190 protein-coding genes, 2 tRNA genes and 6 pseudogenes (1 of these 198 only partly in view) are annotated in these 230,686 nt (G+C 67.0%); 102 read left to right on the top strand and 96 right to left on the bottom strand.

What is annotated here, in order from left to right; translation table 11 throughout:
* Positions 1–61 precede the first annotated feature (61 nt).
* From IPM60_01300 to xth, 4 genes are read left to right on the top strand one after another with little or no spacing between them, the layout of a single operon-like run.
* Positions 62–670, top strand: a complete 609-nt coding sequence (locus tag IPM60_01300; GenBank protein MBK8906577.1) for a TRAP transporter small permease subunit — start codon at positions 62–64, stop codon at positions 668–670.
* Positions 671–676: 6 nt separating this feature from the next.
* Complete coding sequence (locus IPM60_01295; protein ID MBK8906576.1) at positions 677–2,032, top strand: TRAP transporter large permease subunit; 1,356 nt, start codon at positions 677–679, stop codon at positions 2,030–2,032.
* A gap of 39 nt (positions 2,033–2,071) precedes the next feature.
* Complete coding sequence (locus IPM60_01290; GenBank protein MBK8906575.1) at positions 2,072–3,400, top strand: amidase; 1,329 nt, start codon at positions 2,072–2,074, stop codon at positions 3,398–3,400.
* A gap of 16 nt (positions 3,401–3,416) precedes the next feature.
* A complete protein-coding gene (gene xth, locus IPM60_01285) occupies positions 3,417–4,196 on the top strand; it encodes an exodeoxyribonuclease III (protein ID MBK8906574.1) in 780 nt (259 codons plus the stop codon).
* Between the two features lie 20 nt (positions 4,197–4,216).
* Here the strand turns inward: xth and IPM60_01280 are convergent, their stop codons facing one another.
* Complete coding sequence (locus IPM60_01280; protein ID MBK8906573.1) at positions 4,217–4,663, bottom strand: pentapeptide repeat-containing protein; 447 nt, start codon at positions 4,661–4,663, stop codon at positions 4,217–4,219.
* Between the two features lie 452 nt (positions 4,664–5,115).
* Between IPM60_01280 and dctP the strand changes: the two genes are divergently transcribed.
* From dctP to IPM60_01260, 4 genes are read left to right on the top strand one after another with little or no spacing between them, the layout of a single operon-like run.
* On the top strand, positions 5,116–6,072 hold the full coding sequence (gene dctP, locus IPM60_01275; protein ID MBK8906572.1) for a TRAP transporter substrate-binding protein DctP: 957 nt from the start codon (positions 5,116–5,118) through the stop codon (positions 6,070–6,072).
* Entirely contained in the window at positions 5,969–6,667 is a 699-nt protein-coding gene (locus IPM60_01270; protein MBK8906571.1) for a TRAP transporter small permease, read from the top strand. The genes dctP and IPM60_01270 overlap by 104 nt, the downstream gene beginning before the upstream one ends.
* A complete protein-coding gene (locus tag IPM60_01265; GenBank protein MBK8906570.1) occupies positions 6,664–7,980 on the top strand; it encodes a TRAP transporter large permease in 1,317 nt (438 codons plus the stop codon). Before IPM60_01270 ends, IPM60_01265 begins: the two co-directional genes overlap by 4 nt.
* Positions 7,977–9,176 carry a CoA transferase gene (locus IPM60_01260; protein ID MBK8906569.1) on the top strand — a complete coding sequence of 400 codons (1,200 nt, stop codon included), beginning with the start codon at positions 7,977–7,979 and terminating at the stop codon, positions 9,174–9,176. The genes IPM60_01265 and IPM60_01260 overlap by 4 nt, the downstream gene beginning before the upstream one ends.
* Positions 9,177–9,239: 63 nt before the next feature.
* Here the strand turns inward: IPM60_01260 and gluQRS are convergent, their stop codons facing one another.
* Entirely contained in the window at positions 9,240–10,934 is a 1,695-nt protein-coding gene (gene gluQRS, locus IPM60_01255) for a tRNA glutamyl-Q(34) synthetase GluQRS (GenBank protein MBK8906568.1), read from the bottom strand.
* A 154-nt stretch (positions 10,935–11,088) separates the two neighbouring features.
* Between gluQRS and IPM60_01250 the strand changes: the two genes are divergently transcribed.
* Complete coding sequence (locus tag IPM60_01250) at positions 11,089–12,348, top strand: glycerate kinase (protein ID MBK8906567.1); 1,260 nt, start codon at positions 11,089–11,091, stop codon at positions 12,346–12,348.
* A gap of 169 nt (positions 12,349–12,517) precedes the next feature.
* A complete protein-coding gene (locus IPM60_01245; protein ID MBK8906566.1) occupies positions 12,518–13,381 on the top strand; it encodes a pirin family protein in 864 nt (287 codons plus the stop codon).
* A gap of 82 nt (positions 13,382–13,463) precedes the next feature.
* Here IPM60_01245 and IPM60_01240 read toward each other — a convergent pair whose 3' ends face one another.
* The gene (locus IPM60_01240) at positions 13,464–14,804 is read right to left on the bottom strand and encodes a tetratricopeptide repeat protein (GenBank protein ID MBK8906565.1); all 1,341 of its coding nucleotides are present in this window, start codon (positions 14,802–14,804) and stop codon (positions 13,464–13,466) included.
* A gap of 259 nt (positions 14,805–15,063) precedes the next feature.
* Between IPM60_01240 and IPM60_01235 the strand changes: the two genes are divergently transcribed.
* Positions 15,064–15,699: a TetR/AcrR family transcriptional regulator gene (locus IPM60_01235; protein MBK8906564.1), complete on the top strand. Its 636-nt coding sequence runs from the start codon at positions 15,064–15,066 to the stop codon at positions 15,697–15,699.
* 61 nt (positions 15,700–15,760) lie between these two features.
* Here the strand turns inward: IPM60_01235 and IPM60_01230 are convergent, their stop codons facing one another.
* Both IPM60_01230 and IPM60_01225 read right to left on the bottom strand, forming a co-directional pair.
* A complete protein-coding gene (locus tag IPM60_01230; protein MBK8906563.1) occupies positions 15,761–16,450 on the bottom strand; it encodes an ABC transporter permease in 690 nt (229 codons plus the stop codon).
* A 13-nt stretch (positions 16,451–16,463) separates the two neighbouring features.
* Positions 16,464–17,159 (bottom strand): ABC transporter permease, encoded by a 696-nt coding sequence (locus IPM60_01225; protein MBK8906562.1) that lies wholly within the window; start codon positions 17,157–17,159, stop codon positions 16,464–16,466.
* Positions 17,160–17,328: 169 nt separating this feature from the next.
* Here IPM60_01225 and IPM60_01220 point away from each other — a divergent pair, with 169 nt between their 5' ends.
* The 3 genes from IPM60_01220 (at position 17,329) to IPM60_01210 (ending at position 20,709) form a co-directional block, all read left to right on the top strand.
* A complete protein-coding gene (locus tag IPM60_01220) occupies positions 17,329–18,924 on the top strand; it encodes an AAA family ATPase (protein ID MBK8906561.1) in 1,596 nt (531 codons plus the stop codon).
* 153 nt (positions 18,925–19,077) lie between these two features.
* Complete coding sequence (locus IPM60_01215) at positions 19,078–19,938, top strand: universal stress protein (GenBank protein ID MBK8906560.1); 861 nt, start codon at positions 19,078–19,080, stop codon at positions 19,936–19,938.
* A 27-nt stretch (positions 19,939–19,965) separates the two neighbouring features.
* Complete coding sequence (locus IPM60_01210; GenBank protein MBK8906559.1) at positions 19,966–20,709, top strand: SDR family oxidoreductase; 744 nt, start codon at positions 19,966–19,968, stop codon at positions 20,707–20,709.
* A gap of 42 nt (positions 20,710–20,751) precedes the next feature.
* On the opposite strand, the gene asnB (IPM60_01205) is transcribed toward IPM60_01210, so the two are convergent.
* The 5 genes from asnB (IPM60_01205) to IPM60_01185 form a co-directional block, all read right to left on the bottom strand.
* Positions 20,752–22,575: an asparagine synthase (glutamine-hydrolyzing) gene (gene asnB / locus IPM60_01205; protein ID MBK8906558.1), complete on the bottom strand. Its 1,824-nt coding sequence runs from the start codon at positions 22,573–22,575 to the stop codon at positions 20,752–20,754.
* Between the two features lie 106 nt (positions 22,576–22,681).
* A complete protein-coding gene (locus IPM60_01200) occupies positions 22,682–23,290 on the bottom strand; it encodes a glutathione S-transferase N-terminal domain-containing protein (GenBank protein MBK8906557.1) in 609 nt (202 codons plus the stop codon).
* Between the two features lie 72 nt (positions 23,291–23,362).
* Positions 23,363–23,995 carry a cation transporter gene (locus tag IPM60_01195; protein ID MBK8906556.1) on the bottom strand — a complete coding sequence of 211 codons (633 nt, stop codon included), beginning with the start codon at positions 23,993–23,995 and terminating at the stop codon, positions 23,363–23,365.
* 81 nt (positions 23,996–24,076) lie between these two features.
* Positions 24,077–24,931: an EAL domain-containing protein gene (locus IPM60_01190; protein ID MBK8906555.1), complete on the bottom strand. Its 855-nt coding sequence runs from the start codon at positions 24,929–24,931 to the stop codon at positions 24,077–24,079.
* Complete coding sequence (locus IPM60_01185) at positions 24,928–26,898, bottom strand: diguanylate cyclase (GenBank protein ID MBK8906554.1); 1,971 nt, start codon at positions 26,896–26,898, stop codon at positions 24,928–24,930. The genes IPM60_01190 and IPM60_01185 overlap by 4 nt, the downstream gene beginning before the upstream one ends.
* A gap of 200 nt (positions 26,899–27,098) precedes the next feature.
* Here IPM60_01185 and uvrB point away from each other — a divergent pair, with 200 nt between their 5' ends.
* Positions 27,099–29,240, top strand: coding sequence for an excinuclease ABC subunit UvrB (uvrB, locus tag IPM60_01180; protein ID MBK8906553.1), 2,142 nt, complete (start codon positions 27,099–27,101; stop codon positions 29,238–29,240).
* Positions 29,241–29,249: 9 nt separating this feature from the next.
* Here uvrB and IPM60_01175 read toward each other — a convergent pair whose 3' ends face one another.
* From IPM60_01175 to IPM60_01165, 3 genes are all read right to left on the bottom strand, one after another.
* Positions 29,250–30,746, bottom strand: a complete 1,497-nt coding sequence (locus tag IPM60_01175) for a CoA-acylating methylmalonate-semialdehyde dehydrogenase (protein ID MBK8906552.1) — start codon at positions 30,744–30,746, stop codon at positions 29,250–29,252.
* A 64-nt stretch (positions 30,747–30,810) separates the two neighbouring features.
* Complete coding sequence (locus tag IPM60_01170; protein MBK8906551.1) at positions 30,811–31,230, bottom strand: type II toxin-antitoxin system VapC family toxin; 420 nt, start codon at positions 31,228–31,230, stop codon at positions 30,811–30,813.
* An 11-nt stretch (positions 31,231–31,241) separates the two neighbouring features.
* Positions 31,242–31,550: a hypothetical protein gene (locus tag IPM60_01165; protein ID MBK8906550.1), complete on the bottom strand. Its 309-nt coding sequence runs from the start codon at positions 31,548–31,550 to the stop codon at positions 31,242–31,244.
* 77 nt (positions 31,551–31,627) lie between these two features.
* Here IPM60_01165 and IPM60_01160 point away from each other — a divergent pair, with 77 nt between their 5' ends.
* Positions 31,628–32,389: a glycerophosphoryl diester phosphodiesterase gene (locus IPM60_01160; protein MBK8906549.1), complete on the top strand. Its 762-nt coding sequence runs from the start codon at positions 31,628–31,630 to the stop codon at positions 32,387–32,389.
* Here the strand turns inward: IPM60_01160 and IPM60_01155 are convergent.
* The 6 genes from IPM60_01155 to IPM60_01130 form a co-directional block, all read right to left on the bottom strand.
* Complete coding sequence (locus IPM60_01155; GenBank protein MBK8906548.1) at positions 32,359–32,679, bottom strand: hypothetical protein; 321 nt, start codon at positions 32,677–32,679, stop codon at positions 32,359–32,361. The two genes, IPM60_01160 and IPM60_01155, sit on opposite strands and share 31 nt — an antisense overlap.
* A gap of 264 nt (positions 32,680–32,943) precedes the next feature.
* A complete protein-coding gene (locus IPM60_01150) occupies positions 32,944–33,345 on the bottom strand; it encodes a response regulator (GenBank protein MBK8906547.1) in 402 nt (133 codons plus the stop codon).
* 143 nt (positions 33,346–33,488) lie between these two features.
* Positions 33,489–34,109: a response regulator transcription factor gene (locus IPM60_01145; GenBank protein ID MBK8906546.1), complete on the bottom strand. Its 621-nt coding sequence runs from the start codon at positions 34,107–34,109 to the stop codon at positions 33,489–33,491.
* Positions 34,110–34,115: 6 nt separating this feature from the next.
* The gene (locus IPM60_01140) at positions 34,116–35,291 is read right to left on the bottom strand and encodes a PAS domain S-box protein (protein MBK8906545.1); all 1,176 of its coding nucleotides are present in this window, start codon (positions 35,289–35,291) and stop codon (positions 34,116–34,118) included.
* Positions 35,292–35,416: 125 nt separating this feature from the next.
* Positions 35,417–36,400 (bottom strand): flippase-like domain-containing protein, encoded by a 984-nt coding sequence (locus IPM60_01135; GenBank protein ID MBK8906544.1) that lies wholly within the window; start codon positions 36,398–36,400, stop codon positions 35,417–35,419.
* A 31-nt stretch (positions 36,401–36,431) separates the two neighbouring features.
* Positions 36,432–36,644, bottom strand: a complete 213-nt coding sequence (locus IPM60_01130; GenBank protein ID MBK8906543.1) for a hypothetical protein — start codon at positions 36,642–36,644, stop codon at positions 36,432–36,434.
* 266 nt (positions 36,645–36,910) lie between these two features.
* On the opposite strand from IPM60_01130, the gene IPM60_01125 reads away from it, so the two are divergent.
* Positions 36,911–37,654, top strand: a complete 744-nt coding sequence (locus IPM60_01125) for a proteasome-type protease (GenBank protein MBK8906542.1) — start codon at positions 36,911–36,913, stop codon at positions 37,652–37,654.
* 139 nt (positions 37,655–37,793) lie between these two features.
* The gene (locus IPM60_01120; protein ID MBK8906541.1) at positions 37,794–38,612 is read left to right on the top strand and encodes a universal stress protein; all 819 of its coding nucleotides are present in this window, start codon (positions 37,794–37,796) and stop codon (positions 38,610–38,612) included.
* A gap of 258 nt (positions 38,613–38,870) precedes the next feature.
* On the opposite strand, the gene IPM60_01115 is transcribed toward IPM60_01120, so the two are convergent.
* The 3 genes from IPM60_01115 to IPM60_01105 all read right to left on the bottom strand — a co-directional run bounded on the left by IPM60_01115 (position 38,871) and on the right by IPM60_01105 (position 42,193).
* Positions 38,871–40,328 carry a sodium:proton antiporter gene (locus IPM60_01115; protein MBK8906540.1) on the bottom strand — a complete coding sequence of 486 codons (1,458 nt, stop codon included), beginning with the start codon at positions 40,326–40,328 and terminating at the stop codon, positions 38,871–38,873.
* Between the two features lie 251 nt (positions 40,329–40,579).
* Positions 40,580–41,656 carry an alpha/beta hydrolase gene (locus tag IPM60_01110; GenBank protein ID MBK8906539.1) on the bottom strand — a complete coding sequence of 359 codons (1,077 nt, stop codon included), beginning with the start codon at positions 41,654–41,656 and terminating at the stop codon, positions 40,580–40,582.
* Positions 41,657–42,117: 461 nt separating this feature from the next.
* Positions 42,118–42,193, bottom strand: a tRNA-Glu gene (locus IPM60_01105).
* 1,211 nt (positions 42,194–43,404) lie between these two features.
* Here IPM60_01105 and IPM60_01100 point away from each other — a divergent pair.
* The 14 genes from IPM60_01100 to IPM60_01035 all read left to right on the top strand — a co-directional run bounded on the left by IPM60_01100 (position 43,405) and on the right by IPM60_01035 (position 56,610).
* The gene (locus IPM60_01100; GenBank protein ID MBK8906538.1) at positions 43,405–45,051 is read left to right on the top strand and encodes a 2,3-bisphosphoglycerate-independent phosphoglycerate mutase; all 1,647 of its coding nucleotides are present in this window, start codon (positions 43,405–43,407) and stop codon (positions 45,049–45,051) included.
* A 10-nt stretch (positions 45,052–45,061) separates the two neighbouring features.
* Positions 45,062–46,306 (top strand): peptidoglycan DD-metalloendopeptidase family protein, encoded by a 1,245-nt coding sequence (locus tag IPM60_01095; protein ID MBK8906537.1) that lies wholly within the window; start codon positions 45,062–45,064, stop codon positions 46,304–46,306.
* Positions 46,303–47,658, top strand: a complete 1,356-nt coding sequence (locus IPM60_01090; GenBank protein ID MBK8906536.1) for a S41 family peptidase — start codon at positions 46,303–46,305, stop codon at positions 47,656–47,658. The genes IPM60_01095 and IPM60_01090 overlap by 4 nt, the downstream gene beginning before the upstream one ends.
* 91 nt (positions 47,659–47,749) lie before the next feature.
* Positions 47,750–48,760: a divergent polysaccharide deacetylase family protein gene (locus IPM60_01085; protein ID MBK8906535.1), complete on the top strand. Its 1,011-nt coding sequence runs from the start codon at positions 47,750–47,752 to the stop codon at positions 48,758–48,760.
* Positions 48,757–49,311 carry an RNA pyrophosphohydrolase gene (locus tag IPM60_01080; protein MBK8906534.1) on the top strand — a complete coding sequence of 185 codons (555 nt, stop codon included), beginning with the start codon at positions 48,757–48,759 and terminating at the stop codon, positions 49,309–49,311. Before IPM60_01085 ends, IPM60_01080 begins: the two co-directional genes overlap by 4 nt.
* Before the next feature lie 5 nt (positions 49,312–49,316).
* Positions 49,317–50,288 carry a calcium/sodium antiporter gene (locus IPM60_01075; GenBank protein MBK8906533.1) on the top strand — a complete coding sequence of 324 codons (972 nt, stop codon included), beginning with the start codon at positions 49,317–49,319 and terminating at the stop codon, positions 50,286–50,288.
* 71 nt (positions 50,289–50,359) lie between these two features.
* On the top strand, positions 50,360–51,133 hold the full coding sequence (locus IPM60_01070) for an SDR family oxidoreductase (protein ID MBK8906532.1): 774 nt from the start codon (positions 50,360–50,362) through the stop codon (positions 51,131–51,133).
* A 67-nt stretch (positions 51,134–51,200) separates the two neighbouring features.
* Positions 51,201–51,617 carry a dihydroneopterin aldolase gene (locus IPM60_01065; GenBank protein MBK8906531.1) on the top strand — a complete coding sequence of 139 codons (417 nt, stop codon included), beginning with the start codon at positions 51,201–51,203 and terminating at the stop codon, positions 51,615–51,617.
* A gap of 108 nt (positions 51,618–51,725) precedes the next feature.
* Positions 51,726–53,642, top strand: coding sequence for an excinuclease ABC subunit UvrC (gene uvrC, locus IPM60_01060; GenBank protein ID MBK8906530.1), 1,917 nt, complete (start codon positions 51,726–51,728; stop codon positions 53,640–53,642).
* Positions 53,643–53,687: 45 nt separating this feature from the next.
* Positions 53,688–54,308: a CDP-diacylglycerol--glycerol-3-phosphate 3-phosphatidyltransferase gene (gene pgsA, locus IPM60_01055; protein ID MBK8906529.1), complete on the top strand. Its 621-nt coding sequence runs from the start codon at positions 53,688–53,690 to the stop codon at positions 54,306–54,308.
* Positions 54,309–54,341: 33 nt separating this feature from the next.
* Positions 54,342–54,593, top strand: coding sequence for a molybdopterin converting factor subunit 1 (gene moaD, locus IPM60_01050; protein MBK8906528.1), 252 nt, complete (start codon positions 54,342–54,344; stop codon positions 54,591–54,593).
* 31 nt (positions 54,594–54,624) lie between these two features.
* Entirely contained in the window at positions 54,625–55,083 is a 459-nt protein-coding gene (locus IPM60_01045) for a molybdenum cofactor biosynthesis protein MoaE (GenBank protein MBK8906527.1), read from the top strand.
* Positions 55,084–55,091: 8 nt separating this feature from the next.
* Positions 55,092–55,751: an HAD family hydrolase gene (locus IPM60_01040; protein ID MBK8906526.1), complete on the top strand. Its 660-nt coding sequence runs from the start codon at positions 55,092–55,094 to the stop codon at positions 55,749–55,751.
* 46 nt (positions 55,752–55,797) lie between these two features.
* On the top strand, positions 55,798–56,610 hold the full coding sequence (locus tag IPM60_01035) for an LOG family protein (GenBank protein MBK8906525.1): 813 nt from the start codon (positions 55,798–55,800) through the stop codon (positions 56,608–56,610).
* Positions 56,611–56,742: 132 nt separating this feature from the next.
* On the opposite strand, the gene IPM60_01030 is transcribed toward IPM60_01035, so the two are convergent.
* On the bottom strand, positions 56,743–60,513 hold the full coding sequence (locus tag IPM60_01030; protein ID MBK8906524.1) for a hypothetical protein: 3,771 nt from the start codon (positions 60,511–60,513) through the stop codon (positions 56,743–56,745).
* 418 nt (positions 60,514–60,931) lie between these two features.
* Here IPM60_01030 and IPM60_01025 point away from each other — a divergent pair, with 418 nt between their 5' ends.
* Positions 60,932–62,773, top strand: coding sequence for a GMC family oxidoreductase (locus IPM60_01025; protein MBK8906523.1), 1,842 nt, complete (start codon positions 60,932–60,934; stop codon positions 62,771–62,773).
* 61 nt (positions 62,774–62,834) lie between these two features.
* Here IPM60_01025 and IPM60_01020 read toward each other — a convergent pair whose 3' ends face one another.
* Both IPM60_01020 and IPM60_01015 read right to left on the bottom strand, forming a co-directional pair.
* A complete protein-coding gene (locus tag IPM60_01020; protein ID MBK8906522.1) occupies positions 62,835–63,923 on the bottom strand; it encodes an HD domain-containing protein in 1,089 nt (362 codons plus the stop codon).
* A gap of 35 nt (positions 63,924–63,958) precedes the next feature.
* Positions 63,959–65,047 carry an HD domain-containing protein gene (locus tag IPM60_01015; GenBank protein ID MBK8906521.1) on the bottom strand — a complete coding sequence of 363 codons (1,089 nt, stop codon included), beginning with the start codon at positions 65,045–65,047 and terminating at the stop codon, positions 63,959–63,961.
* A 232-nt stretch (positions 65,048–65,279) separates the two neighbouring features.
* Between IPM60_01015 and IPM60_01010 the strand changes: the two genes are divergently transcribed.
* On the top strand, positions 65,280–65,810 hold the full coding sequence (locus IPM60_01010) for a transglycosylase SLT domain-containing protein (protein MBK8906520.1): 531 nt from the start codon (positions 65,280–65,282) through the stop codon (positions 65,808–65,810).
* Here IPM60_01010 and IPM60_01005 read toward each other — a convergent pair.
* The gene (locus IPM60_01005) at positions 65,771–66,592 is read right to left on the bottom strand and encodes a trypsin-like serine protease (GenBank protein MBK8906519.1); all 822 of its coding nucleotides are present in this window, start codon (positions 66,590–66,592) and stop codon (positions 65,771–65,773) included. The two genes, IPM60_01010 and IPM60_01005, sit on opposite strands and share 40 nt — an antisense overlap.
* Complete coding sequence (locus IPM60_01000) at positions 66,589–68,439, bottom strand: hypothetical protein (GenBank protein ID MBK8906518.1); 1,851 nt, start codon at positions 68,437–68,439, stop codon at positions 66,589–66,591. Before IPM60_01000 ends, IPM60_01005 begins: the two co-directional genes overlap by 4 nt.
* 217 nt (positions 68,440–68,656) lie before the next feature.
* On the opposite strand from IPM60_01000, the gene IPM60_00995 reads away from it, so the two are divergent.
* The 3 genes from IPM60_00995 to IPM60_00985 all read left to right on the top strand — a co-directional run bounded on the left by IPM60_00995 (position 68,657) and on the right by IPM60_00985 (position 71,704).
* On the top strand, positions 68,657–69,478 hold the full coding sequence (locus IPM60_00995; protein MBK8906517.1) for a DUF599 domain-containing protein: 822 nt from the start codon (positions 68,657–68,659) through the stop codon (positions 69,476–69,478).
* Between the two features lie 272 nt (positions 69,479–69,750).
* A complete protein-coding gene (locus tag IPM60_00990; GenBank protein MBK8906516.1) occupies positions 69,751–71,007 on the top strand; it encodes an MFS transporter in 1,257 nt (418 codons plus the stop codon).
* Between the two features lie 67 nt (positions 71,008–71,074).
* The gene (locus IPM60_00985) at positions 71,075–71,704 is read left to right on the top strand and encodes a glutathione S-transferase (GenBank protein ID MBK8906515.1); all 630 of its coding nucleotides are present in this window, start codon (positions 71,075–71,077) and stop codon (positions 71,702–71,704) included.
* Positions 71,705–71,723: 19 nt separating this feature from the next.
* Here IPM60_00985 and IPM60_00980 read toward each other — a convergent pair whose 3' ends face one another.
* Positions 71,724–72,485: a flagellar basal body L-ring protein FlgH gene (locus tag IPM60_00980; GenBank protein ID MBK8906514.1), complete on the bottom strand. Its 762-nt coding sequence runs from the start codon at positions 72,483–72,485 to the stop codon at positions 71,724–71,726.
* A gap of 143 nt (positions 72,486–72,628) precedes the next feature.
* Positions 72,629–73,738, bottom strand: coding sequence for an NAD(P)/FAD-dependent oxidoreductase (locus IPM60_00975; protein ID MBK8906513.1), 1,110 nt, complete (start codon positions 73,736–73,738; stop codon positions 72,629–72,631).
* Between the two features lie 172 nt (positions 73,739–73,910).
* Between IPM60_00975 and IPM60_00970 the strand changes: the two genes are divergently transcribed.
* From IPM60_00970 to IPM60_00945, 6 genes are all read left to right on the top strand, one after another.
* A complete protein-coding gene (locus IPM60_00970; GenBank protein ID MBK8906512.1) occupies positions 73,911–76,034 on the top strand; it encodes a molybdopterin oxidoreductase family protein in 2,124 nt (707 codons plus the stop codon).
* 30 nt (positions 76,035–76,064) lie between these two features.
* Entirely contained in the window at positions 76,065–76,784 is a 720-nt protein-coding gene (locus IPM60_00965) for a VWA domain-containing protein (protein MBK8906511.1), read from the top strand.
* A 5-nt stretch (positions 76,785–76,789) separates the two neighbouring features.
* On the top strand, positions 76,790–77,524 hold the full coding sequence (locus IPM60_00960) for a DnaJ domain-containing protein (GenBank protein MBK8906510.1): 735 nt from the start codon (positions 76,790–76,792) through the stop codon (positions 77,522–77,524).
* Positions 77,525–77,727: 203 nt separating this feature from the next.
* Positions 77,728–78,702, top strand: coding sequence for a UTP--glucose-1-phosphate uridylyltransferase GalU (gene galU / locus IPM60_00955; protein ID MBK8906509.1), 975 nt, complete (start codon positions 77,728–77,730; stop codon positions 78,700–78,702).
* A gap of 3 nt (positions 78,703–78,705) precedes the next feature.
* The gene (locus IPM60_00950; GenBank protein ID MBK8906508.1) at positions 78,706–80,103 is read left to right on the top strand and encodes a UDP-glucose/GDP-mannose dehydrogenase family protein; all 1,398 of its coding nucleotides are present in this window, start codon (positions 78,706–78,708) and stop codon (positions 80,101–80,103) included.
* A 2-nt stretch (positions 80,104–80,105) separates the two neighbouring features.
* On the top strand, positions 80,106–81,506 hold the full coding sequence (locus tag IPM60_00945) for a phosphomannomutase/phosphoglucomutase (GenBank protein ID MBK8906507.1): 1,401 nt from the start codon (positions 80,106–80,108) through the stop codon (positions 81,504–81,506).
* A 471-nt stretch (positions 81,507–81,977) separates the two neighbouring features.
* Here the strand turns inward: IPM60_00945 and IPM60_00940 are convergent, their stop codons facing one another.
* Together IPM60_00940 and IPM60_00935 are read right to left on the bottom strand one after the other, a co-directional pair.
* A complete protein-coding gene (locus IPM60_00940; GenBank protein MBK8906506.1) occupies positions 81,978–83,447 on the bottom strand; it encodes a glycogen synthase in 1,470 nt (489 codons plus the stop codon).
* A 37-nt stretch (positions 83,448–83,484) separates the two neighbouring features.
* Positions 83,485–85,992 (bottom strand): glycogen/starch/alpha-glucan phosphorylase, encoded by a 2,508-nt coding sequence (locus tag IPM60_00935; GenBank protein MBK8906505.1) that lies wholly within the window; start codon positions 85,990–85,992, stop codon positions 83,485–83,487.
* Positions 85,993–86,424: 432 nt separating this feature from the next.
* On the opposite strand from IPM60_00935, the gene hypA reads away from it, so the two are divergent.
* From hypA to IPM60_00900, 7 genes are all read left to right on the top strand, one after another.
* On the top strand, positions 86,425–86,766 hold the full coding sequence (gene hypA / locus IPM60_00930; GenBank protein MBK8906504.1) for a hydrogenase maturation nickel metallochaperone HypA: 342 nt from the start codon (positions 86,425–86,427) through the stop codon (positions 86,764–86,766).
* A 5-nt stretch (positions 86,767–86,771) separates the two neighbouring features.
* A complete protein-coding gene (hypB, locus tag IPM60_00925) occupies positions 86,772–87,734 on the top strand; it encodes a hydrogenase nickel incorporation protein HypB (protein MBK8906503.1) in 963 nt (320 codons plus the stop codon).
* 35 nt (positions 87,735–87,769) lie between these two features.
* On the top strand, positions 87,770–89,032 hold the full coding sequence (locus IPM60_00920; GenBank protein MBK8906502.1) for a carbamoyltransferase HypF: 1,263 nt from the start codon (positions 87,770–87,772) through the stop codon (positions 89,030–89,032).
* Positions 89,033–89,037: 5 nt separating this feature from the next.
* Positions 89,038–89,298, top strand: a complete 261-nt coding sequence (locus IPM60_00915; GenBank protein MBK8906501.1) for a HypC/HybG/HupF family hydrogenase formation chaperone — start codon at positions 89,038–89,040, stop codon at positions 89,296–89,298.
* Entirely contained in the window at positions 89,295–90,440 is a 1,146-nt protein-coding gene (gene hypD, locus IPM60_00910) for a hydrogenase formation protein HypD (protein ID MBK8906500.1), read from the top strand. The genes IPM60_00915 and hypD overlap by 4 nt, the downstream gene beginning before the upstream one ends.
* Positions 90,441–90,531: 91 nt before the next feature.
* Positions 90,532–91,527, top strand: coding sequence for a hydrogenase expression/formation protein HypE (hypE, locus tag IPM60_00905; GenBank protein ID MBK8906499.1), 996 nt, complete (start codon positions 90,532–90,534; stop codon positions 91,525–91,527).
* Between the two features lie 164 nt (positions 91,528–91,691).
* Positions 91,692–92,006, top strand: coding sequence for a cupin domain-containing protein (locus IPM60_00900; GenBank protein ID MBK8906498.1), 315 nt, complete (start codon positions 91,692–91,694; stop codon positions 92,004–92,006).
* On the opposite strand, the gene IPM60_00895 is transcribed toward IPM60_00900, so the two are convergent.
* On the bottom strand, positions 91,972–93,060 hold the full coding sequence (locus IPM60_00895; protein MBK8906497.1) for a M23 family metallopeptidase: 1,089 nt from the start codon (positions 93,058–93,060) through the stop codon (positions 91,972–91,974). The genes IPM60_00900 and IPM60_00895 overlap by 35 nt on opposite strands.
* A gap of 499 nt (positions 93,061–93,559) precedes the next feature.
* On the opposite strand from IPM60_00895, the gene IPM60_00890 reads away from it, so the two are divergent.
* A complete protein-coding gene (locus tag IPM60_00890) occupies positions 93,560–94,459 on the top strand; it encodes a hypothetical protein (GenBank protein MBK8906496.1) in 900 nt (299 codons plus the stop codon).
* A gap of 159 nt (positions 94,460–94,618) precedes the next feature.
* On the opposite strand, the gene IPM60_00885 is transcribed toward IPM60_00890, so the two are convergent.
* The 13 genes from IPM60_00885 to IPM60_00825 form a co-directional block, all read right to left on the bottom strand.
* Positions 94,619–95,467 (bottom strand): hypothetical protein, encoded by an 849-nt coding sequence (locus tag IPM60_00885; protein MBK8906495.1) that lies wholly within the window; start codon positions 95,465–95,467, stop codon positions 94,619–94,621.
* Entirely contained in the window at positions 95,464–97,401 is a 1,938-nt protein-coding gene (gene asnB, locus IPM60_00880; protein ID MBK8906494.1) for an asparagine synthase (glutamine-hydrolyzing), read from the bottom strand. Before asnB (IPM60_00880) ends, IPM60_00885 begins: the two co-directional genes overlap by 4 nt.
* Positions 97,402–97,419: 18 nt before the next feature.
* Entirely contained in the window at positions 97,420–98,520 is a 1,101-nt protein-coding gene (locus IPM60_00875; GenBank protein ID MBK8906493.1) for a glycosyltransferase, read from the bottom strand.
* A complete protein-coding gene (locus IPM60_00870; GenBank protein ID MBK8906492.1) occupies positions 98,517–99,632 on the bottom strand; it encodes a glycosyltransferase in 1,116 nt (371 codons plus the stop codon). Before IPM60_00870 ends, IPM60_00875 begins: the two co-directional genes overlap by 4 nt.
* Positions 99,625–100,746, bottom strand: a complete 1,122-nt coding sequence (locus IPM60_00865) for a DegT/DnrJ/EryC1/StrS family aminotransferase (GenBank protein MBK8906491.1) — start codon at positions 100,744–100,746, stop codon at positions 99,625–99,627. The genes IPM60_00870 and IPM60_00865 overlap by 8 nt, the downstream gene beginning before the upstream one ends.
* A gap of 72 nt (positions 100,747–100,818) precedes the next feature.
* On the bottom strand, positions 100,819–102,576 hold the full coding sequence (locus IPM60_00860) for a hypothetical protein (GenBank protein MBK8906490.1): 1,758 nt from the start codon (positions 102,574–102,576) through the stop codon (positions 100,819–100,821).
* On the bottom strand, positions 102,569–103,285 hold the full coding sequence (locus tag IPM60_00855) for a WbqC family protein (protein MBK8906489.1): 717 nt from the start codon (positions 103,283–103,285) through the stop codon (positions 102,569–102,571). The genes IPM60_00860 and IPM60_00855 overlap by 8 nt, the downstream gene beginning before the upstream one ends.
* Complete coding sequence (locus tag IPM60_00850; GenBank protein ID MBK8906488.1) at positions 103,282–104,532, bottom strand: glycosyltransferase family 4 protein; 1,251 nt, start codon at positions 104,530–104,532, stop codon at positions 103,282–103,284. Before IPM60_00850 ends, IPM60_00855 begins: the two co-directional genes overlap by 4 nt.
* The gene (locus IPM60_00845; GenBank protein MBK8906487.1) at positions 104,529–105,449 is read right to left on the bottom strand and encodes an NAD(P)-dependent oxidoreductase; all 921 of its coding nucleotides are present in this window, start codon (positions 105,447–105,449) and stop codon (positions 104,529–104,531) included. Before IPM60_00845 ends, IPM60_00850 begins: the two co-directional genes overlap by 4 nt.
* Positions 105,446–106,573, bottom strand: a complete 1,128-nt coding sequence (locus tag IPM60_00840; protein MBK8906486.1) for a DegT/DnrJ/EryC1/StrS family aminotransferase — start codon at positions 106,571–106,573, stop codon at positions 105,446–105,448. The genes IPM60_00845 and IPM60_00840 overlap by 4 nt, the downstream gene beginning before the upstream one ends.
* 10 nt (positions 106,574–106,583) lie before the next feature.
* Positions 106,584–108,464: a hypothetical protein gene (locus IPM60_00835; GenBank protein MBK8906485.1), complete on the bottom strand. Its 1,881-nt coding sequence runs from the start codon at positions 108,462–108,464 to the stop codon at positions 106,584–106,586.
* A gap of 10 nt (positions 108,465–108,474) precedes the next feature.
* A complete protein-coding gene (locus tag IPM60_00830; protein MBK8906484.1) occupies positions 108,475–110,169 on the bottom strand; it encodes a hypothetical protein in 1,695 nt (564 codons plus the stop codon).
* Between the two features lie 8 nt (positions 110,170–110,177).
* Positions 110,178–110,939 carry an HAD hydrolase family protein gene (locus tag IPM60_00825; GenBank protein ID MBK8906483.1) on the bottom strand — a complete coding sequence of 254 codons (762 nt, stop codon included), beginning with the start codon at positions 110,937–110,939 and terminating at the stop codon, positions 110,178–110,180.
* A gap of 273 nt (positions 110,940–111,212) precedes the next feature.
* On the opposite strand from IPM60_00825, the gene IPM60_00820 reads away from it, so the two are divergent.
* Together IPM60_00820 and gor are read left to right on the top strand one after the other, a co-directional pair.
* Complete coding sequence (locus IPM60_00820) at positions 111,213–112,520, top strand: tetratricopeptide repeat protein (protein ID MBK8906482.1); 1,308 nt, start codon at positions 111,213–111,215, stop codon at positions 112,518–112,520.
* Between the two features lie 69 nt (positions 112,521–112,589).
* Positions 112,590–113,968: pseudogene (gene gor / locus IPM60_00815) on the top strand (glutathione-disulfide reductase).
* A gap of 51 nt (positions 113,969–114,019) precedes the next feature.
* Here the strand turns inward: gor and IPM60_00810 are convergent.
* Positions 114,020–114,430: a septal ring lytic transglycosylase RlpA family protein gene (locus IPM60_00810; GenBank protein MBK8906481.1), complete on the bottom strand. Its 411-nt coding sequence runs from the start codon at positions 114,428–114,430 to the stop codon at positions 114,020–114,022.
* Positions 114,431–114,685: 255 nt separating this feature from the next.
* On the opposite strand from IPM60_00810, the pseudogene IPM60_00805 reads away from it, so the two are divergent.
* From IPM60_00805 to IPM60_00790, 4 genes and pseudogenes are all read left to right on the top strand, one after another.
* Positions 114,686–115,922: pseudogene (locus IPM60_00805) on the top strand (3-deoxy-7-phosphoheptulonate synthase class II).
* Between the two features lie 93 nt (positions 115,923–116,015).
* Positions 116,016–117,124, top strand: a pseudogene (locus tag IPM60_00800) (nicotinate phosphoribosyltransferase).
* 62 nt (positions 117,125–117,186) lie between these two features.
* A pseudogene (locus IPM60_00795) lies at positions 117,187–118,844 on the top strand (NAD+ synthase).
* Positions 118,845–118,887: 43 nt separating this feature from the next.
* Positions 118,888–120,288, top strand: coding sequence for a cysteine--tRNA ligase (locus tag IPM60_00790; GenBank protein ID MBK8906480.1), 1,401 nt, complete (start codon positions 118,888–118,890; stop codon positions 120,286–120,288).
* A 28-nt stretch (positions 120,289–120,316) separates the two neighbouring features.
* On the opposite strand, the gene IPM60_00785 is transcribed toward IPM60_00790, so the two are convergent.
* The 5 genes from IPM60_00785 to IPM60_00765 form a co-directional block, all read right to left on the bottom strand.
* Positions 120,317–120,718 (bottom strand): DoxX family protein, encoded by a 402-nt coding sequence (locus IPM60_00785; GenBank protein ID MBK8906479.1) that lies wholly within the window; start codon positions 120,716–120,718, stop codon positions 120,317–120,319.
* 457 nt (positions 120,719–121,175) lie between these two features.
* Positions 121,176–122,702 (bottom strand): hypothetical protein, encoded by a 1,527-nt coding sequence (locus IPM60_00780; protein ID MBK8906478.1) that lies wholly within the window; start codon positions 122,700–122,702, stop codon positions 121,176–121,178.
* A gap of 183 nt (positions 122,703–122,885) precedes the next feature.
* A complete protein-coding gene (locus tag IPM60_00775) occupies positions 122,886–125,279 on the bottom strand; it encodes a glycoside hydrolase family 65 protein (GenBank protein ID MBK8906477.1) in 2,394 nt (797 codons plus the stop codon).
* A 76-nt stretch (positions 125,280–125,355) separates the two neighbouring features.
* Positions 125,356–126,168 carry a trehalose-phosphatase gene (otsB, locus tag IPM60_00770; GenBank protein MBK8906476.1) on the bottom strand — a complete coding sequence of 271 codons (813 nt, stop codon included), beginning with the start codon at positions 126,166–126,168 and terminating at the stop codon, positions 125,356–125,358.
* 150 nt (positions 126,169–126,318) lie between these two features.
* Positions 126,319–127,080 (bottom strand): beta-phosphoglucomutase family hydrolase, encoded by a 762-nt coding sequence (locus tag IPM60_00765; protein ID MBK8906475.1) that lies wholly within the window; start codon positions 127,078–127,080, stop codon positions 126,319–126,321.
* Between the two features lie 220 nt (positions 127,081–127,300).
* On the opposite strand from IPM60_00765, the gene IPM60_00760 reads away from it, so the two are divergent.
* Positions 127,301–128,191, top strand: a complete 891-nt coding sequence (locus tag IPM60_00760) for a radical SAM protein (protein MBK8906474.1) — start codon at positions 127,301–127,303, stop codon at positions 128,189–128,191.
* A gap of 17 nt (positions 128,192–128,208) precedes the next feature.
* Here IPM60_00760 and arsC read toward each other — a convergent pair whose 3' ends face one another.
* Positions 128,209–128,550, bottom strand: coding sequence for an arsenate reductase (glutaredoxin) (gene arsC, locus IPM60_00755; GenBank protein ID MBK8906473.1), 342 nt, complete (start codon positions 128,548–128,550; stop codon positions 128,209–128,211).
* A gap of 35 nt (positions 128,551–128,585) precedes the next feature.
* Positions 128,586–129,143 carry a RecX family transcriptional regulator gene (locus tag IPM60_00750; protein ID MBK8906472.1) on the bottom strand — a complete coding sequence of 186 codons (558 nt, stop codon included), beginning with the start codon at positions 129,141–129,143 and terminating at the stop codon, positions 128,586–128,588.
* Positions 129,144–129,202: 59 nt separating this feature from the next.
* On the opposite strand from IPM60_00750, the gene IPM60_00745 reads away from it, so the two are divergent.
* The gene (locus tag IPM60_00745; GenBank protein ID MBK8906471.1) at positions 129,203–129,997 is read left to right on the top strand and encodes an ABC transporter permease; all 795 of its coding nucleotides are present in this window, start codon (positions 129,203–129,205) and stop codon (positions 129,995–129,997) included.
* Complete coding sequence (locus IPM60_00740; GenBank protein MBK8906470.1) at positions 129,994–130,608, top strand: uracil-DNA glycosylase family protein; 615 nt, start codon at positions 129,994–129,996, stop codon at positions 130,606–130,608. The genes IPM60_00745 and IPM60_00740 overlap by 4 nt, the downstream gene beginning before the upstream one ends.
* Positions 130,609–130,667: 59 nt before the next feature.
* Here the strand turns inward: IPM60_00740 and IPM60_00735 are convergent, their stop codons facing one another.
* Positions 130,668–131,420 carry a TVP38/TMEM64 family protein gene (locus IPM60_00735; GenBank protein ID MBK8906469.1) on the bottom strand — a complete coding sequence of 251 codons (753 nt, stop codon included), beginning with the start codon at positions 131,418–131,420 and terminating at the stop codon, positions 130,668–130,670.
* 229 nt (positions 131,421–131,649) lie between these two features.
* On the opposite strand from IPM60_00735, the gene rpmH reads away from it, so the two are divergent.
* From rpmH to argB, 6 genes are read left to right on the top strand one after another with little or no spacing between them, the layout of a single operon-like run.
* Positions 131,650–131,784, top strand: coding sequence for a 50S ribosomal protein L34 (gene rpmH, locus IPM60_00730; protein MBK8906468.1), 135 nt, complete (start codon positions 131,650–131,652; stop codon positions 131,782–131,784).
* Between the two features lie 8 nt (positions 131,785–131,792).
* A complete protein-coding gene (gene rnpA / locus IPM60_00725) occupies positions 131,793–132,203 on the top strand; it encodes a ribonuclease P protein component (protein ID MBK8906467.1) in 411 nt (136 codons plus the stop codon).
* Positions 132,200–132,469 carry a membrane protein insertion efficiency factor YidD gene (gene yidD, locus IPM60_00720; protein ID MBK8906466.1) on the top strand — a complete coding sequence of 90 codons (270 nt, stop codon included), beginning with the start codon at positions 132,200–132,202 and terminating at the stop codon, positions 132,467–132,469. Before rnpA ends, yidD begins: the two co-directional genes overlap by 4 nt.
* 25 nt (positions 132,470–132,494) lie before the next feature.
* Positions 132,495–134,300, top strand: coding sequence for a membrane protein insertase YidC (gene yidC / locus IPM60_00715; GenBank protein ID MBK8906465.1), 1,806 nt, complete (start codon positions 132,495–132,497; stop codon positions 134,298–134,300).
* Positions 134,301–134,337: 37 nt separating this feature from the next.
* The gene (locus tag IPM60_00710) at positions 134,338–135,048 is read left to right on the top strand and encodes a YihA family ribosome biogenesis GTP-binding protein (GenBank protein ID MBK8906464.1); all 711 of its coding nucleotides are present in this window, start codon (positions 134,338–134,340) and stop codon (positions 135,046–135,048) included.
* Between the two features lie 8 nt (positions 135,049–135,056).
* On the top strand, positions 135,057–135,974 hold the full coding sequence (argB, locus tag IPM60_00705) for an acetylglutamate kinase (protein MBK8906463.1): 918 nt from the start codon (positions 135,057–135,059) through the stop codon (positions 135,972–135,974).
* A gap of 414 nt (positions 135,975–136,388) precedes the next feature.
* Here argB and IPM60_00700 read toward each other — a convergent pair whose 3' ends face one another.
* The 7 genes from IPM60_00700 to IPM60_00670 all read right to left on the bottom strand — a co-directional run bounded on the left by IPM60_00700 (position 136,389) and on the right by IPM60_00670 (position 144,706).
* Positions 136,389–136,979 carry a sarcosine oxidase subunit gamma gene (locus tag IPM60_00700; protein MBK8906462.1) on the bottom strand — a complete coding sequence of 197 codons (591 nt, stop codon included), beginning with the start codon at positions 136,977–136,979 and terminating at the stop codon, positions 136,389–136,391.
* Complete coding sequence (locus IPM60_00695; protein ID MBK8906461.1) at positions 136,972–139,992, bottom strand: sarcosine oxidase subunit alpha family protein; 3,021 nt, start codon at positions 139,990–139,992, stop codon at positions 136,972–136,974. The genes IPM60_00700 and IPM60_00695 overlap by 8 nt, the downstream gene beginning before the upstream one ends.
* A gap of 4 nt (positions 139,993–139,996) precedes the next feature.
* Positions 139,997–140,287 carry a sarcosine oxidase subunit delta gene (locus IPM60_00690; protein ID MBK8906460.1) on the bottom strand — a complete coding sequence of 97 codons (291 nt, stop codon included), beginning with the start codon at positions 140,285–140,287 and terminating at the stop codon, positions 139,997–139,999.
* A gap of 21 nt (positions 140,288–140,308) precedes the next feature.
* Positions 140,309–141,559: a sarcosine oxidase subunit beta family protein gene (locus IPM60_00685; GenBank protein MBK8906459.1), complete on the bottom strand. Its 1,251-nt coding sequence runs from the start codon at positions 141,557–141,559 to the stop codon at positions 140,309–140,311.
* 22 nt (positions 141,560–141,581) lie between these two features.
* Positions 141,582–142,202: a FecR domain-containing protein gene (locus IPM60_00680; protein MBK8906458.1), complete on the bottom strand. Its 621-nt coding sequence runs from the start codon at positions 142,200–142,202 to the stop codon at positions 141,582–141,584.
* Between the two features lie 57 nt (positions 142,203–142,259).
* Positions 142,260–143,645: an oxygen-independent coproporphyrinogen III oxidase gene (gene hemN / locus IPM60_00675; GenBank protein MBK8906457.1), complete on the bottom strand. Its 1,386-nt coding sequence runs from the start codon at positions 143,643–143,645 to the stop codon at positions 142,260–142,262.
* A 212-nt stretch (positions 143,646–143,857) separates the two neighbouring features.
* A complete protein-coding gene (locus IPM60_00670) occupies positions 143,858–144,706 on the bottom strand; it encodes a fumarylacetoacetate hydrolase family protein (GenBank protein ID MBK8906456.1) in 849 nt (282 codons plus the stop codon).
* A 220-nt stretch (positions 144,707–144,926) separates the two neighbouring features.
* On the opposite strand from IPM60_00670, the gene IPM60_00665 reads away from it, so the two are divergent.
* Positions 144,927–145,673, top strand: a complete 747-nt coding sequence (locus tag IPM60_00665; GenBank protein ID MBK8906455.1) for a TerC family protein — start codon at positions 144,927–144,929, stop codon at positions 145,671–145,673.
* 34 nt (positions 145,674–145,707) lie between these two features.
* On the opposite strand, the gene IPM60_00660 is transcribed toward IPM60_00665, so the two are convergent.
* A complete protein-coding gene (locus IPM60_00660; protein MBK8906454.1) occupies positions 145,708–146,043 on the bottom strand; it encodes a hypothetical protein in 336 nt (111 codons plus the stop codon).
* Positions 146,044–146,257: 214 nt separating this feature from the next.
* On the opposite strand from IPM60_00660, the gene glgA reads away from it, so the two are divergent.
* The 6 genes from glgA (at position 146,258) to glgB (ending at position 156,810) form a co-directional block, all read left to right on the top strand.
* Positions 146,258–147,463: a glycogen synthase gene (glgA, locus tag IPM60_00655; protein MBK8906453.1), complete on the top strand. Its 1,206-nt coding sequence runs from the start codon at positions 146,258–146,260 to the stop codon at positions 147,461–147,463.
* Positions 147,464–147,569: 106 nt separating this feature from the next.
* Entirely contained in the window at positions 147,570–148,409 is an 840-nt protein-coding gene (locus tag IPM60_00650) for a hypothetical protein (GenBank protein ID MBK8906452.1), read from the top strand.
* Positions 148,372–148,887: a hypothetical protein gene (locus IPM60_00645; GenBank protein MBK8906451.1), complete on the top strand. Its 516-nt coding sequence runs from the start codon at positions 148,372–148,374 to the stop codon at positions 148,885–148,887. The genes IPM60_00650 and IPM60_00645 overlap by 38 nt, the downstream gene beginning before the upstream one ends.
* 190 nt (positions 148,888–149,077) lie before the next feature.
* Entirely contained in the window at positions 149,078–151,114 is a 2,037-nt protein-coding gene (locus tag IPM60_00640) for an alpha-1,4-glucan--maltose-1-phosphate maltosyltransferase (GenBank protein ID MBK8906450.1), read from the top strand.
* A 108-nt stretch (positions 151,115–151,222) separates the two neighbouring features.
* Positions 151,223–154,528, top strand: a complete 3,306-nt coding sequence (gene treS, locus IPM60_00635) for a maltose alpha-D-glucosyltransferase (protein MBK8906449.1) — start codon at positions 151,223–151,225, stop codon at positions 154,526–154,528.
* A 68-nt stretch (positions 154,529–154,596) separates the two neighbouring features.
* Positions 154,597–156,810 (top strand): 1,4-alpha-glucan branching protein GlgB, encoded by a 2,214-nt coding sequence (glgB, locus tag IPM60_00630; protein ID MBK8906448.1) that lies wholly within the window; start codon positions 154,597–154,599, stop codon positions 156,808–156,810.
* Positions 156,811–156,831: 21 nt separating this feature from the next.
* Here glgB and IPM60_00625 read toward each other — a convergent pair whose 3' ends face one another.
* Genes IPM60_00625 through IPM60_00610 form a run of 4 tightly spaced genes read right to left on the bottom strand, consistent with a single transcriptional unit; the run spans position 156,832 to position 163,792 of the window.
* Entirely contained in the window at positions 156,832–158,928 is a 2,097-nt protein-coding gene (locus IPM60_00625) for a hypothetical protein (protein MBK8906447.1), read from the bottom strand.
* On the bottom strand, positions 158,925–161,702 hold the full coding sequence (locus IPM60_00620; GenBank protein MBK8906446.1) for a DUF4159 domain-containing protein: 2,778 nt from the start codon (positions 161,700–161,702) through the stop codon (positions 158,925–158,927). Before IPM60_00620 ends, IPM60_00625 begins: the two co-directional genes overlap by 4 nt.
* A 15-nt stretch (positions 161,703–161,717) precedes the next feature.
* Positions 161,718–162,644: a DUF58 domain-containing protein gene (locus IPM60_00615; protein MBK8906445.1), complete on the bottom strand. Its 927-nt coding sequence runs from the start codon at positions 162,642–162,644 to the stop codon at positions 161,718–161,720.
* Between the two features lie 26 nt (positions 162,645–162,670).
* Complete coding sequence (locus tag IPM60_00610; protein ID MBK8906444.1) at positions 162,671–163,792, bottom strand: MoxR family ATPase; 1,122 nt, start codon at positions 163,790–163,792, stop codon at positions 162,671–162,673.
* Positions 163,793–163,808: 16 nt separating this feature from the next.
* Here IPM60_00610 and IPM60_00605 point away from each other — a divergent pair, with 16 nt between their 5' ends.
* The 8 genes from IPM60_00605 (at position 163,809) to IPM60_00570 (ending at position 172,568) form a co-directional block, all read left to right on the top strand.
* Entirely contained in the window at positions 163,809–164,429 is a 621-nt protein-coding gene (locus IPM60_00605) for a DUF1285 domain-containing protein (protein MBK8906443.1), read from the top strand.
* A 26-nt stretch (positions 164,430–164,455) separates the two neighbouring features.
* Entirely contained in the window at positions 164,456–165,154 is a 699-nt protein-coding gene (locus tag IPM60_00600) for a CoA pyrophosphatase (protein ID MBK8906442.1), read from the top strand.
* A 6-nt stretch (positions 165,155–165,160) separates the two neighbouring features.
* Positions 165,161–165,430 (top strand): hypothetical protein, encoded by a 270-nt coding sequence (locus IPM60_00595; GenBank protein MBK8906441.1) that lies wholly within the window; start codon positions 165,161–165,163, stop codon positions 165,428–165,430.
* A gap of 91 nt (positions 165,431–165,521) precedes the next feature.
* The gene (locus IPM60_00590) at positions 165,522–166,823 is read left to right on the top strand and encodes a CCA tRNA nucleotidyltransferase (protein MBK8906440.1); all 1,302 of its coding nucleotides are present in this window, start codon (positions 165,522–165,524) and stop codon (positions 166,821–166,823) included.
* A 110-nt stretch (positions 166,824–166,933) separates the two neighbouring features.
* Positions 166,934–168,052, top strand: coding sequence for an alanine dehydrogenase (ald, locus tag IPM60_00585; protein ID MBK8906439.1), 1,119 nt, complete (start codon positions 166,934–166,936; stop codon positions 168,050–168,052).
* A gap of 70 nt (positions 168,053–168,122) precedes the next feature.
* Entirely contained in the window at positions 168,123–170,303 is a 2,181-nt protein-coding gene (locus tag IPM60_00580; GenBank protein ID MBK8906438.1) for a DUF2868 domain-containing protein, read from the top strand.
* On the top strand, positions 170,300–171,748 hold the full coding sequence (locus IPM60_00575) for a GTPase/DUF3482 domain-containing protein (GenBank protein ID MBK8906437.1): 1,449 nt from the start codon (positions 170,300–170,302) through the stop codon (positions 171,746–171,748). The genes IPM60_00580 and IPM60_00575 overlap by 4 nt, the downstream gene beginning before the upstream one ends.
* Positions 171,741–172,568 (top strand): hypothetical protein, encoded by an 828-nt coding sequence (locus IPM60_00570; protein MBK8906436.1) that lies wholly within the window; start codon positions 171,741–171,743, stop codon positions 172,566–172,568. The genes IPM60_00575 and IPM60_00570 overlap by 8 nt, the downstream gene beginning before the upstream one ends.
* On the opposite strand, the gene mtgA is transcribed toward IPM60_00570, so the two are convergent.
* Both mtgA and IPM60_00560 read right to left on the bottom strand, forming a co-directional pair.
* A complete protein-coding gene (gene mtgA / locus IPM60_00565; protein MBK8906435.1) occupies positions 172,470–173,171 on the bottom strand; it encodes a monofunctional biosynthetic peptidoglycan transglycosylase in 702 nt (233 codons plus the stop codon). The genes IPM60_00570 and mtgA overlap by 99 nt on opposite strands.
* Before the next feature lie 20 nt (positions 173,172–173,191).
* A complete protein-coding gene (locus tag IPM60_00560) occupies positions 173,192–174,118 on the bottom strand; it encodes a 1-phosphofructokinase family hexose kinase (protein MBK8906434.1) in 927 nt (308 codons plus the stop codon).
* A 176-nt stretch (positions 174,119–174,294) separates the two neighbouring features.
* Between IPM60_00560 and IPM60_00555 the strand changes: the two genes are divergently transcribed.
* Positions 174,295–174,543: a hypothetical protein gene (locus IPM60_00555; GenBank protein MBK8906433.1), complete on the top strand. Its 249-nt coding sequence runs from the start codon at positions 174,295–174,297 to the stop codon at positions 174,541–174,543.
* A gap of 136 nt (positions 174,544–174,679) precedes the next feature.
* Here the strand turns inward: IPM60_00555 and IPM60_00550 are convergent, their stop codons facing one another.
* Positions 174,680–177,499 (bottom strand): methyl-accepting chemotaxis protein, encoded by a 2,820-nt coding sequence (locus IPM60_00550; GenBank protein ID MBK8906432.1) that lies wholly within the window; start codon positions 177,497–177,499, stop codon positions 174,680–174,682.
* A 305-nt stretch (positions 177,500–177,804) separates the two neighbouring features.
* Between IPM60_00550 and IPM60_00545 the strand changes: the two are divergent.
* Both IPM60_00545 and IPM60_00540 read left to right on the top strand, forming a co-directional pair.
* Positions 177,805–178,002: pseudogene (locus tag IPM60_00545) on the top strand (transposase).
* Between the two features lie 388 nt (positions 178,003–178,390).
* Positions 178,391–179,323, top strand: a complete 933-nt coding sequence (locus tag IPM60_00540; protein MBK8906431.1) for a formylglycine-generating enzyme family protein — start codon at positions 178,391–178,393, stop codon at positions 179,321–179,323.
* 211 nt (positions 179,324–179,534) lie between these two features.
* Here IPM60_00540 and IPM60_00535 read toward each other — a convergent pair whose 3' ends face one another.
* The 13 genes and pseudogenes from IPM60_00535 to IPM60_00475 all read right to left on the bottom strand — a co-directional run bounded on the left by IPM60_00535 (position 179,535) and on the right by IPM60_00475 (position 192,967).
* Positions 179,535–180,005 (bottom strand): hypothetical protein, encoded by a 471-nt coding sequence (locus tag IPM60_00535; GenBank protein MBK8906430.1) that lies wholly within the window; start codon positions 180,003–180,005, stop codon positions 179,535–179,537.
* A gap of 178 nt (positions 180,006–180,183) precedes the next feature.
* Positions 180,184–180,259 (bottom strand) — tRNA-Lys (locus IPM60_00530).
* 84 nt (positions 180,260–180,343) lie between these two features.
* Entirely contained in the window at positions 180,344–181,492 is a 1,149-nt protein-coding gene (rodA, locus tag IPM60_00525; GenBank protein ID MBK8906429.1) for a rod shape-determining protein RodA, read from the bottom strand.
* A 75-nt stretch (positions 181,493–181,567) separates the two neighbouring features.
* A complete protein-coding gene (mrdA, locus tag IPM60_00520) occupies positions 181,568–183,490 on the bottom strand; it encodes a penicillin-binding protein 2 (protein ID MBK8906428.1) in 1,923 nt (640 codons plus the stop codon).
* 30 nt (positions 183,491–183,520) lie between these two features.
* A complete protein-coding gene (gene mreD, locus IPM60_00515) occupies positions 183,521–184,042 on the bottom strand; it encodes a rod shape-determining protein MreD (GenBank protein ID MBK8906427.1) in 522 nt (173 codons plus the stop codon).
* Between the two features lie 10 nt (positions 184,043–184,052).
* Positions 184,053–185,054 carry a rod shape-determining protein MreC gene (mreC, locus tag IPM60_00510; protein MBK8906426.1) on the bottom strand — a complete coding sequence of 334 codons (1,002 nt, stop codon included), beginning with the start codon at positions 185,052–185,054 and terminating at the stop codon, positions 184,053–184,055.
* A gap of 88 nt (positions 185,055–185,142) precedes the next feature.
* A pseudogene (locus tag IPM60_00505) lies at positions 185,143–186,184 on the bottom strand (rod shape-determining protein).
* A gap of 176 nt (positions 186,185–186,360) precedes the next feature.
* Positions 186,361–187,911 (bottom strand): 2-isopropylmalate synthase, encoded by a 1,551-nt coding sequence (locus tag IPM60_00500; GenBank protein MBK8906425.1) that lies wholly within the window; start codon positions 187,909–187,911, stop codon positions 186,361–186,363.
* A 445-nt stretch (positions 187,912–188,356) separates the two neighbouring features.
* Positions 188,357–188,878, bottom strand: a complete 522-nt coding sequence (ilvN, locus tag IPM60_00495; protein ID MBK8906424.1) for an acetolactate synthase small subunit — start codon at positions 188,876–188,878, stop codon at positions 188,357–188,359.
* Positions 188,879–188,998: 120 nt separating this feature from the next.
* Positions 188,999–190,762, bottom strand: a complete 1,764-nt coding sequence (locus tag IPM60_00490) for an acetolactate synthase 3 large subunit (GenBank protein ID MBK8906423.1) — start codon at positions 190,760–190,762, stop codon at positions 188,999–189,001.
* A 102-nt stretch (positions 190,763–190,864) separates the two neighbouring features.
* Positions 190,865–191,839 carry a tRNA (adenosine(37)-N6)-dimethylallyltransferase MiaA gene (gene miaA, locus IPM60_00485; protein MBK8906422.1) on the bottom strand — a complete coding sequence of 325 codons (975 nt, stop codon included), beginning with the start codon at positions 191,837–191,839 and terminating at the stop codon, positions 190,865–190,867.
* A 57-nt stretch (positions 191,840–191,896) separates the two neighbouring features.
* A complete protein-coding gene (locus IPM60_00480; GenBank protein ID MBK8906421.1) occupies positions 191,897–192,373 on the bottom strand; it encodes a DUF421 domain-containing protein in 477 nt (158 codons plus the stop codon).
* A gap of 171 nt (positions 192,374–192,544) precedes the next feature.
* Positions 192,545–192,967: a hemerythrin domain-containing protein gene (locus IPM60_00475; GenBank protein MBK8906420.1), complete on the bottom strand. Its 423-nt coding sequence runs from the start codon at positions 192,965–192,967 to the stop codon at positions 192,545–192,547.
* A gap of 201 nt (positions 192,968–193,168) precedes the next feature.
* Here IPM60_00475 and IPM60_00470 point away from each other — a divergent pair, with 201 nt between their 5' ends.
* Positions 193,169–194,518: a DUF2254 domain-containing protein gene (locus tag IPM60_00470; GenBank protein ID MBK8906419.1), complete on the top strand. Its 1,350-nt coding sequence runs from the start codon at positions 193,169–193,171 to the stop codon at positions 194,516–194,518.
* Positions 194,519–194,653: 135 nt separating this feature from the next.
* Entirely contained in the window at positions 194,654–195,337 is a 684-nt protein-coding gene (locus tag IPM60_00465; protein MBK8906418.1) for a PRC-barrel domain-containing protein, read from the top strand.
* 112 nt (positions 195,338–195,449) lie between these two features.
* Here the strand turns inward: IPM60_00465 and IPM60_00460 are convergent, their stop codons facing one another.
* The 10 genes from IPM60_00460 to gatC form a co-directional block, all read right to left on the bottom strand.
* Entirely contained in the window at positions 195,450–198,044 is a 2,595-nt protein-coding gene (locus tag IPM60_00460; protein MBK8906417.1) for a PQQ-dependent sugar dehydrogenase, read from the bottom strand.
* A 281-nt stretch (positions 198,045–198,325) separates the two neighbouring features.
* Complete coding sequence (locus IPM60_00455) at positions 198,326–198,520, bottom strand: PLDc N-terminal domain-containing protein (protein MBK8906416.1); 195 nt, start codon at positions 198,518–198,520, stop codon at positions 198,326–198,328.
* Positions 198,521–198,714: 194 nt separating this feature from the next.
* The gene (locus IPM60_00450; protein MBK8906415.1) at positions 198,715–200,103 is read right to left on the bottom strand and encodes an FAD-binding protein; all 1,389 of its coding nucleotides are present in this window, start codon (positions 200,101–200,103) and stop codon (positions 198,715–198,717) included.
* A 40-nt stretch (positions 200,104–200,143) separates the two neighbouring features.
* Entirely contained in the window at positions 200,144–200,632 is a 489-nt protein-coding gene (locus IPM60_00445) for a hypothetical protein (GenBank protein MBK8906414.1), read from the bottom strand.
* A 141-nt stretch (positions 200,633–200,773) separates the two neighbouring features.
* Positions 200,774–202,063, bottom strand: coding sequence for a glycolate oxidase subunit GlcF (gene glcF, locus IPM60_00440; GenBank protein MBK8906413.1), 1,290 nt, complete (start codon positions 202,061–202,063; stop codon positions 200,774–200,776).
* 2 nt (positions 202,064–202,065) lie between these two features.
* Positions 202,066–203,304: a glycolate oxidase subunit GlcE gene (gene glcE / locus IPM60_00435; protein MBK8906412.1), complete on the bottom strand. Its 1,239-nt coding sequence runs from the start codon at positions 203,302–203,304 to the stop codon at positions 202,066–202,068.
* 25 nt (positions 203,305–203,329) lie between these two features.
* A complete protein-coding gene (locus IPM60_00430) occupies positions 203,330–204,817 on the bottom strand; it encodes an FAD-binding protein (GenBank protein MBK8906411.1) in 1,488 nt (495 codons plus the stop codon).
* Positions 204,818–204,947: 130 nt separating this feature from the next.
* Complete coding sequence (gene rpmJ / locus IPM60_00425; GenBank protein ID MBK8906410.1) at positions 204,948–205,073, bottom strand: 50S ribosomal protein L36; 126 nt, start codon at positions 205,071–205,073, stop codon at positions 204,948–204,950.
* 52 nt (positions 205,074–205,125) lie between these two features.
* Positions 205,126–206,610 (bottom strand): Asp-tRNA(Asn)/Glu-tRNA(Gln) amidotransferase subunit GatA, encoded by a 1,485-nt coding sequence (gatA, locus tag IPM60_00420; GenBank protein MBK8906409.1) that lies wholly within the window; start codon positions 206,608–206,610, stop codon positions 205,126–205,128.
* A complete protein-coding gene (gatC, locus tag IPM60_00415) occupies positions 206,607–206,894 on the bottom strand; it encodes an Asp-tRNA(Asn)/Glu-tRNA(Gln) amidotransferase subunit GatC (protein ID MBK8906408.1) in 288 nt (95 codons plus the stop codon). Before gatC ends, gatA begins: the two co-directional genes overlap by 4 nt.
* Positions 206,895–207,001: 107 nt before the next feature.
* On the opposite strand from gatC, the gene ruvX reads away from it, so the two are divergent.
* The 5 genes from ruvX to plsY are packed head-to-tail and all read left to right on the top strand — an operon-like array spanning position 207,002 to position 211,376.
* Complete coding sequence (ruvX, locus tag IPM60_00410; GenBank protein ID MBK8906407.1) at positions 207,002–207,502, top strand: Holliday junction resolvase RuvX; 501 nt, start codon at positions 207,002–207,004, stop codon at positions 207,500–207,502.
* Positions 207,499–208,416 (top strand): AEC family transporter, encoded by a 918-nt coding sequence (locus IPM60_00405; protein ID MBK8906406.1) that lies wholly within the window; start codon positions 207,499–207,501, stop codon positions 208,414–208,416. The genes ruvX and IPM60_00405 overlap by 4 nt, the downstream gene beginning before the upstream one ends.
* Positions 208,417–208,460: 44 nt before the next feature.
* On the top strand, positions 208,461–209,429 hold the full coding sequence (locus IPM60_00400; GenBank protein ID MBK8906405.1) for an aspartate carbamoyltransferase catalytic subunit: 969 nt from the start codon (positions 208,461–208,463) through the stop codon (positions 209,427–209,429).
* A 5-nt stretch (positions 209,430–209,434) separates the two neighbouring features.
* Positions 209,435–210,751, top strand: coding sequence for a dihydroorotase (pyrC, locus tag IPM60_00395; GenBank protein MBK8906404.1), 1,317 nt, complete (start codon positions 209,435–209,437; stop codon positions 210,749–210,751).
* 43 nt (positions 210,752–210,794) lie between these two features.
* Positions 210,795–211,376 carry a glycerol-3-phosphate 1-O-acyltransferase PlsY gene (plsY, locus tag IPM60_00390; GenBank protein MBK8906403.1) on the top strand — a complete coding sequence of 194 codons (582 nt, stop codon included), beginning with the start codon at positions 210,795–210,797 and terminating at the stop codon, positions 211,374–211,376.
* 30 nt (positions 211,377–211,406) lie between these two features.
* Here the strand turns inward: plsY and IPM60_00385 are convergent, their stop codons facing one another.
* Both IPM60_00385 and IPM60_00380 read right to left on the bottom strand, forming a co-directional pair.
* On the bottom strand, positions 211,407–211,595 hold the full coding sequence (locus IPM60_00385; protein ID MBK8906402.1) for a hypothetical protein: 189 nt from the start codon (positions 211,593–211,595) through the stop codon (positions 211,407–211,409).
* A gap of 201 nt (positions 211,596–211,796) precedes the next feature.
* Entirely contained in the window at positions 211,797–212,480 is a 684-nt protein-coding gene (locus IPM60_00380; GenBank protein MBK8906401.1) for a lipid-binding SYLF domain-containing protein, read from the bottom strand.
* Between the two features lie 220 nt (positions 212,481–212,700).
* Between IPM60_00380 and dprA the strand changes: the two genes are divergently transcribed.
* From dprA to rpmG, 7 genes are all read left to right on the top strand, one after another.
* Entirely contained in the window at positions 212,701–213,825 is a 1,125-nt protein-coding gene (gene dprA / locus IPM60_00375) for a DNA-protecting protein DprA (protein ID MBK8906400.1), read from the top strand.
* 114 nt (positions 213,826–213,939) lie between these two features.
* Entirely contained in the window at positions 213,940–216,777 is a 2,838-nt protein-coding gene (gene topA / locus IPM60_00370) for a type I DNA topoisomerase (protein ID MBK8906399.1), read from the top strand.
* 51 nt (positions 216,778–216,828) lie between these two features.
* Positions 216,829–219,105 (top strand): ribonuclease R, encoded by a 2,277-nt coding sequence (gene rnr, locus IPM60_00365; GenBank protein ID MBK8906398.1) that lies wholly within the window; start codon positions 216,829–216,831, stop codon positions 219,103–219,105.
* Between the two features lie 128 nt (positions 219,106–219,233).
* Positions 219,234–219,770, top strand: coding sequence for a DUF1190 domain-containing protein (locus IPM60_00360; GenBank protein ID MBK8906397.1), 537 nt, complete (start codon positions 219,234–219,236; stop codon positions 219,768–219,770).
* A 24-nt stretch (positions 219,771–219,794) separates the two neighbouring features.
* Complete coding sequence (locus IPM60_00355; GenBank protein ID MBK8906396.1) at positions 219,795–220,967, top strand: glutathionylspermidine synthase family protein; 1,173 nt, start codon at positions 219,795–219,797, stop codon at positions 220,965–220,967.
* Positions 220,968–221,040: 73 nt separating this feature from the next.
* Positions 221,041–221,808, top strand: coding sequence for a sulfotransferase domain-containing protein (locus IPM60_00350; protein ID MBK8906395.1), 768 nt, complete (start codon positions 221,041–221,043; stop codon positions 221,806–221,808).
* A 76-nt stretch (positions 221,809–221,884) separates the two neighbouring features.
* The gene (gene rpmG / locus IPM60_00345) at positions 221,885–222,058 is read left to right on the top strand and encodes a 50S ribosomal protein L33 (GenBank protein MBK8906394.1); all 174 of its coding nucleotides are present in this window, start codon (positions 221,885–221,887) and stop codon (positions 222,056–222,058) included.
* A 91-nt stretch (positions 222,059–222,149) separates the two neighbouring features.
* On the opposite strand, the gene IPM60_00340 is transcribed toward rpmG, so the two are convergent.
* Together IPM60_00340 and IPM60_00335 are read right to left on the bottom strand one after the other, a co-directional pair.
* Positions 222,150–222,914 (bottom strand): Crp/Fnr family transcriptional regulator, encoded by a 765-nt coding sequence (locus tag IPM60_00340; GenBank protein MBK8906393.1) that lies wholly within the window; start codon positions 222,912–222,914, stop codon positions 222,150–222,152.
* Positions 222,915–223,038: 124 nt separating this feature from the next.
* Positions 223,039–224,610, bottom strand: a complete 1,572-nt coding sequence (locus IPM60_00335) for a gamma-glutamyltransferase (protein ID MBK8906392.1) — start codon at positions 224,608–224,610, stop codon at positions 223,039–223,041.
* Between the two features lie 223 nt (positions 224,611–224,833).
* Between IPM60_00335 and IPM60_00330 the strand changes: the two genes are divergently transcribed.
* From IPM60_00330 to IPM60_00315, 4 genes are all read left to right on the top strand, one after another.
* On the top strand, positions 224,834–226,006 hold the full coding sequence (locus IPM60_00330; protein MBK8906391.1) for an ATP phosphoribosyltransferase regulatory subunit: 1,173 nt from the start codon (positions 224,834–224,836) through the stop codon (positions 226,004–226,006).
* Between the two features lie 21 nt (positions 226,007–226,027).
* Positions 226,028–227,320 (top strand): adenylosuccinate synthase, encoded by a 1,293-nt coding sequence (locus tag IPM60_00325; protein ID MBK8906390.1) that lies wholly within the window; start codon positions 226,028–226,030, stop codon positions 227,318–227,320.
* A 187-nt stretch (positions 227,321–227,507) separates the two neighbouring features.
* Entirely contained in the window at positions 227,508–228,689 is a 1,182-nt protein-coding gene (locus IPM60_00320; protein ID MBK8906389.1) for an efflux RND transporter periplasmic adaptor subunit, read from the top strand.
* A 3-nt stretch (positions 228,690–228,692) separates the two neighbouring features.
* A protein-coding gene (locus tag IPM60_00315; protein ID MBK8906388.1) for a multidrug efflux RND transporter permease subunit crosses the window boundary here: on the top strand, positions 228,693–230,686 show its 5' portion. Its footprint extends 1,177 nt past the window's final position; the window shows 1,994 of its 3,171 coding nt (coding positions 1–1,994); its start codon is at positions 228,693–228,695; its stop codon lies beyond the right edge, outside the window.

The following is a 230,686-nucleotide window of genomic DNA, read 5'->3' as shown; positions in this document are numbered from 1 at the left end:
CGGATCCCGTATGCTGAATTTTTACTCGTAATGTGGCAGTCGAACGTAGATCGGCGCTATGATGGATAACATCGTCCGCTTCATCGATAGCATCAGCGCCTGGGCGGGCAAGGCATTCGCCTGGTGTATCATGGTCATGACCTTCGGGGTGAGCTACGAGGTCATGGTCCGTTACCTGTTCCGCGATCCGACATCCTGGGCGTTCGATATCAGCTACATCATGTACGGAACGCTGTTCATGATGGGCGGCGCCTATACGTTGTCGCGGGACGGGCACGTCCGGGGCGACGTGATCTACCGCCTGTGGCCGGCGCGGGTGCAGGCCTCCATTGAACTGGTCCTCTATTTTCTGTTCTTTTTCCCCGGGATCACGGCACTGATCGTCGCCGGGATGAAGTATGCCAACCGTTCCTGGCAGTACCTCGAAGTCAGCGTCATGAGCCCAGCCAATGTGCCGATCTATCCGTTCAAGACGATCATCCCGATCGCCGGCGCGTTGCTGTTCTTGCAGGGGATCGCACAGGTCATACGCTGCATCCAATGCCTGCGACGGGGCGCATGGCCCAAGCCCGAACATGATGTCGAGGAGATGGAATCGGTTCTGCTGCATCAGCAAGAAGGCTCGACAGAAGTGTTGGGCTCTTACGCCAACAAGCCACCCGCGAGCTGACCCGCCATGACCGACCCTCAAGTCGCCCTGTTCATGCTCGGCATCTTCGTGCTGACCATCCTGCTCGGCTTCCCGATCGCCTTTACCCTGGTCGCCATGGGCGTCGGCTTCGGTTTCTACGCGTATTGGGATCCGGAGCGGATGCAGACCATCTTCGACAATCGGATCTTCGACTTGTTGGTCAACCAGACCTATTCGGTCATGGCCAACGACGTGCTTACCGCCGTTCCCCTGTTCCTGTTCATGGGATACATCGTCGAGCGAGCCAACATCGTCGACCGGCTGTTCCACAGCCTCCAGGTCGCCACTCGCCACATTCCTGGCTCGATGGCGGTGGCGGCGCTTGCCACGTGCGCGCTGTTCGCCACTGCCACCGGCATCGTCGGCGCGGTGGTGACGCTGATGGGCTTGCTCGCCTTCCCTGCCATGCTGAAGGCGCGCTACAACACCAGCTTCTCGGCCGGCGTTATCTGTGCCGGCGGCTGCCTCGGAATTCTCATTCCCCCCAGCATCATGCTGATCGTCTACGCGGCGACCGCCGGTATTTCAGTCGTGCAACTCTACGCCGGAGCCATCATCCCCGGGTTCCTGCTCGCCGGCCTCTATATGATCTACGTGGTCGGACGCTCCATCTTCGATCCGAAGGTTGCGCCGAAGATGCGAGAGGAAGATGTCGGCCACATGCCGGTCACCCAGGTCGTCTGGATGATGCTGACGTCGTTCTTCCCGCTGGCGGTGCTGATCCTGTCCGTGCTCGGCGCCATTCTTTTCGGTCTTGCCACGCCTTCGGAAGCGGCGGCGGTGGGAGCGCTGGGCGCACTGCTGCTCGCCGCCGCCTACCGGGCGCTGACCTGGGACCGGCTCAAGGAGTCGGTCTATCTGACGGTCCGCACGTCGGCGATGGTGTGCTGGCTGTTCGTCGGTTCCTGGACGTTTTCGTCCGTGTTCTCCTATCTCGGCGGCGAACGTCTGATCTCCGACTTCGTACTCGGCCTCGATCTGTCACCGGTGGCGTTCCTGATCCTGGCGCAGATCATCATTTTTTTGCTCGGCTGGCCGCTGGAGTGGAGCGAGATCATCATCATTTTCGTGCCGATCTTCTTGCCGATGCTGCCGCACTTCGGAATCGATCCCCTGTTCTTCGGTATTCTGGTAGCGCTCAACCTGCAAACATCGTTCCTCACGCCGCCGATGGCGATGGCGGCGTACTACCTCAAGGGCGTCGCGCCGCCGCACGTTCAACTCGTGGAGATATTCAAGGGAATCATGCCGTTCCTGATGATGGTGCTCATCGCCATGGTGCTGCTCTACATCTTTCCCGGCATCGCCCACTGGCTCCCAAGCTACCTCTATGGGCGGTAGGCGAACGCGGCAGCGCAAGTCCAAGGGCTCGGCAACACAATGAACCCGGCTGACCTGACCGCCAGTGACGCAGCAGCAGCCATCCGCGACGGCGCGCTGACGGCGACCGAGCTGGTGGAAGCCTGCCTCGCGCGCATTGGCGAGCGGGAGGACGCCGTTCAGGCCTGGATCCATTTCGACCCTGAGCACGCCCGGGCGCAGGCGCAAGCTGCCGACGCCGCATCCCGGGCCGGACGCCCGCGGGGACCGTTGCACGGCGTTCCGGTCGGGATCAAGGACATCATCGACACCCGCGACATGCCGACCGAGTACGGAACGGCGTTGCATGCCGGCCGCCGGCCGCGGGCCGACGCCACCGTCGTGTCGCTGCTGCGCGCCGCCGGCGCGGTCATCATGGGCAAGACCGTGTCCACCGAATTCGCCGTCTATTCGCCCGGCAAGACCCGCAACCCGCACAACCCGGAACATACCCCGGGCGGCTCGTCGAGCGGCTCGGCCGCCGCCGTGGGCGCCGGCATGGTGCCGCTGGCGGTGGGCTCGCAAACCAACGGCTCGGTCATTCGCCCTGCCTCGTTCTGCGGGGTGTACGGGTTCAAGCCGACCCACGGCACGATCTCGCGGCGTGGCGTGCTGCCGCTGTCGCGGGCGCTCGACCATATCGGTGTGTTCGCGCGCTCGGTCGAGGATCTGGCGCTGATCACCGAGACCCTCATGGCCTATGACGACCGCGATCCGGACATGCGGCCGGCTGCGCGGCCGGCGATGGTTGCGACAGCCTCTTCGCCGCCGCCGGTGACTCCCCGCATCGGCTTCGTCAAGACCGCGCTGTGGGACCATGCGGAGGCCGGCACGCAGCAGGCCTTCGCGGAACTGGTCGACGTGCTCGGTGACGACGTCGAGGAGATAGCCCTGGGGGCGCCGTTCGACCGGATCGTCGACTGGCACCGCGTCATCATGGAGGCGGACCTCGCCAAGAACCTCGCCGGGGACTACGCCCGTGGCGGCGACCGCATCAGCCCCCGGCTGCGCACGATGATCGAAGCCGGCCAGACGTATCTGGCGCTCGACTACAACCGGGCGCTGGACTGGATCCCGGTCGCCAATGTCGCGTTTGAAAAGGCGTTCGAGTGGTGCGACGCGTTGATCACGCCGTCGACCACGGGTCCGGCGCCGCATGGCCTCGGCGCCACCGGAGACCCCATCTTTTGCACCATCTGGAGTTATCTCGGCGTGCCCGCGGTCAGCATCCCGCTGTTCGAGGCGGAGAACGGCCTGCCGTTCGGCGCCCAACTCGTCGGTCTCCGCAACGACGACGCCCGCCTGCTCCGCACCGCCCGCTGGCTGGTCGAGCGGCTCGAGCGGGAGTGACGGGGGCGGCGGGGTCGTGACGGTTATCGCCACCTGGAACGTCAACTCCATCAAGGCGCGGCTGCCGCACCTGGTGCGCTGGCTGCACCAGGCACAGCCCGACATCGTCCTGCTGCAGGAGCTGAAGGTAGTAGAGGCCAATTTTCCCGGGTTGGAAATCGGCGATCTCGGATATAACTGGGCGATGGTCGGGCAGCCGGCCTACAACGGTGTCGCCATCCTCTCGAAGACGCCGATCGACATCATCGCCACCACCCTCCCTGGGGAGGCGTCTGACGCGCACGCCCGCTACATCGAGGGCTTCACCGGCGGGGTGCGGGTGGCGTCGATCTATTTGCCCAACGGCAATCCCATCGGCACGCCCAAGTTCACCTACAAGCTGGCGTGGCTGGACCGCCTCTACCGGCACGTCCAGGACCTCCTCGAAACCGAGGATGCCTTCGTCCTCGGCGGCGACTACAACATCGCGCCCGACGATCGCGACGTCCACGATCCGTCGGCGTGGGCCGGCGACGCCCTCTGCCAGCCGGAGTCCCGCGCCGCCCTCCGCAAGATCCTGTACCTCGGCCTGACCGACGCGATCCGCGCGCTCAGCGGCGACGCGGCCCGGTATACATGGTGGGATTATCAGCGGCGCGCCTTTGCCGGCGATCTCGGCATGCGCATCGACCACCTGCTTCTGTCGCCGGAGGCCGCCGATCGCCTCGAGGCCGCCGACATCGACCGCACGCCGCGCGGCTGGGACCGACCGTCTGACCACACGCCCGTGTGGTGCCGACTTGCCAACGGACGCTGAGGCCGCCGACACGTCGCCGATCAGGCGGAGGCGCGGACACTTTCGAGGTTGCGCAGTTCCTTCGGCAGACGGGTCTTGGCGTCGACGCTGGTGGCCTTCAGTTGTTCCGCTGTCAGCCCCTTGGCGCCGGAGAGGTTGGCGCCGCGCAGGTCGGCCGCGCGCAGATCCGCCTCGTAGAGGTTGGCGCCGCGCAGGTCGGCACGATGCAGGTCGGCATCCTTGAGGTCGGCCCCGTGCAGATCGGCTGCGTAGAGATCCGCTTCGTGCAGATCGGCCCACCGCAACTCGGCGCCGTGCAACTTGGCGCGGGTGAGGTCGGCGCGATGCAGGTCGGCGCCCTCCAGGTCCGCGTCGCGGAGGTCGGCGCGATGCAGGTCGGCGCCGTGCAGGTCGGCCTCCTGCAGGAGCGCCCCATGGAGGTCGATATGGCCGAGGGAAACCCTGTGCAGATCAGCGCGCTTGCCCATCTCCCAACCGGAGCCGATCCACATCTGGTGCCCCTCCAGGACACGGTCCAGATCGATCTCGGTCAGTTTGCGGCGCCTCGGATGCTGCAAGCGGTAGAGCCGCCGTCTGGCGCGAAAACGTCGAAGTCTCGTCTCAAGAACCTTGTTCATTGTTGGCATTTCCTGCTCGAACACCCCCGCCCATCGGTTCAGCATGATAACGCAAGCCGGTGCGGTTCGGCGAGAGGCGATTTCGCGCGCTCGCGCTCGGCGTAAGCCGTCCATCCCGTCGCCGCTTCACAGTATGACCTTGACATGGCGGCAGGGTTTCCTGCTTAGCTGTGTGCGGAAGGCCGGAATATACAATCGGCCCCTCGCGCCAATGCGCAACCCGGAAACAGGTGGGCGTAGGCCGAGAGAGAAGGGAGGAAAGCGTGATCAGTATTCGCACGATCCTGTGCTTGGGCGTCGCCATGACGGTGGTCGCCGCGACGGCCGAAGCCGACACGACCCTCAAGGCGTCTCACCAATGGCCCGGTGGCAAGGGCGACGTCCGGGACGAAATGGTGCAGATCCTGGCGAAGGAGGTCGAGAAGGCTGACGTCGGCCTCGACATCCGCGTATACCCCGGCGCGTCGCTGCACAAGCCGAAGGAACAATGGGGCGCGCTGACCAAGGGCGTGCTCGACATTGCCGCCTTCCCGCTCGATTACGCGTCCGGCCGCCATCCCGAGTTCTCGGCAACGCTGATGCCGGGTCTGGTGCGCAATCACGAACGGGCGCAGCGGCTTAATAGCTCCGAGTTCATGCAGGACATCAAAAAGAGCATCAATGACGCCGGCGTCGTCGTGCTCGCCGACGCCTGGCTGGCTGGCGCATTCGCCTCCAAGAAGGACTGCATCACCAATCCTCAGTCCATTGCCGGACAGGTCACCCGCGCCGCCGGGCCTGCGTTCGAGGAGATGCTGGCCGGCGCCGGGGCGTCGCTATCCTCGATGCCGAGTTCGGAAGTCTACACCGGCATGCAGACCGGCGTGCTCGACGCCGCCAACACCAGTTCCGGCAGCTTCGTCTCCTACCGGCTTTACGAGCAGGTCAAGTGCCTCACCGCGCCGGGCGAGAACGCGCTCTGGTTCATGTATGAGCCGATCCTGATGTCGAAACGGAGCTGGGATCAGCTCTCGAAGGAGCAGCAGGATGCCTTGAAGGCCGCGGGCAAAAAGGCAGAAGAGTACTTCGTGGGGGAAGCCAAGAAACTCGATCAGGAAATGATCGACACCTTCAAAAAGGCCGGCGTCGAGGTTGTCGAAATGTCTCAGGAAGACTATGACGCCTGGCTGCAGATCGCCAAGGACACCTCCTACAAGACCTTCGCAGAGACCGTCCCCGACGGCCAGGAACTCATCGACAAGGCGCTCGCGGTCAAGTGACGCACTCGGCGCCGGCCTCCGCTCTCTCCGTCGCCTGGAGGCGGCGCAGCCGACGCGGCGATCCACACGTCTCGCGACGGCGGAGATAGGAAAACCGGAATTGCGCGGGTTCGAGCACTTCGTGCGGTTCGTGGATGCCCTGTCGAAGCTTTTCGGTCTGGTCGCGGTGCTGCTGCTGGTGGCGTCGGTGCTGGTGGTCAGCCAGATGGTGTTCGTCCGCTACGTGCTGGCCGGTTCGACGATCTGGCAGACGGAGTTCGTGACGTTCGCGCTGGTCGCCTCCACCCTGCTCGGCAGCCCGTATGTGCTCTTGCTCAAGGGCCACGTGCGCGTCGACCTCATCGAGAACGCCGTCGGCGACGACGGCAAGATCGCGTTGCGGTTGCTCTCCGACGTGCTGAGCCTCGTGTTCTGCGGAGTGCTGGCGTGGGCCGGATGGGTCTACTTCCATGAGGCCTGGGTCAACAACTGGACGACCGATACGGTGTGGGCGCTACCGTTGTGGATTCCGCTGCTGCCGATGCCGTTGAGCTTCGGGCTGTTGTGCCTGCAGTTCGTTGCCGACTTCCTCCGGTTGGAGGAGGAACTGCAGTGACGCCGCTGATCACCGGCATCCTCGTCCTCGCTGCACTGATTGCGTTATTCGCAATCGGGATGCCGATCGCGTTCGCGCTCGGACTGGTGTCCGTCGCCGCGCTGATCCTCAGCGACGGTTGGTTCAGCATCAATATCATCGGCGAGACTTTCTTCGGCGGGCTGGCCAGCTTCGCGCTCGTGTCGATCCCCATGTTCATCCTGATGGGCGGTGCGGTCGCCGCCTCGCCGGCCGGACGCGACCTCTACGAGGGCCTAGATCGCTGGCTCAATCGGGTGCCGGGGGGCCTCGTTCTCTCCAACCTCGGCGCGTGCTCCATCTTCGCGGCGCTGTCGGGGTCGTCGCCGGCCACCTGCGCCGCCATCGGCAAGATGGGCATCCCCGAGATGACCAGCCGCGGCTATCCGCAGGAGATCGCCGCCGGATCGATTGCCGCCGGCGGCACCCTCGGGATCCTGATCCCGCCCAGCATCACAATGATCGTCTACGGCATCGCCACCGAGACCTCCATCGGCCGCCTGTTCCTCGCCGGGCTGCTGCCGGGTGTGCTGTTGACGGTGCTGTTCATGGCGTGGACGCTGTTGTACTGCAAGATGAAGGGCCTCGGCCTCAGCGCGATGGCGAGCCGGTACAGCTTGAAACAGAAGCTGGAGCTGCTGCCGCGCGTCCTGCCGTTTCTCGCCATCGTGGCTGGCATTCTCTACGTCCTCTACGGCGGCGTCGCGACGCCGTCGGAGGCGGCCGGGGTCGGAGCGCTGTTCGTCATCGTGCTGGTGGCGGTGATCTATCGCCTGTGGCGGTTCTCGGCCTTCGCGGCGGTATTTCGCGACACCATCAAGGAAAGCGTCATGATCATGATGATCATCGGCGCCGCGGAGTTGTTCTCCTTCACGCTGTCCTCGTTGTTCATCACCCAGTCGATCGCCGAGTGGATTGCTGCGCTGGACGTCAACCGCTGGGTGTTGATGGGCATTATCAACGTGTTCCTGCTCGTCGCCGGCTTCTTTCTGCCGCCGGTCGCCGTCATCCTGATGACCGCGCCGATCCTGCTGCCGATCATTACCCAGGTCGGCTTCGATCCCTACTGGTTCGCGGTGATCTTAACCATCAACATGGAAATCGGTCTGATCACCCCGCCGGTGGGGCTCAATCTGTTCGTGATCAACGCGATCCTGCCGGACCTGCCGCTCGGCGCGATCCTCCGCGGCGCGATGCCGTACGTGGGTTGCATGGTCCTCGGCATCGTCATACTCAGCATCTTTCCGGAGATCGCACTGTGGCTGCCGGACGTACTGATGGGGCGGGAACAATGAGCGAGACAGCGACCCGGACATGGACGAAGCCGACCTTGACAAAGGCGGGGCCCCTCGAGGGCGTCGTCGTCGTCGACCTAAGCCGGGTCCTCGCCGGACCGTACTGCACGATGGTCCTGGCGGACCTCGGCGCTCGCGTAATCAAGGTCGAGACGCCGGAGCGCGGCGATGATTCCCGATACTTCGGTCCGTTCGTGGGCGACAAGTCCGCCTATTACATGTCGCTCAACTGCGGCAAGGAAAGCATCGCCCTCGACCTCAAGGACAGCCGCGACCGGGAAACCTTCGAGGCCCTTCTCCAACAAGCCGATGTCCTGGTCGAGAATTTCCGCCCGGGCGCCATGGATCGTCTGGGCTATGCGTGGGAGGACCTGCACCAGCGCTACCCCCGCCTGATTTACGCCGGCGTCTCCGGCTTCGGCCGGACCGGCCCCTACGCGAAGCGCCCGGCCTACGACATGGTGGTGCAGGCGATGGGCGGCATCATGAGCCTGACCGGCTATCCGGACGGCCCGCCGACCCGGGTCGGGACCTCCGTGGGCGATATCACCGCCGGCCTGTTCGCCGCGGTCGGAATCAATGCGGCCCTCTATGACCGCGAACGAAGCGGCGCCGGCGTGCTGGTGGACGTGGCGATGCTCGACTGCCAGGTCGCCATCCTGGAGAACGCCATCGCCCGTTTCGCGGCCACCGGCGAGGTCCCCCATGCATTGGGCGCCCGGCATCCGTCGATCACCCCGTTCGACGCCTTCGCAGCCGAAGACGGTTTCATGATCGTCGCCGCCGGTAACGACGCCCTGTTCAACAAACTCTGCGAGGTGGTCGGGCGGCCTGATCTCGGCGCCAACCCGCTGTTCGCCTCCAATACACAACGGACGGAACACCATGCGGCTTTGAAGGTCGAGCTGGAGATCCAATTCGCACGCCGTCCGATCGCCGAGTGGCTTCGGGTGCTGGAGGACGCGGGAATCCCGTGCGGCCCGATCAACACCGTCGACAAGGTGCTGGCCGACCCCCAGGTGCTGGCTCGCAACATGGTGGTCACTGTCGACGATCCGACCGCCGGCACGCTGCAGATGGCCGGCAGCCCCATCAAGATGCCGGCCTTTCCGGCCCCATCCACGCGCAGGCCTGCGCCCGATCTCGACCAGGACCGGAAGCGGATCCTCGACGATCTGGCCCGGCGCCGACGATGAGACGGTGAGGGTCCATGGAATGGCTGCGGTTGGCATACGTCACCGCCGCAGCGGCGCGGGAGGCTACCTCGCCCCCTTGGCAGCCATCGCCAGAACCTGCTCGGGCGTGTAGCCGCGATCACGGAGTGCGGCAATGGCTTCGTCGCCGCTGCGCTTGGCGAGGCGGCGGCCGGTAGTGTCGCGCACCAGGGCGTGATGGTGCCAGACCGGGACCGGCAGATCGAGAAGCCCATAAAGCAGGCGGTGGATGTGGGTGGCGTCGAGCAGGTCTGCGCCGCGGGTGACTTCGGTCACGCCCTGATCGGCGTCGTCGACCACCACCGCCAGATGATAACTCGTGGCGACGTCCTTGCGAGCGACGACGACATCTCCCAACCGCTCGGGTTCCGCGCGCACCGTTCCGCGCAGGCGGTCGGTCCAGGTGATGTCCCCGGTCAGGTGACGCGCCCGCGCGAGGTTCAGGCGGACGGCATAGGATCGGCCGGACGCCTGCAGATCATCGCGCCGCGCCGGATCGAGCGCCCGGCAGGTGCCGGGGTAGACCGGCGCACCGTCCGGCCCCGTGGGGTGCGGCGCGACCGCGGCCGCCGCCACTTCGGCACGGATCTCGGCCCGGGTGCAGAAGCAAGGGTACGTGACGCCGAGCGCCTGCAGGCGATCGAGCGCGGCGCGGTAGAGGGGAATCCGCTCCGACTGACGCACAACCGGGCCGCTCCCGGCAATGCCGAGCCAGCGGAGATCGTCGATGTTGCGGCCGATGAACTCCGGTCGGCAGCGGCCGGTGTCGATGTCCTCTATGCGCACCAGGAAGCGGCCGCCGGAGCGCTTCGCCACGTCTCTTGCGTAGCACGCCGCGTAGGCATGGCCGAGATGGAGGTCCCCGGTCGGGCTCGGCGCGAAGCGGGTAACGACGCTCACGCCGCCAGATCGTGGCGGTCCGCCTCCGGCCGCTGCGGCAGCGCGTCCGCCAGCCATGCCAGGATCCGCGCGGCGACGCGCTCCCAGTTGTGATCGAGCATCATCGCGTGCGCCACGTTTGGGATGGTCTCCGCCTCCGTGCGATAGGTCCAGGCCGTTTCGCGCAGCGCTCCCGGGGAGATGAAGGCGTCGACCTCGGCGCCAAGCACTAGCACCGGAAGGTCCAACACGCGGCGCGACGGCACGGTGCCGAAGCCCCACAGGTCGACCACCGCCATCGCCGATTCCCCTCCGAATCGCGGCATAGATCTGTAGAACCACGTCATCGGTCGTGTCGGTTGAGAACAGCGCCCGCTGGATGCGCCGAAAGCTGGAGGCATCGAGGCGGGACGGGCCGGTGGTCAGCACCATGGTCATGTCGAACAACAGCCCCGGATTCTGCGTCAACATGTGGACGAAGCAGCCGGCGATGCCATGGGGCGGCGCCGACGCCATCAGCACCGCGCCCGGTGCTTGAACGCGCCGGTTGTGCAGAACCTTCTGCACCACCATTCCGCCCAGGGAATGACCGACGATCACCGGCGGCGCGTTCAATGAGGCCGCCACCTGTTCGACGTCGGCGGCAAAATCGGACAGACGCGCGAGCGGCAGGCCCTCCCCCCCTTCGCTGCCGCCATGGCCGCGCAGGCTGACGGCGTGCGCCGCGTAACCATGGTCGGCAAAATACGCCAGAAAGTGCGGCTGCCACACCCAGGCGCCGGCGCAGGCGCCGTGCACGAACAGCAGCGGCGTAGCTTTGGCCTTCCCCCGCGGGTGTTCGGAAATCACTTCGAGTTTCATGGCAGGCGACCCTTCCCGAGCGCGTTCTTTGCTGCAGATGCGAAAGACGATATCCTGGATGCGCGCCGAACCCAAGCCCTGTGCACGCAACGCTGCCATCCAGACTTGGCGTTGCCGTCGCACCGCCACCACATGACCACGGAGCAGACCTGCCATGTCCGAATCCGCTTCCGAGTTGCTCCGCCGGATGTTCGATGCGGCGATCGCCGCGGCCTGCCCCGATCGAGTCGTCAAACACCTGCCGCGCCCGCCGAAGGGTCGCACTATCGTCGTCGGCGCCGGCAAGGGGGCCGCCGCCATGGCGGAGGCGGTGGAAGCGGCATGGCCAGGCGAGTTGTGCGGCCTGGTGGTGACACGCTATGGCCACAAGCGACCGACGCGGCACATCGAGGTCGTCGAAGCCGGGCACCCGATGCCCGACGCAGACGGGCTTCGGGCGGCGGAACGGATCCTGGCGCTGGCTCGCGACGCCGGCGAGCACGATCTGGTGCTGGCGCTGATCACCGGCGGAGGCTCGGCCTTGCTGACCTTGCCTGCGCCCGGCATCAGCCTCGATGACACCCGCGCCATCAATGGCGAACTGTTGCGCTGCGGCGCCTCGATTGCGGAGATCAACACTGTCCGCAAGCATCTCTCCGCCATCAAGGGCGGCCGACTAGGGCTCGCCGCCGCGCCGGCCGAGACCGTGACGCTGCTGATATCCGACGTGCCGGGCGACGATCCGGCGGTGATCGCCTCGGGCCCCACAGTCCCCGATCGAACCACGCTCGCCGAAGCGCGCGAGGTGCTGGCACGTTATCGCGTCGCCCTGCCGCCGGCGGTCGCCGCCCATCTCGACGACCCTGCCAACGAAACGCCGAAGCCGGGGCATCCTGGCTTCGGGCGCTCTCGTTGGATCCTCGTCGCCACGCCGAGGGCCAGCCTCGAAGCTGCCGCCAAAGTCGCGCGGGCGGCGGGCGTGACGCCGGTGATGCTTGGAGACGCCATCCAGGGACACGCGGAAGACGTAGCCGCCATCCAGGCCAGCTTGGCGCGGGATATCGCCGGCGAGCGCATGGCGGGCACCGAGCCGCGGGTGCTGTTGTCCGGCGGCGAGACTTCGGTGGCGGTCACCGGGCACGGCCGCGGCGGCCGCAACACCCACTATCTGTTGGCGCTCGCCATCGCCCTCGGCGGCCACCCCGACATTCACGCCATCGCCTGCGATACCGACGGCATCGACGGCACCGAGGACAACGCCGGCGCGCTCATCGGCCCAAGCACTTTGGAGCGCGCCGTCGATCTTGGCATGGACCCGCGCGCCTACCTCGACAACAACGATGCCTACACCTTGTTCGAGCGCCTCGGCGACCTCGTGGTCACCGGCCCGACGCTCACCAACGTCAACGATTTCCGCGCCATCCTGATCGATTGAGCCGCGACATAGCGGCATCTTGCGCGCTTTGGCACACCCGATCTCTTTAGGAACGGGGCTGTACTTGTTTCGCGCCAATCCGAACCAATACTCTCGTGAGGTGGTCGGAGATGAAACCTGACAGGGCGCGCCGCGCCCCGCAGAAGTCCAGCCCAAGCGGAGACCGGGTATGAAAAAAATTGCCGAAATCCTGCGGCCGCAGGGCGCTCATTGGGTGGGCGACGGGTTTCCCGTCCGCTCGCTCTTTTCCTACCACCGCGACGCGGCGGCGGTCAGTCCGTTCCTGCTGTTCGATTACGCGGGGCCGCGGATGTTCGAGCCGTCGGCAAAGCCGCGTGGCGTCGGCCAGCACCCCCATCGCGGTTTCGAGACCGTCACCATCGTCTATGACGGAGAGGTTGCGCACCGCGACTCCACTGGCACGGGCGGCACCATCGGATCGGGGGACGTGCAGTGGATGACGGCTGCGGGCGGCATCATCCACGAGGAGTTCCACTCGCCGGCGTTCAGCAGGACCGGCGGTCCGTTCCGGATGGCGCAGCTGTGGGTCAATCTGCCGGCGAGGGACAAGATGAAGCCGCCCGGGTATCAGGCTATCTCCAGCGCCGACATTCCCACGGTGGAACTGGACGGGGGACGGGCGCGGGTCATCGCCGGCGAGTTCCGGGACGCACGTGGTCCCGCACGCACCTTCACCCCGGTCAATCTGTGGGATGTGCGGCTTGATCGGGGTGCAGAACTCGGCCTCGATCTGCCCGAGGGCCACACGGCGATGATCGCGGTACTGGCGGGCCATGTCACGGTGAACGGCGTCGAGGGTGCGGGCGAGGCGGAGGTCGTCCGTTTCGAACGCAGCGGAAGCGAAGTGACGGCCGGCGCCGACGGTGACGCGATCCTGCTCGTCCTGACCGGCGAGCCCATCGACGAGCCGGTCGTTGGCCACGGTCCGTTCGTGATGAACACGGAAGCCGAGATCCGCAGGGCCGTCGATGACTTCAACAGCGGCCGTTTCGGCCGGGTCGCGGCCGCCTGATCCAACGCCTGGGTTGCGAGTGGCCAGCGCCCGTCGCAAGGGGCGCTGGCCACAACGGCGCATCAACGAGCCAGGCTTGATCCTACGCCGCCAGGTTCGTCTTCGATCCGATGGCGCCGGCCCGCGAGAGGAAGCTCCCGTTGATCACGCCGTGCGGTTTCAGCGCCAGGCGCTCGTGGGCCAGGGCCGTGGCGGTGTCCATCATGCCGCCGCGGATCGCCGCTTCGATCAGCGTCCAGTCGATGATGTCCCGCTGGGCGTGGCTGCCGCCGAACGTGTTGGCGATGAAACGCGCCGGGTGGAGCCGTTCGACGGCTGCCGTGTAGTCACCTCGCCAGAAGGCCGCGAAGCCCTCGATCAGCGGCAGTCCGGTCGCCCGCGCCCAGCGCTCCACTTCGTTGACGGGCGCCGCGTCCCGGCGGAAGTGGGCGATCAGGCGGTCGACATCGTGTTGCCGGTCGGCCCCAAGCCATGCCATGGCCGCGTGCCAGTCGTTGAACGGGTAGAGCTTGCCGTCTGCATGTTGGTCCCAGGCGGCCGCCACCTCGTCCCAACGGCGCCCGACGTCGATGCCGTCCAGGTGGGCGCGCCACAGCAACGCCGACGCATCCACCAGATCGATGGCGATGATGCTGTTGCCGGCGCGGATGCGCTGATCGTAGAGGGCCAACACCCGGTCGCGCTCTCCGAGATCGAAGTGGAAGAGCGCCTTGTGCCACCAGTTGTGCACCTGAAAGAAGTTCTCGTCGCCTGACCAGTGCGGCTCGCGCTCCTCCATCCAACGTATCCCGTCTGCGGCGCGGCCCTGCATTTCCATGACGTGCGCCACCGCGTGATGCGCCCACGCGTCGAGCGGCTGGCGGTCTACAGCGTCGCGTCCCATCGCTTCGGCGCGGGCATAGTCGCCGGTCTCTTCCAGGCCGAAGGCGTACAGTCCGAGCACGATCGAGTAGCCCGGCCGATCCTCAGACCATTGCGGCAGGACCCTGGCGATCCGGTCGCGAAGATCGCGGGCGTTGGCGCGGAAGAAGTCCACCAGGCTCCCGGCCTGCAGGGCGACAAGGTCGTGCGGGTGGCGCATGTTGTGATGGTCGAGCGCCACCGCGGCATCGGTCCAGTTGTTGGCCAGCACGTGGTCGAGAGCGACGACGTGCGACCGCTCGCGGTCGTTCATCGGCAGCGACTTCACGTGCGCGACGATGGTCCTGGCCGCTGCGGCCGCTTCCGGTTCGGTGGCGACCGCGAACAGCCACGCCTTGAAGATGTGCGCCATTGCGAACGTCGGGGCTGCGGCGATGGCGCCGTCGACCAGCGCCACCGGGTCGCCGCGATAGATGTTGAAGGCCGCGACGGCTTCGTCGAACCGCGCGACGGCATCGCCAGTGCCGCCGGTCATGGCGTTTCCTTGTCGATCCGCAAACATGTCTGCCTCCCTCGTGTTCAGGTTCAGCTCGTGGGTTCCGTTTCCGCGAGCTTCACAAGCCCGCGAGCGTTGTTGGAAAAACGATACTGAGTTCTCCGGATCGCCGATAGTGAACCCGCGGTCTTGCCGCCGATGCAAATTATTATCATTGTCCCTGAACATGTTACGGCCGATGCTCGGAGAAGGGACCCGGCGGCTCGGCATATGGAGGCTTGGAACTGTACTTGTGGTACAGTGGTGCGATGTTGGGAGGCAGGGGATGGATGGGACGACAACGCTCCGCAAGGGTCCGCCGACACGTCAGCAGCTACTCGATGCAGCAGAGGAGGCGGTGCTTGCCAAGGGGTTCAGCGGCACCTCGATCGACGAGTTGATTGCCACGGTCGGCATTTCGAAGAGCGGGTTCTTTTACCATTTCCGCGACAAGACCGAGCTCGCCAAGTCCCTCCTGAAGCGCTACGTGGAAGAGGACGACCGGATCTTCGACGGCGTCTTCGCGCGGGCGGACGAGCTGAGCGAGGATCCGCTCCACAGCTTCCTGATTGCGCTGAAGATGCTGACCGAGATCTTCGCGGATCTCCCCAATGGCCATCCGGGCTGCATGGTCGCCTCCATCTGCTACCACGAACAACTGTTCGATCGCGAGGTGCGCGACATCAACACGGGCGCGGTCCTTCAGTGGCGCCGGCGTTTTCGCGAGCGGCTCGATCGCATTGCCGCCCGCTACCCGCCGCGCATCCCGGTGGACCTCGACGACTTGGCGGACATGCTGTCGGTGGTTGCCGACGGCGGCATCATCCTCTCGAAGGTCACCAAGGACCCGGCAGCCCTGCCCCGCCAGATCCTGCTCTACCGCGACTTCCTCCGCCTCGTCTTCACCCCGGCCGCGCCCTGACGCCCTCTCCCCGCGTCATGCCCGTCGGCTCTCGGTGGGCCGCTATGCCCCGCGATTCCGCTCACCGCTGCACGGCCATGTGGCGGGTGAGACGGTGTTCCAGGAGGCGGTATGCTTGCGTGAAGGCGAAGGTGAGCAGCAGATAGAGGACGCCGGCGGCGAGGAAGATTTCTACCGGCATGTAGGTGCGGGCGATGATGGTGCGCGCCATGCCGGTGAGGTCGAGAAGAGTGATGGTGCTGGCAAGCGCGCTCCCCTTGATCATCAGAATGATCTCGTTGCCATAGGCCGGGAGCGCGATACGGAACGCCTGCGGCAGGATGATGCGTCGGTAGGCTAGCGCCCTCCCCATTCCGATCACGCGAGCGGCCTCCACTTGCCCGGCCGGCACCGCTTCGATGGCGCCGCGGAAGATCTCCGCGGTATATGCGCCGGTGTTGAGCGAAAAGGCGATGAGGGCGCACCAATACGGCTCCCGCAGGATCGGCCACAAGGCACTGTCTCGCACCGTCTCGAACTGGCTGAGGCCGTAGTACACCAGAAATATCTGCACCAGCAGCGGTGTGCCGCGAAAGAAAAAGATGTAGGCGTAGGCCGGGCCGCGCAGCGCCCAGTTCGGGGAGACCCGCGCCAGCGCCGTCGGCACCGCTAGCATGAACCCGGCGAGCACCGACAGCGCCACCAGTTCTACCGTCAGCCCAAGGCCCTCCAGGAGCTTCGGCAGGTTGTCGACGATCACCTCGACGTTCATGGCGCGTCGCCGCTCACGCCGCCGCCCGCGGCAGGCCCTTGGAGGCCGACCGTTCGGCGAACCCGATCACCGCCATCGCCACCACGGTCATCATCAGATAAAGGATCGCCGCGGCGAGATAGAAGGTGAACGGCGCGCGGGTGAAGCCGACGGCGATCGACGACTGGCGCATCAGTTCATCGAGCCCGATAACCGAGACCAGCGACGTGTCCTTCAACAGCACCAGGAACAGGTTTCCGAGGCCCGGCAGCGCGATGCGCCACACTTGCGGGAGGACGATGCGGCGAAAGGTGAGCGCCCGGCCCATGCCGTATGCCCGCGCCGCCTCGGTCTGACCCTTGGGGATGGCGAGGATGGCGCCGCGAAATACCTCCGTCGCGTAAGCGCCGAAGGTGAGGCCGAGGGCGACGACGCCGGCCGCGAACGGCCCGACCTCGACAAACCCCTCGTATCCCAGCCAGCCAGCGGCGGTGGTCAGCAATCCTGACGACCCAAAATAAATGATCAGCACCACCAGAAGCTCCGGCAAGCCGCGCACCACGGTGGTGTAGGTTCCGCCGATGGCTCTGAGGACCGCGACGCGGGACAGCTTGGCCGCCGCCCCCGCCAGCCCGAGCGCCACGCCCAACGCCAAAGCGCCGAACGCCAGCGCGACGGTCATCGCGGCACCGAGCAGCAACCGATCTCCGAACCCCTGGAAGTCGATCATCGAACCAAAAGCCTTCATCCTCAGCCGGGAAAGGACCCGGAGCCTCATCGTAAGCCTTTCGCACCCTGAGCCAAGCGCGGCATGTTCATGGCCTTCTACGGGCCAACGACGCCGCCCCGGTATGATCGCGCAGCATCGATCACATTCCTTTATTGATCACATTCCTGTTATGCGAACCGCCGGAAAGGCTTACGCTGGACGCCTGCGTTGCGGGGGAGCGTTCGTCGTGATCGTCGAGGACCAGACCGAGGTCATTGCCTTCTTGTCGCGTGGCGACGCCTATGGGCTCGCCGGGTCCCCTGTAGAGCGGGTCGAGACCCATGCGTCCGTCGTCTTTCTGGTCGGCGACCGCGCCTACAAGCTGAAGCGGGCGGTCCGCTTCCCCTACCTCGACTATTCCACCACGGACGTCCGGCGGCGATTTTGTCACGCAGAGGTACGCATCAACCGCCGCACCGCGCCCGACACTTATCTGAACGTAGTGGCGGTGACCCGCGACATGCACGGCAAACTCCGCCTCGGCGGCGATGGCATCGCCGTCGAATGGCTGGTGGAGATGGCGCGGTTCGACGAGGAAACCCTGTTCGACCGGCTCGCCCGGAAGGGCGTGCTCGATCGCTTCGCCATGGAGGATCTCGCCGACCGGGTGGCTCGTTTTCATCATGACGCGGAACCGCGGCCCGGCCGCGGCGGCCGCGCCATGGCGGCGAAGATCATCGACTCGAACGCTCGATCCTTCCGGGAATGCCCGTCAACTTCCCTCGATCCCGACGCTGTCGCCGACGTGACGCAACGGACGTGGCGGGCGTTGAGTGAGGTCGAAACGCTGTTGGAGGACCGCCGTGACCGCGGCTTCGTCCGTCACTGTCATGGCGACCTGCACCTTCGCAACATTTTTCTTCACCACGGCCAGGCGACGCTGTTCGACGCCATCGAGTTCGATCCGGACCTCGCCGACATCGACGTGCTGTACGACCTCGCCTTCCTCGTCATGGACCTCGGCCATCGGGCGCTGCCGGAGCTCGCCAGCATCGTCCTCAACCGCTACCTGGACAACACCGGCGATGTCGACGGGCTGGCGACGCTGCCGCTTTTCCTGTCGTTGCGGGCGGCGATTCGCAGCCACGTTCAGGCGGTCGCCGCTACGGAGCAGTCCGATCCGGGCGATGCCGCAGCGCTCGATGCCGATGCCGCCAATTATCTGAATCTGGCGCGCCGCTTCCTGATGCCGGCGCCGCCGCGGCTCATCGCGATCGGCGGTCTGTCGGGCAGCGGCAAGTCGCGGCTGGCGCGCGAGTTGGCGCCATTGATCGGCACCCCGCCGGGAGCCCGCGTCGTCCGCACCGACAGCACCCGCAAGCGGCTCGTCGGCATCGCCCTCGGCGACCGTCTCGGCGCCGACGGCTACACGCAAGCCATGAACTCGAAGACCTATGCCGCGATGTTCGAGGAATGCCGCCGCGCCCTCAGTGCCGGCCGATCCGTGATCGCCGACGCGGTGTTCGCCGACCTTCGCGAGCGCGATGCGATCGAGCAGGTCGCGATCGAGACACGCCTTCCGTTCCAGGGGCTGTGGCTGGAAGCGTCGCCGGAGGTGATGGAGGAACGGGTGACGTGGCGACGCCGCAACGTCTCCGACGCCACCGCCTGGGTGGTGCGCCTCCAGTTGCAGTACGACCTCGGTCCCATGCATTGGCGCCGCCTCGACACCTCCGGCCCGCGGGAGGAGTCGCTGACCCGCGCTCGCCAAGCGCTCGAGCTGTGAGGAGAGGTGAACGCGCTGCAACGCGAAGAATTCGGTGGGCCTTAGCCGACAGCCCACCGACGGGCGGCGGTCGTGCAAGGGCTTTTCTTTTCTAAACCGCGCAGCCATCATGACCGTATCATGGCAGGCGCAAAGATTGCGGAGATGAATTCAATGGCGATCCGGAAAATTCTGGTTGCGGTTGACGGTTCGCCCGGCGGGCGCATCGCCGTCGACGCCGCGCTGATCACCGCAAGGGCGTTCGGGGCCCACGTCGAGGGGCTCCACGTGCGCCCGGACCCGCGCGATGCAGTGCCGTTGCTCGGCGAAGGGGTGTCCGGCGCGATGGTCGACGAACTCATCGTCCTCACCGAGCAGGAGACGCAAGCTCGCGCCAAGATCGCCCGGGCGATGTTCGACGAGCTTTGCCACACCCACGGCCTGCGCATTGCCGATCGACCGGCGGCCGGGCCGTCGGGGGCGTGGGTCGAGGCGACGGGACGAACCGACGACATGGTCGTCGCGCGCGCCCGTCTGGCCGATCTGGTGGTGGTCGAGCGACCCTTGGCGGAAATGGAGGCGGTCGCCGGAATGACCCTCAACGCCGCACTGTACGAAGGCGGCCGCCCGGTGCTGGTGCCGGCCGGGACGCCGTCGCCGCAGATCGGTCGAAACGTGGCCGTCGCCTGGAACGGGAGTGCCGAATCGGCGCGGGCCGTGTCGGGGGCCCTGTCGTTCCTGAAGGCAGCCGAGACGGTGACGGTGTTGACGGCAGGCTCCGCCGCCACGTCGCCGGATCGGGCGGAAGATCTCGTCGATTACCTGGCGTGGCATGAGATCGATGCCCGACGCGGCGCCGTCACCTCCGAAGACGGTCCGGTCGGAGCGCGGATCCTGGAGGCCTGCAGAAGCGCCGGCGCCGATCTGCTGGTCATCGGCGCCTACACCCACAGTCGCCTCAGGGAATTGATCATGGGCGGTGTGACCCGGCACGTGCTGGCCAACGCCCGCATCCCGCTGTTGATGGCGCACTGATCGGGCGGCAAGGGCGGCCGACGCCTCGTGGACGTTGACAACCGCAACACCGTCATAATCACCGGCGCCAGCCGCGGCATCGGCCACACAACCGCCAAGCTCTTCCTCGCGCGGGGCTGGCGCATCCTCACCTGTTCGCGGGATGACGTGCCGCCGGAGTGCAAGCGCGATCCCAACTGGAGCCTGCACATCCCGACCGACCTCGGCGATGCCGCCAGCCTTGGTCGTTTCATCGCCGAAGCCAACCGGGTGCTGGGCGACGGGCCGCTGCACGCCCTTGTCAATAACGCCGGCATGTCGCCGAAGACGCCCTACAAGGAGCGCCTCGGCTGCCTCAACGGCGATTTGGACGCCTGGCGCGAGGTGTTCGAGGTCAACTTCTACTCGGCGCTGCGTCTCGCCCGTGGCTTCGCGACGGCCCTGCATCGCGGCCACGGCGCGATCGTCAACGTCACTTCCATCGCCGGCCATGCGGTGCATCCGTTCGCCGGCTCGGCCTACTCGGTTTCCAAGGCGGCGCTGTCGGCGCTGACCCGCGAACTGGCCCACGAGTTCGCCGACCTCGACATCCGCGTGAACGCCGTCGCCCCAGGGGAGATCGAGACAGACATGATCCAGCCGGAGTATGAAGCCCTGATCCCGCGCATCCCGATGGAGCGCATGGGTGCGCCGGAAGACGTGGCCCGAGCCATCTACTACCTCGCCTCGGAAGACGCCGGATACATCACCGGCACCGAACTCTGGGTCACCGGCGGCCAGCACCTGTACTGATGCGCAACCGGCGTTGCAGGACTTCTCCCGCTGCGCACAGCCTCAATAGTCCACCACCCCCGGCGGCCGCGCCTCCGCCTGGCGAAGCCATAGCTCGGTTTCGACGATCAGGCGGGTGATGCCGCCGCCTGAGCGTGCGCCGGAGCGTGCGTCATCGGCGATGCGCGCCAGCGCCGGCCTGGCGGCGTAGGCGGCGAGGCGGCTGTCGCCGTCGGTGAGAGCGGTGAGGTAGCGCCCGGCCAGTCGGTCGTCGGCGAACCACCGCCCGTACGGCAACGCCAAGCCGACCTTGCGGCGGTGTACCAGATCATGGGGCAGGTAGCGGTCGGCGAGACGCTTGAGGATCGGCTTGGTGTCGTTGCCGGGCACCCGCTCTCTTCGGCGCAGGCGGTTGACGACGGCGAGCAGCGGCCGGTGCACGAACGGCACCCGCGCCTCCACCGAGGACGCCATGCTCATCTTGTCCTGGCGCACCAACAGCGATTCCAGGTAGCAGGTCTGGTCGACGGCAAACAGTCGGTCACGGAAGTCGGTGAAGCGCCGGCTCGCCGCCTCGCGGGCGCCCGGCGCCGGCACCAATTCGGGAAACGCCTCGTGCACGCGTTGGAAATCGTGGTGAACGCCGGCGTAGGCGGCCGCGTCGACGCCGGCAAGGCGCCTGATGCCGGCGAACGGCCACCGCGCCGGCAATGCCGCGGCGGGGAGCACCTTGCCGAGGCGCTCGTGCCACATCAGTCGCCGCCACCAGGCGTAGCGGATGTAGCCGCCGAACATCTCGTCGCCGCCCTCCCCGGTCAGCACCACCTTGTGGCGCCGGCGGATGGTTTCGCACAGCAGCATCAGCATGACGCAGCCGCCATGCGGCGTCGGTCCCTCCATGGTGGCGACGGCGCGCGGCAGGGCATCGGCATAGGCGTCGCCGGTGATCGGAACCGACGTCAGGTCGAGGCCGTAGCGCGACGTAACTTCCCGCTGATAGCGGCTTTCGTCCTGCGGTTCGCCCTCGAGGGTGAGGGCGTAGGCATGCAGGCGCTCACCCGCAGCGCGCGCCGCGAGGGCCGCGACGAGGCTGGAATCGATGCCGCCGGAGAGTTGCAGGGCGTAGCCCACATCACTGACCAGATGGGCGCGCACCGACTCCTGGACGGTCCGGTGCGCGTCGGCTTCGCTGGCGCCGGCGTCCCCGGTGATGGTCGCCAGAGTGTCGCAGAACCGCCGCTCGCGGATGGCGCCGTCGGCGAGGGAGACGGTGACCAGCGTGCCGCCGGGAATCCGCTCGATGTCCCGATAGTTCGAAAGCCGCCCCGCCGCCCAGCCGAAGGTCAGCAACTCGGCCAGAGCCGCCGCGTCGACCGCCGCCGGCTGAAGGCGGTGCAGCGGCCGCATCTCGCTGGCGAATGCCGTGAGCGAGCCGCGCCGCAAACGATAGAGCGGTTTGATGCCGAGCGGATCGCGCGCCGCCAACGCCACGCCCCGCCGCCGGTCGACCAACGTGAAGGCATACATGCCGTCGAGGCGATCCAGCACCGCTTCGCCCCAGCGCAGGTACCCGGCGAGGACGGCCTCGGTGTCGCCATCGGTGGTGAGGACGGTGCCGGCCTGAACCAGCGCGGCGCGCACGGCCCGGTAATTGTAGATCTCGCCGTTGAACACGATGGTGCAGCGGCCGGACGCATCGTTCATGGGCTGGTCGGAGCGGGATGTCGGGTCGAGGATCGCCAGGCGGCGGAACACCAGCGCGACGCCGGGCTCCGCGACGACGCCGCCGGAGTCGGGCCCGCGGTGCTGGAGATCCCGCTCCATCGCCGCCAACAGCGGCGGCGGGAAACGCCGCCCCGGCTCGATCAGGCTGGCAAAGCCGCACATGGGGACGCGGTCACTCGGGCTCCGGCAGGATTCCGGTGGGCTTCGTCGCGGTGCGCCTCCCGGCGCACAATGAGGATGCGACGCGCCTCCCGGCGCACAATGAGGATCAAGTCGCCTCGCGCGGCACCGTGTCGCGGATGGAACGGCGATCGGTCATGGAGTCGTACCACGCCGCCAGACCGGGGCGGCCGGCGCGCCAGTCGTCGCCCGGGAAGCGAAAATCTAGGTAGCCGAGGGCGCAGGCGATGGCGAGGTGGCCGATGGTTATGGCGCCGCCGAGCGCGCCAGCCTCGTCTTCGAGGGCGTCGACGCCGCGGGAGACGACGGCTCTCTGGCGATCCACCCACGGCTGCGATTGAAGCTCGGGTGGGCGGCGACCCTCCAGCAGCCGGAACACCGCGGCGTCGATGATGCCGTCGCCCAACGCCTGCCGCCGGAGCGCCGTCCAGCGGTCGCCGCCGGAACGCGGGAACAGCTTGCGGCCGTCGTGGAGGCTGTCGAGGTACTCGCAGATCACCGGCGAATCATAGAGCACCTCGCCGCCGTCGGTGAGCAGCGCCGGGACCTTGCCGAGCGGGTTGTCGCGGGCGAGGTCGGTGGCCGGATCCCAGGCGTTGGTGGTGATCCGCTCGACGCGATCTTCCAGGCCCGTTTCGATCAACGTCGCGGTGGCCTTGCGCACGTAAGGTGAGGTCGGTGACCAGCGCAGCTTCATTGACGTTTCCCTTATCCCGATGGAAGCCACGTCTTCTGCGCTCATCGCCGCGCTGTCAAGCACCCGTCCTTGTTATTCCGCGGCAACGTTTGATGGTTGAGTGCGCAGTTCCGCCGAAGCCTGACGGATGATCTGTGCGGCCGACCACAGGAACAGGCTCGCCATCACGCCGGCGACGATCAGGTCGGGCCACGCCCCCGCCGTCGCCCACACGCCACCGGCGGCGGCGACCACGGCGATGTTGCCGATGGCGTCATTGCGGCTGCAGAGCCACACCGACCGTACGTTGGCGTCGCCGTCCCGGTACTTGAGCAGCAGCAGGACACTGGTCAGGTTGGCGGCGAGAGCGAGCATGCCGACCGCACCCATGACTTCCGCCTGCGGTACGCCAAGAACCAGGGCGCGGTAGACCGTGGACGCCAACACCCAGAGCCCCATCGCCCCCAGGCTCAGGCCCTTGACGAGGGCGGCCCGCGCCCGCCATGCCAATGGCCGTCCGATCACCAGGAGAGTGAGCGTGTAGGTCGCGGTGTCGCCGAGGAAGTCGAGCGCGTCGGCCTTGAGCGCCTGCGAGCCGGCGATCGCGCCCGCCGCCATCTCGATTACGAACATGCCGGCATTGATGGCGATCACCGCGAACAGCGCCCGCCGGAATCCTGCCGACACACCATCAAATCTCTCGTCACCGCCGCAGCAGCCGGGCATCGCCACCTCGCTCCGATGCATCCGGGACCCGATCTTCCCAGAAATCCCAGCCCGATGGGCAAAGCCGCAACCGTTTCGCCCCTAAGTCCGTTTGACCAGCTTGAGGGATGAGGCGCCGGGCGTGCGGGGCGGAGGGCGGGCGCCGGCGTCGTCATCCGTCGGCGGCGATAATCCGGCCGAGCTTCGCAGGATCGCATCGATCTCCTCGGCGCTGACCGGTTGACCGGTGAGGAAGCCCTGGCCCTCGTCGCATCCGAAATCGCGCAGGATCTCGGCCTGGCGGATTGTTTCGATACCCTCGGCGATGACCGTCATGCCCATCTCGTGGGCCATCTCCATGGTCGACTTGATCTGCAGCGCGCACTCTTGGTCGTGCTCGATCGCGGCAGTGAAGGACCGATCGATCTTGATCCGCCGGATCGAGTACCTTTCGAGATGCTCGAGCGACGAATAACCGGTTGCGAAATCGTCCAGCACCAGTCCGACGCGGAGGGCGCGCAGTGCAGCGATCCGCTGGCTGTTCGCCTGGCCAAACTGCATCAGCGCGCTTTCGTTGAATTCGAGATCGACCGAGCGCGCATCGACGCCGGTGTCGCGGATGATCTCCGCGATCTTGAGCGACAAGTCCTGGCTCTCCATCTGACGCGCCGAAAGGTTGATGGCGAGGCGCAGCGGTTCTTTCGTCAAACCCCGCCATGCCGTCCACTGCATGCAGGCGGAGTGGATGACCCACAGTCCGATCGACGAGATCAAGCCGGTCGTCTCTGCGAACGGAAGGAACTGGCTCGGCGCGAGAAGGCCAAGCTCCGGGTGGCGCCAGCGCACCAGGGCCTCGACGCCGATCATGCGGCCGGTGTGCAAATTCACCACCGGCTGGTAGCGGAGCCGGAACTGCTGGCGCTCCAGTGCTTGGCGGAGGTCGGTCTCGATCGTCATCTCCCGCCCGGCGACGGAGCCATCTCCGGCGTGAACAGCCGGAGCTGGTTGCGGCCGCCGGACTTCGCCCGGTACAGCGCGACGTCGGCGTGCTTGCGAAGCTGGTCCGGTGTCTCCCCGTCGGCCGGGAAGGCGCTGATGCCGAGGCTGACAGTAACGTGAAGGTCGTGGCCGAGGATCTGAAACGGGTGGCGCATCGCCTCCACAATGCCTTGGCCGATGGTCACGGCGTTGCGGCTGTTGCCCACGTCTCGCAGCAGCAGGATGAATTCGTCGCCGCCGAGACGGGCGACAGTGTCCGACTTCCGCAACTGGCCGAGAAGGCGGCGCGCCACGGCGATGATGACTGCGTCGCCGATCGGGTGACCCAGCATGTCGTTGATGACCTTGAAGCGATCGACGTCGAGGAACACCAGCGCCAGCGTCTCGCCGGAACGTTTGGCATGGCTGAGGGCATTGGTGAGGCGATCGTCGAACAACGTGCGGTTGGGCAGCCCCGTCAACGCATCGTGGGTGGCGTGGAACAGGATCTCCCGCTCCGCGGCCTTGCGATCGGTAATGTCGCGGACGGTGCAGATGAGGGTCGACCTGCCCTGAAGCTCGATCCTGGCGACGGAAATTTCGATCGGGAACGCCTCGCCGCCCTTGCGGACGCCGCCGATCTCGCGCAGCGCCTGCATTGGCGACGAGGCCAGATCGGCCGACGTCAACCCCTTCGCGGGCACATTGCCGGCCCGGGAATGGGCCACCAGAAACTGTTCAATAGGCCGCCCGAGCATATCCAGGGCGGAACGGCGAAACATGCGCTGGGCGGCGTGGTTGACGCTGTCAATCAGGCCGTCGCCGTCAATGGTGATGATGCCGTCGAACACCGACGCCATGATCTCCCGCAAACGGCGCTCGCTCGCGTAAAGCGCGCGCTGGCGAATCTTGTCGTCGGTGATGTCCGTGCAGATGGCGACCCTGCCGCCCTCGCGCGTTCGCGACTCCGACACCTTGATCCAGCGGTTCGAACGGAAACACACATCGACGACGAATTGGGCGGCGGCGGGTCCCGCACGCCGCCTCGCCAGCCAGTCCCGGACGGTCATCGCGTCGCCCTCGACGCCGACGATCGACCGGTGCAGCCTGGCGATCAGATCGTCGAAGCCAGCGCCGACTGCGATGTGATCGTCGATCTCCTTGAACATCATGCGGAACCGCGTATTGCACAGCACCAGGCGATCGTTGACGTCCCACAACACGAAGCCCTGGGACATCGCTTCGGTCGGCTCCACCAACATATCGCGGGCCCGCGTCAGTGCTGCCATGCTCTCGTGCAATCGCCGCAGCATCCCGTCGAATGCTCGCGCCAGCCGCGACACCTCATCCGTGCCGCTGATGACGAAAGGCACCGTCATGTCACCGGCGTTGATGCCGTCGGCGGCGTCGGCGAGGATCTTCAACCGGCGGGTCAGAACATATCCGACGCCGAACCCAAGCACGGCGGTGAACAGAAGTCCGGCGAGCCCGATCATCAGGCCGAGGTTCCGCGTCTGCCGGTAGGCCAACATCAGGGCCTCGTCGGAAAACTGGATGGCGACGCCGCCGAGGCGGTCGTCATGGTCGCGGATCTCGATGGAGCGCCAGTAGCGATCATCCCCGTCCTCGAACGCCGGCGCAGCTTTGCCGACAAGTTCCCGCGAGGTCGCCGCCACCACCCGATTTTCGGAATCAGCGATGACCACGGCAGTGATCCGCGGATGGCGCAGGGTAGACTCGATGAACGCCTGGAGACCCGCCGCATCCCCCGTCGCCAGAGCCGCAACGCTCACGTCGCCGACCGCTTGCAGCCACACTCGTTCGGTGTCAGCCGCGTGGTCGCGGACGTCCCGCAGCGATTGATTGAGGATCACCCCCAGGAGAGCGGCAATCAGCACCGCCTCCAAGGCGACGATCAGGACAGCGATCCGGTACCTCAGAGACATGTTCACCGACCCTGCCGCTCTCTCGATCCGCGCCCACCCGTTGGCTGTGTGCGGTTTGATTCGTGCCGGGTGATGTACCCGGAATGGGGCTAGCGTAGCGCCGTACCCCCATCGACCTCAAGGCCGGAGAAACGCGCAGGCGTTCACAATCGTGATGCGGCGCCATGGCGGGCGGCCGCGGCGTCCACTATAACTGTGGCATGGACACCATCGTCAGTCCGATCCTGTTCATCCCGGAGAAGCGGCCGCCGGTGGCCGGCACGAATCGCTTCCGGCTCGTCTCCGAGTTCCAGCCGGCTGGCGATCAGCCGCAGGCCATTGCCGCGCTGACCGAGGGCCTGGAGCGCGGCGAGCGCGATCAGGTGCTGCTCGGCGTCACCGGGTCCGGCAAGACGTTCACCGTCGCCCAGGCCATCCGGAACGTGCAGCGCCCGGCCCTGGTGCTGGCCCCCAACAAGACCCTGGCCGCCCAGCTCTATTTCGAGATGAAGTCGTTCTTTCCAGATAACGCTGTCGAGTACTTCGTCTCGTACTACGACTATTACCAGCCCGAGGCCTATGTGCCGCGCACCGACACCTATATCGAGAAGGACGCCTCCATCAACGAGCAGATCGACCGAATGCGTCACAGCGCCACCCGCGCGTTGCTGGAGCGCAACGACGTCATCATCGTCGCCTCTGTCTCCTGCATCTACGGCATCGGCGCCGTCGAAACCTACGCGCAGATGGTTGTGCGCGTCGCCGCCGGTCAAAGCTTCGACCAGCGCGACCTGATGAAGCGGCTCGTCGATCTGCAATACCGGCGCAATGATCTCGGCTTCCAGCGCGGCGCGTTCCGGGTACGGGGCGACGTCCTCGAGATTTATCCGTCGCACTACGAGGACGCTGCCTGGCGCATCTCCATGTTCGGCGACGACGTGGAAGAGATTTCCGAGTTCGACCCCCTGACCGGGGAGAAAACACACGAGCTCAAGGAGATCACCATCTACCCCAACAGCCACTACGTGACCCCGCGCCCGACCCTGCAGCAGGCGATCCCGCGCATCAAGGCGGAACTCAAGGTCCGGCTGGACGAACTGCGCGCCGACGGCAAGCTCCTGGAGGCGCAACGCCTGGAGGAACGTACCGGCTTCGATCTGGAGATGCTGGAGACCACCGGCCACTGCAACGGCATCGAGAACTACTCCCGCTATCTCACCGGCCGCAATCCCGGCGACCCGCCGCCGACCCTGTTCGAGTACATCCCCGAGAACGCGGTGCTGATCGTCGACGAGAGCCACGTGACCGTGCCGCAGATCGGCGGCATGTTCCGCGGCGACCGCAACCGCAAATCGACGCTGGCGGAATTCGGCTTCCGCCTTCCGTCCTGTGTCGACAACCGGCCGCTGAAGTTCGAGGAATGGGAGGCGATGCGCCCGCAGACCGTCTTCGTCTCGGCGACGCCAGGACCGTGGGAGTTGGAGCGCACCGGCGGCGTCATCGTCGAGCAGGTGGTGCGTCCGACCGGCCTCATCGATCCGCTCTGCATCGTCCGCCCGGTCGAGCACCAGGTCGACGATCTGCTCGGCGAGGTGAAGGCCTTGGCGGCGCGCGGACAGCGCAGCTTGGTCACGACGCTCACCAAACGCATGGCCGAGGACTTGACCGAATACCTCTACGAACAGGGGGTGCGAGTCCGTTACATGCACTCCGACATCGATACGCTCGAGCGCATCGAGATCATCCGCGACCTGCGTCTGGGCGCGTTCGACGTGCTGGTCGGCATCAACCTGTTGCGGGAAGGGCTCGACATCCCGGAATGCGCTCTCGTTGCCATCCTCGACGCCGACAAGGAGGGCTACCTCCGCTCACGGACCAGCCTGATCCAGACCATCGGCCGCGCCGCCCGAAACGTCGACGGCCGGGTGATCCTCTATGCCGACCGCATGACCGACTCGCTGCAGTACGCCCTCGACGAAACCAACCGCCGGCGCGAAAAGCAGCAGGCCTACAACGCCGCCCACGGCATCAACCCGGAGAGTATCCGGAAGTCGATCTCCGACGTTCTGGAGAGCGTGTACGAACGCGACTATGTGACGATCGACACCGGCGCCTCGGGCGACCGCCACCTGGTCGGCCACAACCTGAAGAGCCACATGGCGGAGCTGGAAAAGCGCATGCGCGCCGCCGCCGCGGAGCTGGAGTTCGAAGAAGCGGCGCGCATCCGCGACGAGATCCGCCGCCTCGAAGCCATGGACTTGGGTCTCGACAAGGCCGGCGTCGCCCCCGCCGCCGCCGCCCGCGGCGGCTGGACCGCCAAGGCCAAGGCCCGCTCCAAGTCCCGGCGCCGCAAGGGGCGTTAGATCGCGCGCTCACCCCAAGGTCGGCATGACGAACTGGGCGCCGGCAGCGATGCCGGAGGGCCAGCGCGAGGTCACCGTCTTGAGCCGGGTATAGAAGCGCACTCCGTCCGGACCGTGGACGCAGAGGTCGCCGAAGCGGGACGCCTTCCAGCCGCCGAAGCTGTGGAACGCCATCGGCACCGGAATGGCGACGTTGACGCCGACCATCCCGGCCTGGACGCGGCTGGCGAAGGCGCGGGCGGCGTCGCCGTCGCGGGTGAAGATGGCGGCGCCGTTGCCGAACGGGTGGCCGTTGGTGATGCCGACCGCCTGCTCGAAGTCGTCGGCGCGGACCATGCAGAGGACCGGGCCGAAGATCTCCTCCCGGTAGATGCGCATGGCGGTTTCGACGCGGTCGAACAGGCAGCCGCCGAAGAAAAACCCGTCCTCATAGCCCTGGAGGCGAAGGCCGCGACCGTCCACCACCAGTTCCGCCCCTTCGTCGACGCCCAGGTCGACATAGCCGGCGACCTTGTCCCGGTGCTCCCTGCTGATCAGGGGCCCCATCTCGGCCTCCGGGTCGGTGCCCGGCGCCACTTTCAGCGCCCGCACCCGCGGCGCCAGGGCATCGCGGAGCGCGTCTCCGGCGGTGCCGACGGTGACCGCCACCGATACCGCCATGCAGCGCTCGCCGGCCGAACCGTACGCCGCTCCCATCAGGGCGTCGACCGCCTGATCCATGTCGGCGTCCGGCATCACCACCATGTGGTTCTTGGCCCCGGACAGGGCCTGAACGCGCTTGCCGTGGGCCGAGCCGACCGCGTAGACGTGGCGCGCCACCGGCTCCGAGCCGACGAAGCTGATGGCCTGGATGCGTGGGTCGGTCAGCAGCGCATCCACCGCCTCGCGGTCGCCGCCGATGACGTTCAATACGCCTGCCGGCAGTCCCGCCTCGTGGAACAGTTCCGCCAGGCGCAGGGAGCAGGACGGCACCTTCTCGGACGGCTTGAGAACGAAGGTGTTGCCGCAGGCGATGGCCAGCGGGAACATCCACATGGGCACCATGGCGGGGAAGTTGAAGGGAGTGATCCCGGCGCAGACGCCGAGCGGCTGGCGGAGCGACCACGAGTCGATGCCGGAGCTGACGTCTTCCGAAAACTCGCCCTTCAGCAAGTGCGGGATGCCGCAGGCGAACTCCACCACCTCGAGCCCGCGGGTCAGCGAGCCGAGGGCGTCGCCCCGGACCTTGCCGTGCTCGGCGACAATCAGCGCCACCAGTTCGTCCGCGTGGCTCTCGATCAGCGCCTTGAAGCGGAAGAGGACGCGGGCGCGGGCGAGCGGCGGCGTCGCCGCCCACGCCGGAAACGCCGCCTCTGCGACCGCTACGGCGGCGGTCACGTCGTCCGCGGACGCCAGCGGAAGGCGAGCCTGCACCTCACCGGTCGCCGGGTTGAACACGTCGCCGAAGCGGCCGCTGCTTCCGGCGACGTGGCGGCCGCCGACAAAGTGGTGGAAAGTCTCGGGCATGGTGTCCGCTCTCGATCCTGTGCAACGCGCAGCCTCCGGAACTTGGCCGCCGCCGTCAAGGGGGCTACCTCTGAGCGCTGAAGGGATCGATCGCCGGCACGCCGGTGCGTGCCACGTCGGCGACATCGCGCGTGGCGAGCGTCAGCCCATGCACCTTCGCGGTCGCCGCCAGCAGTCCGTCGATTACGGGAAGCGGATCCGGCACGCTCATTCGGCCCCATTCCTCTGCGATGCGCTCATCGACGCCATGGATGCGGTCCGCGAAGGCGGTTTGCACCTGCTCCAGCCAGGTTTCAAAGACCGTCGCCTGTCGACTGTCCTTGCGTCGGACCCGCTCGATCCCGCGGCGGATCTCGCCGATGACGAGCACGCTGGTGTGGAAGATACCGGGGGCCGCGGTCGAAGCCCATCGTGCGACATGGGGCTGGCAGCGTGCCCCCTTTCGCAGTTCCGAAAGCACGCTGGTGTCCAACAGGTACGCCACTGGCGGGTCCGTCACAGGCGGATGTCCCGGCCGAGATCGCGCGGCCGTTCGAGCGCCTCGTCGACCACGTCGTCGGGCACGTCGTCGGGCAACTCGCAAGACAACATCTCGAGCAGATTGATCTGTTGCGGCGGTTGCAGCGCGTTCCGCACTTGCGCCCGGACCCGACCAGCGATGACCGGGTCGTCCCGCAGCGCCGCCGCGAGCGAGCGGATCAGCGGCACGTCACTCTCCGGCGCCTGGACTTCCACTCGAACCACGCCGAGGGCTTTCCGTCGACTGCGATGGGCACGGACCGCCTTATGTCGAGATGACTCCATCGGATGACCGCCCCCGGATGAGCGTTGCTAACGAACAAGACCGGGAATATAACCGGCAACACAGGCGAGGACAAGCCATGGCAACTCTGCCATTCGTCATCGGCCATCGCGGCGCCGCGGCGTGGGCGCCGGAGAACACGCTGGCGTCGATCCGCGCCGCCGCCGCTCTCGGCGCCCGTTGGGTGGAGTTCGACGTGCGCCTCAGCCGCGACGGATTTCCCGTCCTGTTCCACGACGACGACCTGAACAGGACCACCAATGGCTCGGGCCCGGTGGCCGACCAGGACCTGGAGGATCTGCTGACTCTCGATGCCGGCGGCTGGTTCGGGCCGGCGTTTCGCGGCGAACCTGTTCCGACCCTCGAAGCAGCGATGGGGACCCTCGGCCGCTTGCGCCTCGGCGCGAACATCGAGATCAAGCCGGACGTGGCGCGTGTCGTCGAAACGGTAGTGACGACCATGGAAGTGATAAACAGGGATTGGCCGCCGGAGCTGCCGCCCCCGCTGATTTCCAGCTTCCAGGCGGATGCACTGACGGCCGCGCGCACTGCCGACCCCGAGGCCGAACTGGCACTGCTGGTGAACGACGTGCCTGAGGATTGGCGGCAGCGCTTGCACGACCTGGGCTGCGGCGCGCTGCATTGCGGCGCCCGGCGCCTTCGCCGCAGTCAAGCTGCGGCTGTCGTCGCCGCAGGCGTGCCGCTTCGCTGCTACACCGTCAACCGGCGGGGTTCAGCGGAGAAACTAGCTGGATGGGGCGTCCAGTCCGTCTTTACTGACGATCCGAAGGAGTTGTTGCCGCGCGCGACTCAGGCTTTCGGATCGTCGGTTTCCAAGTAGCACAACAGGGACTGGACGTGGCGCATCTCCAGGCTGTCCTCGTCGACCCGCGCCGCCCGCAGCATGCCCTCCACCGCCTTCAGCTTGGCCATTGCCCCGGCAGCCGTGCGCGGAACGGCGTCGGCGAAGCGTTCGTCAGCCGCCTCCCATTCCTCTTCCGCCGCAATGAAATCCGTCTGCATCCAGCCCTTGGCGACATTTGCCGGGATGGCGAGAAACGCAGCCTCCGCCATAGCGGCGCGCTCGGCGGCGGCGAGCGCCGGGTCATGAACAACTGTGGTCCGCTTCATCGCGTTGCCTTCCCAATAAGTTCAGCACGACTTGCCCTGTCGCGCCGACGTCCCTCAAAGCGCTTGTTATTGCGCAGCCGATATCGGCCGCGGATCGTGTTCCGGTTGGTCTGCTGAAGCCCTCGCGACCCGCGCGGCACCATGCCCTACAAGGATAGCAAAGCCCGGAGATGCGTGAATGCGGAGTTGTACGTATAAAGTGCGGTTCGCCGTCCACATCAAAGTGCCGGCGCAAAGAGCAATTGGCCCCATTTCGATTGCGATCTATGTGGCAGGCGATGACCGCTCGTCGGCCTCTAGCGCCCGTTCTATGACCGGCAGCAACGCCCGGTCATCAATGGGCTTCTCTAATACGGCGACGACATCGACGGGGGTTGAGCGCGCCCGCTCCGCCAGACGAGCATGAGCGGTGATAAGAACCACCGGCAGCGCACGACCGCGGGCGCTCAGGTCCTTCAGCACCTCGAAGCCGTCCCGCTTCGGCAGGTGGATGTCGAGAAGAACGCAGCCGTCGCTAAGGAGATCGACCGCATCCAGGAAGTCTTCGCCCGAGGCAAACAGGCTCGGATCGAAACCGGCGACCTCGAGCAACGCCTTCAACGAATCCCGCACCGCTTCGTCGTTGTCGACCACGTAAACGCGTTTTTTCCGCAAACTCATGTCCATGGTGCACACAAAATCATTCGCCCCGGGGCTGCCGGGGCGCTGTCGATCGGAACCATAGCCTGAAGCGAACTGCCCTAGAATACGGTGATGTACGTAACGACGTCGTCGACGTCGGGCGAAAGCGTCGATCAGCCGTCGTGTCCTCAGGGCCCCGCCGCCAGCGTCAAGCGAATGAGCTGCGGCAGATTGTGGACCTCCATCTTCTCCATAACCCGCGCGCGATGGATCTCGACCGTCCGCGGGCTTATTCCGAGATCGTAGGCGATCTCCTTGTTTTGGCGGCCGCGGGTCAGGCCGTCGAGCACCTGTCGTTCCCGTGGCGTCAGACGTTCCCGGCGGACTCTGACGTCGGCGATCCGTGCGGCATGCTCCGCCGTCATGCGGTCCCGGTCGAGAGCGGCCTGAACGGCAGCGAGCAGAGCCTCTTCGCGGAACGGCTTCTCGATGAAGTCGACGGCGCCGTCCTTCATCGCCTGCACGGCCGTCGGAACATCCCCGAACGCAGTCATCACGATCACCGGCATGGACATGCCGGCCTCCCGCATCCTCCGCTGCAGCAAGAGCCCTCCCATCTCCGGCATTTGCACGTCCACCAACAGGCACCCGCGCTGCGACGCAACGCGGTCGTCCAGGAATGCCGTCGCCGAGGCGTACGATCGTGACTGAAACCCATGGGACTCTATGAGCGCCGCAAGGGAGCATCGATCGGCTTCGTCGTCATCCACGATGAAAATGGTCGCCGCCAAGTCCACCACCCGCGTCATCGGGCGCTACCCGCCTTCCGGCGCAGGCTCCGGCTCCGGCCGTGGCGTCGCCAGCGGCAGCGTGAACCGGAGCGTGGCGCCCCCGAGGGCATTGCGCTCGACCCTCAGCCGGCCGCCGTGGGCGTCGATAATCGTCTGGGACAGCGGCAGCCCAATGCCGATACCGTCGGGCTTGGTCGTGACGAACGGCTCGAACAAGCGCTCGGTCACCGAGTTTGCGAAGCCGGGCCCGCTGTCGTGCACCGCCACTTCGACCATGTCGCCGACGCAAACGCTCTCGATGACGAGGTCCCGGCGCCGAACCTCCGCCATCGCTTCCACGGCGTTCCTGATCAGGTTCAAGATCACCTGCTGAACCTGCACCTTGTCCATGACGACCAGCAAGGGCCCAGCCTCCAGCCGCAACGTGCTGCGAACACCGAGAGCAGAGGCGCCGATCAGGGCCAGACGGCTCGCTTCTTCGACAACCGCGTCGATCTCCTCCGGGTGGCGCCGTGTATTGCTCTTCGCCGCGAAGTTCCGCAGCCCGCGGATGATCGCGCTGGCCCGCTCCACCTGCCCGACCGCCTTGTCCATCAAGGCGAGAACGTGCTCGCGGGTCTCATCCGGGCGCGTCTGCAGCAGTCGCCTGCCGGCCTGAACGTAGTTCATGACCGCCGCCAGCGGCTGGTTGACCTCGTGGGCGAGCGCGGAGACCATCTGGCCGAGCTCGCTCAATCGCGTGACCCGAAGAAGCTGATCGCGTAGGTCCTGGACCTTCTGCTCGGCGGCTGTGCGCTGAGACATGTCGATGCCGGTGCCGATTACGTAGTCCACGGCCCCGCCGGACCCGATGATCGCGGTGTTGGTCCAGGTGATCAGACGCGTTTCGCCGGATCTCGTGCACCAACGGTTGGTGTGGCTGTTGGGATAGTCGCCTGCGACCAGCGCCGCGAACACCGCTCGTACCTGCTCGACCTCCTCCGGCGGCAGGAAGAGATCGAAGAACGGCTGGTCCCTGACCTCTTCGAAGCTGTAGCCGGTCAGAGTCTCGCAAGCCCTGTTGAACAGCACGATGCGGCCCTCGGTGTCGAGGGCGACGACCAGGGCTCCGATGACGTCCAGGATCGGCGCCATCATGAAGCCGCTGCTGGTCCACCCGGACTGCCCCGCAGCCGGCGCCACACCGATATTCGTGTTCATTGCACCAGGACGTCGCCTCGAAAAAGGGCGTTGTTCACCCAGACGATTGTTATTTTCAGCATCGTATCAGCCCCTGGGTTCGGTGTCTGCAGGCGACCGCACGCCGTGGGCCGTCGTAGGCATTTTCAGCCGACCGGGCCGGCGCGTCGCAGGCGCAGCAGTTCGTGGATCTGCCACGCGGCCAGACCAGGCACGCCCAGGATCACATCCCGTGCCCGCTTGACCAGGGACAGCGCCAGCGCCGTTTCGGGCGGCACGCCGACGAGGGCACCCAAGGCCAGATAACCGGCCTCCTGCACGCCGAGAGCGCCGGGGACAATGAACCCGACGGTGCGCACCACCTGCGCCAGGCCTTCGATGGCGATGGCGTCGCCGAGAGCCACCGGGTGGTCCAGGAACCACAACACCAGCCATGTCTCCATGGCGAACAGGCCCCAAGCGGTCAGCCGCCACAGGCAACAGGTCAGAAACCCGGCCGGCCGTCCATAGATGTCGCGAAGCGCGGCATCGAGGGCCGCTGCGCCGCCCGTGAGGCGGGTGAGATCGCGAGGACCCGCGAAGCGCTCCACGTGATGGGCGAAACGCTCAAACCCGCCGCCGCGTTGCGCCCAGTAGAACAGCGCGAGCAGCGCAGCCAATGCGCCGAGGCTGGCGGCGACCGGCAGCCCCCCGGTCCCGTCGCCGTTCAAAAGCAACAGGGCGACGCCGAAGCCCGCGAACACCCCTTGCGTCGCCAGTCCCGCGGTCATGTCGGCGATGACGCCGGCGCCGGCGATGGCGCCCGGCACGCCGCTCCGCGTGAGCAGGCGCGCGCGGAGCATTTCGCCGCCGACCTGCGCGACCGGCAGCATCTGGTTGACCGAAGCGGCAAGCCACCTCATCCAAAGCACAATGACTGGCGACGGCCGCATCGCCCGTGGTATCAGCACCGCCCAGCCGACCGCGTTGACGGCGACGATCCCAACCTGCCAGGCGGCGACGGCCGCAATGCCCCACCCGACTGCGACAAACGCAGCAAGGACTTCGCCGGCGCCTTCGCGCGCGATCAACCCGCAAAACACCGCTGCGCCGCCACCCAGCGCCGCCCAAACCCACCCTTTCCGCGTCATCGCAGCGCCGCCGCGCAGGGCTCCCGACGGTTCATCCGATCCCGTTATCTGTCCGCAAATCCGGGGTGCCTTTGTCGGCAATCTCCCGCCGCAACCGCTCGGTTTCGCCGGCCTTGGCCGGCACGTCGATTCGCTTCGTACCCGAGTCGTTCAGCAGACGAACGCCCAGCTTGTCGCCCGGATGGGTCGCGCGGTCGACCGTCACATCGGTCGCCCCGACCACCAAGTGAACGCCAGGAACCATCTCCTTCTCCCCGCTGCTATGTGGTCGCTGTTGGCGATGCCCGCCGATTGCGCAGGAGCTTACAGCACTTTTTCCCACAGCGGCGTATGATCCGGAGAGAACAACGCCGGAGTACAGCGTAGACACGGTTGACACGCTGATGTGGAACCGGGTTTGTGATCTGGTGGCCCGATCGAACCGACGGATGAAACTCATCCATCGGCATCGAACCATCGGGAACCGGTGGAGGAGGGGAACGCGATGACGACGAGCGGGAGTTCTAGGCGGTGAGTTATTGTCTCGGCATCAAGGTTGCGGAGGGTCTGGTGTTCGCCGCGGATACGCGGACGAATGCGGGCGTCGACAGCGTTGCGACGTTCCGCAAGCTGTTCGTGTTCGACGAACCGGGGGAGCGGGTCATCGTGGTGCTGACCGCCGGCAACCTTGCCGTCACCCAGGAAGTCATCGACATGGTGGACCGCGGCCTCGCGTTCGACGACGGGCAGCGCAACATCATGATGGTCGAGTCGATGTTCGACGTAGCCCGCATCGTCGGCAACTGCCTCCGCACCGTGTTCGACCGCGATGCCAACTACTTCAAGGCTCACGGCAGCGACTTCGTCGCAACATTGATCGTCGGTGGGCAGATCCGTGGCGAGCGCCACCGCCTGTTCATGCTATACGCGGTCGGCAACTTCATCGAGGTCAGCGAGGAGACTCCGTACTTCCAGCTTGGCGAGACCAAGTACGGCAAGCCGATCCTGGAGCGGGTGCTCAATCCCGCAATGACCGTGATGGAAACCGCCAAATGTGCGCTGGTCTCATTCGATTCGACGATCCGGGCGAACATCTCGGTCGGGCCGCCCATCGATCTGGTGGTGGTTCGCGCCGACGGCTATTGCATCGAGACCCGCCAGCGCATTCAGAACGACGACGCCTACTTTGTCGGCCTGCGCCGGCATTGGGGCGAGGGGCTCCGGCGGGTGTTTGCAGAGGCGCCCGATCCGCAATGGAACATGGAGACCGGCTGATCGGCGTCGGGCGCCGAGTGGGGAAGCGGTATCGAAGCGCGATATTGATTCTCCGCGGGCGCAACGGTAGCTTCGCTTGCAGCCGGCAGCGTCAACACACTCGCTCACGGCGGTCTCATCAGCGGGGGAGCAGGTCATCATGGCGATCAAGTGCATTGTCGTCGGTCAAAGTAGCGACGCTCTCCGCCATACGCGTCTGCAGATGGGCATCGATCTCGCGAAACGCTTCGATGCACACCTCAATGTGGTCTGCGTCGGGGAGCGGCCGGATTATCCGGCGGGCATGATCGGCCGCGCCATGTCGCTGGCCTACCTCGACGAGATCGCGGGGGCGGCTAAGCAGCGCATCGAGGCCATGAAGCTGGAAACGCAAGAGGCGTGCGCCGGCCTGCCGTCCTGGGAATGGCATGTGGAACAGGGCGCCGTCGATGAAATTATTGCGCATTATGCCAACCTGGCGGACTTGTTGATCTTCGGTCAGGCGCCGCTCACCCACGGCGACGCGACGATCAGCCTGGAAGTATCGGACTACCTGGTCATGGCGGCCAGCTGCGTAACCCTCCTCGTCCCGGACGGCTGGCAAGCGGTGCCGGTCGGGCAGCGCATCCTGATCGCCTGGAAGAACTCCAAGGAGGCGATCAGTGCGGTACGCAATTCTCTTCCATTCCTGTGCGACGCGCACTCGACCTTCATCCTCGCGGATGCCCACGACGAGCGGGTCGATCCGCCCGGCAGCGAACTCGTCGCTTATCTGAAGCGGCACGACGTCCAGGCGGAGATCTATGGCACGACCGGAGGCGCCGGCGGCGAGGCCATTCTGAATGCTGCCAGAGACTGCGACTGCGACCTCATCGTCATGGGTGCGACCGGGCGCACCAGCTTGCGCGCGATGATCCTTGGCGGTGCCACCGACCACGTGCTGCGTGAAACCTCGATTCCGCTGCTCCTCCGCCACTGAGGCGAGGGACTCAGTCCCCGTTCCCGCCCTAACGCAGCGCGTCTCTTTCGACGTGTTTGCGAGCATGATCGCAAACCACGCATGGCGATCCGGTAGGCGAAGTCGCCGTTTCAGGATGGCCGCGTCGGCTCTAACTCCTGGTGCACAGACCCATTCGAATGATTCAGTCGATGGGCCCTGGTGTGCACGAAAGTCAAGAGGTTGCGTGCAGTGGTGTATTCATTGAATGCACCACTGCACTCGCATTGACGGCGCACCTCACATGAAGAATATGAAGGTCACCACCGCGAACAGCGGCAGCAGGATCACGGTCGACCAACCGAGATAGCCGATGAAGCTCGGCATGCGAATCCCGGATGATTCGGCGATCGCCTTGACCATGAAGTTGGGGGCGTTGCCGATGTAGCTGTTGGCGCCCATGAACACGGCGCCGGCGGAGATCGCCAGCAATGTTTGCGCCATCGGCCCCATCAGCACCTCGGCGTCGCCGCCGGCGGCGTTGAAGAACACAAGGTATGTCGGCGCGTTGTCGAGGAAGCTGGAAAGGATCCCCGTCACCCAGAAGTACATTGCATTCACCGGCTCTCCGGTTTCCGTGGTGACCAGCGACAGGACAGGTTGCAGAGCGCCCAGCTGGCCCGCCTTGAGAATGGCGATAACCGGCATGATGGTGACGAAAATGCCTGCGAACAACTTGGCGACTTCCAGGATCGGATGCCAGTTGAAGGCATTGGCCCTGCGGTGAGCGCGGTCGGTATAGCGCCATGAGACCCAGGTGATGAGCAGCAGCAGCACGTCGCGCACCACATTCTGCAGCTCTACCAACACATGATAGATGTTGAACGTCACCCCCGGCTTCCAAGTGCCGCTCAGCAGCACGGCGGCGACGACCCCGCCGAGCAGCGCTACGTTGGCCCAGCCGCTGATGCCGACCTTGGCCGGCTCGCCGGGCCTCGCCATCTGCGCGGCCGGCGTCTCGCGCCGGTACAGCACCGTGTCCATGATGAAAAAAATGGCCAGCAGCGGGATGGCCACCACCAGCATCGGCAGGAAAACGTGCACCGTCGGCCAGAAGAAGTCGACGCCCTTGAGGAAGCCAAGGAACAGCGGCGGATCGCCGAGAGGAGTCAACGCGCCACCGATGTTTGAGACCAGGAAAATAAAGAAAACGATGACATGCACTTTGTAACGACGCTCGGCGTTGGCGCGCATCACCGGCCGGATCAGCAGCATGGAAGCGCCGGTGGTCCCGGTCCAGCTGGCGATTGCGGTGCCTGCCGCCAGGAACGCAGTGTTGGAGGCCGGGGAGCCGCGGAAGCTGCCGCGGAAATGGATGCCGCCGGCGACGGTGTATAGTGCCAACAGCAGAATTATGAACGGCAAGTATTCGAGAAGGGTCAGGTGTAAAACTTCGTAAAGAGCCAGTTGCCAGCCGAAAGCCAGAAAAAACGGAACCAGCGTCGCCACTATCCATAGCGCCGAGACTTTGCCGAAATGCTCTTCCCAGAAGTGCGGCGCGGCGAGCGGAAAAATGGCGATCGAGAGCAGGATGCCGGCGAATGGCACCCCCCACCATAGGCCGAGTTCTGCACCGTCCAGATGCGGTGCGCCGCCGCCATGAGCGTCGACGGCTCCACCGCCGACGGCCGCCATTGCCATCAGCGGCACCAGCCACGTGATCGCCGCCGCCACCCCCGCAATACCGTAGGTCCTCATGCCGTATCCCCCGAGCGTGCGCCGGCTTTCGGTGCGTCGCCGGACCGCGGTTTCGTGCCCCGACCGACGTCGCTAGCGCCCGGCGCGTTTTGCGACGCACAAATTAATACCTGCAACGCGGCTTGGGTGCAAATGGAGGGGCGGTGGCTCGGCAAGAAAACGCGCGGATCACAGGGTTGCCGACGGCGGACGCTATGGCGACGACATTGTATCAAGGCATGGACGCGTCGCCGGCGCTGGTCTACGTCTGACTAGCGTACCCCGCCGAGAGCCGAGTGACGGTCAGCGGAGCGGAAGGCCCTGTCGATCGCATGGAGCACCGCCTCCGGGTGAACATGATGCACCATATGGCCTGTATCCGGCACCATCAGCAGGTCCGAGTCGGGAATATCGGCGTGCAAGCGCGCCGAATGGCCTTCGGCATCGACGATCGGATCATCCGCGCCCGCGACAATGATGACGGGGACGCGAATGAAGCCGTAGTGAGGGCTGATCCGCTTGGCCCAGTCTCGTAATGTGGCGCCGTCCTCGGAAGAGGCGCGGATCTGCGAGGGGCGTAGGACGAGGCTTGCCGGAAAGTCCTCCATTACACGATCGGGGACCTCATTCGGAGCGAAGAGGGCGCGGAACCCCGGCTTGCCCATCAGCGCACCCTGCACGGGCGTCAAGGTGTTGCGCATGACCGTGCCGATCACGGGCAGGTAGTTCAACCAGGCGAGTGGGCTGTCGGCGCGCCAGTTCGGGTAGTAGTAGCCGGAAGCTGCGACAACGGCGCGCACCTCTTCGGGATAGAGCAGCGCAAAGGTGACGACCAGCGGCCCGCCCCAGGAATGTCCGAGGATCACCGGGCGCTCGATCCCGAGGGTACGGAAGGCATCCCGAAATAAAGCGGCCTGCGCCTCAGGATCCCAGACCACCTGTCGCGGTCGCTCACTGTACCCGAACCCGGGCCGGTCGAACGCGATGACGCGATGGCGCTCGGCAAGCCGGTCGAAGATGCTGATGCGCATGTCGTCCAACGAAACGCCGTTGCCATGGAACAGCACGACAGGTGGGCCGTCGCCGGCTTCGATGTAGTGGAGCCGCACGCCGTTCACGGTGACAAAGCGGCCGATCGGCGGATGACGCCGCTCCGCCCTGCGCGACTGCAGGTTTACGGCGACGGCGGTTGCCGCCAGTGCGGCGGCAATGCCCAGGGCCACGCCCGCTGCGCGCCTGAACCCTTTGCCCTTGGTGGCGGATGCCAAATCGGCTCTTTTCCTGCGTCCTTGAGCGGAAATTTCTCGTTCGCAGGCATTCTCGTCGGAAGCATAAGCTGGCGGCGTCATAAAGAACTCCAGGTGGCGGCAGGAATGCATCAACTCGGCACGTGCGCGCCGGATATGCTTTCAGTCAACGCCGAGATGACGCGGCAGTTCCCGTTCTTGTTTGGGAGATTTCCATCCTGCGCTCGTCGGTGGAAACGCGGCACGACGCCGAGCTTCCCATACGGCTCCGGTATCCCCCGGCTGGAGCCCCGCCAAGGCTTTGTTGACTTTACGTTAGGGGTGGAGTTCGCACAGAGGATGCACTTGGCCTGTTGTTGACCCGCGACGCCACATCCTCGCAATGAACGGCAACGCTCGGCGCCGAACTGGCCCCTTGCCGCATCCGGCCGCCCTCGCCGAGTGGATCGCCAAGCCCGTGCCGCATGTGTCCATGGGACACTGCCGAACGACTTCGCGCAACATGACCCGTCGCGCGGTCATGCTGGGCATTGAGATCGTGCGCAGTATCACTTGCGCACCGTTGGCGTCCCCTAGGGGATTCGAACCCCTGTTGCCGCCGTGAGAGGGCGGTGTCCTAGGCCTCTAGACGAAGGGGACATCGTTTCTCCCTTTTGCGCCATTGCCGCTCTGCGATCAAGAGGGTTTTCGAGCCATGGAAGCCCGGGGCCGCGGGAGGGTGTCGACAGATTTTCCAGTCGCACCAATCTCACCGGACTGCGGCGGCTCGTCGTGCACGGGGATGAAAACTGCGGCCGCGACGGGCGCGGTCAGCACGCGCTACCGCCCGCCTGGGTTGTCCTCATCCACGCAGGCGGCGGCGCCGCATGTCGGGTGTCAGGTGCGCTTGACAGCCGCCCTGACTCCGACCGATGGGTAGCAACATTCTGTAACTGCTGGATATCTTAAGGACCGGCGGGCGGTCGGGAGCGATTTTTCAGCGGTGGCCCTGTCAAAAAAATTTACACAAATATCCACACGACATGCGTGTTTCGCCCCGATGGCAGGCAGCGTCTCAGTAGGCCATTGCATTTTCGCGGGTTTTTGGGGTGGCACGCGGGTTGCATCTTCGTGTCTGTCGCAAGCTTGTCGTTGAAGGAGAGATAAACGAGGGACCAAGACAACGTCTATACCGGACTGAACTTAGGGCCCTGAACCCCGGGGAGGCGCAATAAAAAATCGCCAGGCGCCATAATAACAAGAAACGCGCCAACTGGCCGCGGCTTGTCATTCAAGCCGCGGTGTTTCTTTGTCCCCCCCCCCCCCGCCGCACCCACTGTGCTCGCCCGCGCAACGTTGATGGCCCCGCGGCGCACCAGGCAATGGCGGCCGGCCACGCCGCCGGGGTGCCGCCGCCGGCGATCTTTTGCCCTAGGCTCGTACCGACGGAGGCGTTACTATGCGGGTGCGCTTCACGGCTGCTTCATTCGCAGTCGCCGCGCCGACCGGCACCTTGACGCGAGAGATCTGCAATCGGACGAAAGGCGAACCGGTTCGAGGAACGCCAAAGCCACGACTGCCAAAGCCGCGACAGCATGTGGGTGCGCCTCCGTATGATTGGGTCCGTCGACGCTGAACTTTGGGCGGTAGAGCGGACGATCGGTGGAGCGGTCAAACCTGAAGGCGCCAGCGGTTGCAGCACGGGCAGCGACTCGCCCCACGGCGGCAGGCCGGTCGCTCTGTGGGCAAAGCGGGATCGGCAACACCAACAATCGGCATGTAGCCATCGGCATTAAGCAGCGTCAATGACAGGCGGCAGGACCAAGGTTCGAACGCCCCTGTCGACCTCACAGATAACCGGGAGTAGCGCAATGTTGAACAAGCACCCGACGTTTGCCGGCATCAGGGGCCCGGTGCTGACGGTGGTGATGGACGGCATGGGGATCAGCGAGCGGAAGGTGGGAAACGCCATTGCCGAAGCCCGAACGCCGACCCTCGACCGCCTGTACAAGACCTGCCAGCACATCACGCTGAAGGCGCACGGCACCGCCGTCGGCATGCCGAGTGACGAGGACATGGGCAACTCCGAGGTGGGCCACAACGCGCTCGGCGCCGGCCGCGTGTACGAGCAGGGCGCATCGCTGGTCAACGAGGCCATCGCCAGCGGCGTGCTGTTCGAGAAGCAAGCATGGAAGGACATCGTCGGAAACGCTAAGGCGAACATGTCCACGGTGCACTTCATCGGGTTGTTTTCCGACGGCAACGTGCACTCCCACATGAGCCACCTGAAGGCGCTCATCGCCCGCTGCAAGAAGGAGGGTCAGAAGCGGGTGCGCGTGCACATCCTGCTCGACGGGCGCGACGTTCCGGAAACCTCCGCCCTCGATTACGTCGAGCCGTTCGAAGCTTTCCTTGCGGATCTCCGTTCCGACGGCTTCGATGCCGCCATCGCCAGCGGCGGCGGGCGCATGAACATCACCATGGATCGCTACGAGGCCAACTGGGCGATGGTCGAAAAGGGCTGGCACACCCACGTCCTCGGCGACGGTCCGACCTTCGCGTCGGCGTCCGCGGCAATCAAGGACCTGCGGGAACAGCATCCGGGCGTAATCGACCAGGACCTGCCGCCGTTCGTGATCGTCCGCGACGGGGAGCCGATCGGCGCCATCCACGACAACGACAGCGTCGTGTTCTTCAATTTCCGGGGCGACCGGGCGATCGAAATCTCTCGCGCCTTCGAGGACGACGGCTTCGACAAGTTCGACCGGGTGCGCCGGCCGAAGGTGGTCTTCGCCGGCATGCTGGAGTACGACGGCGACCTGCACATCCCGTCTCGCTACTTGGTGCCGCCGCCGGCCATCTCCGACACCCTCGGGGAGTACCTGTGCGCGGAGGGGGTGCGCCAGTTCGCCATCGCCGAGACCCAGAAGTTCGGGCATGTCACCTATTTCTGGAACGGCAACCGCAGCGGCAAATTCAGCGAGGAACTGGAGGACTATGTTGAGGTGCCGTCCGACATCGTCCCGTTCGAGCAGCGGCCTTGGATGAAATCGGCAGAGGTCACCGACGAACTGCTCCGCGCCCTGCGCTCCGGCCAGTACCGTTTCCTGCGCGTCAACTACGCCAACGGCGACATGGTCGGCCACACCGGCAACTACCAGGCCGCGATCATCGCGGTGGAGGCGGTGGACCTGGCTCTGTCCAGGCTGCTGCCGGTCGTCGACAAGATGGGCGGCGTCGCCTTGATCACGGCCGATCACGGCAATGCCGACGAAATGCTCGAGATCGACAAGAAGACCGGGGAGCCGAAGAAGAATCCGGACGGGTCGTTTGCGGCGAAAACCGCGCATACTCTCAATCCCGTACCGCTGATCTATTACGACAACCAGACCAACGGTGCGGTCGAACTGGTGCACGGCAATAACTACGGACTCAGCAACATCGCTGCCAGCATCGTCAACCTGCTCGGCTTCGAGGCGCCGGAGATGTGGGACGCCAGCACCCTCACGTTCAGGTGACGGATCGCCGATGATCGACCGATGGCGTGGCCCCGTCCTGGCGATTGTGCTCGCGGTCGTGGCGGGCGCGGCGCCCGGTGCCGCGGCGACCGCCGAGGAGCCGGCGCCGTCGGTTGGGTCCGAGTCGGAGGCTGTCGAGCAGCGGCCGGAGAACGGTCAAGCTGACGCGACGACGAATGCGGCCGCGGATGAAGAGCCGTTCCGCCGCGATGTGATGGAGGCGCGGTTGCAGGATCTCCGCGTCGAGTTGCTGACCGTGGCCGATTTCATCCGAGCCAAGGAGCAGGAGATCGCCGGTCAGCAGTCGCGGATCGATACGCTGGCGGCGCGGCAGGCCGTTCTGCTCCGTGGCGCGGCGGAGCGTCGCCAGACGGCGGCAAAGGTGTTGTTCGGCCTGCAAGGCGTGGCGCGGGTGCCGCCGTTGGCGATCCTTGCCCGCTCCAATGGCCCCATCGACGTGGTGCGGAGCGGCGTCGTTCTGAGCACGGTGGTCGACGAGTTGGCGCGCCGCGCCGAGACGGCGCGCGCCGAGAGCGAGCGAATCGCGGAAGCGCAGGAAGCGGCGGCGGCGGCACGCCGCAGCTTGTCGGTCGCCCTGGAAGAGCTGCACGCGGCGCGCGGTCGGCTGGCCGTTTTGATCGACGACACGGCCGAGGCCGGCCAAAGGCTTCAAAACACAGTGAAAGGGGACGACGGTCCTGTTCCCGGCCTGATCGCGGAAACCCAAGACCTCGCCGTGGCGCTGACCAGTCTCACCGCCGCCGCGCCGGCGAGCCAGCACACCGCATCACGGGCCCCGGCGAGGGACGATATGGGGGACGACATGGCGGCGTTGACCCCTTGGCATCGGGCGCCGGGGGCGCCGGTTTCGGGACGCATCGTCGTCGGCTTCGGCGACGTCGCGGATGGGGATGCGCCGGGCATGGGAACGGTCAGCAAGGGCGTGCGCATCGAGACGCCGCCACGAGCGGCTGTCGTCGCGCCGTCGTCCGGCCGCGTCGCATTTGTCGGGCCGTTTCGGGGTTATGGCCTGCTCTTGATCATCGACCATGGCGGCGGATATCATAGCCTGATGGCGGGGTTCGACCGTATCGACCTGGTCCCGGATCAAGAAATTGCGGCCGCAGATCCCATCGGTGTCATGGGCGATGTTGGCGAGCAGCGCCCGAGCCTCTACATTGAGCTTCGACGCGACGGACAACCCGTCAATCCCCTGCCATGGTTTGTGCAGGTCACTGGAAAGGCCAACGGATGAGAGCTGGAAGACTGGTCCTCTGGATCACGACGGCGTTTCTGCTCGTCGCGCCCGCGCTGGCGGGCGGCGTGTTTGCCTCGCCTGCACGGGCGGCCGATGCCGATGACGACGGAGCGGAAACCTATCAGCTCTTGAAGCTGTTCGGAGATGTCTTTGAACGGGTCCGAGCCGACTATGTTGAACCGGCGACCGACAAGGAACTGATCGAGGCAGCGATCAGCGGCATGCTGACGTCTCTCGATCCCCACTCAGGTTACCTCAACGCCGACAGCTACCGCGAGATGCAGGTGCAGACGCGCGGCGAGTTCGGCGGTCTCGGGATCGAGGTGACGATGGAGAACGGGCTGGTGAAGGTCGTCTCGCCGATCGACGATACGCCGGCGTTTCGCGCCGGCCTCGAACCCAACGACCTCATCACCCATCTTGATGGGGAAGCGGTCATGGGGCTGACCCTGGCGGATGCGGTCGAAAAGATGCGCGGGCGGGTCGGCACCGCAGTTGATCTTACGGTGCGCCGCGAGGGCCGCGAGCCGTTTGACGTCACGATAACGCGCGCAATCATCAAGATCCGGTCGGTCCGGTCGCGCCTGGAGGGCAACGTCGGCTATATCCGCATCAGTTCGTTCAGCGAGCAAGCCGACGAATCGCTGCGCGCCGCGCTTGACGACCTGAGGAAGCAATCGCCGGAGCCGCTGCAGGGCATTGTCCTGGACTTGCGCAACAACCCGGGCGGTCTGTTGTCCCAAGCCGTGGCGGTGACCGATGCATTTCTCGACAAGGGCGAAGTGGTCTCCACGGGCGCGCGCAAGACCGAAGACGCGCAACGCTACTACGCCCGCGACGGAGACATTGCCGACGGCTTGCCGATAGTTGTGCTGATCAACGGCGGCTCCGCGTCGGCGTCGGAGATCGTCGCCGGCGCTCTGCAAGACCATCGCCGCGCCGTGGTTCTTGGGACCAAATCCTTCGGCAAAGGCTCGGTGCAGACCATCATTCCGTTGTCGGGATATGGCGCCATTCGGTTGACCACCGCCCGTTACTACACACCCTCCGGACGGTCCATTCAGGCGGTCGGCATCGAGCCCGATATTATGGTCGAACAGGCTCGGATCGAGGTGGTGGAGCAGCCGAATGGACGCCGGGAGGCGGATCTGCGGGGTGCTCTGACGAATGGCGAGAAAACTGACGAGACTCCCGCCGCAGACGAAAGCGAGGTCCTGAAGCTCGACAAGGACACGACTGCCCCCCCCAAGCCCAGCCAGGACTATCAGCTGATCCGCGCCCTCGACCTCATTCGCGGCATCTCGCTGTTCTCCGACAAGGTCGCAACGACGGCAGCGACGGCTCAGTGACCTCCGGGTCGAGGTTCGGTTCGGCAGCAGGCGGCTCCTGCGGCCGGACTCGCCTGTAGTGGCGCTGGTCCAGGGTAGAGGACGCGCGGAAATGATCGGGCGAAGTGTGCCGGGGCCGGCGGGCGCAGCCTTCGTGCTGCTGCTGTTGGGAGCCGGGGCGTGGTGGTTTTTCTCCGCGGAGCTGGCGGATCGCCCGGCGGGTTCGGTGGTGATCGATGTTCCCGTCAGGATGGAGGGCGGCAACCGAACTCGGACGGGTTCGGATTCGACGCCGGTCGCGTCCGTGGTGCTCACGCCATGGCTCGATGCACCGGATCCGGAACTGACGGAGGACGGACCTCACGGCCCGCTGCCGAAGATCTCCGACAACGGCCGCAAGCCGTGGATCGCCTACGCGCGTCCCTTCGACGTACGCAACGACCGGCCACGAGTGGCGGTTCTGGTCACCGGGCTCGGCTTGTCGGAAGCCAACACCGCCAAGGCGATAGAGCGGTTGCCGAGCGCCATCACCCTCGCCTTCAGCCCCTACGCCCAGAAAGCCGCCGCGCTGACACGCCGCGCCCGCGCGGACGGCCACGAGATCATGCTGGTTCTGCCGATGGCATCCGGGCAGTTCCCGTTCCGCGACGCCGGACCGGCGGCCTTGCAAGCATCGTTGTCGACCGAAGACAACGGCGATCGGCTGGGAAACGTGTTAAGCCGGACATTCGGGTATGTGGGCGTGGTGGGCAGCGGCGACTCGCCGATCCTCTCCGAGGAGGACAGCCTGCGACCGGTGTTGTCGGCGATCGGCGAGCGCGGCCTGATGTTCGTCGGTGCAGGTCCGCCCGGCGAAAGCCTCGTCAAGTACATCGCGCCGGAGGTGGGCACGCCGTGGGCGGTCGCCAACGTCATTCTGGATGACCAATTGTCAGCGGACGCCATCGATGCAGCGCTGGCCGAACTGGAGGCCGTTGCACGCGATCGGGCGGTTGCACTCGGCATCGGCCGGGCGTATCCGGTGATCGTCGACCGTCTGGCTGCATGGGCGTCGGGATTGTCCGAACGCGGCATCGCTCTCGCGCCGGTGTCGGCCCTGGCTGATCGCCAGCTGTTTCCATGACTGGCGTCCGAACTTCGGATAAGAGCGCCACGGACCGGCCGCTCCGCTACCGGCGCGGGGTCGGCGCCGTCGTCTTTCGCGGCGACGGACAGGTGCTGGTTGCACGGCGGATCGATACACCCGGCGAGGCATGGCAGCTTCCCCAGGGCGGCATGCGCAAGGGCGAGACGCCGCGCCACGCCCTCTATCGCGAAGTTCAGGAGGAAATCGGGACCGACAAAGTGCAGTATCTCGCCGAGTCGTCGGCTTGGCTGCGTTACGAGTTGCCGCCCGATCTCGCCGGACGCGTTCGGGGCGGCCGGTATCATGGCCAGGAGCAACGATGGTTTGCCCTTCGTTTCACTGGCATCGACAGCGACATCGACGTGAACGCCACCCGAAAGCCGGAGTTCGACGCGTGGCGCTGGGCGGACTACGAGGATCTTCCGGACTTGGCCGTCTGGTTCAAGAGGTCCCTCTACGCCGCCGTGGTCGATGAGTTCCGCGACACGGCGGCCATGCTGCGCCAGATGCACGAGAAAATGCCGGAATCCTCCGGGGCCGACGCATGAACTTCATGATGGTCGCTGCGCTCATTGGCGGCTTCGTCCTGCTGCTGGTGGGAGCGGAGGGGCTGGTGCGCGGATCCGTGGGCGTGGCCCGACACCACGGCGTCTCGACGCTGATGATCGGCATGACGGTCGTCGCCTTCGGCACGTCCATGCCGGAGCTGGTCGTCAGTCTGGATGCGTCCCTGTCGGGCGCCCCCGGCATCGCCGCCGGCAACATCGTCGGCAGCAATATCGCCAACGTGCTGCTCATCATGGGCTTCACTGCGCTGTGCCGTCCGGTCGCCTTGCCCGCAGGCGTCGACAAGATGGACGTGCTGGCGCTCGTCCTGGGCACACTCATGTTCGTGGCGTTCGCCGCCAGCGGCGCCATAGGGCGCTGGCAGGGCGGCGTCATGTTGCTGACGTTCACGGCGTTCATGATCGTCTCGATCCGACGGCAACGGCGAGGCGCTGCCGGTGTGGCGGCCGCCGCCTACCAGCAAGAGGTGCAGGACATGGCGGACGCGGAGGAAGGTGGCGCAGCCACGCCGTGGCGGCATTGGGGGTTGGCCATCGCCGGTTTGGCTGGCGTCCTGATCGGTGCGGATCTCCTGGTGGAGGGCGCGGTGGGCCTCGCGCGGGCCTTCGGCGTTTCGGAAGCGGTCATCGGACTGACCTTGGTCGCCGTCGGCACTTCGGTTCCCGAACTGGCCGCCTCCGTGGTCGCCGGGATCCGCGGTCACACCGACATCGCCGTGGGCAACATTCTGGGCAGCAACTTTTTCAATGTGCTGCTCGTGGGCGGCACGGTTGCAGCGGTGGTTCCCATCGCTGTGGACGACCAGATCGTGCGGTTCGACGCCTGGATCATGCTGATGGCGACCGCGGCGTTTCTGCCGATACTGTTGGGCCTCCGCTTCGGCCGCTTCGGCGGCCTGGTCTTCATCGCGGGATATGCATGCTACGTCGGCGTCACGTACACGATGTCGGCGCCATGAGGATCCCCGCCCGATGCGCCTTCAAGCGCTGACGCCTTGATTTGGGCGCGCCGCTTCGCCATGGTGCCGACATGCCTGGAACAAGCCTTGGAACCGCCCTCGTCACCGGCGCCGCAAAACGCATCGGCCGCGTCATTGCGCTGGATCTTGCGCAACGGGGCTGGGCGGTCGCCGTTCATTGCCACCGCTCCCTGAGCGAGGCGGAGAGCTTGGTCTCCGACCTGCAAGCGGACGGCCGGCGGGCAGCGGTCGTGCAGGCGGACCTCGCTGACGAGGATGAAACGGCGGACCTGGTTGACCGTACGGCGCGCGCGCTCGGCCCCGTGACCTGCCTGGTCAACAACGCATCAGTGTTCGAAAACGACCACTGGGATAGCGTCACCCGCTTGTCGTGGGATCGCCACATGCAGGTCAACACGCGGGCGCCCTTCGTTCTAAGCGCGGCCGTAGCAGCGCAGGTGCCGGAAGGCGCGCATGCCGCGATCGTCAACATTCTGGACCAGAGGGTGTGGAATCTGACGCCGCACTTCATGTCGTACACGGTCAGCAAGGTGGCCCTGTGGGCCTTGACCCGGCAGATGGCTCTGGCTCTGGCGCCGCGGATCCGCGTCAACGCCGTGGGGCCGGGGCCGACGATGCCGAGCCCGCGCCAGAGCGACGCCCAGTTCGCCCGGCAGTGGTCGATGATGCCCCTGGCGCAGCGAGTCGAGCCGCAGGAAATCGCCGACGCGGTGCGCTTCATCCTTGACGCACCATCAATGACGGGCCAGATGATCTGCGTCGACGGCGGCCAGCACCTGGGCTGGTGCCAGCCGCAGCCGGCTGTCCAGGCTATTGAAGAATGATGGGCGAACGAGTGATGGACGGCATGCGCTCGCCGTGGGTCCGCCCGTGACGGCCGAGGCCGCACGGATCGTTCACCCGCTGCACATTGCCGATGCGCGGAACGCCATCCGCCATGTCTTCATCCGCGATTTCGTGCTGCATTGCTCGATCGGGGTGCATCGCCACGAGCATGTCCGGCCGCAGCGGGTGCGCATCAACCTCGACCTGGCCGTGGTTGACGAAGGCGACATCGGCGACGAGCTCGGCAACGTGGTGTGTTACGAACGGATTGCCGATGGAGTACGCGCCATCGTCGGCGGTCGCCACGTCAAGCTTGTGGAAACGCTGGCCGAGGACATTGCCCGCCTGGTGCTGCGCGACGGCCGGGTACGCTCCGCCCGGGTGCGCGTGGAGAAGCTCGACGTGTTCGCGGACGCCGCCAGCGTCGGCGTCGAGATCGAACGCTTTGCGGCCGGTCCCCTGGCGGCCACCACGACTCAGTAAACTCTCGTCCTTGCGGTCGCCGCGACGCAGTACCTCTCTTTCTTGCGGCCGCCGCAACGCCGCCGCCCCTCGTCATTGCGCCTGCCGCGACGCGCTTCAGAGACCGCCATGCCGTCCGATGTAACGCCCGATCCGGCCGTCGACGCCCAAGGAGAGTCCGCCTCCGCACCCGTCCTCGGCACGGCGGTGATCGAAGCAAACCTGCGCACGATGCCGGAGGCGCCGGGCGTCTACCGGATGATCGACGGCGCCGGCGACGTGCTCTACGTCGGCAAGGCGCGCAATTTGAAGAAACGGGTCGCGGCGTACGGGCAACCCCATCGGCTGGGATCCCGCCTCCGCCGCATGGTGTTGCAGACCGCCGCGATGGAGATCGTCACCACCCACACCGAGGCCGAAGCGCTGCTCCTCGAGGCCAACCTGATCAAGCGCCTCAAGCCGCGCTACAACATCCTGCTGCGTGACGACAAGTCGTTCCCGTCCATCCTGGTCACCGCCGATCACGCGTTTCCCCAGATCCTCAAGCACCGCGGCGCCAAGGCGCGCCGGGGCGAGTACTTCGGGCCGTTCGCTTCGGCGGGCGCGGTCAACCAGACGCTGGCGGTGCTGCAGCGGGCGTTTCTGCTGCGCATCTGTTCGGACTCCGTGTTCGCCGCGCGCACCCGCCCGTGCCTCCTGCACCAGATAAAGCGCTGCTCGGCACCGTGCGTCGGGCGGATCAGCGAGGCGGATTATGGGCATCTGGTGGAGCAGGCGCGGGCGTTCCTGCGCGGCGACAGCCAGAAAGTGCAACACGAACTGGCCGAACGCATGGAGGCGGCCAGCGAGGCGCTGGCATTCGAGGACGCCGCCGGATATCGCGACCGCATCCGGGCGCTCGCCGCAGTCCAGTCCCACCAGGACATCAATCTGGCCGGCATCGGCGACGCCGACGTGTTTGCGGCGCACCGCGACGGCGGGCGCACCTGCATCCAGGCGTTCTTCTTCCGCGCCGGGCGCAATAACGGCAACCGCGCCTATCACCCGAACCATGCCCATGACCAGCGGACGGAGGCGGTCATCGAAGCGTTCCTCGGGCAGTTTTACCAGGATCGGCCGGTGCCCTCGCTGATTCTGGTCAGCCACGACCTTCCGCACCGCGACCTGGTCACCGAGGCGCTGTGCGTCCATGCCGGGCATCGGGTTCAGGTCGTCCGCCCGCAGCGCGGCGACAAGGCGGCGCTGGTCAACCACGCGCTCGACAACGCGCGCGCCGCGCTGAGCCGTCGCATGGCGGAAAGCGCCAACCAGCGTCAGTTGATCGACGCCTTGGCCGCCGTCCTCGACCTGGACACGGCGCCAGACCGCATCGAGGTGTACGACAACAGCCATGTTGGCGGCCGCGCCGCCCTCGGCGCGATGATCGTCGCAGGCCCCGAGGGCCTGATGAAGAATGCCTATCGCAAGTGGACGATCAAGGCGGCCGGCTTCGCGGAGACGCCGGCGGGCGGCGACGATTACGCGATGATGCGGGAGGTGCTGACCCGCCGTTTCGCACGGGCGCTGAAGGACGATCCCGACCGTGACCACGGGCAGTGGCCACAGCTCGTGCTCGTCGACGGAGGCGCCGGTCAGCTCAACGTCGCCAGGCAGGTGCTGGCCGATCTCGGCATCGAGGACGTCGCGCTGGCCGCCATCGCCAAGGGACCGGACCGCAACGCGGGGCGGGAGCGTATATTCCTGCCGGACCGGCCGCCGTTGACGCTGGAGGCCAGCGACCCGGTGCTGTACTTTCTCCAGCGCCTCCGCGACGAGGCGCACCGGTTCGCGATCGGCGGCCATCGCGACAAGCGCAGCCGGGCGCTCAAGACCTCGTCCCTCGACGCCATTCCCGGCATCGGCGCCCGCCGCAAGAAGGCGCTGCTCCACCACTTCGGATCGGCGACTGCGGTGGCGCGGGCCGGCCGCACCGACATCGAAGCGGTGGACGGGATCAGCCGCGCCATCGCCGACCGGATCTATGATTGGTTCCACGCCGAAGGTTAGTATAGACTCGGATGCGCGCGCTCCTCGCCGAAAGTGCTCGTGTTCATGGAACCCAATCTTCCCAATGTGTTGACGATTTCACGGGTCCTGGCGACGCCGGTCGTGTGCGTGCTGCTCTATCTGGACACCGGGTTGAGCGTCTGGCTGGCGCTTCTGGCGTTCATCTATGCCTGCGTCACGGACTTCCTGGACGGGTTCCTGGCGCGAAGCTGGGATCAGCAATCGAGCTTCGGCCGCTTCCTCGATCCCATCGCCGACAAGTTGCTGGTCGGCCTGGTTCTATTGATGCTGGTGGGGATCGATCGCATGCCGGGCGCCCATGTCCTGCCGGCCGCCGTCATCCTCGGGCGCGAGATCCTGGTGTCCGGCTTGCGCGAGTATCTGGCCGAACTCAACGTGCCGATGCCGGTCACCCGTCTGTCGAAGTGGAAAACGACGCTGCAAATGGTCGCCATCGGCTTCCTGCTTACGGGGCCCCATGGGCCTGCCCTGGGTCCGATCGACTTCACCGATATCGGGCTGTTCGGTGTGTGGGGAGCGGCACTGTTGACGATCATCACCGGCTACGACTACCTGCGCGCCGGTCTCGGCCTCATGGGATCGGCAGACCCCCGCGCGCGCCCGCCGAAGCTGAAAGGCGTTGATCCGGCCAGTGATGTGCGCTGAGCGGTACCGTTTGAGCGAGTTCGAGAGACGATGCTGAAGGTCCTGTACTTTGCATGGCTGCGCGAAAAGGCGGGCGTCGGCGAGGAAGAGGTCGCGCCACCGGATGAGATCGCCGATGTGGCCGATCTGATCGCCTGGTTGAAGGCGCGGGGAGGGAGACCCGCCGCGGCGCTGGCCGACCTCCGGGCGGTGCGTGTTGCGGTCAACCACGAGCACGTCGCGTTCGACCACCCGCTCAAGCCGGGCGACGAGGTGGCGTTCTTTCCGCCGGTCACCGGCGGATGAAGGCGCGCACTTCGATCGAAGATCGGAGCCCATGATCCGCATTCAGCAACAGGATTTCGATGTGGGTGCCGAACTGGAGCGGCTTTCCCGCGATAATGCGTCGGTCGGCGGCGTCTGCGCCTTTGTCGGTCTGGTGCGCGACATGGCGGGAGGCGCGCCGGTCACCTCCATGACCCTCGAGCACTATCCGGCGATGACGGAGCGGCAACTTCATGACATCGACACGGAGGCGCGGGAACGCTGGCCGCTCATCGACACAGTCATCATTCACCGTTTCGGCCGCTTGCACTCCGGCGACCGCATCGTTCTGGTCGCCGCCGCATCGGCCCACCGCGACGCAGCGTTCGGTGCCTGCCGCTTCCTCATCGACTGGCTCAAGACGCGGGCGCCGTTCTGGAAACGGGAGGAGGGTCCGGACGGCGCGCGCTGGGTCGACGCCCTTGCCGCCGACGACGCCGCAGCCGCCCGCTGGCGCGCCGGTTTGGACTGACGGGCCGGATGACTCGCCGCGCGACGGAGCCGACTGCGGCAACCTGTGATGCGGTGTTCTTCGATTTTGACGGCGTCCTTGCGGAGTCCGCCGACATCAAGACCCGCGCCTTCATCCAGATGTACAAGGAGCACGGTGCAGCGGTGGTCGACGCCGTCGTCGCCCATCACACCGTCCACGCCGGCGTTTCGCGCCGCAAGAAGATCCGCTACTACCACAAGATGTTTCTTGGCCAGCGCCTCAGCGAGGATCAATTGGAGGCACTGGCGCGCCGGTTTTCCGCGCTCGTCGAAGACGCAGTGGTCGATGCCGCGTGGGTCGCGGGGGCCCGTGACTGGCTCGACGCCAACCGGCACCGGCTGCCGCTGTTCGTAATCTCGGGAACGCCGGAGCAGGAACTGCAGCGCATCGTCCGGCGTCGCGGCATGGAGGGTTACTTCGTCGCGGTCCACGGCTCCCCGCCGAGCAAGGTGCCGATCATTCGCGACCTTCTGGACGAGCACGCATTCGAGCCCTCGCGCGTGCTGTTCGTCGGCGACTCGCTCACCGACTACAAGGCAGCCTGCGCGACCGAGTTGCGCTTCATCGGCCGCGTGCCGCCGGGCGGCCAAAATCCGTTCCCGCCCGACACTCCGGCGATCGCCGATCTGACCGAATTGATGCCGTAGCCGCGGCCTCTTCCTTTCAAGCCATCGTGCCATCGGAGACATCGGAATGAACGCCGGAGACACGCCCGGAAAGTCCTACCTCAACCACGAATTCCTCGCCAGCCGCGACGCCCGGGTGTTGCGCATTCTTGCCGAGTACCTCCATCCGGCGGCGCGCTTCGAGGCGCTCCGCATCTCCGACACCATCGTCTTTTGGGGATCCGCGCGGTTGCGCTCCCGCGAATTGGCGCTTGCAGAGTTGGAAGACGTACGACGCAACAGAGGCGATGTGGCCGCGGCGGAGCAACGCCTTGCCATGTCCCGGTACTACGAGGACTGCCGGACCCTTGCCCGCCGCCTGACCGAGTGGTCGAAGCGCCTCGATCAGGAGCGCCAACGGTTCGTGGTGTGCACCGGCGGCGGCCCCGGCATCATGGAGGCCGCCAACCGCGGCGCTTCCGAGGCACACGGGCTCAACGTCGGCCTCGGAGTCTCGCTGCCCCACGAAGAATGCGGCAACGCATACATCACGAGCCAGCTTGCGTTCGAGTTCCACTATTTCTTCATGCGGAAATACTGGTTCGTCTACCTGGCCAAGGCCCTGGTGGCGTTCCCGGGTGGTTTCGGCACCCTCGACGAGTTCTTCGAGCTGATGACCATGGTGCAGACCGGCAAGCTACGGAAGAAACTTCCAATCGTCCTCTATGGCCGCGAGTTCTGGGATGCGGTGCTCAACCTTGACGCCATGGTGCGTTTCGGCACCATCGATGCGGATGACCTCCGCTTGTTCCACACGGTCGATTCCGTCGACGAGGCCTTCGACATCATCGTGCATGAGTTGATGCGGGTCGCCCTGCCGACCCCCGGCGGCGGCTTATAATTCGCCGCCCCAAAGGTCCCTCACCCCCACCCCCTCCCCCATGCGGGAGAGGGGGGCCCGCTTGAGCGGGAGGGGGAGGGGCTCCTGGAAGCAATACTCTATTGCCGGATAGCCGCTCTGGTTTCCTGATCTCTACCAGAGATCGGGACGGAGACTGTCGAGCTGCACCAGGGTGAAGCTGTCTTCGTCCAGATCGCCCGCGGTGATGCCGCTGATCGACGCCAGCACCGTTCCCGTGTCGGCGACCGCGATGGTGGTGAATGCCGACTGTGAGGTTGCGCCACCGACGGTCGCGATGGCGAGATCGGCGAACGTGAGGTCGCCGTCGACCAGGCCGATCTTGTCCCGTCCCGCATCGAAATCAAGGATCAACTCACGGCCGCTTGCCGACTGGACGACATAGACGTTGCTGTCGTTTTGGGCCGGCCCGTCGGAGTAGACGTCGTCGCCCGCTCCGCCGGCGAACGTGTCATCGCCGAGGCCGCCGATCAGCACGTCATTGCCGGCGCCGCCGAGCAGCAGATCGTCGCCGGCCTCGCCGATGAGGGTGTCGTTGCCTTGACCACCGGAGGTGATGTCGCTTCCGGCTAGGCCCCTGATGGCGTCATCACCGCCGAGCCCGAGCAGAACGTCGCTATTATTCGTCCCGCCGACAGAATCCGCGCCGGCCGTGCCGGTGAACGTCAGGCCACCCGCGAGGTCGATTTCATCGCCCGAGGCAAACTGGATGCTCTCGACTTGCGGAACAGCCTGACCGGTGGCTGGATTGTACTGGTTGACAACGACGACGGAGCCGGCGCCGGCCACGTTGATCGTCAACTGGCCTTCAACATTGGAGAACGTTACCTGTTCGGCGGTGATCCCGTCGCCGAACCGGATGACGTCGGTCCCGCCGCCGCTCGTCTCGTCGATGGTGTCGTTGCCGAACCTGCCGGCGAAGTCGTAGGCGTCGTCGCCGGCGCCACCGGCGAGGCTGTCGTTGCCCGCGCCGCCTTCCAATACGTCGTTGCCGACCAGCCCGAAGAGGACATCGTCGCCGCCCAGCCCCAGCAGCACGTCGTTCTTACTGCTGCCCGAGATGGTGTCGGCGGCATTGGCGCCGGTGAATGTCAAGCCTTCGGAGAGATTGATCGAATTGCCGTCCGCGAACTGGATCCGTTCGACTACCGGTACCGGTTCGCCGGTGGTCGGGTTGTACTGCCCGTCGACGCTGATGGTGTTGGCTCCAACGATCACGTCGAGCTGGCTTCCGGCGGCAACGAACCGCACCTGCGTTGCGGTGATGCCGGCGCCGAACTGAATGATGTCCCCGCCGCCACCGCCGCCCGTCTCTTCGATCACATCCTTTCCGAAATTGCCGGAAAACAGATAGGTGTCGTTGCCGGAACCGCCGATGAGGCTGTCGTTGCCAGCGCCCCCTTCGAGAACGTCGTCGCCAGCGAGACCCCTCAACAGATCGTCTCCGCTGAGACCAAGCAATGTATCCGCGAAGGCGGTGCCGCCCATCTGGTCGGCAGCGTTGGTGCCGGTAAAGGTCAGCCCCTGGCTCGTCAGATCGATCGGCGACGCGCCTTCCGCGGTGAAGCGGATGCTTTCAACCCCGGCCGCAGGCGAGCCGTCGGCGCCGTCGAACTGTCCGGCGACGGTGATGGAGTGGGCGGCGCCGGCCCGGATGGTAAGCAGTTCGCTGGCGTCGGCCCGGAAGAACTGAACCTGATCCACCCGCACGGTCTCGTCGAAGCGGATCACGTCCTGGCCGCCGCCGGCGGCTTCCGTGATGGCGTCGTTGCCAAAGTTGGGGGCGAACTCGTAGACGTCGTTGCCGACGCCGCCGACGAGGGCATCGTTGCCGGCGCCGCCGTTCAGCACATCGTCGCCAACGCCGCCGTCCAGCGAGTCGTTTCCGGCCCCGCCATCCAGGCTGTCGTCCCCGGCGAGGCCCGAGAGGGTATCGTCGCCGTTGAGCCCGACCAGCGTGTCGTTCAGGCTGGTGCCCGTGATGGCGTCGGCGGCGTTAGCGCCGGTGAAGGTCATGCCGCCGCCGAGGTTGATCGGGTCGCCGCTGGCGAATTCGATGCGCTCGATCACCGGCACCGGCGCGCCGGTCGCGGGGTTGTATTGGCCGTCGATGCTGATGGTGTTGGCGCCGACGATGACGTCTAGCCGCCCCTCCGAGGCGGTGAAGCGCACTTGACTGGCCGAGATCCCCTGGCCGAACTGGATGACGTCCTCGCCGCCATCAGCCGCCTCGTCGATGACGTCCTGGCCGAAAGCGCCAGCAAAGGAGTAGACATCGTCGCCTGCGCCGCCACTCAGACTGTCGTTGCCGGCGCCCCCGTCCAGCCGGTCGTCACCACCGCGGCCGGACAGCGTATCGTCGCCGCCGAGGCCGATCAGCTGATCGCTGCCGCTGGTTCCGGAGATGACGTCGGCGGTATTGGCCCCGGTGAAGGTCAAGCCACCCGCGAGGTTGACGCTGTCGCCATTGGCGAAGTCGAGCCGTTCCACGACGGGCACCGGCGCGCCGGTGGTTTCGTTGTACTGGCCGTCGATGCTGATGGTGTTGGCGCCGACGATGAGATCGAGCTGGCTGCCCGACGCCACGAAGCGAACCTGGGTGGCGCTAATGCCGGCTCCAAAGCTGATCACGTCGGTACCGCCGCTGGCCGCTTCTTCAATGCTGTCCTTGCCGAACGCGCCCGAGAAGACATACGTGTCGTTACCGGCGCCGCCGCTGAGGCGATCATTGCCGGTCCCGCCGTCGAGAGTGTCGTTGCCCGCCAGCCCGTTCAGCACGTCCGCGTCGTTGAGGCCGAGCAGCGTGTCGTCGAACGCCGTCCCGCCCATCTGGTCGGCGCCGTTGGTGCCGGTGAAGGTGAGGCCCTGGGAGGTCAGGTCGATCTCGGCGCCGTCCGCGAACTGGATGGTTTCGACCCCCGCAACCGGGGTTCCCCGCGCTTCGTCGTACTGATTGGCGATGGTGATGCCGTTGCCGCCGGGACCACGAACGTCCAGGACATCGCTCGCGGCGGCGCGGAAGAATTGCACCTGGTCGCTGCTGATGCCTGCCCCGAACTGGACCACGTCGCTTTGGCCGCGGTCCGACTCGGTGATCGTGTCGTTGCCGTAGGCGCCGGCGAAGACATACGTGTCGTCGCCGGGTCCCCCGGAAATGTCGTCATTGCCGGCCCCGCCGTCGATGGTGTCGTCGCCACCGCCGGCGCGAATGAAATCCGCACCGCCCCTGGCGACGATCTGGTCGCCGTTGTTGGTGGCGCCGCTCCGCGGAGAAATGCCGGACGAAGAACTGGTGCGGCCGACGCCGATGACATCGTCGCCTTCCGTGCCGGTCACCACCACGAAATTGCCGGTGAGGATGAATCTGGTCTCGAAGCGGGCGAGGTTGGGGTCCGCCTCCGCCGATGGCGTCAGGGTGATGTTCTGGGTGATGTCGGTCGCGTCGAGCGGATTGCCCGGAAGATCGGCGGAACCACTGGAGTTCTTGACGCCACTCGGCGTGTTCTCGACTCTCAGGTTCAGAAACGGCGACTGGCTCGCTTGGCGCAGGTCGACAGCGATGCTGCCCCCGGCATCCGGCGACGTGAACCCGAACGAATCGAGTTCCATCGACGCGCCTTCGATGACCGGGCCGTTGTTGCTCCTCAGGTCGTACTGGATTCTCAGATCCAGCGGGGTATCTGTCGCGGTCAGCCGCGGATCCGCCAGAAATGCATATCCGGGATCGAACGCCGGCGTACTTGGGTCATCTCCTAAGGTCGTGAGCGACGACGTGTCAAAATCAACACCACCGCTGGTGCTGTCGATCGTAAAGCTCGACAGCACCAGCGGGCCAACATTCAACGTGGTGCCTTCGTCCAATTGTGAAAGAGTCGCAGTCGCCATCTCTTCCTTCTCCCGTTCTGCTTTGGGCTGAAGCCGGACCGACTTCATCAGCCGATGTGATGGTGCCAATAGCGGGCATGTTGAGTGATGTCCGAACGGCGGTATGCAAGCATCCCCTGCACGCCGGATCGTCCATCACAGCATGTTTCATTTACTTCGATAAGGAACCAGAATCTGCTTCTAACACCGCACTCCACCCGCGCATACCCCCGCATGGGTGGCGACGTTCTGCGAATGTGAGGTGCGTTTCGTTCTTCATGTCGGCGTCGCCGTCTTGATCGCTTTCGCTATGATCCTCTTCACAGAGCATAGCCAACATAAACTTTACCCTCAAGATCAGCGGCGGTACCCAAGGCGTCGCGCCGGTCGCGCCGCGGCACACAACGGCCCGGAGGAGGGCCAGAGAAGGGAACGTCAGATGTTCACGATTCGGTTCAAGACCGTCACCTATCGCCCCGATCTGCAGATCACGCTCCGCAACAGCATCGACGGCTGGAACGAGGACGTGCCGGGCGAGTACGAGAACGACGCCTGGAACTTCGTGCTGCCCACCGACCGCTACGCCGGCGGTTTCGAGTTCAAGTTCATCCTGGAGGAGCAATACTGGTCGACCTCCGGTAATCTCCAGCTGGCGCCGGCGGACGGCCAGACCTACGAGTACGACGCGGCCCAGGTCACGTTTCCACCGGTCAACGAAGTGATCACCGAGGTGCTCAAGGAGAACGGCCGCGTCCAGCAGCTGTTCTTCGTGCCCAACCTCGACGAGAACAAGCTCTACGACGTGATCGTCGTCGGCTCCGGCATCGGCGGCGGTATCCTCGCCGACCAGCTTTCGGACTTTGGCCTCGACGTCCTGGTCCTGGAGGCCGGCAGCTACCTGTTTCCAACCCACGTCGGCAACCTGCCGCGTCAGCACGTGTTGCAGGCCCAGGTCGACAAGAACATCTGGCACCTGTGGGACGAGTTCAAGATCACCAACTACGTCAACGCGCCCGGCTCCAAGTACGGAGGCGGCCAGGGGTTCAACCTCGGCGGCCGCAGCCTGTTCTGGGGCGCGTTCATGCCGAGGATGACGTGGTGGGAACTGGACTCGTGGCCGACCCAGGTGCGCTGGGATCTGGAGAACTTCGCCTACGACCTCGGCGAACAACTCCTCAGCAAGGCGACGCTCGATTCGTCCTATCAGAACCAGGTACTCGGCGGCATCGCCGGCGCGCTTCCGGAGTACGTGGTGCGCACCGCGCCGATGGCCATCCAGCACACCAATGCGGAGCGGCGAACGGTCCCCGGCGGCGTGTTCTCGACCGCCGACCTGCTCATGGAATCCCGATTGACCGGCGGCCCGGTTGGTGCCGACAAGCTCACCATCAATCTCAACCACGCGGTCACCAGCATCGAGACCGAGGCCGGCGAGGCCAAATCGGTGGTCGCCTACGACCTGATCAGCGACAAGGTGCGGACGTACAAGGCGCGGTTCGTGGTGCTGGCGGCCGGCACGGTGGAAAGCGGCAAGCTCGCCCAGCTCAGCAATCTCGCCGACCCCAACGGCAAGATCGGCAAGGGGATCACCGACCACCCGATCTTCTTCACCCATTTTGCCATTGGCCCCTCGTCCGCCTACTTTGACCTGAACGCCGCCGCGAAGATCATGTTCCGCCACCAGGCGGCGGGGTTTCTGCCGGGCGGCGGCAACGGCGCGCCGCCGTTCGAGAACCTCCACCGCTACAACGTCATTCTCGAACTCGGCGCCGACTTCAACCAGGGACGGTTCGTCGATCCGGACATCCTCAACGCCCATCTTGCCGCCAAGGGCAACACCATGCTCTGCGAGATCGTGTTCCTGTTCAACGCGGCGTTGAGCGACACCCACGCCCTCGTTCACGCCGGCCCGGCGTATGCCAAGCCGGTGGTGACCATGGACGAGGTGCCGATAACGGTGGAGGAGTGGAACGAGATCCTCGCCGTGCAGAACCGGGTCTTTGCGGAAGTGGGGGCTCAGCCCCTCGCCGGCGGCGATCTGATCCCCGACCGCGGGGGCCTAGGCGGGGTCGCCCACGAGGTGGGGACCTTGCGCTTGGGCACCAACCCCGGCGCCCAGTACCAGGACGGCGTCGTCGACCCGGACCTCAAGATGCTCGGCTATGCCAACCTGTTCGTTTGCGACCTGTCGGTGTTCCCGTCGTCACCGGCCGCCAATCCGACCCTCACCCTGGCGGCCCTGGCCCTCCGCCTCGCCCGCCACATCCGGGCGATCGCCTAGCATGGGACAAGGGGCCAATCCGCGGAGGAGAGCGCTACGACCCTTTGCACCTCGACCGACGTCAGACGATCAGGCCGGCGTGGACGATCTCTTCGAAGCGGGCGAAGAACGATGGCTCCAGGTGATGGCCGGTCATCGTCCGCATGATCACCAGCGCCTCGGCGTGGGACAGCCGCGGCTTGTAGGAGCGCTTCTCCGTCAATGCGGAAAACACGTCGGCCACCGCGCACACCAGGCTCAGGTCGTCGATCTGGCCGCCCTTCAGGCCGCGCGGATAGCCGGTTCCGTCGATCCGCTCGTGATGATTGTGGGCGGCGTCGATGGTGTCCTTGCTGAAGCCGTTGCCGCGGGACAGGATGTCCACCGAAACTGCGGGGTGCTCCTTCACCAGCACCCATTCGTCCTCCGTGAGCGGCCCCGGCTTGCTCAGAATGGCGTGGGACATGCACAGCTTGCCGACGTCGTGGAGGAACCCCGCCTGAGCGAGCCGCATCAGGTCGCCATCGCGCATGCCGGCATGGTGTCCGAACACGGTCATCGCGCTCGCCACGCGGAGCACGTGGACGAACGAGTGACTGTGGTGTGCCCTCAGCGCGTCGAAGGTGCTGACCAGCTCTTCGGAGCGGGCCGCCGCGACAAGGCTTTGGCAGAACGCGTCGACGGTGGTTGAGTTTATCGGCTCCTCGGCTTCGAATGCCCGCCTCATGTCGTGCGTGCATTGCCGGCCGAGCTTGAGCAGCGAGCGCTGGATGGTGTTGAGCCGTGTGTTTGCGGCTTCCGCGCGCGCGTCGAGCACGTCCGCAAATCTGGCCATGAACGCCGCGTCGCGGCATGGCAGCGCGATGAACCCGTCCGCCAGGCCTTGCGACGCAACCGTCCGTAGCCGCGGCTCGTCCTGCCGACCGAACACGACGACCACCGGGCGGGGCTCGCCGCCGGAATGGCGGATGCGGGTCAGCAGTTCGAACACCGGCATTCCCGGAATTTCGATGTCCACCAGCACGGCGTGCGGCGGTTGCAAGACGATCGCGTCCAGGCACTTGAAGCCGTCATCCATGACGACGACCTTGGCGTGGTCGACCGTCAACGACGCCACGATGGATCGGTAGCGGTCCGTGTCTCGAGCCGCGAACACGAGCGGCCTGGTCATGTGAGCGCTTGCGTAGGTTCGTTGCTGCCGTCGGGTTAAAGGATCAGGCCGTCGCCAACCATCTCCGCGAACTTCATGAAGAAATGCGGTTCAAGTCCTCCTTTCGCCTCCTGCTTCATGGCCGCGACCGCCTCTTCCGCGGTCATCCGCCGCTGCATCGGACCGCCTTCGGTTAGCGTCGCGAAGCGATCAGCGATGGCCGCGAGCAGGCTGGGGTCGTCGATCTGGCCGCCCTTCAATGCGCGCGGATAGCCGCTGCCGTCAAGGCGTTCATGATGGTTTTCGGCGATCCGGATGACAGTTTCGTCGAAGTCCTCGCTGCGCCGCAAAACGTCGACCGACGCCCTCGGGTGCGCCTCGAAGATGCGCCGTTCCTGGTCCGCCAGCGGCGTTGGCTTGAGCAGGAGATCCGGGGATATGGTGATCTTGCCGATATCGTGCAGAAGCCCAGACTGGGCCAAATCAACCAGATCCGTCTCGCGGAGACCGAGCCCGAGGCCGAACACGGTCATCGTGGCGCTGACCTTCAGGCAGTGGGTGAAGGCGACGTCAAGGTGCGCCCGCAGCGTTCCGAGCAGGCCGAGAAGGTTGTCGGATCGGCCCGCCGCCACGACCGAACTGCAGAATGTGTTGACCAGATCCGCGTCGACCGGCTCATCGGCAGCAGCGGTCCGGGCCATCATGTCCACGCACTCGGAACCCGCTTCGAGCAGCGCCCGCTGCACCTCGTTCAACCCGGCCCAGCTCGCGCGCAGCCGGCTGTCGACAATGTTCCAGAAGCGCTCGAGAAACGCGCCGTCCGATGACGGCAGCTCGATGAACCCCTGCGCGAACCCATGGGTGATCATCGCGGACAGCCGCACGTCGCCCTTGCGGCCGAACAGCACCAGGGTGGGCAAACTGTGCGACATCGAGCGGTGGACCCGCCTCGCGAGCTCTGTGGCGTTCATGCCGGGCAGGTCGATATCGATGAGCGCGATGCGCGGCATGTCGAGCAGGATCGACTCCAGTGCCGCGGCGCCATCCTGATGAAGGGTCACCTTGTGGTTGAGAGCGATCGCCTTGATAATGTTCTTCAGCGGCTCTCTGTCCCGGCACGCAATTAGTATGGACTGGTTTTCCATAGCCCCCTGGCATTCCGATTGATCCGAGACAGCATTCGCCCGCCATCCACCGCAGAACCGGGTGGCGTGGCGACACGAGCTGATTGTCTTCGCGTCGCCCTAACGGAGGGTAAACGCGTAGGTGCATCGCAACGAAGATGCTAGAATCGCCGCCGCGATCATTGGTCGGATCGGAAGGCGCATGACAGGTAAGCCACTGCTAAGAAACATATCTATTGTTGGCGCCTTGGGGGTGGCTGCCGCATCGGTGCAGGCTGCGCCGGCGCCGGCCGATCCGTGGCGCGTCTGCCGGCAGGCGATCTCCGCGGCCGAGCAGGCGGAAAGACTGCCGCGCCACCTCCTCGCTGCCATCGCCCTGGTCGAGTCCGGCCGTCCCAGCGAAGCGAGCGGCACCGTCCCATGGCCGTGGACGATCACCGCGGAGGGCAGGGGGCGGTTCCTCGCCAGCAAGGCGGATGCCGTCAGTGCGGTGCAGGAGCTTCGCGAGCGCGATGTGCGCAACATCGACGTCGGCTGCATGCAGGTCAACATGCACTACCATCCGCGCGCCTTCGCGGATCTCGACGCGGCCTTCGATCCGGCCGCCAATGCCGGTTATGCCGCCCGTCACCTGCGTGCGCTGTTTCGCCAGGCCGGCTCATGGCCCTCCGCCGTGTCGCTCTATCACAACGGCAAATTCCACATGAACCGGCAGTACCGGATCCGGGTGATGAAGGTGTGGTCTCAGTTGCGGGGACGGCCATCGCCGGCCTCGTCCGGCTGATCCAGAGCCCGCAGCGCGGCGAGGAACGCCGCTGCGCCCACCGCCATACCCTGCTGCACCGTGCCGATGCGGGCAACGCCGCTGGTGACGCCGATCACGAATACCCCGTCCCCGGACCTCACCAGCAGCGGCGAGCCGGAATCTCCCTGCAACGCGTCGCAGCCGTGTTTCAGCACCCGGCCCGCCGCCAACCGCCCCGTAATCCTGCAGTCGTCATGGAGGGACAGGAGATGCGGCCGATCCTGGCCGTATCCGGCGCGCATCACGTGCAGTTCGCCGTCGCCGGCCGCCTCGCCGTCGTCGAGCGCCTTGACGGGGATCGGCGCGACCGTCGCGGCCTCCCCCAGGACGAGCAGGGCCCAATCATCGGCAGGCCAGTCATTGCCGGCGACGCCGCCCTGGCGAGGCGGCGGGGTCAGGGGCGCCACGACGCGCCTGACGGTGGCGTGGAACAGGTATCCGCCGCGGCGATAGCCCGCGAGGAAGTGCAGTTCCTCCGGCTTGATCCACCGCCGGGTGCGCGCGTCGAAGATGCAGTGGGCGGCGGTCAGCACCACCTCGGCAGCGACGAGCGTTCCGGTGCAATAGCCGCCCCAGGTCCGGTTGACCCGGCCGACGGCGCTCCAAGGCCACTCTGCGCTGTCCAGGATAGCCCGGTCATCGTCGCCGATGATGCCGATGCGCTCGCCGCCGGCGATGCTGATGCGCTCGCCGCCGAGCGCGGGCGACCCGGCCAGCATCAACAACGCGAGCGCCGCCGTCCATGAGCGAGCCGTGGTCACGCGGCCGGGGTGATCCCGCGTTTCCGGAGGTCCGCAACGATGGGCTCGATGACGAAGCGGTCGACCCACTGCTTGCGCTTGCGCCACCAGAAATAATTGATCCCCTGGCGAAACATCCACGACGGGGCGGACTTGCTGACCATGCACCGCTTCAACGCGTCGCCGCGGCCGAGCACCGCTTCGCGAAGCCGCCCGACGCTGAGGTCGCCGGGGCGCGCCGGCCACGGCGGCATGCGCGTGTACGCCTCGCTCGCCAGCTTGCCGAGCAACGGGATCACCGGCAGGTGGACCACCGGGCGGTATTCGCCGTCGACTGCCATCTCCTTGACGACCGCGCAAGCGGCGCGGTTGGCGTCGTTCGGCCAGCCGGCGACAATCGGATTGACGACGCCGTTGTCCGGATCGGCCGGCAGCACGAAATGCTTGCGAAGGAACCTCTGGCAGTTGCGCCGGCCCAGCATGTAGTCGTGTTGACGGAACTCCCGCGACAGAAACCCGCCGAAGCCGCCCAATGCGCCGCAAGCGAGTGCATAGGTCGCCGGTTCCGCCGCGTCCAGGCTGGCGTAGCGGACCGGGAAGATCGCGAACCGGCTGAACACGGTGTCGTCACGGGCCAGCGCCAATTCGTCCGCCTTGAATCGCGCCTGCGAGACGAAGGCGCCGAGCAGGCGCTTGGCGACGTTGACGAGGGCGATCTCCTCTCCCGGATCATAGTCGCGAACCAACTCGAAAAGGTTGGGGAACGGATCGATCATCAGCACTGCTCGGCTTGCCTCGGTGCGGCCGCGAGGATTGCGACCGTCCTCCTCGGCCAGCGCCAGACGACACAGCTCCAGCGGCTCGTTGTTGAACACGCCACCGTCGACGTTGGCGAATGCGTAGCGGCCGTCGGGAAAGTCTTCGCGATGATCGAGCGGCGGGATGCGAACAAACTCGCCGGAGCGGCTCCTCCATGACTCCGGCGAGTCCGGCGGCTCCGCAGGTTGGCCGTTCGCCAGTCTCCGCACCGGCGGCTGCTCTGCCGAGGGAATGAACCACGGCCGATCGCAATAGGCTCCGAAATCCCGCTCCAGGGCCCGCGCCGCCAGCCCGATCGGGAAGGCGCCGCTCGCCAAAGCCGCATCGCCGAGCGCCGACCAATTCTCAGGCGTGCCGGCCGGGGTGAGCGGGACCATTCCGTCCTTCCTCGTCCCCTCGGGGCCGAACACGAAGCCCACGTTGTCGGCGTGCATCGACATCTGATGCTCCCGCGCGACATCGCCGGAGTGCAGGGCGAGGGAGTATCGCACGCCGCGCAGGTTGCCGACACAGAGATATATCGGCAGCCGGTCGGCGATGTACGAGCGTCGCGCATCGTTTCGCTGCGAGACGGCAAGCGCGTCCCGCGCGATGTGCCCCAACTCGTCGGAGTTGAGCAGCGAGACGATCGGCCGATCCGGCCCGAGGTCGCCGGTCCCGAGCAGGACGTCGGCATGGATGCGCTGCACCCAGCTGTCGTAGAGCGGGTTGCCGGTGCGTTGCTGCGGCGTGCGCGGGGCATCCACGGAGGCCACCGGCGGCACGCGGGTGCCAAGCATCGCCGCGGTCATGCCGGTCACCATGGCGCCCGCCGACGTGCCGGACATGGCGCGGATGAGCACCCGGTGCGGCGGATCGAACAGCGGCGTCTCGCCCGCCAAGCCGGTATTCAGGTACGATGTATCGACGCCGTTGCGCACGTCCTCGATCGCGTCCAGCGCCTCCAATATGAAATCGATGACGCCGGCCGTATACGCGCCTGCCGAAACCGCACCCGCCATCACCAGCCCGATCTCGAACGTCGGCCGCGTGCCCGCTTCGTCGCCCATGGCATCCCTCCCGCGCATTCACTACCGCTTGTCCTCTGTTGAACGCGAACTGGAAACGATACGCGATCGCACCCGGTTAAGCCACCTTGTTCGGGTTATGAGACGTCTGCCTGCGTCGTCCGTCGTTGTCGTCCACCCCCGGCGTATCGTGCCGCAACACGTTCAAAAGTGGCGAGACATTCTGACCGTTATCCATCAGTCTGGAAGGGCGCAGCACATGGATCTTCCAGGCTTTCGGCTTCACGCGTTTAGGGGCGACTATCGTTTCGCCATGGATCGCTTTGGTGACACCGCGTTGGCGGCCGTCCCGCTGATGGATGCGGTCGCGGCGTGCGTCTTCTTCGGCGTGTGGATCATCTACAATATCTTGCTCGACGGGCGCTTCCGCCATCCCCGCAGCATCAACAGCCTGATGATCGCCGTGCGCGAAGGTTGGATGTGGCGCATGCTGGCCCGCGAACAGCGCATGATGGATGCCGCGCTGATCGGCCACTCCATCCGCACCGCGACCTTCTTCGCATCCACGACCCTGATACTGCTTGCCGGCCTGATCGGACTCCTGAGTTCCGCCGAGCGCCTGCATGCGGCGACAGCCAACATGTCCCTGCTGTTGACCTCCGGCGCCTTGGCGCTGTTCGAGATCAAGGTCCTGCTTCTGGTCGGCATTTTCGTCTATGCATTCTTCAAGTTCACCTGGGCCATCCGCCAGTTCAACTACTTCTCCGCCATCGTCGGCAGCGCGCCGGAGCCGAGCGCGCCGTTGGATCCGCATCTGGCGCGCCGCATGGCGGACATGCTCAGCCACGCCTTCTGGCAATTCAACGCCGGTGTCCGCGCCTACTATTTCGCTCTCGCTGCCCTCGGCTGGTTCATTCACCCGGCCGCCATGATGTTGGGCGCGGCTCTGGTGACCGTCGTGCTGCGCTACCGCCAGCTCTATTCCCGCACCGCCCACGACATCGCCCGTCACGTGGAGTTCCTCCAAGCCGGCCACGATCGTCAACCCCTTGACGCGAACAGGAACGCTCCTAGAACATAAGCGGTGCGCGGTCAGACGGCGCCGGGAGCCGTATCAACCGCGGAGCGGGAAAGACCCCAAGTTCAACTATGGTATTGAGTACATCCGAGTACATTTGCATACATTCTTGCGCGTGGAATCGGACACATAGTTATTGGAATCAATCACTTGACCCGGAAACGGCCGATCAGAACCGTCTAAAGCCGCCACAAACCCGGCAAAATCCGTCCGAAACGCGCACGCACTGCGGATAAACGCTTTGCTTCCGGCCGCCGCGGCCGTACACGCCGCCGATGGAGACGAGCGAGCCGAGCGAGCCGGAGCCGAACCCGCATCCACCTGGTCATCCGTCCGAACGCCCGGCGCTGGTGGTGGGGGCGGCGACGAGCGTGCAGACGTTGGTCACCATGTGCGCGCTGGTGCCGTCCGCCATCGCCCCGACGCTCGCGGCCGACCTCGGCGTCGGCGCCGGCGCCATCGGCTACCAGATCGCTGTCGTGTACGGCGGCGCCATGGCCACCTCCATGGTCGGCGGCAGCGTCGTGCGCCGGTTCGGCGCGTGCAGGGTCAGCCAGGCCGCGCTCGCCCTCTGCGGCGCCGGCACCGGCCTCGCCATCGTCCCCTGGCTGCCGGCACTGGCATTGGCCTCCGTGCTGATCGGCTTCGGCTACGGCCTCACCAACCCGGCCTCGTCGCACCTGCTCGAGCGCTTCGCCGCCAGCCGCAATCGCAACCTGATCTATTCCATCAAGCAGACCGGCGTCCCGCTGGGCGGCATCGCCGCCGGGCTGATGGCGCCGACGGTCACCGTCGGCTACGGCTGGCCGTGGGCCTTCGCGGCCTGTTCGGCGCTAAGCCTCGTCGCCCTCGCAGCGTTGCAGTTCGTGCGCCGGCGCTGGGACGGGGACCGCGACCGGACGACGGTGCTGACGCGATCGCCGTGGACCGACCTCCGCCTCGTGTGGTCCGATCCGGCGCTGCGCCGGCTCTCCATCGCCGCCTTCTTCTTCTCCGCGGTCCAACTCTGTTTGATGTCGTTCCTGGTGGCGCTGCTGGTCGAGGACCTTGATTTCGGTCTCGTGCAGGCGGGGGCGTTGCTCGGCGCCGTGCAGGCCTCGGGAGCGGTCGGCCGCGTCTTCTGGGGCTGGCTCGCGGACCGGGTCGACAACGGCCCGGCGGTGCTGCTCGGAATGAGCGGCGTCAGCGCGTTGGCGGCGCTCGCCACGACGCAACTCAGCCCGGACGTGTCCGTTGCCTGGATCGTCGGCGTGGTGGTCGTTTTCGGCTTCACCGCGATCGGCTGGAATGGCGTCTACCTGGCCGAGGTGGCGCGGGTCAGTCCGCGCGATCGCATCGGCAGCGCCACCGGCGGCTCCCTGGTGTTCACCTTTGCGGGCGTTCTCGCCGGCCCGTCGGCGTTCGCCGTCGCCTCCGGAGCGAGCGGCAATTTTACCGGCGCCTTCGCGCTGTTGGCGATCGTTGCCATAGCGGGCGGGCTGACCTTTGGTTCCGCCCGTCGCAAGAAGGGAGCCGGCGGCGGTCTCGCTTGATCCGCGGTTGTGGCGGATGCACGTTCCCGGCAAGATCGACCGCCTGAACAGGGCAGGGAGGACAGCCATGAAATTCTACGACTGCAGCACCGCGCCGAGCCCGCGCCGTGTGCGCATATTCCTGGCCGAGAAGGGCGTCGAGTTGCCGACCGTGCAGGTGGACCTGCGCAATGGCGAGCACTTGCAGCCCGAATTCCGCCGCATCAACCCATGGGCGACGGTGCCGGCGCTCGCCCTCGACGACGGCGCCACGATCACCGAGGCGGTGGCGATCTGCCGCTACATTGAGGAGACGTGGCCGGACCCGCCGCTGATGGGCCGCGACGCCAGGGACAAGGCGGTGGTGGCGATGTGGGAGCACCGGTGCGAGATCGATGGCTTCCTCCCCGCCCAGGACGCCTTCCGAAACGCGTCCAAGGGCATGAAGGGCCGGGCGCTGACCGGCGTTGACGGCGTCGAGCAGATCCCGGAACTGGCGGAGCGGGGGCGGATGCGCGTCCGGCGCTTCTTCCGTGTCCTCGACGAGCGCCTAGCCGAATCCCCGTTCGTCGCCGGCGGCCATTTCACCATCGCCGACATCACCGCGCTGGTCGCCGTCGACTTCGCCGGCTGGATAAAGCTCGGCCTCCCCGACGACCACACCCATGCCCGCCGCTGGCACCAGGAGGTCAGCGCCCGACCCTCGGCGAAGGCCTGACGACGGACTGAAGGGTCCCTCAGAACGGCGCCAGGATGTCCCACACCTGGGTGCCCCAGCGCGGCTGCTGCAGGTCGCTCAAGGTGCCGCGGCCGCCGTATGCGAGGCGCATCTCGGCGATCTTCTCGTGGGAGATGGTGTTGTCGGCCTCGATGTCCTGGGGCCGGATGATGCCTTGGACCATCAGCTCGCGCAGTTCGTAGTTCACCCGCAGCTCCTGGCGGCCCATGATCGCCAGCGAGCCGTTGGGCAGCACCTGGGTCACCACCGCGGCGACCTTGAGGTCGATCTGTTCGCTGCGGTCGATGTCGCCGTCGCCGTCGGTCTCGCTCGTCGAGCCGAAGTCGAGCAGGTTGCTCGGGTCCTCCGCCCTCTTGAACACCCCCTTCACCGGATTTTCGAAGCCGAGCAGCGCGTCGAGCTGGGTTGACTCGCTCGCTTCGCGCTGCCGGTTGGTGGCGTTGTTGAGCGACGCCTTGTCGTCGAGGCTGAGCTGGACGGTGAGGATGTCGCCCACGTCCTTGGCGCGGATGTCCTTGAAGAACGCCTTGGCGCCCGGCCGCCACAGTGAACTGGGGTTCTCCTCGGCGATCATCGGCGCCGGCATCGGCAGGCTGACCGGCCGGTACCCCGGTTGCGCCACCGGGTTGGAGACCGCGCTCATCTGCGGCTCGGCGCCGACGTCGGAGAGGCGGCTAAAGGTGTTGCAGCCGCCGGCGGCGGACGCGACGGCGCTTGCCAGCGCGATGGCGGAGACGGTGCGGAAACGGGATCGGTTCATGCCTTCAGTCCTTCAGTGCCCTCGCTTCCGGCAGTGTCGACGGCAAACCTTACCGCGATGTTGATATCGCGACCCAGGATTGTACCGAGCGGGAATATCGTGATCGCGAGCAGGGTCCGCCTCGCAAGGACGCCGGAACCCGCCTACGCGAGGCGCTTCAGGACTTCGTCCGCAATGGCGAGGGAAGCGGTGAGGCCGGGCGACTCGATGCCGTAGAGGTTGACCAGGCCCGGCACGCCGTGAACGTCGGCGCCCTGGATAACGAAGTCGTGCGGCGGCGCGCCCGGGGCCTGGATCTTGGGGCGCACGCCGGCATACGCCGGCGCCAGAGCATCGGCGTTGATGTCCGGCCAGTAGCGGCGGATGGCGCCGTAGAACGTCTCGGCGCGAGCCGGATCCACGTGGTAGTCGATGGCCTCCACCCACTCCACGTCCGGCCCGAACCGCCCCTGGCCGCCAAGGTCCATGGTGTAGTGCGTGCCGAGGCTGGCGAGGCCCGGCACCGGATAGATCAGGCGCCGGAACGGGGGGCGCCCGAGAAGGGAGAAATAGCTGCCCTTGGCGAAGTGGAGGGGAGGGATCGTGGCGTCGGCAACACCCGCGACCGCCCGTGCCAGAGGCTGCGCGCCGAGGCCGGCGGCATTGATCACGGACCGGCAGAGAAGGCTCATCGGCTCCGGCCCGCCGGCGTTGATGACGATGCCGTCGTCGCGGACCTCGCCGCCGGTGACCGGGCTCAGGAACGCGATCATCGCGCCCCGCTCTTCGGCGTCGCCCTGCAGGGCCAGCATGTAGGCGTGGGTGTCGAAGATGCCGCTCGACGGCGACAACAGGGCGGCGACACAGCGGAGGTTCGGCTCCATCGCCCGCGCCTCCCGGCCGCTCAACCGGCGCAGGTCGTCGACGCCGTTGGTCGCGGCCGTCCGCTCCAGCGCCGCCAGCGCCGGCAACTCTGCCTCCTCCGTGGCGACGATCAGCTTGCCGCACCGGTCGACGTCGATGCCGTGGGCGTCGAGGTAGGCGTAGAGGCGCTTGCGGCCGTCGACGCAGAGCCGCGCCTTGAGGCTGCCCTGCGGGTAGTACAGGCCGGCGTGGATGACTTCGGAGTTGCGGGAACTGGTGGCAGTGCCGATGGCGTCGGCCGCCTCCAGCACCACCACCTCGCGGCCGGCCGCGGCGAGGGCGCGGGCGGCGGCGAGGCCGACCACACCGGCGCCGACGACAGCGCAGTCAACTGAGTCCGGCGTCGGCATCACGTCTCGGCGGCGGCGTGGGCGTCAGGTCGAGCGGGCATGCGCTTATTGTGAAACCGTGAGCGCCCGCCCGCAAGCGGCGATCAACCCGCCGCCGGCGAGCGGCATTGAACAAGCGGTTGTCGGGGGCTAGACTCTGCAACGAAATTAGCGCTGCCGGCGAGGACTCCCGATGAGCCACGAGAGGGTGCGGACCGCGTGCCCGCACGATTGTCCCAGCACCTGCGCCCTCGATGTCGAGCGCCTCGATGACGCGACCATCGGCCGGGTGCACGGCGCCGCCGACAACCCGTACACCGCCGGCGTCGTCTGCGCCAAGGTGGCCCGCTATGCCGAGCGGGTGCACCATCCGGACCGGCTGACCCGGCCGCTGGTGCGGGTCGGCGCCAAGGGCGAGGGCCGCTTCGAGGCGATCGGCTGGGACGAGGCGCTGGACCGGGTCGCTGACGCCTTCCGCGCCGCAATCGCCACCCACGGCGCCGAGGCGGTGTGGCCCTACAACTATGCAGGCACCATGGGGCTTGTGCAGCGGGACGGCATAAAGCGGTTCCGCCACGTCATGGGCACGTCGCTGATGGCCGAGACCATCTGCGTCGCCATCGCCAAGCCCGGGTGGATCGCCGGCGCCGGCGCCTATCGCGGCCTCGACCCGCGGGAGATGGAGGCTTCCGACCTCATCGTGCTGTGGGGCGGCAACATGGCGGCGACCCAGGTCCACGTCATGACCCACGCCACGGCGGCGCGGAAGAGGAGGGGCGCCAGGCTCGTGTCCATCGACCCCTACGCGAACGCCACCGCCCGTGCCGCCGACCTGCACCTGGCGCTGAAACCGGGAACCGACGGGGCGCTGGCGTGTGCGGTCATGCACGTGCTGTTCCGCGACGGCTGCGCGGATCGCGACTACCTCGCCCGCTACACCGACTGCCCCGACCGCCTCGAGCGTCACCTGGAGACGCGAACGCCGCAGTGGGCGGCAGGGATCACCGGCCTGGATGCGAAGATGATCGAGCACTTCGCCCGGCTCTACGGCAGCACCAAGCGGAGCTTCCTCCGGCTCGGCTACGGCTTCACGCGGTCCCGCAACGGCGCCGTCAACATGCACGCCGCCTCGTGCCTGCCGGCCGTCACCGGCGCCTGGCAACATCGCGGCGGCGGCGCCCTGTTCTCCAACGGCGGCCTCTATGCGCTCGACCGCTCCCTGATCGAGGGGACGGAGGCGCGGCGCGAAGACGTCCGGGAACTGGACATGTCGCGCATCGGCCGCGTTCTGACCGGCGACCGGGAGGCTCTCTGCGGGGGGCCGCCGGTGACGGCGATGATCGTCCAGAACACCAACCCGGCGGCGGTGGCGCCGGAGTCGGCGCTTGTCCACCGGGGGCTGGCAAGGGACGACCTGTTCCTCTGCGTGCACGAGCAGTTCATGACCGAGACCGCGAAGATGGCCGATGTGGTGCTGCCGGCGACGACGTTCCTGGAGCACGACGACGTCTATGTCGGTGGCGGCCATACCTATCTGCAGGTGGCGCCTCGGGTAATCGCGCCGGTCGGCGAAAGTCGCAGCAACCACGACGTGCTGTGCGATCTGGCGCGGCGCCTCGGCCTCACCCATCGCGGCTTCACGATGACCGCGTGGGAGATCATCGACGAGACCCTGCGCACCGCCGGCCTCCCCGGCGCGGACGCGGTGGCGGCCAGCGGCGGTGTCGATTGCGCCCTTCCGTTCGAAGAGGCGCACTATCTAAACGGCTTTGCCTGGCCCGATGGGCGGTTCCGGTTCGCGCCGGACTGGGCGGCGCTCGGGCCGGGCGGATCTCGCCTGCCGCCGCTGCCGGACCATCTGGCGATCATCGAGGACACGGACGAGGACCATCCGTTCCGCCTGGTGACGGCGCCGGCCCACAACTTCCTCAACACCAGCTTCACCGAAACGCCGACGTCGCAGCGCAAGCAGGGCAAGCCGACGGCGATGCTGCATCCGGACGACTGCGCGGCGCTGGATCTCACGGCGGAGGACCGGGTGCGGCTCGGCAATCACCGCGGCTCCGTCGTGGTCGACGTTCAACCCTTCGCCGGCCTTCAGCGTGGCGTCGTCATCGTGGAAAGCGTGTGGCCGAACGCGGCGTTCGTGGAGGGGAGGGGCATCAACACCCTCACCGGCGGCGATCCCGCCCCGCCGGCCGGGGGCGCGGCGTTTCACGACACGGCGGTATGGGTGCGGCGCGTCCCCGCGCCCGTGCGCCCGAAAACGCCGGCGCCCACGCGGCTGGAAATAGGGACTTTGGAGGCTAACTATTAGACCATCAGCGGTTGTGCACGGGATGACGTGATGCCGGGTGGTCATGAATCTGGTCTGCCTTCGAAACCGCCTTCCTCGGCCGAGGTGGATGCGTTTCTGGCCAAAGTGCGGAGTGCGCCCAGCGCCAAGCCGGCGACGGGACGCGGACGGCTGATGTTCGCTCTCGATGCGACAGCGAGCCGCCAGCCCACCTGGGATCACGCCGCACGCCTGCAGGGGGAAATGTTCACCGAGACTGCTGCTTTGGGCGGGCTCGAGATCCAGCTCTGCTTCTATCGCGGCTTCGGCGAGTTCCGAGTGAGCCCGTGGCTGACCGAGGCGCAGCCGCTGGTGCGTCTGATGACGTCGGTCACCTGTCGCGCCGGCGAGACCCAGATCGGCAAGGTCTTGCACCATGCCGTCAATGAGACCCGGAACCGCAAGGTCAACGCCCTGGTGTTCGTCGGCGACGCGGTCGAAGAGGACGTGGATCGCCTGGGGCGACTGGCGGGGGAACTGGGCGTGCTCGGAGTGCCGGCGTTCATGTTCCATGAGGGCGGCATGACGGTCGCCGCGTACGCGTTCAAGGAGATCGCGCGGCTGACCAACGGCGCCTACCTGCGCTTCGACGAGGGCAGCGCCGACATGCTGCGAGAACTGCTGAGCGCTGTCGCCGTGTTCGCGGCCGGCGGGAGGCCGGCACTGGAGGATCTGGCGGGGCGCCGGGGCGGCACGGTGTTGCGGATCGCCCATCAGATGAAGGGGCGCTGACTCGGTTGGCTTACCTGCTTCTGGGACTGGCGCTGCTGGGCGGCTTTCTTCTCATCATCAAGTGGTTCGTGGAAGCCGATCCCAAGGCGCTGACCGCCGCGCTGACATGGCTCGCCATCGTCGCACTGGTGGCCGTGACGGTGTTCCTCGCCGTAACCGGGCGCCTCGGCTGGGCGATCGGCAGCGCCATGGTGCTCATGCCGATGGCGGCGCGCCTCTACCGCGCCCAGCGCACCATGAAGAACCATGCCCGCGCCGCCGGCATCGGCAGCAGCGGCCGGACCACCAACCTCGAGACCCGCTATCTCCGCATGGTGCTCGATCACGACAGCGGCGCCATGGATGGCGAGGTACGGGAGGGACCGTTCGTCGGCCGGCGGCTGAACGATCTCTCGGCCCGGCAACTGCTTCAGCTTCTGGAGGTGGTCAGCGCGTCGGACGCCGAATCGGAGCGGGTGCTTGAGGCGTATCTGGACCGCGCCCACCCGGACTGGCGAAGCGGCATGCATGCTGAGCACGACGATGGCGATTCAGGGAACGACCGGCGGGCATCGAGCGAAACCGTGACCATGAACCGCGAGGAGGCTTATGATGTGCTCGGTCTCGCGCCCGGTGCCGGAGATGCGGACATCAAGGCCGCGCACCAGCGCCTGATCGCGTCCCTGCACCCCGACAAGGGCGGCTCCAACTACCTGGCTGCCAAGATAAATCAGGCCCGGCAAGTTTTACTGGGTCGTTGAGGCGGCGGCGGGTATACTGGCGGCTTCGACCATCCCGATCCGCAACGCCATTCCGACATTGCCGCCGATCCCGTGCCACCCTCATTCTGGAGTTGCCGATCGCCGACTCCGCACGCGGTGGTTGCGTTCTGTGCGCTTCTATGGCAGAGTGCTGTCGGCAAAATGTGCGTTGCAAGATCAATGATCAAGCGCGAAGGGTAATCATGCCGAAGCCGATTCGTAAGGCGGTGTTTCCGGTGGCCGGTCTCGGGACGCGGTTTCTTCCGGCAACCAAGGCCATGCCGAAGGAGATGCTGCCGGTCGTCGACAAACCGTTGATCCAGTACGCCGTGGAAGAGGCGCAGCAGGCGGGCATCGAGGAGTTCGTATTCGTCACCGGGCGCGCCAAGAGTGCGATCGAGGATCACTTCGACCACAGCGTCGAGTTGGAGCAGATCCTCCGCGAGCGCGGCGCTGACGAGGCGCTCAAGTCGGTACTCGACTGGATGCCGCCGCCGGGCCACATCTCGTACACCCGCCAACAGGAGCCGATGGGCCTCGGTCACGCGGTGTGGTGCGCCCGCAACTTCATCGGCGACGAGCCGTTCGCGGTGCTGCTCGCCGACGACCTCATCCTCTCCGCCACCGGCTGTCTCAAGCAGATGGTCGAGGTTCATCGGGAGATGGGCGGCAATCTGGTGGCGATCGAGGAGGTGCCGAAGGATCAGGTCAAGAGCTACGGCATTCTCGACCTGGAGGAAGATTTCGGCCGTTGCGTGCGGGCGAAAGGCCTGGTCGAGAAGCCGGCGCCCGACAAGGCGCCGTCGCGGTTGGGCATCATCGGCCGTTACATCCTGGAGCCGATCGTGTTGACCGTGCTGGAGCACCAGGATCGCGGTGCCGGCAACGAGATTCAGTTAACCGACGCCATGGCGCGGACCATCGGTCTGGTGCCTTTCCATGGCGTTCGTTTCGAAGGCACCCGGTTCGACTGCGGCAACAAGCTGGGCTACCTGGAAGCGAACCTGGCGTTCGCGCTGCACCGCAGCGACATGAACAGTCAGTTGCGCGCGATGCTGCGGAAGTACCTCGACGCTGAGGTGCCCGGGAGCATTGAGTCGTCCGGCACGTCGGAAGCAGGCAAGTCGGAAGCAAAGCAGAAGGCAGAGCATCGTTCTGCCGCACCAGCCAAGGGTTGATCCATGAAAGTTGCGATGATTGGGACCGGCTATGTCGGTCTGGTTTCCGGTGCGTGTTTTTCCGAGTTCGGCGTCAACGTCACCTGCGTCGACAACGACAAGAGCAAGATCGACCGCCTGCTGCGCGGCGAGATGCCGATTTTCGAGCCGGGTCTGGACGGCTTGGTCGCCAGCAACGTCAACGCCGGCCGACTGAAGTTCACCACCGATCTGCGGCAGGCGGTTCGCGAAGCGGATGCCGTATTCATTGCGGTCGGCACGCCCAGCCGCCGCGGTGACGGCCATGCCGACCTCACGTTCGTCTACGCCGCGGCCCGCGAGATTGCGGCGGCGCTCAACGGCTACACGGTGGTGGTTACCAAGTCGACGGTGCCGGTCGGCACCGGCGACGAGATCGAGCGGATCATCCGCGAGGCCCGCCCGGACGCCGATTTCGACGTGGTCTCCAACCCGGAGTTCCTGCGCGAAGGCTCGGCCATCAACGACTTCATGCGCCCGGACCGGGTGGTGATCGGCACCGACAGCGAGCGCGCCCAGGACATCATGCGCCAGCTCTACCGGGTTCTGTACCTGATCGAGACGCCCATCCTGTTTACCTCGCGCTCGACCTCCGAACTCACAAAGTACGCCGCCAACGCGTTCCTCGCGGTCAAGATCACCTTCATCAACGAGGTCGCCGACCTGTGCGAGCGGATCGGCGCCAACGTCCACGATGTCGCCCGCGGCATCGGTCTCGACGGCCGCATCGGCCGCAAGTTCCTGCACGCCGGTCCCGGCTACGGCGGATCGTGCTTCCCCAAGGACACGCTGGCGCTGGTTCACACGGCGCAACTGGCGTCGAGCCCGATGCGCATCGTCGAGACGGTGATCGACATCAACGACCGGCGCAAGGCGCTGATGGCGGAGCGCATCGTCGCCGCCTGCGGCGGCTCGGTCAGCGGCAAGACCATCGCCGTGCTCGGGCTCACCTTCAAGCCGAACACCGACGACATGCGCGACAGCCCCAGTCTCGACATCATTCCCGCCCTGCAGAAGGCCGGTGCCGCGATCCAGGCCTTCGATCCGGAAGGCATGGCCGAGGCGAGGAAGCTGCTGGACGACGTGCAGTGGTGCGACAGCGCCTATGACGCGATGACCGACGCCGACGCGGTGGCGATCATCACCGAATGGAACGAGTTCCGGCTGCTCGACCTCGGCCGGGTAAAGAGCCTGCTCAGGTCGCCGGTGATGATCGACCTCCGCAACGTCTACGATCCCGGCGAAATGGCCAGCGCCGGCTTCGACTACACGTCGATCGGCCGTCCGCGCGTGTGCCCCCGCGAAGCACCGCCGGCCGCCGCCTTCGCCAAGGTGCCGGAGCGGGTTCCAGAGGAGCAGGTTCCCGAAGAGGCCGCCGTTTGACCATGACGATCGCGGCGTCCATGGACCTGCATCCGACGATCTTCCGCGAGTACGACATCCGCGGCATCGTCGGCGAGACGCTCACGGTCGAAGGCGTGCACCGTATCGGCCGCGCCTTCGGCTCCAGTGTCGCCGAGGCCGGCGGCGCGTCGGTGGCGGTCGGGTATGACGGCCGCCTGACGTCGCCGGAGTTGGAGCGGGTGCTGGTGGATGGGCTGATCAGCAGCGGCATGACCGTCCATCGGGTCGGTCGCGGCCCGACCCCGATGCTCTATTTCAGCGCCCGGCATCTCGGCGCCGACGCCGGCATGATGATCACCGGCTCGCACAATCCGCCCGAATACAACGGCATCAAGATGGTGCTGATGGGCCGCCCGTTCTTCGGGGAAGACATCCTCAAGCTCGGCCGGCGCGCCGAGCGGGGACCGTTCGTGCGCGGCGAGGGCCGTGCGCAACAACGCGCCGTCGAGGCGGACTATGTCCGGCGGCTGCTCGCGGATTACGAGCCGGGGCGGGAGCTCTCGGTGGCATGGGATCCCGGCAACGGCGCCGCCGGCGACGCGGTGCGGCGGATGTGCGCCGATCTGCCGGGACGCCACGTCCTTATCAACGATGAGGTGGATGGCCGCTTCCCCGCCCATCATCCGGATCCGACCGTGGTCGAGAACCTTGAGCAGTTGCAAGAGACGGTTGTCGCCAGCCGCTGCGATCTTGGCATCGCCTTCGACGGCGATGGCGACCGCATCGGCGTGGTCGACGCCGCAGGTCGCGTCCTGTGGGGGGACCAGCTCCTGTTGATCCTGGCCCGGCCGATCCTGGCGGAGATCCCGGGCGCCATCGTCATCACCGACGTCAAGGCGAGCCAAGTGTTCTTCGACGAGATCGCCCGCATGGGCGGCAAGCCGTTGATGTGCCGCACCGGCCACTCGCCCATCAAGACGATGATGGCCGAAACCGGAGCCCCGCTAGCCGGGGAGATGAGCGGCCACATGTTTTTCGCCCATCGCTACTACGGCTATGACGACGCGCTCTATGCGGCGGTGCGGCTGCTGTCCATCGTCGCCGGCTCCGACCGGAGCCTGGGCGAGATGCGGGATGCGTTGCCGCAGATGATCAACACGCCGGAGATCCGCATCGACTGTCCGGACGAGCGCAAGCGCTCGGTGATCGACGAAGTCAAGGGCCGACTGGGCGAGGCGTCGGGCGTCGACGTCAAGACCATCGACGGCGTCCGCGTCTCGTCGCCGGATGGCTGGTGGCTGCTGCGGGCGTCCAACACCCAACCGGTCCTGGTGGGCCGCTGCGAGGCGGCGACCTCGGACGCGCTCGCCCGCCAGATCGCCCAGTTGTCTGACCAGCTTCTGCAGAGCGGGATCCAACCGCCGACCATCGCCGCCGTCTGAGGATGTTGGGGAGCCCATCCGGCGCCGGGTGATCCCTGGTGCGCGAGACGGGACGACATTTGCATCCCGCCGCTCGGGATCCGGCGGCGTCCTCCAACACGGGGCGGTGCCGCTGAAATACCGGGGCTCGAAGAGCCGTGCTCAAAAAAACAGGCAAGATCAGTATTTAATCTTGCCTGCAACGACCGCCACACCTCGCGGCAGCGTCGCTCGCCGTCTGCGACGGCATCTGATTTTGTGTTCTTCGTCGTTGTAAATTTCTATCGCTTGATGCTTCTCCCAAAACCCGGGCCGGTCACTGCCGACTTTTATGTCTGAGCCGACTTTTGTGTCTGAACTGAAATCAACATAGAAGCAATGTTACAACCTGTCACTTTGTTTTTGCCATTTGTGCCGTTGGCTGGAAAAAAGCCGGCTGACCCACAGGAGTTGTCCTGCGACGGATAAGACTCGACCCTCAGCACGGAACCACTAGCAGCGTATCTGTTCATAGATGCCGAGGTAGTGCCCACCCGGCGCGGACCACGAATAGTCCATGGCCAAGCCGTTGTTCATCAATTGGCGGAAGTCCGTTGGGCTCTCGTACCAGAGCCGGATGGCGCGACCGAGCGCCGACTCGACGCCGGAGAAGTCTGCGTCGGCGAAGCAGTAGCCGTTGCGCATCTCTGGCGGCCGGTCCGAGTGGTCGCGGTCGAACACGGTGTCGGCCAAGCCGCCGACCGCGCGGACGACCGGCACGTCGCCATACCGCATGGCGATGAGCTGTGCGGTGCCGCACGGCTCGACCATGCTCGGCAGCACCACAATGTCGGCCCCGGCGTAGATAAGGTGGGCGAGCTGTTCGTTGCACCCGATCTCCAGATGACAATCCGGGCTTTCGTTGAGCTGCTGCTTGAGTTTCCAGAAGTGGTCATTGACACCGGCGTCGAGGGAGGCCCCCGACAGAACGAACTGCGCCCCGCTCTCCATCCCGTAGAACAGCGAATGCTGGATGAGATGGATACCGTTGTCCGCGTCGAGCCGGCCGACATAGGCGACGAGCGGCATGCCGTCGTTGCGTAACCATAGCCGCTCGCGCAGCGCCTGCGCGTTGGCGGACTTGGCGTCGGCATTCCACCGGGTGTAGTGCGATGGGATGCTGCGGTCAGTCTCCGGATTCCATTCGTCATAGTCGAGGCCATTCAGCACGCCGGTGAACTTCGCTGAATGAGTTGACAAGGTTGGGCCGAGGCCGTGGCCCTGGTCGGTGTGGATCACCTCCCATGCATGGCGGGGCGAGACAGTCGTCACGTGATTGGCGTAGACGACCCCGCCTTTCATCAGGTTGATGGCGGCCGGGTTGTCGTTGTCGCCCAGGCGGTCGCGATGAAAGAAGTACTCTGGCCGCCCCAGGCCGCATGCCCACAGCAGCGCCTCGCCGCACAGGCCTTGATGCTTGAAATTGTGGATGGTGTAGCAGACCCGCTGCCGGTCGAGCCCCAGGTTCTGATAGAGCTCGTACAGCAAGACCGGAACAAGCCCGGTCTGCCAGTCGTGGCAATGGATGATGTCGGGGCGCTTGCCCGACTTCAGCATGAACTCCAGGGTCGCCCGACAGAAGAAAGCGAAGCGATAGGGGTCGTCCGGATGGCCGTAGAAGCAGCCTCGATTGAAGAAATTGTCGCGGGAATGCGGCTCGATGAAAAAGCATCTGCGGCCGTGCACGAAACCGTACCACACCGAACAGGGGATGGCGCCGCCATGCCACGGGACCCACAGGTCCTCCCATGTCTTGTGGAGGGCCCAGATCTCCTCGTACCAAAGGCAGTCGTACTTCGGCAGAATGATCTCGACGGTGTGGCCTCGGAGCTCCAGTTCGCGGCTCAACCCGAACACGGCGTCGGCGGCGCTACCGACCTTCGCAACGGGCGCAAGCTCCGAGGACACCATTGCAATGAACATTGTGCGCCTTCTCCCGTCGTTGCGCAGCGGCGGTCGGTCAACTGTCCGCGACGTTGACGGGCTTTACGTCCCATATCTCCTTGGCGTACTCGGCGATGGTGCGGTCGGAGCTGAACTTGCCGGTGCGGGCAATGTTGATCAGCGCTTTCCGGCTCCATGCCTGCTGATCCCGGTAGAGCGCGTCGACCCGCGCCTGCTCGTCGATGTAGCTGGGGAGGTCGGCGAGGTGCATGTAATGATCGCCGCCCTCGAGCAGGGTGGCGACGATGGGTCGGAAGATCCCTGGCTCGTTCAGACTGAAGAAGTCATCGCGGATCAGGTCGATCGCGCGCCGGATGTCCTCATGGCTCCGATAAGCGGAAATTGAGTCATAGCTGCCGCGTTGCGCCGCGACCTGGTCGGCGGTCAGCCCAAAGATGAAGATGTTGTCGTCGCCGACCTGTTCCTTGATCTCGACGTTGGCGCCGTCCAGGGTGCCGATGGTGAGGGCGCCGTTCATGGCGAACTTCATGTTGCCGGTGCCGGAAGCTTCCGTCCCTGCGGTCGAGATCTGCTCGCTGAGTTCCGCGGCGGGGATGATTTTTTCAGCCAGCGACACGCGGTAATCGGGCAGGAACACGACCTTCAACTTGTCCTTGAGGTCCGGATCGTAGTTGACCACGCTGCCGACCGAGTTGATCAGCTTTATGATCAGCTTAGCCATGAAATAGCCCGGAGCGGCCTTGCCCGCGAAAATGAACGTCCGCGGTACGATATCCAGATCGGGGTTTTCCTTTATGCGGTTGAACAGGGTGATCGCATAGAGGCACAGCAGCAATTGCCTCTTGTACTCGTGAATGCGCTTGATCTGCACGTCGAACATGGACGCACTGGGGACGCGGATCCCCAACTCTTTCTGGATATACTCAGCCAAGGCTTTCTTGTTGGCTTGCTTGATGTCGATGATCTTCTGAATGATCTTGGGATCGTCGACAAGTTTCTCGATCCCGCGGAGTTGATCGAGGTCGGTGATCCAACCCGTGCCGATCTCCTCGCAGATCAGCTTGGAGAGGCCGGGATTGGCCTTCAGCAGCCAGCGCCGCGGCGTGACGCCGTTGGTCTTATTGTTGAAACGTTCCGGGAAGAAATCGGCGAAGTCCGGCATGGCCTGCGACTTCAGCAGCTTGGTGTGAAGCGCGGCGACGCCGTTGGTCGATTTGCTGCCCACCACGCACATGTTGGCCATGCGCACCTGCTTCTCCGGTTGCTCCTCGATCATGCTCATGCGCTCGAGACGCCCGGTATCGCCGGGATAGCGGGTAGCAACCTTGCGCAGAAAACGACTGTTCATTTCATAGATGATCTGCAGGTGTCGCGGCAGCAGGCGCCCGAACATGCTCACCGGCCACTTCTCCAGCGCTTCCGGCAACAGGGTATGATTGGTGTAGCCGGTCGAGTTGACCGTCAACTCCCAGGCGTTCTCCCACTCGAGATCTTCCTCGTCGAGCAGGATGCGCATCAGTTCAGGAATCACCACCGCCGGATGGGTGTCGTTCATCTGGATAAAGGACTTGTCGGGGAAAGAATTCCAGTCGTTGTTGTGCGCCTTGAAGCGGCGGATGAGATCTTGGATCGAACAGGAGACGAAGAAATACTGCTGACGGAGCCTGAGTTCGCGACCGGCATAGATGGCGTCGCTCGGGTACAGAACCTTGGTCAGGTTTTCGGCCATCACTTTGTCTTCGACGGCCTCAACGTAGGAGCCGCGCGAGAAGTCGTGGAAGTCGAACTCCTGCGTCGCACTGGCCGTCCACAGGCGCAAGGTGTTGACGTTGTTGGAGCCGTAACCGACGATCGGCGTGTCAAAGGGCAAGCCGTAAACCGGCCGCGCGTCGAGCCATTGCCACTTGGTGCGCTTGCCGATGCGGTAGGGTTCGGCGCGGCCTTCGAATTGCACTGCGCGGGTCTTTTCCGGGTGGGGGATCTCCCAGGGATTGCCGAGCCGCAGCCAATTGTCCGGCTCCTCGACCTGGTACCCGTTCTCGATGCGTTGCTTGAAGATCCCGTAGTCGTAGCGAATGCCGTAACCGATGGCCGGCAGCTTCAAGGTCGCCATGGAGTCGAGAAAGCAGGCGGCGAGACGGCCGAGGCCGCCGTTGCCGAGCGCCGCGTCGACCTCCACGTCGCGCAGGATGTCCCAGTCGAGGCCGAGCCGGGTCATCGCTTGGCGGCAGGTGTCCTCCATCATCAGATTAATGACGTTATTGCCCATCGCTCGGCCGATCAGGAACTCGAGGGACAGGTAGTTGATGCGCTTGACGTTCTGGTGATGGTAGGTCTGCTGCGTGCGGATCCAGCGGCCAACCAGGCGATCGCGGACGGCCAGTGCGAGAGCTTGATAACAATCGTGTGTGGTGGCCGAGTACTGATCCTTGGCCAGTGTAAAGTGCAGATGGAAGTTGTAGCTCTGCACCACGCTGTCGACATCGGTCCCGGTGTGGTAGTCCTCCGGAATCTCGTACACCGCATTGTCTTCTGCCGGTCCGGCGTTCTTCTTCGCTGGCATCGTGGAAAACCTCCCCGTTTCACGCTGAAGTCTCGATGAGACGTGCGGCCCCCACCGCAGCGTCGAGACGTTGTCGTCCCCATGGTCCGTTCGCACACGTTATGACGACGAAGCCGCCACAAGTCGATGATCATCGCGAGCGCCCGCGAATAAATCGCGTTCGGCCGGAAGGTGCGGACCAGAACCGGCGCCCAGCCGACAAACTTACCGCAGAGCCGCGTCCGCCAATGCCTCTCGCGAGGCCGAAGTGCGCGTGCGATCCTGTTTCATCTTCGAAGCCGAGCGTGTTTTCCATGGTCCTCGGCGGCGGCAACGCTGTATCATGAGAACAACAAAAAGGGCGGGGCGCACCAGGGCTGCGGCAAGCGTTGAAGCAGCCCGTTGGGGTTCGCGAGCCGGAACGGAATCCGCTCCGCTGCGGGAGGGAGCGTTGTGCACGAAGTGTCCTTGTGCGAAGGCATCATTCGTATAATCGAGGCGGAGCAGCGCACGCACGGGTTCCAGCGCGTGAACGCGGTACGCATCGTGATCGGCGCCTTTTCGTGCGCCGCACCGGAGGCTCTGGAATTCTGCTTCCGGACGATCGCGCGCGGAACCGTCGCCGACGGCGCCATCCTGGACATGGTTCGCATCCCCGGCAATGCGTGGTGCATGAACTGCGGGGAGACGGTGGAACTGACGGAACGCTACGACTGCTGCCCGCAGTGCAGGACGTATGAGTTGCAGGTGACCGGCGGCGACGAGCTTCGCGTCGCCGAGTTGGAGGTGGCATAAGCGCGATGTGTACGGTATGCGGGTGCGGGACGGCCGACAGCGTCTCGATCCACGGCCCCGAAGGTCACCATCACGACCACGGTCATGGGCGCCATCACGACCACGACAGTCACCATCACGATCACGGTCAGGGGCGCCATCACGACCACGACGGGCACCGCCATGGGCGCCATCACGACCACGGTCATGGGCACCCTCATCACGTCGCGGAGAGCCCCCACAGTGGTTCGCCAGCCGGCGAGCCCCCGCGTCTGCACGCGGTGCACGCGCCGGGGACGAGCCACGCCCGCATCGTCCAGGTCGAACAGGATATTCTGGGAGAGAACGACAGGTTCGCAGCGGCCAATCGCGCCTGGCTCGGCGCCCGCGGCGTCGTCGCCCTGAACCTCGTCTCCAGCCCCGGCTCCGGCAAGACCACCTTGCTGGTCCGCACCATCGCCGACCTGTGCGACCGGGTCCCGATCGCGGTGATCGAGGGCGACCAGCAGACCGCGTTCGATGCGGAGCGCATCCGCGCCGCCGGCGCGCCGTCGGTTCAGATCAACACCGGCAAGGGCTGCCACCTCGACGCCCATATGGTCGGGCACGCAATCGAGCGGCTGCAGCCGGAGCCGGACTCCCTGTTGTTCATCGAGAACGTCGGCAACCTGGTGTGTCCGGCCGCTTTCGACCTGGGCGAGGCCTGCAAGGTGGTGATGTTGTCGGTGACCGAGGGCGAGGACAAGCCGCTCAAGTACCCCGACATGTTCCATGCCTCGCGGCTGATGCTGCTGACCAAGATCGACCTGCTGCCCCACGTAGCGTTCGACGTGGATCGCTGCCTTTCCTATGCTCGGCGCGTCAACCGCGACATCGAGATGCTGCCGGTATCGGCGACGACGGGGAAGGGCCTCGCGGCCTGGTATGACTGGATCGCGCGGCGGCGCGCCTGCGCATCCGGGAACCGGTCCGTGGAGGCTCCGGTTTGAGCCTCGCCCTGGCACGCCCGGCGGCAGACGACGCCATGGCCGACGCGTTCGTCGTTCCCCTGCCGCGTTCCGTTGCGCCGGTGGTGGCGGTGGGCGCCTTTCTCAAGAATACCCTTTGCCTGGCCCAGGGCTCGGCCTCCCTGGTCTCCAACGATCTCGGCGATCTGTCGACGGCGTCGGCGCGGGGCGCTGCGGAACGCACGTTCGCGGCATTTCTGGACAGTGTCGACGGCTGGCCGCCGATTATCGCCCATGATCGCCATCCCGACTTCCCGTCGACGCGTTTTGCAGAAGACATGGCGGGCCGGCTTGGAGTCCCGGCGGTGGCGGTGCAGCATCACCATGCCCATGTCGCTGCGGTGATGGCGGAGCACGGCCTGGAACAGCCGGTGCTCGGGCTGGCGCTGGACGGCTACGGCTACGGCGACGATGGCGAGGCGTGGGGCGGCGAGTTGCTGCGCGTCGATGCCAGCGGGTTTCGCCGACTGGGACACTTGAAGCACCTGCGCCAGCCGGGCGGCGACGCCGCGGCACGCCAGCCGTGGCGCATGGGCGCGGCGGCGCTGCACGCCTTGGGGCGCGGTCCCGAGATCCCGGCGCGCTTCGCCGCCTTCCCGGGCGCCGGGGTGGTGGCCCGGATGCTGGAGCGGGGCTGCAATGCGCCGCCGACCTCAAGTTGCGGGCGGCTGTTCGACGCCGCGTGCGGCCTGCTCGGGGTCAAGGCGGTCTCTGCCTTCGAAGGCGAGGCGCCGATGGCGCTCGAGCGACTCGCCGCGTCGGTGGCCCAAGGGGAGGCGGAGGCGGCGGCGGAAGTCGATTCCGGCGGCTGGCGCCTCGACGATGGAACGCTCGGCTGGCGCCTCGACGATGAATCGCTCGGCTGGCGCCTCGACGATGAATCGCTCGGCTGGCGCCTCGACGATGAATCGCTCGGCTGGCGCCTCGACGACGGATCGCTCGGCTGGCGCCTCGACGGCGGGGTGCTCGACATGACGCCGCTGCTGGCGCGTCTCATCGGCATGGACCCGAGGCAGGGCGCCCGGCTGTTCCACGCCACCCTCGTCGCGGCGCTGGCCGAATGGGTGGCGACGACGGCGGCCGCTACCGGCGTGCGCCGCGTCGTCCTCGCCGGCGGCTGCTTCGCCAACACGGTGCTGAGGACCGGCCTGACCATGGCGCTTGCCGAGCGGGATCTGGAGACGCTGTCGCCGCGCGGATTGGGGCCGGGCGACGCCGCGATCAGCCTCGGCCAGGCCTGGGTGGTTGCCATGGCCGAACACCGAAGGAAAAAGGACTAGCGACCATGTGTCTGGCGATCCCGGCGCAGATCACCGAGATTTTCGAGAACGGCATGGCCAGGGCCGCCGTCGGCGGCATCGTCAAGGAGGTGAGCCTCGCCCTGACCGACGATATCCAGGTCGGCGACTATGTCATCGTCCATGTCGGCTTCGTGCTGTCGCGGCTGGATCCGGAAGAGGCGCGGGAGACGCTGGCGCTGTTCGCCGGAGTCGGCGCCCTCGACGGCGTCGATTGGGAAGCGGACCAGGAGGCGCCAACCCGATGACGGTCCGCTTCGTCGACGAGTTCCGCGATCCCGCGTTGGCCCGCAGCGTGGCGGCCGCCATCGCCGCCGAGGCGCACGCGGTCCGCGACTACCACATCATGGAGTTCTGCGGCGGCCACACCCACGCCATCTTCCGTTACGGCGTCCAGGATCTGCTGCCGGCCAACGTGCACATGATCCACGGGCCGGGCTGCCCGGTGTGCGTGCTGCCCATCGCCCGCGTCGACCAGGCGGTGCAACTCGCACGGGACCACGGCGTCGTGTTGTGCACCTACGGAGATCTCTTGCGGGTTCCGGGCTTGGAGCGCATGACGCTGCTGAAGGCCAAGGCCGCCGGCGCCGACGTGCGCATGGTGTATTCCAGCCTCGACGCGATCCGCATCGCCCGCGAGGCCCCGGACCGCGAAGTGGTGTTCTTTGCGATCGGCTTCGAAACCACGACCCCGCCGACCGCCGTGGCGCTCAAGCAGGCGCGCGCGCTCGGCCTCGAGAACTTCACGGTCCACTGCAACCACGTGCTCACCCCAGCGGCGATCACCGCCATCCTGGAAAGCCCGGAGGTGCGCGGCCTCGGAACGCTGCCGCTCGACGCCTTCATCGGCCCGGCCCACGTCAGCGCCGTCATCGGCTCGCGCCCGTTCGAGCATTTCGCCGAGGCCTACCAGCGCCCGGTGGTCATCGCCGGTTTCGAGCCGCTCGACGTGATGCAGGCCATCCTGATGCTGATCCGCCAACTCAACGACGGCCGCGCCGAAGTCGAGAACGAGTACACCCGCGTCGTCGACCGCGACGGCAACACGAAGGCGCAGGCGCTGGTGGCGGAAGTGTTCGATCTGCGCTCCAGCTTCGAATGGCGGGGGCTGGGCCCGGTTCCGTACAGCGCCCTCCGCATCAACGCGGCGTTCGCCGGCTTCGATGCCGAGCGGCGCTTCGCGCTTGCGGAGACGGAAGTGCCCGACAGCAAGGCGTGCGCGTGCGGCGCCATCCTCCGCGGCGTCAAGAAGCCGAGCGACTGCAAGATCTTCGGGACGGTATGCACGCCGGACAACCCCATCGGCTCGTGCATGGTGTCCTCGGAAGGCGCCTGCGCCGCGTACTACACCTACGGCCGCTTCCGGGAGGCGGAGCGTGTCCCCGCCTGAAGTCGCGGCGCGGCGGCGCAGCCCGTGGCCCCGGCCGCTGGACCTCGAGAACGGACGTATCGATCTGAGCCACGGGGCCGGCGGCCGCGCCATGGCGCAGTTGATCGCCGAGATGTTCGCCAGACACTTCGACAACACCTGGCTCGCCGGACAACACGACGCCGCCACCGTGCCGCTGGAGAACGGCGCCCCACATGGGGGCGCTCCGCATGGCGTCGGCCGCATCGTGGTCAGCACCGACGGCTTCGTCATTTCGCCGCTGTTCTTTCCCGGCGGCGACATCGGCTCGCTCGCCGTGCACGGCACCGTCAACGACGTCGCCATGGCCGGGGCGCGGCCGCTCTATCTGACCTGCGGCATGATCATCGAGGAGGGCTTTGCTCTGGCGGACCTCGACGCCATCGTCCGCTCGATGGCGGCGGCGGCGCGCGCCGCGGGCGTCACGATCGTCGCCGGCGACACCAAGGTGGTCGAACGCGGCAAGGGCGACGGCATCTTCATAACCACAACGGGCATCGGCGTCGCGCCCGACGGCGTCGACATCTCCGCCGATCGCGCCTGCCCCGGCGACGCGGTTCTGATCAGCGGCAGCATCGGCGATCATGGGGTCGCGGTGTTGTCGAAGCGGGAAGACTTGAGGTTCGAGACGGAACTGCTGTCGGACTCGGCGGCGCTGAACGGCCTGGTCGCCGACATGGTGGCGGCGGTGCCCGGCATCCACGTGCTGCGCGACCCGACCCGCGGCGGCCTCGCGGCGGTCCTCAACGAAATCGCCATGGCATCCGGCATCGGCATCACCGTCCGCGAGGACGCCATCCCCATTGCCGATGCCGTCCGCGGCGCCTGCGAATTGCTGGGGCTCGACCCGCTCTATGTTCCCAACGAGGGCAAGCTGGTGGCGTTCTGCGCGGCCGCCGATGCGGATCGATTGCTATCGGTGATGCTGGCTCACCCCCTCGGCCGCCACGCCCGCATCATCGGCGCCTGCACCGAGGATCCGCACCGGTTCGTCCAGATGGAGACGTCGTTCGGCGGCACCCGCATCGTCGACTGGCTCGCGGGCGAGCAGTTGCCGCGCATTTGCTGAGGGGCCGCGCCGGCACCATTTACTCAAGGGCGCGTTCTTAAGAGAGCGCTGGTCAGGAGTGACACGTGAACCCGCCGGAGAAACCGAAGTTTTGGCACTTCAACGTTCTGGATGCCGCCAACCGGATTCCCGGCGGCGGCCAGCAGTTGCCGATTGCGACGCTGATGGAACGCGGCGACCTGCGGATGTCCATCTACGCTCCGCGCAACGAGGATCGTCAGCAGCCCCACGCCGAAGATGAAATCTATTTCGTCATCCGCGGCAGCGGTCATTTTACTGCCGGCGACCAGCGCTGCAGCTTCAACGGCGGCGACCTGCTGTTCGTTCCCGCCGGCGTCGAGCACCGCTTCTATCGCTTTACCGGCGATCTGCTGCTGTGGGTCGTGCACCAGGGAGCCCGCCCGGGCGACACTGCGGATGACGCGGCCTCGGCGCGGACGGGGGTCACTCCAGCACCACCTCGCGGGTCTGCTGGATGAGCGCCGTGCCGTCGCGCGTCAGCGTGTAGGTGCCGCGGTAGCGGCCGGGCTGCCAGCCGCCGCCGGGCGGTCGGCGGCCGCTGAACGCGAACCACGAGATATTGTTGTCCTTGAGCGTGTCGGTGTGCTCGTGGACGACGGCGCCGTCCGGCCCCTCGATGCGGAAGCTCTGTACGTCCCCCGCGATGGTGCCGGAGACATCGGCCCACAGGACCAGGGCATCGGCATCGGCCCGCAGCGCGCCCTGATCATAGGCGCCGCGCCGCGCCGCTTCGGCCTCCGGACGCGAGGTCGCGAAGCCGGCGGTCAACAGCCAGGTCGGCGTGTAGGCGAGCTGCGCGAGCGCGGCCTCCGACCACAGCGGCTGGCGCGGATCGCCGCAGGACGAGAACGGCGCCGTGCCGACGAACGGATCCACGTCCTCGCCCCGATAGCGGACGCTGAACTCCGTATGCGGGAACTCGGCGTTGCCGGACATGCCGATGAGGCCGAGACGCTGGCCCGCCGCCACGGAATCGCCCTTCCGGACGGCGACGCTGCCGTTGCGGAGGTGGCTGTACTGGGTCTCCCAGCCGTCGCCGTGGTCGATGACCACGCCGTTGCCGGCTTCGCGCCCGCGTATAGCCTCGGCGCCGATTTCGCGCACGCTGATGTCGGCCATGCCGTCCCTGGTCGCCCGCACCACGCCAGGCGCCGCCGCCACCACCGGCACCCCCTGCTCCATGGCCGGCAGGTTGGGCACCCGGAAGTCGGTGCCGGTGTCGCCGTCCTTGCTCAAGCGCCCGCAGGCGTAATCCATGCGCTCCGGCCCTGGGTCATGGTCCACATACTTCTGGATCGTGCACATGGATCCCATGGCGCAGTCGACCGGAAGCTGCAGGGACGGCGGTTCGGCCGCGGCCAGCGCGGTCCCGCCGGCGCAGATCGTTCCGGCGACCGCGGCAACGGCGGCGCCCGATGCGATCGCGCGCGGCAACCCCCGCATGGCGTCGCGGAGGCAGCCTTGCCGGACCTTGGGAATCGCCGGCGATGATGGCTGAAACTGGGCTCTCACGGTTCACTCTCCTCCTGGTGCGCCTCGTCATTCTGCCATAATTGGGGCCGCTATCAACGCCCGTCCTCGCGACGCCGGCGTCGAGAACCGAATCCGGGCAAGCGATGTAACCGTGGGTAGCCGAACTCGAAAAAACTTCGATCACAAGTCGTTTTTCGCTACCGTCTTGCGCACGCAACAAAACATGCACTACTTTTGCGATCCTATTCCTTACGCGCGAGCTTCTCCAATAGGTTTCGAACGGAGTAGGGTATGCATCCATTTGCGGAGAACTCCGGCCGGCAGCGTTCATACGGTTGCAACAAAGTGTCGGCAATGCGTTTTTTCTTGCCAGGGGATGAAGCTGAAGAGTATATTAAAGATGAGGGATGGCTAGGACGGCCGGACCGGTCTACAGGGGGCGGCTCAAGCATGCCGGCGAGGCATGGCCGATGTCCCCCATTGGAAAGTGGGATAGCGCCCAACAGGCGCGCGCAGAACTCTCGAGGAGGAATAAAAAATGCCATTCGCATTCAGTCTAGACAACGGCGACGTAGTCCTGACCGGCACCAACGGCGACGACTTCCTTATTTCGGAAGATCCGTTCGAGATCGACGGCGACGGACCCCCTATCAACCCGACCAGCATCGTCACGTCCGGCGGCGTCGCCATCGACGTGCCGTTGTCCCCGGGCCAGGGCTTGACCATCAATGCCAGGGGCGGCGACGACACAATTGAGTTCGACCCGGCGGGCACCGCCAATGACCTGCAAGTCTCCGCACTGATCAACGGCGGCGGCGGCAACGACTCCATCGAAGGCGGCCGGTTAGGCGACACCATCAACGGCGACAACGGCAACGACTTCCTTGACGGCAACGAGGGCAACGACGAAGTCAACGGCGGCAACGGCCGAGACACCGTCGAGGGCGGCACCGGCAACGACACCCTCACCGGTGGCAACGCCGCCGACACGCTGCTGGGCGAGGGCGGCAACGACGACCTCAGCGGTAACGACGGCAACGACAGCCTGAATGGCGGTGCCGGCAGGGACGTCCTCAACGGCGGCAAGAACAACGACCAGTTGACTGGCGGTGGCGGCATTGACACCTACGAGTGGGGCGACGGCCCGGACGAGAACAAGGTCTCGGACTTCGACGGCGACTTCGACCGGGTGAATGGTTTCAACTTCCGCGAGCTCCTCGACTTCACCGGCATCGATGACATCGACACCATCACCGTCATCAAGCTGAACAACTCGGCGGCGCTGCTGACGATCGAGGACGACAACAGCAACTCGTTCGACGTCCGCGTCAACACAAACACCGCCGGCCTCAACCGGCTTCTGCAGGATCCGGACTCGGTGATCGACGCCGACTCTGGCGTGACCATCGACACCCCGATCGTGGTTGTCGTCATCTAAGCTTGTCCTTCTCCGCCTCGCGCGGATAAGGCGAACGTCAAGGAGGCCGGTGAACCCGGCCTCCTTTTTTTTGCGTGCCGGGCATCAACGGCGATCCTGGGATCCCGGTTCCATCCGGCCCGATGGCGGCAGGCGGCGCGGACGGCGTTGCTGGCGCCGTCAGCGGGGGCAGTCCTCCGCATCCTCTCTCGACGTTCCGGTTGCGCCCGCACCGGCGATGCTTTGCCGAAGCTCTGCGACCTCTTCGTGGATGCAGGCGCAGACGGCGTGGCCGCCGTCGCACGCCGCCAGCGCCTCGTCCAGGTGGCGGATGGCGCTGCCGCCGTAAAGGTCGGGATCCAGCCGCCACAGGCTGTTGCCGATCGCGGTATGAACCACCACCCGGCCGACCGGATCGTCGCTACGGTCGGCGAGGCGAGCGGCGAGGCAAAAGTGTTGCAGCGCCGCCTCCCGATCCCCCATCACCGAGAACAACCCGAACAACGCCTCCCGTGACACCACCAGCTTGCTGGCCTCCACCACCCCCAGCGCCATCTCGGTCTCCGGATCGGCGGGATCGAGCGCCTTCGCCCGGTCGAGCGCATCGACCACCGCGCCCAACTCCGCGACCGCCGCGGCGTGCGACAAGGCGCCCCGGTCCTTCTCCAGAAGGTGGCCGCGCGCCCGCGCCAACTGCCGCCAGGCGAGGGCGTCCGTTTCGTCCAGCGCCGTTGCCCGCCGCGCGAGTTCGCCGGCCCGGGTGAACAACGCGGCTTGCTGCGCATCGTCGCCGCGATACCGGCAGCGGGCCTCGTAGCCCAGCGCCTGAGCGGCCAGCGCCAGTGACTGCGCCGAGCCCTCGGCCTCGCCGGCCGCCGCGGCATCGCTGAACCGGCCGGCGGCAAGGAGGCGGCGAATGTCGTTGAGGCCGACGTCCGCGCCGTTTGCCGTTCCTGGCGCCACCCCCGGCGCCGCCGCCAGCGCAAGCAGCACGGCGGCGCATGCTGTACGAACGGGACGCGTCATCATTGCGTTGCGATCTCCGGGTTGCCATTACGGTCGGCCCATGCCTGGAACACGACGAGCGTCCACAGCGCCCAGGCGGTGTCGCGCCGCCCGGACGTGAGGTCCGCGAGCCATTGCGCCGGCAGGTCCGGGCGCACGATACCCTGCTCGGTAAGCCGGCGGGGATCGACGGCGTTCCGGGTCATGTCGCGAAGCTCGGTGGTAAGCCAGCGGGCGATCGGGACTTCGAAGCCCTTCTTGGGGCGCTCGAACACCTCCGCCGGCAGGCGGTCGGCAAATGCCGTGCGCAGGATGCGCTTGCCTTCTCCACCGCGCAGGATGCGCTTGCCTTGTCCGCTACCTATCTTGAACGACCCCGGCATCGCCGCAGCGCACTCGACGACGCGGTGGTCGAGGAACGGGCAGCGCACCTCGAGACCGTGCGCCATGCTCATGCGGTCCACCTTGACCAGCATGTCGCCCGGCAGCACCAGCGCGATGTCCGCCGACAGCATGGCGTTGATGCCGTCATCGCCGCCGGCCTGCGCCTCGAACATGGCGACAAGCGACTCCACCGTCGTCGCTCCCGGCGCAACGGCGCGGGTGAACAGGCGGTCCAGTTCGCCTTCGCCGAGGGTGCTGGCCCAACCGGCATGGCGCGCGGCGGCGTCCTTGCTGGCATGATCGAGGAAACGCCTGAGGCGCCGCGCCCGCTCCCGCCAGGCGCTGTCCTTGCCTTCCGGCAGGTGCGCGGCCGCGGGTTCGATCACCATCTCGCGCAGCCAGCGCGGCAGGGTTGCATAGCGCGCCGCGGCGCCCTCGCCGAGGTGCTTGCGGTAGCCGCCGAACACCTCGTCGGCGCCGTCGCCGGAGAGGGCGACGGTGACGTGCCGGCGCGTTTCCCGCGACAGGATGAAAGTGGGGATCGCCGACGAGTCGGCGAATGGCTCGTCGCAGGCGTCCAGCACCTGGTCGATGACGGCGCGCGCCTCGTCCGGCCCGACCTCGATCTCGGTGTGGTCGAGGCCGAGGTGAGCGGCCACGGCGCGGGCCTGCGGCCGCTCCTCGTAGTATGCGGAGGCGCCGGCGAACCCGACGGTGAACGTGCGAAGAGGACCGCCGCGGCGGACGAGGGCGGCGGCGACCAGGGCCGAATCGATGCCGCCCGACAGGAACGCCCCGATCGGCACGTCGGCGACCAGGCGATCGCCGACCGCCGCATCGAACTGCTCCCGCAGGTCGGCGGCCGCGGTCTGCTCATCGGCGTAAGGTCGAGGCGTGTGCCGCGGCAGATCGTACCAGCGGTGCACGGCCATGCCCTGCGCGGTCATCGTCGCCATGTGCCCCGCCGGCAGCTTCTGCACGCCGGAAGCGATCGTCCACGGCTCCGGGATGTATTTGAGCCGGAACAACAGCCGCAGCGCGGTCGGATCGATGGCCACCCCGCAACCGGCGATGTGCCTCAGCGCCACGATGTCGGAGGCGAAGGCGAGCCGCGCGCCGTCGTGGCGGAACACCAGCGGCTTTTTGCCGAAGCGGTCGCGGGCGATGATCAGTTGGCGCCGGTCCGCGTCCCACAACGCAAAGGCGAACATGCCGTTGAGCCGGTCGAGCAGCGCCGGACCCCACTCGGCCCAGCCGGCGAGAAGCACCTCGGTGTCGCTCCGGGAAGCGAAGGCGTGGCCGCGCGCCGCAAGCTCGCGGCGCAACTCGGCAAAGTTATAGATCTCGCCGTTGTAGGTGACGACCCGGCCGTGGCCGGCCATGGGCTGGTGGCCGCCGGCGGTGAGGTCGATGACGGCTAGGCGGGTGTGGGCGAGGGCGCAATGGTCGTCCTGCCAGACGCCGCGATCGTCGGGCCCGCGCGGCGTCAACCGGTCGAGCGTCCGCTGCAGCCGCTCCGGCAGGGTCCCGGAGTCAAGCCCCGCGAAGTCGACAAGGCCGGCTATCCCGCACATGGGCCCTTCATCTCACCCTCATCCCGGATCCGTCAACTCACCCCGATGCAGCGCATCGAACGCCGCCACCATCCGCTGCAGCGAAAACCGCGTGACGATGCGGTCCCGCGCCCGCCGGCCGAGTTCCGCCCTGGACTCCGCGGGCACAGCCAGGACCGCCTGGACCGCGTCGGCAAACGCCGCGGGCTGGCGCGGCGGCACCACCGTGCCACAGTCGCCGACGAGGATGCGGGCGTCGCCGACGTCGGTGGCGATCGCCGGCAGGCCCGCCGACATACCTTCGGCGACGCTGTTCGAGAACCCCTCGCCGAAGGCCGAGGTGGACACCACCGCGTCGCCGGCGGCGTAGAGCCGCGGCGCGTCGTCCCGGCGGCCAAGGCGATGGAGGCGGGGATGCGGGGGCAGCGCCTCGGTTTCCGCGCCGGCTGCCAGCGCCGCCACGCCGGGCAGGCGGTCGAGGGCGGCGACCAGGGTGGCGTGGTGCTTCATCGGATCGACGCGGGCGACGTGGATCAGCAACGGCGTGGCGGCGTCGATGCCCAGTTCACGGCGGAGCGCCGCGCGGGCGTCCGGGTCGGGACGGAAGCGGTCGGTGTCGATGCCGTTGCGGATGACCGGGAACCGCCGCGGCCGATAGCCGAGCCCGCGATGCCAGGCACGGCCGGCGTCGGAATTGGCGACCACCGCCATGGGCAGGTGGGACAGCCGGGCGCAGGCGGCGCGGACCAGGCGGAACGCGCCGCCGTAGCGGCGGCCGTCCATGTCGGAGCAGCGCACCCCCCAGTAGAGGCGCGTGTCCCGCGAGCGGCCGCTCAGCCGCCACGCGGCGGCAGCCATGAGGTCGGCGTGGTACATCCAGCTTTGCACGGCATCCGGCTTCGTGGCGCGGAGGAGTCGGGCCAGCCGCCACACCGCCGCGATGCTCGGCCTGCCGCGGCGCATGGCGAGGCTGCTGACGGGAATCCCGGCGTCGCGGAGGCGGTGCGCCAGGACGCCGTCCGGCAGCAGGCTGACCACATGCTGCTCGGGGCGGTGCGGGCGCTCGGCGGTGACCAGGGCGACCAGGGTGCTTTCGGCGCCGCCGGTGTCCAGGTCGGTGATGACGTGGAGGACCCTCATGTCACGGCGTCCAGGAGCGCTTCGAAGCGCCGGACCGCCGGTTCAATCTGGAACGCAACCGGCAGCAGGCTTGCGCGCAGCCCCGTGGGCGGCGAGGGGCGTACGCTCGCCATCGCCGCGGCGAAGGACGGTCCGGCCGCGGCGATGGTAACGGCGCCCGCGGGGGCCAGCGCCGCCACTTCCACGATGCCGCCGGCCTCGGGCGTGGCGATGACCGGGACGCCGAGCGCCAGCGCCTCCAGCGCTACGTTCGGCATCCCCTCCCACCGCGACGGCAGCAAGAACGCATCGGCGCCGGCGATCAGGCGCCAGGGATCGGACCGGAACCCCGGGAAGCCGACGCGGTCGGCAACGCCCAGCCGGCGCGCCTGGCCGGCCAGTTCTTCGCGCGCGGGGCCTTCGCCCATGATGCAGAGGCGCGCGTCCGGCGGCAACTCGCCACACAGGGGCAGCAGCCGATCGAACCCCTTCTGCCGGTGCAGCCGGCCGGCGGCGACGAGGCGCGGGCCCGCTCCGGGGGCCCGTTCGATCGGGACCGCCGCGGCGCGCACGGCGGCCACGCCGACCGGGCTGTAGACGACGTGGATTTGGTGCGGAGAAATGCGGTGCTCGCGGATCATTGCTTCCGCCACCGCTTCGGCAGGACAGACGACTGCGTCAGCGCGGCGGTAGAGCCGCCGGTAGAGCCAGCGCGCCGGCGCCGAGGTCGGCAGGCCGCGGAGCGCCGGCAGGGGCAAGTTGGCTTCGCGGACGATGATGCGGGTGCGGGCGGGCAGCACCGGCCTGAGGGCGAGGACGCCGAGGTTGAGGTAGCCGATGGTGGCTACGACGGCGGCGGGCCTGAGACGATGGAGCGCGCGCGCCAACGCCGGCAGCGCGCTCCGCAGCCGGCCATGGCCGAGGGTGATGACGGGTATATCGGCGGGAACGCACGACGCCAGCGGGCCGTGGGCGTCGAGGACGATGAGGTGGGGGTGGAAGCGGGTGCGATCGAGGCGGGCGATGAGAGTGAGGATCACCCGTTCGGCGCCGCCGCCGGCGAAGGACGGCAGCACGAACGCGATGGTCGGAGGGGCGCCCGAGCGCGGCCCGGAATGGACGCCGTCAGGCAACGGCGCGACGCACCGCCTCGGCGATGCGGTCGACCGTGCCTTCGTCCAGGTCGGGATGGATGGGAAGGCTCACCACCCGCCGGCACAGATCCTCGCTGACCGGCAGGGAGCCGCTCCCGCCGCCGAAGCGGGCGAACGCCGGCTGCAGATGCAGCGGCGCCGGATAGTACACCATGGTGGGCACGCCCTCGGCCTTGAGCCGGTTCCGCACCCGATCGCGCTCGCCGGAGTCGAGCACCAGCGTGTACTGGGCCCAGGCGCTTTGCGTCTCCGGCGGCCGGCCAGGGGTCGCGACAATGCCGTCCAGGCGACAGTCATACCAGCCGGCGACGGCGTTGCGCGCCGCCAGATCCTCCGCGAACGCCTCCAGCTTGGCGAGCAGAATGGCGGCCTGCAGCGTGTCAAGGCGAGCGTTGCGGCCGATGCGGACGATGTCGTATTGCCCGCCGCCCTCGCCGTGGACGCGGAGCGAGCGCAGCAGGTCGGCGCGCCCATCGTCGTCGGTGAGGATGGCGCCGCCGTCGCCGTAGCCGCCGAGCGGCTTGGCCGGATAGAAGCTGACCGCGGTGACCGGCGCCAGGGTGCCGACGCCGCGGCCGCCGCGGCGGGCGCCGAAGCTCTGCGCGGCGTCGGCGATGACGAACAGGCCGTGCCGATCCGACACGGCGCGGACGGCGTCGTAGTCGGCCGGCAGCCCGTAAAGGTCGACGGCGATCACCGCGCGGGGGCGCAAGCGGCCTTTCCTGCGGACCGCGTCGATGCGTCGCTCCAGGTCGGCGACGTCGATGTTGAAGGTTTCCGCCTCGACCTCGGCAAACACCGGTTCGGCGCCGACGCAACAGACCACCTCCGCCGTCGCCGGGAAGGTGAACGCCGGCAGGAATACAGCGTCGCCCGGCCCGATGCTCTCCGCCATCAGCGCCACCAGCAACGCATCGGTGCCGCTGGCGACGCCGACGGCGTGGCGGGCGCCGGAGACACGGCAAAGCTCCGCCTCCAGCTCCGCCACCTCCGGCCCCAGGATGTAGCGGCCGTGGTCGAGGACGGCATGGATGCGGGCGTCGATGCCGGGCTTCAGGCGCGCGTACTGGGCCTTGAGATCGACGAACGGGATCGGCGCTGCGCTGCTCATGCCGCGCCGCCGCTCATGACGTGCGGCTCATGCCGCGCCCCGCCGCCGTGCGGCTCATGCCGCGCCTCGCCGCAGTGCGGCCGCTGCCCGGTCGCGGGCGACGACGAAATGGTCTAGGATCAGGTGGTCGAGGTCGGAGCGCAGGAACACGTCGACGGCGTCGGCCGGGGTGTCGACCATCGGCTCGCCATGAATGTTGAACGACGTATTCAGCACCACGCCGCGCCCTGTCCGCGCCTCGAACCGCTGGAGCAGGCGGTGATAAGCCGGATTGGCGTCCTCCGTCACCACCTGCGGGCGGATCGTGCGGTCGCGGGGATGGGCGGCGGCAACCAGGTCTCCGCGCGTCTCGGGCCGCGACGGAAACGCGGTCGTCATGAACCGCGAGGCTAGTCCTTTCGGATCATCGAAATAGCGGTCGGCGCTCTCGGCCAGCACCGACGGCGCGAACGGCATCCAGAAGTCGCGCTGCTTGATGGCGCGGTTGATGCGATCGACCACGCCGGCGTCGTGGGCGCTGGCGAGGATACTGCGGTTGCCCAGAGCCCGCGCGCCCCACTCCATGCGGCCGCGGCAGCGGGCGATGATGGCGCCGTCCGCGAGCAGGCCGGCGGCAACGGCGTCGGGATCGTCGCAGTCCCGAACAGCGACGCCATCGGCGCCGGCGAGCGCATCCAGGGCCTGTTCCTCGGCAGAGCGGTCGTAGGCGTCGCCGAGATAGAGGTGGTTCAGGGTGCTGGCGCCATGGTCGGTCGATCCAAGGCGCTCGTGACAGCGGTGCAGCGCGGCGCCGATGGAGAGCGACTCATCGGCGGCGCTCGGCATCACGAAGAGGGAGTCGACCTCCGGCAGGGCGGCGATCAGCATGTTCGCCTTGACGTTCATGAACACGCCGCCGCCGCAGACGATCCGCCGGCGCCCGGTGGCGGCGATCGCGGCACGGACCCAGGCGGTCAGCATCTCCTCCGTGAACAACTGCGCGGCGCCGGCGATCGTGTCGAACCGCACCCGCTCGAAGGCGCGGGCCAGAGACTCGTAGCAGTAGTTGGTGGAAAGCTCCCCCGCCTTGACGAACGCGAGGCCGTCGTCGGAGAGCCGGATCAGCCCCCGCAGCGCCTCGGCGGCCTGGTCGCTGCGCTCCCGATCGGCGTAGGGGGCGAGGCCCATGATCTTGTACTCGTGCTCCCACGGCTTCATGCCCATCAGCATGGTGATGCGGGAATAGATCTTGCCGAGCGAGGCGTTGCGGTCGGTGGCGGCGATGCGGGTGATGGTGTTGCCGTCGCAGAGCGACACCGTGCCGGCGATGCCGTCGCCGGCGCCGTCGCAGGTAAGGCCCAGCACCGGCTCGCCTGGCGCCAGACCGGGCGCCGTGTAGTACGCCGCGGCAAGGTGGGCGAGGTGGTGCTCGACGAACGAAACCCGCTCCGCCGCCACGCCGAGATGCTCGGCAACGGTGTCGATCCGCTCCCGGCGGCGGACCTCGAACATCAGCTTCTGCTGGTGGCTCGTGTTCTTGCGCGCGTCCTTGCGCTGGTCCTCGATCCCGAGCAGATACCACGGCTCGAGGTCGGTGAGGTACTCGATGCGGTGCATGAACAGGGACGCATACGCCACGTCGTCGAGTTCGCCGGCGTCGATGCCGCCGATCGCGAGGCAGCGCTCGATGGAGCGTCGCGGGTAGCCGGCCTCGTTCTTCCGCCGCGTCAGTCGCTCTTCGGACACCGACGCCACCACCACCCCGTCGCGGACCAGCGTGGCGCCGCAGTTGTGGCCGTCGTGGATGCCGAGGATGTTAACGCTGTCAGGCAAAGGCGCCTGCTCCCGAAGTGGCCCTGCGCAGCCAGCCGGAGACCGCAACCCGGCCGCAGTGAAATAGCGCATCGAGGATAGAGAGCCCCGACACGAACGAACCTGCCCATTGTGTGTACTCCGGGTGGGTGAAGTCGGTATAGACCAGCCGAAGTCCGGCGTCACGGAACTTCCGTTCGTCCTGGTAGCCGCGGCCGCCGCGCCCGGACAAGTACGTGCCTCCGGGAGCGACGGCCTCGACGATGCGGACGAGACGGTCATCGCCGACGGCATCGTCGGTCGCGAGCGACGATGAAAGAACGAAACGGCGAGGCAGCTCCAGCACGTCGCAGAGCCGCTCGATCAGCAGGCGGTTGCCGCCGGCGAGGTCGCTCTCGGGCAGGTGCTCGTAGAGCGAGGCGATCTCCGGCCAGGTTTCCGTGAACGAGCGAGCGCGCCGGTAACCCGGGCGGAGGACGTCGAGGTGCCGCTGCGGCCAGCTAGGCGCCGCCGGCCGCACCCGGTTGATGGCGTCGCCAAGGCGCGCCGATACCGGCACCGACAGCCAGCGCGGGGCGCCATCCGCGCCAAGGATGCGGGTGCGGTTGATGTAACTGCCCTTGCTGTACTGGACGTCGTCGAGCAGCACGAACACGTCGGCGCGGGCGATCTTCCAGAAGTATCCCAGCCACGGCATGTAATTCGGCTGATGGATGGCGACGACGGTCACGACCCGGCGGCCTCGGCCTGCTTCTCCCGCCGCTCCGCGACCGCCTGCCGCCACACCGCCACCAGGTCCGCCGCCCGTCGGGGGCCATTGCAGAGGCGTGCGACACGCTCGCGCCCGCGGTCACCGAGCTTGCGGCAGGCCTCGCGGTCGCCGGCGAGGGCGATGATCCGGTCGGCCAGGTCGTCCGCATCGAAAGCCGGCTGCAGGACGCCGGTCTCGCCGGTTTCCACGAACGTCGCGTCGATGCCGACGCTGAACACCGGCTTGCCCATCGCCATCGCCTCGATGATGTCGCGCCCCCACGGGTTGTTCTCACGCGTCGGCTTGGCAAGCGCGTCGCAGGCCGCAAGAACCCGCTCCGGCTCGCGGGCATGGCCCAGGAACAGGACCATGTCGCCCACGCCTTCGGCCATGGCGTAGTCCTTCAACGTGCCACCGCGGCGCGCGAGGCTGCCGAGGGCCCCCGGCATCGACCGGCCGAGGGCGACGTCGCCGGCTACGACGAACAGCACGTCGCGGCGGCCGCGCGCCGCCAGCGCCGCCGCCACGTGGACCAGACGGTCGGTGCCGCGCAGCCAGGACGTATTGGAGAGCGACGCGATCTTGAAGCGCCCGTCATCGGGGATCGCGGGATGCGGCTCCGGCTCGGTATCTGGCAGGGTCGCGATGTTGTGGATGACGGTGCCGCGTCCCGGCGCGCCGAGCCTGCGGTGGGTGGCGCGTTCGTTTTCGCTGATGAACACCACGTGGTCGACGCAGTGGGCGATGGTCCGCACTTGCCGGCGGGCGAACGGCGTGTCCCAGAGGTTGGTCCGGATGTGCATGGTCAGCGGCTTGGCGGTGCGCGACCGGAGCCATCGCGCCAGAAGCCATAGGGCCTCGTGGTTGAAGTGCACCACGTCGAACCGCGCCGCAACCTCCCGCGCCAACTCGGATCTGAAGCCGGAGGCGCGGACAAAATCACGGACGAACCCGGCGTGGACGATGAGGTTTCGCGAAAGCCGCGGCAGCGCGCTGACCTTGGGCATGTCCGGCGTCACCCGGCAGGGGACGCCGAGCGCCGCGTAGCGCTCCTGCACCGGCCCGTCGCGCCTGCACCACACCTCCACCCGCGCCGTCCCCGGATCGGTATGACGGACCGACTCGAACAGACTGCGCGACGAGCCCCCGTGCCCGCCTTCGATGTCGAGACACAGAACCCGGAGCGGCGCGAGGGATGGCGTCTCGCTATCTTGCGCGGCGATCATTCCGCGGACGTTGCGGAGCCGCGCAGCCAGTCGATCAGCGGCGGCAGGCGGTCCTCGAGCGACCGTGGCGCAAATCCGAGGGCTGCCCGCGCTCGATCGATGCACATCGCTTCCTGACGTGCGTGCGCGCCATCGCTGCTCTCGACGCGAGATCCGGTCTTGGTCATCGCGACGATTCGCTGCGCCAACTGGGCCAGGGTCGCCGCCTCGCCGCTGGCGATGTTGAAGCGGTGATGACCGGCAGGAAGCTCGGCGGTTACCGCGAGGCGCACGGCTATCACGGCATCGTCGATGAAAAGAAAACGATAGCGTGATTCGGGTTCGCGAACGACGACGGGGCGACCCGCGGCGGCCGCTGTCACCATCGCCGCCACCGCCCCCGTCCGCCGCGGCGGACCATGGATGCCCGCCAGTCGCAAGCTGACCGCGGTGGCCCGGCTGTTGGCCGCCACGATGTCCAAGGCCTGTTCGCCGAGATACTTGCTCTGACCGTAGGCACCGCGCGGTTGCGCCGGATCGCTCTCGGCGAACGCCGGGTCGCGCGCCGGTCGCCTGCCATACACACTGATGGTCGAGCAGTAGACCACGCGGGCGCAGCCGTGCTCCACCGCCGCGCTGGCCACGATGGCTGTCGCCGCAAGATTGTCGCGAAGCGCCCGCGCGGCGAACGCGGGACTCCCATTGGAGCCGACGGCTGCGGCGGCGTGGACAACCACGTCGGGCCGTTCTGATCGCATCAGGCTGTCCACGGCGGCGCCGTCGGCGAGATCGCACGCTATCCCTCTGACTCCCGCCGGAAGAGGAGCGCGGCGCCGGTACACGGTCCCGGCCACGTCCAGTCCCGCGGCGGCAAGATGAGCCGCGGCGCAGCCGCCGAGGTAGCCGCCGGCGCCGGTGACCAGGACCCTCGCAGTCAAGACACCGCCCGCACCGCAGCGACGACCGCGTTTGCGGCGTAGGCGACATCGGCATCCGACAGGTCGACGTACAGGGGAAGGCACAGGGATCGATCCAGCGTCCGTTCCGTCGCGCCAAGGGTGCCATCATTCAGGTGCGCGAAGACCGGCTCATGGTGGGTCGGCTTGTAGATCCGCTTCGTGTGGACGCCGTGCTCCTTGCGGAGCCGGGAGGCCAGGGCGTCGTAGTCGATCGCCTCATCGACGAACACCGTGTAGTGATACCATGCCGGCTGGTGATCGCGGGGCACGTTCAGGAGGCGAAGGCCCGGCTGATTGCGGAGCGCTTCCGAGTACCGGCGGGCGATGCGCCGACGACAGCGAAGCTGCTCGTCCAGAGCCTCGACCTGATGGCAGCCGACGCAACAGCGGATTTCATCGAGAAACCAGTCGTTTCCGAGGCGAACGACGTCGCCGCTCTCGACGTCCTTGCCGAACAGACGCATTTCCTCCGCATACCGTTTGAGTTTGGCGTCGTTGGTGGTGAGCATGCCGCCCGTGCCGGCGGTGACGACCTTGGTGGGATAGAAGCTGAACACGCCGGCGTCGCCGAGCGACCCCGCTGCTTGACCCGCGATCGTCGCGCCGTGGGCGTGAGCCGCGTCCTCAAGCAAGAACAGTCCGTGCCGTCGGGCAAACGCCTGGATCTCGCGGTACTCGTGGCTGATCACTCCGGTCAGGTGGACCCAGATCACGCCCCGCGTGTTGGCGGTCACCTTGCGTTCGAGATCCGCGAGATCAAAGGAGAGCGTCTCGGGGTTCATGTCGACGAGGACGGGCTCGCCGCCCGCGAACAGGACGGCGGAGACGTCGGTGACGAAACTTCCCGCCGGCACGAGAACCTCGTGACCAGCCGCGCGGAAGTATTCGAGGCTGATCTGCAGCGCCGTTGTCGCGCTATTGAGACTGACGGCGTGTTCGACCCCGCACAGGTTCGCGAAGTTCCGTTCAAAGCGTTCCTTGTAGGGGCCCATCATCAGCGCGCCGGAGGCGAGAACGCCGTTCAGCGCCTCGCTGATGCTCCGCTGCATGCGCTCCGGGAAGTACGGTTTAAAAAAGGGAACCGTACGTTTCGTCGCGGTCATCACAGGATCTTCAGCCGAGACGGCCATATCGCGCCCTTTCATCGCCAACGGGATTGACGAGTGGACGAAGCTCTTCCGGATAGACGACGATGCTTTCCTGCGGCGCGGCGCGTAGCAGGCTCACGGCCACGGCCTCGCGCTGATCGACGTCAGCCTCGAGCACGACGATCAACGGCGCGGCGTCGCGGCGGTCATCGCCGGGACGAAAGCAAACATCGACGCCCACGTCCGGGTGCTTAGCGGCCCAGGCGGCGCACGCTTCCGACGAGCCGCAAAGGGAGACCGCGGTGTCGCCGGCTTCACGCGCAAACAGGAACCGCCGCGACACGTGATCGATCGAAAGCTCGAGCGGCTCCAACTGCTTGATCATTGTCTCGAGCGCGTCCGCGATGGCGGCGTGGAAACGGGGGGTGAAGTGCCACTGATCGATCAGGCACTCGCCGGGGCCGCCGTGTCGGGCCATCAACTGGTCGAGATCGAGCAGCAGCGCATCGTAGTCTTTCACGACCGGCGCAAGCTCCGCATTGATGGCGGCGAGGCATGCGCCCCACTCGGGGATGGTCATATAGTCGCCGGCGAAATGCAAGCCACCGAAGTGATCCCGCGGCGGAATCGGCAGGGTCAACCAGATGCACTGGCGACGCCGGCGGCGAAAATACGAGATAAGGCGGCGTTGGCGAGACGCGTAGCGCTCCGGCGACGCCGGGAAAGCGCCGGCGGTAAACAGCTCACAGACCCGACGGCTGCTGAACGACAGGTCCAGGACCCGCCCATTCCGCCAATCGTGATCGCGGACCTTGTCGGCCAAATAGGCGAGGAACTGGTCCTTGGTCAGCAGCGATTCCCAGAGCCCGTCGAGAAGGACCACAACCGCCGGGTCAGTCAGCGCCAGTCGTATGATGTTGTTCTCGATCGTCCCGCCGCGGAAATGATCGGGAATGTGGACGGCGTCGGCGATCGCCGGCGTGTCGGTGAGCAGCGCCCGACGCAACAGGAACGGGAACGTACGGTCGTACCCGTATCCGGACTCGCCATAGGATGCGTTGAGGTAATAGGTGTCGAAGGCGCGCGAATCTCCAAGAATGGTCACGGAAGGGAGGTTGAGAGGCGCCACGGGCACGACGGATGGCGGCGCCTGGTTTGTCCGCGCCGCCGGCGTCGCCAGGTAGCGCCGATACGGCTCGCAGTTCGCCGCCAGCTCCTGTTGCAGCAGGGCGTGGCGGGTTTGCAGGAAGCGGTTGAGCTTGGCGACCGGGTCCTCGTCGCCTTGGCCTGTCCACCAGACGGGATGCGTAAGGAGTTGGAGGGCGCGGCCTTCCGCCAGCGCTGGATGGTCGAGCGGATGGCCGTGGTGCCAGGCGCCGCGGGAGTCGGAGCAGTACCCCATCGCCATGACATAGCGCGGGCGGTAGGCGTGGTCGCGGCCGGCAAGCGTGCAGTCGAGCCCGACCAGCCCCGGCGCCGGTCGGTGGAAGCTGATCATTTCCACCGGGGCGCCGACGATCTCCTCGAGAGCGGCGCATTCCGCCGCTGCAGCCGTATCGAGGGCGTGAAGTTCGTCTTCTTTATAGAGCGACGCGTCGAAGTGGAGGCCGATGGCGTGGCCGAGCAGACGGAGCTTCGCCAGCGCTGCCTTCGCCCGCGGCGTGTGGAGATTGTAGAACTCGGTGCGCAGCAACACGAAGTACGTCGCCGCGACGCCGAGCGCAGCTTCGACCTCCGCCACCGGCAGGGCCGCCTGCAACGACATGTCGAGATCGTGGCGCAGCACCAGATGACGGCGCGACGGCTCCGCGACGGAAAACGCGACGGCTTCGTAGCCGCGCCCCAACATCGACTCGAGCAGCGCCCGATAGCCGGGCAGCGAGAAGGCGAAGGCCTGTTCCGCCACTGTGGCGGACTCAGCCGCGCGGCGTGCCGTCATAGGCGAGCCCTTTGCCGGCGAGGTAGGCTTCCGTCAACCAGGCGACGGAATGACGGGCGCCGCGGCCGTCGCGGATGGCGCGGCGATATGGCACTGCCGCCGACGCGCAGGTGATCTCCATCCAGTACTGGAGGTACCGGCGCTCGAAGTCGCGCCAGCGGTCCCTGCCGACCGGCGCGTGCGCGGCCTTGCAGATCGGGCGCACGAAGCGGCGCATCCAGCCGGGGCTGACGGTCTGCGGGAAGCGCCACGACGGGCCGCGCCAGACGCCGCCCCAGTTTCGCTCCTCCAGCATCTCGCGGTAGAGGCGCTGGTGGGCCTTGGCGGCCAGCGGCACCCCCTGCCAGAAATCCAGATACTCGTCGTCCCACAGCGGCAGGCGCCACTCGAAGCCGAGAAACTCGTAGATGCGCTGGCCGTTGATCACATACTTGCACTGGCGATTCTCGAACTCGAGGGCCTCGTAGATCCCGTGCGCCGCTTCGGGATCGTCGAGGGCGTCGGCCATCGGAGCGATCTCGGCGTCGAGGCGCGCCCGAATGCGGCGGTCGTTTTCGGGCGTCGCCAGCGACTGCCACAGCCGGAAGTGCTTGTTGATCGCCGCATCGAGGATCAGCGCCCGGCGCCCTTGGGCGTCAAGGTCTGTGCGCGGACGCGCCAACGGCTCGGGAATGTGATGACCGGAAATGAAGTCGCCGGTGGCGCCGTTGACGATGATGGCGTTCTCGGGGAGGAACCCGGCCTCCGCCGAATCCCGCACCGCCGGCAGGTCCTGCACGAACGGCACCGCGGCGCAGGTATCGGCGAACCGGAGGTAGGCGCGGTGCAGGTCCGATGTGAACAGCGCCCGCTGGCTACGGTGGGAGAACGGGCAGAACCGCCACGGAAAGCCAAGACGTTCGGCGATGCGCTCACTGGCCTTCGCCTCGTAGTTCCCCTTGACGCCATAGGCAAAACAAACGACCGACCGGTAACCGATGTGAGCCAGGGCCGAGGCGATCAGCCGCGAGTCTCGGCCGGCGCTGAGCGGCACTGCGATGGCACGGCCACCCGCCTCGCGCGCCAAACGCCCGATCATGTCGAGCGTCACGTCCCCGAGGCGGCGGCGCAGCCTGTCCTCGTCGTCGGCGACGATCCGCCACGGCTGGTAGCGGTGATAGCGACGGCGAGTGACGGAGCCGTCGCCCGCGACCACCACCATTTCGCCGGGCAACAACTGCGTCACGCCGGAGTAGAGGGTGTCGGCGCCGATGGTGTAGCCGGACATGGCAAAAGCCAGTGCGGCCCCTTCGTTGATCTCGGTCAGGCCGAGCCCGGCTGCAAGATCGGCAGCGTGAGCAGCGATAACCGGGCGCTGGTGTTGCGGGGTAGCCAGGAACAGCGGCGTCGAGCGGACCCGGTCGACGGCGGCGACGGCCCATTCCGGCGCGGCCGCCGCCAGGGCGAAGTGGCCGCGGAGATTTCCGAGCAGTTCCAAGACGGCGGCTTCCGTTCCGCCGGCAGCATCCAATGCGGCAGCCAGCTTTGCTTCGGAGGCGCCGCGGATGTGGCCGGTCAGCCACAGCGTCGTCCGCCCCGATGTCAGCCGGTGCCAGCGGAACCCGTCGCCGATATTCATGCGGGCGGGCAATGCCGCCGCGTCGGCGCCCGTGTCGGCGGCGAGGTGCGGCATTCCGAGCGCTATCCCTGCAACATTCGCCGGCGCAGAGCGTCGGCCAATTCGCGGAGCGCGCCGAAACCGCCGGGGCGGCTCAGAACCACGTCGGCGACCGCCAGCACTTCGTCGTAGGCGTCTGCGACGGCGACGGCGCAGCCGACCAGTTCCAGACACGGCAGGTCGTTGATGTCGTTGCCGACGAACACCGTGTCGGCGAGCTTCAAATCCAGGCGATCACACCAGGCCACCAGCGCCGGCCCCTTGTCCTCCACGCCCTGAAGACACTCGATGCCGAGCTTGTTGCAGCGGGCGCGGACGACCGGGTTGCGCTCCTTGGAAAGGACCAGCAACGGCAGTCCGAGCCCCTTCAACCGCTCCATGCCGAGACCGTCGCTGCGGTTGCACAGCACTGCCTCGCGGCCGTCCTGGTCGACGATGACGCGGTTGTCGGTGAACACGCCGTCAAAATCCATGACCAGCGCCGCCGGCCGCCGCGGCAGACACCGGGCGATGTCCGCCTCGACCGTGCTCGCGCGTCGAGAGGAACCGCGGCCAGAGACGCGGCCGGAAAGCAGATGGGTGAGGTTGGCGCCGGTGGCCTCGACAAACGGAACCATCAGGTGATGTGGCAACAGCATCCCGGATTCGAACTGCGCATAGGTGTCCGCATCGAGCCCGACGCTCGCCGCAAGGTCCTGCGGGGACAAACCCGACGCCACCCGCGCCGCCATCAAGCGCGCGCAGAACTCCGATGCGTAGGATTCGGGCCGGGTCGGGTTCGACATGTCTGCTCTTCGCGGATCGTTGCCAAATGGGCCGTGCGCCACGCTACCGCCGACCGGGTGAACGGTAGCGTCCCGCCCCGTCGCCGCCGGCGAGCTTTCACGCGCGCGACGCCGCTGTCAATGCCGGGCGCATCGCGCACCGCGCATCCGGTTAACGCGATGTTAGCCATACCACGGCTAACTCTCGACGATCCATGGTCGTTGTCGTCGCGGTGGTTGCCGGAAGCCACCCGTCGAGCGGCCGGCGCGCAACCGTATGGGAGTTCGACACACGTGATCCGCAACAGCCGCCTGGGGATGGCAATGGTGGTCGCCGCGGCGACCGCAATGATCAGCGCCTGCAACGTCCAGACATCCGAGGTGTTCCGCCCCGCCTTCTGGCAAGGCTCCGACGCGGCGGCCGAAGCGGAAGTCGAGCGTGGTTTTGCTGCGTTGGCGCGAGGCGCCGGCGACGATGCCGAGCGCCACTTCAACGCCGCCCTCGAAGCCAAGCCCGAGGATGTCCAGGCGCTGATGGGGCGCGCCATCGTGTACGAGGCGCGCGGCGACGCCGAACAGGCGCGAGCGCACTATCAGCGGGTGCTGGCGCTCGATCCGCCGGTCTCGGCGACGCTATTCTCGCTGTCGGAGATGACGGCGCGACCGATCGCTGATATTGCCGAAGCCAATCTTGCCCGCCTGAACCGACCGGCGCGGCGCTCGCTCACGGATGCGGTTGCGCGGGAAGCGGAGGTTGCAGCCGGACGCGCCGATCATCCTGACAATGCTGTCAAGCGGTTCGAGATCGTGCAGCAGTTGCGCGACCTGCACGTGATCACCGACGAGGACTACGACCGTCGGCGCCGCGCCAATATCGGCGCCCTGCTGCCTCTGACTGCGCCGCCGCCGGCCGCCGGCCTCGACCGGCCGGTGCCGGAGCCGCGCCAGATCGTCGGGCGGCTGCAGGCCATCGGTCAGGCGCTGCAGATGGGGGCGATGACGCCGCAGGAGCACGCAGCCGAGCGGACGATGATCCTCGATGCGCTGCTCCCCGGAGCACCCGGGCGCGCCGCCGGCCCGGCTCCAGCCGCGCGAGCGACGCAGCCTGCCGACGAGGCGCTTGCCCGCCTTGCCATGCTCCACGACGCCGGCTGGATCACCGGCGAGGAACATGAGCGGGAGCGCGCCGCCATCGCGGCAAGCGCCGAGCGGAGCGCCGCGCCCATGGCTGGGGGCGCTCCCGCCGACGCTGCGCCGACGCAAGCGGCCGGCGACCTCTCCATCACCGCCCGCCCGCTGCCTCCCAAGCCGCTGTCGCTGCTGGGAGGTACCGCCCTCAACGGGTCGCACGGCGTCCACTTGGCGTCGTTCCGCTCCCGGCAGGAGGCGGCGCGAGGCTGGGCGCAGATCCGGCGCGCTCACCGCGAGGTCTTGAAGGACATGCAGCCGTCGATCGTCCGGGTGGATCGCCGCGACGGGGAGGCGGTGTACTATCGCCTCTTTTCGGTTCCACTGGCCAGCGACGCCGCCGCGGAGGCGGTGTGCAAGTCGCTGCAGGAGCGCAATCAGCACTGCGTCCCGTGGGAGTTCGAGACCTCCTGAGCCGATGGCATTCTGCGTCCCGCCGCGCTAGAACTTGGGAGCATCTCAGAAAAGCCGCGAGGACGGACCATGAGCCGCTACGACTTCGACCTGATGACCATTGGCGCCGGCTCCGGCGGGGTGCGCGCCACCCGTCTCGCCGGCGGCTATGGGGCGAAGACCGCAATCGTCGAGAAGAGCCGCGTCGGCGGCACCTGTGTCATGCGCGGGTGCATACCGAAGAAGCTTCTCGTCTACGCCGCCCATTTCGCCGAGGACTTCGAAGATGCGTGCGCATATGGGTGGTCCAACGGCGAGCGCAGCCTGGACTGGGCGAAGCTGATCGCCGGCAAGGACGCCGAACTGCAACGCCTGGAGGGCGTCTACCGCCGCATCCTGCGGGACAACAACGTGGAGATGATGGAAGGCGAAGGCCGGATCGTCGATCCTCACACGGTCGAGGTGGACGGCAAGCGCCACACGGCAGATAAGATACTGATCGCCACCGGCGGCTGGCCGGCCTTGCCGGAAATACCCGGCATTGAGCACGCAATCACCTCCAACGAGGCGCTCGATCTGCCGGAACTGCCGCGTCGCATCGTCATCGTCGGCGGCGGCTACATCGCCGTCGAGTTCGCCGGGATCTTCAACGCGGTCGGGGTCGAAGTCACCCAGATCATCCGCGCCGGCAACATCCTCCGCGGCTTCGACGCCGACATCCGCGACTGCCTCGGAGATGAACTGGAGAAAAAGGGCATCCGCATCATGCGGGACACCATCGTCCGCTCCATCGCCCCCGAAAACGGCGGCTACTCGCTCCGCATCGTCGGGCGAGACGAGTTGCTGGAGACCGACCTGGTCATGTATGCCACGGGGCGCGCGCCGAATACCCGCGGCATCGGGCTTGGAGGAGGCGGGTGTCACCCTCAACAACAAAGGGGGCGGTCGTCGTGGACGACTGGAACCGCAGCACCGTCGAGTCGATCTTCGCGGTCGGGGACGTCACCGACCGCATCAACCTGACGCCGGTGGCCATCGCCGAAGGCCGCGCCTTCGCCGAGACGTTCTTCAACGACCGGCCGATGCGCATGGACTACGAATACGTCCCCTCAGCCGTGTTCAGCCAACCGCCGGTGGCGACGGTCGGCCTGACCGAGCACGAGGCGCGCGAGCGGGGCGCCTGCGACGTGTATCTGTCGACGTTCAAGCCGCTCAAGCACACGATGACCCGGCGCGACGACAAGTCGATGATGAAACTGGTGGTGGAACGCGCCACCGACCGCGTGGTCGGCTGCCACATGGTGGGTGCGGACGCGCCGGAGATCGTGCAGGGCATCGCCATCGCCTTGAAGTGCGGCGCAACCAAGGCGCAGTTCGACGCGACGGTCGGCATCCACCCTACTGCCGCCGAGGAGTTCGTCACCATGCGCGACAAACGCCCCGAACACGACGCCGATGTGGGGACGTAATGCCTTCAGGGATGCGTGCACCAGGTGCGCGATCTCTGGTCCTGCCCGCCCCTACTCCTTGCCCCACTTGACGACGTCCAGCTTGACGGGGATCTGACCTTCGCCGGTGGCGAGGAAACCCAGTTCGGAAGCCGCCGCGCGGGAGAGATCGATGACCGTCGGCGATCGACCAATGCGGTCGATAACCTTGACCTCGACGGACTTGCCGGTGTTCACGGCGGTGACGCGGACGATGGTTCCGAACGGCCAGGTCTTGTGGGCGGCAACCATGGCGTTGTTGTCGAGCGGGATGCCGCTCGCGGTCTTGCGCCCGTGAAAGCGCTTGGCGTAGTAGTGGGCCATGCCCTCCTGAGTTGTCGCTGCTTCCTGCGCCAAACTCGGCGTCGGCAGGGAAACCTCGGCGGCGCCCGCCACCGCCGACGCGACCAGACACGCCAGCGCCGTTCGACTTCTGAACTTCATCGTTGCTTCTTTCGCTCAGTTGCAGCTTCCGGTAACGATCACGGCCCAGCATCCATGTATCTATTACGCCCGGTATCGATTACGCATAGAAGGCATTCAGGACGCGTGCGTCAACCGCGGATCAGCCACCGCGTGCCGAGCTGTTGAAATGCGCGGGCACGCGGCGTATAGCGGGGCCTCGTGCCGACGAAACAGAACCGAAGCGGATTGTTCATGGTCGAAGCCATCAAGCCCCACGCCGTCAAGCCCCACGTCGTGCCGGAGCCGTGGAGTCCCGACTCCTGGCGCTCCCGGCCTGTCAAGCAGATGCCGACCTATCCCGACGCGGAAGCGTTGGGCGGCGACTGCGCCGAGAGCTTCGCCGAGTTCCACCCCAACAACATCCGCGACACCTTCCGCGTGCTGCTGCAGATGGCGGTGGTGCTGACCTTCGGCGCCGGCGTGCCGGTGGTGAAGGTCGGCCGCATGGCCGGCCAGTTCGCCAAGCCGCGCTCGGACGACCTCGAGACACGGGACGGCATGTCGCTGCCGAGCTACCGCGGCGACATGGTCAACGGCATGGAGTTCACCCCGGAGGCGCGCGCTCCCGATCCCCTTCGCCTGTTGCGGTGCTACAACCAGTCGGCCGCCACCCTCAACCTGCTCCGCGCCTTCGCCCAGGGCGGCTATGCCGACCTCCATCAGGTGCATCTGTGGAACCTCGGCTTCGTCGCCGACAGCCCTCAGGGCAACCGGTATCGTGATATGGCCGAGCGCCTCGCCGAGGCGCTCGAGTTCATGGCGGCCTGCGGCTTGACCTCCGACACGCCCCGCAGATCCGCGAGACCGACTTCTACACCAGCCACGAGGCGCTGCTGCTGCCCTACGAGCAGGCGCTGACCCGGGTCGATTCCACCTCCGGCGACTGGTACGACTGTTCGGCCCACATGCTGTGGATCGGCGACCGCACCCGCCAGCCGGACGGCGCCCATGTCGAGTTCCTGCGCGGCGTCAAGAACCCCATCGGCCTGAAGGTCGGCCCGACGCTGAAGCCGGACGAGCTGATCCGCCTGATCGACCGGCTGAACCCCGACAACGAGCCGGGCCGGCTGACCCTGATCGCCGCATGGGGCCGGACAAGGTCGGGAGCGCGCTGCCGCCGCTGGTGCGCGCGGTGAAGCGCGAGGGCCGCAAGGTGGTGTGGTCGTGCGATCCGATGCACGGCAACACGATCAAGGCCGCCAACGGCTTCAAGACCCGGCCGTTCGACCGCATCCTCGCCGAGGTCAAGGCGTTCTTCGACATCCATCGCGACCAGGGCACCCATGCCGGCGGCGTGCATTTCGAGATGACCGGCCAGGACGTCACCGAATGCATCGGCGGCGCCCAGGCGATCACCGAAGAAGGCCTGGCCGATCGGTACAACACGCAATGCGATCCGCGCCTGAATGCCAGCCAGGCGCTGGAACTGGCCTTTCTGCTCGCCGAGGCGCTCAAGGAAGGCCGGCCGTGACCGCGCCTGCCGACATCTGAATCGGGTTGAGCCGCCGGAGCCCGAAGAGGCGGCCGCGCCGGCGGACAGGCGACTGCCGCCGAGCATGACGGGATCGCCGCTGGACCGACTGCTATTTCCGTCAAGACCCGTGAGACGATCGGCCGGTTCGGCGACACCTCGGTCACGTACGCCGTGTTCATGCGCCGGCCGGTGATGTTCGCCCCGAAGCTGGCGGTCGATTGGCTGAACGGCGTGGCGGCGGGGCGCGGCGTCCCGTTCGACATCGAGCTGAACTACGAAGAGGGCGAATGGGTCGGCGCCGGCGAGCCGCTGATGTACATCACCGGCTCGTTCTACCACCTCGTCGATCTCGAGACGCTCTACCTGCAAAAGCTCGGCGCGCCTTGCGTCGCCGCCTACAACGCGTTCACCATGTGCACCGATCTTCCCGACGTCGCCTTCCTCGCCTTCGATGCCCGCCATTGCGCCGGCATCGAGATGGAGGAGATGATGGCCTATGCCGCCGCGGTCGGCTCCCGGGCGGCGCGCGAGCAGTCCGGCGCGAAAGGCTTCGTCGGCAACGCCAACGACGCGACGGCGCACTACTTCGGCCGCGAGCGGGGGCTCGGCACCATGCCCCACGCCCTGATCGGCTACGCCGGCTCCACCGTCCGCGCCGCCGAGATGTTCCACGAGACCTTTCCCGAAGACGATCTCATCGTGCTGGTCGATTATTTCGGGCGCGAGATCACCGACGCGCTCGCCGTCTGCCGTCGCTTTCCCGGACTGGCCCAGGCGGGCAGCTCGGCATGCGGCTCGACACCCACGGCGGCCGCTTCGTCGAGGGCCTTGATCCGCAGGCCTCCTACGCGGTGCTGGAACGCTACGCGCCGATCGCCGTGCGGCGCTACCGGAATGACACCGAACTGCGTTACCTGGCTGGCACCGGCGTGTCGGCCGCGGCGATCTACCACCTGCGCGAGCGCCTCGACCAGGCCGGCTTCCGACAAGGTCAGATCGTCGCGTCGTCCGGCTTCAACCTCGACAAGTGCAGGGTGATGGCCGAGGTCGATGCGCCGATCGACGTGATCGGCACCGGCTCGCACCTGCCGGAGCTGTGGAAGGAAACCTACGCGACCGCCGACATCGTCGCCTACAACGGCATGCCGCAGGTCAAGATCGGCCGCGAGTTCCTCATCAAGAAAACGAGGGACGATTAGGTTTCGGTCGGGCTCTCGTCCTGCCTGTCGCCCCCGTCGTCATCATGCAGCAGAGATAGACCATGGCCGAAACGCTCACCATCGCGCTGGCGCAACTCAATCCGACGGTTGGCGACATCGACGGGAACGCCGCGCTGATCCGCGCCGCGCGAACGGAAGCCGCAGGTTCCGACCTTGTCGCCACCGGCGAGTTGGCGCTGGTCGGCTATCCCCCGGAAGACCTGGTCCTGAAGCGCGTGTTCCTGGGCACGCCGCCGAGGCCGTTGCCGGGTTGGCTCGTGACACGGCCGACGGCGGACCGGCCATGCTGGTGGGGGCGCCGTGGCGGCACGAAGGCGCGTTGTACAACGCTGCGCTACTGTTGGACGGCGGCAGGGTCGCCGAGGTGCGGTTCAAGCATGCGCTGCCGAATTACGGGGTGTTCGACGAGAAACGCCTGTTCGGTGGCGGCGAGCTGCCGTCGACGCTGCCGCTCCGCGGCGTCGAGTTGGGCGTCATGATTTGCGAGGACATGTGGGCTGCGGACGTCAGCCGCCATCTCGCGGCTGCCGGCGCCGATCTGCTGCTGGTCCTCAACGCCTCGCCGTTCGACACGGACAAATGGGGCATGCGCCGCCGGTTGGCGGGCGAGCGGGTCGCGGAAACCGGCCTGCCGCTGGTGTACGTCAATCTCGTCGGCGGCCAGGACGAACTGGTGTTCGACGGCGCCTCGTTCGTGTTCGACCGGCAGGGGCACTTCATCGTGCAGGCGCCGGCGTGGCAGACGGCGCTGGTCAAAACGACTTGGCGCCAGTCCGCTAATGGCGCGTGGGCGTGCGAGCCGGGCGATGTCGCGCCGCGGCCGGAGGGCCTGGAGGCCATCTGGTTTGCCATGACCATCGGGCTCCGCGACTACGTCGGCAAGAACGGGTTCCCGGGCGTCGTCATCGGCCTCTCCGGCGGCATCGACAGCGCGCTGACCGCCGCCGTCGCCGTCGACGCGCTCGGGGCGGAGCGGGTGCGCTGCGTGATGATGCCGTCGCCATACACGTCGTCCGAAAGCCTGGAGGACGCCGCAGCCGTCGCCGCAGCCTTGGGCGTCGCCATTGATAACGTGTCCATAGAGCCGGCGATGGTGGCGTTCGATCAGATGCTGGCGGAGGTGTTCGCGGGAACCGAGCCGGGCGTGACGGAGGAGAACATCCAGGCGCGGGCGCGGGCCATCGTGCTGATGGCGATATCCAACAAGTTCGGCAGCATGGTGCTGACCACCGGCAACAAGTCGGAGATGTCGGTGGGCTACGCGACCCTCTACGGCGACATGTGCGGCGGTTACTCCGTTCTCAAGGACGTCTACAAGACCACCGTCTTCGCCCTGTCGCACTGGCGCAACGGCGCCCGGCCCCACGGTCTCTTGGGTCCGGCTGAAGGTGTCATGCCGGAGCGCGTCATCACCAAGCCGCCGAGCGCCGAGTTGAAGCCCGGCCAGACCGACCAGGACAGCCTGCCGCCTTACGAGACGCTGGATGCCATCCTCACCGGCCTGATCGAGGAAGAAGCGTCGCCCGACGACCTGGTGGCGCGCGGCTTCGATGGAGAAACGGTGCGGCGCATCTGGCGGATGCTCGACCGGGCCGAATACAAGCGCCGCCAGGCGCCGCCGGGCGTCAAGATTACCTACCGCGCGTTCGGCCGCGACCGCCGCTACCCGATCACCAACCGCTTCACGGTGCGGGACTAGGCAAGCACCTGACCGCGGCTTCGGCCGGGAGATCGTCCCAGCAATGACCCTGCAGCTCTACAGCACCCTGACGCGGCGGAAGGAGCCGTTCCGACCGCTCAACCCGGATCGGGTCGGCATGTATGTGTGCGGGCCCACTGTTTACGACTATGCCCACATCGGCAACGCCCGGCCGGTGGTGGTGTTCGACGTGCTCTACCGGCTGCTATCGCGGCTCTACCCGCATGTCACCTACGTGCGCAACATCACCGACGTGGACGACAAGATCATCGCGCGCGCGACCGAGACCGGCGAGGCGATCGCCGCCATCACCGAGCGCACCGCCCGCGCCTTCCACAACGACATGGCGGCCTTGGGCGCCTTGCCGCCGGACGAGGAGCCGCGGGCGACGGCGCATATCCGCCAGATGATCCGGATGATCGCCACGTTGATCGACGCCGGTCACGCCTACGCCGCCGAAGGCCACGTCCTGTTCAGCGTGCCGTCATGGCCGGATTACGGCCGCCTCTCCCGGCGCAACCGCGACGACATGATCGCCGGCGCCCGGGTCGAAGTGGCGCCCTACAAGCGCGATCCGGCGGACTTCGTGCTGTGGAAGCCGTCCACGCCGGACCAGCCCGGATGGGACTCGCCGTGGGGGCGCGGCCGGCCGGGCTGGCACATCGAGTGCTCGGCGATGAGCACCGAGTACCTCGGCGAGTCGTTCGACATTCATGGCGGCGGCCAGGACCTGATCTTCCCCCACCACGAGAACGAGATCGCCCAGAGCACCTGCGCCCATGGCGGACGGCCCTTCGTCCACACCTGGATGCACAACGGCTACGTCATGGTCGAGGGCGAGAAGATGTCGAAAAGCCTCGGCAACTTCTACACGGTTCACGACCTGCTCAAGGAGGTCCCCGGCGAGGCGATCCGCCTCGTTCTGCTCCAGACCCACTACCGCCAGCCTCTCGACTTCACGAAGGACGGCGTGCAGCAGGCCCGCCACACCCTGGACCGCCTCTATGGCGCGCTCCGTCATGTCCCCGCCGCCGATGCGCCCCCGGAGGCGCCCCCAGAGACGCCCCCAGAGGCGCCCGCGGAGGTCCTCTCCGCCCTCGCTGACGACCTCAACACGCCGCTGGCGCTAGCGCATCTCCATGAGTTGGCGGGGCTGCTGAACAAGGCGGCTCCGGGTGCGTGCGCACCCTCGGCGAAGGCGCGCTTGATGGCGGCCGGCCGGCTGCTCGGGCTTCTGCAGCAGGATCCGGAGGCGTGGTTTCGCTGGCGGCCGGACGGCGCCGCCACCCTGGACGAGGGCGAGATCGAGGCGCGCATCCGCCAGCGCGCCGAGGCCCGCAAGGCCCGGGATTTCGCGTCCGCCGACGCGATCCGAAATGACCTGGCGGCCGCCGGCGTCGTCCTCGAGGACGGCTCCGCCGGCACCACCTGGCGCCGCGCCTGATCCCCGCCCGGCCGCTCCTGCGCCCCGGTCAGGCGGCGCCCGCGCCGCCGCTCCTCAGGCGGTCGACGCTCCACGCGCCGCCGCCCGCCGCCGCCAGATACAGAAACACGAAGCAGTAGAGCGCCGCCAGTTCGCCGCCGTTGAGGAGCGGGAAGAAGCCCTGCGGCGCGTGGGCGTAGAAATAGGCGACGGCCATGGCGCCCGACATGACGAACGCGGCGGGGCGGGTGAACAGCCCGATTACGAGCAGGATGCCGCCGACCAGTTCGATCATCCCGGAAACCCCGCTCATCGACAGCGGCGCCACGTCGCTGTGCTTGGAGAGGGGGAAGTCGAGGTACTTGCTCGTGCCGTGCTGCAGGAACAACAGCCCCGACATGACCCTGAGAAGGCTGAGCAGGTGGGACGTGTAAGGCGCGAGAAACTGCATGGCGATCCTCCCCATGTTGCGGTCCCCCATCAGGTTGACGGCGCGCCCGGGTGTCAAGTCAACTTTGCCCGGATCTTTGGGCGCCACCGAGCCCCCCCGACGTCATCCTCGAAGACAGCCCCGCCGGCACAACTTCGCGTCGCGCCTGACAGGGCGCTACGGCGCAGCCGATGTCTGAGAAAAGAGAGCCGGCGCGGCCGGCTCTCAGAGGCGTCGTTGGGGAGGGGAAGGGTCTTGCCCAACCGCCTCCATGGTCCTCCACATGTCGCGGCATGTCTGTGAACCGGATCACGCCTGCCATCATTCGCATTTGCCGCGGCTGCACGTATCCTCTTGATTTTCGTGCACACTCCGACCCATTCGACTAAATCGTTCGAACGGGTCTGTGCACTTGGTGCTCTTGATTTTCGTGCACACTCCGACCCATTCGACTAAATCGTTCGAACGGGTCTGTGCACTATGGCTTGCCCCGCCGGCGCTTGTGCGCCCTGCCGCCGGCGTTGCGGGGCGGGCGCGGCGGCGCGCCGCCCGCTTGCGTTGAAGCCGCGGCGGGCTCCGGTTCTTGCGGTCGGCCATCGCTCCGGGCTTCGTTTGGCGCTGAGCCATCGCCCATAACGGTGTCGCGATGCGTCAGCGTAAGCTCGTATGTCGGCTGCCGGTTTGGCGGCCTGTTGGCGTGCCGCTCGCGCAGCGCCTGCACGCGAGCGAGATTGCGGTCGACGATGGCCACCGCCACCGCCGCCTGATCGCCCATCTCGCCATAGAACTCCCGGGCGTGTTCGAAGGCTTCGGCAGCGGCGGCGAGGGTGGCGTCGTCGCCGGTTTGCCGGCCGAGCAGGAACAGGGCCGAGCCAAGGTCGTTCTGGGTGCTCGCCCACTGCTGCGGCGCCGCCTCGCGGGTGTGCACCTCGATGACCGAGCGGCAGGCGTCGACCGCCTTCTGCAGCACCTCCGGGTTCTTCAACTCTTCGCCCAGCACCTGCGCGGTGCGGGCCAGGTTGTGCATCACCGTCGCCCACAGTTGCGGGTCGGTGCGGCGGTCGAACACCTGCAGGGCCGCCTGATGGGCCGCCACCGCGTCCCGCAGCAGTTGCGCGTCGCCGCCCTCCGCCTCGAGCCTGTAGAGCGCCTCGCCCAGTCCCGCCTGAGCCGTCGCCCACGCGATCGGGTACTGCTCCCGCCGCAGAACCCTGAGCGCGCGGCGCAGGGCATCCACGGCATCATCGAGGCGCTTCAGCCGGTTGGCGCTGCCGCCTTCCATCAGCAACGCCAGCCCGCGGTTCTTGTCGACGCAGGCACGGACAAAAGGCCAGTCCGCCTCCGAGATGCCGGTGATGGCGGCTGCGTACGACAGCACCGCGATCTCGCGCATCACCGGCGATCCCTGCGCCGCTGCCAATTGCGCAGCCGCGTCGGCGAAGCGGGCGCGAATCGTGCCTCGCTCGATGGGCGCCAGCGTCTTTGGCAACGTTTCGATGGCGGCCCCGGCCGAAGCGACCGCTCGCTGCAAATGGGTGTGGCGGAGGCGCGCCTTGGTGGCGGATCGCGGGGTCAGCGCAGCGAGCGTCGTGGCGAGGATGATCGGCGCGAATTCTGCATCGAAGCCGGCCGGCAGCGCCAGCAGCGACGGCGCATCGACCGCGCCGGGCCGGTCAGGCGGCGCCGGCACGGCGGAGATGAACCGCAGCAGCAGACTCTTCCCGGGCGGGGGCACTTCGCCCCAGATCAGCACGTCGCCGCCCTCATCCTGCAGCCATTGGCGGCCGACGAGTTCCGCGGTGACCAGGGCGTCGCCTTCGTCCGTGGACCCGCGGAAGCCGAGGCTTCGGTCGAGTGGCCGCACTCGCAAGCCGGGCCGCCGGGAGAGGGCCTTGCTGACCCGCTGCGCGTGCTGCGGAACGGCGTCGCCGGCAAATTCGGCGACGCGGATGTCCAGCCGCTCGAATCCCAGCCGCCGCACCATGGTCATCAGGCGCTCGAACACGCTTGGCCTCGTTACGCGATTGGCGGGCGGAGGTTGGTCCGGGCGCGGCGAAGGCTCTGCCGGCGGTGCGGCCTCACGTGGCGCGTCCGGCGGTTCGGCGCGCGCTTGCGGTCGGCGATGCGCGCTCCTGATCCGGCGGGTGGGGCGTTTGGCCGGCATCGGCGGCAGGCTTGCCCGGTGTCGTCACAGGGTAAAGGTGCGGCTTTCTCCGGCCTTGATCTCGCACATCTCGTCCTTGTAGCCGATCTTGAGGCTCCGGCGGATGCCGCCCGGCAGCGCGGTGACCGTCAGCTTGCCGTCACGCAACTCGACCTCCAGGTGCGCCTGCCTGAACTGCATGGGAAGTTTCAATCCATCCAGCTTGTCGATCGGCTTGGGGTTGAAGCAGAGCGCGTCGCCGCTGATGTCGACCCCGAGATAACCCCGCTGCAACAGGTCGATGGTGCCGGCCATCACCCCCATGTGGATTCCTTCCTTGGTGGTGCCGCCCTGGATGTCGCCGACGTCGCTCTCCAGCGCCGTCACGAACCGATCCCACGAGGTCTCCGGATCAAGCCCCGCCTCCAGATCGGCGTGGACGATCAGGCTGAGGGTAGAGCCATGGGAGGTGCGGTGCTCATAGTAATCGATGTTCTTGCGCTCCATGTCGGGGAAGCGCTGGTAGCCAAGAGTTTCCAGCAGCCTGGCTACCTTGGCGTCGGAGAACAGGTACCACAGCATCAGGGTGTCGGCCTGCTTGGCCACCTTGTACTTGTCCGGCGTGTCGCCCTCGGCCTTGAGGATCCGGTCCATGCGGTGGATGTCGTCGTATTTGCTGCGATAGGCCTCCCAATCCAGGTCTTCGAGATCCTCGTAGCCTTCGAACTGGCTGATGACGCCGTCGTCGTGGATCGGCACGAACATTTTGGTGCTCATCTCCCGCCACTTGGCGATCTCGTCCTCTCCGAGCCCAATGGTGCCGCACAGCGCGTCGCGCCGGCCTTCGGGCAGCAGGTCCAGGACCTTCTGCGCGATCTGGCTGATCCAGGCGACCATGACGTTGGTATAGGCGTTGTTGGGCAAGCCGTGCTTGTTGGAGCCGTACACGGTTTCGTGGAACTCGTCGGGACCCATGATGCCGTGGATTTCGTAGCGGCCGCGCTCCTCGTTGAAGTGGGTGATGCTGGCCCAGAAGCGGGCGATTTCCAGCATCATTTCGGCGCCGTGGTCCCACAGGAACTCCAGGTCGTTGGTGCTCTGGAAGTATTCCCAGATGTTGTAGAATATTGCCGCGTTCACGTGCCGCTGGTTGTGGCTGAGGTCCGGGTCCCAGCGTCCAGACTTGGGGTTGAGGTGAACGACCTGGGTCTCCTCGCTGCCGTCGCTGCCGCTCTGCCACGGGTACATGGCGCCCTTGTAGCCATGGTCTAACGCCGCCTGGCGGGCTTTCCGCAGTCGCCGGTAGCGGTACATCAGCAATTCGCGGGTGACGTCGGGGAGCCGGAACGTGATGAACGGATAGATGTAGAGTTCATCCCAAAACACGTGGCCGCGGTACGCCTCGCCGTTGAGGCCGCGGGCCGGAACGCCGGCATCCATGTCCGTGGTGAACGGCGAGCAGACCTGCAGGAGGTGGCAGATGTGGAAGCGCACCAGGCGTTGCACGTGCTCGTCCTTGGGGATCTCCACGTCGGCGCGCGCCCACAATTGATCCCAAGCGTATTCGTGGCGATCCAGGGTCTCGGCGAAGGTACCGAACCGCCGGACCGCCTCGTGGGCGTTGATCAAGGGCTCGCTGATGGCGTTGTCGCGGGAGGAAAAGAAGCTCACCATTTTCTCGACGCGCACCGGGCACTTCTCTTCCACCTCGAACGCCAACACCTCCTGAATGTAGCCCTGCAACTCCAGGTTCTTGCGGTCGACCTGGACGACTTCGTGCTCGCCGTAAACATGCGTGCGCGCCGCTTCGGCGACGTAGATGCGCGACTGCCGGGTCTGCACCAGGAGCGAGATGCAATCCGTGCCGCAGGTCGCCTCGTCGACCCGGTTCAGGTGTCGCGACACCAGGTCGCCGTAGCGGGCGACGCCCCGATTCTCCACCCGCCCGTCGAGCGCCGACAGCACTTCCACAGGGCCCGACCAGTTCTCCGCAGTGATCGTCCATTCGAGGGCCGCCAGATGCTGCTCGGCCATGCTGACGAAGCGGCGCGACGCGATCGTGGTCTCGCGCCCCTGGCGGTCGCGAAGGCGGAGCGTGCGCCGGACCAGGGCGTGGCGAATGTCGTACTCGTGGCGGTAGTCGAGAAGCTCGGCGTTGGACAGCGACAACGGCTCGTCCCCGCCGATGCTGAGCCTCAGGGGCAGCCAATTGGGGAAATTGACGAAGTCCTCGTTCACCACTGGCCGGCCCGCCATGAGCGTCGTTGCCCGGTTGAATCCTCCGTGCATGTAGGTGCCGGGATAGTGCACGGCGCCAGCGTCCGCCCATTCGCAGGCGCCCCGTGTGCAGAAGTAGCCGTTGCCGGTGGAGGTCAGCGCCTCGCGCAGCCCCTCCTGCTCGGGGATGAACGAGTCATAGGCCAGAGTCCAAGTCGACATGTCGTTTCCCCTCGCTGTTGTTTCTTGCATCTTCAACAGATTGACGTGATGACGATGTAACGGGGCGGGATGCGGATCAGCGCGCCAAGCCGTGCATGAACTGTTCGACTTCGCCCATGGTGTGCAGGATGAAATCCGCATGGGTGTCGCGGCCGCCCACCTCCGGATCATCGGCGCGCCCCACGAACACGCCGATGCCGCGGCCTTCGAGAGCGGCGAAGGCGTGCTCGTCGGTGACGTCATCGCCGAAATACATGGGCAAAACGTCGTCCCGGTCGAGGCCCAGCGCTTCGAGCAGGTACAGAACCGCCTTGCCCTTGTCCCAGTCGATCTTCGGCTGGATCTCGTAGACCATCTTGCCGGGGGTGACCTTCAGGTGATCCGGGTGCTCGCCAAGGATCTTGTCGACGATGTCCTTGATCTTGGAGCGCTCCGTCTCGCTGACAAGGCGGTAGTGCGCGGCAACGGAGGTCTTCTTGGGTTCGACCAGAGCGCCTTCGATGGAGTCCATCACGTCGTGAAGTTGCTTCTTGACGTCTTCCAGCAGCGCGGCGAACTCGCCGCCATGCTCCTTCTGGATCGCTCCGCCGGACGGGCTCCAGATGTCGAAGCCGTGACTGCCGGCGACGATCAGGTTGTCGAGGCCCATCAACTCCTGGACCACCGGCCGGTCGCGGCCGCTGACCACGCACACCGGGCAGCGTGCGGCGAGATCGCGCACCGCGTCCCGCATGCTCTCCGAGATGATGGCGTCTTCGGGGCGGTCAACGATGGGCGTCAAGGTGCCGTCGTAGTCGAGGAACACCGCCGGCGTCTTGCCCTTCAGGCGCTGCGCCAGGAGTTCGCCGTTGGTGATCGCGTGCGGCAGGTCGCCGATCTGCTTGGCCATGGTTTTCTCCTGTTCGATTTCAAGTGAATAGGGCCAACGCCCATGCCTCGATTGCGCTCATCCTTCGAGGTCGCTCAGCGTGAGGTTCCTCGTTGCCTGCACCAGTACCTCACCCTTAGTGAAGCCGAAGGGCGAGCCGCGCATACGGCATCAGGTCAAATCGATCTCGCTCAGATCGGACACCACGATGTCGGCGCCGGCCTTCTTCAGCGCCTCCGGCTCGTCGTGCCGCGCCACCCCGATGACCAGCCCGAACTTGCCCGCCTTGCCGGCTTCCACGCCCGAGATCGCGTCTTCCAGTACCACCGAGCGCTCGATCGACGCACCGACCAGCTTGGCCGCTTCCAGATACGTATGTGGATCCGGCTTGCCGGCGAGCTTGCGTTCCGCAGCGACGTTGCCATCCACCTTCGCCTCGAACAGACCGGTCAGCCCGGCGACCTCGAGCACCGCGTCGCAGTTCTTGCTGGAGGTGACGATGGCGACGTGCTTGCCCTGTTTCTTGAGTGCCTTCACGAGCTTGACCGACGAGTCGAACACCACGGCGCCCTCGTCCTTGAGGACGTCGTTGAACATGTCGTTCTTGCGGTTGCCGAGGCCGCACACCGTCTCCATGTCCGGCGTGTCGCTCGGATCGCCCCATTCCAGTTCCATGCCGCGGGACCGGAGGAAACTGTCCACTCCGTCGTAGCGCGGCTTGCCGTCCACGTAGCGGACATAGTCCGGATCGATCTCGAACGGCTCGTAAGGCGCGTCCTCGCGCTCGGCGACCTTCTGCAGGTATTCGTCGAACATTCGCTTCCATGCCGACGCGTGGACGCTGGCGGTGTCGGTGATGATCCCGTCGAGGTCGAACAGCCAGGCATCGTACTTGTCCGACACTACAGTTTGGGTGTCTTGCGCGGCGGCCATGGGGTCCCTTCCCTCGGTTGGGCTCGAAGCGCTCGGGCTGCCGCGTGTGCATCCGCTCCCGACGGGGCCGCTCGATAGCTTCAGAGCGTCATTTCGCAGTCGCACCACTATAGACGACGAGGCCACCATGACCACCCCTCAAGCGGCGAAAGCTTGTTCGGGCAGGAAACCGCCCCGATATTCCGTGTGCCTCCCGTCCTCGGATGTATGACGCTACACCATGAAGCTGACCTACGATGCGCCCGTGTACCGACCGCCCAGCGAGGCCCGCAGCCTGATCATTCAGGCGACGATCGGCTGCTCGTTCGACGGCTGCACGTTCTGCTCCATGTACAAATCGAAGGATTATCGCGCCCGGCCGCTGGAGGCGGTTTTCGCCGACATCGCCACCGCAGCCCGCTTCTGGCCCGAGGCGCGCCGGGTGTTCCTCGCCGACGGCGACGCCGTGGTTCTGCCGACCGCGGATCTTGTCGCCATCCTCGATCGCCTTGCCGGTACGTTCCCGCGCCTGGAGCGGGTGTCGGCGTACGCGACGCCCATGGCCCTCAATGCCAAGCCGATGGAGGACTTGGCGCGGTTGCGGGACAAGGGGCTGAGCCTCGTCTACCTCGGGATCGAGTCGGGCTCGGCTTCGATCCTGAAGCGCATCCGCAAGGGCGCGACCCCGGCCACCATGGCGCGGGCGCTCGATGCCGCGCGCGGCGCCGGGCTGGCGGTGTCGGCGACGGTGATACTCGGGCTCGGCGGACGGCGGTTGTGGACGGAGCACGTCGACGCCACGGCGGACCTGATCAACCGCGCTCCGCCGACGTTTCTGTCGACCCTGCAACTGCGCCTCGACGCGGATGTCCGTGACGACTTTTTGAGTCGCTTCTCCCGCGACGGCGTGCCTTTCGAAGAGCAGGACGACGCGGGCATTCTCGCGGAGCAGGAGCGGCTGCTGGCGGCGCTCGATCCGCCGGCACCGGTGATCTTCCGCTCCAACCACGCCTCCAACTGCCTGGCATTGGCCGGTACCTTGCCGGACGATCGCGCCGCCCTGTTGGCGCTGATCGCCGCCGCCCGCGCCGGCGCCCCGCTTCTCCGCCCGCAGAGCCTGAGAGGGCTGTAGCGGCGCCGACCCTGTCGTCACAGGATCTCCAGCACCGCCTCGGGCGGCCGGCCGAGGCGGGCGCGCTCGCCATGCACGACGATCGGCCGCTCGATGACCACCGGGTTGGCGACCATGCCCCGGATCAGCGCCTCGTCGCTCAAGCCGGGATCGTCGAGGCCCGCTTCGGCGCTCTCCTTGCGGCGCATCAAGTCCCGCGGCCGCATCCCCAGCATGGCGAGAATCTGCTCGAGCATGGCGGCGTCAGGCGGGTCCTTCAGGTACTCGACGACGACGGGCCCGATGCCGCGGTCCTGCAACAGCGCCAGCGTCGCCCGCGACTTGCTGCAGCGCGGGTTGTGATAGATGGTGACGGTCATCGCTTGGCTTCTCCAACTGCAATGGTGGCGCCTCATCATAAAGCCAGATCTTCGGGCGTGTCGGCGTCGATGATGTGGCGGGCGAGGTCCCAGGAGAAGCCGGCGCGGGCGAGGGAGGCCAAGTCCTTGTCCCGCTTGGCGGTGCGCTCGGCGGCAGGGCGGAACGGACCGAGGCGGCGGCGGCGGGCCAGGTTGACGGCGGCAACGGCGTCCGTGTCGGCGGCGACCGCGTCGGCGGCGACCGCGTCGTCGAGCGACGCCAGCGCCGCCGCAATGTCGTCGTCGCCGACGCCCTTCTGACGCAGGCGGGCGCGGATGCCGCTCGTCGGCACGCCGCGGCGGTGCAGGTTTTCGGCGCGTCCGCCGGCATAGACCCTGTCGTCCAGAAGACCGGCGGCGCGATAGCGCGCCACCAGCGCGTCGACCAGCGCTGCGCCAGCCTCGCGGTCGGTGTCGTGGGCGTCCGCCGAGCGCTCCACCCGCCGCATCAGCACTCGCCGCAAAGCCTCGGCCGATGTGGCGAATCGCTGCAGGTAGTAGAGCGCCGCGTTCTCCAGCGACTGCGCGGTCACCTTGCGAGGCTGTCTCGGCATGGCGAAACTGTGCGGCGTCCCGTATGGTGCGTCCTGTCGGCGATCAACGGGAAGATAACATGCGATATCCGGCCGCGGGAGATCTGGAAGCCGCCAACTGGCTCGGGCTGTGGACCCTCTACATGCGCGAAGTGCGGCGCTTCATGAAGGTCTACACCCAGACCTTGCTGGCGCCGATCGTGACGACGCTGCTGTTCCTGGCGATCTTCGCCCTCGCCCTCGGGCGCGCCGTCGAGAGCGTGCACGGCGTGCCGTATCTCCAGTTCCTGGCGCCCGGACTGATCATGATGGCGGTGGCGCAGAACGCCTTCGCCAACACGTCTTCGTCCATCGTGATCGCCAAGGTCCAGGGCAACATCGTCGACACCCTGATGCCGCCGCTCACCGCCCATGAACTGACGTTCGCCATCGCGATGGGCGGGATGAGCCGCGGCGTACTGGTCGGCTTCGTGACGCTGCTCGCCATGTCGCCGTTCGTACCGATCCACATCCACAGCCCCGCGCTGATCCTCTACCACGCGGTGATGGCGTCGCTCATGCTGTCGCTGCTCGGCATCGCCGGCGGCATCTGGTCGGAAAAGTTCGACCACATCGCCGCGGTCACCAACTTCGTGGTGACGCCGCTGTCGTTCCTCTCCGGCACGTTCTACTCCATCGACCGCCTGCCGGCGGCGGGGCAGGCGATCGCCTACGTCAACCCGTTCTTCTACATGATCGACGGCTTCCGCTACGGGTTCATTGGATACGCCGACGCGCCGCCGCTGTTGGGGGTAGCGGTGCTCGCGGGGGTCAACGCCGGGCTGTGGCTCTTGTGCTACTGGATGTTCAAACGAGGCTACAAGCTCAAGGCATGAGAGCGGACGACCTGGACCAAGTGTTGGCGGAGGCGCGCGCCTGTCGGCACTGCGAAGGGGCGTTGCCGCTGGGGCCGCGGCCGGTTCTGCGGGCCGCGGCGTCGGCGCGGCTGCTGATCGTCGGCCAGGCGCCCGGGACCCGCGTGCACGCAACCGGCATCCCGTGGAACGACGCCTCGGGCGATAGGCTGCGGCTCTGGCTGGGTCTGGAGCGCGATGTTTTTTATGACGAGCGCCGTGTCGCCATCGTCCCCATGGGCCTCTGCTATCCGGGCCGCGACGCAGGCGGGGGCGACAAGCCGCCGCGGCGGGAATGCGCGCCTTTGTGGCACGGGCGCATCGTCGCGGCGTTGCCCAACCTCCAACTGACTTTGCTGGTGGGACGCTATGCGCAGGTCCGCTATCTGCCCGCGGGCGGCGCAACGTCGGTGACCGAGGCGGTGCGGGACTGGCGGGCGCACGGTCCGCGGCTTTGGCCGCTGCCTCACCCGAGTTGGCGCACCATCGGCTGGCAGCGGAGACATCCTTGGTTCGAGGCGGAACTTCTCCCGGAGTTGCGGGCCCGGGTGCGGGCGCTGTTGACCGACGCGGACCCATACGCCGTGGATTGATCAGCAGACGCCGTCGGTTCCGCCCGCTCCAAATGACGGCGACAGGGAACGGCGGAGCGTCAACCGGGTCGCTTGAACCGCTTGTAGACCACCGGCACCAGGGCGAGCACCGCCAGGCCGCCCAGCCCTGCCATGATTTGCGGGGTGATCACCCCGGAGAGCGAAATCTCCTCGTTCCTGTCGAGGACGCTGCCGAGACCGGAGCCGAAGATGGCGAAGACGGCCGTTCCCGGAATGATGCCGATGGCGGTGCCGATTACGAAGGTACGCAGCGGCACGCCGAGAAAGGCGGGCGCCAGATTGACCAGCCAAAACGGAAACAAGGGCACCAGGCGCAGCACCAGCAAATAGCTGAGCGCGTTGTCGCGGAAGCCGGCTTCCATCTTGCGGATGGCGGGGCCGGCCCGCCGGCGCAGAACGTCGCCGATGGAGAGACGCGCCACCAGGAACAACAGCGTGGCGCCTATGGTCGCACCGATCACGGCGTACGTGGTCCCGAGGGCCGCACCGAACACGAAGCCGCCGGTGACCGTCATGATGGCGCCGGACGGAGGAAGAAATACGATGGCTGCCGCGTAGACGGCGATGTACTCCAGAGCCGCAAGCACGGCGTTGGCTTCGACCCATGCCACGAGGGCGTCGCGGTTGCGGCGCAGGGCGTCGAGGGTGAACGCCTCGTGCAGCCCGGAGGCGAAGAACGCCGCCGCGGCGATCGCCAGCACGATCAGCGGCGCCCAGCGCCACAGCAGAGGCGTCCCTGCGGTCTTGCCTTCGGCGGCACTTTCGGCGGCACTGTCGGCGTCGGCGGTCATGGGCTTCCTCTGGGGCTTCCCTCTGGGGCTTCCTTCTGGGGTTTCCTTCCGGGCACACGCGGCCCCTGCGTCGTTATCCGCAGGCCCTTCTATCGTAGAGCGGGAGGGACCATTACGAGCATCACGATTGCTCACCGGGCCGTGACCGCCCGCCGGCGCTCGGCGCCGGCGTTGACTTGCCGTAGCCGAGCCCGTATACAGCGCTCCTGTTCCGCGAGGGAGACGGTTGGTGAAACGCACCTTTCAACCCAGCAATATCGTCCGCAAGCGACGGCACGGCTTCCGCCAGCGCATGGCGACGGTCGGTGGTCGGCGCATTATCGCCAATCGGCGGCGCAAGGGACGCAAGCGCCTGTCGGCTTGACCTGCCCGGTGGCTCAAGCCCTTCTTCGCTTGAAACGCCGATCGGAGTTTCTCCGGGTCGCCCGATCCGGACGCCACGCAGCATCTCCCGGACTGGTTCTGCAAACGCTGTCGCGCCCGCGTGCCGAGGGAGCGGAGGACACGGTGCCGCCGATGCGGTTGGGAATAACGGTCACCAGGAAGGTCGGTAATGCCGTACGGCGCAATCGCGTCCGCCGCCGGTTGCGGGCCGTGGCTGCGGAGGTCTTGCCGTCGCAGGCGAGGGAGGGGTACGACTATGTGCTGATTGGACGGGCGGCCACTTTGACGAGGCCGTATCCCGATCTGCTTGTCGACCTCGGGCGCGCGCTGACCCGTCTCCGCGTACGAAACGGCGCCGCGGAAGCCGAACGGCCGGCGCGGTCCGCCGGCCGACCATGAACCTGCTGCGATCCGGTCTGCGGGGCGTGATTCTCCTGTACAAGTACGGCGTGTCTCCGGTACTTCCGGGGGGGTGCCGCTTTCATCCCTCATGCTCCTCCTACGCCCTTGAAGCCGTCGACCGCTTCGGCGCGGGCCGCGGCGGGGCATTGGCGATGCGGCGAATCCTGCGGTGCCACCCGTGGGGCGGTTCGGGGTTCGATCCCGTGCCGGAACGGCGCGAGCCGTCCGATCGTCCCGCACCCTCGTCCACTTTGACGCGCTGATCCGACACGACGTCAGGCCGGAGACATGGTTGAAAACAGAAACCTGATTCTTGCGATCGTGCTGTCGGTCGCCATCCTGTTCGGCTTCGACCTCGTCTACAGCTATTTCTATCCAAGGCCGGACCTGCCGACGCCGGCTCCGCAGGGGCAGGTCACGCCCGGCGCCCCGGCGGAACCGGGCTCTCCGCCTGCGCCGGGCGCTCCGCCCGCACCGCGTCGAGACCAGAGCGCGCTTCCCGACGTCGCGACGCCCGATGCGTTGACGCCGGCGCCGTCCGGGGTCACCACGGTGAGCGAAGCCATCAACAGCCGCGAGCGGGCTCTGGCGGCGACGCCGCGGGTGCGCATCGACACGCCGCGCCTGCACGGCTCGATCAGTCTGGTCGGCGGGCGTCTCGACGACCTGACCCTCGCCAACTACCACGCCACGGTTGACCCCACGAGCCCGGAGATCATCCTGCTGTCGCCCCAGGGCAGCGTCGATGCGTACTACGCCAAGGTCGGCTGGAACGACGGCGGCGCCGGCATCGCTCTGCCGGGCGAGGACGACCAGTGGACAGCCGATCATGACACCCTGACCCAGGATCAGCCGGTGACCTTGAGCTGGGACAACGGCCAGGGGCTGACCTTCAAGCGAACGTTCGCGCTCGCAAGCGACTACCTGTTCACCATCACCCAGCGGGTCGAGAATGCGGGCGACACGGCCGTCAACCTCCACCCCTACGCGCTGGTCGCCAGATTCGGAATGCCGCAGGTCACCGGATTCTATATCCTCCACGAAGGGCCGATCGGCGTCTTCGACGGCACCCTGAAAGAGGTCGACTACGACGACCTGGAGGAGGCTGGCGTCATCCAGCAGCGCACCACCGGCGGCTGGATCGGCATCACCGACAAGTACTGGCTGACGGCGGTGATCCCGGATCAGCAAGCCAACGTTCTGACGCGCTTCGTGCACCACCGCTCCAACGACCGCAACGCCTACCAGACCGACTACATCGCCGACGCGATGACCGTACCGCCGGGCGGCTCCGTGACCTGGGACACGCGCATCTTTGCCGGCGCGAAAGAGGTGCAGCTTCTCGACCAGTACCGCGAGCAGTTCGGCATCGCCGGGTTCGACCGGGCGATCGACTTCGGCTGGTTCTATTTTCTCACCAAGCCAATCTTTTACTTTCTCATCTATATCCGCGAATACGTCGGCAACTTCGGTGTCGCCATCCTGATCCTGACGGTGGCGATCAAGCTGGTGTTCTTCCCGCTCGCCAACAAGTCCTACAAGGCGATGAGCCAGATGCGCAAGCTGCAGCCGGAGATGCTGAAGCTGCGCGAGCGCTTCGGCGACGACAAGATGCGCCTCAACCAGGAGATGATGGCCCTCTACAAGCGGGAAAAGGTCAGCCCGGCTTCCGGTTGCCTGCCGATGCTGGTCCAGATCCCGGTGTTCTTTGCCCTCTACAAGGTGCTGTTCGTCACCATCGAGATGCGCCACGCGCCGTTCTTCGGCTGGGTCCAGGATCTTTCGGCCAGGGATCCGACGACGATTTTCAATCTGTTCGGCATCATCCCGTGGAACCCGCCGGACATGCTGATGATCGGCGCCTGGCCGCTGATCATGGGCATCACCATGTTCCTGCAGCAGAAGCTCAACCCGCAGCCACCCGATCCGCTGCAGGCCAAGATCTTCATGGCGCTGCCGGTGGTGTTCACCATCATGCTGGCCCCGTTCCCGGCCGGGCTGGTCATCTACTGGACGTGGAACAATATTCTGTCGATCCTGCAGCAGTGGGTGATCATGCGCCGCATGGGCGTAAAGAACCCGATCACGTCCTGAGCCGCAGGTCGGGCGAAGCGCCGGAGCCTGAGCCATGATGGATGTCGAGCCCGGTGTTCCCGAGGAGGGCGGCGCAGCGCTGCTGGAGCAGGGGCGGCGGCTGTTCGCCCTGCCGTGCCGGTTCGTGATCGGGGCGGCGGCGATCGACCAGACCCCGCCGTCGCCGCTGATCGAGGTTGCATTTGCCGGGCGCTCCAATGTCGGGAAGTCGACCCTCCTCAATGCCCTGACCGGCCACCTTCAGCTGGCCCGCACCTCCAACACTCCCGGCCGGACGCAGCAGCTCAACTTCTTCCAACTTGGCGACCGGCTGATGCTGGCCGATCTCCCCGGCTACGGCTACGCCAAGGCGCCGAAGGATGTGGTCGAGCGCTGGACCCGGCTGGTCCGCACCTACCTGCGGGGCCGGCCGACGCTCCGCCGGGTGCTGCTGCTGATCGACGCGCGCCACGGCGTCAAGGACGTGGACCAGGAGATCATGGCCATGCTGGACGCCGCCGCCGTGTCGTACCAGGCGGTCCTGACCAAGTGCGACAAGCCCGGGCCGACGGCGCTGGCGCGCACCCGTGACGCGGTTGCCGAAGCTCTCGCCAGGCACCCGGCTGCCTATCCGGAGGTGCTGGCGACGAGCGCCGCCACCGGCGCCGGCATTCCCGAGGTGCGGGCGGCGATCGCCGAACTGGTGTTCCCGGAGGCGGGCGAGGAGAGTACAACGGGTCTGGATGAAAGGGCGGGGGATACGGGGTGACGGACACCATGGACGGCAAACGCACCAAGACGCGGGAGGAGTGGGTGGCGCAGGCGCGGCTGCTGTCGGAGGCGCTGCCCTACATGCGCCGCCACGCCAAGCAGACCTTCGTCATCAAGTACGGCGGCCACGCCATGGGCAGCCCAGAGCTGGCGCAACTGTTCGCGCGGGACGTGGTGCTGCTCCGTCAGGTCGGCATGAACCCCATCGTCATCCACGGCGGCGGCCCGCAGATCGAGCAGATGCTGCGCCGCCTCAAGATCAAGAGCGAGTACGTGGACGGGCTCCGCGTCACCGACCCCGAGACGGTCGAGGTGGTCGAGATGGTGCTGGCCGGCAAGATCAACAAGCAGATCGTCGCCGACATCAACGCCGCCGGCGGCTTTGCGGTCGGGCTCTCCGGCAAGGACGGCAACCTGATCCGCGCCACCAAGCTGCGGCGCACCAAGCGCGACCCGGACTCCAACATCGAGCGCATCCTGGACCTGGGGCTGGTCGGCGAGCCCAGCGAGATCAACCCGCACATCCTCGATTTCTACGCCAAGTCGGACATCACCCCGGTGATCGCGCCGATCGGCGCCGGCTCCCGCGGCGAAACCCTCAACATCAACGCCGACACGGTCGCGGGCGCCATCGCCGCCGCGGTCGGGGCCAAGCGCCTCCTGATGCTGACCGACGTGGAGGGGGTGCTCGACCAGGGCGGCCACCTGATCCAGGCGATGACGGCGACCGAGGCGCGCGCCCGCATCCGGGACGGCACCGTCAAGGGGGGCATGATTCCAAAGGTCGAAACCTGCCTCGATGCGATCAGCAAGGGCGTCGCCGGCGCCGTCATCGTCGACGGCCGCACCCCCCACGCCGTGCTTCTGGAACTCTTCACCGAACACGGCGCCGGCACCCTCATCACCGCCGACCCGGCGGCGTAGGCAGCGGGCACAGAAGCACCGCAATTAGTGGTTGTTGAGGTTGCGGCGGGTCGTCAAGATCTGGCGCGATTCGGGGCGGTTTTCAGCGCATCTGTATGCATTCTGATCAGCCACCAGGGGGTTAAACCCTTCAGATCATTGCATTTGTGTCCGAATCCGCGCCCGGAATGTATGCAGAAGTACTCCGATGTACTCCAAACCGCCCTCAACCCATTGAAATGGCTATGTTCTAGCAGAAGTTGCGTCGCCCTGCCGTCCCCGCGCCACCAACCCTCCCGCGCCGCCTCAAGCGATAGGAACGATCAAAGAACATAACCCCGCAGATCGCCGACGTCAACATCGAGGCGGTCGTCCGGTCCGTTGAAGCGGTCGCTGCCGGGGTGGCGGGAGAGTAGCCAGGCGGCAGCACGACCGTCAGCGGATGTACTCGGCCATTGCGTCCAGGAGCCAGGTGGCGAGGTGGCGGGCGTAGGAGGCGCGGACGTAGAGGCGGTAGGAGGGCGTGTCGTCGGTTTGCTCCAGGAGGACCTGGGTCTTGGCGATGATGGTTCCCAGGCACCGGCCGGGCCCGAAGGCGCGCGGGTGAAGGTCGAGATAGCAGCCCTTCTCCAGGACATCCCGGGCACGGGGGCCGGAGATCTCCAGCACCGTGCGATGGGCGCTCACGTCCGCGACGGCGTGGTGCTGTCCCGCCAGGGTCTTTTCGAGGTCGCCGCGGATGCGGTCCTGTTCTCCCTCCGGGCCGACGATCAGCCATTCGTCCGGACCGAGCCAAAGGATCCGCAGGTCGCCTGAAACAGCCACATGATTGGCATTCACAGGCGGCCTGATGGTCAACGCCGCCTCGACGCCGTCGAGAAAGCGGGGATCATGGGGGTCGCCCCGCAGATCGACCTGCGTCAGGAACGGCGATTCCCGAAGAACGACAGCGCCTTCGCGGGATGTCTGCGCCATCGTCTCGTGGAGCGGGCCGAGCGGGCTCTCGGGAGGGCTCATCTCAGCCATCCTTGCGCGCTCCTTCCGGGTCGTAAAAGACGGGCGGGACGATGCGGGCGGTCATCGTCTTGCTCTCCAGCGGCGCGAACACCCGCCCGCCCAACCGCTCGCGCCCGCGGACGACCAGAGCCAGGGCGAAGGAGCGGCCCAAGGTCGCGCTGTAGTAGCTCGACGTCACGTGTCCGATCATGGGAACGGGCGCGGGGAGCTTCGGGTCCTCGACAAGCTGGGCGCCCTCGGGCAAGACCTCGTTCGGATCCTCGGGGAACAGTCCGACAAGCTGCTTGCGGTCGGGCCTCTTCGTGTCCGCACGGGCGAAGGACCGCTTGCCGAGGAAGTCTTTCTTGGTCCCGGAGACGATCCAGTCCATCCCCAGATCCTGGGGCGTGACGGAGCCGTCCGTGTCCTGCCCCGCGATAATGAATCCCTTCTCCGCCCGCAGCACGTGCATGGCTTCGGTCCCGTAGGGCGTGATGTCGAATTCATGTCCCGCATTCATGACGGCGTCCCAGAGCGAGCGGCCGTGCCACCGGGACACATTGATTTCGTAGGACAACTCGCCGGTGAAGCTGATGCGGAAGATGCGTGACGGAATGCCGGCAACGGTTCCTTCGCGACAGCTCATGAAGGGAAAAGCAACCGGACCGAGATCGACGTCGGAGCAAATCTTCTCCAAGACGGCCCGTGATCTCGGCCCCGCCACGGAGACGGTCGCCCAGTGCTCGGTCACGGACGTACAGTAGACGTTCAGATCCCGCCACTCCGTCTGAAGGTACTCCTCCAACCAATCGAGGACGTTGGCGGCGCCGCCGGTGGTGGTCGTCATCAGGTAACGATTCTCGGCCAGGCGGGCCGTCGTGCCGTCGTCGAAGACCATCCCGTCCTCGTGGCAGATGACGCCGTAACGGACGCGCCCGACCTCCAGCCTGGACCAGGCGTTGGTGTAGATGCGGTTCAGGAACTCGGCCGCATCCGCCCCCTGGATGTCGATCTTGCCGAGGGTCGAGGCGTCCAGGATCCCGACCCCGTTGCGCACCGCCAGGCACTCCCTGTTGACGGCCGCGCGCATGTCTTCGCCCGGTTTCGGGAAAAACCGCGGCCGCTTCCACTGACCGACGTCCTCCAGTAACGCGCCGTTGGCGACATGCCAGTCGTGGATGGCCGTCACGCGGACCGGGTCGCTCAACGGGCCCAGGCCCCGGCCCGCCATCGCGCCGAATGGCAGCGGTGTGTATGGCGGGCGGAACGTCGTCGTTCCCGTATCGGGAATCGATCGGCCGAGGTACTCGGACAGGATAGCAAGCCCGTTGACGTTGCCGGTCTTGCCCTGGTCCGTGCCGAAGCCGGTCAGGGTGTAGCGCTTCATGAGTTCGACGGACTCGAAGCCCTCGCGGGCCGCGAGATGGATGTCGGCGGCTGTCGTGTCGTTCTGGAAATCGACGAAATGCTTGGCTTTGCCGTGACCCGGCTTCCGGGTCGACGGAACAAGCCAGAGCGGCTCGATGCCGAACGGATCCGGCGCCGACACGCGAAACGCCTCCGTGGCCGACGCGTTGCCACCGAAGCCCGCCGCATCGGCCGCAAGAGCGCCCGCAGTCGCACCTTCATGAAGACAGTCGGCAAGATCGAAGGCGCCATTGCAGGCCCCGGCGGACACGACCTCTTGCACGGAGCGGCCCGGCACGAAGCAGGCCTTGGCATCGTCAAAAACAAGCTTGCCGCGCGACTGACAGAAGAGGTGTACGACCGGGCTCCAACCGCCCGACATCAGCACGACATCGCAGGCAATAGTGCGCTCGGGCTCGCGCACCGACCGCTTGTCCGCGCTCAACGGCCTGATCTTGACCCCCTGCACGCGCTTCGTTCCATTGACCCCGACGATCACTTGCCCCGCAAAAAGGCTGACACCTTTCTTGAGCAACGGCTCCGTGTGCCGCGGGTCCGGCTCTCTGCGGGCGTCGACGACGGCTGCGATGCTCAGTCCAGCTTCCTGCAGATCCGCTGCGGCGTCGTACGCGCTGTCATTGTTCGTGAAAATCACGGCCTTTCGACCAGGGATCGCGGCATAACGGTTGACATAGGACTGTGCCCCGCTGGCCAGCATGATGCCTGGCCGGTCGTTATCGGCGAACACCAGCGGCCGCTCGTGCGCCCCCGTCGCCAGGACGACCTGCCTCGCCCGGATGTGCCAGAGGCGCGTGCGGGGATGCCCGGGACCCGAGGCTTCGCCCATATGGTCGGTGCGGCTCTCCAGCGCGCACAGGTAGTTGTGGTCGTAGTAGCCGAAGACCGTGGTGCGCGGGAGGAGGCGAACGTGTTCCATGGTGGCCAACGCGGCGGCTTGCTCGGCGGCCCAATCGGCGCCCGATTGCCCGTCGATCCGGCGTCGCAACGAAAGCAGGCTGCCGCCGAACTCGCGCTGCTCGTCGGCGATGATGACGCGCGCTCCCGCACGGCCCGCCGCAACCCCGGCCGCAAGGCCCGCGGGTCCGCCGCCAACCACCAGGACGTCGCAATGGCTGTACCTGTGATCGTAGCAATCCGGGTCCGGCTCCGTTGGCGCTCGGCCCCAGCCGGCGCTCTTGCGGATGTAGGGCTCCATGACCTTCATCCACAGCCGCTGCGAGGGCATGAATGTCTTGTAATAGAAGCCGGCCGGGAACAATTGCGAGAACAAGCCCCTGGCGGCATTGACGTCGAAGTCGACGCTCGGCCAGGCATTGAGGCTTTCGGCGATCAAGCCGTCATGGAGTTCCACTTGGGTGGCGCAGGCGTTCGGCACGGTGCGGGCGCCGGCGCCAAGCTGTACCAGGGCGTTCGGCTCCTCGCTCCCGGCCGCGACGAAGCCCCGCGGCCGATGATACTTGAAGCTGCGCCCCACGAGGTGCACGCCGTTGGCGATCAGCGCCGACGCCAGGGTGTCGCCGGCGAAGCCTTCATAGCGGCGCCCGTCGAAGCGAAACGTCAGGCGCTTCGACCTGTCGATCCGTCCCCCCTTCGACAGTCTGAAGGAACCGGTCATGCCGCTAATCTCCCACCGTCGGGAGAGGAGGCGTCTCGGTACCCATCTCGTAGGTAACAAGAATCTCGTTGCTTACCGTGTGCCGAATGGCGTTGAACCAGCGCCTGCACCCGGCCGCGTGCATCCACCGCTCGTGGCGCCACCCCTTTGTGTTGGCCCGCATATACAGGTAGTTGGCCCAGGCTTCGTCCGACAGCGCATCGGGGTCCTCCGGACGCGCAATATGGGCTTCCCCGCCGTGGTGGAACTCGATTTCCGGTCGCCGCCCGCAGTATGGACATTCGATCAACAGCATCCCGCCCTCCCCGGCAGCGGATCAGTGCGCCACCGCCGCCGCACCGTGCTCGTCTATCAGGCGCCCGCTCACGAAGCGATCGAGAGAGAACGGCGCGTTCAAGGGATGAGGCTCGTCCCTGGCGATCGTGTGCGCAAAGCACCACGCAGAGCCCGGCGTTGATTTGAAGCCTCCCGTGCCCCAGCCACCATTGATGTAGAAGCCGTCAATCGGGGTTTTCGAGACGATCGGGCTGGCATCCGGACAGGTGTCGACCGTGCCGGCCCAGGCGCGCATCATTCTCATTCGGCTGAAGATCGGGAAGAGTTCCTTGAGCGCCGCCATCTGGCCCTCGATGAGGTGGAAGCTGCCGCGCTGGCCGTAGGCGGTCAGGGCGTCGATCCCGGACCCGATGACAAGTTCTCCCTTGTCGGATTGGCTGACGTAGACGTGCACCGCGCCCGACATGACGACGGTATGCAGCACCGGCTTGATGGAATCGGAGACCAGCGCCTGCAATGGATGGCTCTGGATGGGAAGGCGAAGGCCCGCCATCCCCGCCAACACGGAGGTGTCTCCGGCCACGACTATGGCGGCCTTCCTGGTCTTGATCACGCCGCGGGTGGTATCGACGCCGGTAACGCGGTTCCCCTCCCGCATGATGCCGGTGACCTCACAGCCCTGGATGATGTCCACCCCGCGGGCGTCGGCCGCTCGCGCGTAGCCCCACGCCACCGCGTCGTGGCGCGCGACGCCGGCGCGCCGCTGAAGGGTCGCTCCCAGCACCGGATACCGCGCGTCGGGCGAGACGTTGAGGATAGGGCAGAAGGCCTTGACTTGCTCCGGTTCCAGCCACTCCGCGTCGATGCCGTTGAGCCGGTTCGCGTAGAGTCGTCGCCTGCTCGCCCTCACGTCCTGCAGGTTATGGGCCAGGTTGATGACGCCGCGCTGACTGAACATCACATTGAAGTTTAAGTCCTGCGACAGCTTTTCCCACAGCTTCAGGGAATGCTCGTAGAGATGGGCGCTCTCGTCCCAAAGATAGTTGGAGCGCACGATGGTCGTGTTCCGTCCCGTGTTCCCGCCGCCCAGCCAGTTCTTCTCCAGCACGGCAACGTTGGAGACTCCATGCTCCTTCGCGAGATAGTACGCCGTCCCCAGCCCGTGGCCACCGCCCCCGACGATCACGACGTCGTACGATGGTTTCGGATCCGGATTCCGCCATTGGCGCGGCCAGTTCTCGTGATGGGTGAGCGCGTTGCGGGCGATGGAGACTATGGAGAACTTCGTCATTCCCGGTTGACCAGGCTCGGCGCTACTGGAATGCGACGCTGCTTTGGGCCTTGGCGATCTTGGGGTCGCCCCAGCGCTTGGGCGGAGTCGGAGCCTGTCCGGCGACGACGGTGGTGCCGAACAGGGGCTCGGTGAGTTCGACGCGGCGGCCTTGGGCTTCGACGAACACGCGGTTGCCCTCGAACAAAGCCATCTCCAGCGTGTCGGTCGATTGCTCGCCCCAGACGGTGGTGCCGCGGATGCCGGCGGTGGCGATCGGCGTGATGACGGTCATCGGGCTCGAAGTGGTGTCGTCGATCTTGCCGGAGATGGCGAGGAAGGCGCCGCGCAGGAGGCCGAACACGCCGCCCCGCTCGTCCGCTTCGAACGCGCCGATGGTGAAGTTGGCGTTCTCGCCGAGGGTGATCACCGCGCCGTCGCGCATACGCATTTCGAGGCGCGATGCCGCTCCGGTCTGGATGCGGTCGCCTGGCCGAAGGGCGGCGCCTTCCGCCAGATCACGGCTGGCGCCCGCCAGTTCCGCGGTCGCCGTGCCCTGCAGGCGCGCGACGGCGCCGGCCACCTCGGCGGCTCGCGCGGGCGCGAATGGCGCAAAGAGCACGATCAGAAGGCAAATGCTGCGAAGCGCGATCGCAAGTCCCATGATGTTCCCCCTCTCTCTACAACGCCGGCCGTCACGCGGTACGACCGTATGCGGCCGTCACACGGCGCGCGAATGGCGTTTCTGACCCCCTGCCAGGTAGGCGTCGAAGGCGGCGGCGGCGAGGCGCACGAAGGGCCGGCCGGCGTCCGGGATCGTAATGCGGTCGTCGTCCATCGTAACGAGGCCGTCGGCAACCAGCGGCGCCAGGGCGTCGAGCGACCGGGACAGATCAACGGCCGCGACGGCGCCGTCGTGGCGGGCGCGGACCGCGGAGAGGTCGACCTCGAGGTCGCACATCAGCCGCTCGATGATGTCGCCGCGCAGCCGGTCCTCGGGCGTGAGCGCGAGGCCGCGGGCGACCGGCAGGCGGCCGTCCTCCACGTGCCGCCGATAGTCGCGGAGCGGCGACAGGTTCTGGACATAGCCTTGCGGGAGTTGACCGATGGCGGATGCGCCGAAGCCCAACATGACCGGCGCCGTATCGGCGGTGTAGCCCTGGAAGTTGCGATGCAGGCGTCCGTGCTCCAACGCCTGCGCCAGGGTGTCGTCCGGCCGCGCGAAATGGTCGAGGCCGATGGCGCGGAAGCCGTGCTCCTGCAGGCGCCGGGACGCCGCCGAGACCTGGTCAAGGCGGGCCGCCGCATCCGGCAGGTCCGCCTCGTTGATCATGCGCTGGTGGCTCTTCATCCACGGCACGTGGGCGTAGCCGAACAGGGCGAGGCGGGCGGGATCGAGGCTGACCGCCTTGTCCACCATGTCGAGCACGCGCGCCGTCGTCTGGTGCGGCAGGCCGTACATCAAATCGAGGTTGATGCGCTGGATGCCGTGGGCGCGGAGCCAGCCGCACACGCGCGCCACTACCTCGAAGGGCTGGATGCGGTTGATCGCCGCCTGGGTGTCCGGCTCGAAGTCCTGGACGCCGATGCTGACGCGGTTGACGCCGGCGGCGGCCAGCGCGGCGACGTAGGCTTCCGTCGTGTCGCGGGGATCGAGCTCCACGGCGACCTCGGCGTCGTCGGCAACGTCGAAGCGGTCGCGGAGCGCACCGATCAGCGCCAGCCAGTCCTCCGGCGTCAACAGCGTCGGGCTGCCGCCGCCCCAGTGCAGGTGGCGGGCGGTGAGGCGGCCGGGGAGCGCATCGGCCACCAGGCCAATCTCCCGATGCAGGACGTCGAGGTATTCCCGGATCGGCTCGTAGCGCTGCACGATCTTGGTGTAGCAGGCGCAGAACCAGCACATGGAGTCGCAGAACGGGATGTGGAAGTAGAGCGACAAGCCCTGATCGGCATCGAGAGCGCCGAGCCACGTGCGATAGGCCGCATCGTCGACGGCCTCCGAGAAGTGCGGCGCGGTCGGATAGCTGGTGTAGCGCGGCACCCGCATGTCGTAGCGATCGATGAGTGCAGTGCCGGTCTCCGTCTTGCTCGTCTCGTTGCTCGTCATGCCATTGACACTTCCCATTGAAACCACGCGTGCGCCGCCTGCAACCGCGTCCGGGCCTGCTCCGCAGATAAGCACTCCTGCGGGCAGTGACGAGTCCCGTGCCGTTCGCGCCGAGCGCCCCATCACGGCTACGACGTGAATGAGCGAACGTCGTGGCTACGACGTGTATGAGCGAACGTCGTTGCTACGACGTGTATCAGCGAACGTCGTTGCTACGACGTGTATGAGCGAACGTCGTGGCGCTGGCGGCCGAGGCCTTCGATGCCGCATTCGAGCACGTCGCCCGCCTGCATGAACTCCGGCGGCCTGCACCCCAATCCGACGCCGGCGGGGGTGCCGGTGGCGATGACGTCGCCCGGCATCAGGGTCATGAACTGGCTCAGGTGACTGACCAGGGTGGCGACGCCGAAGATCATGTCGCCGGTGTTCCCCGACTGGCGGCGCCGCCCGTTCAGGTCGCACCACAGCGCCAGTTGCTGCGGGTCTGCGACGTCGTTGCGGGTCACCAGCCACGGCCCGAGCGGCGCGAAGGTATCGGCGCTCTTGCCCTTGATGAACTGGCCGCCCCGGTCCTTCTGGAACACGCGCTCGGAGACGTCGTTGATCACCGCATAGCCGGCGACATGGTCGAGGGCGCGCACGTCGTCCACGTAGCGGGCGACGCTGCCGATGATCACCGCCAACTCCACCTCCCAGTCGACCTGGGTGGCGCCCCGCGGCATGACGATGGGATCGCCGGGGCCGCTCAGCGCGGTGATCGCCTTGGAGAACAGCATCGGCTCGGCGCGCGGCGCCGCCCCGGTCTCCGCCGCGTGGTCGCGGTAGTTGAGCCCGATGGCGAGGATCTTGCCGATCCCGGCGACGGGCGGCCCGAGGCGGGTCGTTTCGTCCACCACCGGCAGGGACTCCACATCGACGCACGCCAGCCGGGCGAGGCCGTCCGGCGACAGCGCGTCGCCTCGGATGTCGTCGACATGGTGCGATAGATCGCGGATGAGCCCCTTGTGATCGAGGAGCCCCGGTCGCTCTTGTCCCGCAGGTCCATAGCGCAACAGTTTCATGGCAACCTCCGCACGTCGTCCGGCGCGATGCTCGGCACCGGAGGAAGATACAGGCTTGCGCCCCCTTCGCAACGCCCTCCTTGCGCGATCCTGTGGAGGGTCGCGGTTCAGTCATTGCAAAAGTGGGCGGAGTCGCCAAATATCCCCGCCGCCCGCTCCTACCGCCGATGCACCGTCGGTTCAGTTGGTCGTCATTCACCCGCAGAGGATATGCAAAGCCATGTTGTCGTTGCTTTCCGATCCGCAGGCGTGGGCCAGCCTCGTCACGCTGACCGCGCTCGAGGTCGTCCTCGGGATCGACAACATCATATTTCTCTCGATCGTCACATCGCGCCTGCCGGAGCATCAGCAGCGGGCCGCCCGTCGCGTTGGTCTCGGGCTGGCTGCAGGCATGCGGGTGGCGCTCCTCGTCGGCATCGCCTGGATCATCGGTCTCACCGCGCCAATCTTCACCGTCTTCGACCACACCGTGTCCTGGCGCGACCTGGTGCTCGGCGGCGGCGGCCTGTTCCTGCTCGTCAAGGGGACCATGGAGATCCATCACATGGTGGAGGGGCAAGAGGAAGGCGCCGCGATCCGGACGGTGACCTTCGCCAGCGCGATCCTGCAGATCGTGCTGCTCGACGTCGTGTTCTCGCTCGACTCGGTGATCACCGCCGTCGGCATGGCGCAGCACCTGCCGGTGATGATCGCCGCCGTTCTCATCGCCGTCGCGGTCATGCTGCTCGCGGCCGAGCCGGTGTCGCGCTTCGTCAACACCCACCCGACGGTGAAGATGCTGGCGCTCAGTTTCCTGTTGCTGGTGGGGGTGGCGCTGATCGCCGACGGGCTGCACTTCCACATCCCGCGCGGGTACCTGTATTTCGCGATTGCGTTCTCGATACTTGTCGAGACCCTGAACCGCCTTGCCGCCAGGGCCAGTTCCCGGAGCCGCGCCCGGAAGGCGGCGAAGAAGGAGGCTGGGTGAGCGTCGTCCCAGACGCTCATGAGACGACGGGCGTCTACTCCAGCGGCAGCGGCGGGGCCAGCGGCGCCGGGGGGCGGGGGCGGATGTTGATGAGAGAGCGGCGGTCGATGGCGACGGCGGACGGGTAGGCGGGCGGGGCGCCGCGGAACTCCTGGATGGTGACCGGCTGATCGGCCGCCTCGCCGCAACTCGGACGGAGCACGCCGCAGTCCCAGCGGAAGCCGGGCGGGATGCCGGTGATGCTGCCGCCCCGGTCGATGATGCACGCGCAGAGCTTCGCCGTGAAGCAGGCCGTCTGCCCCAGGGTCGCGCGGTTACACAGAGGCTCCCCGGCGCTGGCGCCGGTCCACGACACCGCCAGTAGCATCACGACGGCTCCGCACCAGCGCAGCAACTTCAGAACCGCACCCACAACGGGCAGCGCCTATTCTAGTTTAGGTAGCGCACATGATAACATGTTCTCCTTAAACATGCAAGCGCCGGCATAGCCCACGGGTGGTTCGGTTGCTCCGGCGCGGTTAGCGTTTGACGCTGGCCGGTCATGCTTTAGAACGAGCCGGAAATCACCTAGAGGCGGTGTGGCGATGCGCGTTCTTTTCATGACCAACGAGTTTCCCCCGCACATCTACGGCGGCGCCGGAGTTCATGTGGAGTATCTCACGCGGGAGTTGGCGAAAATCGCCTCCGTCGAGGTGCGCAGCTTTCATGACCAGGCGTACGTGGACGGGCGGCTGTCAGTGCGCGGCACCAAGATCGAGACGGCGCACTTCCCAGGCTGCCCAGTCGCGTTGGTGTCGCCGCTCCGGGCGCTGGCCACCTGCCTCGCGTTCAACGGCCAGGGCATCGACGCCGACATCGTCCACTGCCATACCTGGTACACGGAGTTCGGCGGGATCCTCACCAAGAAGCTTTATGGCATTCCGCTGGTGGTGACGGTGCATTCGCTGGAGCCGCTGCGCCCGTGGAAGCAGGAGCAGATCGGCCGCGGCTACGAGTTGTCCTGTTGGGTGGAGAAAATGGCGCTGGAGATGGCCGACGCCGTCGTCGCCGTCTCGACCAGCACCCGCGACGACGTGCTGCGGCTGTTCGACGTGGACCCGGATAAGGTTCACGTCATTCCCAACGGCATCGACACCGACGAGTACACGCACGTCGACCGGCCGGTACTGCTGGCGGAACGCGGCATCGACCCCAAGCGCCCCTATGTCCTGTTCGTCGGGCGCATGACGCGCCAGAAAGGCCTCTATTATCTGCTGAAGGCGATCGAGCATATCGATCCGCAACTGCAGATCGTGCTGTGCGCGGGCGAATCCGACACGCCGCGCCTGCAGGCCGAACTGGAGGGCATGGTCGACGACTTGCGCGAGCGGCGGCCCGGGATCGTCTGGATTCCGGAGATGGTGAGCCGCCGCACCACGGTCGCCCTTTACAGCCACGCCGCCGTGTTCTGCTGTCCGTCCATCTACGAGCCGTTCGGCATCATCAATCTGGAGGCGATGGCGTGCGGGACGCCGGTGGTGGCGACAGCGGTCGGGGGCATACCGGAGGTCGTCGCCGACGGCGAAACCGGGTTCCTGGTGGACGCGCGCCTGTCTGCGGAACCGCCTCACGACCCCCTGCAACCTGACCGGCTGGCCCGCGATCTGGCCGACGCGATCAACCGCCTCGGGCTGAACGCGGACCTCAGCCGCACCATGGGCGCAGCCGGGCGCCGGCACGTCGTCGAAAGGTTCAGTTGGGCCAACATCGCCCGGCAGACCTTGGAACTTTATCAGCATCTGGGCGCTTGAACGGAACGCCGGCCTCCGAAAAGGATCGGCGCCTTCCTGTGCAAAATCCTGATCCGAACCGAAGCAAAGCCATCGCCGCAAATCGTCCGCACAACGAGGAGATACCGTGAACGCCGTCGCCGCAGGACCGAGGGTCTATAACCTGTTTCCGCTGTTGGTCGGAACCGTCGCCGAGTGGGAGCACCACCTGGACCGCATCGCGGCGATGAACTTCGACTGGGTTTTCCTCAATCCGTTCCACGCCACCGGCCTGTCGGGCAGCCTCTACGCCGTCGCCGATTACTACCGGCTCAATCCGCTGGTCCGCGGCCGTGCGCAGGGTTCGGACGACGATCTCATCCGGGGCTTCGTGGCGGCCGCCGACCGGCGCGGCGTCAAGGTGATGATGGACCTGGTGATCAACCACACCGCCATCGACAGCGTCCTTACCACGGAACACCCTGAGTGGTTCGTCCGCGACAAGAAAGGCGCCCTGCAGTCGCCGTTCTGCGTCGATCCCGCGGACCCGCGCAAGAAGACGGTGTGGGGGGACCTCGCCGAACTCGACTACACGGATCGGCCGGAGCGGGCGGCGCTGGTCGCCTATTTCCAGGACATGATGCAGCATTACGCGGGGCTCGGCATCCGCGGCTTTCGCTGCGACGCGGCGTACCAGGTGCCCGCCGACGTCTGGCGCACGCTGATCGACGCGTCGCGCCACGTGCAGCCCGAGTGCCTGTTCGCCGCCGAGAATCTCGGCTCGTTGTTCGAGCAGGTCGAGGCCCTCGAGGGATGCGGGCTTCGATTATCTGTTCAACAGCTCGAAGTGGTGGGACTTCAAGGCCGACTGGCTGTTCGAGCAGTACGACCGGTTCCGCACTATCGCACCTTCCATCTCTTTCCCGGAAACCCACGACACCGACCGGCTGGTGGTCGATCTCGCCGCCGACGGGGTCGAAGACCATGATGGAATCGAGCGGTGCTATCGCCGCGCCTACCTGTTCGCCGCCGCGTTCTCCGCCGGTGTGATGATCCCGATCGGCTTCGAGTACGGGTTCCGCCATCGCCTGCATGTAGTGTCGACGCGGCCGGAGCACTGGGAAGAGCCATCCTTCGATCTCTGCGATTTCATCGGCGCCGTCAACCGCATGCGCGAGGCGGTCCCGGTGTTCAACGAGGAGGGACCGCAGCGCGCCATCGTCTCGCCGGATCGCCGCGTCTGCACGCTTGTTCGAAAGGGCGAGCGGGCGCCGGGATGGGCGGTGACGCTGATCAACCTGGACCATGAGCAGTCGAGCGAGGCGCGGATTGCCGACCTCGACGCGGACATGCGGGAGGGGCGTGAGGTCACCCCGGGGGCGTCCGGCGACAAGACTGTTTCGCTCGCACCGGGGACCGCGGTAGAACTTGCTCCCGGAGAGGTCAGAATCTTCTCGAGTCCGTGACGGGTTCTGCCGCCGCAGGGAAAGGGGAGCACGAAAGATGAGCGCCGACGACAACGACGCGGGCCGGCCAGCGGCCGAGACGGGCGACCGTAAGAAGGTCCCGGCTCGGCAGCGAGCAACATCCGCAGCCAAGGCAGTGCGAGACATGGTCGCGGGCGGTTCCGGCGCGCCCTCTGCGAGCGGCGATGGGATGTCCCACACCCACAAGGACGAATCGGCGCGCGGTCGCGCTGATCGGCTGTTTCTCGGCCTCGAGCAGCCCCCCGTCAGCCGCTCGATCGTCATCCAGAACGTACAGCCGAGCGTCGACGACGGTCGCTTTCCCGTCAAGCGCACGGTCGGCGACACCCTGATCGTCACCGCGGAGATCTTCCGCGAAGGTCACGACAAGCTCCGCGCCGATGTCGTCTACCGGCGGCAGGGCGAGAGCGAGTGGCACCGCGCGTCGATGACCGAGGTCAACTTCGGCCTCGCCCAGTGGACCGGTTCCGTCGGCCTCTACGCCAACACCCGCTACGTCTTCGCCGTAGAGGCTTGGACCGACGTCTACGAATCATGGGCACTCGGCGTCGAAAAGAAGCTCGCGGCGGGGCAGAACGTCGATGTCGACCTGATCGAAGGCCGCGAATACCTGGACGAAGCGGTGGCGCGCGCCACGGGCCGCGACCGCGAGTGGCTCGACGCTGCCGTAAAGACGCTCAACGGCATGGATAGCGGCGGTCGCGGCAGCCTGATGCTGGCCTCCGACGTCCGGAACGTGGTGGGGCGCTGGCCCGACTACAGCACCGCCATCCGCTGTGACCGGGAATACGAGGTGGTCGTCGATCGCATCGGCGCCCGCTACGCCGCCTGGTACGAAATGTTCCTGCGCTCCCAGGGAACCGAACCCGGCCGCAGCGCCACCTTTGCCGAATGCGAAGCACGCTTGCCGGAGATCCGGGCGATGGGCTTCGACGTCATTTATTTCCCGCCGCACCATCCGATCGGCAAGGCGTTCCGCAAGGGCAAGAACAACACCCTCGAGGCCGGGCCCGACGATCCCGGCAGTCCGTACGCCATCGGCTCCGACGAGGGAGGGCACAAGGCGATCAACCCTGAGCTGGGCACTCTGGAGGAGTTTCGCAGTTTCGTCGCCGCCTGCCACCGGCACGGCATGGAGGTGGCGATGGACTTCGCCATCCAGTGCTCGCCGGACCACCCGTGGGTCAAGGAACATCCGGAGTGGTTCCTGTTCCGCCCCGACGGCAGCATCAAGTACGCCGAGAATCCGCCCAAGAAATACCAGGACATCGTCAACGTCGATTTCTACAATGAGCATTGGAAGTCTCTGTGGGAGGAGCTCAAGTCGGTCGTCGAATTCTGGGTCGAGCAGGGCGTCAAGATCTTCCGGGTCGACAATCCCCACACCAAGCCGGTCCCGTTCTGGGAGTGGATGATCCGCGACGTTCAGAGCCGCTATCCGGAGACGATCTTCCTCGCCGAGGCGTTCACTCGGCCGCCGATGCTCTACATGATGGCCAAGGTCGGCTTCACCCAGTCGTACACGTATTTCACGTGGCGGCACACCAAGCAGGAGCTGACCGAGTTCCTGACAGAGTGGGTAGAGAGTCCGGTGCGGGAGTTCGCCCGGCCGATGTTCTTCACCAACACGCCGGACATCAACCCGCCCTACCTGCAGACCGGCGGCCGGCCGGCGCATATGATCCGCGTGGTGCTGGCTGCGACGCTATCGAGCGTCTACGGCATCTATAACGGCTTCGAACTGTGTGAAGCGACGCCCATCGCCGGCAAGGAGGAGTACCTGAATTCGGAGAAGTACGAGTACAAGGTCTGGGATTGGGATCGGGACGGCAATATCAAGGACTACATTACCAAGCTGAATGGCATCCGCAGCGAGAACCCGGCGCTGCATGAGTTGCACAACTTGCGCTTTTACTCCTCCTCCGACGACAGTGTGCTGTTCTACGGCAAGATGACCGGCGACCGGTCGAACATGGTGTTCGTCGTGGTCAACGTCGATCCGTTCAGCACGCATGAGTCCTACGTCAGTTTCCCGCTCGCCGAGATGGGCCTCGGGGACGGCGACCTGTTCGTTGCGGAGGAGTTGTTCAGCGGACGACGGCTGGAATGGCGCGGATCTACCCACTGGGTGCGCCTCGATCCGTACCTGAACCCTTGCGAGATCTTTCGGGTCCGGCGCCTCGGCGACATTCCGTACGGACCCTAGGACCTAGGCGGAATCGGGCGGCCCCTCTAAGACGTCACATGTGTACAGGACCAAACGTTAACGTACAGCGACTGCGCATTTCGCGAGCGCGCCGCTGAGAGGACAATGATGCCTGCAGACGATCCAAATCGCTTCGAAGATCCGCTCTGGTACAAGGACGCCATCGTCTACCAGCTTCACGTAAAGGCGTACCTAGACTCGAGTGGTGACGGCATCGGCGATTTTCGGGGGCTCACCCAGAAGCTCGACTATCTGGTCGATCTCGGAGTGACAGCCGTCTGGTTGCTGCCGTTTTATCCATCCCCACTGCGGGATGATGGCTATGACATCGCCGACTACCGCAGCATCCATGAAGACTACGGCACGATGCGCGACTTTCGCGAATTCGTGCGCGCCGCCCATCAGCGCAACCTCAAGGTGATTACCGAGTTGGTGATCAACCATACTTCCGACCAGCACCCGTGGTTCCAGCGGGCGCGGCGGGCGCGGCCGGGATCCAAGTGGCGCGATTTCTACGTCTGGAGCGACACCGACCAGAAGTACCAGGACACGCGCATCATCTTCTGCGACACCGAAGTCTCCAACTGGGCGTGGGACCCGGTCGCCAAAGCCTATTACTGGCACCGTTTCTTCTCCCACCAGCCGGACCTCAACTTCGACAATCCGCGCGTCCTGCAGGAAGTCCTGTCGGTGATGAAGTTCTGGCTCGACGCCGGCGTCGACGGGCTGCGTCTCGATGCGGTGCCGTACCTCTGCGAGCGGGAGGGGACCAACAACGAAAACCTTCCCGAGACCCACGAGGTCATCCGGAAGATGCGGGCCTGGCTCGACGAGCACTTTGGCGACCGCATGTTCCTTGCCGAGGCCAACCAGTGGCCGGAGGACGTGCGGCCCTATTTCGGCGACGGCGACGAAGCCCATATGGCGTTTCATTTCCCGCTGATGCCGCGCATCTACATGGCGCTGGCGCGGGAGGACCGCTATCCGATCACCGACATCATGCGTCAGACCCCCGACATCCCGGAAACGTGCCAATGGGCCATTTTCTTGCGCAACCACGACGAGTTGACGTTGGAAATGGTCTCCGACCGGGAGCGCGACTACCTTTGGGGCTTCTACGCCCATGACCCGCGGGCGCGCATCAATATGGGCATCCGCCGACGCCTGGCGCCGCTCCTGGAGCGCGACACCCAGAAGAACCGCCTGCTCAACAGCCTTCTGATGTCCATGCCGGGCACGCCGATGATCTACTACGGCGACGAGATCGGCATGGGCGACAACATATTTCTCGGCGATCGCAACGGCGTGCGCACCCCGATGCAGTGGTCGCCGGACCGCAACGCCGGGTTCTCGAAGGCTGATCCGGAGCGGCTCTATCTGCCGCCCATCATGGATCCGGTCTACGGCTACCAGACCATCAACGTCGAATCCCAATACCGGCGGCCGACGTCGCAGCTCAACTGGATGAAGCGGCTAATCGCGGTGCGCAAGAACCACCGCGCGTTCGGACGCGGTGCGTTGACGTTCCTCTATCCCGGCAACCGCAAGGTGCTGGCCTATCTCCGCTCTCACGAAGACGAAACCATGCTCTGCGTCGCCAATATGTCGCGTGCGCCGCAGGCCGCGGAGTTGGATCTGAGCGCGTTCAAGGGCCGGGTGCCGGTGGAGTTGCTGGGCCGGGCCGCCTTCCCGCCGATCGGCGACCTGCCGTACTTCATCGTCCTGCCGGGGCACGGCTTCTACTGGTTCTTGCTGGCGGACGAGGTCGAGGCGCCGCGTTGGCACGACGTCTACGAGACGCCACTGCCTGATCTGCAGACGCTGGTGCTGCCCCATGGCTGGCAGAGCCTGGTCAGTGGCGGCAACATTCGAACGCTCACCCGCGACATCCTGCCGGAATTCCTGCCGAACCGCCGCTGGTTCGCGGCCAAGGGCGACCCCATCGAAAGCGTCAGCCTGGAAGACGAGACGGTGCTGCCGGACGCAAGCCGGTTCGGCTACCTGATCGCGACCTTCCAGGTGGCCACCCGCGGCGGCGGCGCATACCGCTACCACATGCCGCTGGCGGCAGCGTGGGAGACGGCCGTCGATGATCCGCTCCAGCGGTTGCAGTCCTTCACGCTCGCCAAGGTGCGCACCGGCAACCGCGTCGGCGTGTTGTACGACGCGCTCGCCGATGCGCCGTTTACGGCGGCGGTTCTCGAGTCCATCCGCGGCGGGCGGGAGATGGGCACAGCCAACGGCGGCACCATCCGGTTCGCTGCCACCAACGCGTTCGCCGCTGTCGAGATCCCGGCGGATGTGGCCATCGATCGCATGGGCGGCGAACAGAGCAACACGTCATTGAAGATCGGCGATGTCGCCATCCTCAAGGGCTACCGACGACTGGAAGCCGGCAGCCACCCGGAACTGGAGATGGGGCGCTTCCTCACCGACGTCGCAGGCTACGCCAACACGCCGCCGCTGCTGGGCAGCGTCGAGCTGTTCGACGCCGACGGGACGCCGACTGCTCTGGCGGTGCTGCACGGCTTCGTTCGCAATCAGGGTGATGGATGGTCGTTTACCGTCGACTATCTCGACCGCCACATCAGCGAGATCGAGGTCACGCCGGTGGGCGACGAACCTGCCCCCGAGCAACCCCATGCGCTTTACCACGCTTTGGCGGCGACGTTGGGGACCCGCATCGCCGAACTGCACGCGGCGCTCGCTCTCGATGTCGACGATCCGGCGTTCCGTCCGGAGCCCGCCTCCGATGAGGATCTGGCGCAGTGGGGCGAACAGGTTCGTCGTCAGGCCGCGGCTGCCCATCAGGCGCTTACCCGCGCCATGGCGCAAGACGCGTTGACTGACGATGTGCGCGAGATGGTCGGCTCGGTGCTGGAGCGCTGGCCGGCGATCGACGGCATGGTCGAGCAGTCATTCGGCAGCGCCGGGGAGGGGCTGATGAAATCGCGAATCCATGGGGATCTGCATCTTGGGCAGGTCGTCGTGGTGCGCGAGGATTTCTACGTGCTGGACTTCGAAGGCGAACCGGCCAAGGCCATGGAGCACCGGCGCACCAAGCAGTCGCCGCTGCGCGACGTGGCCGGAATGGTCCGTTCCTTCGACTACGCGGGGTGGGCGGCGAGGGCCGAACGCCTGCCGACGCAGACCCGTGTCGAGGACGTGGCGCGGGCGGTGGAGGAGTGGACGTTGCAGGCGACCGAATGCTTCCTCGGCGCCTATCGGACGACCGCGGCCGGGTGCGCTACCGTTCCTGGGGACGATGCCGCATTCCAACGACTGCTTGACGTGTTCACGCTGGAGAAGGCGCTTTACGAGATCTGCTACGAGGCGGACAACCGGCCGGACTGGCTGCGCATTCCCGTGCAAGGCGTCGCGCGCATCCTGGCAAGCGGCGACAGCGGCTTCTGATCCGTTTTCGACCTCTCCCCGTTTAACCGGTATCGCCTTCGGCAAGCCAATCAGAGTATGTTTTTTTCATGACGCCATTGCAGGTGCAACAGCAGGTCGAGAAGATCGTATCCGCCAAGCATGCGGATCCGTTTTCGTTTCTCGGCATGCACCACAACGCCGCGGACAGCGACATCGTCGTGCGGGCATTCCTGCCGCACGCGCAGCGCGCCTGGGTCGTCAATGCCAAGACCAACCGGACGGTCGCCGAGTTGCCGCGGGTGCACAAGGCCGGGCTCTTCGCCGGGCCGATCGACGGCTGCGAGCGGCCGTTCCCGTACCGCTTGCGGATTTCCAACGGCGATGTCGAGACCGAGTTGGAGGACTGCTATCGCTTTCCCCCGATCCTCGGCGAGATGGACGTGTATCTTATCGCCGAAGGTCAGCATCTTCGCCTCGACGAGAAGCTCGGCGCCCATGCCATGGTGATCGACGGCATACACGGCGTCGGCTTTGCCGTGTGGGCCCCGAACGCGCTCCGGGTCAGCGTCGTCGGCGGCTTCAACGACTGGGACGGCCGCCGTCATCCCATGCGCTTCCGGGCGGAGTGCGGCGTCTGGGAGATTTTCATTCCGGGGGTGCGGGAGGGAGAACTCTACAAGTACGAGATCGCGACCCGCAAGGGGGAGCTTCTCTCCCTCAAGCTCGACCCGTTCGCGTTTTTCTGCGAGCAGGCGCCTGGCACCGCCGGCATCGTTTATGACCTCGGCCGCTACCAGTGGGCCGACGGCGCCTGGATGAAGGAGCGCGGCCGCAGGGTCGCGCACGATGCGCCGATCTCTATCTACGAGGTTCACCTCGGCTCGTGGCGCCGGCGGCGCGACCGCGCCAACGCGTATCTGACCTACGAGGAACTGGCCGAGACGCTGGTTCCTTACGTCAAGGACCTCGGCTTTACCCACATCGAATTGTTGCCGGTGACCGAGCACCCGTTCGACGGCTCGTGGGGCTACCAGCCGCTAGGTCTGTTCGCGCCGACCAGCCGCTTCGGGCGGCCCGACGAATTCCGCAATTTCGTCGACCGCTGCCACCAAGCCGGGTTGGGCGTCATCCTCGACTGGGTCCCCGGCCATTTTCCGACCGACCCCCATGGGCTCGGCTATTTCGACGGCACCAACCTCTACGAACATGCGGACCCGCGCCAGGGCCGACACAAGGACTGGGGCACGCTGATCTACAATTACGGCCGCTTCGAAGTCTCGGATTACCTGCTCAACAACGCCCTGTTCTGGGTCCAGGAGTATCACATCGACGGGCTGCGCGTCGATGCGGTCGCCTCGATGCTGTACCTGGACTACAGCCGCCGCGCCGGCGAGTGGGTGCCGAACCAGCGTGGCGGCAATGAGAACCTCGAGGCAGTGGCGTTTCTGCGCCGCCTCAACGAGGTGCTGTACCAGCAGCATCCCGACATCGCGACCTTCGCCGAGGAGTCCACGTCGTGGCCGATGGTGTCGCGGCCGACCTACCTCGGCGGGCTCGGCTTCGGCTACAAATGGAACATGGGGTGGATGAACGACACCCTCGGCTACATCAGCCGCGACCCGGTGTTCCGCAAGTACATCCACGACCGCCTGACGTTCGGCATCATGTACGCATTCAGCGAGAATTTCACGCTGCCGCTGAGCCACGACGAGGTGGTGCACGGCAAGGCCTCGCTGGTCGGCAAGATGCCGGGCGACCGCTGGCAACGCTTTGCAAGCCTCCGCGTGTATTACGCGTTCATGTGGACCCACCCCGGCAAGAAACTGCTGTTCATGGGCGGCGAGTTCGGGCAGGAACGCGAATGGGACCACAACTCCAGCCTCGATTGGCACCTGCTCGACGATCCCCAACATGCCGGCATCCGCAATTTGATGCAGGACCTCAATCGGATGTACCGCGAGCTTTCGGCTTTGCATGAACTCGATTGCGAGCCGGACGGCTTCGAGTGGATCGACTGCACCGACGTGGACGCGAGCGTCATCTCGTTCATTCGCAAGGGGCGGGACTCGCGCGATTGGGCAATCGTGGTGTGCAATTTCACGCCGATCGTGCGGCGCGGCTACCGCATCGGCGTGCCGGAGGGTGGCCTCTATGTCGAGCGCCTGAACACCGACTCGTCGGTCTATAACGGCAGCGACGTCGGCAACGCCGGCATGGTTCGCGCCAAACCGGTGAGCTGCCACGATCGCCCGTTCTGCCTCGAGCTCACCCTGCCGCCGCTCGCCGCCCTCGTCCTCATCCCCAAGCGCGACAACACGTAGGGCGCCGCAGCACGCACCCGGTCAGCGGCCCTCGCGCCACCAGGCGCCGGCGAGCGCGGCCAGTGCGAATGCGAGGCTCAACAGGGCCGGCAGCAACGGCACCTCGCTGACGGCAGTGACGACCGACTGGTCCTTGCGCCGCAGCCCGAGCCAGTCGAGGCCCGCCGCCGCGCGTCCCGGTTGGACGCGGCGCACGTCCGGTTTGCCGTCGATCGCCCAGAACAGCCCGCCTTCCGATGCCTCCACCACCGGGCGCAGCCGCCCTTCGGTCGCCCGCAGATCGGCGTCCTCGCGGCTATCGATGCGGCCGCTGGCGGCCAGCGCCGTGGCCTTGCCGTCGTCGATCCGGTATAGCCCGGTCTCGAGCGCCGGCACCTCCGCCCGCCCGATCCCGTCGTCGCCGGGCTCCACCATCATCCGCTGCTCGGCGCCGGAGGGCGCGGTGACGATGATTTCCGCCGCTTGCAAATCCAGGCTCCTGCGTTCCACGAGAAGCTGCCCGTCGTCGACCGAGGCGTTGAGCTGCTCCTCCTCCAACTCCGGCTCCTGCATCAGCCAGTGCACCAGACGGCGAACCAGTTCGGCGTCCGGACCGCCGCCATCGTAGCCGCGCGCCCACAGCCACAGTTGATCGCTCAACAACTGGGCGATACGGCCGGCGCCGATGCGCTCTACGGCCAGCAAAGGTCGGCCGCCGGCGCCGGTCATCAACACCGCGCCGGAGCGCGCCTCAGCTTCGATCAGCCGGAACCATTGACCCCAACCGGGCTCGTCGAACCCGTTCTCGCCGCCCTGAAGGGCGTCGCCCATCGGCATTTCGCCGGGCAGCGCCGACGTCACGGGATGACGCCGGCCGAGCGCCGAGACGGTTGGACGATACGCCTGCTCGACGATGCGCCCGGTCGGCGCGGCCGGCATCGCTTCGCCCAGAGGCGTCCGGTAGAGGCTGTCCGGTCCGGCAAATTCGGGGCCGACCGCCAGCAACAGCGCGCCGCCGTCGCGCACATAGTCGGAGACCGTCGTCAGGTAGCGGAACGGCAGGACACCGCGCATCAGGTAGCGATCGAAGATCACCAGGTCGAAATCGTAGAGCTTTTCTTCGAACAGCTCCTGCACCGGGAAGGCGATCAGCGACAGCTCGTCGACGGATGCGAACTCCTCCGTGTCGGGCGGCCTCAGAATGGTGAAGTGGACCAGATCGACCGCTGGGTCGGACTTGAGCATGTTGCGCCACAGCCGCTCCCCCGGATGGGGCTGACCGGAGATCAGCAGTACGTTCAGCCGGTCGCGCACCCCTTGAACCGTGACGACGGCGCGGTTGTTGGCGGATGACAGCTCGCCCGCCACCGCTTCGGCCTCAAACTCGATGATGGTCGCCCCGGCGTGGCGCAGCACAAGGTCATACGCCTGAGGACGCCCGGCCTCGACGGCCAGCGACTCCGCTTCCTGGCCATCCACCCGAACCCGCACGCGGGCGATTTTCGGCGTGTCGGTGCGTCGCTGCGGCCGGCCGTCGTCGACGCGGAACAGCACCCGCACCGTGGAGCCGACGAGGGTGTAGGCGGGAGCCTCGTCGATGACCAAGCGTCGATCCGCCTCTTCCGGGGCGCCGGTCAGGATGACGTGCAGCGGACCTGGCAGCGCCGCGTCGTCGTTGGGAGCGTCCTCGACCTGGCCGTCCGTGATCATGACGATCCCCGCGAGGCGGTCGCCGGTCTCGGCCGCCAGCGTCGCCGACACGCTGTCGAACAGGTGGGTTCCGTCCTGCCCGCCGCCGCCGTCGCTGCGGACGACGCGGACGTCGATATTGTCGAAGCGCGCCAGTTTCTGCTGAAGGTCGGCGAGCGCCTCTGCCGATTGCCGAGGGCGGTCACCGATGCGCTGACTGGGCGAGTCGTCAACCACGACGATCACCAGATCGGGCCGGGCCTCGCGGCTCTCGTTGAGCACGCCCGGGTTCAGCGTCGCGGCCATCAGCGCCATCAATGCCAGGACCCGAAACGGCCACCCGCGGGCGCGCTGGATCGCCAGGATCGCGGTCAGCATCAGGGTCGCGGCGGCGATAACGGCGATCAGCGGCCACGGGAGCAGAGGATGCAGGACGATATCGAGGCTCACTGCCCGAGCCTCTCCAGGATCGCCGGTAGATGGACCTGGTCCGCCTTGTAGTTGCCGGTCAGCACGTGCATCACCAGGTTGACGCCGAAGCGATACGCCATCTCCCGCTGGCGGTCGCCGCCGGGAACCACGGCGAACATCGGCCGCGACGCCGGATCGACGGCCCACGCCGCGGCCCAGTCGTGGCCGCCGACAACGACCGACGTAACGCCGTCGCGGCTCTGCTCGCCGCCGCGTTCCACCCATACGGTGCCGCCGCTCCACCGGCCCGGAAACTCGGACAGCAGATAGAACGCCCGCGCCAGCACGTGGTCGGCCGGCACCGGCGTCAAAGGCGGCAGGTCAAGGGTTTCGGCGAGCGCCCGCAAGCCACTGAGGCGGATGCTGGCGCCGCGATCGCGCATGTCGAACACGATGGTGCCGCCGCCAGCCATGTAGTGCCGGAGGGCGTCGGCGGCGGTCTCGTCAAGGGGGCTGCTTCCGGGAGAGATCGGCCAGTAGATCAGCGGATAGAACGCCAGTTCGTCGCGCGCCGGATCGACGCCGACAGGTGATCCCAGGGTCGCCGACGTCCGCCGATTGACGACATCGGCGAGGCCGGTCAGCCCGGCCTCGCTGGCATCATCGATCCCGTCGTCACCGGTGATGATATACGCGAGCCGCGTGGTAAGGGCGGCGGGGATGGCGCTGCCGTCGGCGACGACCTCCTCGGCGCCCGCCGGCGGTCCCGTCACCGCCAATGCCGTTGCGAACGCCACGGCGGCCCCGGACCGTGCGGCGCGCGCTCCGACCCAACTGAACGGAACCCGCAACAGACCGCGCATGATCATGCTGGCAACCAGGTCGGCGAGGGCCAGGAGCAACGCTGCGCCCAGCAACCAAGGACGGAGATCGCGCTCGGTCCGCGCTTCGTAGGCTTGTTCGCGAACGTCGGCCGGGAGGTCTGCAAGCGGCTGCAGGCTGGGAATGGCACCGGACAAATTGAGCGCCTGGCGCACGCGTTCGCTGCCGTAGAAGCCTGGCGGATGACTCGGCCCGACCTTCGTACTGGCGAACGCGGCGGCGGCAACCGGACGGGCGTCAGGCGGCGGCTGCTGCAGGCGTCCGAAGCCATCCAGGGTCTGCTTCGGCGCCAGCGGCGGCCCGTCGACTGCGACGCCCGCGCCGCGGCTGGTCGCCAGGAGGCGCTCCAGCATTTCGACGAACAGTCCGGAAAGGGCGAAATTGGACCAGTCGGTGTTGGCGGTGGTGTGGAACAGAACCAGCCAGCCCTGGTCGCGCCGCGCCGCCGTGACCAGCGGCGTCCGGTCGTCAAGCCGCGCCCACACCTGATGGTCGGGCTGCAACGCCGGTTCGGCCAGCACTTGGCGCTCGATCTGGACCTCGGGCGGAACGTCCAGGCCGAGGAAGGGGCTGTCCTGATCGAATGGCGCCAGCGCTGCGGCGTGGCGCCAGGCGAGGGAGCCGCCGAGGGCGCGGTCGCCGGCCCTCAGCGGCGTCGGCAGCAGCGCATCCTCGCGGAATTCTGCGGCTTGGTCCGGCGCCTGCGCCAACCGCGGCCCGGCGAAGCGCACCAGCATGCCACCCCGGCGTACCCAGCCCAGCACGCGTTCCCGCGTGTCGCGGTCGGAAATGTCGCCATCGGGGAGGATGAGCACCGCCAGTTCCCGCGCCAGAAGATCGTCAATGTCGCCGCGCCGCACCTCGGCGAGAGGCTCCAGCGCACGCCCCAGGTAGTAGAGGCTCGATAGCAGGGGCAGGTCCGCGTCGCCGCCGCTGCCGTCGGTGGTGACGACGCCGACGGGGCGGCGGCGCCAGCGCTCGTCAACCAGGATCACCGCGGCTGCCGTCGACTGGCCGTCGATCTCGAGCCGCGTAAGCCGATTGCGCAGTTCCGCCGGCATCGCCAGCGTGGTTTCCGCCCGCTTGGCGCCGGCGGCAAAGCGCAGCGGCTGGCGGGCCAGCAGCGCACCGTCGTCGCCGACCGCGTCCACCCACGCGGTGACCTCCCCGGGGCTCGGTGCGGGGCGCTCTGCCGTGACCGTCAACGCCATGGCGCCGGCCGACGGCGGCCGGAGAACGACCGGAAGATCGCCCGCGTCCGGACGCAGCACCGTGACGGCGCCGAAGGCGCGCAGAGAACGAGCCAGCTCTCCAAGGCTGGGTTCGCTGTCCAGGCTGCTGCTCAGCCAGAATACCGCGCCGGGCGGCTTGACGCGCAGGCGCTGGTCGGCGAGCAGCGCCTCTACGGCACTGGCGCGCGCCAGTTGCCACGGTTTCGGCTGCAGCGCGCGCATCTGGTCCCGCGCCGCGTCGGGGGTCAGAGCAGGTGCCGGGCCGCCGCTCTGCGTACGTTCGGGCTGGGCGGCGGTGGGGATCAGCAGCAACTCGCGCTGCTCGCGCTCGGCCTGGTCGATGAGTCCGTTGATGGCCTCCAGCCGGGCTGGCCAATTGTTGGCGGCCGCCCAGCCGTCATCGACGACGATGATCACCGGCCCGGTTCCAGGCAACGGGTCCGCGGCGTCGATGATCGGGTGCGCAAGGCCGAGAATGACCGCCGCCGCCAGAACCATGCGCAATGCCACCAGCCACAGCGGCGTGCGCTGCACGCTCTCCTCGCTCGGCGCCAGTTGGGCGAGGAGGCGCACCGGCGGAAAGTCGATGCGCCGCGGCGCCGGCGGCATGGCGCGCAACAGCCACCACAGCGCCGGCAGGGTGAGCAGCGCCAACAGGGCCGTCGGGGCGGCAAAGCTCAGCGATCCCAGCAACGACATCGGAGGGTCACAGCCTCATTTGACCGTTTCAGACAGGACCAGATAGAGGGCGAGCAGCGCCGGCTGCGGCGGCTGGCTGGTGTGGTGCACGGCGTGGCTCCAGCCGATGGCGCGCGCGATATCTGCCACCGCCTGCTTGTGGGTCGCCATCATGCCGCGATACCCGGCGCGTACGTCCTCGACGCGCCCGATCAGCATGTCGCCGTCGCCTTCCATTCCTTGAAACCGCACCCGGCCAGAAAAAGGCAATGTCTCCTCGGCGGGGTCGAGGATCTGAAGGAGGTGGCCGCGCACCCCTTGCGCCGCATAGGCGGCGAGAGCCCGCTGGATGTCCGGCAGCGGCGACAGCAGGTCGCCGACGATGACCATGCGACTGTAGCGCGGCAGCGACTCCCGCGCCGGCATGCTCGCCGTCTCGCTGTGGTCTCCGTACAGGCTTTCGGCAATACGCCGGAGCGCCGCCCGCCCCGGCGCCGGCGTCTCGCCGCGGCCGAGCAGCGCCAGGTGCTCGCCGCCGCGGGCGAGCAGCGACGCCAGCGCCAGCAACAGGATCTCCGCCCGCTCCTTCTTGGTTGGCAAGCCGCGCGCGGACCGATACGACATGGACGGCGAGCCGTCCCGCCACAGCCACACGCTCTGCGCCGCTTCCCATTCGGTCTGGCGGATGTATACGTGCTGCGACTTGGCGGACTTGCGCCAGTCGATGCGCTGGATGGCGTCGCCGGGATGATAGCGGCGGAACTGCCAGAAGCTCTCGCCCGGCCCCACCCGGCGGCGGCCGTGGATACCTTGGGAGACCGTCGCCGCGACCCGTTCGGCGGCGACCAGCAGCGGCGGCAGGGTCGCTGCCAGCGCCTCGGCGCCGTGGAGGGTTTCGGCGGCATGTCCGGGTCCGGCTACGGGGCTCGCGCCACACCGCCGCCGCGTCCCCGGCGGACGCACCGCATCGTCAGTGGGGTCGCCGGCGTTCAGGCTATCCTCTCGCACAGCAGGTCGATGATGGCGTCGAGCCGAACCCCTTCGGCGCGCGCCGCGAAGGTCAGCGCCATGCGATGGCGAAGAACGGGATGGGCGAGGGCGAGGACGTCGTCGATCGATGGCGCGAAGCGTCCGTCGATGACGGCGCGCACTCGAACCGCGCGCATCAGCGCCTGCGACGCTCGCGGCCCTGGCCCCCATGAGACGCCGTCGCGGACGCGGGGGATGTCGCTGGTTTCCGGGCGGCCGCTGCGGACAAGTTCGAGGATCGCCTCGACGACGCTTTCGCCGACCGGCACGTGGCGGACCAGGCGCTGCGCCTCTACGAGCGTATCTGCGTCCATGACCCGGCGTGGTTTCTCTGTATGCGGCCCGGTGGTGGCGACCAGGATCTGCCGCTCGGCGTCCAGCTCCGGGTAATCCACGTTGACCTGCATGAAAAACCGGTCGAGCTGCGCCTCCGGCAGCGGGTACGTCCCCTCCTGCTCCAGCGGGTTCTGGGTGGCCAGTACATGGAACGGAACCGGCAGTTCGTGGTAATGCCCGGCCACCGACACCCGATGTTCCTGCATCGCCTGCAACAGCGCCGACTGGGTGCGCGGGCTGGCGCGATTGATCTCGTCCGCCATCAAGAGCTGACAGAACACCGGACCGCGGACGAAGCGGAACGACCTCTTGCCGGTCTCCGATTCTTCCAGCACTTCCGTTCCCAGGATGTCCGCCGGCATCAGGTCGGGGGTGAACTGCACCCGCCGTTCCTCGAGCCCGAACACGGTGCCGAGGGTCTCCACCAGCCGCGTCTTGCCGAGCCCGGGAACGCCGATGAGCAGCAAGTGGCCGCCGGCCAACAGCGTGATCAGGGTCTGTTCGACCACGCTCTGCTGACCGAAGATCACCCTGGCGATAGCGTCCCGCGCCAGGGCGACGTTCGCTCCCAGTTGATCGATGCCGCCAATCAGCGCAGAATTGTCGGGAGCGGTCCCGTTGTCGCTGGCAGTGATCAAGGTGTCTCTCGTGCTTAGTGGTGCAAGCAAGCCAACCCGTGCATGTGTGCCAACCCGGGCTTTTTTCGATCGGAATGCGGGCTTTCGAAGCTCGCATATCCGAAACATGGGTCTCCGGCGTCCGATGACCAGGGATCAACGACAGCGACTCTCGACCGCGGACGCTAGCCCCGATCTCCTCGGAGCGGACGTCCCCCCGGCGGGAGAGCCGACGTTTCTGCCGGACGCAGTCAAGCCGGCATCTCCTCGAGGACGGGTCATTTGCGCCGGGCTTGATATCAGCATCGACCGCGATGGAGTCTGGTTCTATCACGGTTCGCCCATCACGCGCAAAGAGCTGGTCTGCCTCTACGCGTCCGTGCTGGCCCGCGATTCGAGCGGCGCCTACTGGCTGGTGACGCCGGCGGAGCTGGGACGAGTGCACGTCGAGGACGTGCCGTTCCTCGCCGTCGAGATGTTTCGATCGGACGCGGGATGCGAGCCGGTCATCAGCCTCCGCACCAATGTGGACGAGATCGTCACCGTCGACGACGCGCATCCGGTCCGAGTGCACATCAACCCCGATAGCGGGGAGCCGATCCCCTACGTAACGGTCCGCCCGGGTCTGGAGGCGCGCATCCTGCGCCCCGTCTACTACCAGCTTGTCGACGCGGGGGTTGCGGAGACGGTCGACGACGCAGACCTCTACGGCATATGGAGCAGTGGCAGTTTCTTCCCCCTCGGCAGGCTGGACGGAGGTTCGTGATTGCGGAACTGACCCGAGACTGGCTGATGGATCGGTTTGCGGCGCGGGGCTCCGTGCCCGGCTTCATGCCGCTGACCGACACCGGCGAGGTCACACGCGGTGACCACACCTTGAATCCCGGCCTGCAGCCGAGCACGCCTTTGAAGAGCGCCGCCGTTCTCGTACCGCTCGTCGATTATGAAAGCGGCATGAGCGTGCTGTTTACCAAGCGCACCGCGCATCTCGCCCGCCACGCCGGGCAAGTCAGTTTCCCCGGCGGGCGCATCGAGGCCGGCGACGGCGGTCCGGTAGAAACGGCGCTCCGCGAAACCGAGGAGGAGATCGGGCTTGCCCCCGCCGACGTCGAGGTCATCGGCCATCTCGACACCTACGTGACCCGAACCGGCTTCGTCGTCACGCCCGTCGTGGGGATCGTCCAACCGCCGTGCACGCTGACGCCGGATCCCTATGAAGTCGCCGAGATCTTCGAGGTGCCGCTGGCGTTTCTCCTCGACCCCGTCAACCATCGGCGCTGCTCCAGGGAGTTCGAGGGGGTGACGCGTCATTTCTACGCCATGCAGTACGGCGGGCACTTCATCTGGGGCGCGACCGCCGGCATGCTGATCGATCTGTACGAGGTCCTGACCACGCCGGAGGCCGCCACGGTCTCAGACCGGTCGCCGGCACCGGCAGCCGAGGGCAAGGATCGAAGGGATTCGCTTGAACGTCGCTCCTGGGATCGCTGACGCCCGATGACGCGCGTCCTCCTCCAGTACCTGCTGCCGCTCATCCTGCCGACCCTGCTGTACCTGGGCTGGGCGTGGCTGAACCAGCGCGGGTCTCCGGGCGGAGCGGTCGAGCGGCTGCGGGAAGGGCCTTGGTTCTGGCTCGTTCTCGCCGGCGTCGCCCTGATGGCGGCGGCCCTTGTGGCGACGGCGCTGACGAGCGGCGTGGAGCCGGGCACACGGATCATCGCGCCGAAGTACCAGGACGGGCGCGTCATCCCGTGGCGCACGGAGTGAGCGCCGCCTTGGCGTGTCGCCCATCGCCGGGGGCCTGATGTTCCGGCGGCGAAGAGGCGCGGATCCCGGCCCGGCTGCGGACCAGCGCGAGATGGAACGGGTGGTGACGGTGCCCATCGCCGAGCCGGTCGGCGAGATCGCGCCGCAGCCGTGGATGACCGCGCCGCAGACCCGCGAGGTGCTGGATGCGCTGCACGCTGCCGGCGCCGACGCCCGGTTCATCGGTGGATGCGTTCGGGATGCGCTCCTCAAGCGCCCGATCCGCGACATCGACATCGCGACGCCGAAGCCGCCGGAGGCGGTGATGGCGGCGCTGCGCACGGCAGGGATCAAGGTGGTGCCCACCGGCCTCGACCACGGCACCGTCACCGCAGTCGTCGATACCGCCACCTTCGAGATCACCACCTTGCGCATCGACGTCGAGACCGATGGCCGCCGTGCCCGCGTGGCGTTCACCGACGATTGGATCGTCGACGCTGCCCGCCGCGACTTTACCATCAACGCCATGTCGTGCACGCCGGCGGGCGACGTCTACGACTACTTCGGCGGTCTGGAGGACCTCGGCCACGGACGCATCCGTTTCGTCGGCGATGCCCGCGACCGCATCAACGAAGACGTCTTACGGCTGCTGCGGTACTTCCGGTTTTATGCGCACTACGGCCGTCCGCCGGCGGACGCGGACGCTTTGGCCGCTTGCCGCCAGTTGGCGGCGGGACTGACTTTGCTCTCCGGCGAGCGGGTGCGGGTCGAGGTGTTCCGCACCCTGATGGCGAACGACCCGGCCGACGTGTTCCAACTGATGGCCGATGACCGGGTGCTCGAGCACGTGCTGCCTGAAGCCCATGGCATAGGCCGGCTCCGGCTGATGACCTGGCTGGATACACGGGCAATCCGCTTTGACTCGGTGGCGCCCGATCCTGTGCGCCGGCTGGCGGCGCTGCTGGAAACCGACGGTGCGGGAGCCCTGGCGGTGGCCGCGCGTCTCAAGATGTCCAACGACCAGACCCGCCGGCTGGCCATGATGGCGGAGCCACCGGAGCGCCCCTGTCCCGACACTGAAACCCAAGCCGTGCGCCGGGCGCTGCACCGCCTCGGCGCCGACACCGTCCGCGATCTGGTGCTGCTGGGCTGGGCCGGGGAGCTTGCGGTAAGGCCGCGCCTGCCGCACGAGCGCACTCAGGCGTGGATCGGCCTGATCGAGGCGGCCGACTCGTGGACGCCGGTGACTTTCCCGCTCCGCGGCCGCGACGTGCTCGCCCTCGGCGTTGCGCATGGCAGGCGGGTCGGTGCTCTGTTGAAAGCGGTCGAGCAGTGGTGGGAGGCGGGGGACTACGCGGCCGACCACGACGCGTGCCTCGCCAGGCTGCGGACGCTCGTGGAGGCCGGCTACTGAGCATCCGGCGCACTCGGCCGCGGCTCGCGCATCTTTGCGAGGCACGCGCGGCCATTTCGCGTTAGTGTTCGATCGGTGGTCGGAGAACGAGCCAAGGCAGGGAGGGAAGCATGCGCATCGGTGTTCCCAAAGAGATCAAGGTCCACGAATATCGCGTCGGGCTGACCCCGAACAGCGTCCACGAGTTCGTCACCCACGGACACAGCGTGGTGGTCGAGACCCAGGCTGGCGCCGGCATCGGCTGTTCCGATGACGACTACCGTGCAGTGAATGCCGAGATCGCAGACAGCGCCGAGGCGGTGTTCGGCGCCGCCGACATGATCGTCAAGGTCAAGGAACCGCAGGCGCAGGAACGCAGGATGCTGCGGGAAGGTCAACTCCTGTTCACCTACCTGCACCTGGCGCCGGATCCGGACCAGACCCGGGATCTCGTCGACAGCGGCGCCGTCTGCATCGCCTACGAGACGGTGACCAACGCGCACGGCGGACTTCCGCTGCTGGCGCCGATGTCACAGGTCGCGGGTCGCCTGTCGATCCAGGCCGGCGCCTACGCGTTGGAGAAAGCTCACGGCGGCAAGGGTATTCTGCTCGGCGGCGTGCCCGGCGTGGCGCCGGGCAAAGTGGTGGTGATCGGCGGCGGCATGGTGGGCGAGAACGCCATCATGATGGCCCTCGGCATGGGCGCCGATGTCACCGTATTCGACCGCAACGTCGACGTGCTTGGTCGTCTCGCCGGCCGCTTCGGCCCGGCCTTGAAGACCATGTACTCCACTGAGGCGGCCCTGCAGGACTATGTGCTGGAAGCCGACCTGGTGATCGGCGCCGTGCTGGTTGTCGGCGCCGAGGCGCCGAAACTCGTCACCGCCGACACCGTCAGGCGGATGAGTCCGGGCTCGGTGCTGGTCGACGTGGCGATCGATCAGGGGGGCTGCTTCGAGACGTCACGGCCGACCACCCACGCCGATCCGACCTACATCGTCGACGACGTGGTGCACTACTGCGTCGCCAACATGCCGGGCTCGACGCCGAGCACCTCGACCTACGCCCTCAACAACGTCACCCTTCCCTATGGCCTCGCCCTTGCCGACAAGGGCTACAAGGCAGCCTTGCTCGAAAACCCCAACTTCCGCGAGGGACTCAACGTCTGCCGCGGCAAGGTCACCCACAAGGCCGTCGCCGACGACCTCGGCTACAAGTACGTGGATCCGGTGACCGCACTGGAGGCCTGAGAGGCGTAACCGATCCTGAAGGTAGCGCCTCGACCGTGGGATGCATCGGGTGTGGCGGAACCGGGTTGAGGTGGGGTTGACGACAGGGCTTCGGCATGACGGGGGCGGGAGGATCGGCATCGGCGAGCGGGTGCTGGCCGAGGCGGTGCGCGTCCATGAGGAGGGGCGGGGAGCGACCCTGCATGAGCCGCAGGCGGATGCGGCGGGGCGATCGGCCGGCGGCGATCTGGAACGCCGCATCGTGGTGCGCGCCGGCGCCGTTTCGGTTGCGCACGGGTTGCGTCAGGCTCTGGCGCAATTGCGCGGCGCCACTATCGCCGCTGTCGTCATCGCCGCCGCCGTCGCCGCGGTGGCCGGTGCGACGGCGGCGCGCCTCGCGCTTGGCGCCTCCGCCGGCGAGCCCGCGAACTTCTTCTGGGTGCTGGGAAGCCTGCTTGGCGTGCACACGCTCGCGCTGCTGGTCTGGATCGTGATCATCTGCCTGCGGCCGGGTGACACCGTCACCGGCCTCCTCGGCGGCGCGGCATTGGCGTTGGGGCGCAGGCTCAACCGGCTGCTGCACCGCGGACCGCTGCACGTCGCGGCATCGCAGGCGGCCGCCGGTGTGTTTGCGAGCGGCGCCGTCGGCCGCTGGCTGTTGAGCAGCATCAGCCATCTTCTGTGGCTGGCGTTCCTCGTCGGGGGCCTGCTCATGGTGGTGCTGCTGCTCAGCACCCGCCAGTACAGCTTCGCCTGGGAGACGACGATCCTGTCGGCGCGAACCTACGTCGATCTCACCCGCATCCTGGCGATCCTGCCCGACTGGCTGGGGTTCCCGACGCCCGACGCCGGCCAGGTCGCCGCCAGCCGCTGGACCGGGATCGGCATCGAGGTACTGGCCGCGCGCGAGGCGTGGGCCGGCCTACTGGTCGGGGCGATCGTCGCCTACGGCATCGTGCCACGGGCGATGGCGCTGATGGTCGCGGTCGGCGTCTGGCGCGGCGCCTGCCGGCGGTATCGGCTCGACCTGACGCAGATCGGCTTCGCCCGGCTCGAGGCGCGGGTGATGCCGGTCGCCCACAGCATTGGGGTCGTCGACCAGGCGCCGCCGACGCCGGTCGAGGACGCCGCCAGCGGGCCGCCCGAAACACTGCCGATCGCGGCGGAGGGCCCGGCCGCCGTGCTGGGGCTGGAGATCGAGCCCCCGCCGGGCGGCTGGCCGCCGGTCCTTGACGGGGCGCGGTGGCTGGATCTGGGATTCGTCGACGACCGCGACGACCGAAGGCGGGTGGTCGAGCGGCTGACGGCGGCGCTGCCGCCGCCGCGCGCGGTGGTCGTGGTGTGCGCGCTGACGGCGACGCCCGATCGCGGCACCGCCGCGTTCGTGCGCATCCTGCAGGCAGAGAGCCGCGTTCCGGCGGTCCTGGCGCTGACCGGCGGCCACCGCTTGCGGGAGCGCGACCCGTCGGCGCATCTGGAACGGCGGGTGGCGGATTGGCGCCGCCTCGCCGCCCGCGCCGGCGTTCCCGACGATCGCGTGGTGGAGGTGGATCTGGACCACCTCACCGCCGCCAGCGGCCGGCGGCTGGCGACGGTGCTGGCCTTCGCGACCGATGAGGCGCCCGGCGGGCGTCGGCTGCGCCAGGCATTCGCGCACACGGTCACCCAGGCCCGCGGCTGGACCGAGGCGCCGGGTCCGGCGCAACAGGCGGAACTGCAGCGCGACATCGCACGCCTCTACCAGGGCGAGCGCGCCGCATGGCGAGACCTGCTGCATGTGCCGGCGGAGCTTCACGCCCCCCGCATCGACGACCTGCGCGCCGGGGCGGGGCGCATGGTGACCCTGTTGCCGGAGCGGCTCCGTATGAGCGGCCGGTGGGCGGCGGTGGGAGGATTGGCCGGGGCGGTCGGCTGTGTGGCGGCCGCAACTCTCGTTGCGCCGGTGGCGATCGCCTCGCTGCCGGCCTGGGCCGGGATCGGCGCGGCGGCGATGGCGCTGCTGCGGTCCGGCGGCGGCGGCGATGACGCCGGGCGGGGCGGCGCCGACGCGGGCGCGGGCACTGCGATCGGCGAGGCCGTCTCCGCCGCTGCCCTGTTTGCGCTGGTGCTGGAGTTGCAAGGGCGGGACGAGGCGGAGATTTCCCGCGTCCTCGATCGCGTCCTCGTCGAGGAGAACCCGCCGCCGATGGCGGACGCCGAAGCCGCCGCCGCTTGGCTGAACACGCTGGCAGCCCGGTTTGACGCCGTCGTCGCCGGGGAGATCCGCTCATGAGCGTCCCGTCGCGCCCGGTGCTCAAGGTCGCCGTGGTCGGGCACACCAACACCGGCAAGACCTCGCTGCTCCGCACCCTTACCCGCGACGCCGCTTTCGGCGAGGTCTCCAGTTCGCCCGCCACCACCCGGCACGTCGAAGGCACGGTGCTGCTGGTCGACGGGGCGCCGGCCGTCGAGCTTTACGATACGCCGGGGCTGGAAGATTCCATCGGTCTGCTCGAACACCTGGACGGGTTGGAACGCGACCGCGAAACTCCGTGGGTGAAGGTCGTCACCCGCTTCCTCGATGGGGCGGCCGCACAGGGACCGTACGAGCAGGAGGCCAAGGCGCTCAGGCAGTTGCTGGCCTGCGATGCGGCGCTGTACGTCATCGACGCCCGGGACCGGGTGCTCGGCAAGCACCGCGACGAGTTGGAGATCCTCGGCCGCTGCGCCCGGCCGGTGGTGCCGGTGCTCAACTTCGTTGCCAATCCCGAGGCGCGGACCGAGGAGTGGCGCGCCCATCTCGGCCACGTCGGCATGCACGTGGTCGCAGAGTTCGACACCGTGGTGCTCAACGAGACCGCCGAGCAGCGGCTGTTCGAAAAGATGCAGACGGTACTGGATTCGTTCCGGCCGACCCTGGAGGCCTTGATCCGCGAGCGGCAACAGCAGCGCGGGCGCCTGGTGCGCGCCGCCGCCGAAGTGCTGGCCGACCTGCTCATCGACGTCGCCGCGTACACGGTGCTGGTGCCGGCCGAAGGCGATCGCGCCGCTGCCGTCGAGGCGGTTCGCGCGGCGGTGCGCGAGCGTGAGCAGCACTGCGTGACGGCGCTGCTGGGGCTGTTTCGCTTCCGCCCCGATGACTACGAAAGCGATGCACTGCCCATCGAGGGCGGCCACTGGGGCCTTGATCTTTTCCACCCGGCCTCGCTGAAGCAGTTCGGCATTCGCGCCGGCGGCGGCGCTGCGGCGGGCGCGGTCGCCGGGCTTGCCATTGACGCCATGCTCGGCGGCGCATCGCTGGGTGCCGGGGCGGCGCTGGGGGCCACGGCGGGAGCGCTCTGGAGCAGCTTCGGCAGCCACGGCCGGCGCATCGCCGACTCGCTGCGTGGCGTCAGCGAACTCCGGGTCGAAGAGGCGACGGTGCGTCTGCTCGCGGTGCGTCAGTTGGAACTGGTGGCCGCCCTGCTGCGCCGAGGCCACGCCAGCCAGGACAAGATCCGCATGCAGGCCCGTGGCGACGAACACCGCCGCGTCTGGGCGAGGGACGCCCTGCCGGAGAGCCTGCATGAGGCGCGCGTGCACCCGCACTGGTCGCGGCTCGGCGGGGCCGGCGTCATCGCCGCGGCCGGAGACGGCGAACGGATGGCTGCCGAGCATCGTCTTGCCGACGCACTCTCTCACTCCCTGACCTGCGCCTCCGAGCCGCCCGCCGCACCACAGGGAGGCCATCTTGAGTGACGCCACGAACGCGGCCGGGCCCACCTTCACGCTCCATCAGAGCCGCTACGTCGAGGAGTTGGAGCGGGTCAGCGGCCGGCTGCGCGGCCCGATCTGCCAAATCGGATCCCGCGCCCAGATCGTCGACACCAAGCGCCTCAACTGGCGCCAGCGCCTCGCCGACAAGGGCTTCATCGGCGCCGATCTGGAGCCGGGCGACAATGTCGATGTCGTGTTCGACGTCTGCGGCGATCGCGAGGTCATCCGCAACGCGCTGGCGCCGATGCTGGCCGGGCGGCCGTTGCGGGGCTTCATCTGCGCTCATTTGTTGGAACATCTGCGCACGCCGTGGACCGCGGCGGACACCATGGCTGCGTTGCTGGCGCCCGGCGGCCAGATCTTCGTCCAGGTACCCTGGGTTCAGGCTTTCCATGGCTTTCCCGACGACTACTGGCGCATGTCGTTGTCGGGAGTAATGGCGCTGTTCGAGGGTCTGGAGTTGGTCGATGCGTTCTGGAGCGGCGGGTCGAGCGACGTCGCCTATCGCGTCTTCCGCAACGGCCGGCCGGATCACTCCCTGGCGGCGCGGCAGCTTGAGGCGACGGTGTTCCAGGTGTTGCTGCCGCCCGACGACAACAAAAGCCTGCTGAAGACCCTCAAGGACAAGCGCGCCTATCTTGCCCGCGGCTACATGCCGGCCACCGTGATCAACGCCCTCCTGCGCAAACCGCCGGCGAAGGTGTCACGTGCGGGCGCAGGCGAGGAGGGGGCCGAGCTGGGCGATGCGGTGGCGGATGACGCCGGCCCGGTGGCGGATGTAGGCGCTCGGCTTGACGGGTGAGAACTGACGAGGATCGGGTAGAACGGCGGCGAGAAGTGCCGCATGGCCCGCGTCCAGGTTGGAGGCGGCGCGGCCGAAGAACGTGCGAGATGCGGCTTCGGCGCCATAGATGCCGGCGCCGAACTCGGCCACGTTGAGATAGACCTCGAGGATGCGGCGCTTGCTCCACATGAGTTCGATCTGCGGGGTAAGCCACGCTTCCAGAAGCTTGCGGAGCGGATCCCGCGCCGGCCAGAGGAGAATGTTTTTTGCCGTCTGCATGGTGATGGTGCTGGCGCCGCGCGGGCGCTCCCCCTGGAACACGCGATCCAGCTGGCCCTTCAACTCCTTCCAATCGAAGCCGTGGTGCTCACAGAACCGGTTGTCTTCGGCGGCGATCACCGCCTCCGGCAGGTGCGGCGAGATGCGCTCCAGCGGCATCCAGCGCTTGTCCAGCCCCTCGCCCGCGAGCAGTCGGATGACCATCAGCGGCGTCAGCGGCGGGTCCACAACCGCATAAAGGGCGACGAGGACCGTCGGCGCGGCCAACAGCGCCAGTGCCGCGATCACCAGCCATTTACGGAACGACCTCAGAATGCCGCGAATCCGTTGGGATCTGGCCATGCTACGCGCGTTCTCGGGCCTCAGGTCCGAGTGATTTCCTCGTAGAACCGATCCACGTCGGCGCGCCGGCACAGTTCGCCGCCGGCGGTCATCACCGTGGCGGTGCCGGTGGCGACGGCAAGGCGGAACGCGTCCGCCGACGAACGGCCGCTGGCCAGGCCCCACGTCAGCCCGGCGACGAAGCTGTCGCCGGCGCCGACGGCGCTCTTCACGTCGACCGTTGGCGCCTTGAGGCGGAGGCTCTGGTCCGGCGTGACCAGCAGCGCGCCATCGGCGCCGAGGGTGAGGGCGACGATTTCGGCGCCGCGGCGAGCGATCAGTTCTCGGCAGAGGGTCTCCTGATCCTGGTCGGTCTCGGCTCTCCGGCCGGCAAGCCGCTCGAGCTCGTTCAGATTGGGCTTGACCATGTAGACGCCCTCCTTGAGCGCCTCGAACAGGGCTCGTCCCGCCGTGTCGAGCACCACCCGCACGCCCTTCTCTCGCGCGACGCGCGCCACCCGGGCGTAAAAGTCGTTGGGCACCCCGATCGGCAAACTGCCGGTGGCGACGATATAGTCGGTGGCGTATTCGAACGCGGCGTCGAGGAAGCTGTTCCATTCATGCTCGCTCATCACCGGCCCGGGCGGCGTCACGCGGAATTCTTGAGAGGTCGAGCGCTCGAACACGGTCGCGCTGGAACGCGTCGTTCCCTGGATCGGGATGGTGCGGGTCAGCAGTCCTTGCGCTTCGACAAGGCCGCGAAACTGCTGACCCGTGTGTCCGCCGGCGGTATGGATGGCGATGCTGTTGCCGCCCAGGATGCGGATCACCCGCGACACGTTGATCCCGCCGCCGCCCGGAAAGTGCAACGGCGCCGACGAGCGAAGCTTCTGGATCGGCACCACTTCGTCCACGTCCCACTGCACGTCGACGCTCGAGTTCAGGGTCAGGGTGACGATGTTGGTCATGCGCGATCTCTCCCCTCTGGTCTGCCGATCTTCGTCGAGCCGCCTGGCGCCGGGGATCATGACACAGCGGCCGGCCGCTGTCGGAGCGAAAATAACCTTGGCGTGGCCCGGTCCTACTCCCATCTCGTTGGCGGGACCCGACGGCGATCCCGCAACAACGGAACAGGGAGAACGGCATGATCAGGAAATCGCTCATCGCTGCTGCAATGGCCGCATTTATCGCGACTCCCGCTTTTGCCATGCATTGTCCTCAGGACATGGCCAAGATCGACGCCGCGCTGGCGAAGAACCCGCAGCTGACCGAGGAGCAACTGGACAACGTCAAGGACTTGCGGGCGACGGGCGAGAAGCTGCACAAGGATGGCCAGCACAAAGAGTCCGTGGAGGTCCTCGGCAAGGCGATGGAGATCCTCGGCATCGAGTAGCTGGGCGCGGCGCCGGGGTCGCCCTGGCCGCACCATTCTCTATGAGCAAAATGCGTCCAACCGTTCCCGGTCGGACGCATTGACGCTCTCTAGTTAACCAAGAGGGAGGATGCGGTCGACCCGACCGCATCAAGCCCTATGCGGCGCGGACCTGTGCCAGGAACGCGTCGACGCAGCGGTGCATTTCGGCAGACTGCCGCGACATCTGGCTTGCGGCCTGCAACACCTCGTGCGCCGCCCTGCCGGTTGTTCCGGCTGCTTCAGCGACGCCGCAGATGGCCCCGGAAACTTCCCGTGTGCCGGATGCCGCCTGCTCGACGTTGCGGGCGATCTCCTTGGTCGCCGCCTCCTGCTCTTCTACCGCAGCCGCCACCGCCGCCGTGATCTCGTTGATCTTCTCGATCGTGCCGGTGATGCCTTGTATTGCCTGGACGGTACTGCCGATCTCGCCACGCACACAGCCGATCTGCCCGGCGATCTCTTCCGTCGCCCTGGACGCCTGAGTCGCCAGGTTCTTGACTTCGCTCGCCACCACCGCAAAGCCCTTGCCGGCGTCGCCGGCACGAGCCGCCTCGATGGTGGCGTTGAGGGCAAGCAGATTGGTCTGCCCGGCGATGTCGGTGATTAAAGCGACGACCTCGCCGATCTTCTCCGCCGCCGTGGCCAGGCTGCGCACCTTGGCGCGCGCTTCCGCCGCCTCGCCGGCAGCAGTTTCCGCCACCTTGCTCGTCTCGCACATGCGCTGGGCGATCTCCTGGACCGATCTCGCAAGCTCCTCGGCCGCGCACGCCACCACTTGGACGTTGTTCGTAGCCTGCTCGCTCGCCGCCGCCACCGAGCCGGACTGGCTCCTGCCTTCCTCGGCTGCCGATGACATCGCCCCCGCCGTCACCTCCATCTGAGACGACGCCGACGACACCGCCATGACGATGCTGCCGACGCTGGCTTCGAAGCCCTCGGCAAGCGTGAGAAGCGCTTGGCGCCGCTCCTGTTCCGCTTTCGCCTTCAGTTCTGCCTGCTCCGCCTCGAGCCGCTGCGCCCGGATGGCATTGTCCTTGAACACCTGCACTGCCCCCGCCATGTGCCCGATCTCGTCGGCACGGCCGGTGGCAGGAATCTCCGTTGCGAGGTCGCCGTCCGCCAACCGGCGCATCGCCCCGGTCATGGTGACGACAGGATTGGCGATGCCGCGCGCCAGAAGGTAACCGACAGCGGCGATGACTGCGGCTCCGGCGGCGGCGATCAACAGGACCTTGGAGCGCAGAGCGGTAGCGCCTGCGAGCGCTTCCTCGCGGCTTTCCTCGGCAACCAGCGCCCAGGTGAGCCCGCCTACCTGCAGCGGCGTGTACGCCGAGAGCACCTCGTCGCCGAGATAATCGACGACGTCGCCGACTGCGGCGGTGCCGGCGAGGGCTTCGCGCGTCGCAACCGTATCGACCTTGCCCCGGCTGGGGTTCGCGAACGACGCCACCACCGAATGGTGCTCGGGATCGAGAAACGAGTCCGACCGCATCAGATGGTCGCTTCCGACCAAATAAGTCTCGCCGGTCTCGCCCATGCCGCTCCGGTCCTGCATGATCGAGCCGATGGCCTCCAGCGACAACTGTAGGGCGATCACCACCTGTACCTCGCCATCCTCGATCAGCGGCGCCGCGACGAAGCCTGCCGGAGCGTTGCCGCTCGGCGCGTAAGGCGCGAAGTCGGCGATGGCATAGCGGCCTGTCTCCCGCACTTCGCGGAACAGGTCGGCGAGATTCGTGTTCTTGAACTCGCCGGTCATCAGGTTGGTGCGATAGTCCCGCTCATGTGCGGCGGTGTAGAAAACAAAGCCTTCGGGGTTGATCAAGAAGGCGTCGTGGAAGCCGTAGGTCTCGATGAACTGGTGCAGGAACTGCTTGCCGTTAACCTCGACAGCCACCGCTTCCTCGAGGTTCATCTTGGTCACGATACCCCACTGAAGCCCCGGGAGATCCAGTGGACTGTAGACGACCATGACAGGATTCCCGAGGGAATCGGTGAAGAGCTTGGCATCGCTTTCGCCGGCGGCCATCCGCTTGAGGTATCCCGGTGCGATCGACGTGGCGTCGTAGCCGACGACGAAGGCGCCGTCGCCCATCGTCCGCATCGCGCTGCGAAAAGAGAAGCGGCCGCCGTCGACGGCCATCAGGTAGGTCTCCCCGGTTTTGCCGAGAGGACCCTGCCGCCGAAGGATGTCGTCGAAGTGTTGCGCGGAGACCTGCAGGGCCACCGATCCGAGCGGGCGGCCATCGTCGGCGCTGACGCGGCCGGCCAGATACAGGGTCTGGGCGCCGTTGGCCGGATGTGGCGCGAAGTCGCCGACGCCCGGTTGCTGGCCTGCGGTCGCTGCCGCCACCGCGGCGGCGAGGCTGCTGTCGGCAAGCTTCCCGGTGAACACGTTCATTCCGACGTCGTCGCTGCGGCGTGCGCTGTAGACGACATCACCGGCGGCGTCGATGAGCAACAGGTCCGTCGCCGCCTCCGCAAGGCTCCGGAGCCGCGGGTCATGACGCGCAACGGCGGACAGGTCGCGGTAGCCCTCGGCCGCGCTCATCTCGCTCAGCACCTCGCGGACGGACGGATCGACGGCGAGGTTCCGGGTCGTCCGCGCCAGTCCGGCGAACGCGTCCTGGACTCTGCTCTTCTGCGAGCCGTGAACCGCCTGCAGCCTCTCGAAACCCTTGTTTTTGTAGGTGGCGACATTGTCGCGGAGCAGCAGCGTGTCGCCACGGCGCTCCTCGAAGAAGCGCTCGATCTGATCCTTCTTGATTTCCCGCACCGCCTCGAGCTTGTGCGTCGCCGCGTGATGAAGCGCATCGGAACTCTCGTAGACCGAGAGAATTCCGAGGATGGCGAGCGGGATCAAGCCCACTGCCAGAAAACTGGAGATCAGCTTCGGCTTGATGCGAAGCTGGAATTTGCCGAACGGCCGGAACATCGCTGTCGTCTCCACAAGTTTGGCTGAGGCGGATGCCCAGGGGCTCCGCGTGGGCATGTCGAGGTGCATGCGGTACCGAACGTGCACCTTCAGCGTGAAGATCGGCTTAACGCAGCGACCTTGTGCGATCCTCCTGCTCGGACTGACGAGCGGCGACCACGAAATATTGCCGAAGCGCGAGCTAAACGGCGCGGCGGCTCCGGAGAACCCTCCCGGCTCGCCGCAGAGCCTCGCCCAGCACCATGGCGGCGGCGACAGAGACGTTGAGGTACCGCATCCCGGCGGCCATCGGGATGACGAGTCGGGCCGCCCACGTGCTGCAACCTTGGACGCACGGCGCCTTCGCCAACCTCAAGACCTGGGCATTTGGCGTCTATCGCGGCCTCCGCCGGCCTCACCTGCAAAGCTACCTCGACGAGTTCGTCTTCCGCTTCAACCGACGCCGAACACGATGGAGCGGGCCGGCTGCGAGGATGCGGGGCGAAGCGCTTGGAAGCGGGTGACGCCATGAAGTAGAGTTTCGGCATGTGACGGGCGTGTGCGGGTATGGTCGGGCAAGGTCGGGGGACCATGGCAGGAACAATCTTCATCTGTTATCGCCGCGGCCCGGATACCCCGTCTGCGGGATGGCTGCGCAGCCTGCTCATCGAGCACGCATTCACGCCCGAGCAGATCTTTCTCGATGTCGACGGGATCGAGCCCGGCGAAGACTTCGTCGAGATCCTCGAGGCGCAGATCGACGGGTGCGACGTTCTGCTCTGTGTGATCGGGCGGGGCTGGCTCGAGACGATGGACCGGCTCGGTCAGCCGGCGGACTACGTCCGCATCGAGATCGCCGCCGCTCTGGCCAAAAAGAAGCGAGTCATTCCCCTCCTGCTCGATCAGGCGCGGATGCCGGCGGACGACCTCCTTCCCGAGGAGCTTCGACCGCTGGTCCGCCGGCAGGCGGTGTTTCTTCGTCACGATCGCCTCAGGTCCGACCTCCGGGATCTTGTCCCCTTTCTGCAGAAGGCGCTGGCGACGTCGCGCCCGCAACGCGGGCCGCGGGCGCAGCCGGGGCCGCACTCCCCGAGGGAGCCATGGACGCCAGGGGAGGCGTTTCGCGATATCGATGCGCCATGGTGTCCTGAGATGGTGGTCGTGCCCGCCGGCACGTTCATGATGGGGTCTCCGGATAGCGAAACCGGCAGGTATGACGACGAAGGCCCGCAGCACCGGGTCACCATCTCCCGTCCGTTCGCCATCGGCAGGTTCCCGGTGACGTTCGAGGAATACGACAACTTCTGCGAGGCCACCGGGCGAGAGCAACCCGGGGATGAAGGCTGGGGCCGGGGTCGATGTCCGGTCATCAACGTCAGTTGGGATGACGCCCAGGCGTATGTGAAGTGGCTGGCCGCTGCGACCGGCAGGCCTTATCGGCTGCCGAGCGAGGCTGAATGGGAATACGCTTGCCGCGCCGGCACGACCACCCGCTTCTCATTCGGGAACGACATCAGCGGGAAAGACGCCAACATCGATGGCAGCAGGACCACCGAGGTAGGAACCTACCCCGCCAACGCCTGGGGTCTCCATGACATGCACGGTAACGTCTGGGAGTGGGTCGAGGACTGCTGGCATGACAGCTATGCCGGTGCACCGGAAGACGGCAGCGCGTGGCTCGATGCGGACGGCGATGATTTCGGTCCCCGTGTGCTTCGCGGCGGGTCCTGGTACTACAGTCAGGACCTCGCGCGTGCGGCCTACCGCAACAGGTACGACCCGTTCTACCGGAGCTACGACTTCGGGTTCCGTGTGGTGTGTTCGTCCCCATCTTCTGGCCACTGATCACTGACAAGCGGCGCGCCAGCGTCGGCCAGAATTCACGCGGCCGCAGGTACCAGTCGTCCTTGAAGACCTTGAGCTTGCCGGCGCGCAGAGCCTCGGCCAGCGGCTCGACGGCGCGGCGGTCGAGCCGGTTGTAACTCAAGAAGATGTCGAACTGCTGTGCCGGCTCGTGCACGGCGCCTCCAAACGCGCTCCTGTATGTCGTGGGAATCTATACCGCCTCCAGGTCCGTCAGGTCCTCGACGTCGGCCATGTCGGCGAGCAGTCGGGTGTACTTGCGGAAGTCCGTCTGCAGGTCGCGCAGCTCGGCCCGGAACCGCTCGCGGGCCTCAGTGTCGAGCGGGCCGGCAAGGATGCGTGGGTGCCACTTCGCCGTGAACGGCCGGACGATCTGATTGAGCACGACGACGGCGATGCGGGTGAAGTTGATGCAGTGCCGCCCCTGGCGCTTGATGGTGTCGCGGGTCAGCGGAAACAGCTGGTACACGCTCTCCAGCGCCGCCGCCTCATCGCCCTCCTCGGGGTCGAGGTGTTGCGTCGCCACGCGGGTGATCAACTCGACGTAGAGCTCCCACGCCGCGGTCATGTCCGGTTCCTTCGGCTCCCACGCGGCCTCCAGGAACGGCGCCTTGATGGCGAGCTTCGTCAGCCCCCACTTCTCCAACACATCGCGAAGTTTCATTCGCCTCCCTCCTCCGTCCTTTCGACGTGATCTTCGCGTTGCGCACCCACATCGGCACGTTGCACCCGCTCGACCTGCGCGCCAAGGTTTTTCATTCTGGCGGTGCGGGATCTATCTGGCCGCGCCGCTCGCGCGAGCGAGAGAGCCGAAAAGCCGCTCAGCAGGCGGGTACGGAATTTGGTGGGCGCAGTAGGACTCGAACCTACGACCCGCTGATTAAGAGTCAGCTGCTCTACCAACTGAGCTATGCGCCCGCACGGGTGAGGATCCCGACGAGAGGGGATGTGGCGTGTTTAGCAAAGCGGCGCGCCGATGTCGAGTGCGCGACCGGCGGCGCCCTAAATCTCCTCGCCGGCGTGCTTGCGCCCGATCATCACGTCGCGGTGCACGTAAACCGACAGCATCAGGCCGAAGCCGATCATCAGCGCCATCATCGCCGTGCCGCCGTAGGAAATCAGCGGCAGCGGCACCCCCACCACCGGGATCAGCCCCATCACCATCGCCATGTTGATGAATACGTATAGAAAAAACGTGGTGGTGAGGCCGACGGCCAGCAATCGGCCGAACTGGTTGCGGGACGACAGCGCAATGGCGAAGCCGTACGCCATTACGACAAGATAGAGAACCATCAGGCCGACACCGCCGACCAGGCCGAATTCCTCCGCCAGCATGGTGAAGATAAAGTCGGTCTGCCTTTCCGGCAGGAAGTTCAGGTGGCTTTGGGTGCCCTGCAGGTAGCCTTTGCCCAACAGCCCGCCCGAGCCCAGCGCGATCTTGGATTGGATGATGTGGTAACCGCTGCCGAGCGGATCGCTCTCGGGGTCGAGGAACGTCAGCACCCGCTGGCGCTGATAGTCGTGCAGCATTCCCCACAGCACCGGCATGACCCCGCCGGCCGCGGCGATCACCAGCGCGAACTTCCAAAGCCGGACGCCGGCCGCGAAAAAAACGGCGCCGCCCGCCGCGAGCAACATCAGGCTGGTCCCGAGATCAGGCTGCTTGAGCACCAGCACCGTCGGCGCGGCTACCAGCGCGAGCGGCACGACCAGCAGCAGGGGGCGGCCGATGTCCTCCATGTCGACGCCGTGGAAGTAGCGCGCCAGGGCGAGCACCACGGCGGTCTTCATCAACTCCGACGGCTGCAGGTTGATGACGCCGAGGTCGATCCAGCGCTGCGCCCCCATGCCGACCGAGCCGGCGATTTCCACCGCCACCAACAGGGCCAGAACGCCCGCGTAGATCCAGTACGCATAGCGGAGCCAGATACGCACGTCGGTGACCGCGATCGCCATCATAAAAACCGCGCACACACCGAAGCGAACGATATGGCGGACCGCCCACGGCTGGAAGCTCCCGTTGGCGGCCGAGACCAACATGCCGGCGCCGACGCCCGCGACGAGGACGATGGCGAACACGAACAACCAGCGGATCTGCAGCAGTTTCTGCGGGACCGTGAGGCGCTGGCGTTCCAGGGCGTCGAGGCTCATTGCTTCCTCACGTTCGTGGCGTCACATCGCTTCCTCACGTCACTGGCGTCACGACTCTTCCTCACGTTCGTGGCCTCACGTCGGGCCGCCGGAGGCGCCGGGCGCCGCATGGGCAGCCCCGGCGTCTGCGTCCGCTCCTGCACCGGGCCCAGGCTTGTGCCGGGCGATGCGGAGCACGTCCATGTGCTGCGCGGCGAGGAGAATGTCCTTGGCGACCGGCGCCGCCGCCTTTGATCCGCCGCCGCCGTGCTCGATGATCACCGCCACGGCGTAGCGCGGCGCCTGGATCGGGGCATAGCCGACGAACAGCGCGTGGTCGCGGCGCTCCCACGGCAGGTCCTCGTTCTTGGAGATGCCGGCCGCCCGCTCCGCGGCGGTGATGCGGCGCACCTGCGAGGTGCCGGTCTTGCCCGCCATCTCCATGCCGTTCTCGGTGATCGCCGCCCGGCGGGCAGTGCCGCGGCTGCCGTTGACGACGCCGATCATGCCGTCCCGGACGACCTGCAGGTGCGCCGGGCTGATGCCGAGCGGCTCCGGCGCGCCTGCGTTCGGCGGCTGGGCTGCAGCGCCCGCCGCGCCGGGCCGCACCACATGCGGCATGACCTGCTCGCGCCCGTTGGCGATGCGCGCCGTCATCACCGCAAGCTGTAACGGCGTCGATAGCACGAATCCCTGGCCAATGCCGGCGATCAAGGTCTCTCCCTGGTGCCAGGGCTGACCAAGGGTGGCGACCTTCCAGTCCCGCGTCGGCAACAGGCCGGTCCGCTCGCCGGGCAGATCGATCCCCAGCGTGTGCCCGAGCCCGAGGCGGTGTCCCATGGCGGCGAGGCGGTCGACGCCGGCGCGCTTGGCGACTTCGTAGAAATAGAGGTCGCAGGACTGTTCAATGGCGTCGCGCATGTCCAAGGTGCCATGTCCCCACCGCTTCCAGCAGTGGAACTTGTGGCTGCCGAGGCGCGTCACCCCGCCGCAGAACACCCGCGTGTCCGGCGATACGACGCCGCGCTCCAGCCCCGCCAACGCCGTCACCATCTTGAAGGTCGAGCCGGGGGCGTACTGGCCGGCAATCGCCTTGTTGGTCAGCGGCGAGCGCGGATCGGCCAGCAGCGCCCGCCATTCTTCGGAGCGGAGGCCGCGATTGAAGGCGCTCGGGTCGTAGCTGGGATTGGAGGCGAGGGCGAGAACGGCGCCGGTTTGCACGTCGATGACCACCACCGCGCCGCTTTCCTGCTCGAGGCGGCGCTGCGCCAGTTGCTGCAGCTCAAGGTCGATGGCAATGCGCAGGTCGGTGCCGGGCTCGCCGTCGTAGCGGTCGAGTTCGCGAATGATGCGCCCGTAGGCATTGACCTCGACTTCGGAGCGGCCGCCAGTGCCGCGGAGAGGGAGGTCGTAGGTGTGCTCGATCCCTGACTTGCCGATGCGAAAGTCGGGGAGTTGCAGCAGCGGATCGTCCTTTGCCTCCTGTTCCGACACCGCCGCGACGTAGCCGAGCACATGCGCCAACTCGGCGCCGTGTGGATAGAGGCGACTCTGGCCCTGTTCGATGCCGATCCCCGGAAGGTCCGGTGCGTTCACCTCGATGCGCGCCACGTCTTCCCAAGCCAAATCGTCACGCACCGTGACCGGAACGAACGCCCGCTTGCGCGCCACGTCGCGAAGGATGCGCCGCCGCTCGTCTTCATCGATGCCGACCATCGCGGCGATGGTATCGAGGATCTGCTCTACGTCGCCGGCCTGCTCGGGGACGACGACCATGCGGTAGGTCGGGCGATTGAGGGCGAGCGGCCGGCCGTGACGGTCCAGAATCCGCCCGCGCGGCGGCGGCAGCAGCCGCAGATTGATGCGGTTGTCCTCCGCCAGGGTCGCATAGCGGGAGGACTCGACCACCTGCAGATAATACAGGCGCCCGCCGAGCATGCCGAACGCCGCGAGCTTGGCGCCCGCCAACACCAGCGCGCGGCGGGTGAACTGTTTGTGGCGGTCCTGATCCCGGTACATGTCAGGTCCCGAAGGAGACGCGGCGGCGCATCACGTCTGCCCCAAAACCACGCGCTGCCAGCCGAGCATGAGCCGGAACACCAGCGCGAAGCACCCAAGCGTCAGCAAATACTGGAATATCAGCGCATCCGGCGACAGCACGTGCCGGTTCCAGAGCGAGCCCAGCAACCATGCGGCGGCGAGGCCGGCAGCGGACACTACGGCAAATCCCAGCCAGATGATGCCGAACGGCTTGCGGGTGAAGAAGCGGCGCTGGGAGTTGACGGCGCCGTGGATCATGACGAAGACCAGGGCGTTGAGGCCGATGGGGGCGCCGATCAGCGCATCATGGAGGAGACCGATCAGCAGCACCGCGGTCACCGGCATCAGATCCGGGCGATAGAGCGACCAGTGGAACACCATCATCATGGGCCACAAAGGCACCACCGGCTGCAAGGCGGGGATTCGTGCGGGTATCACCGTCAGCAGCGACGCCAACACTGTCAGCATGACCGGCGTCATGCGCCGTGACGCGATCTCCATCCTGGTCCACAGCGAGGGATTAACGGTCACGAGGGTAAGCTCATTGCTGCGGCCCCGGCATCCCCGGCGGCGCCGCGGCCTCCGCCGGTTCGCCGGCGTCGGGCATGACGGCGGGCGCATCGTCGCCGGGCGACGTCTTCTGCCGGATGGCGGGGCTCGACCCCAGGATGCCTTGCAGTCCGTAGTCGACGACGCGCACGTACTGAACGTGGCTACGGCGGATGAACGGCTTGACCCGGATGACGCCCTCTTCGACTGCCGAAACCAGACCGATCGGGAGGCCCGGTGGGAACGCCCCTGCATCACCGGAGGTCGAGACGCGGTCGCCGACCGCGATGCTGGCTTCCGGTTCGACATGGATCAGCAGTGGCTGGTCCGTATTGCTGCCGGCGAGCAGCGCCTTGGTCTGCGCCGGTGACACTTCCACCGGAATGCGGGAGTTGAGGTCGGTGATCAGAAGCACCCGGGATGTTCGCTGCGCCACACCGACCACCCGCCCGACCAGCCCGTCGCCGGTGAGGACGACGTTGCCCTTGGCGACGCCATCGGCGGTGCCGGCGTTGAGCAGCAGGCTGTGGGCAAAGGTGCCGCCGGTATCGGCGATCACCCGTCCCGTCACATAGCGGGCCCGGGGATCCGGCACGAAGTACAGCAGTCGTCGCAACGCGGCGTTCTCCGTTTCGAGGCGGAGCGCTACGGCCTGCCATTTGACCAGCCGATCACGTTCGAGCCGCAGACGGGCGTTTTCCTGGTGCACGGCGACCAAGCGGCGGATCCCTTCGACGCCCTCGGCTATGGCGTCCGCCGGCGCCGACAGCCGTTCGAGAATCGGAGCCACGGTGTCGACCATCGCCAGGCGCAGGCGCTCCATCATCACCGTATCGACCTTGCCCAGCATCATCAGGCCGATCGCCACGAGGACGAGGGCAAAGTAGGCGAAGCGCTGCACCACGGTTCGGACGGCGCCGACGGTGCGGTGCTCAGAGCGGGTTCGTTCGTTCAATCGGCGGCCGTTGGCTGAAGGGGATCCTGGCGCGATCATACACGGCAGCGCTGCGAAGTCGCGCGCTCCCTCAACTTTAGGACAGCCGCCCCTTCAACACAAACATCATGCGCGTCCGGTCGGCGCCTCAGTACATGGAGATGAGAATGTTCTTCATGCGCTTCATGTCTTCAAGGGCGCGGCCGGTGCCGAGAACGACGCACGACAGCGGCTCGTCGGCGATCGACACCGGCAGGCCGGTGGCGTGGCGAAGAACGTAATCCAAGTTGGCCAGCAGCGCGCCGCCGCCGGTCAGCACGATGCCCTTGTCGACGATGTCGGCGGCGAGTTCGGGGGCGGTGTGCTCGAGCGCGACCTTGACCGCATCGATGATGGCGCCAACCGGCTCGGCCAGGCTTTCGGCGATCTGGCGTTCGCTGATCACAAGTTCCTTTGGGACGCCGTTCATCAGGTCGCGGCCCTTGATCTCCATGGTGCCGGCCCTCGCCGTCCTCCGGCGGGCAGGCGGAGCCGATCTCCTTCTTGATGCGCTCGGCGCTGGATTCGCCGATCAGCAGGTTATGGTTGCGGCGGATGTAGGCGATGATCGATTCGTCCATCTTGTCGCCGCCGGTGCGGACGCTGCGCGCATAGACGATGCCGCCGAGCGACAGCACCGCGACCTCGGTGGTGCCGCCACCGATGTCGACCACCATCGAGCCGGTGGGCTCGGTCACCGGCAGGCCGGCGCCGATCGCCGCCGCCATCGGCTCCTCGATCAGCCACACACGCCGGGCGCCGGCGCTCTCCGCCGATTCTTGGATTGCGCGGCGCTCGACCGCGGTCGAGCCCGACGGCACGCAGACGATGACCAGCGGGCTGGCGAAGCTCCGCCGGTTGTGCACCTTGCGGATGAAATGCTTGATCATCTCCTCGGCGACCTCGAAGTCGGCGATCACGCCGTCGCGCAGCGGCCGGATCGCCTGGATGTTGCCGGGGGTGCGGCCCAGCATCAGCTTGGCTTCCTCGCCGACGGCGAGCACCTGCTTGCGCCCGCGGTACTCGGCGATCGCGACCACGGAAGGTTCGTTGAGGACGATGCCTCTGCCCTTGACGTACACCAGTGTGTTCGCGGTTCCGAGGTCGATCGCCATGTCGGCGGACAGGAACCCGAAGAGACGTGAAAACATCGTCCGCGCTCGCTTTCAGGGAATGATCATTGAGTGACGACTGGCCGGCTGACGACAGACCAGGTGACGACCGATAAAAGACAGCGGCCGCGCGGAGTCAATCCCCGGACGGCCGCTTCTTCTAGCGCAAAACGCGGGGCCAAGGAACTCCCGGCGTGCGGTTTGTCGCAGGCGGTTCAGGCCGACAGCGCCGACGGCGCCGTCTTCTCCCGCTTCACCAACAGCTTGTTGAGAGCATTCACGTACGCCTTGACGGAGGCGACGATCGTGTCGGTGTCGGCGCCGCGGCCGTTGACGGTGCGGCCGTGCTCTTCGAGCCGCACTGTGACTTCGGCCTGGGCGTCGGTGCCGCCGGTCACGGCGTGCACTTGGTAGAACTGCAGGCGCGCGTCGGTCGGAAACAACCGCTTGATGCAGGTGAAGGCGGCGTCGACAGGGCCGTCGCCGGTGTCCTCGCAGCCGCGCACTTCGCCGTCCACCTTGAGCTCGAGCGCCGCGTGCGGCTGGCAGGTGCCACACTGGATGGTCAGGGATTTCAGGGTGATGCGGTCATTGACGCGGAGAACCTCGTCGTCGACCAGGGCGATGATGTCGTCGTCGAAGACTTCCTTCTTGACGTCGGCGACGTCCTTGAAGCGCTGAAAGGCATCCGCCAGCGCATTGTCGCCGAGATCGTAGCCCAACTCCCTGATCTTCTCGCGGAAGGCGTGGCGGCCGGAATGCTTGCCCAGCACCAGCTTCGACTTGTGCAGTCCGACCGACTCCGGGGTCATGATCTCGTAGGTGCCGGCGTGCTTCAGCATGCCGTCCTGGTGGATGCCGGCTTCGTGGGCGAATGCGTTGGCGCCGACGATGGCCTTGTTGGGCTGGACGACGAAACCGGTCACCGCCGAGACCAGTCGCGATGCCCGCATGATATGCTCGCTGGCAATCCCGGTGGTGTACGGCATCAGGTCTTGGCGGGTGCGCAGCGCCATGACGATCTCTTCCAGCGCGGCGTTGCCGGCGCGCTCGCCGAGGCCGTTGATGGTGCACTCGACCTGGCGCGCGCCGGCCCGCACGGCGGCCAGCGAGTTGGCGACGGCGAGGCCGAGGTCGTTGTGGCAGTGGACCGAGAAGACCGCCCGGTCGATGTTCGGCACCTGGTTCCACAGCATCCGGATGAGCGCCGCGAACTCTTCCGGCAGGGCGTAGCCGACGGTGTCGGGGATGTTGATGGTGGTGGCGCCCGCCTTGATCGCCGCTTCGACGCAGCGGCAGAGGAAATCGTGGTCGCTCCGCGAGCCGTCCTCGCACGACCACTCCACGTCATCGGTAAAGCGGCGCGCGGTGCGGACGCTGTCGATCACCGCGTCGTAGACCTGGTCCGGCTCCATCTGCAGCTTGTACTTCATGTGCAGCGGGCTGGTGGAGATGAACGTATGGATGCGCCCGCGCGGCGCCGGCTTGATCGCCTGGGCAGCGAGTTCGATGTCGCCGCGGGCGGCGCGGCTCAACCCGCAGACGACCGAGTTCTTCACGACCTTGGCGATCTCGTGCACGGCCTCGAAGTCGCCGCGGGACGCGATCGGGAAGCCGGCCTCGATCACGTCGACCCCCATCTCCTCGAGCAGGGCGGCGATCCTGAGCTTCTCGTCGAGCGTCATCGAGGCGCCGGGCGACTGCTCGCCGTCGCGCATGGTGGTGTCGAAGATAACGATCCGGTTCGGATCAGGGTTGGTACTCATGCCGGGAATCCTTCGTCGGGGTGGTGTTGCAAACGTTCACGTTACGCATTTGCTCCCCTGAACCGCCGGCCCCCGCTCATGCGGACACCGAGACGCGCTCAGGGGCACCTAAGTCGCAGGCTACCGACGACGAACGTCCAAAGCGGCGACACGGCCGCTGCGCCTTGGCGGACGCGCCCGTTGTTGGCGATCTTATGCAATTCCATGCTCATGCTGCGATTGCGTTCAGTATCGCCCCGGACCGTCTCGCTTCCGCTTCCCTGACGAGCGCTTACGCATGATATCGCGCGATGCGCCCGTCTCCACTAAAGACAGACGCCGCGACCCCTTGTCAACAACGATGTGATATGAAGCGCTCGGTCGCCCCGATCATCCTGGAGCTGATCATGAAGCTGCTCGCGGCTGGACGTCACAATCGCGAAGGATAGCACGCCCGGATGCGCCCCTAGATCGCCGACGGGCCGCGGGCGATGGCGGCGACGCCGGTGCGCGCGACATCGACCAGGCCAAGCGGCGCCATCAGCTTGACGAACGCCTGCATCTTCGAGGTGCGGCCGACGATCTCGAACACGAACGACTCGTTGGTGCTGTCGACGACGCGAGCCCGGAAGATATCGGCGATCCGGAGCGCTTCCACCCGCTTGTCCCCGGTGCCGTTGACCTTGATCAGCGCCAGTTCCCGCTCCACGCATGGACCCTCGACGGTCAGGTCGCTGACCTTGTGCACCGGCACCAGCCGGCCGAGCTGGTTCTTGATCTGCTCGATGATCATTCGCGTCCCCGACGTGACGATGGTGATGCGGGATAGATTGCCCTCGGGGTCGGTCTCGGCGACCGTGAGGCTCTCGATGTTATAGCCGCGCCCCGAGAACAGGCCGACCACGCGGGCGAGCACGCCCGGTTCGTTGTCGACGAGAACGGAGATCGTGTGCCGTTCCGATGGGGAGGCCTCGCTGATCACGGTCAATGCTCCTAAGCTTGGTGGGCTGGATCGCACGCGCGGTGCGGATTGCCGAGCCGATGGGGTTGTCGTGCGGAAAGACCGGGGCGGCGACGACCGCCGCCCGCGGCGGAAGGTAAAGGCGCGCTATACGAGCACCATGCCCTCTTCAGAAATCGGCTTGGCCACCTGGTCGGCCGGCCCGAGCAGCATCTCGTTGTGAGCGGCTCCGGAGGGGATCATCGGGAAGCAATTTTCCGCTTTGTCGACGCGGATGTCGGCGATTACCGGCCGGTCGACGGCGATCATCTCCTTGATGACGTCGTCAAGCTCGGCAGCCCGTTCCGCCCGCAGTCCCACGCCACCGAAAGCCTCCGCCAGCTTCACGAAATCGGGGAGCGCCTCCATGTAGCTCTGCGAATAGCGGCTGCCGTGCAGCAACTCCTGCCACTGGCGGACCATGCCCATGTACTCGTTGTTGAGGATGAACACCTTCACCGGCAGGCGGTACTGGGCGATGGTCGACATCTCCTGGATGTTCATCATGATCGAGGCCTCGCCGGCGATGTCGATCACCAGCGCCCCGGGGTGGGCGACCTGCACGCCCATCGCCGACGGCAGACCATAGCCCATGGTGCCGAGCCCGCCCGAGGTGAGCCAGCGCCGCGGCTTCTCGAAGCCGTAGAGTTGCGCCGCCCACATCTGGTGCTGGCCGACCTCCGTCGTGATGAAGACGTCGTCGCGGCCCTTGGTCAGCTCGAACAGCCGGGAGATGGCGTACTGCGGCTTGATGATGTCGCCCTCCTGGCGGAAGGCCAGGCAGTCGCGGGCGCGCCACACCTTGATCTCGTCGAACCAGCCGGCCAAAGCCTTCTGATCGGGCTTCACCTTCCGTTTCGTCCACACGGCAAGCAGGTCTTCGAGCACCGAAGCGACGTCGCCGACGATGCCCAGGTCCACCATCACGTTCTTGTTGATGGAGGATGCGTCGATGTCGATGTGGATCTTCTTGGCACGGGGCGCGAAGGCGTTCAGCCGCCCGGTCACCCGGTCGTCGAAGCGGGCACCGATGTTGAGCATCAGGTCGCAGTCGTGCATCACCATGTTCGCTTCGTAGGTGCCGTGCATGCCCACCATGCCGAGGAAGTTGGGATGCGATGACGGCACCGCCCCGAGGCCCATCAGCGTCAGGGTGATCGGAAAGCCGCTCGTGTCGACCAGTTTCGTCAACAGCTCGGAGGCGCGGTCGCCGGAGTTGATGACCCCGCCGCCGGCGTAAATCAGAGGCTTCCTGGCCGCCGCCATCATGCTGACCGCCGTCTCGATCGCGTCCGGGGCGGCCTTGGTGCGCGGGCGGTAGGTGCGATGGCGAACGTCCTCCGGCGACATGTAGTGGCCCGTCCCCTGGGAAACGTCCTTGGGAAGGTCGATCAGAACCGGCCCGGGGCGGCCGCTCCGCGCCACGTAGAACGCCTCGTGGACGATGCGCGCCAAGTCATCGGTGTTGCGCGCAAGGTAGTTGTGCTTGGTGCACGGACGGGTGATGCCGGTGGTGTCGGCCTCCTGGAAGGCGTCGTTGCCGATCAGGTGGGTCGGCACCTGGCCGCAGATGCAGACCAGCGGCACGCTGTCCATCAGCGCGTCGGTCAAGCCGGTCACGGCATTCGTGGCGCCGGGTCCGGAGGTCACGAACACCACGCCCACCTTGCCGGTGGAGCGGGCATAGCCTTCGGCGGCATGGACCGCGCCACCTTCCTGACGGACCAGGATGTGGCGGATGGCGTTCTGTTTGTACAACTCGTCGTATACCGGCAGAATGGCGCCTCCCGGATAGCCGAAGACGTCCTGGACGCCCTGGTCGGTGAGCGCCTTCAGGAGGATCTGTGCGCCGGTCATCATATCATCCGCCATGTCGCTGTTCTCTTCTCTCTCTATCGGCTGAGTGGGGGCGTGGCTCGGGGGAGCGGCCACCGTGTTCGCGCGTGCACGCCTCGGTTTTCGCGGCTGCACGTGTCATGTAGAGGGTCGCGCGCCGCGGGTCAACAGAAACCGGCGAATGTTCGAAAGGGTTTTTGCGCGGAAACTTTCCGAATATTTCTCGTCCAGCGACACGTCGGCGGCCAACTGGTGGCGCAACCACGTCAATTGCCGCTTGGCGTAGTTCCGCGATGCCTGTTTCGCCGCGGCGACCGCTACCTCCATGGTGCTGTTGCCGTCGAGCGCCGCCGCCAGTTCCCGCACCCCGACCGCCTTCATCGCCGGCAGGCTCGGATCGAGCCGCATAGCCACGATTGTGCGCACCTCGTCCACGACGCCGTCGGCAATCATCCTGTCGAAACGAACGTCGATGGACGCATACAAGGTCTCCCGCGGCGGCCGGACGACCACGACGACGAACGGCCCGCAGCCGGCCGGGGACGCCGGTGCTGAGCGGCGCCAGTCGCCGATCGGCCGACCGGTGGCCGCCGCCACCTCGTACGCACGGATCAGGCGTTGAGGGTCGCTCTCCCGCAGACGACCGGCGCTTTCCGGGTCGAGCGCCGCCAGCGCCGCCCGAAACGCCGCGCCGCCCAGCCGCGCGTGCAACGCCTCTGCCTGTGCCCGTACGTTCGCGGGGATGATGGGGATCGGCGTCAGCCCGTGTATCAAGGCTTTGAGGTAAAGCCCGGTGCCGCCGACGACCACCGGAACACGGCCATCCTCACGCGCCGATTGGATCTCGCTCACCGCCATCGCCAGCCAGCGTCCGACAGAGCACCGCTTCGCCGCCGGCAGCACGCCGAACAGCCGGTGTGGCGCCCGAGCCTCATCGGCTGGGCTGGGACGCGCAGTCAGCACTCGCAGCTCCCGGTAGACCTGCATGCTGTCGGCATTGATCACGGTGCCGCGGACGGCTTCGGCAACATCCACCGCCAGCGCAGATTTGCCACTCGCCGTCGGGCCGGCGATGACAACGACGGGAGTCAGGTTCGCTTCGGACGTCCCTATGCGCGGATCCGCCTGACGCGCCGCGCGCCGCGCTTCTTCGCGCAAGCCGGCGCGCCTTCACGCATCGTTCGACTTGCGAATGACGCTCATGGTGCCGTCGGTTTCCAGCACCACAAGCGCCGTTCCCTCTAGCGAGGCGTTGCCCTCCTCGCGGATAGCCGCCAGAACTTCCTCTCTTGACACCCGCTGCCGCCGCATCGCGTCGTCGAGAAAACCGCCGTCCCGTACCAGCAAGGTCGGCTCGCTCTTGACCAAGGCCTGGACGCGATCGGATCGCACCGACATCCAAGTGATGGCGTACTGCAGGAAGATCAACAAACCCAGGGCGACAGCGCCGTCAGCGAGCGGGACCGAACGATCGATGACTACCGTGGCGAAGGTGGAGCCAAGCGCCACCGTTACCACGAGATCGAAAGCGTTCATCTTGCTGAGGGTGCGTTTGCCGGACACCCTCAGCATGAGGATGAGGGCAATATAGCAGGCGGAGCCAACGACAATGATCCGAAGCAGGCCGGTCCAGGACTCGAAAAACATGTGTCAGCCTTCGCTCGACAGTCGACCTATGAAGGTCCTTCGGTAAATCGGCGCGATGGGCACCCGGTCAGAACGAGCGGTCACGGCGCTCGACGTTCTTCGAGGAAGCCTGTCACCTCGAAGGTGACGGCGGCAAGAGGGACGCGGCGATTCCCGCGTCCCCAGCCTGGGTCAGGCTGCCTTCGCTTTCTCTTTCATCACCATATACTGTTCCGTCATCTCTTCAGAACGGATGACGTCGATCTTCTTGCGGGCTTCCGGGAACAGCTTGGTTTCCTCATCTTTTATGTGATGATCGAGGGCATCCGCAAGCTCTCTCAGCGCCGATGTCCACTCCTTGCCGCCAGCTTTGAGCTTGGACAGCTTTTCCAGCATCTCCTTCGCTTCCTGGTGCTCTTCCAGGTCGTCCTGGATTTCTTCCTTCATGCCGGTAACTGCCTCGGCTTCCACGTAGAAGATCTCTTCCTCGAACCGGGTGTGCACGTCCAGTTCCTGCTCGATCTTCGCCATCAGGCTTGGGTCGTCCTCGGCCTTCTTCATCAGTTGCTTGACTTCGCGATGGTCGGCTTCGAGGAGGTCAAAGATGGTGTTCATGGGGTCTCCCTGTCACTGTCGATGCTGATGTCACTGTCGATGCTTGATGACGGGGGAACGCTTGGCGGGTGCGCCCGGTTCCGAGTGCCGCCGGCGCCGCCACCGCTGCCGGGGACGCGGGTAAACGTTTCGGGGCTATCGCGGTCGAGCAAACCCGGCTTCAATGGCCCGGCACCGAATGACGATGATCTGGAGGACCGAGTGCGCGCGCAGGTTTGGAAGTTGGTGAACGGTATAAGTCAAAGCTATTGGTTCGTCCCGACGGCAATGGCGATCGCCGCCGCGGCGTCCGCTTTCGGCATGGTCAGCCTGGATAGATTGATCGGCAGTTCCTGGATCGATGGCATCCCCTGGCTTCATGCCTACGAGGCCGACGGCGCCCGCGCGGTGTTGCAAACGATCGCCGGCTCGATGATCACGGTGGCGGGCGTCACCTTCTCGATCACCATCGTCGCGGTGGCGTCGACGGCGATGAACTTCGGGCCGCGCCTGATGACCAACTTTATGACCGACCGCGGAAATCAAGTCACCCTCGGCACCTTCGTCGCCACCTTCCTTTATTGCATCCTGGTCCTGACCAGCGTCTACGGGGGTGAAGACTCGGCCGGGGCCTACGTCTTCGTGCCGACGCTTGCGGTGCTGGGCGCGTTGCTAATGGGTGTCGCAAGCCTCGGCGTGCTTATTTACTTCATCCACCACATCCCGGAGAACATCCACATCTCGCAGATGATCGCCGGCATCGGTCACGATCTCCTGAAGCGGATCGACATCCTCTATCCGGACCACCTGGGCGAGGGCGCCGGACCCCCGGCCGGGTTTTCCGCCGACGACGGCGGCGTTCCGCTTCCCAGCGAGGACGCGGTGGCGGTCGACGCGGGCGACGTCGGCTACGTCCAAAACATCGAGGGCTCCCAGTTGATCGCCGCAGCCAAGAAAAAGGGACTGGTGCTGTGGATGACCGTCGCCCCCGGCGCCTTCGTCTCCCATACGTCCCCTCTTGTTCTTGCCAAGCCGTCCGCGCTCGTCGACGCCGCCGCCATACGCAGCGTGCGCGCGGCGTTCGTGCTCGGCGCCCGCCGCACGCCGTCGCAGGACGTGCTGTTTCTCGTGAAGCAGTTGGCGGAGGTGGCGATCCGGGCGCTGTCGCCCGGCATCAACGACCCGTTCACCGCGTGCTATTGCATAGACTGGTTCAGCGCCGCACTGAAGAAATTGGCAGGCAGGGAAATCCCCTACCGCTACCGCTTCGACGACAACGGCGATCTCCGCGTGGTCGCGGAACCGACGACCTTCGAGAACTTCGCCGACGCGATGTTCGGGCAACTGAGGCCGTACGCGCAAGGGGACCGCACGGTCGCCCTGCACCTCCTTCATGCTTTGGTCGACCTGCGCCTGAACCTGCCGACAGGGCACCAGCGATCGGTTATCGACCGGCACTGCGACACCCTGTTGACGGGCTGCCACGCCGACCTCTCCCATCCCGATGACAAGAGCGCCATCGACCTGATTTTCCGCGACAACGATCTCCGCGTCGGACGCCGCGCCCCATGAGGCCTAGCGTTCCTGTGGAACCTTGACGGCGGTCGAGCGTTCTTCGCGAGCAATCACGTCGTCGCCAAGGGCGGTCGACGTTCTTTTGTCCCAGCGGAAGCGGAGGTGGTTATGCGAGTGGCGTGGATGACGACGATGACGATCGCAGTGGCGGCGGCGGCACCTCTGCTGACGGCGCCGTCGGTCAAAGCCGATCAGTCGGAGTGCATGAAGGACCTGGGCCAGGTCACCGACAAGTATCAGCCGGTGATGCAGCATCTCGACAGCAAGGACCGGCGCGGCGTGTCGTCGATGAAGAGCGCCGCCGTCTACCTCGCCAGCGTCGACCGGGATGACGCCTGTGAAGAGGTCGTCGAGGCTCTCAACGACCTGATGACCGAGCGCGAAAGCGGCTTGGTGACGCAGGGCGTTCTGCAACCGGCTGACGAACGGGCGCGCCAGCAACGGCTGGAGCAGGCCGCGAGCAAGATTGGACAGCATCAGGCGCTCCGTGCCCGGGACGTGATCGGCGCCGACGTGCGTAACTTGCAGGACGAGGATCTCGGCGACGTTGAGGACGTGATCGTCAATCCAGCCGACGGTACCGCATCGCATCTTCTCGTCGCGACCGGCGGCTTCCTCGGGATGGGCGAGGACATCGTCGCGGTTCCGGTCGGCAAAGTCGGCTTTACCGATGCGATGGACGTGGTGCTGGTCAACATGCCTGAGGACGCCTTCGAGAAAGCTCCGAAGATCACCGAGGAGAATATCAACAGCCCGGACCAGGCGGCGTGGCGCCAGGAGACGCAATCCTACTTCGACCAGAACACGCCGAAGTAGTCGTTGCGAGGGTCGGGTGGGGGTGCGGCGCTGGCCCGTACCTCGTCCCTCCGTAAGAAGAGCAAGGGCGTGCCTCCTCTGAGGCGGCCGCGAGGTCGGCCTCAGCGCGGTGTCACGTCCAGAGTTCCAACTCCACGTAGTCGACGCGGCCGTATTCGCCGGCATCGCGGGCAGTGCTGATGTCGATGCGGTCGCCTTGTTCGAGGTTGGCGAACAGCGAGTGGGTCTTCCAGCCGCCGCCAGCGTCGAAACGCCAGTTGCTGATCTGCTTGCCCTCGACCGTCACCGCCCCGGAACCGCTTCCGTCGTCCTCATCCAGATAGCGCACCGAGATCTTGTATCGTCCGTTATCGCCGCCAAACGTGTGAGTGGCGACGCCGTTGCTGAACGTCCGGATCAACTCGCCGCCGGACGCCTCGCTGCTGGACGTTACGGCGTAGCGGGTCAGCGCCAGGTCCTCGGCCTCCAGTCGGCCAACTCCTGCCGTCGGGCCGGGATCGGGCGTTGGCGTCGGTGTCGGAGTTGGCGCCGGCGTGCCGTCCGACCGCGTCACCTCCAGGTAATCGACGCGGCCGTACTCACCGGCGTTCTGGGTCGTGGCCAGCTCGATGCGGTCGCCGGTGTCGAGGCTCACCGTTTTGCTACGGACGGTCCAGCCGTCGCCCTTGTCGAAGTCCCAGCGGTCGACCTCGACCCCCGCCACCTTCAATGTCCCGCGGCTGGTGCCGTCGTCTTCGTCCAGGTAGCGCACCTTCAGGTCATATGTGCCCTTGGTGCCGTTGAACGTGTGGGTGGCGACGCCGTTGCTCAACGTCCGGATCAACGCGCCGCCGGACGCCTCGCTGCTCGACGCCACGGCGTACCGGGTGAGCGCCAGGTCCTCGGCCTCCAGTCGGCCAACTCCTGCCGTCGGGCCGGGATCGGGCGTTGGGGTCGGTGTCGGAGTTGGCACCGGCGTGCCGTCCGACCGCGCCACCTCCAGGTAATCGACGCGGCCGTACTCGCCGGCGTTCTGGGTCGTGGCCAGCTCGATGCGGTCGCCGGTGTCGAGGCTCACCGTTTTGCTACGGATGGTCCAGCCGTCGCCCTTGTCGAAGTCCCAGCGGTCGACCTCGACCCCCGCCACCTTCAATGTCCCGCGGCTGGTGCCGTCGTCTTCGTCCAGGTAACGCACCTTCAGGTCGTATGTGCCCTTGGTGCCGTTGAACGTGTGGGTGGCGACGCCGTTGCTCAACGTCCGGATCAACGCGCCGCCTGACGCCTCGCTGCTCGACGCCACGACGTACCGGGTGAGCGCCAGGTCCTCGGCCTCCACCCGGCCCAGCCCGGCAACTGGGCCGGGATCGGGCGTTGGGGTCGGTGCCACATCGGAGGCGCTGGCGAGCTTGCGGACTTGGCCGTCCTGCTTGGTCAGGACGTAAATCTCGCCGTTGGCGTCCTGCCCGAAGCGGAGGTCCGCCCGCGACGCTTTGACCACGTCCAGCAGCGTGCGCTCGGCGCCGTTGACGAGCAGCGTCAGCTCCTTGATTTCCGCCGGCCGACCCGATTTCTGCGCGGTCTGGAGCGCCGACAGCGGCACGTGGAAAACCCGTCCGGCGGCGATGTCGCCGAACACGTAGTGTCCGGCGAGTTCGGGAATGTCGGCACCGCGGTAGACGAAGCCGCCGGCGATGGCGCGGCCCTCGTCGTGGTCGTACTGGGCCACCGGGTAGGTGAAGCCGCTATCGTCGCCGGGCAGGGTGTATAGCACACCCTGGTCGCCGCGCGCGGTGGCGAACGTGCCTTCCCGCGGCTGCCAGCCATAGTTGCCGCCTGCGACGCCGATGTTGACCTCCTCGATCTGCGCCTGGCCGATCTCGCCGATCAGCAGGTCGCCGCGGCCGCCCTGATCGAAGCTGAAGTTCTGCGGATTGCGGAACCCGGTCGCCCACACCTCCGGCAGCGCGTCGCTGCGGCCGACGAACGGGTTATCCGCCGGCACCGTGTAGGATGCACTGCCGCTCTTCAGCGGGTCGATCCTGAGTATCTTGGATAGCGCCTGCTGCAGGTCCTGGCCCGCATCGAAGCGGTCCGGGCGCGGCGGATTGTTGCCGCCGTCGCCGCTGGCGATGTAGAGGGCGCCGTAGTCCTCGCTGCCGGGCTTGGCGGCGGGGTTGAACGCGATCTGGTTGAGGTCGTGACCCTTCTCCGGCTGCGCCACACGTAGCACCTCCCGGCCGCTGCCGGCAACGATCGGGCCGGGATCGGCGGGTCTGGCGACCTGCCACTCGATGATCGTGCTGTGATAGACCGGCGTGTATGGCCCGTCGAAGACCGGCACGCCGGCGGGAGCGCTGGCGACGGTCTTCGCGTTGACGGTGTAGAGCTTGCCATAGCCGGCGGCGCTCGGCGTTTCGAAGTCCGGATGAAAGGCGAAGCTGCGGAGACCAGTGGGGGTGCCGCCGTTGACGAAGTCCGGGTCGCCGCGCACGTCCAGCAGTGGCGAGGGGTCAACCTTGCCGTTCTCGATTTGCCACACGACCCCGCGGGTGTCAATCAGGTAGAGGCGGCCGCTGCCGTCGTCCGCGTGATAAAGGAACTGGATGTTGGCGTACGGCTTGACGTCGTCGGTGCGCGGCGGCGTGACGAAGTCGTCTAGCTCAACCTTGATGCCGCTCTTGCGGATGGGATCCGAGATCGGGTTCGGTGTAACTGCAGTCTGGGCCAAGGCGTCCTCCTCCCCACAGGTTCGACGCCGGTGCCGGCTCAGGCGCGGTCCACCCTGCACTTGGGTGGCGCCCAGCCCCAGTCCTCATGTTGCGCCGCTTCGTTGATCCCGCAAGCGAACGCTACCACCCTTTCCGTCGGTTCCCAAACAGGCTTCTTCGAGGCCAAAGTGCAACGGCGCGTTCAGAGGATGCGCCGCTGCACGTAATCTCTTGAGTTTGATGCAAACCATGACCCATTCGACCGAATCGTTCGAATGGGTCCGTGCACTAGCCTTTTGCTCTAAACGGCGGCGCTGCTTTTTTTCGGGCCCATGAAGTACCACAGGATGAGGCCGATGAGCGGCAGCAGCAGGATCACGATGACCCAGAGAATCTTAACGCCGGTCGAGGCAGCGCTGCCGATGACGTTGATGATGGCCCAGATGTCCAGAGCCAGGATGATCAGGCCAAAAATCCCGCCGAATTCCATCTCTATCTCCTCATGATTTGTGGCAAGGCGATGCCGGCTGGCTTCAAACAAGTGCGCGAGACTTGCCCTTCTACATCTTAAACCCACCCGCGGCGAAATGGTTCCGGAAGCGCCGCTGTGACACCGTGATGAAGATTGTCAGGATGGCGCTGGCAATGCGGAAGCCTGCCCGTTGTGCTCTTAGCTCAAGGCCGGCGGCGTCACGGCCCGTGCGGTAGGAGCTTGCCGGGGTTCATGATGCCTTGCGGATCAAGGGCGCGCTTCACCGCCCGCATCACGCCAAGCGCGGCGCCGTGTTCGGCCGCCATGAAGCCGAGCTTGCCGAGGCCAATGCCGTGCTCGCCGGAGCAGGTGCCCGCCATCTCGAGAGCGCGTCCTACCAGACGATCATGCAGGCGCCTCGCGGTCTCGATTTGATCCGGTCGGGCGGGGTCGGTCAAAATGACCAGATGGAAGTTGCCGTCGCCGACATGGCCGACCAACGGCGCCGTCAGGCCGCTCTCGGCGACCTCCCGCTTGGTTTCGACGATGCATTCGGTCAGTCGCGACACCGGTACGCAGACGTCGGTGGTCCAGGCATCGAACCCCGGCTTCAGCGCCTTGCCGGCGTAATACGCATCATGACGAGCCTGCCACAGGCGCGCTCGCTCTTCGGTCCGCGTCGCCCATTGAAACTCGGCGCCGCCATGCTCGCCGCAGATCGCTTCGACCATGGCGGTCTGCTCCGCGACGGAGGTCCTGGTGCCGTGGAACTCGAGGAACAGGGTCGGTTGCACAGGACAGCCCAAGCCGGAGTAGCGGTTCACCGCATCCATCTGCACCTCGTCCAGCAACTCGATGCGGGCGACGGGAACCGCCGACTGAATTGTGGCCACGACCGCATCGACCGCGCTGCCGATGTCAGGGAACGACACGACGGCGGCAGCGATGGCTTCCGGCACCGGGTGCAGGCGGAGCGTCAACTCGGTGATGACGCCGAGGGTGCCTTCGGAGCCGACCAGGAGGCGGGCGAGGTCGTAGCCGGTGGACGACTTGCGGGCCCGGCAGCCGGCGTGAATGACGGTGCCGTCGGCCATCACCGCGGTCAGCGCCAGCACGTTGTCACGCATGGTGCCGTAGCGGACGGCATTGGTGCCGGAGGCGCGGGTCGCAGCCATGCCGCCGAGCGAGGCATCGGCGCCGGGATCGACCGGGAAGAACAGGCCTGTGTCGCGGAGGTGCTCGTTCAGTCGCTTGCGGGTGACGCCGGCCTCGACGACGGCGTCCATGTCCTCGGCATGCACGGCGACGACCCGGTTCATCTGCATGAGGTCGATGCAGACGCCGCCTTCCAGCGCGGCGACCTGCCCCTCGATGGCGGTACCGGTCCCGAACGGAATGACCGGCGCACCATGACGGGCGCAAGCCGCCACGATTGCGGCCACTTCTGCCGTCATCGTCGGGAACACGACGACCTCCGGCGGGTGCGGTTGATGGAACGATTCATCGTGCCCGTGTTGCTCGCGCACGCCGGCCGCCGTCGACAAGCGCTCGCCGACGATGCTGTCCAACTCCCGAAGGAGGTCCGCGTCGACCCGCGCAACGGGCATATCCATGTCTCGCGTCCCCGGAGATTCGTGCCCGATCGGCCTACTCGAGTGGGAGGAACAGGGGATCGTCCTTCGGCGCGTTCGCGAACCGGATCTTGTCGAGGCAATCCTCGGCCGGATGCTCCCCAAACATGCAGCTCGCAAACTCGACCCGGAGGCCATCCACCCGCTGGCACAATGCTGCGGTCAAATCGAACTGCAGCGGCACCGATGAGTAAATCCAACCGCCTTCGACCGCTTTCCGCACCAGCGGCTCATCGCCGCTGGCAAGGCCGGTGGATGCAAGCTCTTCTTCGCCGTCGTAAACCTTGGCGATCACGCGCATTTGTTCGAGCGGCTCGGACCCCTGGTATTCGATGTCGATGGGGATCCGGCACGCGAACGCCTCGCCCTTCTCGACACCGGTGCTCGACAACACGACAGGCCGCTCGACTTGTTCGGCCGCGGACGCGGAAGACTCCCATAGCGCGCCGGCCGGGACGGCCAGCAGCATGAACATGGCGGCGCCTCGAAAGATCTGACGGATCATCGTGCAGTCCTCACGGTTGTGGCTGCGTGCTGCGCGGATGTCGTGGGTTCGCGTTCCGGGCACATCTCACTCCCGTCGCTGTGTCGTTTTTCCAACAGCAGAGACCCGGCGAAAGTTCCTTATGGTGCAGATGGCGCGGGTTCATGACGACAGCATGGCGGGCCTCGGTCCGCCGGTCGCCCAATCCAACAACTCCACCGTGTGGACGATCGGCCGCGAGGTGCCGCCGGCCAGGTGCGTCATGCAGCCGATGTTGCCGGCGGCGATGATGTCGGGCTCGGTCGCCTCAAGATGGACGAGCTTCCTTGCCTTCAGTTGATCGGCGAGATCCGGCTGCAGGATGCTGTACGTCCCCGCAGACCCGCAGCAGATGTGGGATTCCGCCGGTTCACGCACGCTGAAGCCCGCGTCGGCCAGCAACTGCTTCGACTGCGGTCCCAGGCGGAGCCCGTGCTGCATCGAGCAGGCCGTATGGTATGCCACGGTCTGGCCGGTGGCGATGGTTGCGGGTTGGAGCTTGAGTTCGACCATCAACTCCGAGACGTCGCGCATGATTGCCGTCAGGCGCGCCGCCGGCTCGACCCATTCGGCGTCGTTGCGGAGCAGATGCCCATAGTCCTTGAGCGAAACGCCGCAGCCGGATGCGGTGAACACCACCGCGTCGAGCCCGTCGCCGTCCATCTCCCGCATCCAGGCGGCAACGTTGGCACGGGCGGCCGCCTGCGATTGATCCTCGTCGCCCATGTGGTGGACCACGGCGCCGCAGCAGCCGGTGCCCTCGGCGACCACGACCTCGCAGCCGTGGCGGGTCAGGAGGCGCACCGTCGCTTCGTTGATCTCCGGGCGCAGCACCTGTTGCGCGCACCCCGGATGCAGCGCCACCCGCTTGCGGCGCGGCCCCTCGGCCGGAAACACCTGAGGCGCATCCACCGGTGACGCCTGCCGGAGGCGATCCGGCGCCATCGCCGCCATGCCTTTCAGGCGCCCCGGCAGCAGGCGGGCGAACGGCCGACCGAGCCGGCCTCCCATTAGCGACAGCCGGAACAGGCGCGGGTCGGGGACGATGGTGGCGAGCAGACGGCGGAGCAGACGTTCCGGCCGCGGCCGCACGTAGGTCTTCTCGATGTGCACCCGCGCCCGGTCGACGAGATGGGCGTAGTCGACCCCGGACGGGCACGTGGTCATGCACGAAAGGCAAGTGAGGCAGCGGTCCAGGTGCTTGACGACCTGCGGCGTCGCCGGCTTGTTCTCCTCGAGCATGGTCTTGGCGAGGTAGATGCGCCCCCGCGGGCTGTCCAGTTCATCGCCCAGCAGAAGGTAAGTCGGGCAGGTGGCGAGACAGAAGCCGCAGTGCACGCAGGTGCGCAGGATGTCGTTGGCTTCCCGGATTTCCGGGTCGGCGAGGCGGGCTTCGGTGAAGTTGGTCTGCATCCCTACACCCCCTCGACCATGCGTCCCGGGTTCAGCACCCGATGGGGATCGAACGCCTCCTTGATGCGCTGTGTGAGCGCCGCGATCGGCGCCGGCTGCGGCTGGAACGCCGGCACCCGCTCCCGCACACCGGATGCGGCGCGGATGAGCGTCGCATGGCCGCCGGTCCCAGCGATCGCGGCCCGCACCCGCTCGTGGTGGGCGTCGTCGCTCGCCGGCAGCGACAGCCACAGAAGGCCGCCGCCCCAGTCGAAAAGGACTTGGGCCTCGCCGTTGAAGCGGAGCGCCGCGGCGACGCGGGCACCTTCCGACGGCGGCACGGAAATCCGCCATGCCTGGCGGTCGCCATCGGTCACCAACGCCCCCACGTCGCGGATCTCCCGCCACAATGCCCGCGACTCGGTCTCCCCGAGGTCGGCGATGCGGCCGCACGGCGCCAGTACCTTGGCGACAGCGTCGGCGCGGAACGCGACCGACGGGCCGGGCCCCTCGATGCGGATGCACGTCACCGCCTCGCCCGCAGAGGCGATGGCGCCGACTCCCGAGCGGATGGCGACGTCGGCCGGCAGGTGCGCGGCGCCGGACACGTCATACGGGCTCTGCAAGGCCGTTGTCATGGCGCGGACGGCGGCCGCGTCATCGCAGCCGACGACCAGTACCGTCCTCACCGCCTCGCTCGCCGGCAGGGCGCGCACCGTGACTTCCGTCATGACCGCAAGGGTGCCATAGGAGCCGGCAATCAGCTTGGAGAGGTCGAAGCCGGTGACGTTCTTCACCACTCGCCCGCCGGACTTGAACACCTCGCCCCGGCCGCTGACCGCGTGGAAGCCTAGCAGGTGGTCGCGCGCCGCGCCGCTCAGATTGCGCCGCGGACCGGAGAGATTGCAGGCGATAACGCCCCCGAGGGTGCCGCCGATGTTGCTGCCGGCGCCGCCGTCGGCGCCCAGCAACGGCCCCAGGTTCGGAGGCTCGAACAGCAGTTGCTGCCTGCGTTCGCCTAATGCCGCCTCGATCTCCGCCATCGACGTGCCGGCGCGGGCGGTCAATACCAGCTCTTCCGGCTCGTAGGCGACGATGCCGGAGAGAGCGGACGTGTCGAGGCGCGCCGCGGCGCTGCAGGGGCGGCCGAGGCCTCTCTTGCTCCCCGAGCCGACCACGTCCAGCGCCTGGCGTTCGGCGACCGCCCAGCGCACCGCCTGCACGGTCTGCTCGATCGTGTCCGGCCTGAGGTGCTCGGTCATCTTGAACTGGGACCGTCCTTCGCCATCAGAACCGCGGCAGGTCCGGAAACGGCAGTTGCCCTTTGTGGACGTGCATGCGGCCGAGTTCGGCGCAGCGGTGGAGGGTGGGAAAGACCTTGCCGGGGTTGAGCAGGTGATCCGGATCGAAGGCGCACTTCAAGCGCTGCTGCTGCTTGAGGTCGTCCTCGGTGAACATCGTGCCCATCAGATCCCGCTTCTCGACCCCGACCCCGTGTTCGCCGGTCAGAACCCCGCCGACCTCGACGCAGAGCCGGAGGATGTCGGCGCCGAACCGCTCCGCCTTGTCGAGATCCCCAGGCTTGTTGGCGTCATAGAGGATGAGGGGGTGGAGGTTGCCGTCGCCGGCATGAAACACGTTGCCGCAGCGGAGCCCGTAGGTGCGGGACATCTCCGCGATCCGTTCCAAAACGTTCGACAACGCATGACGCGGGATAGTCCCGTCCATACAGAGATAATCCGGCGAGATGCGCCCCGCGGCGCCGAACGCGGCCTTGCGGCCGGCCCAGAACCGCAGGCGCTCCGCCTCGTCTTGGCTGACCCGGATTTCCGCGGCGCCGGTGGCGCGGGCGATCGCCTCGACCCGCTCGATCAGGTGTTGCACTTCCACCTCGGGACCGTCCAGTTCGACGATCAGCAACGCCTCCACATCGAGCGGATAGCCGGCGTGCACGAAGTCCTCGGCGGCGTGGATCATCACCCTGTCCATCAACTCCATGCCGCCGGGGATGATGCCGGCCTCGATGACCCGGGCGACGCAGTCGCCGGCGGCGGAAACCATCGGAAACCCGATCAAAAGCGCCCGCGCCGTCGCCGGCTTCTGCAGGATGCGGACCGTGACCTCGGTGATGACCCCGAGCAACCCCTCGGAGCCGGTGATCACCCCGAGCAGATCGTACCCCGAGCTGTCCAAATGTTTGCCGCCGATGCGGGTCACCGCGCCATCCATCATGACGAACTCGACGCCCAGCACGTTGTTGGTGGTGAGGCCGTACTTGAGGCAATGGACGCCGCCCGCGTTCTCGGCGACGTTGCCGCCGATGGTGCAGGCGATCTGGCTCGACGGGTCCGGCGCATAGTAGAAGTTGCGCCCGGCGACAGCCTCGCTGATGCGGGCATTGGTCACCCCCGGCTGCACGACCACGCAGCGGTTGTCGTAGTCGATATCTAGAATCCGGTTGAACTTTCCGAAACCGAGGGTGATGGCGTCAGCGAGAGGCAACGCGCCGCCGGATAGGCCGGTGCCGGCCCCGCGCGGCACGATCTTCACGCCCTGCTCATTGCAATAGGCGAGGACTTGCGAGACCTGAGCGGTGGATTCGGGAAGGACGGTGGCGAGCGGCCGCTGGCGATAGGCGGTCAGCGCGTCGGCTTCGTAGACGCGGAGCTCGTCGTCATCGTCGATGACGCCTTCGCCGGGGACGATGGCGCGCAGGTCGGAAGCGATCCGGCGGCGGCGGGCGATGACCGCGGCGTCCGGTGCAGGCATGCGCATCGACGTCCTCCCGTTGACGGAGCGGCGCCAAACTGCGGCGCCTCGGCCGTTTCAATGTCGGCCGTTGTTCCGTCAATGTAGTGAGGGAGGTATCGGAGGTGAAGCGGAATCGACCGGCTTAAGCCGTGGTTCAGCCCTGGCGGACCTTGTAGCGCGGGTGGATCTTGTTGATCACGTAAATGCGCCCCTTCCGCTTGACGATGCGGCAGTTGCGTTCGCGCGTCTTCGCCGATCTCACCGAGTTCTTGACTTTCATGATCCTGACCCCTGACTTCCGGCGCGGACCATACGGATCCGGCCCGCGCCTGTCAACACGCGCCTCCCGGCGGCCTTGCATCGAATGCGGCGGCCTGTTCCAGCACTTCGGCGCTGCGGAGCACGGTTTCTTCGTCGAACGGCCGGCCGATGAGTTGGAGGCCGAGCGGCAAGCCGCGCACGGACAGCCCGGCAGGGACGGATATGGCGGGGAGGCCGGCGAGGCTCGACGGCACCGTGAACACGTCGTTCAGATACATGGTGATGGGATCGTCGGTCTTGTCGCCGATGGCGAACGCGTCGGACGGCGCGGTGGGGGTCAGGATGACGTCGGCCTTTTGGAACGCCTGCTTGAAGTCGCGGGCGATCAGGCTCCGCACCCGCTGCGCCTTGAGGTAGTAGGCGTCGTAGTAGCCGGCCGACAGCACATAGGTGCCGATCAGCACCCGCCGCCGCACCTCGGCGCCGAACCCTTCGCCGCGGGTGTTCTCGTACATCTCGTCCAGCGTCTCGCCGGGGATGCGCAAACCGTAGCGCACCCCATCATAGCGTGCGAGGTTCGAGGACGCCTCGGCCGGGGCGATGATGTAGTACGTCGGCAGCGCGTAACGGGTGTGGGGAAGCGTCACCTCGACGGTGCGCGCGCCGGCGTCTTCCAGCCACCGCATACCCTGCCGCCACAGGTCGTCGATTTCCGCCGGCATGTCGTCGAGGCGGTACTCCCGTGGGATGCCTATGCGCAGCCCCCGGACGTCCCCGGTCAGCGCCGCCGCGAAATCCGGCACCGGCAGCGGCGCCGACGTAGAGTCCTTGCCGTCGTGGCCGGCCATGACGCCCAGCATGATCGCCGCGTCGCGGACGGTGCGGGCCATCGGCCCCGCCTGGTCGAGCGAGGAGGCGAAGGCGACGATGCCCCAGCGCGAGCAGCGCCCGTAGGTCGGCTTGATGCCGACGATGCCGCAGAACGACGCCGGCTGGCGGATCGAGCCGCCGGTGTCGGTGCCGATGGCGGCGAGCGCCAGGCGGGCCGCGACGGCCGCCGCCGATCCGCCGGAAGAGCCGCCCGGCACCAGATCCTTGCCGTCCTTCGGCCCCCAAGGGTTGCGCACCGGCCCGTAGAAGCTGGTGGTGTTGGAGGAGCCCATGGCGAACTCGTCCAGGTTGGTCTTGCCGAGCATCACTGCACCGGCGTCGCGGAGCCTGGCGGAGACCGTGGATTCGTAAGGCGGGACGAAGCCGTCGAGGATGTGCGAGGCGGCCGTCGTCAGCACGCCGTCGGTGCAGAACAGGTCCTTGACGACGATGGGGATGCCGTCCATGGGGTCGAACGCCGCACCGGCGGCACGGCGATCGTCCGATGCCCGCGCCCGCGAGAGCGCCAGTTCCGGGGTTTCCGTTATGAAAGCGTTGAGATCCCGCGCCTCGGCCATCGCGTCGAGATGCGCCCGCACCAACTCTTCCGACGAAAACGCGCCGGCGGCAAGCCCTCCGCCGGCTTCCGCGATGGTCAGGTCCCTGAGGCCGCCGGCATTGGTCATTCGACGACTTTCGGCACCGCGTAGAACGCGTCGACCCGATCCGGCGCATTGGCGAGCACGGACTCGGCATCGCCGCCGTCGGTGACCACGTCGCGGCGCTGCAGCACCGTCATCGCGGCGACGCTGGTCATCGGCGGAACGCCGTCGGTGTCCACCTCGGCCAACTGCTCGACCCAGCCGATGATGTGGGAGAGCTCGCCGGCGAGGTGATCGAGCTCGTCCTCGGCCACCCTGAGGCGCGCGAGGGTGGCGATGTTACGAACGGCGGCCCGGTCCAACGACACGTGTTCGACTCCCTCAACGGAATAGCGGCTGGCTCCGCACCCCGGCCACGGACAATGACAGAGCAGCCGTCAGGCTTTAAGTGTGGCCGCGGAGGAACGCAAGCCCCATGGCGATCGTCGGCATCGAGGACCTGCATCGCGCGCTCGGCAGCAATCGGCGTCTGCTCGGCCTCGACGTCGGCGGCAAGACGGTCGGATTGGCGCTGTCCGACGGCATCCTGATGGTGGCGACGCCGCTGATGACCTTGCGCCGCAGCAAGTTCGCTCGCGACGCAGCGACGCTGCAAGAGATCGTCGCCGGGCACGGCGTGGGCGGGCTGGTCATCGGCCTGCCGGTCAGCATGGACGGCACCGAAGGTCCCCGCTGCCAGTCGGTGCGCCAGTTCGCGCGTAATCTGCTTGCCCTTATCGACCTCCCGATGGCGTTCTGGGACGAGCGCCTCTCAACTGCCGCCGTCGAGCGGATGCTGATCGACGAGGTCGACATGAGCCGCCGCCGTCGCCGCCAGGTCGTCGACAAGCTTGCCGCCGCCTACATCCTGCAAGGGGCGCTCGACGCGCTTGCGGTTCAGGCGCGCCGCGCCGCGTCTCGGGAGCCGGCGCCGTGATCGCGGTGCTGGCGTCGCTGGCGCCGATCTTCATCGTCATTCTGTTGGGCTGGTGGTTTCGTCGCTGGCAGTTCGTGCCGGACGGCTTCTGGATGTCGGCGGAGCGGATCACGTTCTATCTGTTCTTTCCGGCGCTGCTGATCACCAACATCGCCAAGGCGGATCTGGCGGGGCTCCAGGTGATCCCGATGCTGAGCGGTTCCATCATCGCGATCACCATCGTCGTCGCGGCGGCATACCTCCTGTGGCGGCCGCTCGGGATCGACGGGCCGGCTTTCACGTCGTTGGTTCAAAGCGCCGTCCGCCCCAACGTCTACGTCGCGTTGGCGGCGGCAGTGGCGCTCTACGGCGAGACGGGGCTGACCCTCGTCAGCCTGTGCCTGGCGGTCATCGTCCCGTTCGTCAACGCCATCGCCGTCGTCGTCCTGATTCGCTACGCCTCGCCGGCCGGCAAGCCGCTGCGCTGGCGCCAGATGATCGCGCCGGTGCTTCAGAACCCGCTGATCCTCGCCTGTTTCGCCGGCCTGGCGCTGAACGGGTTGGGGGTCGGTCTGCCGCCGATCATCGGGCCGACGCTGGAGATTCTCGGCCGGGCGTCGTTGCCGATCGCGCTGCTGGCGGTCGGCGCCGGACTCGACTTCGGCGCCGCCCGCGCGGCGGGGCGGGTGGTCGGCGTCGCGTGTATCTTGAAGCTGGTGGTGCTGCCGCTGTTGACCATCGGGGCGTGCACGGCATTGGGAAGCGACCGCATCGCCACCGCCGTTGCGGTGCTCTACGCCTCGGTGCCGATCTCCGTCTCGGCGTACGTGATGGCGCGACAGATGGGCGGCGACGCCAACATCATGGCCGGCACCATCACCGCCTCCACGATCGCGGCCATGGTGACGATGCCGGCCGTGCTGATGCTCGTTTAAGTCTCCTTGCGCGGGCCACGGGCGCGCGCCTATAGTCCCGGCTCATGACCGACGGCGACAGCCTTTCCCCCTTTCCCCACCGCCACCTGCTCGGAATCGAAGGCCTCACCCCGCCGGAGATCACGCTGCTGCTCGACCGCTCCGAGCGCTTCGTCGAGCGCAACCGGCAGGTCGGCGAGAAGCCGGCCGAGCTGCGCGGGCGGACCATCATATGCCTGTTCTTCGAAGCCTCGACCCGCACCCGCACATCCTTCGAACTAGCGGGCAAGCGCCTCGGCGCCGATGTCATCACCATGTCGGTCTCGGCCAGTTCCGTCCGCAAGGGCGAGACCGTGCTTGACACCGCCATGACCCTGAACGCCATGCACCCGGATGCGCTGGTGGTCCGCCATCCCGAATCCGGAGCGGTCAAGCTGTTGTCGGAAAAAGTCACCTGCGCGGTGATCAACGGCGGCGACGGCAGTCACGAGCATCCGACCCAAGCGCTGTTGGACGCGCTGACCATCCGCCGCCGCGTCGGCCGGTTGGAGAACCTGGATGTCGCCATCTGCGGCGACATCCAGCACTCGCGCGTGGCGCGCTCCAACATCCATCTCCTGTCGATCATGGGCGCCCGGGTGCGCCTCGTCGCGCCGCGCACCTTGATCCCGGCGGAGGTGGAGCGGCTCGGGGTCGGTGTCTACCACGACATGCACGAGGGGCTGGCCGGCTGCGATATCATTATGATGCTGCGCCTGCAGACCGAGCGCATGAACGCCAACTTCTTTCCGTCGAAGCGCGAGTACTTCCACTTCTACGGCCTTGATTACGAGAAGCTGTCACGCGCCAACCCGGAGGCGCTGATCATGCACCCGGGGCCGATGAACCGCGGCGTGGAGATCGATTCCGTGGTCGCCGACGACTTCAGCCGCAGCGTCATTTACGAGCAGGTCGAGATGGGGGTCGCAGTGCGCATGGCCTGCCTCGAGTTGATGGCGGGAAGCGGCGCTCAAGCCGCCGGGCGGAACATTTAGAAGCGATGACGTTTCATATCGACAAGGCGCCACGGCGCCTGGCGTTCGTCAACGCCCGGCTGCTGGATCCGGCTTCCGGACTCGACGCCGTGGGCGGGCTGCTGATCGCAGGCGAGAGCATTGCCGACGTTGGTGACCATCTCACCGCCGCCAGCGTGCCTCCCGACGCGATGGTCATCGATGCGGAAGGGCATTGCCTCTGTCCCGGCCTGGTGGACATCCGTGTGCAGCTTCGCGAGCCCGGCGAGGAGCACAAGGCGACGCTGGCGTCGACGGGAGAGGCGGCGACGGCAGGAGGCGTTACCTCCATGGTGTGCCTGCCGAACACCAATCCGGTCATCGACGACATGTCGGTTGTGGAGTTCGTGGCGCGGCGGGCGCGGCTCCTCGGCCTCACCAAGGTCTACACCTACGGCGCAGTGACCAAGGGCTTGGCCGGCGAAACCCTCGCAGAAATGGGCCTTTTGTCCGAGGTGGGCGCGGTTGCTTTCACCGACGGCGTCCATGCCATCGGCAACGCGCAAGTGATGCGCCAGGCGCTGAACTACGCCCGCAGCTTCGATCTGATCATCGCCCAGCATCCGGAAGAACCGAGCCTCGCGGAGGACGGCGACATGAACGCCGGCGAAGTGGCGACCCGCCTCGGCCTGTCCGGTATCCCGCGCCAAGCCGAGGTGATCATGGTGGAGCGCGATCTGCGGTTGGCCGAACTCACCGACGGCCGCATCCATTTCGCGCACTTGTCGACCAGAGCGGCGGTGGAGGCGGTGCGGGCGGCAAAGGCGCGGGGGATCCGCGCCACCTGCGATACCGCGCCGCCGTATTTCGCCCTCAACGAGAACGCGGTCGGCGACTACCGCACCTTCGCCAAACTGTCGCCGCCGCTCCGCGCCGAAGAAGACCGCCTGGCGGTGATCGACGGTCTTGCCGACGGCACCATCGACGCCATCGCTTCCGACCATGCGCCGCAGAGCGAGGACGCGAAGCGCCTGCCGTTCGGCCAGGCGGCGTTCGGCGGCATTGGCCTGGAGACGTTGCTGGCGGTGTCCCTCGAGCTTTACCACAACGGCCGCCTTCCGCTGCTGGACGTGCTGCGGTTGTTGACCTGCAAGCCTGCCGACCTGCTCGGCCTGCCGGCGGGGCGTCTCGCCCGCGGGCTGCCCGCCGACTTGATCCTGTTCGATCTGGAGCGGCCGTGGCGAGTGCGCGAGTACGAACTGCACAGCAAGTCCAAGAACACGCCGTTCGACTACCGGCCGGTGCAGGGGCGGGTGCTGCTCACCGTGGTCGACGGCCGCCGGGTCTACGCCTATGACCGCTGAGGTATGATCGATGCCTGAAGGCGTCGGTGGGTTGGGTCTCACCATGCTCCATCAAGTGGCGGGGCTGGTCGGCTATCTGCTCGGCTCGATTCCTTTCGGGCTGCTGCTGACCCGCCTCGCCGGCAAAGGCGACATTCGCCGCATCGGTTCCGGCAATATCGGCACCACCAACGTGCTCCGCACCGGCAGCAAGGGCCTCGCGGCGGCGACGCTGCTGCTGGACGGCGGCAAGGGCGCCGCCGGCGTGCTGCTGATGGGTCTGTGGGGCGAAGATGCTGCGCTGCTCGCCGGCCTGTTCGCGGTGCTCGGCCACAACTTCCCGGTCTGGCTCCGCTTTCGCGGCGGCAAGGGGGTTGCGACCTCACTCGGTGTGCTGTTGGCGCTGGCGTGGCCGGTCGGCCTCATCGCGTGCGGCGTCTGGCTGGGGGTCGCGGCGGCGTTCCGCTATTCGTCACTTGCGGCTCTCGCCGCCCTCACCACCGCGCCGCTCGCCATGTTTTGGCTTGCCGACGAGAAGCGCACAGTAATCGCGGTGCTGCTCGCCGCCCTCGCCGTCGCCCGCCATCATGCCAACATCCGTCGCCTCGTTCGCGGCGAGGAATCACGCATCGGCGGCAAGACCTGAAGAATCGTCCGCCGCCGGCGGGCCGGCGGCTCAGTCGGTGCCGCCGTAGATGTCCCAGTATTTCCCCGGATCGTATGGGTGGTCATCGGCGCCGAACCCACTGCCGTGGGACGCACCGGCCTGTTCGCTCACCCCTTCTGCGGCACTTTCGAAGGGTGTCTCTTGTCGGTCGTCTGGATCGCACGCGGTCTCCCTCGCGAAGCTCGCTTGATCTGACATGTCAGCCTCTCTGCTCTGCCGGCATTTTAAATTGATCGCCGTGTGGACTGAAAACGTAGCTGCGCGGTATGGTTGCGTCAATGGCAGCGCGCCGGACGTGGTCTTTATCCGGCGGGGGTGTGTTGCCAATGCCACATCGATGACAACCGCCGAGGACGCCTCTCTGCGACAGCCGGTGACGGTTCCGGCTCCGGCAAACTATCACTTTGCCGCGGCGAAGCTGCGCACCGCAGCACGCAGCGAGTCGGCTTGCGCGTTCGTCGCCGAGCCGTTGACCAGGATGTCGAGAGGCCGTACGCCCGTCTTGTCATAGTAGATTGCGTTCCAGTTGTCCTTCGGCTCGATCACTGCACCTTCCACATTCAAGCCGGCATAGGCGCCCTTCGACCTCGCCCAGGCGAGGATATCGGCGGTCTGTGCCTTGCCGCCGGCCCCGACCGGCCCGGCCGCGACGCTGACGTCGGCGCCCAGCTTGAAGCTGCCCCCAAGCACGGCGTCGACGCCCTTCTGGGTCATCACCAGCATGATGATTTCCGAAACCTCGCCGCCGATCTGCAGGCCGAAGGTGATCGACCCGAGGATGTAGAAGGCGGGATAGCTCCACTGGCCGGTCGCGGGATCACGGGCCAGCATCGCTGCATTGCCGCCGCTGCCGCCCAGGATGAAACCGCCTTTGACGTTGGTCGGCAAGATCATGACGCCCTTCGCCTGCGGTGCCAGGTCGCGGAACTGGTCGGCCACGAGATCGTCGGCAGCGAACGTTTCGACGGTCGCCTCGGCCTTCTTGACGAACGCCTGGATCTCCGCCGGACTGTCGGCGCTGGCTGGCGCCGCTAACGCCAGCGCGGTCACCATCAGCGCGCTCGCGAGCAACGATACTCTCATCGGTCGTCTCCTGTTGTGTCTGTCGCGCCGGTCACTGCTGCGGTCATATTAAATCCTGCAGCATCCGGCGTGTCGCTCCCATGTGTGAATGGGTTGCAGATCGAACACAAGCGTGCTGACGAAACGCAGCCTTCGGAAGGTATTTTGCCGTTGCCTGATTTGCCGGTTGGACGATGATGCCGTAGACTCGAGGGTGAACGTTCCTGCCGATACGATTGTTATGACGAACGTGCTCTCCGACAACGAGCGGCTCTACCGCCTGCGTCTGATCCGCTCCGAGAACGTCGGCCCGGTGACGTTCCGCCGGCTCCTGGAGCGCTTCGGAAACGCGTCGGCGGCGCTGCAGGCGCTACCCGAGTTGTCGCGCCGTGGCGGGCAACGGAGAACCATCACCATCTGTACGGCCGCTTCGGCACGGCGCGAGATGGATGCTCTTGCTACCGTCGGCGCGAGGCTGGTGGCCAACGGGGAGCCGGACTACCCGCCGCTGCTCGCCCATATCGAGGACGCGCCGCCACTCCTCGCCATGTTCGGCGACCCCCGCGTCGCGGCCGGCGATTCGGTGGCCATCGTCGGGGCGCGCAATGCTTCGATCAACGGCGTGCGCATGGCCGAAAGCCTCGCCCGCGACCTTGGTGCAGCCGGCGTTGCGGTGGTGTCGGGGCTCGCGCGCGGCATCGACGCGGCGGCCCATCGCGCCGCTCTGGCAACCGGAACGGTGGCGGTGGTCGCGGGCGGCATCGACGTCGTCTATCCGCCCGAGCACGCCGACCTCCAGCGCGCCATCGCCGAGCGCGGCGTCGTGATCTCCGAGATGCCTCCCGGCGTCCAGCCGCAGGCGCGGCATTTCCCGCGGCGCAATCGCCTGATCTCCGGGATGTCGCGTGGCGTCATCGTCGTCGAGGCGGCGCTCCGTTCGGGCTCCCTGATTACCGCCCGGCAGGCGCTGGAGCAGGGGCGCGACGTATTCGCCGTGCCCGGCTCGCCACTCGATGCGCGGGCGCGCGGGCCCAACGACCTGATCCGACAAGGGGCCGTTCTGACCGAAACCGTCGAAGACGTGCTGGGTGCACTCTGCATTGCTGCTCCACCGGTCAGGGGCGTCACAGTAAACGAGCCGCCGCCGCTCGCGCCTGCTGCCGGCCCGGAGAGCATCAGCGACACCGAACTCGATGAAGCCCGGCGCAGCATTGCCGATGCGCTGTCACCGGCCCCGGCCGCCGTCGACGAAATCATCCGCCGCTGCCGGCTGTCTTCTTTCATCGTGGCGACGGTGCTGCTGGAATGGGAACTGGCTGGCCGTCTGGAACGGCAACCCGGCGGCAGGGTCGCGCTGATCGCCTGAGAGAACCTGTGACGGCTTGGGTTCCCGGCAATGGTTGACGAAGCCACCCTTGCTGCCAATTCTCCGAGGCCCCCACCATGTCCGGGCACACATCCATTGCGGAGCGGGAGGTCCATGGACGTCGTCGTCGTCGAATCGCCGGCAAAGGCCAAGACCATCAACCGCTATCTCGGCGGCGACTACACCGTCCTCGCCAGCTACGGGCATGTGCGGGATCTGTTGGCGAAGGACGGCTCGGTGCAGCCGGACGCCGATTTCGCCATGGACTGGACCGTCGATCCGCAGGCGAAGAAGCGCCTCGACGAGATCGCCAAGGCGGTGCGGGGCGCCCGCCATCTCTACCTTGCCACCGACCCCGACCGCGAGGGCGAGGCGATATCCTGGCACGTCTGCGAGGTGCTGGGCGAAAAGAAGGCTTTGGGCGGGGTCGACGTCAAGCGCGTCGCCTTCAACGCCATCACCCGGGACGCCATCCTCGACGCCTTCGCCAATCCCCGCGACCTCGATCAGCCCCTGATCCATGCCTACCTTGCCCGCCGTGCGCTCGACTATCTTGTCGGGTTCACGCTGTCGCCGGTGCTGTGGCGGAAGCTGCCCGGCAGCCGCTCGGCCGGCAGGGTCCAGTCGGTGGCCCTGCGCCTGATCTGCGATCGCGAAGAGGAAATCGAGAAGTTCGTCTCGGAGGAATACTGGACCGTCAGCGGCCTGTTCAAGACGATCCGGGACGAGACGTTCACCGCGAACCTCACTCACCTTGAAGGCCGCAAACTCGAAAAGCTCTCGCTCGGCAACAAGGAGGCGGCGGACGCCGCGCTTCGCGCCATCGAGGAGCGGGAATTCTCCGTCGCCAAGATCGAGCGCAAGCAGACCCGCCGCAACCCGGCGCCGCCGTTCATTACCTCGACCCTGCAGCAGGAGGCGTCGCGCAAGCTCGGCTTCAGCGCGTCCCGCGCCATGAAGGTGGCGCAGCGCCTGTATGAGGGAGTCTCCATCGACGGCGAGACCGTCGGCCTGATCACCTACATGCGGACCGACGGCGTGCAAATGGCGCCGGAGGCCGTCACCGCCTGCCGTCGGCTGATATCGGCCGACTACGGCGAGCGCTACCTGCCTGAAAAACCACGCGTCTACAAGAGCAAGGCCAAGAACGCCCAGGAAGCACACGAAGCGATCCGCCCCACCGACGTGTTCCGCCGCCCGGCCGACGTCGCGCGCTTTCTCGATGCGGATCAGCAGAAGCTTTATGCGCTGATCTGGAGACGGACCCTGGCCTGCCAGATGGAGGCGGCGGTGCTCGATCAGGTCGGCGTCGATGTCGCCTCGCCCGATCGCCAGGTGATCCTGCGCGCTACCGGCTCGGTCGTCGCCTTCGACGGCTTCTTCAAGGTGTACCGCGAGGGAGTCGACGACGCGGATCGGAAGGACTCGGCTGCAAAGGGCGACGACGACGACCGTTTGCTGCCCGATCTCAAGGAAGGAGAGGCGCTGGAGCGCTTGAGTGCCGAGGCCGAGCAGCACTTCACCCAGCCGCCGCCCCGCTTCACGGAGGCGAGCCTGGTCAAGCGGCTGGAGGAGCTGGGGATCGGCCGCCCGTCGACCTACGCCAGCATTCTCTCGGTTTTGCAGGATCGCAATTACGTCCGCCTCGATCAGCGCCGCTTCGTTCCCGAGGATCGTGGCCGGCTGGTGACGGCGTTTCTTGCCAACTTCTTCGAGCGCTACGTTGCATATGATTTCACGGCGGCCATGGAGGAGAAGCTCGACGACGTCTCCGGCGGGCGCATTGATTGGAAGACGGTGCTCGCCGAGTTCTGGCGCGACTTCAGCGCCGCCGTCGACGGTACCAAGAACCTCAAGATCTCGGACGTTCTGGACGCGCTTGACGCCGTGCTGGGGCCGCATTTCTTCCCGACCCCGAAAAACGGCTCCGATCCGCGCAAATGTCCGGCCTGCAACGACGGGCGCCTGAACCTAAAGCTGGGTCGCTACGGCGCATTCATCGGATGCGGGCGCTATCCGGACTGCCGCTTCACCCGGCCGCTGGTGCTGTCCGGCGATGAGGAGGCCGACCGTCAGCTGGTCGGCAACGGCCAGGGCCGCTTGCTGGGGACCGATCCCGAGGGTGGCCAGGAGGTGTGGCTCCGCAAGGGACCGTACGGCTACTACGTCCAGCTCGGGGGCGCCGAAGAACCGGCCGCAACCCCCGCAGCGATCGCCCAGGAGGAGACGGCGTCATCAACGCCAGCCACGACGAGCAAAGGCAAGGGCAAGGGCAAGGCGAAAGCCAAGGCCAAGCCGAAGCCCAAGCGGGCGTCGCTGTTGAAAGCCATGGATCCGGAGACGGTCGATCTGGAGACGGCGCTGAAGCTCCTGGCGCTGCCGCGACCGATCGGTTCGCATCCGGAGACCGGCGAGATGATCAACGCCGGCGTCGGGCGGTTCGGGCCTTACGTGTCGATGGGGTCAAACTACGTGTCCCTGAAGGACGATGACGTTCTCGCCATCGGCCTCAACCGCGCCCTCACCCTCATTGCCGAGGCCATCGAGCGCAAGGGGCCGGTGATCGAGCTTGGCGTCCACCCCGCGGACGGAAAGCCGGTCACCGTCAAACGCGGCCGGTTCGGCCCGTACGTGCAGCACGGCACGCTCCGCGCCACCCTGCCCAAGTCCGTCGCGAGCGAGGACCTGACTTTGGAGCAGGGGATCGAGCTGTTGCAGGCCAAGGCCGCCCGCGGCGGCGCCGCGGCCAAGGGCGGCAGGCCGCAGAGCAGGGCCGACAAGCCGGAAAAGGCCAGCCCGGAAAAGGCCAGCCCGGAAAAGGCCAGCCCTGAAAAGGCCAGCAAGCAAGCGGCGAGCGGCACGGTTCAGGCGAGCACGAAGAAACCTACCAAGCGCGCGGCAACGCCGAAGGCGGCGCCGAAGCGGAAACCTCGAACGGTGACGGGAACCTGACGCGACGCCGCCTTTGCGGTGACGTGGCCGGATGGGCTATGTCTCGCCGTGATGCCGAACAAACCCGCCTCCGGCCTTCCGAGCCGCGACGACATCCTGGCCTTCATCCGCGAAAGCGAGCGGCACGTGGGCAAGCGGGAGATCGCCCGCGCCTTCGGCCTCAAGGGCGACCAGCGCACCGCCCTCAAAACGCTGCTGAAAGATCTGGAAAGCGACGGGCTGATCGGCCGCCTCGGCAAGCGCAAGCTGGGTGATCCGTCGGTTCTGCCACGGGTGGCGGTGGTGGAGATTGTCGGCCCGGATACCGATGGCGAACTGATCGCCCGTCCACACGCATGGCCCGAGGATCAGCCGGTCCCTCGCATTTTCATGGCGCCGGAACCGCGCAGCCGCTCGGCCCTCGGCCGCGGCGACCGCGTGCTGGCGCGTCTGCAGCCGATCGACGGCGGTGCCTACGAGGGCCGCACCATCCGCCGCCTGCCGGCGGTGACGCGCCGTGCTCTCGGCATCTACCGGGTCTTCGATGGCGGCGGGCGCATCAAGTCCATAGACAAGCGCGCCAAGGAGGACTTTCTGGTGGCGCCCGGCGAAGACGGCGGCGCCGAGCCTGGCGAACTGGTGTGGGCCGAGGTGCGGCACGGACGGGCGTTCGGGCCGCGCCATGCCCGGATCGTCGAGCGCATCGGCGCCGCGCAGGGCGCGCGCTCCATCAGCCTGATCACCATCCACGACCATGACATCCCGGTGTCTTTCGCGCCGGAAGCGCTTGCTGAAGCGGAAGTCGCCGGCCCCGCGCCTTTGGTCAATCGCGAAGACCTCCGCGCTGTCCCGCTGGTGACCATCGACGGCGCCGACGCCCGCGATTTTGACGATGCGGTGTGGGCAGAGGCGGATGGCGACGCCGAGAATCCCGGCGGATGGCACCTGATCGTCGCCATCGCCGACGTCGCCTGGTACGTCCGTCCCGGCTCTGCGCTGGACAAGGCCGCCTATCCCCGCGGCAACTCCGTCTACTTCCCCGACCGGGTGGTGCCGATGCTGCCGGAGGCGCTCTCGAACGGCTGGTGTTCCCTGGTGCCGGGGGAGGATCGCCCGTGCCTCGCCGCGCACCTGTGGCTCGACCGCGACGGCAACGTGCTGCGCCATCGGTTCACGCGCGCGATGATGCGCTCGGCCGCCCGCCTCACCTACAGCCAGGTTCAGAAAGCGCAGGATGGCCATCCCGACGCAATGACCGACCCGTTGCGCGCCGGCGTGATCACGCCCCTGTTCCGCGCCTACGCGGCGCTGGACAAGGCTCGCCGCCGCCGCGGCGTGCTGGAGTTGGATCTCCCGGAACGCCGCGTCGTCATCGGCGGCGACGGGATGGTGGTGCAGATCGTCACCCGCGAGCGCCTCGACAGCCACAAGCTGATCGAGGAGTTCATGATCGCCGCCAACGTTGCCGCCGCCGAGACGCTCGAGCAGCGGAAGCTTCCCTGCCTCTACCGCATTCACGACCAACCGACGCCCGAAAAGCTGGAGGCGCTCCGCGATTTTCTGGAGACGGTCGGCCTCCGCCTGCCACGGGGTCAGGTCATCCGCGCCCGCATGTTCAACGACGTGCTCAACAAGGCGGCCGCGACGCCGCTCCCGCATCTGGTCCATGAGGTGGTGCTGCGGAGCCAATCCCAGGCCGAGTACAGCCCCGTCAACATTGGCCACTTTGGCCTGGCGTTGCGGCGCTACTGCCACTTCACCTCGCCGATCCGCCGCTATTCCGACCTGCTCGTACATCGCGCCCTGATCCGCACCATGGCGCCAGGCGAGGGCGGGCTCGAAGCCGAGCCGGGCGACTTCGTTCGCGTTGGAGAGCACCTGTCGGCGACCGAGCGGCGGGCACAGGCGGCCGAGCGCGACGCTGTCGACCGCTTCACCGCCGCCTACCTCGCCGACAAGGTCGGCTCGGTGTTCGGCGGGCGCATCAACGGCGTCACCCGCTTCGGGCTGTTCGTGACGTTGGATGACAGCGGCGGCGACGGCCTGGTGCCGATCCGGAGCCTCGGCGACGACTTCTTCGTCCACGACGAGTCCCGCCACCGCCTTGTCGGCCGCAGCACGGGATTGACGTTCCGCCTCGGCGACAGCGTCAGCGTCCGCCTGATCGAAGCCGACCCCATCACGGGCGGCCTGATCCTCCAGGTTCTGGACGGCGGCGACCCCGCCGGCGCGCGACAGCCACGCCAAGCCGCCCCGGCGCCAACCGGAGGCAAGCCGCCCAAGCGGCTGTCCTCGCGCGCCGCTGGCAAGTCCGGGCGACCGGGCAAGTCGCCGCATCGCAGCCGCTGATCTCGCCTCCCGTCGAACTGCGGCGGCGACAGAACTGCGGCTGTGACATGGCGCGGCGAATACCATATAGTGTGCGGAGGTTGTGGCGGTTGCCCGGTCTGCCACTGGAAGCTCAAGGAGCCCGACGGATGAAGCGTTCCAAGTCGATCGCGCTGGTGATGATGGGGGCGGGCTCGCTGTTGCTGACCGCCTGCGAGGAGCCGACCGTAGAGGCGCGGGTCTACGACGGTATAGGACAGTGCCTCGACGATCCGGCCATGGATGCCGCCGCCTGCGAGGAGAACTTCCGCGCTGCCCAGCAACAACACGCGGCAGTCGCTCCGAAATACAACGACCAGGCGGCTTGCGAGGCCGACTTCGGCGCCGATCAATGCGAGCCTGCGCCCTATCGGACCGAGGGCGGCGGCTCGGTGTTCATGCCGCTGATGATGGGCTACATGATGGGCAGCATGATGGGGCGCAGCAGCGTCGCCGCGCAGCCGCTCTATCGCTCTGCGGACGATCCCAAGGCCTACCGCACCGCCGACAACCGCAACGTCGGCGCCGCGACCGGCAAGACCACGGTCGCCAGGTCCGCCGCAGCGAGCCCGGCCGCGAAGCCGTACACCGTGTCGCGAGGCGGTTTCGGCGCCAGCGCCCGCACCCTCGGCGCCGCCAGCGGTTGATTCGAGCCGGCTCCGGGAACGCCGATGCAGCGAGTTCGCGTTGCGGAACGCGAAGGCTGGAGAGCCATCGCTCACGAGCACGGCTTTTCCTTCCATTCCCCAGAAGGCGAACCCTATTGGGATGAGAGCGCATACTACCGCTTCACCCTCAAGGAGATAGAGGACGACCTGGAAGCGCCGGCGGAAGAACTGGAGAAGCTGTGCTTCGCGGTCGTCGAGCGGGCGGTCGCCGACGAAGAGGTGCTGAAGCGCCTCGCCATCCCGGAACCGTTCTGGGACCACATCGCCGAGAGCTGGCGCCGCCAGGACCGCAACCTCTACGGTCGCCTCGATTTTTCCTACGGCGGCGGCGGCCCGGCCAAGCTGCTCGAATACAACGCCGATACGCCGACCACCCTCTACGAATCCGCGGTGTTCCAGTGGACTTGGCTGGAGCAGGCAATGGAGCAGGGCCTCATCCCCGCCGGCTGCGACCAGTTCAACTCCATCCATGAACGCCTGGTGCACGCCCTCGGCCGCTTCGGCATCTTCGGGACGCTGCATCTGGCCTGCGCCGGAGACTCCGCGGAGGACCGCGGCACGGTCGAGTACATCGAGGATTGCGCGCGTCAGGCCGGCGTGGACACCAAGTTCCTGTTCATGGAGGACATCGGCGTCGATCGCGACGGCCACTTTACCGACCTCGACGACCGGCTGATCGCAACCCTGTTCAAGCTCTACCCGTGGGAGTGGATCATGGCGGAGGTGTTCGGCCGGCAGGTTCCCGCCAGCGGCACCCGCTTCATCGAGCCGCCGTGGAAGGCCGTGCTCTCCAACAAGGGCGCGCTGGCGCTGCTGTGGGAGATGTTCGAGGGCCACCCCAACCTGCTGCCCACATATTTCGCCGAGGATGCGCGCGCCGCCGAACTGGGCGACGCCTACGTTCGCAAGCCGCTGCTGTCCCGCGAGGGCCGAAACATCGCCATCGTCGACCACGGTCACACCACCTCCGGCTTGGCCACCGCCAACGATGGCCCCTACGGCGCGGAAGGCTACGTGGTGCAGGCGCTGCACCCGCTGCCGTCATTCGACGGCAACTACCCGATGCTCGGCTGCTGGCTGGTGGCGAGCGAAGCGGCCGGGCTCGGCATCCGCGAGGACCGCACCCTGATCACCACCGACAAAGCCCGCTTCATCCCCCACGTCATTCTGGAGTAGGCTGCCCGAGGCGCTGCCCGGCGCAGACTCCGCACATCTGGCGATCCGGTCCTGCGACGACCGGCATTTGGCGATGACGATCTACCACATCGGCTACCACAAGACCGGCACCACCTGGATCAACAACGTGCTGCTGCCGCAGGTGCGGCCGGTGCTGAACCAACGCGGCATCCGCGTCGTGTGCAAGGAGGGCCTGTCGGGGAGCCTGCTGCATGACGACACCGGCCGTGCGGCGCAACTGGCCGCCGAAGCGCCGGACAGCAAGGTGGTGATCTGCGTCCGCAACCAGAAAACCATGATCGGGTCGCTCTATTGGCTCTACGTCAAGTCCGGTGGCTGCCTGAGCCTGCCGCGCTATGTCGACGCCCTGATCGCCAACGGCAAGCTCCGCTACGACGTCCTGGCGGGCGCGTACGTCGACGCTTTTGGCGAGGACCGGGTCCTGGTGCTGACCTACGAGCGCCTGCGCACCGATCCGCACGACTGGCTGGCCGTGGTGGCGGCGTTCTGGCGCATACCGGCGGAGACCATGCCGTCGGCGCTGGCGGAGCAGCGGGTCAACCCGAGGCCGACCGACGGGTTCGTCGAGTTGACCCGCCTCGCCAATACGGCATTGCGACCGCGCGCTCGGCCGGCCTTTCTGGCGCGGCGGGTGCCGCAGTTGCTGTGGCTGGCGCTGGAGAAGCCGGTGATCGCCGCGGGCCGCCGCCACGGCATCCATCGCCGCGACGACAACGGCGTGATGATGGCGATCGACGCCGCCTACGCTGTGTCCAACCGGGCGCTTGCCGGGCGGTTCGCCGTCGATCTCGCCGGCTGCGGTTATCCAGGGGTTCCGTAGCGGCCGCGTGAGGCGCTTGACAGGCGGACCCGCGGCGGTATGGTGCGCGGCTCAACAGGGTTCATGGACGACGACAATGGCCAAGGCGAAGCAAAGCACGATCCTCGTCAGGCTGGTAAGCACCGCCGACACCGGTTACTTCTATGTCGCCAAAAAGAACACGCGGACCGCAACCGGCAAGCTCGAGTTCCGCAAATACGACCCCCGCGTCCGCAAGCACGTCACCTTCAAGGAAGCCAAGATCAAGTAGCGCTTCCGCTTGCACCGATCGTCGGTGGGCTCTCCCCGCTTGGCGTTCGGCATCGCTCATATCCAAGATTATTCAGCGCGTTCGCCGATATTTAGCCGCGGACGGACTCCACCATCCTTTCCAGGCGTTCGAGGTCGTGGACGATCAGGGCGTCGCGGGTGCGCCTGACCATGCCTCTCCGCGCCAGGTCGTTCAACACCCGGGCAACGGACTCGCGCGTGGTGCCGACGCGGCTGGCAATTTCGCCATGGAGCGGAATCGGCTGGATGCGCGCCACGGTGATGTCGACCCTGTGCAGCTTCGCCTGGCGGAGCAGTTCGGCTTCGACCCGGTGGTAGGCGGAGAGGGTGCTGAGGTCCATGATCCGCTGGTCGGCGGCGCGTATAACGCCGGAAAGGCGCTGCATCACGGCCAGCGCCAGCGGAGGGTGCGTAAGAATGGCATCGATGAACACCCGGCCAGGCATCGCCGCCAGGACGCTTTCTGCGACGACCACCGCCCCTGCCGAGCGTGGCTCTCCGTCAAGGACTGCCGTCTCGCCGAAATAGCATCCGGGGGTGGCTTCGTCGAAGGCGACCTCCCGCCCCGACATCGAATAGTTGACGATGCGCACTCGGCCGCTGACGACGAAATAGACGTCCGACGCGGCTTCGTCCCGGCCGAAGACCTGTTCGTGCGGACGATACCGCCGGCAGGCGCAGGCGCGTTCCAGATCGGCGCGAAGCTCGTCGTCAAGCGCAGCGAACCCGGGCGTGGCGGCCAGAAACCCGCCGTGCTGCGGCGTCGGACCGCTTCGGTCCCGCCGAGCCGGGTCCGCCTGGTCAAGATCGCTGCGGACGCTGAGCGTCGTCTCCATCGTGTCCCCGCCCCACCCGTGGCCCGGCACGTCGCCGCAGGCACGATGCGCCAGCTCCGGTAAAGGAAGGGTAAGGGCTCAGGCGAGATGGGCTTCAGACGAGACGGGCTCAGACGAGACGGGCTCAGACGAGCTGGGCAATGCCGCCGCGGCGGGGGTCGCCGGCGCCGATCATGGCGCCGCTCCGCTCCATGCGCACCGTGTGGACACCGCCGAAGAACATGTTGTGCTCGTTCCAGAACGCGACGTCGGCCCCATGCCGACGCAGCAGCGCCGCCGCCCCTTCGCCGAAACCCGGCTCGACGCTGAGGGTCTCCGCTTCGAGATGTATGCGCGGCGCGGTCACCGCCTGCTCGACGGGGAGCTCGAATGCCAACAGGTTCAACAGCACCTGCAGGATGGCGGTGCGCAGCCGGTTGGAGCCGCCGGAGCCCAGCACGGTCAGGCTGCCGTCCCGTCCGAGCGCAATGGTCGGCGCAAGCATCGAACTGAGGCGGGCGTCCCGCGGCCACGCGTGGACGCCGTGCGGATTGATGTCCTCCTCGCCCAGCACGTTGTTGAGCATGATGTCCGTGTTCGGCGCGATGTACCCGGAGCCTTCGCCGTTGGTGAGCGACAGGGCGGCGGCGTTGCCGGCTGCGTCGATGACGCTGATGTGGGTGGTGCCGCGGGTGGCCCACGGCCGGCCGAGCAGGTGATTGCGGTACGCGTCGACCAGGGCGGGAGACAGAAACGCCTCCGCGGCCGCGTTGGCCGGCAAGCGGTGCAACGCCTGCTCGAGGCGGGCCCGGTTGGTCGCCGCCATGACGCGGACCAGGCTGCCCACGTGCGCTGCGCTGCCAAACGCGCTGGCGGACAACTGAGCATCCCGCAGCAACTCCAGCGAGAACGCGATCAACAGGCCGCCGTTCGACGGCGGCGGGTTGAGTAGAAGCCGGCTTGAGAACGCCTCCGCGGCGAGCGGCTCCCTCAACGCCACGGCGTAATCTGCCAGGTCGTCGGGCGTCAGGTGACCGCCCCGCGCCCGGCAGTCCGCTGAAATGGCTTGCGCGATCTCGCCCCGATAGAACAGGTCGTCGCCTTCGATGGCCAGCACCTCCAGCGCGTCGGCGAAGCGGCGGAGCCTCAGGGCCTCTCCCTCTCCGATCAACGCGCCCGGACGCTCAGGGCTGGCGAACACCGCCTCGCTCTCCGTCGTGCTCCTGAAAATCGGCGCGACGATCGCGAGGAAATACGCCTGCAGCGGGTTCATGGCGACGCCAGTCCGCGCCAGATCCACTGCCGGCTGGACGATGCGGCGAAGCGGCAATCGGCCCATGTGCCGGTGAACCTCGAACAGACCCCGCACCGCCCCCGGCGTGGCGATGGCGCCCATGCCGATGTGGAACTCCTGCTGCGCCGGGCCGAAGTCCGCAAGCACGGGGTAGAACTCGATGTCATCGAGCGGACGGCGGCTTTTGGGCGTTTGCGGAAAGAAATCGAAAACGATGGGTCGGTTGGCGAAGCGGCCGCCGGTGGGGCGGGCGAGCAGAAAGCCGCCGCCGCCGAGCGAGGCCAGTACCGGCTCGGCTACACACGCCGCGCACATGGCGGCGAGCGCCGCATCGAACGCGTTGCCGCCCTCATCCAGGATGGCCGCCGCCGCGTTCGCCGTCACCGGATGGCCGCAGGCGACGATCCCCTTGTGCTTGCTCATCACGTTCTCCGCGGCTTCGACGCCCGTGGCGTAGTTGCTGGGATCGGCGGTGTCAATTGTCGGCGCTTGGCGACCTGCCTCCGTGGCGCCGCGACAGGTCCGCAATCATTGACATGACGGCGGCGGCCGGCCGATCATCCGCCTCTTTGTTTGCGCGTCTGGGTTTGCTGCGTCTAGGTCATGCGCTGGATCGAGCGCGTCTCAAGAACACGTAAGGATCTGAATGAGCGATAGCGGGTCGCAAACGCTGCTGCCGGCCGGAGTGGCCGACGGCCTTCCGCCGCACGCCGCGTTCGAGGCGGCGATGATCGAGCGCATGCTGGGGTATTTCGCGCGCTTCGGCTACGAGCGCGTCAAGCCGCCGCTGATCGAGTTCGAGGACAGCCTCCTCGCCGGCAGCGGCGCGGCGCTGGTCACCCACACCTTTCGCCTGATGGATCCGGTCTCGCAGCGCATGCTGGCGCTGCGTCCGGACATGACCATGCAGATCGCACGGATCGCGACCGAGCGGCTCGCCCGCCAGCCGCGACCGTTGCGCCTCGGCTATGCCGGGCAGGTGCTGCGCATCAAGGGCTCGCAACTGCGCCCGGCCCGCCAGTTCGGTCAGGTCGGGGCGGAGATCATCGGCGCCGCGACGCCGGCCGCGGATGCGGAAGTCATGCTCATGGCCGTCGAGGGGCTGTCGCACCTGGGGGTGGGGCCGCTGACCATCGATCTCGGCATTCCCACCCTGGTGGCCGCCATCCTCGCGGAGCGCAATGTCGATCCGCGGCATCGGGCGCGGGTGCGGGCCGCCCTCGACCGCAAGGACGCAAGGGCGCTCACCGACCTCGCCCCCGTCCTGGCCGACGATACGGCGAGGCTGCTGGCGCGGCTGGTCACCATCGCCGGCCCCGGAGAAGAGGTTCTGACGGCACTGGCTAAGCTGAAGCTGCCGGCCGCCCCGGACGCCGAGCGGAGCCGCGTTGCCGACGTGTTCAAGCGCGTCCGCGCCGCGGCGCCGGACCTCAGCATCGGCATCGATCCCGTCGAGAGCCGCGGCTTCGAGTATCACCGGGGCGTCACGTTCTCGCTGTTTGCTGCCGGGGTCGCTGGAGAATTGGGCCGTGGCGGCCGCTACATCGCCGGCTTCGGCGGCAGCGCGGAGCCGGCGACTGGAGTGACCCTCTACATGGATTCGGTGCTCCGTTCGCTGACGCCTGCGGGAAGCGATCATCGGGTGTTTGTGCCATGCGCAGCGCCACGCGCCGCCGCCGCGGCGCTGCGGGACGCCGGCTGGATCACGGTGTGCGGGCTCGACGTCGGAGCGGATGAGCGCCTCGAGGCGCGCCGCCTCGGGTGCACCCACATCCTCGTCGGCGCCGAAGCAGAGGCGTTGGCGTCGTTGGAGTCATAAGTCGGAGCAGGAAGGAGCATCATGGCGAATGTTGCGGTGATCGGCTCGCAATGGGGCGATGAAGGCAAGGGCAAGATCGTCGACTGGCTGTCGGAGCGCGCCGACGTGGTGATCCGCTTCCAGGGCGGCCACAACGCCGGCCACACCCTGGTCATCGACGGCGTCACCTACAAGCTCAGCCTGCTGCCGTCGGGGATCGTGCGGCCGGGCAAGTTGTCGGTGATCGGCAACGGGGTGGTGCTGGATCCATGGGCGCTGTTGCGCGAGATCGAAGAGGTGCGTGGCAAGGGCGTCGACGTCGGCCCCCACAACCTGCGTGTCGCCGATAACGCGGTGCTGATCCTGCCGTTGCACCGTACCCTCGACACGGCGCGCGAGAAAGCCCTGGGCAAGCTCAAGATCGGCACCACCGGCCGCGGCATCGGACCGGCGTACGAGGACAAGGTTGCCAGGCGGGCGGTGCGGCTTGGCGATCTGGTCAGCGAACGGGTGGTGGAGGACAAGCTCGAGGTCCTCCTGTTCCATCACAACGCCTTGCTGCGCGGCCTCGGCATGCCGGAACTCGACCGCGAGAGCGTGCAGCGGGAATTGATGGACGTAGCGCCGAAGGTGCTGGCGTACGCCGATACCGCCTGGAAGACGCTGGCGGCGGCGCGGCGGGCCGGCAAACGCATACTGTTCGAGGGCGCCCAGGGCACGCTGCTCGACATCGACCACGGCACCTATCCGTTCGTCACCTCGTCCAACACGGTCGCCGGCCAGGCGGCGGCAGGCTCGGGGCTGGGGCCGGGGACGATCGGCTATGTGCTCGGCATCACCAAGGCCTACACCACCCGGGTCGGCAGCGGCCCGTTCCCGACCGAGTTGGACGACGATGTCGGGCGCGGTCTCGGCGAGCGCGGGCGGGAGTTCGGAACCGTCACCGGCCGGCCGCGGCGCTGCGGCTGGTTCGATGCGGTGGTGGTGCGCCAAGCCGCAAGCATCAACGGCATGCGTGGAATCGCGCTCACCAAGCTCGACGTGCTGGACGGAATGGAGACGCTCAAGGTGTGCGTCGGCTACCGGGTCGGCGGCGATCTGATCGACCATTTCCCGGTGTCGTTCGACCGCCAGGCGGCGGCGGAACCGGTTTACGAAACCATGGAAGGCTGGTCCGAGAGCACTCGCGGCGCGCGCTCGTGGGCCGAACTCCCGGCCACCGCCGTCAAGTACATCCGCCGCATCGAGGAACTGATCGAGGCGCCCGTGCACCTGCTGTCGACCAGCCCGGAGCGGGAAGATACCATCATGGTTCATGATCCGTTCGTGGACTGACAGCCCTATTGCCGCGCGCCCGCTCCGCAACCGCTCGCAGTGACACCCGAGTGTGCATTCTTGCTTGATGGCGGTGCGGCCGATGCTAGTCGATGAAGATGCTGGCAATGGCGCCCGTTTGGTGGCATCCCTGGCGAGGGCAAACCGCACGGCAAATCGCTGGCGGGACGGCGGAGGGATTGAAGCGATGCGGTTCATCAACCGGCAGGACCTGCGCGGCGCATATCCGGCCACCCGGCGCGGGTTTGTCGCGTTCATAATCATGACGGCGTCGGCACTCGCCGCCTGCGATCAGCAACCGCAGCAGGCGAGCCGGACGGCCGCACCGCCGCCGGCGGTGGTGGTGGTCGCAGCCGAACGCCGCGACATCACGTCGTCCACCGACTTCGTGGGGCGGGTGGAGGCGGTCGACAAGGTGGATCTTCGCGCCAGGGTCGAAGGCTTCCTGGAAAACCGCGCCTTCGAGGAAGGCAAGCCGGTCCAGCAAGGCGATCTGCTCTTCCAGATCCAGCAGAGCGAATTCCGGGCCACGGTGGACCAGGCCAAGGCGGAACTGGCGGCGGCCGAGGCGCGGAAGACCAACTCGGCGGGCCAACTGGCCCGTGCCTTGACCCTGCTCCAGAAAAAGGACGTGCCGGAGGCGGAGGTCGATCGCCGCCGCGCCGAGGACCAGATGGCCGAGGCCAACGTTCTGCAGGCCAAGGCCGCGCTTGAGAAAGCTGAGCTCAATCTCGCCTATACCGAGATCCGATCGCCGATCAATGGCCGCATCGGCCGCGCCGCCTACACGGTCGGCAACTTGGTCGGCCCGGACAGCGGAGTGCTGGCGACCGTCGTCAGCCAGGACCCGATCCACGTCGTGTTCTCCGTCAGCCAACGCATCCTGCTCGACGTGCAGAAGCAGGCGCAGACAGGCGGCAGCAAGGCGCAGGACGACAACATCTTGCGCCTCGTCCTCGCCGACGGCAGCATCTATCCCCACCCCGGCAAGATCGACTTCGCCGACATCCAGATCAGCGAGAGCACCGACACGTTGTCCGTCCGCGGCTCCTTCCCCAACCCTCTGGGCCAGTTGATCGACGGCCAGTTCGTGACCCTTTCGGTCGAAGCCGACACGCCCGAGCAGGCTGTGGTCATTCCGCAGGTGGCGCTGCAGGCGGACCAGGCGGGGGTGTTCGTGCTGGCGGTTCGCGACGACAACACCGCCGAGATCCGTCGAGTCAAGACGGGTGCTGCGCAGGGGGCCATGATCGCCGTGGAGGAGGGCCTCAAGGAAGGCGAGCGCGTCATCGTCGAGGGGGCGCAGAAGGTGCGTCCGGGGCAAGCGGTCGAAGCGAGCATCGCGCCGGCCGTCAAATCCGGAGGCTAGTCGATGATCTCCGCAACCTTCATCGATCGGCCGCGCCTCGCAATCGTCATCTCGGTGGTGATCACCATCGCCGGGATCATCGCCATCCTTGCAATCCCGACGGCGCAGTTCCCGGACATCGTGCCGCCGCAGGTCCGGGTCACCACCACATACCCCGGCGCCGGCGCCTCCGTGGTCGAACAGACGGTCGCCCAGCCGATCGAGTCCATGGTCACCGGCGTTCAGGACATGCTCTACATGAAGTCGGTGAGCGGCGACGACGGCAGCTACAAGCTGACGATCACCTTCGCGCTAGGCACCGATCCCGACATCAACACCGTCAACGTGCAGACCCGCATACAGCAGGCGCTGCCTCAGTTGCCGGAGGAGATCCAGCGGCAGGGCGTGGTGGTCAGCAAGCAGTCCTCGGCGCTGCTGCAGGTGATCAGTCTCTACTCGCCGGACGGGACCTACGACAGCCTGTTCCTCAGCAACTACGCGACCATCAACATCCGGGACGAACTGGCGCGGATCCAGGGAGTTGGCGACGCCTCCCTTTTCGGTCCGCTCGACTACAGTATGCGCATCTGGTTGGACACGGACCGCCTGACCAGTCTCCGCCTCGCGCCCAACGACATCGTCGCGGCGCTCAAGGATCAGAACGTCCAGGCCGCGGTGGGCCGCATCGGCGCTCAGCCGATGACCGCCGACGCCCAGTTCCAGCTCACCTTGCAGACCAAGGGTCGGCTGACCGACGTCGCCGAGTTCGAGAACATCGTGGTCCGCGCCAACCCGGACGGCTCGGTGCTACGCATCAGGGACGTCGGCCGCGTCGAACTCGGCGCCCGCACGTCCGACTCGTTCGGAAAGCTCAACGGCAAGGCGAGCGCCCTGATCGGCATTTACCTCGCACCGGGCGCCAACCAGATCGCCGTTGCCGAAGCCGTGTCGGAACGCATGGAGGCGCTGAAGGAGCGCTTTCCGGAGGACGTCGACTACCTCGCCCAGTACGACACCACGGTGTTCGTCGAGAGCACCATCGAGAGCGTGATCCACACGCTGTTCGAGGCATTCGTCCTGGTCGTCCTCGTGGTGTTCCTGTTTCTCGGCCAGTTGCGCGCGACGATCATCCCGACCATCGCGGTGCCGGTCAGCCTGATCGGCACCTTCGCGTTCGTCCTCGCCCTCGGCTTCACCGCCAACACGGTTCTGCTGCTGGCCATGGTGGTCGCCATCGGCATCGTCGTCGACGACGCCATCATTGTCGTCGAGGCGGTGGAAGAAAAAATGCATTCGCTTGGTCTGCCGCCGAAGGAGGCCGCGAAGGCGGCGATGGCGGAGATCACTGCGCCCATCATCGCGATCACCCTGGTGCTGCTGTCGGTCTTCGTGCCGACGGCGTTCATCCCCGGCATCACCGGGCAACTGTTCCAGCAGTTCGCGGTCGCCGTCTCCATTGCCATGCTGATCTCGGCGATCAACGCGCTGACCCTGAGCCCGGCTTTGTGCGCCATCATCTTGAAACCGGGGCATCAGGTTCGCGGCCCGATGCGGCGCATCTCGAACATGATCGACAGGACCCGCGACGGGTACGCGAGCATCGTCCGTCGCCTGCTGCGCCGGACGGCCATCGGCCTCGTGTTCCTCGTCGCCGTGCTGGCCGGTTCCGGCTACCTCTTCAAAGCGATCCCGACGGGGTTCCTGCCGAGCGAGGACCAGGGCGCGTTCTTCGTGGTCGCACAACTTCCGGAAGGCGTATCGCTCACTCGCACCGCCGCCCTGGTCGACCGGATCGAGACGATGCTGACGGAGGTTCCAGGGATCGAAAACTTCTCTTCGGTCACCGGCTTCAACTTCATCGACAACCTCAACCAGTCGAACTCCGCATTCTTCATCGTCACGCTCAAGCCATGGGGGGAGCGCGAGGGTCCGGGACAAAGCGCGGAAGAGATCATCGCCACCGTTCGTGCCAGGGCCCAGGCGATCCCGGGGGCGGCGGTGGCGGCCTTCAACCTGCC

This window comes from Rhodospirillales bacterium (assembly GCA_016710335.1).
GTDB lineage: Bacteria > Pseudomonadota > Alphaproteobacteria > Rhodospirillales > Defluviicoccaceae > JADJXQ01.
Note: the sequence above shows the minus strand (reverse complement) of the source record. Positions and strands in the feature narration are given on the sequence as shown.

Excerpts from the sequence above, each read along its gene's own strand:
- IPM60_01300 (MBK8906577.1), top strand. The coding sequence starts at position 62 with ATGGATAACATCGTCCGCTTCATCGATAGCATCAGCGCCTGGGCGGGC.
- IPM60_01295 (MBK8906576.1), top strand. The coding sequence starts at position 677 with ATGACCGACCCTCAAGTCGCCCTGTTCATGCTCGGCATCTTCGTGCTG.
- IPM60_01290 (MBK8906575.1), top strand. The coding sequence starts at position 2,072 with ATGAACCCGGCTGACCTGACCGCCAGTGACGCAGCAGCAGCCATCCGC.
- IPM60_01280 (MBK8906573.1), bottom strand. The coding sequence starts at position 4,663 with ATGGGCAAGCGCGCTGATCTGCACAGGGTTTCCCTCGGCCATATCGAC.
- dctP (MBK8906572.1), top strand. The coding sequence starts at position 5,116 with ATGACGGTGGTCGCCGCGACGGCCGAAGCCGACACGACCCTCAAGGCG.
- IPM60_01270 (MBK8906571.1), top strand. The coding sequence starts at position 5,969 with ATGACGCCTGGCTGCAGATCGCCAAGGACACCTCCTACAAGACCTTCG.
- IPM60_01260 (MBK8906569.1), top strand. The coding sequence starts at position 7,977 with ATGAGCGAGACAGCGACCCGGACATGGACGAAGCCGACCTTGACAAAG.
- gluQRS (MBK8906568.1), bottom strand. The coding sequence starts at position 10,934 with ATGAAACTCGAAGTGATTTCCGAACACCCGCGGGGGAAGGCCAAAGCT.
- IPM60_01250 (MBK8906567.1), top strand. The coding sequence starts at position 11,089 with ATGTCCGAATCCGCTTCCGAGTTGCTCCGCCGGATGTTCGATGCGGCG.
- IPM60_01245 (MBK8906566.1), top strand. The coding sequence starts at position 12,518 with ATGAAAAAAATTGCCGAAATCCTGCGGCCGCAGGGCGCTCATTGGGTG.
- IPM60_01240 (MBK8906565.1), bottom strand. The coding sequence starts at position 14,804 with ATGTTTGCGGATCGACAAGGAAACGCCATGACCGGCGGCACTGGCGAT.
- IPM60_01235 (MBK8906564.1), top strand. The coding sequence starts at position 15,064 with ATGGATGGGACGACAACGCTCCGCAAGGGTCCGCCGACACGTCAGCAG.
- IPM60_01230 (MBK8906563.1), bottom strand. The coding sequence starts at position 16,450 with ATGAACGTCGAGGTGATCGTCGACAACCTGCCGAAGCTCCTGGAGGGC.
- IPM60_01225 (MBK8906562.1), bottom strand. The coding sequence starts at position 17,159 with ATGATCGACTTCCAGGGGTTCGGAGATCGGTTGCTGCTCGGTGCCGCG.
- IPM60_01220 (MBK8906561.1), top strand. The coding sequence starts at position 17,329 with ATGCGAACCGCCGGAAAGGCTTACGCTGGACGCCTGCGTTGCGGGGGA.
- IPM60_01215 (MBK8906560.1), top strand. The coding sequence starts at position 19,078 with ATGGCGATCCGGAAAATTCTGGTTGCGGTTGACGGTTCGCCCGGCGGG.
- asnB (MBK8906558.1), bottom strand. The coding sequence starts at position 22,575 with ATGTGCGGCTTTGCCAGCCTGATCGAGCCGGGGCGGCGTTTCCCGCCG.
- IPM60_01200 (MBK8906557.1), bottom strand. The coding sequence starts at position 23,290 with ATGAAGCTGCGCTGGTCACCGACCTCACCTTACGTGCGCAAGGCCACC.
- IPM60_01195 (MBK8906556.1), bottom strand. The coding sequence starts at position 23,995 with ATGCCCGGCTGCTGCGGCGGTGACGAGAGATTTGATGGTGTGTCGGCA.
- IPM60_01190 (MBK8906555.1), bottom strand. The coding sequence starts at position 24,931 with ATGACGATCGAGACCGACCTCCGCCAAGCACTGGAGCGCCAGCAGTTC.
- IPM60_01185 (MBK8906554.1), bottom strand. The coding sequence starts at position 26,898 with ATGTCTCTGAGGTACCGGATCGCTGTCCTGATCGTCGCCTTGGAGGCG.
- uvrB (MBK8906553.1), top strand. The coding sequence starts at position 27,099 with ATGGACACCATCGTCAGTCCGATCCTGTTCATCCCGGAGAAGCGGCCG.
- IPM60_01175 (MBK8906552.1), bottom strand. The coding sequence starts at position 30,746 with ATGCCCGAGACTTTCCACCACTTTGTCGGCGGCCGCCACGTCGCCGGA.
- IPM60_01165 (MBK8906550.1), bottom strand. The coding sequence starts at position 31,550 with ATGGAGTCATCTCGACATAAGGCGGTCCGTGCCCATCGCAGTCGACGG.
- IPM60_01160 (MBK8906549.1), top strand. The coding sequence starts at position 31,628 with ATGGCAACTCTGCCATTCGTCATCGGCCATCGCGGCGCCGCGGCGTGG.
- IPM60_01155 (MBK8906548.1), bottom strand. The coding sequence starts at position 32,679 with ATGAAGCGGACCACAGTTGTTCATGACCCGGCGCTCGCCGCCGCCGAG.
- IPM60_01150 (MBK8906547.1), bottom strand. The coding sequence starts at position 33,345 with ATGGACATGAGTTTGCGGAAAAAACGCGTTTACGTGGTCGACAACGAC.
- IPM60_01145 (MBK8906546.1), bottom strand. The coding sequence starts at position 34,109 with ATGACGCGGGTGGTGGACTTGGCGGCGACCATTTTCATCGTGGATGAC.
- IPM60_01140 (MBK8906545.1), bottom strand. The coding sequence starts at position 35,291 with ATGAACACGAATATCGGTGTGGCGCCGGCTGCGGGGCAGTCCGGGTGG.
- IPM60_01135 (MBK8906544.1), bottom strand. The coding sequence starts at position 36,400 with ATGACGCGGAAAGGGTGGGTTTGGGCGGCGCTGGGTGGCGGCGCAGCG.
- IPM60_01130 (MBK8906543.1), bottom strand. The coding sequence starts at position 36,644 with ATGGTTCCTGGCGTTCACTTGGTGGTCGGGGCGACCGATGTGACGGTC.
- IPM60_01120 (MBK8906541.1), top strand. The coding sequence starts at position 37,794 with ATGGCGATCAAGTGCATTGTCGTCGGTCAAAGTAGCGACGCTCTCCGC.
- IPM60_01115 (MBK8906540.1), bottom strand. The coding sequence starts at position 40,328 with ATGAGGACCTACGGTATTGCGGGGGTGGCGGCGGCGATCACGTGGCTG.
- IPM60_01110 (MBK8906539.1), bottom strand. The coding sequence starts at position 41,656 with ATGACGCCGCCAGCTTATGCTTCCGACGAGAATGCCTGCGAACGAGAA.
- IPM60_01100 (MBK8906538.1), top strand. The coding sequence starts at position 43,405 with ATGTTGAACAAGCACCCGACGTTTGCCGGCATCAGGGGCCCGGTGCTG.
- IPM60_01095 (MBK8906537.1), top strand. The coding sequence starts at position 45,062 with ATGATCGACCGATGGCGTGGCCCCGTCCTGGCGATTGTGCTCGCGGTC.
- IPM60_01090 (MBK8906536.1), top strand. The coding sequence starts at position 46,303 with ATGAGAGCTGGAAGACTGGTCCTCTGGATCACGACGGCGTTTCTGCTC.
- IPM60_01085 (MBK8906535.1), top strand. The coding sequence starts at position 47,750 with ATGATCGGGCGAAGTGTGCCGGGGCCGGCGGGCGCAGCCTTCGTGCTG.
- IPM60_01080 (MBK8906534.1), top strand. The coding sequence starts at position 48,757 with ATGACTGGCGTCCGAACTTCGGATAAGAGCGCCACGGACCGGCCGCTC.
- IPM60_01075 (MBK8906533.1), top strand. The coding sequence starts at position 49,317 with ATGATGGTCGCTGCGCTCATTGGCGGCTTCGTCCTGCTGCTGGTGGGA.
- IPM60_01070 (MBK8906532.1), top strand. The coding sequence starts at position 50,360 with ATGCCTGGAACAAGCCTTGGAACCGCCCTCGTCACCGGCGCCGCAAAA.
- uvrC (MBK8906530.1), top strand. The coding sequence starts at position 51,726 with ATGCCGTCCGATGTAACGCCCGATCCGGCCGTCGACGCCCAAGGAGAG.
- pgsA (MBK8906529.1), top strand. The coding sequence starts at position 53,688 with ATGGAACCCAATCTTCCCAATGTGTTGACGATTTCACGGGTCCTGGCG.
- IPM60_01045 (MBK8906527.1), top strand. The coding sequence starts at position 54,625 with ATGATCCGCATTCAGCAACAGGATTTCGATGTGGGTGCCGAACTGGAG.
- IPM60_01040 (MBK8906526.1), top strand. The coding sequence starts at position 55,092 with ATGACTCGCCGCGCGACGGAGCCGACTGCGGCAACCTGTGATGCGGTG.
- IPM60_01035 (MBK8906525.1), top strand. The coding sequence starts at position 55,798 with ATGAACGCCGGAGACACGCCCGGAAAGTCCTACCTCAACCACGAATTC.
- IPM60_01030 (MBK8906524.1), bottom strand. The coding sequence starts at position 60,513 with ATGGCGACTGCGACTCTTTCACAATTGGACGAAGGCACCACGTTGAAT.
- IPM60_01025 (MBK8906523.1), top strand. The coding sequence starts at position 60,932 with ATGTTCACGATTCGGTTCAAGACCGTCACCTATCGCCCCGATCTGCAG.
- IPM60_01020 (MBK8906522.1), bottom strand. The coding sequence starts at position 63,923 with ATGACCAGGCCGCTCGTGTTCGCGGCTCGAGACACGGACCGCTACCGA.
- IPM60_01015 (MBK8906521.1), bottom strand. The coding sequence starts at position 65,047 with ATGGAAAACCAGTCCATACTAATTGCGTGCCGGGACAGAGAGCCGCTG.
- IPM60_01000 (MBK8906518.1), bottom strand. The coding sequence starts at position 68,439 with ATGGGCGACGAAGCGGGCACGCGGCCGACGTTCGAGATCGGGCTGGTG.
- IPM60_00995 (MBK8906517.1), top strand. The coding sequence starts at position 68,657 with ATGGATCTTCCAGGCTTTCGGCTTCACGCGTTTAGGGGCGACTATCGT.
- IPM60_00990 (MBK8906516.1), top strand. The coding sequence starts at position 69,751 with ATGGAGACGAGCGAGCCGAGCGAGCCGGAGCCGAACCCGCATCCACCT.
- IPM60_00985 (MBK8906515.1), top strand. The coding sequence starts at position 71,075 with ATGAAATTCTACGACTGCAGCACCGCGCCGAGCCCGCGCCGTGTGCGC.
- IPM60_00980 (MBK8906514.1), bottom strand. The coding sequence starts at position 72,485 with ATGAACCGATCCCGTTTCCGCACCGTCTCCGCCATCGCGCTGGCAAGC.
- IPM60_00975 (MBK8906513.1), bottom strand. The coding sequence starts at position 73,738 with ATGCCGACGCCGGACTCAGTTGACTGCGCTGTCGTCGGCGCCGGTGTG.
- IPM60_00970 (MBK8906512.1), top strand. The coding sequence starts at position 73,911 with ATGAGCCACGAGAGGGTGCGGACCGCGTGCCCGCACGATTGTCCCAGC.
- IPM60_00965 (MBK8906511.1), top strand. The coding sequence starts at position 76,065 with ATGCCGGGTGGTCATGAATCTGGTCTGCCTTCGAAACCGCCTTCCTCG.
- galU (MBK8906509.1), top strand. The coding sequence starts at position 77,728 with ATGCCGAAGCCGATTCGTAAGGCGGTGTTTCCGGTGGCCGGTCTCGGG.
- IPM60_00950 (MBK8906508.1), top strand. The coding sequence starts at position 78,706 with ATGAAAGTTGCGATGATTGGGACCGGCTATGTCGGTCTGGTTTCCGGT.
- IPM60_00945 (MBK8906507.1), top strand. The coding sequence starts at position 80,106 with ATGACGATCGCGGCGTCCATGGACCTGCATCCGACGATCTTCCGCGAG.
- IPM60_00940 (MBK8906506.1), bottom strand. The coding sequence starts at position 83,447 with ATGTTCATTGCAATGGTGTCCTCGGAGCTTGCGCCCGTTGCGAAGGTC.
- IPM60_00935 (MBK8906505.1), bottom strand. The coding sequence starts at position 85,992 with ATGCCAGCGAAGAAGAACGCCGGACCGGCAGAAGACAATGCGGTGTAC.
- hypB (MBK8906503.1), top strand. The coding sequence starts at position 86,772 with ATGTGTACGGTATGCGGGTGCGGGACGGCCGACAGCGTCTCGATCCAC.
- IPM60_00920 (MBK8906502.1), top strand. The coding sequence starts at position 87,770 with ATGGCCGACGCGTTCGTCGTTCCCCTGCCGCGTTCCGTTGCGCCGGTG.
- IPM60_00915 (MBK8906501.1), top strand. The coding sequence starts at position 89,038 with ATGTGTCTGGCGATCCCGGCGCAGATCACCGAGATTTTCGAGAACGGC.
- hypD (MBK8906500.1), top strand. The coding sequence starts at position 89,295 with ATGACGGTCCGCTTCGTCGACGAGTTCCGCGATCCCGCGTTGGCCCGC.
- hypE (MBK8906499.1), top strand. The coding sequence starts at position 90,532 with ATGGCGCAGTTGATCGCCGAGATGTTCGCCAGACACTTCGACAACACC.
- IPM60_00900 (MBK8906498.1), top strand. The coding sequence starts at position 91,692 with ATGGAACGCGGCGACCTGCGGATGTCCATCTACGCTCCGCGCAACGAG.
- IPM60_00890 (MBK8906496.1), top strand. The coding sequence starts at position 93,560 with ATGCCATTCGCATTCAGTCTAGACAACGGCGACGTAGTCCTGACCGGC.
- IPM60_00885 (MBK8906495.1), bottom strand. The coding sequence starts at position 95,467 with ATGATGACGCGTCCCGTTCGTACAGCATGCGCCGCCGTGCTGCTTGCG.
- asnB (MBK8906494.1), bottom strand. The coding sequence starts at position 97,401 with ATGTGCGGGATAGCCGGCCTTGTCGACTTCGCGGGGCTTGACTCCGGG.
- IPM60_00875 (MBK8906493.1), bottom strand. The coding sequence starts at position 98,520 with ATGAGGGTCCTCCACGTCATCACCGACCTGGACACCGGCGGCGCCGAA.
- IPM60_00850 (MBK8906488.1), bottom strand. The coding sequence starts at position 104,532 with ATGATCGCCGCGCAAGATAGCGAGACGCCATCCCTCGCGCCGCTCCGG.
- IPM60_00840 (MBK8906486.1), bottom strand. The coding sequence starts at position 106,573 with ATGACCGCGACGAAACGTACGGTTCCCTTTTTTAAACCGTACTTCCCG.
- IPM60_00830 (MBK8906484.1), bottom strand. The coding sequence starts at position 110,169 with ATGCCGCACCTCGCCGCCGACACGGGCGCCGACGCGGCGGCATTGCCC.
- IPM60_00825 (MBK8906483.1), bottom strand. The coding sequence starts at position 110,939 with ATGTCGAACCCGACCCGGCCCGAATCCTACGCATCGGAGTTCTGCGCG.
- IPM60_00810 (MBK8906481.1), bottom strand. The coding sequence starts at position 114,430 with ATGAAGTTCAGAAGTCGAACGGCGCTGGCGTGTCTGGTCGCGTCGGCG.
- IPM60_00790 (MBK8906480.1), top strand. The coding sequence starts at position 118,888 with ATGACCCTGCAGCTCTACAGCACCCTGACGCGGCGGAAGGAGCCGTTC.
- IPM60_00785 (MBK8906479.1), bottom strand. The coding sequence starts at position 120,718 with ATGCAGTTTCTCGCGCCTTACACGTCCCACCTGCTCAGCCTTCTCAGG.
- IPM60_00775 (MBK8906477.1), bottom strand. The coding sequence starts at position 125,279 with ATGTCGACTTGGACTCTGGCCTATGACTCGTTCATCCCCGAGCAGGAG.
- otsB (MBK8906476.1), bottom strand. The coding sequence starts at position 126,168 with ATGGCCAAGCAGATCGGCGACCTGCCGCACGCGATCACCAACGGCGAA.
- IPM60_00765 (MBK8906475.1), bottom strand. The coding sequence starts at position 127,080 with ATGGCCGCCGCGCAAGACACCCAAACTGTAGTGTCGGACAAGTACGAT.
- IPM60_00760 (MBK8906474.1), top strand. The coding sequence starts at position 127,301 with ATGAAGCTGACCTACGATGCGCCCGTGTACCGACCGCCCAGCGAGGCC.
- arsC (MBK8906473.1), bottom strand. The coding sequence starts at position 128,550 with ATGACCGTCACCATCTATCACAACCCGCGCTGCAGCAAGTCGCGGGCG.
- IPM60_00750 (MBK8906472.1), bottom strand. The coding sequence starts at position 129,143 with ATGCCGAGACAGCCTCGCAAGGTGACCGCGCAGTCGCTGGAGAACGCG.
- IPM60_00745 (MBK8906471.1), top strand. The coding sequence starts at position 129,203 with ATGCGATATCCGGCCGCGGGAGATCTGGAAGCCGCCAACTGGCTCGGG.
- IPM60_00740 (MBK8906470.1), top strand. The coding sequence starts at position 129,994 with ATGAGAGCGGACGACCTGGACCAAGTGTTGGCGGAGGCGCGCGCCTGT.
- IPM60_00735 (MBK8906469.1), bottom strand. The coding sequence starts at position 131,420 with ATGACCGCCGACGCCGACAGTGCCGCCGAAAGTGCCGCCGAAGGCAAG.
- yidD (MBK8906466.1), top strand. The coding sequence starts at position 132,200 with ATGAACCTGCTGCGATCCGGTCTGCGGGGCGTGATTCTCCTGTACAAG.
- yidC (MBK8906465.1), top strand. The coding sequence starts at position 132,495 with ATGGTTGAAAACAGAAACCTGATTCTTGCGATCGTGCTGTCGGTCGCC.
- IPM60_00710 (MBK8906464.1), top strand. The coding sequence starts at position 134,338 with ATGGATGTCGAGCCCGGTGTTCCCGAGGAGGGCGGCGCAGCGCTGCTG.
- argB (MBK8906463.1), top strand. The coding sequence starts at position 135,057 with ATGGACGGCAAACGCACCAAGACGCGGGAGGAGTGGGTGGCGCAGGCG.
- IPM60_00700 (MBK8906462.1), bottom strand. The coding sequence starts at position 136,979 with ATGGCTGAGATGAGCCCTCCCGAGAGCCCGCTCGGCCCGCTCCACGAG.
- IPM60_00695 (MBK8906461.1), bottom strand. The coding sequence starts at position 139,992 with ATGACCGGTTCCTTCAGACTGTCGAAGGGGGGACGGATCGACAGGTCG.
- IPM60_00690 (MBK8906460.1), bottom strand. The coding sequence starts at position 140,287 with ATGCTGTTGATCGAATGTCCATACTGCGGGCGGCGACCGGAAATCGAG.
- IPM60_00685 (MBK8906459.1), bottom strand. The coding sequence starts at position 141,559 with ATGACGAAGTTCTCCATAGTCTCCATCGCCCGCAACGCGCTCACCCAT.
- IPM60_00680 (MBK8906458.1), bottom strand. The coding sequence starts at position 142,202 with ATGGGACTTGCGATCGCGCTTCGCAGCATTTGCCTTCTGATCGTGCTC.
- hemN (MBK8906457.1), bottom strand. The coding sequence starts at position 143,645 with ATGACGAGCAACGAGACGAGCAAGACGGAGACCGGCACTGCACTCATC.
- IPM60_00670 (MBK8906456.1), bottom strand. The coding sequence starts at position 144,706 with ATGAAACTGTTGCGCTATGGACCTGCGGGACAAGAGCGACCGGGGCTC.
- IPM60_00665 (MBK8906455.1), top strand. The coding sequence starts at position 144,927 with ATGTTGTCGTTGCTTTCCGATCCGCAGGCGTGGGCCAGCCTCGTCACG.
- glgA (MBK8906453.1), top strand. The coding sequence starts at position 146,258 with ATGCGCGTTCTTTTCATGACCAACGAGTTTCCCCCGCACATCTACGGC.
- IPM60_00640 (MBK8906450.1), top strand. The coding sequence starts at position 149,078 with ATGTCCCACACCCACAAGGACGAATCGGCGCGCGGTCGCGCTGATCGG.
- treS (MBK8906449.1), top strand. The coding sequence starts at position 151,223 with ATGCCTGCAGACGATCCAAATCGCTTCGAAGATCCGCTCTGGTACAAG.
- glgB (MBK8906448.1), top strand. The coding sequence starts at position 154,597 with ATGACGCCATTGCAGGTGCAACAGCAGGTCGAGAAGATCGTATCCGCC.
- IPM60_00620 (MBK8906446.1), bottom strand. The coding sequence starts at position 161,702 with ATGTCGTTGCTGGGATCGCTGAGCTTTGCCGCCCCGACGGCCCTGTTG.
- IPM60_00610 (MBK8906444.1), bottom strand. The coding sequence starts at position 163,792 with ATGTTTCGGATATGCGAGCTTCGAAAGCCCGCATTCCGATCGAAAAAA.
- IPM60_00605 (MBK8906443.1), top strand. The coding sequence starts at position 163,809 with ATGACCAGGGATCAACGACAGCGACTCTCGACCGCGGACGCTAGCCCC.
- IPM60_00600 (MBK8906442.1), top strand. The coding sequence starts at position 164,456 with ATGGATCGGTTTGCGGCGCGGGGCTCCGTGCCCGGCTTCATGCCGCTG.
- IPM60_00595 (MBK8906441.1), top strand. The coding sequence starts at position 165,161 with ATGACGCGCGTCCTCCTCCAGTACCTGCTGCCGCTCATCCTGCCGACC.
- IPM60_00590 (MBK8906440.1), top strand. The coding sequence starts at position 165,522 with ATGGAACGGGTGGTGACGGTGCCCATCGCCGAGCCGGTCGGCGAGATC.
- ald (MBK8906439.1), top strand. The coding sequence starts at position 166,934 with ATGCGCATCGGTGTTCCCAAAGAGATCAAGGTCCACGAATATCGCGTC.
- IPM60_00575 (MBK8906437.1), top strand. The coding sequence starts at position 170,300 with ATGAGCGTCCCGTCGCGCCCGGTGCTCAAGGTCGCCGTGGTCGGGCAC.
- mtgA (MBK8906435.1), bottom strand. The coding sequence starts at position 173,171 with ATGGCCAGATCCCAACGGATTCGCGGCATTCTGAGGTCGTTCCGTAAA.
- IPM60_00560 (MBK8906434.1), bottom strand. The coding sequence starts at position 174,118 with ATGACCAACATCGTCACCCTGACCCTGAACTCGAGCGTCGACGTGCAG.
- IPM60_00555 (MBK8906433.1), top strand. The coding sequence starts at position 174,295 with ATGATCAGGAAATCGCTCATCGCTGCTGCAATGGCCGCATTTATCGCG.
- IPM60_00550 (MBK8906432.1), bottom strand. The coding sequence starts at position 177,499 with ATGTTCCGGCCGTTCGGCAAATTCCAGCTTCGCATCAAGCCGAAGCTG.
- IPM60_00540 (MBK8906431.1), top strand. The coding sequence starts at position 178,391 with ATGCCGGCGGACGACCTCCTTCCCGAGGAGCTTCGACCGCTGGTCCGC.
- IPM60_00535 (MBK8906430.1), bottom strand. The coding sequence starts at position 180,005 with ATGAAACTTCGCGATGTGTTGGAGAAGTGGGGGCTGACGAAGCTCGCC.
- rodA (MBK8906429.1), bottom strand. The coding sequence starts at position 181,492 with ATGAGCCTCGACGCCCTGGAACGCCAGCGCCTCACGGTCCCGCAGAAA.
- mrdA (MBK8906428.1), bottom strand. The coding sequence starts at position 183,490 with ATGTACCGGGATCAGGACCGCCACAAACAGTTCACCCGCCGCGCGCTG.
- mreC (MBK8906426.1), bottom strand. The coding sequence starts at position 185,054 with ATGATCGCGCCAGGATCCCCTTCAGCCAACGGCCGCCGATTGAACGAA.
- IPM60_00500 (MBK8906425.1), bottom strand. The coding sequence starts at position 187,911 with ATGAGTACCAACCCTGATCCGAACCGGATCGTTATCTTCGACACCACC.
- IPM60_00490 (MBK8906423.1), bottom strand. The coding sequence starts at position 190,762 with ATGGCGGATGATATGATGACCGGCGCACAGATCCTCCTGAAGGCGCTC.
- IPM60_00480 (MBK8906421.1), bottom strand. The coding sequence starts at position 192,373 with ATGTTTTTCGAGTCCTGGACCGGCCTGCTTCGGATCATTGTCGTTGGC.
- IPM60_00475 (MBK8906420.1), bottom strand. The coding sequence starts at position 192,967 with ATGAACACCATCTTTGACCTCCTCGAAGCCGACCATCGCGAAGTCAAG.
- IPM60_00465 (MBK8906418.1), top strand. The coding sequence starts at position 194,654 with ATGACGATCGCAGTGGCGGCGGCGGCACCTCTGCTGACGGCGCCGTCG.
- IPM60_00450 (MBK8906415.1), bottom strand. The coding sequence starts at position 200,103 with ATGCCCGTTGCGCGGGTCGACGCGGACCTCCTTCGGGAGTTGGACAGC.
- IPM60_00445 (MBK8906414.1), bottom strand. The coding sequence starts at position 200,632 with ATGATCCGTCAGATCTTTCGAGGCGCCGCCATGTTCATGCTGCTGGCC.
- glcF (MBK8906413.1), bottom strand. The coding sequence starts at position 202,063 with ATGCAGACCAACTTCACCGAAGCCCGCCTCGCCGACCCGGAAATCCGG.
- glcE (MBK8906412.1), bottom strand. The coding sequence starts at position 203,304 with ATGACCGAGCACCTCAGGCCGGACACGATCGAGCAGACCGTGCAGGCG.
- IPM60_00430 (MBK8906411.1), bottom strand. The coding sequence starts at position 204,817 with ATGCGCATGCCTGCACCGGACGCCGCGGTCATCGCCCGCCGCCGCCGG.
- rpmJ (MBK8906410.1), bottom strand. The coding sequence starts at position 205,073 with ATGAAAGTCAAGAACTCGGTGAGATCGGCGAAGACGCGCGAACGCAAC.
- gatA (MBK8906409.1), bottom strand. The coding sequence starts at position 206,610 with ATGACCAATGCCGGCGGCCTCAGGGACCTGACCATCGCGGAAGCCGGC.
- ruvX (MBK8906407.1), top strand. The coding sequence starts at position 207,002 with ATGGCGATCGTCGGCATCGAGGACCTGCATCGCGCGCTCGGCAGCAAT.
- IPM60_00400 (MBK8906405.1), top strand. The coding sequence starts at position 208,461 with ATGACCGACGGCGACAGCCTTTCCCCCTTTCCCCACCGCCACCTGCTC.
- pyrC (MBK8906404.1), top strand. The coding sequence starts at position 209,435 with ATGACGTTTCATATCGACAAGGCGCCACGGCGCCTGGCGTTCGTCAAC.
- plsY (MBK8906403.1), top strand. The coding sequence starts at position 210,795 with ATGCTCCATCAAGTGGCGGGGCTGGTCGGCTATCTGCTCGGCTCGATT.
- IPM60_00385 (MBK8906402.1), bottom strand. The coding sequence starts at position 211,595 with ATGTCAGATCAAGCGAGCTTCGCGAGGGAGACCGCGTGCGATCCAGAC.
- IPM60_00380 (MBK8906401.1), bottom strand. The coding sequence starts at position 212,480 with ATGAGAGTATCGTTGCTCGCGAGCGCGCTGATGGTGACCGCGCTGGCG.
- dprA (MBK8906400.1), top strand. The coding sequence starts at position 212,701 with ATGACGAACGTGCTCTCCGACAACGAGCGGCTCTACCGCCTGCGTCTG.
- topA (MBK8906399.1), top strand. The coding sequence starts at position 213,940 with ATGGACGTCGTCGTCGTCGAATCGCCGGCAAAGGCCAAGACCATCAAC.
- rnr (MBK8906398.1), top strand. The coding sequence starts at position 216,829 with ATGCCGAACAAACCCGCCTCCGGCCTTCCGAGCCGCGACGACATCCTG.
- IPM60_00360 (MBK8906397.1), top strand. The coding sequence starts at position 219,234 with ATGAAGCGTTCCAAGTCGATCGCGCTGGTGATGATGGGGGCGGGCTCG.
- IPM60_00355 (MBK8906396.1), top strand. The coding sequence starts at position 219,795 with ATGCAGCGAGTTCGCGTTGCGGAACGCGAAGGCTGGAGAGCCATCGCT.
- IPM60_00350 (MBK8906395.1), top strand. The coding sequence starts at position 221,041 with ATGACGATCTACCACATCGGCTACCACAAGACCGGCACCACCTGGATC.
- rpmG (MBK8906394.1), top strand. The coding sequence starts at position 221,885 with ATGGCCAAGGCGAAGCAAAGCACGATCCTCGTCAGGCTGGTAAGCACC.
- IPM60_00340 (MBK8906393.1), bottom strand. The coding sequence starts at position 222,914 with ATGGAGACGACGCTCAGCGTCCGCAGCGATCTTGACCAGGCGGACCCG.
- IPM60_00335 (MBK8906392.1), bottom strand. The coding sequence starts at position 224,610 with ATGAGCAAGCACAAGGGGATCGTCGCCTGCGGCCATCCGGTGACGGCG.
- IPM60_00330 (MBK8906391.1), top strand. The coding sequence starts at position 224,834 with ATGAGCGATAGCGGGTCGCAAACGCTGCTGCCGGCCGGAGTGGCCGAC.
- IPM60_00325 (MBK8906390.1), top strand. The coding sequence starts at position 226,028 with ATGGCGAATGTTGCGGTGATCGGCTCGCAATGGGGCGATGAAGGCAAG.
- IPM60_00320 (MBK8906389.1), top strand. The coding sequence starts at position 227,508 with ATGCGGTTCATCAACCGGCAGGACCTGCGCGGCGCATATCCGGCCACC.